Origin of the sequence: Dictyobacter alpinus (genome assembly GCF_003967575.1) — a bacterium.
Classification (GTDB): domain Bacteria; phylum Chloroflexota; class Ktedonobacteria; order Ktedonobacterales; family Ktedonobacteraceae; genus Dictyobacter; species Dictyobacter alpinus.
In genome coordinates this window covers 2,248,587-2,479,272 of the sequence record NZ_BIFT01000002.1, presented here as the reverse complement: position 1 = coordinate 2,479,272, position 230,686 = coordinate 2,248,587, and the positions used below count along the sequence as shown (strand labels likewise).

The following is a 230,686-nucleotide window of genomic DNA, read 5'->3' as shown; positions in this document are numbered from 1 at the left end:
GTACTCAGTCTCTATCCTGGTTCTGGCTATGACATCAAGAAATTTATGGAATACAGTACAAGTAACTTTTGGAGCGAGAGCTATGGGCAGATCTACCCTATTCTGAAGCAACTAGAGGAAGAAGGATTGGCAGTTCGCCATGCTGAAAAGCAAGAGGGGAAACCTGAGAAGTATATCTATACGTTAACCGAGACAGGAAAAACAGTCTTGCAAGCCTGGCTCTCGGAGTCGGTTGCGTCTACGGGAGAGCGTAATGAGTTACTGCTCAAAATCTTCTTCGGTGATCATGTTCCACTTGAGAAGAACAAGGAACATATCCGTGCATTTCAGGAGCTTCAGTCACGCCTGCTGAAAAAATATGCAGAGATCGAACATGCTTTGGTGATGAAAGCCCAAGATGATGTGAGCGTCTCTTATCAACTCATGACGGTGCGCTATGGCCTCCATCGCTGTCGCGCCTTAATGACGTGGTGTGATGAAACATTGGAAGGTTTGCACCGCCTGGCAGAACAAGAGAAAAAGACAGCACAAGCAGGGGAGCCGGAGGACACAAGGCAGTAAACCGGGACGTGTTGCGTGCTAGAAAATGGTACCGGGCATTAGTGCTTTGCACTTACTACCCGGTTTTGTTCGCTGTGAAACAGCTTTATCAATCGCTATACAGGACAGGCAGCCCATCAGCACCAAACGACGCGCCAGAGAGTGATGCCCATTCCTTTAATCAAGCTGTTGATGCAAGAACTCGATGGTACGCTCCCAGGCAAGGCGAGCAGCCTCAGCGTCATACTCCGGGCGATTCTCTTCAAAGAACCAATGGCTGGCCCCTGGATAGGTATAGACAGTCACTGACTTGCCAGCAGCCTGAAGCGTCTTTTCCATCTCCACAACCGACTCTACCGGCTCGAAGGTGTCGTTCTCCCCGAAGTGGCAGAGATAAGCCGCGTGGGAGGCGCTATAATCCGGTCCAGTATAAGAGGTATAAAAGGTCACGACAGCAGCGATCTCATCAGCCAGGGTAACGGATGTATCGAATGCATAAGCACCTCCTAATGAGAAACCAATGAGGGCGAGCTTGTTATGGCCGTTCGTCAACTGCGATGCTGTGTGTTGATGCAAGAGCTGTATTGCCCCTGCGATATCACCGCGCACTCGCTCCTCATCCTGATCCAGTGCCGCACCCAGGGCCTGCGCTTCCTCGATTGATGTGGTCGTCTTACCCTGGTAAAGATCGGGGGCCAACGCCACAAAGCCAGCTTCCGCAAGCCGATCGCAGATGTGTCGGAACGGCTCCGTCAGCCCCCACCAGGCATGCAGGACCAGGACCCCTGGTCCGCTACCCTGTTCAGGAACGGCCATATAGGCATTGATCGTTCTTCCATCAACGTGAATTTCGCTCATGCAACTCTCCTAAAATGCTCAAGACATACTGTGACTTAATCAATGTAGACACCAGTTTTTTGTCCACGAGTGTCTAGCATATCCCCGTTGCTGCTTGGAAGCCATGCACAAAGGCTGCACGCCTCGATCACGGCCCACAGCAACGCTCCGAACAGCCACCTATTCTCTCTGCCAAAGACAAAAACGGTAACAGGAAGAGGAATGAATGTACTCAAACAAGAAAAACAGTGCGCGACTGAGGTACTTCTGTTGCCCAGGCGTCTTCGACTTTCGAAAGAGGAACAGTGTTGGTCGCAATCTCAAAAGCGCCCGGAATAGTTGCTTGCAGCACGCCCCCGATAGCCTTCATTGCTCCGCCGGTTTGCTAATGACGCGTTAGCACTTCCTACAAAGGAAAAAGATGAAGGGGCTCCCTTTTGAAAATTTGAGTAATATCCCTCCCTCTTCCTTATTTAAAGGGAGGGATAAGCTATCTTCCACAAAAAATTAACAGGACAAACCTGTATTTGCGATGCAGACGCTAGCCTGACCTCTTACCGTGATATCGCCAATGGATTTGACTGGATCATTAGGCGAATACACCATTTTAGACCAGGTTTGGGTAGCGACTACATTGCCACTGGTATAGTAGGCGTATCCTCCATCCTGCCCGGCCGGGTGTTCAATAATGGCATAGAGTTGTCTCGTTCCCTGATAGCTGGTTATGCGCGTCCAGTTTGTTCCGCAGGTAGGTGACCAGCGAAGCTCAAGCAGCCCCCAATTTCCACCATAGTAAGGATCTGTAATATATGCACTGAGAACAGTCTGTGCACCCTGGGCACACTGAGTGTCCTGGGGGTTCTGGTTGTTACAATTAGTACCACAAATATAATTTGCATGTGCTGACTTCGTAATTGCATGTGCTTTTTTTATGCCCGTAAGGACAAAATGGGTTTGCGTGTCATAATTAGGGCTAGCTGGCGCGGCCGAGGCTACCGCAGGGGCGAGAAGTGTAACGCTACTACATATGATAACGAAGAGAAGGGAAAGAAAAATAGATGTGTGTTTTTTCAAGGCGAGCATCCTTTGCGGCTAAACTCATACGCATCTATGTAACACGTATGGTTGTCAAACAACGAGAATGTCAAAAATAGGCCTGACGCAAGGGAAAAGAATTTTTGGTCCTATGTACTTACAGTATAGAAATTTCAAATGAAAAGAGGAAGTATCAGAGAGGGACATCTTAAGGACATTGAGAGGACAATATGGGTAGGTACAGGCTGTACCTACCCATATTGGAACTTCCAGACTATAGAAAAAAATGGAGGCACACAAGGCATAATACGTTTCGGTAAAATTACGCACCGCCATAGGTCACGATCAGGTCCGTTGCATATCCCAGGAGAAAGCCAATCAGCAGACCCCACATGACGATTTCAGGTGACTTGAAGCGTTTGGCCTGACCAAGCAGTTCAGTGATTACGTAAATAATGGCGCCAGCAGCCAGAGCGAGAAACAGAATGAATACCTGGGTTGAAATGAAGGTCATGCCAATGATAGTCCCGAGAAAGGTTGGCCCTCCACCAATTAAGCCTAAGAGAACAATGAACTTCCAGGAAACACGTTGCCCACTCAAAGGTCCTGCAATGCCAAACCCCTCGGTCATATTGTGCAAACCAAAGCCCACCATGAGCACAACGGCGAGTTGGATCGCTCCAGTCGCTGCGGACTGCCCAATCGCCAGCCCTTCAGAGAAGTTGTGGAGACCAATCCCGGTAGCGATAAGTAAGGCCAGCGCGGCAGGTGTGTGCTCTGCCCGCTCGCCTGGAGACACTATACCAGTTGATTTAGCAGAAGGAGAGGAAGAGATGGAGCCATCCGCAGGCTGATCAAGCACCTTAGCAGAAGCGGTGTACTTCCGCATCCATCCAAAGACCAGGCGATTAAAATAGACCAGCCCTACCGAACCCAGTCCGATGCCGAGAACAAGTAGAGCAACATTCAACGAGAAGATGCCGGAACTGGCATGATGTGTTCGTAACTCATCCAGGGAGGTATTGATAGGCTCACTGGCCTTGCTCAAAACATCAAAGAGCAAGAAAAGAAGGATGCCAGTGGCAAGCATGTTCAAAAAATATCTGAGCGACTGTGGGAGTTTTTTGAGAAAAACCAGGGGTAATCCCAGAAAAATTGTCAGTCCAGCGAATGCGCCCAGGAGGATAATCGTTCCAGTAGACAAGGGGGGTATTCCTTTCCCATACGAATAATATTAGCATGTTCTATATCTTAGCTACTCAGTCGGATATTAGGACATACTAATGCTCTTTGTCAAGGGTTACCTACCATGCCTTCTTTTCTCTTCCATCAAACGAGAACGCAAGAGTTCCAAATCACGTCTCGAATAAAAAAGAAGTGTTTTTCGAATTGTACAGCCATCTCCTTGTCAGTACACAGATGCGTGCTGTATGCTATCAGCAGTGTTAGACAAAAGATCTCCACCTTGTGCGAAAAAGGAGGGCGTGCTTCTCGTCGTTTGGAAGCGAGGATGCTGGCACGCATACAGGCATGACACAAATCTACCCATCTATGCAAGGCAAAATTTGCCTGGTGACTGGCGCAACTTCGGGGGTTGGGAAGGCCACCGCGCTTGGCCTGGCACAGCAAGGGGCAACGGTGGTAATCGTTGCGCGCAATCAGGCAAAAGGAGAGGCGGCATGCCAGGAAATCCGGGCAGCCAGTGGGAATACATCGATCAATCTCTTGCTCGCTGACCTTTCATCCCAGGCATCCATCCAGCAACTGGCGACCACTTTTCTGGACCAATATGAGCAGTTGCACGTCTTTATCAATAATGCTGGTGTTTTTTTGACGAAACGCCACCTTACGGTTGACCATCTGGAAATGACCTTCGCGGTCAATCACCTGGCGCCTTTTCTACTCACACAACTGCTGCTCGAGCGCCTGAAAGCCAGTACACCGGCTCGGATTGTGAATGTCTGTTCTGGCGCGCATTACACAGTGCAGATGAATTTGCAAGATCTGCAATTGGAGCGGGGCTACAATGTATGGCGAGCCTATGCACAATCAAAACTCGCTATGCTTCTGTGCTCATATAAGCTGGCACGCCAGTTAGAGGGTAGCGGCGTGACACTCAATTGTCTCAATCCTGGCTTTGTGTTCACCAACATGGGCATGACCAATGTCGGACCACGCATGCAGACGGTGGCGAAGGCAGTACTCTCACGACTGGGCTCCAGCCTGGAAAAGGGCGCACTCACCTCACTCTACCTCGCCATGTCACCTGAGGTTGAACAGGTCACCGGAAAATATTACGATCAGCTGATCCTCAAACAGTCATCCAAAGCTTCTTATGATCTGGCATTGCAAGAACAGGTCTGGGAGGCAAGCAGGCAAATGGTACATGCGTACATCCGATAGACGAAGGCTCCGCCCTGCTTGAACAAGGATCGGACATGTGCCAGATAGACAGGTTGGTAAAACAGAGTCCTATGCTGATATACTTGGTCTGTATATGTAGCGCGCTGTCTCCTTTACAAATAGGCAGGCAGCAAAGGGATGCGACTGCAACTTTAAAACTTCGGAGGTATCTGATCCATGGGTTCTATGGAACAGCCAGCACAGGAACTGAATCCTCAGCAGTATGAGGCTTCAGCTCTTACACAGGCAACAACAATACCAGACCCGGGTTCAACTGACACAGCGGAAAACCAGGAGAAGGCCCGGCGTTCAGCCGAATTTCGTGCTTTATGGACGCGACGCTTGATCGTTGGCGCGGCAATCTTGATCTGGGCGATTCTGTTCTATTTCTTTTTTATGGCCATGGCACGTATCGGGGGAGCACTGACACTGATCTTTGCGGGTGCGCTCCTGGCCTACCTTATTTATCCGATTGTGCTCTTTCTTGAACGCTTCATCCCACGTATTATTGCTATCGTGCTCATCTTTGTGATGCTATTGGCCGCTTTATCCCTGTTAGTCGCCAGCGTTGGGCAGGCTGTCTTTAGTCAGATCGCTACATTACCGGGTTTAATCAACTGGGTGCAGAGCAAAGAAGGACAAAAGCAGGTCCAGGGCATCTTGAGTAATCTGAACAAGGTTGGCATTTCCAATAATCAGATCAACTCTACGGTCAATCAAGTTTTCGTGCAACTCCAACAATTCCTTTCTGGCCTTATCCCATTCTGGCAAGGAACCTTCAATGTCCTGATTGATATTATTGTGGTAGCAACCGTCGCGGTCTACTTTATCCAGGCTGGCCCACGCATGGTCCACTGGATGCGTGCCCAATCCTTTTTCTCGTACCAGAAAGAGGTCAATTTTCTGCTCGATGAAATTGATCGCGCCATAGGTGGCTACTTTCGCGGACTCTTTATTGTAGGTGCCATCGCTGGCGTGCTGACATGGCTTGTCCTCACGTTGCTGGGTGTCCCCTATGCGGTCTTACTGGGCTTGATTGTCTTTGTCACCAATTTCATCCCGGTCATTGGTGGCTATATTGGTGGTCCCCTCTGCATCTTAATGGCAATACCGCAGGGTTGGGTCACCGTCCTGATTGTTGCAGTCTTCGTGGTTCTGCTTCAGGGCGTCTTCCTGGGACAGATCCTGAGCCCACGCATTCTGGGAAAAGCGGTCGGCATCCATCCGATCCTGGCCATCTTCGCCTTGTTCGCGGGCAGTGAACTCTTCGGCATCGTGGGTGGCATCCTGGCCGTCCCCCTGGTTGGAGTCATTCAACAAATCGTGGTAGCCGCCTGGAGTAAACGCAAACAACTCCATCCAGAAGAGATTGTGCAGGAACTCATTTCCTGATGATACAGTCCTTACGATAGGATATAAGTAAACTGGCCCCGCTTTTGCAAATCATCCGCAAAAGTGGGGCCAGTTTACTTACCCTATTCAAGAAGCTTCGACCATGTTGGCTTGATTTACCTGGTAGTTTCCTGACTTGACTGTGGTAGTCCCATGCCATGTGCAAGAGGTTCATGCTCAATGTCGTCATAGTCGGTAGATGTAATCAGGTGTTCCCAGCGCTCGGTCTCAGCCAGTTTGGCTTGATCAACCAGACGCGCAATCTTGAAGGCATCGCTACCCAGCGGCAAGCGCAGCGGTGGATTGGTTTCATTCACAAGGGTAATAAGCGCCTGGGCGGCTTTGTTCGGATCGCCAGGTTCTTTGCCAGAAATGTCCTTCCGATATGCTATCATAGGTTCGAGGACGCGCTCATAATCTTCATTTGCTTCTATGAAGGTCATCGAGGCACCACCCCAATCCGTACGAAAACTGCCGGGCTCGATCAGGGTGACCTTGATACCCAGGTGCTTGACCTCACGAGAGAGCACTTCAGAGAAACCTTCAACCGCCCATTTTGCGGTCTGATAGGGGCCTAATCCAGCCGAAGTTGTACGGCCCCCGATAGAGGAGACCTGGAGGAAATGTCCAGAGCGCTGTTTGCGTAAGACAGGGAGGGCGGCCCGTGTTACGTTGATCACACCCCATAAATTCGCTTCCATCTGAGCATGCCATTCTTCATCAGAGGCATCCTCAATCGTTGTTACGTTGGCATATCCTGCATTATTGACAACGACATCAAGTCGTCCAAAAGCCTTCACGGCCCCGGCAATCGCAGCATGGGCTTGCTCAGTGTTGGTAACATCCAGGGCAACGGCGCGCACCTGCTCTCCATATTTTTCTACCAGATCTTGAAGTTGCTCAAGTTTGCGTGCGGTGGCAACTAACTGATCTCCATGCGCGAGAACAGCTTCAGCCAGACTATGCCCCAGGCCACGCGAACTTCCAGTAATCAACCAGACTTTTGACATAGATATTATGCCTTTCTTGCAAATGCTTACCATCCAAATGATCATCTCCATTTGGATGGTAAGCATTTTAACGTGAGGGAATGATTGGAACCAGGAGTGTAGTTATCATAGGTGTAAAAGTAACAGCTTGCATAAACACAAAATATATTTACAAGATAGCGAACTGCAACGAGTTCAATGCATTACATAGTAGAAAGAAGTCACCACAAAAGAGGGAGGAACCGAGTAGATGAGAGATACCACAAAGAGGCGAGCTGAACTTGCTGATTTTCTACGTACACGCCGCGCACGCTTGCGGCCAGAGCAACTTGGGCTCCCAACATTTGGACGGAGACGAACTCCCGGACTCAGGCGTGATGAAGTGGCACAACTCGCCGGGGTTGGAGTTTCCTGGTATACCTGGCTTGAGCAGGGGCGTGACATTACAGTCTCAGATCAGGTGATAGAGCGGCTCGCGGAAACACTGCAACTTGAGAGCGAGGAGCGCCGTCATCTCTTTGTCCTGGCACGTGGGATGGTTCCAGTGGCGACCTCGCACACTGATATTGCCCCCTCCCCACCTGGCATCCAGGCAGTACTCGATGCCCTGAGCCCCACACCAGCGATACTGATCGATGATAGGTTTAACCTTGTCGCCTGGAATGAGGGCGCCTGCCGCGTCTTTGGCAACTTCTCTCTACTCACAGGGAGAGAGCGAAATAGAATCTGGCATATGTTCACCGACCCTGCAACGCGCCAACTCTTTGTAGACTGGGAACAGGCGGCACAGCATGCGGTGATGCATTTTCGTTTTACCTATGACCAATATATCGGAGATGCCTGGTTTGAACAACTGCTAGCAGACTTACAACTGGAAAGCTCCGATTTTCGCACACTGTGGTCACAGCATAATGTGCAAGCGTCCTGCGATTTTTATCAAGAGAAGATTTTGAACCATCCTCAAGTTGGCCATCTTCACTTTGCCAGTACCATGTTTAACGTACCAGTGAATCCCCCACTTCACATGGTAACCTATACCCCATGTTCATCAGAAACGCTCACCAGGCTTAAGGCCATAAACGAAACTGAATATACGCGTGAACTGGCACACTGATATGAATTTGCGCTCCAATATCGTCTCGACCAGGAAAAATTAGAAAAAAGACCGGACTGCATCAGCGAGTTCAGTCGGTGCATTATAATTCACATCGTGTGCCGCCCTTTTAATGACGACGAGTTGTCCTTGTGGCAGTTGCTGAGTGACATATTCAGCCCACTCCTGAGGCACAATCGTATCCCAGGAACCGCGTACTACCAGAGTAGGAATGTTCATCTGTGTCAGGTACGTTTCTATCGTATCCTCAAGTCCATAGTGAAAGGTAGCCGCAAAGCGGCGAAAGCCAAGCTCCATGTAGTCGAGCATCACCATAGGGTAGAGCGATACAGGCTCACGAAGGGCGTTCACCAGCCAGCGACCAATCTCTTGATGTGCGGTCCGTGCACGTATATCCATTGTGGGACTGACCAGGATAGCCGCCTGGATACGCTCTGGATGACGAACAGCAAAACGTGCGATGATCTGACACCCAAGAGAATTCCCAAGCAACGCTACCCGGGACAATCCAATGGTTGTCATCCATGCGGCCAGGGTATCGGCCATCTCATCCAGGTCCTGATAATGATCGGGTTTATGGCTTTTACCAAAGCCTGGAAGTTCAGGAAGGTATACGTGATAGTCAGCCGCCAATTGGCTAGCCGTTGGCGTCATATACCGACTCGACACTACCAGTCCATGAACCATGACGATAGTAGGACGATCCGGTTCTGGCCGCTGATATGGCACGCGATAATGCATGGTACAATCTGCTACCCGTGCCCATTTGCTTTCCATGTTTTTTTTATGGTGTTTCATTATATATAGACACGAAATGCAACGCATATGGGTTGCAAAGCGTGAAATAGAAAGTGTGATGAAATGTAGCGAAATAAAAAGGAGTATGATATCAATAGACCTTATTTTAAAAAACCTGAGCGGCGTGCTGTGCAGGTTGAAGGCTCCCACGTGCCCTACCAGGTAATAGGGGAGGGAGAACCGTTGATCCTGGTACATGGTCTCTCTGGTTCAATGCGCTGGTGGCAGCACAACGTTCAGGCACTTGCACAGGATCATTGCGTCTATCTGATCGATTTACCAGGCTTCGGTACCATGCGTCGGGTGCGCAATCGCTTCGCCATCGTGCATGTTGCTCGCTGGCTGCTCGCATGGATGGAAGCAGTAAAGATACAAAGGGCGCATTTTATGGGGCACTCAATGGGAGGCTATATCTGCATCTGGATCGCGGCCCACCATCCCGAGGTTGTCTCGCGCCTGATTTTGATCTCACCTGCGGTGCTCACTCAAATTCATACCGTATGGGGCTATACACGTCCCCTGCTGACAGCCATTCGCTATATAAAGAAGGGTTTCTTCTCAATTCTGGCGTTTGATGCCCTACGCGCTGGTCCCCTCACCTTGCTGCGAGCGGCTCATGACCTGCTCTCCGTTGATGCTCAGGGAGATATTACAAAGATTACAGCCCCAACCCTTCTCGTCTGGGGAGAACACGATACGCTGATTCCACCATCGGTAGGAAAAATATTATGCACCACCATCGCCAATTCCTATCTTGTCGTATTAAAGAATGCCAGCCATGTAAGCATGTATGATCAGCCAGAGCATTTTAATCGGCTCGCGGAGACCTTTCTTAAAGGCCAAAGTCTCGATGAAGCATCCTCTTGCTAGTTTACTCCATACAGCCCCCCCATAAAAACTAACAGTGTGTCTTGTGAATTAAGTTCTCCAGAGCATAAGCAGTGTCAGTTTGCCAGATAGTGAGTTAGCAGAAATCTGTCAGGATGAAAATTGCCTGGCTTGCAGAAAAATGCAAAGCCCCAAAGTGCATTTTTGTTGATGGAAAGCTTATTTGTATGGTACTCTACACTTATTATATAACTTTATGCATAGATGCATATGTTTGATAACTTTTGCATCCATATGATATATTTTCGTTGCTTTATTCATTCCATTCAGGTCCACCCAAACACAGGTCTATTCCATATCTCTCACCAAGACAAGAAAAGGAGAAATGCATGCCGAGCTGGGCAGGGCAACAATTAGGGAACTATCGCCTGATTCGCCGAATTGGAAGAGGTGGCTCAGGGCAAGTTTACCTGGGCGAACACATTTACCTTAAAACGTATGCGGCCATCAAGCTTTTATTGGAAAATGACGGAGAAGAGAGGCAGGTAGAATCATTTAAAACGGCTTTCCTTCATGAAGCCCGCAAAATTGCCTCACTGAAGCATCCACATATTTTGCGAGTCTTAGAATTCGGCATAGAAATGTCAACTCCATATCTGGTAATGGAGTATGCCGCCCATGGAACTCTACTTGATCGTCATCCTCGGGGGACCAGAGTTGTCTTGAAGCAGGTTGTCACCTATACGAAACAGATCGCCCAGGCTCTGCATTATGCACACCAGGTTCGGCTGATCCATCGTGATGTGAAACCCGCCAATGTACTCCTCGATGAGTATGATACTCTATTGCTCAGCGATTTTGGCATTGCAACAATCGCGCACCGCACCTCTTCAATGCGCACAAGCCCATACGCAGGTACCGCAGCCTATATGGCACCTGAACAATTACGGGGCAAACCAGTTCCAGCCAGCGACCAGTATGCGCTGGCTATTATGATTTATGAATGGCTCTGCGGACAACTACCCTATCAAGGTGATCTCATTATGATGGGAATGCAGCACCTGACTGCTCCAATCCCTTCCTTACGTATTCACAATAAAACGCTCTCGCCTTCAATCGAGGCGGTTGTTCATCAGGCGATGGCCAAAGATCCTCGGCAACGTTTCAGTAGTATCCTGGAATTTGCGTTGGCCTTAGAAGAGACAAGCCGAGCACCTCAACAATCCATAAACGATACAATCTTATTTCAATCGGTATTATCTCAACCACCATCCCCACCGCCATCAACCAAAATTGCACCTCCCATTAGCCAGAAGCAACCAGTGTTGTCTGCAAAAAACAGTACATCTGGAAGCAAGTTTTCACGTCGAGCAGCGATAGCAGGATTGGTAACTGTGGGATTAGGAGCTGGCATTACATGGGAAGCGCTCAAATATTTTGCTGTTTCACCACCAGATTGTGGAACAGCGTTCTCTGATGATTTTCAAGGGAATATACATCCTGGTTGGACCTGGGTCGATCCAACCAATCGCTCAATATACCGCATAACTGCGCCTGGCACACTTTCAATAACGGCACCAACAAATGCTGATCTAAACGCGCAAACAAATTTTCAAGCCCCCAGATTACTACAACCTATTCGTGGCAATTTTACACTTGAAACATTGGTTGAAGTGGCTGCAAGCCCACCACTCTCCTTCTGGGAGGTGGGCCTCGTCATCTGGCAGGATCAGGATAATTTTCTCCGTGTAGGACTAAATACTCGGACGTTTGACTTTGAGCAGGTAGCAAATGGAGTATTCCGCCATAATGCCCCGGACGCTTTAGCAGGAGCAACCATACGAACATCACAAGCCGAGCTAAAAATCCTGCGCTCCAATGATACATTTAGCGCATATTACCGCCTCCCTGAAAAGACATGGCAATTAATCAATACGACGAATATACACCTGCAAAATTTGCAAGTTGGACCACTCCTCGTAAATATCGCTGAATCACCATTTACAGCCTATTATCATTATGTCAGAGTGACATGTAATTGAAATCAGGAAATCCTGTAAAGTAAGTCAACATCTGTTTCTAAACGCAGGCTCGTTAAAACTATAGAGGAGGTGATGTTCTCATCACCTCCTCTTTCATATGCATTGACTTTCAACAAATTATTGATGACCTCAACACTCCTCTGGCCAAACGGGCGAGCTACAAGTGTTGCGTGCGTGGATTGTGCGAATATCGCTATTTTCAATAACCTCTACAAAAAACACACTTACTATGTGTATTCAGCAATTTATTATGAGTATGAGAAGATTAGTGAAGAGGCAACGAAATATCAGCTATAACCATAAGAGCATGCTCTTATGGTTATAGACCACCTATGAAATACCCAAGTTGTTAAAATGCAAAAAAATCATATACGCATTAATCTTCTCATGAGAAAAAATGTGTATTGTTTTTCCCAAAAATAGATCACCTTATACACTATTTTTGCGGAACTACTTTTGTCACCAAAATTATCGACACAACAGGGAGTTCGTATGCGTATACACATCATCCATAGAAAGATGATTATTCCTCACTGCCTCTTGATTGCTCTTTTCCTCTCTCTTCTCAGTACCAGCGGACTTGTCCATGCAGCTGGTCCTGTATCTGGCTTACCAAATGGGAATGGGCATAGTGGCCATACTGGACAGAAACATTTCCAGGTACAAACTCCCACGCAAGGGAATGCTACAACTAACCCAAATAATGCTGCGGTTCAATACGCTGAAGGTCACTGGGATTGGAATTGGCAATCGACAGAGAGTACAGCTAATCCACTTCACGTCCAACAAGGTGATTTACAAGGCAACTTTCAATGTGCTGAGTTCGTTGCGCGAGCTCTTACGGCTGAAGGATTTTTCTCTGAGCTTAACGCTGATACCTCAACATCTGACCAATATGCAAATTATTCGGGCTATAATCTACGACTAGTCGGTGATCTTTATACGTACATTACAAACAATGGGCTGGGAACTGATATCGGGAATAATCCACAAGAGGCCGTTCCCGGCGATGTCGTTTTTTACACAACCCCCACATCTGGAATGTTTCATACCGTCCTCCTTACTGCAACTGGGACCACAATCAACGGTGCAGATACGCTGATGGACGGCCACAATGTTGCTGAACATAGTCAACCATATTCGCCTGGATGGGATGAATATGGCAACCAGGCTTCAATTACCATTGTTCATATGAACGTTACGCCTCCTTCAACATCTAAACAGCAAGTATATACCTACATTGGTCACACCACCGATAACCGCTTAGAAGTCTATGCTCGGGGAAGTAACAACAACATCTGGCATCGTTATCGTCTCGCAGGGGGTGGCTGGTCCAATTGGGGCGAACTACAACCTGGCGGCCAATTCAATGGCAATCCTGCTGTCGGCATCAATAAGAATGGGACCAAGTACCAGATTCAGGAAATCTTCGCCCGTGGCAATGATAATAATATCTGGCACATCTGGCAGACGTCGCCCGATGGAGATTGGATCTCGGCCTGGCAACCACTACAAGCAGGATTTTCATTTCAAGGTACCCCCGCAGTAGGCTATACGGCCAAGGGATATCTAGAAGTCTATGCTCGTGGCAGTGACAATAACATCTGGCACAACTACCAAAATGCTAATGGAAGTTGGTCAGGGTGGGGTCCGTTAGAAAGCGGCGGTCAATTTAATGGTGATCCAGTCGTGGGCAATTACGCCGACGGCCATCAAGAGGTGTTCGCTCGCGGTAATGATAACAATATCTGGCATATCTGGCAGACGGCACCGGATGGAGACTGGATCGCTAGTTGGCAACCTTTGGCCAAAGGCTATACCTTCCTGGGCACGCCTGCTATCGGGTTTACAGCAGATAAGCAGATCGAAATTTACGCTCGTGGGGTTGACAATAACATCTACCATAACTGGCAATATAACGGGAACTGGAATGGGTGGACGCCACTGCAGGCAGGAGGTCAGTTTGTTGGTGATCCAGCGGTCGTGACCAACAACAATGGTGCCCAGGATGTTTTCGCGGTTGGGAGTAATCATGATATGTGGCACATTTGGAAAACAGCTCCGGATGGTGGATGGGTCAATGGATGGCAAGATCTTCAAGCCAACTATCCTTTTGAAGGCACGCCGGCAGCCCAACTCGATACTGGTGGTAGTGAAGAAGTCTTTGCCATTGACAACGGAACCCACGCCATATGGCACAACTGGCAGGATCCAAGTTATCAGTGGAGCGGCTGGAATAAATTTACTGATCAACAAGGTTTCACGCAATAAAGATGAGTAGGTTGCCATTACCTACTTGAATAATCTAGCATTTTTCGAGGATGGCAAGAAACACAGAAACCTCCTGGGAATGTCTGTCGGTTTTAGTTACAGACATTCCCAGGAGGTTTCTGTGTTGAGTATATATATTTATTTCTCGCTGAAAAGAAGGGCCTCTTTCATTTCATCGATGAGCATCAATAATAATGAGGTATCAGGATGATGAGAACCAAAGGTACGCTTTCTAATCATATAAGCACGCTGAAGAAGAGGTTGTGCCTCAATTCTATTGTCTTGCTTTTGATAAAGAATTGCGAATGCATGAAGGGTGTCGCTAATATCAGGATGATAAGGGGAAAAACACTCTTCTTGAATACTAAGAGCATGAAGGTATAATGGCTTAGCCTTAGCATAATCCATTTGATGGGTATAAAGTGTGGCTAATGTCGAAAGCATAATAGCCGTCCAGGGGTGTTTCATGCCAAGTTGATCTTCACAAATTTTGAGTGCTTGCGTAACGAATGGTTCTGCCTCCTGGTATTTTCTTTGATCAATATAAAGAAGCGCCACATTATTCATCGCGAATGCTGTTCTGGGATGAAATAGACCAAAACCTTTTTTCCTGATTTCAAGGACACGTAGTATGATGGGTTCTGCAACCTCATACTTTCCTTGTTTATAATAGAGTCGACCTAGAATAGAGAGCGTATTTGCGGTGGAAGGATGTTCAAGACCGAGGTGTTCCTCACAAATGCGGAGAGCACGCAGAGCATAGTTTTCCGCCTGCTCATATTTACCTTGCTGCCCATATAACTTGGCAAGATTACTCAAATTTTGCGCAGTCAGTGGGTGGATAGGGCCTAAATGCTCTTCCCGAACCTTCAAGGCATGCAGAAACAATGTCTCAGCCTGCTCATATTCTCCTTGATCAAGATAGACCAACGCAAGATTACTTCTGGTTGTTGCGGTTAAAGGGTGGTCTACACCTAATTGCTTTTCTTTACTCTGTAAAGAACGATGGAACAGTTGCTTCGACTTCTCGTATCGTCCTTGATGATGATACAAAATAGCAAGATTATTCAAGCTCGCAACCGTTTCTGGATGGTCTGAGCCTAAGTGATATTCATGACTCTTTAATGCCTGTAAATACATGCGTTCCGCCTGTTCATACTGCCCTTGATTGGCAGAAAGAACAGCGAGATTATTCAAGACCAATGCGACAGATGTATGCATAGGATCCAGATATTCCTGACAAATGTGTAAAGCCTGGCGGTAGATTTTTTCAGCCTGCTCATATGAGCCTTGATTATAATATAACCATCCCAGATCATTGAGCGCTAAAATATTACGCGGATGTGAACTATCTACCAATTGCTCATACATCTGTAGGGTCTGCAAGAAAAAGGATTCCGCATGGGCATACTGTCCCTGCTCCTGTAAATATTTCGCTGCTTTATGCAATAACAAAGCCACTGAACAAGAATTGTAGTGTCTTTGTTGAGCAAAATTGAGGCAGTTCAATACGTGTGGGATGAGTTGCTGGCACCATGTCCATTGCTCAAGGCTAAGGATATCTAAAGGAAAGGTCTCGTTGAGGAGATCCACACATTGTTGGATTACATCTTTGTACGTTTCCTCATCCATTTCATTCCGCAATACTGTCTGCAACAAGCGATGCAGACTAAATGTGCTATTTTGATTATCTCGTTGAAGCAGTGATTGTAAACGAAATAATTCCATGATCTCGTTAAAAACAAATTTTTCATATTTGGGCGAAGCGTGAACAGGAACTTCAACCTGATCAGCACCTTCAATAAAGAGAGCATCGGGAATCATATCGGCGTCAAGAAAAGCACAGACCTGAAGGACGTGAATGATGGAAGCATGTTGCAACCTTAACCGCTCAAAAGCAAGGAGAAATGTCGTTGTCACAGACGCTGGATGATTTGTCGGAATACGACCACGTCTGGTCAGGAGAACTTGATGCTTCTGTTCGTAGAAGTGAAGATAGTCAGAAAAGTTGGAGCCAGTTTCTAGTAAATATGCTCCAGCTTGATCTAAAGCGAGTGGTAATCCTCCTAATGTCTGTGAAATTTTGCATGCAAGCGTTTGTTCTTGCAATGATATCCCAGTTAATGGGTCATTCATTGCTACTCGTTTAATACGCCGTAATAAGAGAAGCATGCCTTGTTCATCAGGGAAAGGATTGAGCGGGAGAGACATAGCAACAGGTTCAGTCACCTGAAGGCGCGTTGTCAGCAGTATATGTCCATCAGGAAGTGCCAGAGGGAAAAAAGATTGTAGCAGATCAAGGTCTTCTACATTGTCATAAATAAGCAGGTAGTTTCTATGTCTGGCAAACCAATGGAGAACCGCATTGACTATTTTCTGCTGGTCTTGATCTGACGTTTGAGGAAGACTCAGGCAGCTAGCGATAATGGAAAAACTTCGCATGATCTGCTCAGATGATTCCGAGCTAATCCAAAAAACACCATCATATTCCAGGGCATGTATATAAGCATATGCTAATGCCGTCTGTGTTTTCCCAATACCTCCTAGACCACTAAGAGCAAGCGGCTGAGGAAAAGCAACTGCTGCTTCTTGAGAGAACGTTGTATGAATGTGCTCTAAAATATCGTCTCGACCAGTAAAAAAAGGATTCCGTTGATAGGGAACGTTCCAATAAGTTGAGACAGCTGTTAAACTTGCTTCCAACAACTGGCGGGTTTCTTGTTCATTAAGAGACAACTGTTTGGCAAGTTCTAGCACGATGCCTTTACTATCAGGAAGGCAGATACCACGCTCCCATTTTCCAATGGTGTTGATGTGCATACCAAGGCGTAGCGCCAGTTTCTTCTGACTTACTTTTTTCTGCTTCCTCAGGTGTTTTAATATATCACTAAATGGTCCCGATAAAAAACTATTCAATAGCTACCACCTCAAAATTTTGCCGTACGACAACGTCTAAAATTTGGGCAAATTCTTCTATGTAGAAATAGAAGAAACGTGTAAGATTCCTGATTCTCCGTCCTTTAGGGAAAAGGTGAGCTTGGCCACAACAGTCAGGTACTTTTTCACCTTTTCTACCTTCCCTACGGGAACACAATTAGCTGAAATTTTTACTTGCATCACTTAATATGCTAATTTTAGCTAAAAAATGTCTGTATAACAGTATCAACTGGTATCGTTTCTAGTATCATGAAGTATCATATCAATGTATATTAGAAACATTATATAATGCAAATTGTTCTAAAGTATCACCAGACCGATCGTTTTTCCTACAAACAAATACTCTCGTTGTGTGCTTTAAAAAAAAGCACACAACGAGAGTATTTGTTTAGTAACAACCAAACTGGCCTGGCATCTGGAGACGGAATTGTATCTATACTCCGATCATTGGCAACAGCTATCTTATCTACTGAGGCACCAATATAGCGATCAATAGAATCGTTATCTGGATGGCAACAACTTAAGGGTTGCGGTATGTGCTTGCGGAGTTATCATCGGGTCAACATATGTCGCGCTGTATTTCTTGTATTTCGATCGATAGGTAGCGTCTATTTTCATTACTTGTCCAGGTAGTCATTGCAGAACCTCCCTTATATCCATATTCGTATAAAAACCAATGAGGGCTGGACAGACCAACACCTCCCCTGGCTTGAAGAAAATCCCAGCCGGTTGTGGTATAAACCTGGAGGTGTATGTTCTATCTAGAGCATATTATAGACATTCTCACCGCAAGATTATAAAAATTTCTCGTGACGCGATGAGTTTTTCTGAGGGACTTCTGATAGAGACCCAGAGTTTTTTGAGCGTCTGTTTACTATCTGCATGCTAGGATATACAGAGTTGATAGTACTCCTCATCTGGGGGCTATCTTGCAGTAATTGCGCTCGCTATAATTCAACGCAACATATATCCTGGAAAGATTTTTGCAGCATGGAATTAACCTATAAACAGCTAACATTGCTCTTGATGTTTCTTGGTGCCGATCTGCTGGTTATCGGTGTCTTCGACAAGTATGTCATCGATATATGGGGATGTACCCTCTGTTATGTCCTGGTAATGATAGTGTGGCTTCACCATACTATCATTACCAGAAAAAGAGAACAGACGCATAGAGGATAACTATTTCTTCATAGACTCATCAAAAAAGGCAATCACTTTTCACATATAGGCTTCGGCCCCTACCTACGGTGTGGTGAAGATGCTAAACTCACTACCACCTTTCGCGGAGACGACTCCTTCGTTCTGTTCCTTCGCTAAGGCAATGAGGGCCCCGCTAACATCACCGGGTTTCCAGTTATCCCCTTGTTGTGGCTGAGCGATACGTGAGAGTAGCGTTTCCGCGGTCCAACCTTCGGGCAACTTGCCGGTTACCCAGCCAGACTTTGTGGCATCGCTGATCGTACGGATCGTCTGGAAGAGGACATCCCAACGTACGTTCTTCCCGGTGTGAGCCGCCAACTCCAGCAACTTGAGTAAGGTGGCACTGCCTTTTTTGAGACGAGCCGCGTACTGGGTCTCGCCTTGCTTCGTTTGGAATTCGCGGATACCGCGACGCACGCTAGCCACCTTGCCGTTTTTCGTTTTCCGCCGTTCTGGCAATGTCGCTGGTTTGGTACCAGGAGCCGTCCCGTGGAGTTGGCGCAATACTGGCACATACTTGGCTAACGGTTTCTGGCGCTGGTTTGGACTCGGATGAATGGCCTGACGGATGATAGAGCCGTTAATGCCCAGGGAGCGGCCGATATCGGCGTATGTCCAGCCGTCTGCCATCAGGGCCGCGATCGCATCCGCCGCCGGTGTCATTTCTGCCATCGATTTCCTTCTTTCCTCAGGCGTTCGTTGCCTGTTGCCGCTGCAACAGATCGAGCGCTTCATAGGTATGCGGTGCGTTCACCGACTGCTGGATGGCCCATTTCAAGCGTAGTGTGCCTCGTTTCGTGTTGGCATTCCACACGGGTTGTTCCTGTGTCATGGCAATGGCATCGGTCCGTATCGCGATGATCGACTCCCGTGGTAGGGTGAGAGCGGCTTTAATCATGCGGGCGCGACAACGTGCCCAGACTTGCGCTGCCCATTCCGGGTGATCAAATTGCTGGCTGTAACCTTCCGTTGCCGTCGGGACACTATACCAGACGGTGTCTTCATCGATCTCTCGGCGACTCGTATAATCAGCTGGTGCCGGCTCATCCATGCCCATGATATACGTGACGTTCCGCGTCGAGCGGTTGAAGGTGCCAATGCCATGAAGCACAATATTACGGATACCACCACGTACCAATTGAAACACATGTGTGCGCTCTTGCGCCTCCAATGCATCCCGTTCCACCTTCTCGCGCAACGTAGCCAGTTTCTCAATAATGCCATCCAGCGGCTTCTTCTGAGCCGATTCTTTCTCTGGCTTGAAGACGATGCGCTCCAGAATCTCAACGCTCCAGGCAGCAAAACCCTGATCGATGGTGAGATACGCTGACGAAAGCACATCCAGCTCTGAACCATCTACCCACGTCTCGTACGTCTTCCCAACATACTCCGCGCCTGGAAAGGCCCATGTGTGTCGATCACGCGGGTTCCCCGTCACCTGCTCTCGTGGTGTCATAAACAAGCCTAGATGACTCCAGCTGGTTGGCACTGTATACCGTATACGGTAGCGCGCCGCCACTTTCCCAGCGTACTCATTGCGGGTATCGTGGTAGGCAATTTCCGTGGGCAAGCCCCATGCCAGCGCGCTATACATAAAAATACCATCATAATAATATAAAGAAGGCAATGTTTTGAGCCCGGACAGCGTACACAGTTCTATGCGGCCTTGACCAGACGTTGAGCGAATCTGCTCGCGGAGCGGCAACGGGAGTGGGGCAAACTCCTTCTTCTGGATACGATTAAGCCGGGTCCAGAGCGATTGGAAGGTGAGCGCGGGTGTCGCATAGGCGCTGGCATCATCCCCAAACACCAACTGCAGGTAGCGGGTGAGGAGCTGGATCGCTTCTCGGGCCTCGCCCGCCGTACCCTCGGTCCCAAACCAGGAGTAGACATGGCGAATCTCAATCTCCTGGTCAGTACTGCGCCGACTGTAGCGCGCCACCGTCTCCTCAGGGCGCTCATCCGAGAGATAATGCCCACGCTTTCCCGTCGTGTACCACTGTCGCAGTGCTCTCTCCAGGACCCAACCCTCATAGGATCCACTGGCATCGGTCGGCAGTTCCCCGCAGAGCCACACACGTACCTGGCCAGCTTCTCTCAGAAAAGGTATTTGCGCCAACACGACCGATAACAAAGCCTGCTCAGCAAATGTAAAGTGCTCCCCTGCTTCCGTTACCCCCTCGCCACGCTGCACATCAACATACACAATCAACCGCCGTACACGCTGGCGCGCTGGATAGATTGGAGTTTCCTGTTCCTCAGCTTCTGGTTGCTCTTCAATCAACGCATTCATTTCCTGGACCTCACGCGCCATAATTGGCTCCGGAGGGATCATCACCGCTGGCTCCTCCATAGACAATTGCACAGCTACAGGCTCATTGCTGGCCACATCTTCCTGTGACGCCATTTTCCGTCGATAGCCTTTCACACGTGGCTGATATTCATGGCCGCGCAACCACTCCAAAAAATCAGGATGATCCGTCTTGATTAACCACGCATCACCAGAACGATACACACCGTTTCCCAACGTGCCAGCTTTTGCTGCCTGCGTCAACGTCGTGCGGTGGATTCCATAGGCTGCCCCCACCACCGTCGCCGTCTGCACCGACTCCTCAAATTCCTTGAGCTCCATGCCTGCTCACCACTCCTCTTTTCATGCGTTGACTCTTCTTTTTCGCCCCTATAATACATCAAAAGATTATTCACTGCAATCAAAGGTAGGCCTGGGGATAATAAAAAGCTTGCGGGTGTCATTCAAATTTTTGCAACGACATGCATACCATCGTGGACATGCTCAGGGACCTTCACAGAGGGCGAGGAGACGGCGATCATGATCGTCAACAGGTGCTTTGACATGGGGCGAGGAGACGGCAACCCGCAAGGGGATTGCCGTCTCCTCGCCCTACGTGAACGTCCCTCATCATGATCATGTTAAGGATGACCTATTGTGATGTGAGATGTATGAGGAGATGGGTACATGGTCCATGGTTGCGCTTACAAAAAATGAATGGCAGAATAGCACCCAAAGCTTGCATTTCTGTATATATTTATGTATTCTCATGTAATACTGTCGTCTTACTACACATAAATAGCAATTTACTACAACAAGTAAAAACAAGTGCTTATTACATCTACCCATTGAAGAGGTTACTCATACCGCATATTGAGCGAACAGAATGGTATGATCTCACAAGGGACATGAATTGGCATTTCAAGTATATCTCGACTGAAGAGGTTTACCCGGAAGAACTTTCAGGTACGCGAGGGATAGCCAATGAGGCGTGGTGGGATTGGATCACTGATGGACATCACGCCACGATGGGTCAACTTGCACGTGCGATTGAAGTGCGCCAGGAACCAACCCGGCGCCTTGCCTGGGTCAAAAGTGTCATGGTCCTGGTTGAGCGTAGTGGTCGAGACCGCATGGCCCGCAACGCATTGATCGTCCTGGCCAACACCCAGGATCCAACGTACCTTCCACTAATCCAGCGGGCCACCCAGGACATCAATCCACTGATCCGCGCCAGCGCCGTCCATGCCCTGATAAAACTAGGAGATGAAGCCACCGCCGCAACATTGCGACATGATTCCTCTCCAATGGTCCAACATGAAGTCCTCAACGCCCTCCACCCACCGTGTATCTAACCGACCCGTGGCAATTGCTGGATCCATTGCAGTGCTTGCTCTACATCTCCTCATCAGCACGCCTGCACACCTATAATGGGCTTATTCCAGACGACGTTGTCTTGCCCTGAAGGCAGCAATGTTATAACGATTGGCGCACCGATCGTTACAGAAACGCCGTGTTCCATTGCGTGAGGTATCCAAAAACACATCCCGGCAAGGCTCAGAGGCACAGGAACGCAAGCGCGACTTTCCATAGTGTTCCAATGCATAACTCAAGCCTACCGCCGATGCAGCACGTAATTGCTGAAGTGGGGCCATCCCCGGCTCATTCCACACTTGTACCTGCCAGTTCTGCGTATCCTCATGCACCAGTTTTACCTGAAATTGTGCTCCACGTAACAATCCATTGAGAATATGCGCCGCATCCTCATCATCTTTTGCCTCATAGACCATCCGCAATTGATCTCGTAGCTGATAGGCCTCATGGAGTATTTCTTCACCCAAAGATTCACTAAACTTAATGGAATGTTTCAGCAGGAATGTTTCCAGATCATGAGTATTTTGTAGCCACTCTGGCTGCTCTAAATAGAGATCATAGGTATTTACAAAATCTTCCGCCAATTGTATCAGGTTCTTAAAGTAATCCTTCATTTTGCATTGAATCCTTACCGAAAGTATGTTATGGTTATGGTAATGGTTAAAGAATAGCATAGTCCTTACAAAAAAGAAAGAAAGAAGGAAGGAAGGATCTTATTTCATGGTTAAAAGCACATCGCTCGCTTTTATTGCTGCACCCACCAACCTCGGTCTAAGCCGTCATCCCGATGGGCGCGAAAGAGGTTGTGATAAGCTTCCTCAAGCGCTCGTAGATGCTGGATTTTTAGAACAAATTGGAGCATTTCCTTTCGCGAAACTACCTCGTCCCGTGCATCCACCCACCAAAGAATTCGAGGACAAAACACTCAATGCTAGAGAGGTTCATCCTTTTACCCTTGAACTGGCTAATGTTGTCGGTCAGGCGCTGGACAGCGGTCACTTTCCAATCGTCGCCGGGGGCGACTGTAGTGTGCTGCTGGGAAGCGCGCTGGCGCTTGCCCGTCGCGGGCGCTATGGCCTTACATTTCTTGATGCACACGTAGACTATTTTCATCCTGATAATTGCGAAGGTGGTGTGGTTGCGGGTATGGATTTAGCACTGGTGACAGGCAAAGGCGCTCCGCGCTTAACCACCATTGATGGGCTTGGACCTTACATTCAGGAAGAAGATGTGGTAGTCCTGGGCTATCGTTTATCCAATCTGCCTTTTAGCTGGATGATCGACGAAGTCAAGCGTACACATATGCAGTGTATAGATATCGAAACAGCCAGAGCCCAGGGCTTCAAAAAAACAATGCAAGACATTCTCACAGATTTACAAGCCCACGACATTAAGGGTATATGGCTCCATCTTGATGCAGATATCCTGGATGCTTCACTCATGCCGGCTGTCGATTGTCCCGAGGTCGATGGACTCTTTGAGGAGGAACTGACCGCAACGCTGATTGGATTATTCGAAAACGAACTCCTGGTAGGGATGGATCTAACCATTCTGGATCCAGACCTTGATCCCCATGGAGACGCGCTACGCCTTTTCGCACGCTGCCTTACTAATGCCTTTCGCACGCTATCAGCATAAATGTTTGATTCTCATAAAATCTATAGTTCACCTGACATTGTTTTCGTGCTCCAACGGTCGCCTCTCGTGCTCATAATTCTTTTGAGTGTGGTGTAGAATTGTGCGCAATGCGCACAATTCTACACCACACTCAAAAGCCGTTGGAGCGCTTTAGCGCCCAAGTGCGATTAGCTGCACGCTCCCCAATAAAACAGAATCAAACACTATTTTTCATTCCCACCGGTCGTTTTAGCGTTTCTCTATACTGATTTTAAGCTGATACAAACATAGAGGGGTACAGCTAATGATGGTTTTCTTAAGAGGAGCGTTGCATGTCTTTACTCTTACCCAAACACGTACGTGCGCGGGCAAGTGCCGATGCTGAAGAACATATCCAGGATGGTGTCGCGTTACTCTGGATAAGACAGCCCCGCTGGATCATGGTCGGGCTTTTGCTGGTGCTTCTCATAAGTGTTGTTGCTGGTATCCTCTTTCACCCATTGTTGGCTGTGTCTTATCAGAATCAACTGGCTATGCATAATCCAGCTATGCAAACGATACAGGCATCTGGTTTGCTGCAAAGTCCCATTTATAATCTAGCTTTTCGGGATGGCGTTGGTAAAATCACTGAGATTGATGTCAGGTTGGGACAGAAAGTGTATCAAGGGCAGTTACTAGCTCGCATCGATGATATCACATTAAAAAGCGAGGTGGTGGCCGCACAGGTTGGCATTGAGGCGGCACGGCATAAATTAAAGGCTTCACTTTTCTACCATAAGCTCACGTTAAAATGGATTGATGAGAATGTACGGGTGGCCGAAGCAGAGTATGATGAGGCTCTGGCCAATAATGACGCAACCATACAACAGGCAAAGGTAAATATTGCCGCCGCGCAGACAGTACTGACAAGTGATGAGATTTTATTGGCGGTAATTGAAAACCAGGCGGACAAACAAATCAAGAATGGTCGTGCACAGCTCAAGTTGAGTATTGTGAACTGTCTGGTTAATTTTCCCGTTGATACAACGACTCCCACCGAGCAAGCCGATCCCCAAAGCACGCCTTCTCCTGGCAACATTATAACGCCCTCAACAGCAACAGATTCTGCCACTCCCATCACTGCGATTACACCGAAGCCCACTTCTTTTACGCCAATACCTGTAGTACCAGATGTTGCACTCGTTAATGTGCCGAGTGATACGGGAAATGGAACGGATACACAGACACAACGACAACGCCTGAAGATTTGCTTGAATGCGGCTCAGGCACAGTACCAGCAGGTGGTGGCCGATGCCCATGCTCTGGTTGCGGTGGCTAAAGCGCAGGTTGAAAAGGATAAGGCAGCCCTGCAACAGGCGTATGCGAATGCCCAGGTGGCGGTAACCGCAACCCAGGGCCGCGTCAAGGTTACCCGGCTTGAAATTCCTCCGGCGATCGATAATCCTCTGCGTGGCGAGACCACTAAAGACGTTGCGGAGGACGAGGGACAGCTGGCCGAGGCGCTGGCGCAACTCCATGTGGCACAAACAAATCTGGCCGAGGCAGCACTTATCGCGCCGCATGATGGAGTAGTCACCGCGATTAATGGCACAATTGGAGGGCAGCCTGCAGTGCAAGTCAATAGCGCATCTGGCGCACCCGGTGGTGCCCCAACCCTGCCATTTATTCAACTGGTCGATCTTAGCCGTGTTGATTGCATCTTACTCAATGTCAGCGAAGCCGATATTATCAAGGTCCGCATTGGACAGTCGGTCCAATTTAAGCTTAAGGCATATGAAAATCGTCTGTTTAGGGGAACGGTTGGAGCGATCGTGCCAAACGCTGTGCCAAACAGTGGCGCAACGTTCCCCACGCTTGTGCACATTGATCCAGCAAGTACGCGAGGGGTTGTGCTCTATCCTAATATGACTGCAGATGCAACGATTATGACCAAGTGAGATGAACAGTATGCTCTGTCGCAGCAGTGCTCAGACCAGGCTGGCTTGAGCACCGCGTGATGCTATTTCGGAGTCTTAGCCAGCCGGTGAGATGGCTGCCTTCAGAACGTCCCGCAAGAACACTGGCGGTCGACCAATGAGGCGGGCGAGCGTTGGGTCGACCCGGGTGAATTCACCTCGTCGGCTCGCGCGGAAGATACCCAGCAGCATGTCGGCCCTCTCCACCGGCAGACCATGGGCGACCAGTTCTGCTTGATACTTCGCGTCCGGCACGATAATCCGACGGATCGGGCGCTGCGCCAGTTCCGCAGCAATGGCTGCGATGCCTTCCAGGTCGATTGCTTCTGAAGCGGTAAGGGGAGGGGTCAGGCCGTCGAGGCTTCCCTCTTTACTCAGAGCAATCGCTGTCACCTCGGCCAGGTCAGCGTGGGTCGTCCAGGCTACTGGTCCATCCTCTGGAGCAACCAGTTCACCTGTTTGCACGGCATTACCGAGCAACATGAGTGTCGTCGTCGCGTAGAAGCCATTGCGCAGTGAGGTAAAGGCTACGCCCGAATTCTGTAACGCCTCCTCGGTAGCTGCATGGTCAACCATGGGAGAGAAAAGCGAGTTTGGGGACGAGCCTGCGTGGCTGGTGTAGAGTATGCGGCGCGCGCCGACCTGCCTGGCTGCGTCGATGGCTGCGCGATGCTGGCGAACGGTCACCTCTCCGCTCGTGTTCGATGACACGATCAGCACCTGTTCTGCTCCTTCAAATGCCTCAGCGAGACTGGCGGGATCGTCGTAATCACCTCGGCGCACGCGGACGCCCCGCTGCTGTAGCTGTTGTGCCTTCTCCGGTTCGCGCACGCTTACACCTATTTGCTCGGCAGGAACGCGCACGAGCAGTTGCTCTACTATTCCACGGCCAAGCTGACCGTTGACTCCAGTCACAATGATCATTATAACCTCTCCTATTGCTCTTTGATATACTAATGATTCTATCTATCCAAACTGTTAAGCTTGTCATCATGTATTATCATCTGACTATGTTTTTTGATAAAGAAGTCTTAGTCAGAAGTTTTTAGAGAATATCTCTCCTCTCGTTCATGTAAGTTTCTCAACTGGAAACTGGATTTCGGTAAGTGCATCGTCAAGATTTTCTCCTCGATGGAGGCAAATCTTGCGGCGCGGCCCAACGATGGTGTAGGCATTGTTCTCCATCCAGGTTCCAAGCGCTTGATAGGCTGGCATCACCAGCGCGGGGCTTCCCTGGTGCAGCGTACTGGCCATATAGGGAACCGCTGGCAACTCGCACCGGGTCAGTTGTCCCTCGCTCTTTGTGCTCAAGGTAGCGGCGTCTCTCTCGTCAACGGGTGCGACAATCTCTACTGAACCTGGAGGTGGCTCATCCTCGCGCTGCGTATGAAGGACAAGTAGGTGATCGTTGGGTTTAACCCTGTAGCGCTTCAACATAGCATCGATCATGTCCACCCAGTGCCCCCGATACGCAACCTCCGTCGTCAGGAGCAGAGAAACTCCCGTGATCGGCTTCACCGCTTTAAGGACCACGTCATAATTCGGCATATCACTGCCTTGCTCAAGGGAGCGCAGACGCGCTTCGATGCGCACAAGTTGCTCATGCTCAGATTGGATCTGCTGCTGGAGTTGTGCCTGTCTGAAACGCAGCATTCCTTGCAAGGCATCAGGAGAAATGCCTTCGTCAAGAATCTTAACGATCTGCGTGAGACCCAATCCAAGCTCTTTAAATGCCAGAATGCGATGCAGTTGCGGCAACTGATCTATGGTATAAAATCGATAGCCAGTCTCAGGATCAACATGGATCGGCTTGAGGAGTCCAATCTCGTCATAGTAGCGCAGCGTGGTCATCGATACCTCACCAAGCCTGGCAAAATCGCGAATTTTTAACATCCTATCTCTTTCTGTCCGTTTACAGGTAGGTCAAACAACTCTTGTTAGCATCATACAACGTTCAGGTAAGGCGAAAGTCAAGAGGGTATTTTGAAATGTGGCATTTTTAGCTATTGAGCGACATAGGTAGTGGAATCGCTAGCACTACACACTACGAAGAACTACTGAAGTAGGATGGAACCATGAAACAGTCTTTGCCCACGTCAGCCGAGAATGATGCCTTTGCGGCTGAACTCTATCAGTGCTATGCTCAGGAAATTTTCACCTACTTGCGCATGCATACGCCGACGCGCGAGGATGCTGAGGACCTGCTCATTGATGTCTTCCTGGCGGCACTGGAACAGCAGAATGTTCAGGATGTGCCCGCGGAGAAGCAGCGGGCCTATCTGCGGCGGATGGCGCAGAACAAGACGATCGATCTGCATCGTCGCCGCAGACGCCAGCAGGTGTTGCCAATAGAACAGGTTGTGGACGCGCTCTACTTTGATGAGGACCAGGAACCGGAACAATATGCGATGCGTACGGAGCGCCATGCGCTGTTACGTTCACATGTGCAGCAGTTGCCAGAGCTACAGCGTCAGGTACTCTACCTGCGCTTTGTCAATGGATTGCGTAGCGCAGAGATCGCGCATATCCTCGACAAACGAGCTGGCACGGTACGCATGTTGCTCTCGCGCACCCTCAACACTCTGCGCTCGATCTATGAGAAGCACTAAAAAGGAGAGGCACGATGGAGACATCGAACGAACATTTTCAGCCCGGGGACATCGATACGCAGATCGAGCAATCGCTGGCGCGGGCTCAACCCGATGATCCAGATACACAACTGGTAACTGATTTACAACGGCTCTACCAACCAGCCGCACAGGCCGATGAGCAATCAATCAACTATGCCTGGCAGCATATTCATATTCGTAGTCGTTCACAACGTTCACAACAGACCGAAAGGAAGATCATCCCTATGCATACACCATCATCACACATTCCTGGCACGACGCAGAGCAGATCACGACCAGCACGGCGCTTCGCCTCTATCCAGCGCACCTTTGCACTCATTGCCGCCGTCCTGGTGACAGCATTGCTTGTAGGTACCCTACTAACGATGCTTTCCCAGTCACGCGTAGCCCAGAACAAAAATACCAGGAGTGCCTCCACGCCCGTAGCGAAACCTACCCGGGTACCCACGACTCAGGCTCAACCAGGTCATGTTGTCTATAGTCACAAAGTAAATGATGACATTATTATGGGTTTACAGTGGTCACCTGACGGCAAGGGTATAGTCCTGGTGGGAAACAACGCGCACATCTGGGATGCCACGACCGGAAAAAACGAGATAACGTATCAGCCCAGCGGAGGGGGAAAGACACCTATTCAAAATGTGGCCTGGGAGCCGCATAACAGTCAACGTATCGCGATTGGTACCGATACGGTGCAGGTGGTGGATGCCAATACTGGTCATCTTCTCACGACCGGACCAAAGTCGGCGACAGCGAACATAGGAACTACCTTTACCAGTTTATTGGTCCCCTTGCTTCCTCACAGTCAGGGGAGCCCCACAATGCGAGCCATAGCCTGGTCACCTGATGGCAAACTTATTGCTTCTAGTCTTGATGATCCAACCAACAGTTCTCACAATCCACAGGAGCACCCGATTCTCATCTGGAATAGCAGCACTGGCAACGTCGTCAAGACACTGATAGGTCATACCGCCGATGTAGAGAGGCTGGCCTGGTCGCCCGATGGCAAGTATATTGCCTCCTTATCTGTGAATTGGGATCCAGCAGTGCGCGTCTGGAATGCCAGTACTGGTCAACTCATTTATACCGTCAACGCGAAAAGCTATAGCGCAATGTTGAATGTAGCCTGGTCACCAGATAGCCAGTTCCTGGCAGTTAGTATGACCGTTCAGGATGGAAACAATACGCTTGGCGAGATCAAAGTCAAACAACAGATTCAGATCTGGAAGGCTCTGACAGGGACGCCTGTTCTGACCTATCCACTTGCCCCGTCAATCAATCCTGTCCAATATCTGGCCTGGTCGCATGATGGGACACGCATTGCCTCGGTTGAAACTGGCCTACAGACGATCTCCAGTGGTCCAGATAAAGGTCAGCAAATATCGGTACAAAATGTTGCTATCTGGAATCCTATCACTGGAAAGAAGCTTTTCACCTATCAGCAGAAGAGTGGAGATATGCGAGGAATTACCTGGTCACCCGATGATACGCTTCTTGCCAGCGCGAGCTTGATTACAGATGTGAAAAATAATACACATGAAATTGACGTAAACTTCTGGGAAGCTCCCGCTAAATAGCGGAGCCGTTATACAACTACGACAAGGATCGGGTCGGGTCACTATCCAGGATCTCTTGTATTGTTGCGGAAAAATTGTCGGCAGCGCCGACAATTTTTCCGCAACAATACAATTTTTTTTACTCTGAGAAGTAGAGCTCACTCCACATAAAATCTAACCCAATACCTTTCTCGATATTTTCACTCCTACAAGTGATTTATTATATATATGTGCTATAGTATTAGCAGATGCCCAATTAATTATTATGAGAGTAACTGCTGGCATCCATCAAGCTTGTCTCTTTTAAAGGTATGATAGTGCGTCCATCAGCAGTTTCGCGTAGAAATATGCAGAAAGAAAGGTTTCTATGATGCTCTCAACCTTAGCAACTGTGGAAGATAGTCAGAAAATGTACACCTGGTTTGAGCAGATGCGTCAAACACAACCTGTCTGGCTGGATGAGGAGAGTAACTGCTGGCATGTGTTTCGCTATGATGATGTAAACACGGTCATTACCGATTACCAGCGTTTTTCGTCTGAGCGCAGGATGCAACGCGAAGCTGTGATGGCGACGGCTGACGCGCAGAACAAACGTCCACGCAGTGGAAGAAGTATTATTGCGATGGATCCACCTCAGCATCGGCAGTATCGCAATCTGGTTACCTCAGCCTTTACGCCACGCGCGATTGATAAACTACGTGGCCGTGTCGCCCAGATCACGCAAGAACTGCTTGATAAGGTAGTCGCCAATGGAAACATGGATTTTGCCAATGATATCGCGTATCCGCTGCCAACGATCGTGATCGCCGAGATGTTGGGGGTGCCTGTCAGTGATAGACCGCTCTTTCAAAGCTGGGCTGATGGACTGCTCAGACGCCAATTGAGCGATGCCGAGGTTTTTAAACCAGCTGAAGAACAACGCAACAATCCAGAATTGCAGCATTTCGCTCGCGTATTTGAGGAGATGTCTGACTACTTCGAACGCATGCTTGAGGAGCGCAAACGTGAGCCACATGATGATATGATGAGCGCGCTGCTGCAAGCGGAGGTCGACGGCCAGCACTTAAGTATGGATGACACTATCAGCTTCTGTACACTCCTTCTGCTGGCGGGACACGTTACCACCACCAATCTCCTCAGTCAGGCGATCCGTTGCTTCGATGAGCATCCTGACACGCTAACTCGACTCAATAGAGAGCCTGAATTGATGCCATCCGCCATCGAAGAAGTCTTGCGCTATGCCTCACCCGTCTGGCGCATAGTGCGAACGACAAAAGAAGCGGTGACACTATCAGGGTTAACCATCCCGCAGGATGCAACCATCTTTACCTGGCTCTCCTCAGCCAACCGTGATCCTCAACAGTTTCCCGAGCCAGCACGTTTTGACATCACGCGCACCCCAAACAAACATGTCGCATTTGGCCATGGCATCCATTTCTGCATTGGCGCGCCACTATCGCGCATGGAGGCAGCGGTCGCGCTACCAATGATCCTTAAGCAGCTCCCCAACCTGCACGTAGACCGTAACGAGGCACAACTATTTGAAGGACGTTTCCTCTTTGGTTTCAAACACCTACCAATCACCTTTGATGCGCAAGTACAAAAAGCTTGAGCAGTCAGCATCCCGCTCACATAGAGAACATGACATGCTTATGTTCATGTTCTCTATGCCTCGTCTTTCATGATCGCGCAGTAAGAAAGCCTGCAGAATTGGCTAATAATGCCCCTGAGTATCTATTACCAGAGGAACTCTCTGGCGTCAAGAGACATCCAGGGTAGGTTGGATAAAGACTATGTCCTTCTAGCGTTTGTCACTATTTACTTGACTACTACAACATTGTTCACTACAATAGAGTTCATATCCTGCAAAAGCTGTTATCAGTAAGAGAGGATAACAAAACGAGGGTTAAAATATGCTCAAGGGCAGGGTAAATCGTTCTCATGAGCGTTTCCATTGCCTCTTCGTTCCCAAGAGGAGAAAGAAATGAGCGAATCGATCTCAGCTGATATGCCAGCGGTCTTGCGCGTAGCCGCTGGCGCTGATCGTGAAGGCGAGAGCCGTGGACTGGGCATTAGTACTGTTGCATTCAAGGTGAGCACCCCCACAACATCCAATTCCTTCATCCTGGAAAACACATTCCTGGCTAAAGGTGGCCCGGCACGCCATCTTCATTATGATCAGGATGAATGGTTCTATATCCTCGAAGGCGAGTTCCAGTTCGAGGTGGGAACAGAACGTTTCCGCCTCCAGCCAGGTGATTCACTGCTGGCTCCCCGTCAGATTCCTCATGTATGGGCCTTTGTTGGTGAGGCACGTGGCCGGATTCTGGTCGCGTTTTTCCCTGCCGGGAACATGGAAGCCTTCTTCCGCGAAGTGACCAGAGCCAACGCGATGCCTCCCCAGGATCCAGAGGTATGGCGTGCCCATGGCATGGAGTTACTGGGACCGCCTTTACCAGTCGCGTAGCAAAATACTTAGCACCCCTATCCGACGAAAGATACGCGCCATAGAAATTTTCCACGGCGCGTATCTTTCTGCTTTTTCAGGCGAACCCTGCTCAGAGTTTTACCTTACTCCATCGTTACTCAGGAATAAAGTTCGATACCATTGATAAAGGGATTATCCGGACCCGCCTGGGTAAAGGCAACCACGATCTGGCCGCTACTATTGGCCGTAACAGTAAACTGCTTTGCTACCGCTGTTTTATAGCCTGCCGTTGCATAAACATCAAAGTTGCTAAGCACGGTGTTACTGTTCACAGCAACATTGAAAACGCGCTGCCCCGCGGCATGCCAAGTCAGTTCGGCCCAGTCCAATTGCAGCGTATATGACTTGCCTGCCGTTAACCCTGTAAGTGTATAAGTAAATGCACTGTTCCAGCGGCAGGTCTGCCAGACTCCTTGTGGTGCCGCATTACTGACCCCATTGGTATTAATTGAGGTCGAGGTATCACTAAAGGCATTACCCTGGTTGTATCCAGTGTCAGCAACAAAGTTCCCACTCGCACTACCTCCAGCATTAATAGCTTTGACCAACGTCTTCGGGGTTGGTGTCGGCGTCGGTGTTGGTGTCGGCGGCGGACCACCAGCAGGATCCCAGACTTCAATACCATTGATGAAAGGATTATCGGCCCCGGCCTGCGTAAAGGCAATCACGATCTGCCCACTACTATTGGCGGTAACAGCAAAGGTCTTAGCAACCGCCTTTTTGTATCCTGCCGTTGCATAGACATCAAAATTGTTCAGGACTGCGCTCCCATTGACCGCTACATTAAAGACACGTGCGCCAGCGTTCTGGAAGCTGAGTTCAGCCCAATCGAGGCGTAGCGTATAGGCTTTTCCTGCCGTTAAAGCTGGAATGGTATAGGTAAATGCACTATTCCAGCGACAGGTCTGCCAGACTCCTTGCGGTGCCGGACTGGCTACGCCACTGGTGTCGATCGCGGTCGAGGTATCGCTAAAAGCGTTGCCCTGGTTATAATCTGTGTCGGCAGCATAGCTCCCTGCTACTCCACCACCTGCATTGATCGCGGTAATGAGGGTTCCACTAGGTGCCGGCGTTGGCGTTGGCGATGGAGCAGGGGTTGGCGTTGGCGTTGGCGTGGTTCCCGGAGGTGGGGTTGGTGTTGGCGTCGGTGTTCCAGTTGGGAAACCACAGGTCTGAGTCGCGGGACTCCAGCCAGAGTTGCCTGTACCCAGCGTTATATTCCAGGATTGCGAGCCTTCACAACTCTCTAAACCACCAACAGTCAGACCGCTGGCCGTCACGTTATTGGCTGAGCCTGTTATGGTATTTACTTTGTTCGAGAATGCGAACTCTGCGCCATTAATATTGATATTGCTCAAGGCTATATTACTAATAGGATTGCCACCATCAAATGAAATCGCGGCAAAGTGACTATCGTCGATCTCATCTCCAGCAACCGTGAAGGGCGCGTTGATGGAGCCATTATCGGCCCAGAACATGAGTGCCCCGAATTGCTGGATACCCTGATCCCCCCAACCCGCTGTATGGTTGATGGTATTGTTGGAAACAGTGGTTGTGCCACTAAAAGGCGCTGTCGGATTGCCAAAGTCTTCATAGTCCAGCATGATGCCGCCACCACGGTACTGTGAACCAGTGACGATGTTGTTCGTAGCGCTGTTCCCATTTCCACCATAGATAGCGATACCATTGGCCAGATAAGGCGATTGCACGGTATTGTGATCAAAGCTATCATTGCTATCGCCAGACGATGCGCCACCCAGGTCCGACCACATGGCAAGACCATCATCGCCGGTGCCACGGATAATGGTTTGCTTAACGGTTGAGTTACTGATGCCACGATGGAAGTTGATGCCATCAGCAAGAGTGCTATCAATACGGCTATTACTGATCGTCAGGCCACTAAACGGACCATCAAACCACATACCAACTTTGGTGTGTTCGATCCAGACATTGGAGATGCTTGAGTTGTTCAGTGAACCACCAATGCCGTTGTCCTGGATACAGTCAATGCGGTTTGTGATCTGGCCTTCAATGGCAAAGTTTGATAGATTGACATTGGCACTTGCATTACCGTCATACGTATCGTTTCCGTAGATGCCAACACCATTGCCATTGCCGATTGGAGCGCCACCCAGGATCGAATACCAGGGTCCCGCACCCGTTACAGTGACATTGTTTACCAGAATATGGCTGGTGACCAGGAAGTTGCCCTGAGGAATATAAACGCTCTTACCTTGAGCGGCGCCTGCATTGACGGCATTTTGAATGGCGGTGGTAGCGTCGACGCTCCCCGTCGGATCGGCATTATAGGGTGCATCAGTAACCGAGATAGAGCCTGCAGGTCGAGCCAGCGGGGCAGCCACCTGCTCAAAATCAGCCACATCGATAGCATACCATTGCGCGGTATTTTCAGAGTCAACTTGCAGTTTCACGGTAGCACCAGCCGCCATCTGCGGTAACAACGCATGCACTTCATCGAACTGATGGTGTGCAGTACCGCCAGGACTGTTCGACCAGTCGTTTCCGTTACAGTCCGAGAAGTTCGGTGCCCCATACAACCAGCTATACTTCGAGGTCAGTTGCAGGTCTTTGGATTGTTTAACTCCGTTAATATAAATACTTAGCGAGGCATTGATGCCGCCACCACCAGATGCGTCCGGAATGCTATAACGGAGATTAATGGCATTGGCCTGTTGGGGCAGTGTAAATTGAACGGACTGGCCCTGCGTCAACTGAACGATAGTCCGATCTACTGCGTCCGAGGCCAGGTCACCTAACTGAAAACTTGGACCAACGATGGTGCCTCTCGTGGTCGCGCTATGCGCTTCCAGTTCAACATATGGCAGGGTGGCACCTGAGCCACCTGCAACACTATTTGCGTGCGCATCGCTATTTACCGGTGGCACCTGAGCGGCATTCGCTGTGCCAGGAATATTAAACAAAAATCCAACCGAGATGAGCAGCAACAATAGCGCCATAAATACTCCCAGCACCCTTGCATGCAATTGTCGCACCTTTATCTTTTCATTCTGCATCATGCAGTTCCCTTTCCAGGCTACTACGCTCTATCATTACCGTCCACCTGTTAAACGGTAGAGCACTGTACCACAATGTACTGTTCAACCAATAGATACAGCCTTATGTAACCTCGTCATAAAGCTACGGTGACACGCCAGGTTACAGATCTTCCTCCCTCCTTTCACGCAGGAACAAAACCATCGTATGGCCAAAATCTTTATCGAAGGCAATCGACAGGCAGCAGTTGAGCCTGCTAAGGCTTTTCTACTACTTTGTCAAAGAGAAATTTGTCATCGCTACCAGTTTCCTTACTCTTTTCAAACTAGCCTTTGAGACCCGTCAGATTGATACCACGGATGATCTGGCGTTGAAATAGCAGGAATAAGATAATAGGTGGAAGACTGGCAAGCACCAGACCTGCAATCAGATACATAAAGGGCAGATTTGAGTTTGTGCCCGCCTGATGATAGAGTGAGACCATAAGTGGTTGCAGTCGATCATCGGAAAGTACGAGCAAGGGCCAGAGAAAATCTTTCCAGGAGGCAATGACGGTAAAAATAGTAATGACAGCCAGCGCCGGACGCGATAAGGGAATAATAATGCGCATAAAGAGCTGCCAGGCATTGGCACCGTCCAACCAGGCCGCCTCGGATAACTCATTAGGAATACCGTCAAAAAAACTTTTTAGGATCAGGATGTTAAATGCATTGGCAGCTTCAGGCAATAGCACGCCTGCCCATGTGTTAATCAGTGAGATGTGTAATAAGGGGAGATCATTGATGTTGACAAATTGCGGAATCAAATAGACTACAGGTGGCACCATTAGCGTGCAGAAAAAACTGAATTGAATGATGTTTTTACCCGCTACACGAAGCTTAGAAAGCGCGTAAGCCGCGGTGGCTGAGACAAGGATTTGCAAGCAGACGGCTCCTATCGCCAGCACCATCGTTGCGGTAAAGTGTATAGGAAAGTTGAGGATATCCCAGGCATTGCTGTAGTTCGACCATTGTGGATGCACGGGCCAGAAGGTGGGCGGTGTCTGAAAAATTTCGCGACTAGACTTGAGTGCACCACTAAACATCCAATAAATAGGCCCCAGCGTTCCTAGCGTCGCCAGTACCAGCAGGGTAAAGATGAACCAGTAGAGCAAGCGTCCCTGCGGTCGTTTCAATGCGAAGGGCGAAATCAGTGTCCGCTCATAGGCTTCATCAGCACCATGCCTTCTTTTTCTCCCCTCGGGCAATTCTCCCTGTGGATTGCGCAGTAAAGTGGCCATATTACTATTCTCCCTCCATAAAGCGGCTTGTCATCCGCATATAGATCAGCGCAAAAATCGCGAGGACAAGAAAGAGTAGCATTCCCGAAGCACTGGCAGCCCCAAAGTTTGCTTGCTGAAAAGCGTATTTGTAGATTAAGAGCAGGATGCTGATAGTTGTGTTCTGTGGGCCACCATCTGTAATGGTGAAGGGCTCGATAAATACTTGCATGGTTCCAATGATCTGCAAGATAAGCATTAACAGCATAATAGGACGAATAACAGGTAACGTTATGTGCCAGAGCCGTCGCCAGATGCTCGAACCATCAATTTCGGCTGCTTCATACAGTGCTGCCGGTACGCCCTGCAATGCAGCCAGGTAGATTAACATGGTTGAGCCAGCATTGCTCCAGGTAGTAATGACCATCAGCGCTGGCAAAGCAATGCCTGGTGTCTCTAGCCAGAGAGCGGTTGGCAGGTGTAGCACATTTAGCAAGGTATTTAAAAGCCCGCCATCGGGATTGTATATCCAGCGCCAGAGAAAAACTGTTACAATAGGAGGCAACATCACTGGCAGGTAAAAAGCCAGGCGGAAGAAACCTTTTGCATGGCGCATCTCGTTTATAATCAAGGCCAGAATAATGGGAACAATATAGCCAAACAACAGAGCATAACCAGTGAACTCCAGAGTATTAATCCACGCAACTTTAAAGAGCGGATCAAGCAACACTGTCCGGTAGTTTTCCCATCCGATCCAGGTCGCAGGACTGAGCATGTCAACATTTTGAAAGCTCATCACGATCCCTAGTATCACTGGATACCAGACAAATAGTGCAAACAGCAGAAGAGCTGGGAGCAAAAAAAGGTAGCCAGCGCTATTGCGTTTCAACGCGCGTCTGACCATAACGCTTCTCTTACGATGAGGAGCAGGCTGCTGCGTGCCCTTTTTTCCCTGCACCAATACTGTAGCTTGCCGCGAAGGCAATAAAGGCGGTACGGGCGATGAAAGCCCCATCTCAATCTCCTTTTAGGAATTAGATGTCATGTAAAGAAACAATTTTCTCTGTGAGAAAAGACCCGCGAGAAAATTGTTTCCTCTTGTCGGTCAGGCTTTATGAAACTGATTGATCAAGGAGTGGCTGAAATTGCTGTACGGCTTGCTGCAATAATTTACCAGGATCAGCATTCGCGTTGGTGAGAACGGACTGCACGACACTATCGAGGGCCGCGTACATTTTCTGTGTCTGGTTACGAGGCTCGGCGCGCAATGTAAGCTGTGCATCGGTAAATGCCTTGTAGTTCTGCAGCGGCACGTTCGCATATTTCGTATTCAGGGCATTGAGCTTTTGCTGGAAATCTCCTGTAAAGAGCACATTTGTTGGTGCGCCAACCACCTGTCCAGCCGCAGATTGGGCTGCGTAACTATCTTCGATGACGGATAGATCAAAATTAGAGTAGATCACATAATCAAAGGCAGCTTTGATAACGTCTGAAGACGATTTGGGATTGAAAACAAAGATGTTGCCACCAGTCAGGGCTGCGTTCCCCCCATTTTGGGGCATGGGCCCAATGCCATAATCGTCAAGGTTGGCCTGATATTGCGATTTCAAGGTATTCAACTGGTCAGGGGCCATCACCACCATAGCGACTTTATTGGTGGCCAACAATTGCAAGGTGTCGGCCTGCGTAAACAATTGTTGTTTCGTCATGGATTGATCGGTGAAGCGCATATCCTTGAGCATTTGAAGGATGCTTACCCCTTTATCGCTGCCAAATAATGCCTTCTTCCCATCTGCAGATTGCATATCACCGCCCGCGGTATACATCCAGTTGGTGAAGTGCCAGCCTCCCTGGTTTGAGGTACTGGTCTCAGCAAAACCTGCTACCGATGAAGACTTCAGTTGTTTGGCATAACCACGAAAAGCTTCCCACGTGGTGGGTGGTTTATCTGGATCAAGGCCAGCCGCCTTAAACATTTTTCGGTTATAGTAAATACCGAGCGCATACGCATTCTGAGGAACGCCATAAATTTTTCCGCCGTTGCTGGCAATGCTCACGATACTTGGATTATAGCTCTGGAAATACTGCCAGCCTTTGATTAAGCTGGTAATATCCGCCAGCGCGTGCTTCTGCATGAGCAGAGGGGGTTCGGTAAAGTAACTCTGCGTCGCATCCTCAACTTGATTTGCTGCGACCCTGGCAAAGTACGTCGTGGGATCATAAGGATCGTTTTTACCCACGATCTTTTTACCTGGATGGGATTTTTCAAATTGTTGAATGACCTGATTGAAAACATGGATCGCGCCCGGATTACTTGCTGGTGGCAACGTGTTTACGGTCGCAGTTACCGACGTTGTGCTATTTCCCGCCGTCACTGAGCCACAACCAGCTAATGCCTCTAAGCCGATAATTCCTGCACCGAGTGCGGCGCTACTCTGTAAAAAACGTCGTCGATTAAGAAAAGAAGCGCTTTTCATGAAATCTCCTCCAATGTACAGACTAATTCAGTACGAACATCATGATGTCCGCACGAAAGCAGAGGTCTATCTCAATAGACCAGGAGTAAGATGGAAATGCTTCGGGTATGCATTCCTCATGATTCAATTTATAGACATGGCGAATGGAGCATGACGGCGTACGAACAATGGTCAGGAGCGATAAACCAGGGATGTACCAGGACGCGGTATAGGAAGAAAAGGCAGTTGGGAGTAAAGAAAACAAATAGTTATGGTATGATGGCGATACGCCCATCGTGCAGTGGTTAGCATCATAGCTTCCTGCCTCCAGAGAGTGTTATTCGTCGTTCCTTGACAAAAATAAGAGAACCATCAGTATCCAATGTTTTTACCTGAATCAGGTATCAATTTAGGATAACGTTAACCTTGTTTCTTGTAAATAAACGTAACATAGAAAAATGTAGCTGTCAAGAGTCTGCTATGTTTCTCTGAAAAAACTGAAAAACGGCCCAATATATGGCATGTAAAGAAGTTATATAGGCGTTAATGAGCTTTATGCTCTACTGTACATTGACAGATTCGAGAAAAACATGGTACGATACGTGAAAGTAAAAGTGGTTTATCGTTTACTTAAATCGAGAGGATAGTACGACGTTGGAGTTAGAACAGCCTAAACGTTTAACCATGTCAGAAATAGCCAGGGAAGTCGGCGTTTCAACTACTACGGTCTCTAAAGTGCTAAACCAGCTTCCAGGAGTGGGTGCACAAACACGTGCACGCATTCAACATGTCATTGAGCAACATGAATATGTCCAGAATCATGCTGCTCGCCATCTGCGCAAGGGTCAGACTGGATTGATAGATCTGGTTTTAATGCGCCTGGAAGGTGGCTACGATCTGGGTATTATGCATGGAGTTCAAGAAACCCTGATGGAGAGTGGACATCGCCTGGCTGTCTTCGCTACCCATGAGAATGAAGTGGTAGAGCGCCTCTGGCTACGCCGCTTATTTGACCAGTCAACCGATGGTGTGCTACTTTTACTCCCTTATGAGCATGGCGAGATTGCCAATTCCCTGGTGCAACAGAAAATACCTTTTGTGGCGATTGGAGATCGCAATGAGCCGGCCACAAATTTCCCTACCATTGGATCGACTATCTGGCTAGGAGGCTATACCGCGACAGAGTATCTGCTCTCGCTGGGACATCGCCGCATTGGTATTATCACTGGCCCGCTCCATCTTATGACTTCCCGAGCTCGCCTGGCTGGTTATCGAGAGGCACTTGAACGTGCCGGCATTCCCGTCGATCCCGCGCTGATTTGTGAAGGGACATATTTACTTGGTGATGGTTTCAAACAAACATATGCCCTGCTCGATCTACCTGAACCACCAACCGCTATCTTTGCTGGAAATGATGCTCAAGCGACAGGAGTTTACCAGGCACTCTATCAACGCAATATTCGCATTCCTGATGATATGAGTGTCATCGGTTTTGATGATGTGACGTACTCTGCCCAGATGGCCCCTCCATTGACCACTATTCGGCAGCCACTGGTAGAAATAGGAAAAATGGCCACCAATATGCTACTGCGCCTGATTTCCGGGCACACGCTGGAGTCAACCAACGTCGAACTTTCAACGTCGATCGTCATCAGACAATCCTGTCAACCTCCACGCACGAGAACCTTACCAACATAGCGACCATGCAGACCTGAACAAACTCACATAGTGGTAACTATTCAGCAGGACTATGCAGTTGCAGGGCCAGGATAAAGAGCTCCAATGCATACGACAAAAGAACGGGTAAACAGAAGAGCCAGTACATTTAACACAGCAGCCGCTGATGGGAGATAGGTTCATCCCCCATCGAGCCGCTCTTCCAGCATAGATACTGCCTTAGTTGTCAGGCTGCATTTTTTACTTTTGGGCGATGGAGTTGCTCAGCCAGTCCTCGAAACGTGTCGGGGCGATACGAGCGTTCGCGCTCGTGGTGAGGGAATGCTCGCTTAACACGGCACCATAATAGCGTGCGTTGACGTCTGTGACCACCTCACGTGTGTCTTTAGTTGCGCTCAAGAAGCGGCGAACAAGGTCATCGAGATGGATCTGTTCTGGACCACCCACCTCAATTGTGCCGTTTACAGGTGCCGCAAGGGTGACATCGGTCAGGGCAGCCGCAACGTCATCCGATACAATTGGCTGTATAAAGGCATGCGACAAGCGTACAGTTTGTCCATCAGTGGCCTCTTGAGCGATACCGCTGACAAACTCGGAGAACTGCGTTGCGCGCAAGATGGTATAGGGCACCTTCGAAGCCTTAATCAGATTTTCCTGGGCAACCTTAGCGCGGAAGTATCCATTCTCGGGAAGACGTTCAGCACCGACAATTGACAGGGCAATGTGATGTCCCACGCCAGCCGCCGCTTCTGCGGCCAGGAGATTATGGGCGGACGTTTCGAAAAATTCTAAGACTGCCTTGTCCTCCCATGAAGGTGCATTCGCCACATCAACAACCACCTGAGCGCCTGCGAGCACTTCGGCTAGTCCCTCGCCGGTAATGGTATTAACACCTGTGCGAGGTGATGCCGCCACGGCTTGATGGCCAGGCTCAACAAGATTCTTCACAAGTTTTTTCCCAATCAGTCCGCTACCACCAATAACAACTATCTTCATTTGAATCTCCATTCAAGAATAACAACTATAACTGTACAAGAGTGCCGCTCTACTCTTTTCCAGAGCCTCTTTTAGCAACACACTGTAAAACATTTCAACTGTTCTCCAGTAAGTATAAAAGTTTGTGTGGAAGAAAGCACTATTCATCACCATCCATCACACTTGCCATCTCACCTTGCTTTCTGGAAGAGGTCTATCATCATTGCGCGCCAGGGCTTTTTCATTTTCGGCCGGGAGTCACTATCAGGCAAATCATATACAGAGTATTTCTGGTGTGGTGTGTGTTGTGTGGGCGGCCGCGGCCGCCCACACAACACACACCACACCACACCAGACTCCGGCGCCATAGGCGCCAGGAAGAGGAAAATTAAAAAGCCCTGATTGCGCGCAAGGGAGGCTCGTCGCTTACAGGCAAATCTGCTATTATAAACATAGGCATAAGTAAATAAAGGTAAAAAAGAAAGTAGAGATAAGAAATCGTTTTGCAGCCGTTTTCTTACCTCTATGACAGGCGTTGCCCAGGAAGACGCACGTCCGACAGACCTCAGTATAGAGAATGTGCTGAGAAAAACACCGTGCAGCGGTTGCCATCTCACCTTCCATGGTCGTCCCTGGTTGCGTCGTAGAAAAAGGAAAGAATCTATGACGAAAACGTTGTATCGAGAACGAGATCACGACTTCGGCCAACGAATGTTAGAGCTACGAGCAACAACCGGACTGACTCAGGCAGGGCTGGCAACTATCCTCGGCGTCTCCCGACATACAATAGGTGCCTGGGAAGCTGGTGAGAGTTATCCCAAGGTCGGACACCTCAAGACCTTTATCACGCTGCTATTTGAGCAACAAGCGTTTCACGCTGGTAGTGAGGAGGAGCAGATCAGAGCCTTGTGGCGTGCAGCTCATCAAAAGGTGCTACTGGATGAGCCCTGGCTAGCATCTCTCCTTACCCAGCAAGTTGTTCCCCTGATGCCAGCTGTGGTCGAGCAGGCTCAGCAGGCGAACACCATCACTCCCTCTGCTGTTGAAAAGGGTCCCAAAGTGGATTGGGGGAGTGCGCTCGATGTCCCTGTCTTTTATGGGCGTGAGGAGGAACAAGTATTGCTCTCGCGCTGGATTCTCCAGGACCACTGCCGAGTGATCAGTGTGCTAGGCATGGGTGGTATCGGCAAATCAGCACTAACAACCAGAGTCATGCATCAGGTGGCATCGCAGTTTGAGGCAGTTATCTGGCGATCGCTGCGCGATGCCCCGCCCTGTGAGGAGATTGTAAAGGACTGCCTCCAGATCATTGCCCCACACACCCTCTCCGAAGAGCCTATCTCCTTCGAGAGATGTCTGTATTTGCTGATGCAGCAACTGCGCACACAGCGTGTCCTCTTAGTACTGGATAACCTGGAGATGATTTTAGAGGAAGGCACCGGCACAGGTCGCATACGTGCCGGCTTTGACAATTATGCCCACCTGCTTCGTCAAGGAGGCGAGACCGGACATCAGAGTTGTCTACTGCTAACGAGCCGCGAAAAACCAGTTGAACTGTCGCTCCTGGAAGGTCGCCATTCACCCGTGCGAACGATGCGGCTGGCAGGGCTGAATATAGAGGCAGGTGTTGAGTTACTGGAGGAGAAATATGTTGTAAGTTCCTCGAACGAACGGGCACAGTTGGTCGAGGTGTACCACGGCAATCCACTGGCGTTACAAATCGTGGCGCACACGATTGTGGAATTGTTCGGTGGAGAGATTGCTCCGTTCCTTCAGCAGGGCGAGACCATCTTTGGGGGTATACGCCAGCTCCTCGAAGAGCAGTTCATACGTCTCTCGTCTCTGGAGCAGACAGCGCTGCTATGGTTGGCGATTCTGCGTGAACCGGTGAGCCTGCACAACCTCCTCGGCAGCTTGAACACTCCAGTACCCATGTCGCAGGTGCTTGAAGCGGTGGAGGGGCTACGCCGCCGCAGCCTGATTGAGCGAGGACACGATACCGGCAGCTTCACCCTGCAATCAGTGGTATTGGAGTACGCGACAGCGCGGCTTATTGAGGAGGGGAGCCGCGAAATCGAGCAGGGACGGCTGCTTCGCCTGCTAGAGCATGGACTCTGTCTGGCTGAAGTCAAGGAATACGTGCGGCTGACTCAGGAGCAGTTGATTGTGATACCTTTGCTTACCCTCTTACAGAGCACCACTCAGGCACAATCCAGGGTCGAAGCGCGCTTACTCTGCTTGCTCAACGAAATGCGACATCAGGATCAGGCGGCCCAGGGGTATGGACCGGCTAATCTGGTGATACTGCTGCGTGTGCTGCGCGGGCACCTGAGGGGTCTAGATCTCTCACACCTGGTTCTACGCAACATATGTCTGCAAGGTACCGACTTGCGTGATAGCACCTTATCTCACGCCGTGTTACAGGAATGCATCTTCGCTGAACCTCTTGATGAGATCCTGGCGGTCGCCATGAGCAAAACGGGTAGATACTGGGCGGCTGCTGGCGCCCGAGGGGAAATACGAATGTGGGGTCGTGGCGGGCTGACGCAGCACCATACCTGGCGTGCTCACACAGAGGTGGTCAGTACACTCGCGTTCAGCCCGGATGAACGCACACTCGCCAGCGCAGGCTCGACTGGTAGCGTCAAACTGTGGGAGGTCGACAGCAGCACACTACTCTGGGAGGACTGGCCTTCCGGGGGCTTTGTCTGGCTCGCCTTTTCTCCAACTGGCAATGTGCTCGCCAGTGGAGGTGTCGATATGCTCATTCATCTCTGGGACCCTCAGCACAGCATTCCTCTCAAAACATTGCAACAGACCAGTGCGATCTTCTGTCTGGCCTGGAGCCCCGATGGACGCCTGCTTGCTACTGGCTGCTTCGATGGAAGCATCTGGTTGTGGCAGCATGAGACGCCAGAGCAAGACATGCGTGCCAGGGTCTTGATGGCCCATACACAGCGCGTGACAGGACTGGCCTTCTCTCCTGATGGGACCCAGCTCGCAAGCGCAAGCCATGATGGCACAGTCAAGCGGTGGGATCTGACCACGAGCAACTGCCTACAGACGTTCACGGAGCATACAGACAGGGTGCTACGGGTCGCGTGGAGTCCCGATGGACACACATTAGCCAGTTGCGGCAATGATACAGCGATTCGGTTCTGGGACATCCAGACGGGCACAGTGAACAGAGTACTACAAGGGCATACCAATGTGGCGAGCTGTCTGGCCTTCACATCCGACAGCCATACGCTCTTGAGCGGCAGTTACGATGGCACACTGCGTGCGTGGGACGTAGAGAGTGGAAAGTTGCTGCGCACCCTGGGAGGCTACACAAACTCCCTGCTCGATCTCGACTGGAGTCCCGATGGCACACGGCTTGCCAGTTATGGTGCTAACACGCAGCTAACACTGTGGGATGTAAATAGCGGAGTGCCACAGAGCATGATGCAAGAACAGCGGGACATGGTACAAGGACAAGGGGTGGCCTGGAGTCCCGATGGGCGGCTTCTGGCCAGCGGAGGACGAGACGCTATTATGCTGTGGGATGCATTCACCAATGCTCCTGTAAACGAGCTGCGCGACCCCAACGTGGCGAGCATCGTCTTTCAGGATGTAGCATGGAGTCCCGATGGGAACCAGCTCGCGGTTGGGAGCTATTTGCATGGAGTGCATGTGTGGGAGATATCCACCCGCATCCGTCGTTGGATGGCACCTACAAAGGCAACACGTATTCGTCGCGTGGCATGGAGCCCCGATGGAAGCCTGCTTGCGGGCGGAGGCTATAACGGCTCAGTGTATGTGTGGGATACCAGTGATGGTATGCAAAGGCAACAACTGTTAGGACATGATGGGGTCGTCATGAGCGTGGCATGGAGTCCCGATGGCGCATGGATCGCCTCTGCTGGTGGAGGTCAGGAGGGTGGACAACTCTTCGTGTGGAAAGTGTTGAGTGACGAACGTGTGCAAATAGTAGCAGAGCATGCTGACGTGGTCTCATGCGTGGTGTGGAGCCCTGATGCAAAGGTACTGATCAGTGGAGACAGCGAGGGGAAGATGCGTTGGTGGGAGGTCGAAAGTGGGCAATGCTTGCGGGTGCGCGAGGGACATCAAGGGATGATACAAGCCCTCAAAGTTCATCCCGACGGCCGCAGGCTTGCCAGTTGTGGAGACGATGGAGCCATTCGGCTATGGGATCTGCATAGCGGCGAGTATCTGCGCACATTACAGCGGGACCGACCCTATGAGCGGCTCAACATTACGGGCATTCAGGGCCTCTCTCGTGCGCAAAAGGCATCGTTGCGTGCGTTAGGAGCCTTTGAAGAAACAAGCAGCTGAGGTTGTGTTATATTCCAGCGCCAAATCTTTCTTCATACTAACGTTCTTCTTGATCCGGTTCAAACCATTGTTTCCGGTATGTTGCTCGTGCGGGCCTACGTTCATAGGCGTCAAACACCCAGAACAGCCAGAGGACAGAGCATATGCCTATACTTACCCCAGGGCTCCAGAACGCAAGTATCAGCGCGAGCAGATAACAGGGAGCGCCCAGCGCGTAGTGGCGGCTCCGGGCATGTATCAACCCTGGCTGAACATCATCTTTAAAGAGGCGGGACCGATGGGTGGCTAACCACCAGAGCAGATTATATACAAGGTTCGTCACCAGGAACAGACCCGCATAAATCGTACAGACTACCCCTGCAACTGGTGTAGTGAGATACGTTGCAACCTTCAACGTCTCCTCAATTTCATCAAAAAGGCGGTCGTCCCCTCTCTCATCCTCAAAGATGAGCACAATCATCGTACTATCTGCCATATGTATATTCCTCTTCTTATGCATTCAACTAAGCACAAAACCTCTGACCATCGGGCCATAACGGGTGCAGAACCGTTCTATCCAAAGATTGAACTGGCCGGGTGAATGAGAGCTGATGGTGACACATTGTGGACCATCCGTCTCTCCTGCTACGAGTATAGAAGGGGGCACTCAAGAAAACACTGGACACCTACCTGCAGGTCACCTGCCATCTCACCTGACATTATGAGGAAGGTCAACATCCATCGAAGCTGTGTCGTTCATCAACACATTCGCGCAGATAAAGAGGTATAATAAGAGAGAAAGGTAGATTTTCTACCTTTCTTGCTTGTTCAGTTAACTATGCGGCTGCTGATTCTAGGTTAAAAAGTAAAAGAGGTTTTTTCTATGGTAAAGATTTATGCAGCGCGACAAAATTCTTTGGCACGCATCACCCGGCACGGAGATGAATGGCGAGCAGATCTGCAACTGACAGACTACGAGCCACAATGTGTCGCAGTCGATCCGGCTCATCTGGAACGTGTGTATTGCGGTACGTACAATCATGGTCTATGGTACAGTACCGATGCCGGTGCCAGTTGGAAGCAAGTAGAGACAGGTATCACCCACAAACAGATTATGTCGGTCGCGGTCAGTCCGCTAGAGCAAGTCAATGGCTATGGAGTAGTGTATGCTGGGACTGAGCCAAGTGCGATCTATCGTTCCGAGGATGGAGGCGTAAGTTGGCGCGAGTTAACGAGCCTACTAGAACTCCCCTCAGCGCCAACCTGGAGCTTCCCGCCACGTCCATATACCAGCCATATCCGTTGGATTACTCCTGATCCTGTCCAATCCGGACGCGTCTTCGCCGCGGCTGAAGCAGGTGCGTTGGTACGCAGCATGGATGGTGGGCAGACATGGGAAGACAAAAAAACTGGCGGGCCTTTTGATACCCATACGCTGGCCATGCATCGCCTGATGCCCAACCGGCTCTATTCCGCAGCTGGCGATGGTTTTATGCAGCCTGGCAATGGTTTTGTTCAAAGTGACGATGGTGGTGATACCTGGTTCCGGCCCGATCGTGGACTGCAGCATCATTATCTCTGGAGCGTAGCGGTTGATCCCGGCGATCCAGACACGCTGATTATCTCAGCAGCTCACGGACCACAGGAAGCACATAATCCCATGCAAGCCGATTCAACGATCTACCGCCGCTCTGGTCAGCATGATTGGCAACAGATCAGCGCCGGTCTACCCGCAACGCATGGTCAGCTAGCCTCTGTTCTCGCCACCAATGAAGCTGAAGCAGGTATCTTTTACGCTGGCAATAACAAAGGCATTTTCCGTTCAGCCGATGCAGGCTTATCCTGGAGCGAGCTCCCTATTCAATGGCCAGCTCCGCTGTCCCCAGGAGAACGCATACATGCACTGGTTATTGTGCCAGAGTAAAATTATCTGAACGACACCTACATGTGCCGGCAACGTTCAAAATGAGCGTAGAAGGATTTTATAATGGATAAAGAGTGCATCGAGGTCTATACAACCATAGATACTAGGGAGGGCGCACAGAAGATTGCCGAGTCACTTGTGGAAAGTCGCCTGGCTGCATGTGTGCAGGTATCAGGTCCCATTACCAGTACATATTGGTGGAAAGGTCAGATAGAGACAGCACAAGAGTGGGCATGCACGGCGAAGACAAGAAAAGATGTATATAGCGCCGTTGAACAGGCTATTCGTCGTGTTCACAGTTATGAAGAGCCAGAAATCATTGCCCACCTGATTGTAGCCGCCAGCCAGGGCTATCTTGACTGGATTGTAAAAGAAACAACAACAGAATAAACATGGCTTACAATATCTCAGTTGGAGGTCAGTTTTCCTGCAGCCAGTTCAGCGTTGGCGCCATCAACTGCCTGGACTGGTTGCTGACAGAGTCAGAATCATAATTTCTGTAATAGCATTCCGTCTTCATGACCAGGGCGAGATGCAGTGTATACAGGTGGCACCTTTCATCCTCCTGGTGCGTGAAGGTGGTCTTACCATAGCTTCGCATGCTTTCGGAGATACCTCCCAGGGCTAGCGCCCGAAATTGTGCCTCCATCAAAGGGTCCGCCCAAAGCGCCCTCTCAAAATCGATGATACCGGTAACCTTGCCGTCCTTGACAAAGAAATTCAGGTCCCAAGCATCCCAGTGGACCAACTGCGGTACGGTGACAGCCTCCAGGGAGTGTGCATGTTTCATGATGGCAGCACGGATTTCGTCAATGCCATAGCCAAAATCCGCGTCTTTTCTAGAGCCATCTTCCAGCACTGAATCCATGATCTTGATAAAAGTCTCTTTCCAGCTAGCACCGCGCAGCTCGCTATTTCCAGCATAACCAAAATACGTGCCCGTAAAGCCGTTGATTTCCCGGACGATCACGCCAATCTGCTGGTCGATCTGCGCCTGCATGGCGGGAGAAAATGATGCTTTCACATGCTCATAGTTGTCTCCAGCCAGCTTCTCCATGAAGTAATAATCTGAGTCACATATATCTCCGGTCGTATCAAAAAAATAAACCTCCGGCACGGGAATGGCCGGGTTCTCACGCATCATGTGCAGAGAAACAACCTCGGTTGCCATGATGTTTTTTTCATACGCCATAACTTCAGCATCCTCAGGCGGAGCGATCTTTAAGATAACTTCCCTCCCGTCCGACAGCCGAGCGGTATATGCGGCGTTAAACCAGCCCTCTTTTAGCTCCCTCAGCGCATCTTCACCGGCTGCAAGGGTGGTCCCAGCAAATGCCCTCTCTACCATCCCAGCCACCTGCGCCCTCGTCTTCCTGTTTTTTGTTTTGCTTTCCATCTTTTTTCTTTCTTTGCTACAATCATTTTTTATACGCTTGTCCGCAACACCCACAATCCGAACGCGAACACTCATGCTCCGGCGCTTCATTGCCCAAAAGAAAAATTCATCAATATAGTAGTATAACACGTTACCTTTCATCCTAATCTTGATCTTCCTTCTTATCCTTCTTACTAAAATAGCGCTTGAATTTGGCTGCACTGGCAGGATCTATGCTTCCATCTTGACTTCTGATCAATTTACGATTGAAATAAATTTCATCGATAAATATTTGTTTAATCAATAAGGATAAGGTTAATTGTTGGAGAGAGAGGATGATTGTCGATGAAAGATGAGCTTGTGCTGGAGACATCCGAGCAAATACATGCACTGGCGCACCCATTGCGTCAGCGAGTACTCAATTTGCTGACAAATGCGCCCTATACCAATAAGCAGTTATCCGCTTTATTACAGGTAACGCCGCCGCGCCTGCATTTTCACGTGCGCGAACTGCAGGCAGCAGGCCTGATAGAGATCATCTCCGAGCAGCCAAAGGGTGGAGTAGTGGAGAAGTATTATCGAGCAGTAGCGCGGAAAGTACGCTTGAAGTCAGAATCAATGGAGGCATTCGATAGACAGGATCTGATTGAAACGACGCTAGAGGCGCTACGCCAGGAGTACATCCGGGCAAATACATTCTTTGAGGGCCAAATTCCAGACCTACGTATGACCCATGAGTTAGTACGCTTATCACAGGAGCGACTGGAACGCATCCAGGGACTCCTGGATGCACTGCATGACGAGGTCTATAAAGCACTCGAAGATCCTGAGCGCGATACCTACGAGCAGTTCTTTGCAGTTACCGGACTGCTGCATACATTGCCACCGGTCATAGCGGATGAAGGAATTTAACTATGAAGATGTTGAACGTGGGACGCGTGCTGATGCCACTAGGACAGCGCGATTTCCGTTTTCTGTGGACCGGGCAAACAATTTCTGCGCTGGGCAGTTCTTTTCAGGTGATCGCGGTTACCTGGCTTGTGCTGCAGGAATTGCATGGATCAGCACTGGATCTGGCCCTGGCAATGCTGGCACTGACGGTACCCAGAATTCCCATAACTCTGATAGGAGGAATTATTACCGATCGTCTAGATCCACGCACAGTCATGCTATGGTCAGACGCAGTGCGTGTGGTGACCTCGGGTATGATCGCACTACTAACCTTCAATGGCAGCATGACCTTGTGGATAGTATGCGTTCTGCTAGGCGTGCATGGACTTGCCACCGGCATCTTTGATCCTGCAGCCAGTAGTATTCCGCCGCGGCTTGTCAGACCTGAACAATTAAGCGGCGCCAATTCATTAATGTCTCTCACTTCGCAGCTGGGTACGCTGTTGGGTGTGTTGCCAGCAGGAGTGGTAGTGGCTACGCTGGGAGCAGGAGCGGCCTTTGGTATCAACGCGCTCTCCTTCGCCATCGCGGTACTGGCGGCGCTGCTGATGAAGCCCCTGGTGCGCGTGCCACGAGAGAGCCAACAATCGTTGTTGCGTGATGCCTACGCAGGTGTGAGCTATCTGGTAAGCCTGCCCTGGCTCATTGCGCTGCTACTCATTGACACCTGCGCGGCACTGGCAGCGGTTGGACCTATTTCAGTGGGATTACCATTACTGGCACGTGATGTACTTCATATAGGTTCCCAGGGCTATAGCCTTCTGCTATGGAGCTTCGGCCTCGGCTCGGTGATCGGCATTATCTTGCCTGGCGTTTATAGTCCCGTGCACAAGCGTGGGCGATTTTTCTGCCTGATACAAATACTGGAGGCCCCATTGCTGCTTGGAATCGCTTTTGCTCCACTCTCTCTGGCGATGTGCTGTCTGGCCAGTGTGGGGGTGCTCAATGGCATATTGGTCGTGCTCTTCCTCTCACTGATTCAGGCGAGAGTCGCCAAAGAATTCCTGGGCCGAGTCATGAGCTTCTATATGCTCGCCAGTGTTGGCTTAGTACCACTCTCACTCTATGGCTCAGGAATCATTGTCAGTGCCTGGGGGGTGCAAGCGCTCTTCGTCAGCGCAGGCATCCTGACACTGGGTAGCGCCGCCATTGGCCTGCTAGTCGGCCCCCTGCGTCGTTTGGATTAAAGCGTGCTGTGGCTACAGATCACGGAATGAAAGATGGGGTAGGTCATGATCAGACGTTGACCTATTTCATTCCATAATACAGGTAAAGCTTCGCCAGAACAACCAAAAAGCGGGTTGAAGGTTTGGTCATGGAATGGTTGGCGTCACCTTCATCCACGTCTGCCCACCGTCTGCGGTCTGGTACAGAGATAGTTCACTGTCAATTGCCCAGCCCTGCGTAGGAGATGCAAAGTTGATCATGGTTGTATTCGCGCTGAACTTAACGGCGTACTGCGTCCAGTGCCATCCTCCATCGCTGGTACGATATGCGGTGCTATGGATATAGTGATTACTCTTGAGATCATCGCTATTATTGATGATCCAGGCGTGTTGTGCATCAGCAATAGCAATCAAGCCCCCTCCAGTGTGTACCGGGCTTGTGGGCTGCCAGCTTTCCCCTCCATCATGGGTCACATAGATCATCATGGTCTCGTCCGACCGACTGGGAATAATAGCGGGTAGCAATCCATCAGTGGCGCTAAAAAAACTGGGCGGCAGCATCGTGATCTGGGAGGCCTGCGCGGGTAAGGGAATGTTCTGGTGCTCCCATGTCGTACCTCCATCGTGGGTCACGTAAAACCAGGCAAAGTTCTCTCGGTTGGTGAAACTGGTGGCCCAACCGGTCATCTCATTCACAAAGCTGATCGATTTGGTGCCCCCCAATGGCAGTGCTGATGGGCTGGTCGTAGTATGACTGGAGGAAGAGATGATCTTCCAGCTAGCACCGCCATCGCCGGTCCGTAATATATCCACCCATACATTACCCGTAGCGGCTCCTTTGGGATGGATGAGCCAGCCAATCTGAGCATTGAGAAAGAAAAACGTATCTCCCCCGATACCCTGATCTGGTAACTGCGACTGCTGCCAGCTCTGTCCTCCATCGTGGGTGCGATAGACAACCATAGGGATGCCGGGGGCGCCGCCCGCGACCACCCAGGCAGTCAGCGCATCGAAGAAATCACTTCCGCCAATGAATGAGTATTGATTGCCAATCGCAGGTGTGACATCCTGCCAGTGGGAGACGCCTTTCGTCGTGTGCAAAACGCGGCGACTGCTGTTCCCTGGCCCACCCGCCGTCATGGACCAGCCCGTGCTGACATTGAACATATGGATCTGCTGTAAACGTACCACGTTACCTGCGATTGTCGTCGCTGTACTCAAACTCGTTGGGATAGAGGTTGCTGTATCCGTTGTTGCACCGATACCGCAACTGGTTAGCAGGAGAGCAAGCAGTAATGTGATAAGAAAAGAATTAATCTTGCTATAAGACATCTGATTATACCACCTTTATAACGGAAGTATATGCGTCACAAAGCATTTCGCATGATCTTAGAAGTTGCATGCTTGTTATGTATAATGCAGAGAATATAGCCTTCGTCTCTTTGTATAATGATGAATGTGGCGCTCGATTTACTCGCTCTCACTTTTTAGGAATGCGTATGATCAATATCTTCATTGCACAATGCAACATCAACGACGAACACAAAGTTCTCGAATAGCGGCAAGTATAGCTGGCGCTACTTCAAAATGTTGTGTGAGGAATTCTACTATGGCCAGAGCTGACTCAAGATTATGCTCATAACCTTGAATAAAGTCTGGTAGATACTGAGCAACCTGTGGATAGCGTAGCTCATATCTCCGTTCCATATTGAATGGATCTTCATCCTTCCTCTGTGTAGTTACCAACGTTTTGGTCAACGCCAGTAGATGATCAACGGCATAACTCTGGATGAAGCGTGTACCAGTCAGGACCTCCCCTCTGTGTACGCGACCAAGCCCAACATACAGATTTGTCAACGCCTCTCCCAGATGCCATTCCGATGTACCTTCAATGGGATGGGTACGTTGATCTACGGGTTGCGGAACAGTCAGGCTCTCATCAAAGGCAGCATCTTTCCAGATAAAGCGGCCGCGCATAAACGGAATACTACGCAGCTCCTGTGGCACAAACACAGCAAATTCACAAAAAATCCCGTCTTCAAACAGAACTTTATAGCCATCCACAGTATTCCGAAAAACATAGGCCAGTGGACAAAGAGTTGCCAACCAATCAAGATTATCAATATAGCGAGCCTTCACACCTGGTCTGGCAATCACAAAAAAATCCAGGTCCGAATATTCATCCAGGCGCTCCGTGTCAGCCCCAACCGATCCCAATCCAAGCAGAGCCAGAGCCTCACCTGTATCCTTCAAAGAGGCTCCAATTGCATCTAACCGCGCCAGAAGTTGCTGTGTTGTCGGCATAAAATCGTATCTCTTTCTTTCGCGTAACTACTCAGTTATCCACCTATTTTAACCGATTCCGTTACGCTTGTGGAGACTCTGATGCTCTAGTTGATGCCCGCTATATTATGCAAGTAGCAACAGGGGGACACGTTATTATCCGGAAAAACTTCTTGCTACGGCCCCATGGGGGGCATTTCTGGATATGGTACCTGCATTTCCTCATACTGAGGTTGGACCTCTCCCTCATGGTTCGGATATGATCCTGCGTGATATACCTCTGCCTCTGCCTGATAACCACGTGAATACGAATCCTCTTCCTGACGACGTGGTTGAAACTCTGCCGTATGGAGAGGTCGCTGTCTGGCAGTGGAAGTCATATTCAAGTTGTTTGCCCGGAACAGGTTGTTAAACATCGTAGTAAGAATAACAGCTACCATCACGCCGACAAGAAATCCACTCCAGTCGCCGAAAGCTTGCCAGAGTAAATATGGGAACGACCAGAACATCACACGAATAATGCGATAGTTTCTGGACGAATAATAACACATCTTGCTTCCCTTTCCTTATAATAAAACATCATAAGCTTTATATATGAAGAACAGCTTGCGTTCAAGACTGAGTCCAGTATAAAAGAAGGAAGCGGGTAAGAGGAAGTATAAAAAGACACAGCACCGGGCTGTGTCGAAAGTCATGGTCATCAAAATCAGAGAGAAAACATACAAATACTTGTACCAGCAAAGTATAAAAGACGCTCATTATTTATCAAGAGTCTGTCTCATCCATTCCGAAATACACTGAACTCGCTCTGCGAGAGGCTTAGGCGCAATTTCTATCAGCTCGTAACCCAGGGAGGTGTACGTGTCTCTATGGATTTTCTCGAAAAGAAGCGAGTCTTCAAAGGTAATTTTCCTTGCCTCCGTGGGCTGGCAGAACCCAAGATTTTCGATAAAGAATACCTCTCGCTGGTAAATACGTTCGTGCTCAATTCTCTGCATCTCTTCTAGCAGACACACAGACGGGGGATAACCCAGATGACGGCTTAAGGCAAAGGTACAAATTGGTGAACGATCATACAATTGGCATGCATCAGGATAGCTTGATGCCGCAATTTGCCTCTGTTTTTGGAGGTGTATAATTTTATCAATAAAGTCAGACTGCATCCACGGATCCGATTGGCCAAGCAGGTGCTCACGTGTAATAACATCGGTTGCAGCTTCCTCCACAATCGAATACCCCTGACGTTTCAACTCATGCAGAATTGAGGTCTTTCCTGAACCAGGTGTGCCAGTAAGAATATATCGTTTCATAGCAAAAATCCTCTCGTGAAGTATTTCAAATTCCGGTAAATTCAAAAAATGATAAATTCACCCATCTGTGTTTGTCCATAGAGCAGAGTATGGTCTAACCGGGGAGAAACCTGCAATGAAACGTCTGGACTTGACGTCCCATCCGTGCTCGTGTATACTATCCGTTATGGATACATCCATAACGGATAGTATCGTGGAGACGACGAAAAAGATGGAAGGAGTCAGAAATTGACGCATCTCTACTTCATACGACATGGCGACTATATTGAAGCCCTGGAGGATGGTTCCTATCAGGATCTGGGTCTCTCGCCAGAGGGCATCAGGCAGACAAAATGCTTGCGAGATCGCCTGTCCAGAACAGGAGAGATCAAGGCCGATGTGCTCATTGCCAGCCCGATGCGACGGGCAAAAGCCTCAGCAGAGATTCTCGCATCGGCACTGGGTAAGCCAATTGTCTTCGACAAAGGCTTTGAAGAGTGGGTATGCGATGACGGCACATTACCTCCCGAGCAATTTTCCGCACGCTGGAGGCAGGTTCCTGAAGCGCAAAAACCGTTCTTCCGCTTCATGGATGGTTACGAAACCGGATTCGAATTCTCTGGACGCATCCAATCAGCGCTCAATCACCTTTTGCAGGATTACGCGGGGAAAACGATTGTTGTGGTAACACACGGAGGCGTGATTGCTGCGTCATTTCACTATTTTTTCGGCTTGAGTGCAGCCGTACCAGCTCGGGTTGCTCTCAGTGCGAGGCACACGTCCATTACCCACTGGTACCAGTCACCTCATGGACAAACATGGGCGTTGGAACGCTATAACGACGCGCATCACTTGTAATATATGGGGCAGGCGTCTGCGTGAGCATCAGATCAACGAAAACCTGGCTTTTACGCACGGATATTACTGCTCGCCAGGTATTCTCTTGGATCTGCAGCACTCTCATCTGCTACTTCAAGGTGAACCATATCTAAAATATACTATAGTTATACGATTTTTTCAATATCAAAATACAGTGCGGGAACATAGGTTGGCTCTGACCAATCCCTGCCTTAGGAATTCCTCAAAGCCATCTAGATAGCCATCAATCTATTGCCCCTCAAAGGGAGCTATGATTCATTCATAAATTCAGCAATTTTTTGAGCGAGGAGAAGAGGTTGATCTTCTGGTACGAACGCACGTGAGCGCGGAACAAATTCCAGCCTGGCATGAGGAAATGCCTGTTGAAGCCGTCTGGCGTTCCGTGTTGAGAAGATAAGATCGTTCTTACCCCATACGATCAACACGGGATGCTGGAAATACTGAAAAGATTTCGCAGCTTCGAGTGTATAACGGTTCGAGACAGTCTTCAGGAATTTGCTGACATCACGCCTGATCTGTCTATTCCCGCTCCCTAGTGCTGCAAAATAGGTGTCAAGCGTCGCATCATCTGCGTGCCGCAGAGAAACCAGCGCCAGCAACACACGTTGCGCACGTTTCGTCTGAAACGCCCAGGCAATAAAATCTGCGAAACGGGTTCCGAAGAGCCGTGCACCATCAGCAAAAGGCTTAATCAGTAGCGGAAAAAAAGCCTCAAAGGCATCACAGTTCGTCAAAATCAGCCGCGTAATACGCTCAGGATGATTGACAATCGTCAACTGGCACATAGCACCACCGGTATCATTGCCAACCAGCGTAACATCGTGTAAATCTAAGGCCGCCAGAAAATCAGCAATCAGCTGAGCGATGCCGGATGGGCTCAGATCGGCATCAGCATGTAGAGGAACCGCATGGGCTCCAAAAGGCAAATCCAGGGCAATACACCGAAACTGCCCCGAAAGGGTTGCTATAACATCACGCCAGAGAGCACCATTGACCAGTAAACCATGTATGAAGACAAGCGTCGGCCCAGTTCCTTCATCACGATATCGTACAATACCTTGTGGTAGAGATACCTCGCCATTCGTATGCAGTAAAGCGACCACGATATTCTTCTCCTTTATAAATTTGAATCTATAAGCATATTAGCGAAAAAAAAGAAAAGAAATCAAGAGGATATTTTTGACGCATTGCGTAATCTGGCCATCAGCCAACTCATTGCCACATCCCAAAATGGTGCCGCCTCAAGGATGAGTCCGGAAGAGGTGAGCACAGAGCCTCTTTCACCACACCATCCAACTCTTCTTGAGAGCCAAAAAGTGCATGAAACTCATTCAAGGCATGAGCGCGTGCCTCTTCGCCTGACTGCACATCAAACTGTCGCTCAATATAATCTGTGTACTCTTGTAAAACCCATTCATAGTTGTAGTAACTCATGAGATAAGGATCGACTTGATAATCAAGGCCGTAGGCTCGCTGAAAGTCAGAGTTGGCGGCGTTTATTTCCTGGCGGTAGAACATGAGATCGCGTTCTCTGGGAGCAAGCATGATGCCGTCCCAATCAATCATAACGAGGTTCGTCGCCGTTTGCAGGATGTTGAAAGGATGGATATCGGCATGACAGACCACCAGTTCATAAGTATGTTGTTTGCAATACTGGCTCAGTCGATAACCATTTTCAATAGTTCGCTCGATCACATTCCATTTTGACAACACCACTTCTCGCAAGCGTTCTAAGAAGACGTCGTTGCCACTATACTCCTTTGCCTTTTTGACAAGGTTTCTCGCAGATCCTTGAAACTTGTCAAAAGTTTCTTTCGGTAGGAGCGCGCTAAGATGCTGCGGCAATTTGACATCATGCATGCGCCGCAGATCCTGAGCTATCTCAGCCTGGTGCTCTTTGGAGAGGAGATCATAGCTTAGGGTTTTGCCTTCAAGAAAGGGATAGATGCTAAGATCATACCCATTCACCTCTGGGATTGCTCTTTGATCGGGGGCAAGGATAGAGCCGATCACAAAAGAAAGTCCAACTTCATCGTGAAGATAGGCGGTCACACGAGCGCCAGTAGACATAGACGTATGCAAGCGGGAAAGCTTTATCAACCAGGAGCTGTGATTCTGATCTCGCCCTTTGTATACCCAGGAACCCTCCCCCACAGGCATGAACTCCAGGGATTGAAGGTGCAGAGAAAAATACTCCTGAACGGCCGAAAAAATGCTGCTCTCATCAATATTCATGCGATGTTTCATGCCACCATTATAACATCAACAACATTCCAGTTCGTTGGCCCATGATGATACTGCAGCATCCTCTGGAATTTCTCCCCTTGCCCGGCTAACAAGAAGTAGGATAAGATACCTCGAGAAGAAGAAGAAATTTGTTAGGAGAAAGTACCTTCTTCAATGGAAGCATTCAGAGAGATGTATTTCGCTTCAGCCGGAGGGATATATGAGAGTGTTTGTTATAGGCGCAACAGGATGGATTGGTAGTGCTATTACTGATGCGTTCCTTCAATCGCATCATCAGGTCATTGGTCTCGCACGCAATGCTTCAGCAGTATCGGCCCTTGAAGCAAAAGGAGCTGTGGCCGTGCAGGGAGATATGGATAGGTATAAAACATGGCTCTCCGTAGCGAAACAAGCTGATGCGATCGTGGTTGCGTCTTCAGCGTCCCTTCAAGCCACTGTAACATTGCTCCAGGCTCTTATCGCAGCACTGCAAGAAACGCAAAAGCCTTTGGTCTATATTAGTGGGTCATCGTTGTATGGTGACATTGGTGCGCAAGAACGGGTGGATGAGGATGCCTTTGTGCAACGACTGAGTACCCCTGCAATGAATCAGTCTCCGGAAAATGTGGTCTATCGAGCAAAAGAGCATGGCGTTCATGGAATAGTCATTGTTGGTGCGGGAATTCTTTATGGTCGAGGGGGTGGAAGCACTCCCTCTTTCTTACTGGAAGAGGCAAAAAAGCGGCAGGTTGCGTGGTACATTGGTGAGGGCCAGCAACGTTGGTCCTCGGTCCATGTTGAGGATCTGGCTCACTTGACGGTACTGGCTGTCGAGCAGATGCCATCCTATCGGGTGTTTAATGCCGTTGCCCAGGCTCTCTCACTTCACGAAACAGCCGAAATCATTGCACAAGTAACTCATATACGTGATGGTGCTCAAAGCATTTCAGAGGGTGAGGCTCTTAGCGTGTGGGGATCATTTTGGGCAAGGATACTCTCACGAAATCTCTGGTTGTCTTCAACACGGGCCGAAAACATACTTGGTTGGAAACCAGTAGCACCGTCATTCAAAGATGACTTGCTCTCCAATTCCTGATGCTCTCACCATGCAAAAATATATTGAGAAGGATCTACAATGTTCATACTTCAAAATCACCGTACCTCGCTGACTAGGATACAGCAGCGATATCCCGGGGCCAGCATTATTGATGTGACGTCTAAAGGGATCGAGCCGTGGATACACTTCAGTCCGTTTTATCCTCACGGTGGCATTCCAGTTCCTTTTTCACCCGGGTGGAATAGTGCCAGTGTCGAGGGAATCTGGCAGGGACTTAAAGTATTTGAGCGCGCCGATGTGGATACCAGTCGATTTGCGAATACGACGATGAAGAATCTCAAACGTACAGTGCGTACCTATGGCAAGGTGCTCGGCCATCGGGCGGGCGTCAGTGGTCAGGAACTCCTGCCCTACCTTACAGCTCGTCAGCAGATCTATCTGCCTTCGTATCAATGGGTATTAGAAAACTGCCTTCAGGAACAACTGGCCGAATTACGCCGTCTCGAACAACAGCATGGGACGGTTATCCTGCTCGACTATGAGACGAATAGTGACCTTAATGATAGCAGCAAACCACTCTCCCACGCCAGCCTGATCATCCGCCACCTGACGTAACGTTTTATTTCCTCACTGAAGATTTAGCGCACACATGTGCAGTCGAGGAAAAGCATGGTGGGCTTCATGCGTACATGTGCATGAAGCCCACCATAACAAAATTTGTAAGACTGGCGCTTAGCCGTGGATCTGGTAGGGAATGGTCTGCCAGGTTTTGCCACCGTCGTCTGTGCGCTTGAGCACCGACTGGTTACTGTGGCCAAGGCCGAAACCGGTCGTGGTATTGATGAAACTCAAAGGACCATAGACGCCGCTCGCGCTGGCAATCTTCTGCCAGCTCTTGCCACCATCGCTAGACTGGTAAACATCGCCTGTGTTCTGGTCGGTCGCCCGAACGCTCTGCGCGTCAATGACGTAGACGTTGTACGAGTTGAATCCTGCAATCGCCTGTCCATTGGTGGTCCAGCTAGCACCACCATCAGTTGAGCGTACCAGGACTGTGCGTGATTCAACAACCATGGGCAGGAAACCATCATTACCCAGCACCACCGGGGGCAACGTATGGATACTCCCACCGGCGTTCGTACCACCGGCCATAGCCGAGATGGTCTTTCGCTCCCAGGTCTTGCCACCATCGTGCGTCATGTAGAGCCAGGGAACGGTCGAGGCATCTGATCCTGTAGCCCAGCCCGTGGCTGCGTTCACAAATGAGAGGCCAGACTTGATACCACCGTTCGCCAGTTTCTGTGGTCCAGGACCAGAAGACGAGATTTTGCTCCAGTTCAGACCCCCATCATCGGTGCGCAGGATATTCACACTCTGGCTACCAGCACCGGTCCCACCCGGTGCAACCTCCAGCCAGCCGGTCTGAGGGCTCACAAAGCTCAGCATCGCGCCTTCAGGGGAGGACACATTGATCACACTACCCTTCCAGCTTGCGCCACCTGTTGTGGTGGAGAAAACCGTGATCGAGTTGTTGTCAGTCACGGTAAACCAGGCATACTGCGCATTCAAAAAGTCGGCCTGTGTCGTGTTCGAGATCACTGCATGCTTTGGCGTCAGCGCAACCCAGCTTTGGCCTCCATCCGAAGTCTTCAAGATATTATCCTGATCCAGGGCCCAGCCGTGTATAGCATCCGTCATGCGGATCTGCTTCAGGGGATGGACTGGTAGACTCGTCGCCTTGCTGCTACCCTGGGACGCTGTTGACGACATTGAGGTTGACGTTTGTGGCTGCTTCGTTGTAGTCGCTGTGATGCCCTGAGCCGTGTTAGTGGTGCCTTGCGCGGTGCTTGTGGTGTTCCCCCCAGTCGTGGCCTGACTTGCGTTAGAGCAAGCACTGACAAACAGGGCTAACATAACGAACAGCAGGCTACTAACCCGGGTGAACCCTCGTGGATAGGGTATATATCGCATAATGCGTTGCCTTTCTTCTTGAACAGCATATCCTGATATGCAAGGACACGTTGTGAGTAAATCCTTTACGTGTGTCGATGCATCGCACTGTAGTGTATATATCGACTGATATGAGTCTAACACCGATCCCAGGTTTTTGCTGTGAAGCAAATCACAGTATTTGCTGAATTTATAATCAGAGATACATATATACATTACTGATGTGTTTAATAAACATGTCTTGTAAAAGAAAAATTCTATTCTGAGTCGAAATATACTACTACTTCTGTATGCTACATCTATCACCGCAGAGATGTCACAACATCCTGTATTTCAGTGAACAATCCATTTCTTTATATACGCGCACCAGATACCAGATAGTGTCACATCTTCCCTTGCTGCCACGTCTCCTATACGAACCTCTGAAAGAGTCTTTCAAAATACATAGAAATACGTTAGGTATTTTGAAATGGAGCCAAAGCTTCATTTCAGAACAGCACCACAGGAGTAAAGATGATGCAAGCACGAATGACCAATCCAGCAATGATCCTTCCCGACGTCAACACCGGCGTACAGGCCCTGCTCAAGGCTACCAGACAGGGCAACGTGCCACAGTCTCTCCTTGAACTTGTCCATTTGCGTGCGAGCCAGATCAATGGCTGTAGCTTCTGCGTCGACTCGGGAGCACGTAGCGCAAAGAAGGCCGGCGAGACCGACGAGCGCCTCTTCGCCGTGGCAGCATGGCGGGAGACACCCTACTTCACCGATGCCGAACGGGCTGCGCTTGCGCTCACTGAGGCGGCTACGCGACTCGCCGACCAGACTGATGCAGTCTCCGACGAAATCTGGGATGAAGCAGCCAGACACTTCGACGAAAAAGGTCTGGCTGCCATCATTGTCATGATTGCCACCACAAACCTGTTCAACCGCCTCAACGCTACCATCAGGCAGACGGCGGGTCGCCAGAACTGGTAGAGAACAAGGGCCAACCAAAAACCCTGAAGATGTATGATATACAATCGTAAGGATGAACAAAGGAGTGTTATAGTTACGCTATAATATTATTGACATGCAGTATATTCGCGTGCCTATTGCATGTCAATATATGCTTGAAATGCCACATGAGATGCAGCATCTTTGCTATCTGGTGCAAGGAGAACTAGAATATGATGAAGCTCTTATAACGATGCGTCTACACCTCTGTATGTATGAGCTTGTGCAGGCGAGTAGCAGCTTGATCACGCGAGATCTGGTTAGCCAGCAATGCATCCAGGACCGCTTCAATCGTTGCCTCCTGTGGCTCTTCATGACCCATTTCTGAGTCCGGATCCGCAGAGTGCCCTGGTACAACAGTCGCGGCCTTCTCTTCCCGTGGCACTTCGCTCCCCTGGAAAAGGTGATAACGTCGTGCGATTGGCAGATAGATGCCCACCAGCACGGCACCAACCAGAAAGGCACTCAGCCCTCCCTGAGCAGCCAGTTGCCAGTCCGCTACAGCCGAGCCGAACCATGCGGTAATGCCGGTATACAAAGCGACCGCCAGGCCAATGGCGCCCGTCAGGACACCTACGCCCATCAAAGTAAGCACATAGCCACGACGCGGTCCCGCGACCAGCTCGCCATCATGTTTATACACTTTGCGTATATACCAATCCATCGGGATATAGCAGCTCCCACAGAGCACCAGGGACCAGGAATCAAACCACGCCTGCTGATCTACTCCCACGCTACCAGTTGGGAAGAGCAGCTTCAGTGTATTGTTCAGCAATCCGCCGACTCCCCACCAGAAGGCTGCGGCCATGACGGCTCCCACAATTGCCAGGATCGTCATACGGAATACCTCAAAACGCATCAATCCCTGACGCACACTCCAATGCAATGACCAGGCATAAATGATAACCAGCAGCATCCCTAGCAACAGAGATGAGACAAAATCATTGCTCCCTTGATAGCCCAGGACCTCAGGCAGACCAACAGGATTTCCATATCCCAGCCGCAGCAGAAGCACAATCGCCAACGAACAACCTCGTAGTAGGAAGGCCATACCAAAGGCAAGTTCCAGGCTGTGAAAGATCAAGCGTGTCACCAGAGATCGGTCCTGGCAAGCCGTCCAGCAATAAAAGATCCAGCTCCCTACAACCCAGAGCAAGGTAAGCAACAACCAGAAAGTATTCATAGGTTGGCAGAAAGAACTTCCCGCGCAATGGAGAGCCCCACCAAAGAAAACGTTATCGATGATATTTTTGATCGTGGACACCAGGATGAAAAAAACAATCACCATAAGCAGCAGCACAAGTTGCACACTAAAAATGTGAATACGTTGAAAGACAAGCGCGAGTCCTGTTGGCTCACCCGTACGCCGACGCTCAAGATGGACCAGGCAGGCCAGCAGCAAAAATGCGAGAGCAGCCGCGCATAGAGAGGTCAGACCAGAAGAGGCGGTAGCCAGACCAGAGAAAGTTGTAGCTAGCAATGGGACACCAAAAGCTACGCTGATCCCTTCGGTCGTATTTAAGAAAAAGGAACGTATAGCACTATTCGCAGCTTGAGGCTCCTGTTGAAGATCACGGCGCAGGAGCCAGTAATGCAGGGCACCCAGGACACCAGCAATCAGAAAAGCCACACCGGCATAGCTCAGGGCCTGTACAAGTTGCGCCTGTGGCGGAATAGACTGATAAGATCCTCGCAAACTGGTAAACTCAAGGCATGTTGAGAGCAAGGAACCAAAGGCACTCACAGCAAAGATCAATAATGCCGTCGTAACCGCGTAGAGGTAAAAACGATAAAGGCTTCGGGCCATGGTAAATCCTCCTGTACACTTCTGATGGCAAGCCAGGCTGCACCCTCACCTGATAAATGCTTACCGCTCTATGCCTCATAGCATACAACCAGGTAAACCAGAAGGAATGAGTCAAATGCCCCATTTTTCGCGCTAGATCACTACGAGCTTCCGGTGTTGAGCACTTCTCCTCAGCCGGTTTTGCAAGCGTAAGAGGTTTCAATCGATCTATCGCCATCCCCGACTTTGCAACTAAACATTGATACGCTATAAATATTACACGAAATAATGTGTAGCATGGCAGTAGGTTTTCGCCGGTGAAAACCTACTGCCATGCTACACATTAAACTAATGCCGCACACCTTGTTATCCCTTGAGTCCTGAAGTTACGATGCCGCGCACAAAATACTTTTGCGCAAAAAAGAAGAGAATTAACATGGGGAGAACATAAAGGGTACAGCCCGCCGCCAGGACATTGACCAGCGTGAAGCCATGCAGATCGGCGTAGCCATGACTGATTGCCACAGCCAGCGTAGTATTATCGGCATCCAGAAAGAGCGATGGTCCCAGGAAATCTCCCCATACTCCGGTGAAGGAGATGATCATTGAGGTTGCGATGACTGGTTTGGAGAGAGGGAGAAAGATTTGCCAGAAGATACGTCCATAACCACAGCCATCGACAATGGCGGCTTCCTCTAACTCATAGGGAATGGCGGCAAAGAATTGTCGAAAGAGGAAGTTTAAAAATGGCGAGCTTGCCAGTCCCCAGATGACCCAGGGCCAGTAGGTTCCGACCAGACCAAACTGTGAGAAGAGAATATATGTGGGAATGATGCCAACAATCGAAGGAAGCATCATGGTTGAAAGCATAATGAGAAAGAGAGGACGTTTTCCCCAGCCGCGCAGGCGCGCAAAGCCAAATCCTACCAGGGCACTGGTAGCGGTCATTAATACCGATTGGATTGTTGAGAGCGCAAATGAATTCCAGGCGAAGCGCCAGTAATCAATCAGTGTCAATGCCTGAACAAAATTATCCAGGTGCAAGTGATCAGGTAACCATGTAATAGGAAACGCATTTAAATCCGCGGGTGATTTAAGCGATGTAAGGATCAGCCAGACGAATGGAGCGATAAAAGCGAAGGTGAACACGAGTAAGAGAATAAGCACCATCACATTGCCAAAAATTTTGCGTGCGTTGGGCGTTCTGCGTTTGACTCCCTGCGCTGTTAGATGGATACTGCTCATAATCAGGCTGTCTCCTTATCCACTTCATAATACACCCAGAAGGTACTTGAACGAAATACGAGCAGGGTAAATAATAAAATAACGGCAAATAATATCCAGAGTAACGCTGATCCATAGCCGAAGCGTTGTGAATAGAAGAATTGCTCATAGACATGAACCATATAGAGGTAGTTGCTGTGGGGAATCGAGCCGTTGGCGGCGGTATTCCCGGTATCTGCAAGCAGTAGAGGTTGAATCAATGTTTGTAAAGAGGCAATCACGCCCATTACAATCTGGAAAAAGATAATGGGACTTAGCAGTGGTAAGGTTACGGTAGAAAACGCCTGCCAGGATCCAGCCCCATCTACCGTCGCAGCCTCTGTTAATTCCTGAGGAATACCCTGTAGACCGGCTAGCGAGATGATCATGCCGCCACCTATACCCCATAAGGTCATCAAGATCAGTGCGTAAAATGCGGTTGGATCGATCAGCCAGGTGATGGTTGGGCCACCTACATGTTCGAGCAGGGCATTTAAGGCCCCTGTGTCGCGTGCGAACACGGAGCGCCAGATGATGGCCGCCGCAACGATTGGTACGACAGAGGGCAGATAAAAGATGGTACGAAAGATACCAATGCCTTTAAACTGCCTGTTGACCAGTACCGCTAATCCCAGGCCACCAATGATACTGACTGGTACAGTAATGACCATGAAAAGCAGTGTGCGGCTCAGACTGTAATAGGTGAGAGGATCGCTCAATAGTTCAACGTAATTCTGAAATCCCACCCAGCGCCAGATCGCGATGCCATCAAAATTTGAGAAGCTCATTACAAACGCATAGACAAATGGGATGACCGTGAGGAGCAGGAAACCTAAAACCCAGGGTGCCACAAAGAGATAGAATAAGCGATTGGAATAGCGCTTCCAGCCCTTTCGTGCTTTGCGCGATTGCGCGCCAGGTATAATCGCATCCTGTTTCGTCGCAAGTGCCATGGGAACCTACCTTTTCTGGCATAAGCATACATGAGCAAGAGCCTTGTTTTTCCGAGGTAAGCAAGGCCCTTGCTTGTTGCACACGAATGGTTAACCGATCTGTGATTTGCCCTGTTGCAACAATTTATTGACCGCTGTATTCAACTGCTGCAATCCATTGTCCAGGTTACTTTGCCCTAACATGACGGGTTTGATGACATTATCAATGGCCTGACTCAGGGCCTGTGTGGTGGCATAAGGAGTAAACTGATAGGTACTCAAATAAGGCAGTTCCGCCTGTTGTACTTTGTAGGTTTGCTGATCAGCCGCCGTAGTTTTGGGCGTCTGGTCGAATAGATGTTTAAGAGGGGAGAGTCCTGTACCAGATTTAGCACGTGCTACAGCTGGATCCTGACCCATATAGAATTCAAAGAATTTCCAGGCTTCATCGGGATGCTTGGATTTTTTGGTAATGTACCAGCCGGTACCGCCATAACAATTGCTGACCCGCTTAGTGGGAGCCCATTGTGGAGATGGAATCAGTAATGACTGCTGGCGTACTTTGGCATCGGAACTGGCAAGATAGCCTCCAAACCAGTAGCCCCAGGGAACCATTGCCATGCGCCCACTAATAAACAGCGGTCCAGACCAATCGGTGCTGGGATCAAGAGGAGAATCCCCCACGCGTGCACGGGCCCAGTCCACAAACCATTGCATGATTTTCTTTACTTCAGGTTGCGTAAAGTCCATTTTGCTCAGATCATTATCTACATAAAGTGAGGCACCTGCCTGACTTAACATGGTGAGAATCTGGGCCATGAAATCCCAGTTGGTGCTCATACCATAGGTCTTGATTTTGTTCCCTTGATGCACAGTGAGGCGTTTACCCAGATCAAGCAGTTGATCAAAGGTCAGCGGGGTATCCTGACTGGGATAAGGTACTTTGGCCGCATCAAAGGTCGCTTTGTTAATCCAGTACATTGAATCCTGTGACCAGTCATGGGGCATCCCATAGCGTGCCCCCTGGCCCTGCGCTTTGCCGTCCCAACGATAGAGATCACAGACTGCCTGTAAATCATCTTCTTTGAGGATACTACTCTGTTTGAAGTATGTTGTAAGATCGAGAGCAACCCCCCGGGCCGCTAAATTGGTGATTTCCGACCCACCAGGAGTTTTGACAATATCGGGAGGATTATTGGATGCCAGCATCGCACTTAACCGACTGACATCGTAGTCGATGCGCTTAATGTGGATGTTTGCATGTTGCTTTTCAAAAACGCTAATCCACCGTTTGCTCAGGCCTGTATCATTGTTATCGTTCGCATCATCCATGATGGTTATGGTTACAGGTCCTGAAGAAGTGGTAGCAGGCCCGCTACAGGCTGCAAGTATCGCTTCGATACCACTGGCGGCACCAACTATGCCGGCCGATTGAGCGAGGAAATGACGACGGGTAGTTGATGAAACCTTGATGTGCTCTGTCATAGAAATATTCCTCCATCCCTGAGAAAATAAGATCGATGCCACACATTTGACGGCCATTTTATGCCTCATCGATGAGGCTTTGACACAAATATTGGGATATGCTGACCAGTAACCTGGTTGTGCTCCTTTCATCGTGAATCGTTCTATGAAACCTGCAATGTGGGTTTAGCTGATGGTTGGACATGGTGCGGTTGAGTCACGTACAATGAGCCTGGTTGAGAGCTCAATACGTGTTCCCTCGATTGATTGCCCTTCCATCACACGATACAGCGTTTCTATACCCACCCTTCCCAGTTCATACGAGGGCTGGCGAACCGTGGTTAACGCTGGTGTGACAAAAGAGGCAAACGGGCTATCGTCAAAACCAACCACCGAAATGTCTTCTGGCACCCTCAAGTTATGTTCATGGGCGGCACGTATAGCGCCTACCGCCATCACATCGTTGAAGGCAAAAATAGCTGTCGGCCGATGTGTCAATGCCAGTAGACGCTGTGCAGCCTTATAGCCTCCATCCAAAGTAAAATCTCCATAGCTGACAAGCTCCGGCGTATGGGTAGTATAGAGTCCGGCGGCAATTAGGACCGCATGAAAACCAGCCAGACGATCAATGCTCGCAGTCCAATCGGGATACCCAGTAATCACCCCAATGCGTCGATGCCCGTGTTCTACCAGATGCTCGGTTGCTGCTCGTCCACCTGACATATTGGCAACCGAGACAGCTGGAATTTCTTCTCCCAGTGGGTAGCGAGGGTCAATCACAACAAAAGGATAATTTTGTGCGCGCAATTGAGCCAGTTCTTCTTTACTCTCTGAGGGCAAAATCAATACAGCCCCATCTGCACCTCCACTGCGTAAACGTTCAAGGAGCGTGACTTCGCGTGAATGTTCATGGCGGGTCGGACAGATGACCAGATTCGCGTCATGCTCTTCGGCAATCTGAGAGGCACCCTCCAGAATTTCAACAAAGTGATCAACGCGTGGAACGGTGAAACCGATATAGTTAGTGTGCCCACTAACCAGGGAGCGTGCGTGCCGATTTGAGACATAGCCTAATTCACGCACATGTGCCAGCACCCTTTCCCGTGTTGCCGCCGCCACATCGGGTCGCTCGTTCAGTACACGCGAAACGGTGGCTATCGACACACCAGATCTTTGTGCGATATCCCAGATAAGCGCACGCGATGGACCGCCCTGACTTTTTGCCCTTTTATCGCTCACTAACCACTCCTACCTATTGAGAAATATGTGAGATATTCTCATGTTATTGGCCAAATTACCGTAAACGTTTCCGGATTCAATCTTAGTCTAAATTGCAGAAATACATTTGTCAAGGGATTTTTAAAGCAAATTATCGACCACTAAGGACTGTTCTCGTATTTTCATAATGCCTTGACAAATAGAAATGTGCATGTTACCTTTACTGAAGTGATAATTATTTCGTAAACGTTTCCAGTAGATATCCCTTCTTCATGCAAGCATAATTATCACGTTATCCCCCATCCAACATAATCTGGTCATGGATGACCAACATACCTGTTTTCCAAGGAGAAAAGGCTATGGATACGAAGCAACAGATGCTACGATGGATGATGGTAGTGGGTACAGTGGCAGCAATATTTTCATTAAGCCTGAGTTGTGTTTTGCTGACAGATGTGCAAAGCGCACAGGCCAGAACGACAGTTTCTCCCCATAATCTTGTGCTTAATCCTGGTTTTGAGGCCGGCCTGGCTCATTGGTCTGACTTTGGAGGGAACCCACAAACGAACAGTCAAGTGGTCCATGTGGGCAAGCACGCACTGCAACTAGGTCCTGATCAGCAGCTACGCGGCCAGAATGTGTCGCTACAAGCCAACACCCTTTATTCCCTGACTGGCTGGGGAAAACTGGTTGGCAGCCATGATTACAGTCAGATTAGCCTGATTGTTACCGATACGGCTGGTCAGGTCTATGGGTACCAGATGCACTTTAGCGAGGTAGATTGGAGCTGGCAAGGGCAGACCATTCTGACGCCAGCCACGATCAAGTCAGCGGTCGTGATCGTGCAAAAAAATGCCGGTAGCGGAACATTTTATGCCGATGATATTTCTCTGCTGCCCGGACGCGATCCGCTCGTCTGGCCATTTGCCTCCAATAGTATCTGGAATACGCCGCTTGGCTCGAACGCCGTGTATAAACCGACCTATATCGAAAAGGCGAGCAATATTACGTTTGATCCCGTCTACTTTGCCAATTTACACGGTGCCGTCGATTACAAAACGTATCCTTTACATAGTCCTGATGGTCCCTCGTATACCGTGGATGGCGTGACGTATGGAGGACGCTGTAAGGGAACAACGAATTATGGCAGCATTGCTTTACCCAATAACTTGATCGTAGGTGATGCGACGCTTTCCCCGAATTATTCAACCCCCAATAATGCGGCAGGCATTGTACAGCCTGATGGACGTACGCTCGTACAGGTCCAGCCCCTGGCGCGTTGTGATGCGAATGGTGGTGCCAATGGGTATCGTGGAACCGAGAGCGATATTTATAGCGATGGTATATTGGGCACACACTTTGGCTCGGGCATGAATGCCATTGGTGGCTTAATTCGTCAGAGTGAGTTGGTCAATGCGACCCCAATTATGCATGCATTGCAGCTTGAATTATGGGGACGTAAGTATTTTGCCTATAACCAGCAGGATCCCAAACCAGGTTTCCGCTGGCCGGCGGCCAATCCAGATGGTTATGCCAAAGATCCAACCTACGGATATTGTACGCTTGATCCTTGTAAAAGCAATCCAGACAACAGTTTGCGCCAGGGAGCATTGCTGGCGATCAGTACCAATGCCACGCCACAAAGTCTGGGATTGACGAGTGCACCAGCGATTAAACTCTTTTATGCGCTCCAGCATTATGGTGGCTATGTCGTTGACGATACCGGTTGGGACGATAACCAGATTGGTATTGATAATAGTGCTCTTGCGGATACGAATCTCAATGATCCGACCTTTACCAGCGATATCAATACGCTGTTTGCGAACCTGCAGGTGATCGATAACAATAGTGCGAACAGTATTGGTGGTGGTGGTACCCCTGTGGTACAACCTGCGCCAGAACTACACGCGAAAACGATTGCCCCATTGAGCAAAAAGGGCTGGAGCGCGACCGCCTCAGATAATAGCGCCGCTGCCAACCTGATGCTCGATAATAAGCCAACCACTGGCTGGGATACCGGTAAAAATCCTTATGCCGGCGAAAATATTGTGATCGATATGAAGAACAAACAGACCTTTAATCGTGTGGTCATGGATAGCAGTCTGTATCCGTTCTCGCATGTCCAGGACTATGACATCTTTGTCTCAAATGATGGAGTAAATTGGGGCGATCTTGTGACGCATGGTTCTGGCTCGCGCAGCAGTCAGATTACCTTTGCAACTCAAACCGCACGCTATCTCAAAATTCAATCAACGGGAGGAGGAATTAATCCATCACAAAACTGGGCTGTCGATGAGATCGATGTCTATAATAGTTGTTCCTGAGAAATTGTGGATGTAACCATGCGCGGCTATGTTGAAGGACCAGCATAGCCGCATTCATAGGAGATGTAGTCATGAATGAACATGCACATCAAAGAATGCAAGGTACGTTCAAAAAATCGTTCATCTTATTACTGGCCTTTGCCATGATTATGCTGGTAACATTACAGTTTAACCATATCAGGGCGAGTGCCAGCGGACGTGATCCTCTCACCTGGCCATTTGCCAGTACGAGTATCTGGAACATGCCGATTGGCGATCAAGCACAATATGCGCCGGCCAATATCCCCAGAGCGGCCAATGCGACGCCAGATCCCGACTGGCTGATTACGACCACCTCGTCTGATCCTGTACGCCCAATTTATCAGCCAGGTTCTTTTGGACCCGGACGCTGTTCTGGCACGACCGGAGAAGGCAGTTCGACAACCTATTTTCCCGATAATGTGATTGTGCCAGATGCTACCAGTAATCCATATTCAACGCCGAATAATGCCGCAGCTATCGTGCAGCCTGATGGTCATACGCTGGTACAGGTTGAGCCACTGGCACGTTGTTCGGCCGGTGGGAATGTCTATGGCTATCAAGCCTGTGGTTGGGCCAGCCGACAGGATCTGAAGGATGATGGATTGTGCGGTGGTCACTTTGGTTCCGGCCTCTCCAGCATTGGTGGCATGGTGCGCTTGAGCGAGTTGCAAGCCAGCGGCGACAATACCATTCCACATGCATTACAATTAGAGATCTGGGATAATTATCTTTACGCCTGTAATGGGACCGTGAATGGTTTCCGTTGGCCAGCCTCGCGGGCCGATAGTGGAGCCTGTGATAGTAATAATGCAGGACATTACAAAGGGAACAATCCCAATGTACTGCAAGGCTCATTGCTGGCTTTGCCCACAAACGCGACGCCCGAGAGCCTGGGCATTACCACCGATGTTGGCCGTAAGTTGTTCACCGCCTTACAAAATTACGGAGGCTATATTGTTGATGACACCGGTTGGGATGATGTGCAGGTAGGTGTACAAAGTGGTGTCGAAAAACAGTATGATTTTGATGGCAATAGCGGCTATCATAACGACATTGTCAACCTCTTTAGCGCTCTTCAGGTCATTACCAACAATAGCGAAAACAACATCGGTGGTGGTGGCACATTGCGTGCCCCGATGGCTCCCGATTTCTCATCTGATTCGGGCAATGGTGCACTGGATCGAACAGGGTGGAGCGCAAAAGGAACATCAAGCAACAACCTGCTCAGTCCTCTAGATGGTGAGGCCGCCACGCGCTGGACCACCGAAGCCCCACAAACCAACAATCAGTACTATCAAATAGACATGGGACAGAACCATGATATCAGCCAGGTGGTTCTTGATAGTACTCAATCTCCAGGTGACTATCCACGGCAGTATATCCTCTTTCTCTCAACCTCTAATAACACCTGGGGGAATGCCGTTGCCTCCGGGAGTGGAGATGGTCCAATTCTGACCCTTTCTTTCTCTACCCAATCGGCACGCTATATTACGATCCAACAAACGGGGAGTGCCGCTAACTGGTGGAGTATCCACGAGCTCAATGTGTATCCCTGACCAGGGATCTTTGTATACCACTATTCTAGAATCTTCATGTAATAGTGTCTGGTGACTAGAGATTTAAACCAACGTGTAATGGGCCTCTGAAAAACCAGACATAGCGCTGCCGCAAGTTATACCACAGGATGAGCAAAATCAAAGAACGTGCCATCGTGATCACTACAACTTGCGGCAACGCTGTTACTAATCGATCTTCTCCAAGATCAAATCGCCCATCACATGCAACCTTTATCTGATTACAACGTTCTTGATCATATCCACAGCCACCATACGCAATTCACAAGAGTAATGGTGATCCTTATTATCGGTAAGCCAGGTCTGATCTGGCTCTGGCAGCATTTCAGATAGGTGTAGCAGGTCATTTTCCTGGCCGTTTTCCTGGTTGTAACGGACAAGTTTCACAAAGGCTTCAACATAGACGGGACTCGTCATATCAATAAAGGTGGGCTTGAATTCACTGGCTACCTTTAAAAACACAAAGCGGGGAATGTGGTGAGCTTGTGCCCAGGAATTGACCAGCATGAAGCGTTTGCCCGCGTCTTTTTCATGGGTAAAGGATAATTCAGTTGGATGAAAACTCCATGTTTCACGCATGATCACCATACGATCGACAGTCATTCGTGGCATATAGCGACCCGTTGGGAGAAGATTAAATTCTTTGTACACAATCCTTGAGAGAAACTCTGCAAAGACTTCAATAATATCAAAACACTGACCGTCTTTTGTCTCTGCAACCAGCGTCTCTCCTTGTTGGGTAATCTCCAGTTCGCTAATGGCTAACACCTGAGCACTTTGGTCTGGTACGACATCGGCCGAATACACTAATCGAATATCTTTGGCTGCATTAAATGCTGGCCGCATACGGGTGGCGGGAAAACGTTGTTGTGACAAAATTGGTACAATCCGTGGCTCCGGGATATCACTCACGACAAAACTGATGAGTCGATCCGGATCTGGATATTGTTCAATAAAGGCCTGATGTTGCTGGGTATTTGTGGCTATATGCAGCTCACCCAGGATAAGTTCATAGTCATCCTGGCTGATCGCGTCTGTGCTTGTTGCTCTGACCAGAATATCTGGACTGTGGTAACAGGCATCCTTCCAGCCAGGACCAGGAGCGGTAAAGACTTCCTGCACGAAGGGGCGTAATTCTTTGCTTGTATAGCTGGCGCGCCGTTCATATGGCAGGGTCGCCAGGATATAGAGCCAGCGCTCTTGAAAATCTTTGATCACGCCGTCAATCGGGCGCTCAGCCGATTCATCAAAAAGTAATGGCTGTGCCCAGAGCCAGAAATTCGCAAAATTGATGCGGTCTTTCCCTGTTTCTGCTTTCAAATCTGCAAAGGCCTGGCAAAAGGCTTTACGGTAACGTGTGGCTGTCTCATAGGTAAACCAGCGCGCACTCTGTAGCAGTAAAGCTAATGGTTGTTCTAACGCCTGTACAAACTGTGGCCCTAATTTCATTTCAATATCACGTCGGCAATCCTCGTAGACCAGGGTGCGGCCAGCATAAATGCGTCCAGATGCTCTATGCGACTCCTTATGCGTTAAGGCCGTAAAGGTTTCCTCTAAGTGACCAAAGGCTGTATCCAGCGTATCCGCGTCTCCTGCGGCCTGCCTGACAACGTCTCGCGCCTGGACAAGTGTGTCTAGCAGGACAAGCTTCTCCTGCCGTAATTGCTGATCTTCAATCCCAGCAAGGACCGCGCGTAAACGCTGTTCAGGATGCGAACGAGGTGTTCCTTCGGTCGGTACCTCCAATGTCCAGGTAATGCGCTTCATGCTACGCAGGTGGGTGAGAACAGTGTAGACATCTGCTTCATTCGTGATCTGGCCATCACTCTCTTCCAACACGCGCCGTGCGATATCTTTAGCGGCCCGTTTTCCATTACAATATTGGAGGATCAGGGCCTGCCGAGAGGTCAGTTTGACAGGTCTGGCAAAGGGTACAATGAGCAGCGCCCCCTCCAAAAGCACGTGTGGTAAGAGACGAGGTTTACAATACGGGAGGACAGATGTATCGGTTGCGATCACTTCGGCAAGGCTATCAATAGCCCAGCCTTCAAAATAGACATCGCGTGATGCGAGTAATGCTTTTCCTGGCTGGAAGGCTATGGTGTCAACATCAGAACTGAAACTGGCCCATCCCAGCGGCCCAAAAAAACCAATGCTCTCGTTTTTCGTACAATAGCGTTGAATGTAGTTGGCGACAAGCGCTTCACGTCTGCGTTGCTCGGCACCTCGTTGCGCTGGATCATGGCGTAAGAGCGCTGCAATACTCGCATGCAAGGCTATTCTATTCTGCCAGATGATCGCTTCCCTGAACTGCTTATCTTCAGCAATTTGGCGCAATGCGTGGGAATTTTGCTGCGTGGCCAGTTCATACGCCTGGGCAAATTCCTGCTGGCATACCTGAAGTTTTTTCCGCAGTGTACGCACATGCTCTAGCTCAACAAGTTTGGGTATTGTCTCCAGTCTTCCTTTTTTTAAGGCTTTCAGGACCTGTGAGAGCATACGTTGTTCTTGTTCATCATTCGTCGCTATTTGTCGTGCTCTTATGTGATAAGAGGCCATTTCACTGGCTTGCATGACTTCTACTTCCAGGTAACGTAATCGATCTGCAAGTTCTGCACACGACGAAGCGGCCAGTTCCAATATCCATGCGATGGGAAAACCCGCTCCGCGTACGACAACATTGCGCCATAAGGCCCATTCATCATGAACCATTCCTGTTAGATGTGTCGGCAATGTCTGGTATCGCCGCTCATAGATATCTGCTTCAGGCGCTTGAGGCATCTCAGGTGCTGTTTTCTGGATTAGCGGTGAATATTTAGCTTCGTTAATCATTTTCCACTCCCCAAATGTCCTTGTACATTGATAGCTTTGCTCCAAACATAACCAAACTTTTCCTATCTGTCATGCCGTGGAGACAGTATTTTTGCACCTATTGAAAGAGCCTGCACTTCATTTTGGTATTTTTTGTGCCTGTAGACACAAAAAATACTGTCTCCACGGCATGACATCAATGAGGTTTTCAAGTACAGTCAGTAATGTGCTTGCAAGAAACATCCTGCTGGCCTATGCACAATAATCTGGGGTTCACAAACCGGAAAAGTTGTATTCAATCTACAAGAGGAGGATGCTATGTCAATACACGTCTCACCCGAAGATGCTTCTTTACACGAACTTCAATCAACTCCCATTGATAATGTCCTTAATATTATCGATGATGGATTAGTACATCTTCCATCATATCGAGAGCTCTATTATCGTTGGGAGAATCAGCATTGGGAAGCAGGAGAGATCGATTTTATTCCAGATATTATTCAGTGGGAAGATACCTCGGCTGAAGAGCGGGCTTTGCGTATTCATGCCCTGGCTTCATTTTTTCAAGGTGAGGCCAGTGTAACCGATGGGCTGGCACCCTACGTAATTGCGATGCCAGACGAAGAGATGCGCATCTATGCCACAACACAACTCGTTGATGAATCCCGCCATACTATCTTCTTTACGCGTTTCTTCAATGAGGTGCTCGGGGTAGATAAAGGCTCGTTGGAAGACACACTGGCTCATGCGAAAGAGTTCATGAATCCTTATTCCAAGGCGATCATTATTGAGGCCTTAAGTGATGTCGCTGACCGTATTCGCCGTGAGCCTCAGGATTTGCGCCTGCTGGTTGAGGGTGTCACCTTATATCATGTACTCATTGAGGGCACGATGGCTCTGGCTGGCCAGCGAGCACTGCTGGAAGTGTATCGACGCGACAATATTTTTCCAGGATTCCGTGCTGGCTTTACGGCCGTGGCACGCGATGAATCCAGACATGTGCTTTTCGGCGTGAAATTCTTACGCGATATGATCCACAACGATCGCGACTATGCACAGGTTGTGTATAACACCATCAATCGCCATGTTTCCAATGCGCTCCAATCAGTCGCCCCGCCAGAAAACAGAATAGAGCCGATGCTGGCACAAAAAGAAGATCCCTGGGAAACACCGCGCTATGCACGCAGGTCACTGGAAAAGAAACTACGCGTCATTGGCCTGGATATGGAATTACCAACGCTCCCTCCAGTCCCAACGTTCGCCTGAGACGAGACACAGAGCTATGAGCAGCGAAAGCAGAAGGATAATGGAAAGAGACACAGAAGAGAAAATCCTTTATCTCTCTCAGCAGGATGTGGCACACATTTGTCAGGATCTCGATAGTGTGGCCATCATTCGTGAGATGTTTCACCTCCATGCCACAGGACAAACACTCCTGCCAGATGAAGCATATATGGGATGGACAAATGCTGATGGTGAGGTGGTACGCAATCTGAATATGCCGGGTTATCTCCAGGGTTCACAACGCCGTGCAGGCACGAAGATTATTAATGGCAATATCGCTAATCCGAACCGCAATCTTCCCCGTGCCAGTGGTCTGACTTTACTGTATGATGATACTACGGTACGCATTCAATGCATTATGGATAGCGCTTTCATTTCAAGCCTGCGTACCGCCAGTGTTTCAGCGTTGGCCGCAGATCTCTGTCAGGGTCCTGAGGTCCAGACGCTGGCAATCATTGGGGCAGGCGTCCTGGCAAAAGCTCATATTGAGCTCCTTACCAGGCGCCTGCCAGCTCTCCATCACGTCCAAATTTTTGATATTAACCGCGATCGCGCTGATGAGCTGATCAAAAGCCTGTCACCAGAAATGCAACAGCGCCTGGCCTTTCATATCACGACCTCCGCAGAAGCCGCGATCCGACCGGCTCAGTTAGTCATTCCTACGACAACGACGACCAGAGGCTATATTCCATTTTCCTGGTTACAACCGGGAACGATCATTGTCAATGTCTCGTTGGATGATGTCTTACCAGAAGTTGTCTATCAGGCACAAAAAATCATTATCGATGATTGGCCATTAGTAAAAAATGATACACACCGCCTGCTTGGCCGTATGTATCGCGCAGGACAGATAACCGGACCTGCAGGACGCGATGAGGGCGCTGCCAGCAAGGATGGGTGTCGCGGGATCGATGCAGAATTAGGAGAGCTTGTCATTGGCACGAAAAAAGGCCGGGAAACGCCACAAGACATTATCCTGGTCAATCCCTTTGGCATGGCTATCGAAGATATTGCGATTGCCCACAGAGTTTATCAGCTAGCACAAAAACAACAGCGAGGTATCTGGCTCGAACGCTAAACAGCGAACAACCCACAACTGTCAATACGCGAAAAAATAGTTATTGTATACTGTACGTGACAGTCACTGGTTAGTCCCAGAGAGATGTATATCATGCACACCATTAATCAGATTCAGAACAACATACCAGAACAAGAGGAGAGGCTCGTGAAGCCACAGCCGACACGCAAACGTCGCCGCGTCCCTAAGGTTCTGCGCATCATTCTTGGCATACTCTGCACGTTACTCGTATTGAGTGGAGCGCTCTACACGCTGGCATACTTTAATACGGACAACTCACTTGCGGCACGCTTACTGGTCTGGCAAGATGCATCAGCAAAGGATTTCAATCGATTTACCAACCGACCAGTCGCAAATGCAGGCCCGGCTTACACCTACCAACGACTACCAGCAAATAATCTCTACAGCCCAGCCTTTCAAACCGTGACCACCAACGATAATGACTATGGACAGAATCAAGATCTTCGTCAGTTTTTAACCTCTACTGGCACAACGTCATTTCTGGTAATCAAAAATAATCAGATCATCTATGAGCAATACTTCAATGGCTATAATGCTACCTCAGAGGTAACCTCATTTTCCATCGCGAAATCCTTTACCTCTGCTCTGGTTGGCATTGCTATTGAGGATGGCTCTATTGAGAGCGTCAATACACCTATTACACGCTATCTGCCCGAATTAGCTAAACGTGATCCGCGCTTCGAAAAGATCACGATCCAGCATTTACTAACGATGACCTCAGGCATTCAATGGCATAAAGAGGCCAATCCTTTACAAAGCGATGACTCAAAAACATACTATGATCCAAACTTACGCTCTCTGGCGCTACAATGCAATATCGTAGCCGCCCCTGGTAAACAATTTGTCTACAATCCCTATAATGCTTTGCTTCTAGGCCTCATTCTAGAACGGACAACCCATCAGTCGGTTTCGCATTATCTTCAGGAGAAGATCTGGAAACCCCTGGGTATGGAAGCATCGGGTTCCTGGAGCCTGGATAGCGCACAGGATGGTTTTGAGAAAATGGAGAGTGGAATCAATGGACGGGCAATCGATTTCGCCAAATTTGGTAGCCTCTTCCTTAATCATGGAAAGTGGAATAACCAGCAGATCATCCCTGCTGCCTGGGTAAAACAGTCAACCGGTGCGAGTACCCAGACAGATCCAGATTGGTTCTATCAATACCTCTGGTGGATTAGCAGTCGCGATGGCGTGAACTATCATTATTCAGCACGTGGCAATAAAGGCGAGTTTATCTACCTGATGCCCGATCAAAACCTGGAGATTGTACGCTTTGGCAGCGAATATGGCTATAATAGCTGGCCCGCCTTCTTCGAATCGCTTGGCGTGAAGATTGCGGCAATCGATCACCAGCATAACACACCCTCATCCATAAACAATATGGTGCAACCGGATTCCTCGGTGCAGGTAAAATAGAGGCGACCTCTTAGAATGTGTTTTACTTCCACTCTCTTAGGGAAGCATACAACCGGCCGCACGCGGGCCCTAAAGCGCCCATCCTTCTTTTACGTGTGCTGTCAAAAAGTATTCTCCGAACACTTTTTGACAGCACACGTAAAACCGTTGGAGCGCCAGAGGCGCGAAAACAACGATAACGGGGGTATGGATTTCATGGTAATCAAACATTATCTTCAAGGTAGCAATAAAAAGCACATGATCAATAGTGACGATACAATCACTATTGATCATGTGCTTTTTATAGGAGGCATGCTAATTTGGGATATTCGCAGTTGGTATGCCTGCACAGTTGTGCATAGGTCTTGTAGGTTGCTTCACGATGCTGCTTCATGGCCGCATTTGCTCCCGCGTGCATCCCCAGACTCTCGTTATTATTCTTATGCATGCAGACAATGATATCAAAAAGCCGTTTCATACAAGCAAAGACCTCAAAAAAGTCCAGGTCCATGATCTGCTGCCCGATTAAATCCTCGTACTCAGAAAGAACAATATAGCCCCATTCCTGACCGAAGAAAGTATTGAGGAGTGTAAGGGTCCAGGCCAGGTCAAAACGAAAGTCAGATACTTCGATCTGGGTCCAGTCAATGACATATGCTTCCCATTGTTCGGTGAGCATGATATTGGCGGGATGAAAATCTCCGTGTACGACCGCCGGGGCGACATGGCTCATGTGTTGGCTACGCTGCTGGAGCCACGTCAGGATCGGATCAAAAAGCTCGGGAAGGGTCTGTTCAATCAGAGTTCGCGTCGTCGCAAGTTTCTGATTGACGAGGTCGGTCTGTACATACTTAGTGGGATCAATCACAAAATCTTCCCAATGCATCGTGTGCAACTCAACGAAGAGTTCACAGAAATGACTGATAAGTGGGAGTACTTCTTGAGGAGAACAATTCTTCATGATGCTATACATGGAACATCCAGCTATCTTTTCCATCAAGACATAAGCTGAACCTACCCTGGTATCGTTCAACATGATATGCTGGACCCGTGGCACGGGATAGCCATTGTGTAATAGCTGCTGCATCCCATAGAACTCACCAATGGCTTTTTTTACGCCACTCGTTCCACGATAGAGCTTTAAAATGGTGGGAGCTGTTTGATATATCATTGCCTTCTGGTAACAGAAGGTAAATGAATAAAGTTCGCTTTCCCAACCGGTGTTTTCACGTCTCAACTGATGAATCTCTGGCTGCTCGTACGTAGGATGCTGACTACTATACATCTCCAACAAGTGTTCACGTACGCTGTCTTCAACTTGTGTCATGCTCATGGCTTCCTACTCTACAATTTTATGAATTCTGCCTGATCTCTGTGCCGGGATGACCATACCATGCGCCTCTAACCACTCATCGCTAAAAAGTGATGAGGCATAGTTTTCTCCACCATCAGCACAGAGACAGACGATACGTTGCTCTTCAGGACGTCTGGATAGATAACGCGCACATGCGGAGAGGACCGCGCCACTTGAGCCTCCAACCTTTATACCAGTCTCGGTATCCAATTCTCGACAAAAGGCAAAAGCGGTGTGGTCATCGATCAGCATGTATTCGTCATACGCCGCTGCCGTAATAAAGCTTGAGGCACGAGACGAACCAATGCCGGTCAGCAGGCGCGGTCCGGCCTGGGTACCAAAGATAATAGAACCAACGGCATCAACCCCAATAATGCGCGTATGAGGGCTCACAGCACGGAAGTAACGACTGACACCGGTCAACGTCCCACCAGTCGAGACGGCAATAAAGATCACATCAACGTCTCCCTGCATCTGCTCATATATCTCGGGTGCTGTCGTATTCGCGTGAATACGTGGATTAGCCAGACTGCCATATTGATTGGACCAGATATAGTCGGGATGCACTGCGCATAACTGTTGAATTCGCTCCAGACGTGTGAGGAGATAGCCGCCATTGATATCTGGCTGGTCGACTACATCAATCTGCGCACCTAACGCACGCATCTTGTTGATATTTTCTGGCGTGGTTTTGGGATCGACAACAGCCACAAATTTGTAGCCTCGTACCCTACATTGAAGGGCCAGGGCAACGCCTAAATTCCCTGATGTAGATTCAATCACGGTCGAACCCGGCTGTAAGGAACCTTGCAACTCCAGCCACTGAATCAGTCCCAGACCCGTACGATCCTTGACTGAACCAGTAGGATTCATACTCTCTAATTTGAGATGAATAGGATAGTGTCGACCATCAATGGTGAGTCCTATTGGCTTGATCGGGGTGTTGCCTACCTGATCGGCAAGATCACTCAACGATGCCGAGCTTAAATTGCTAATGCTTTTTACATCCATTAAGACGAGATTCATCAATGTGCCCTTTCCTGGATGGCAAGGGCGCTCTTTTTTGCTCATCCAGTAACATAAACATTTTTTAGTGGCTCTGGTACTGTAATTGCCTGGCCAGGATGTCAAGTAATGGTGCTGGTCTCTCCTGGAGATAGAAGTGACCACCGGGCAACATATGCAATTGAAATTGACTGCTTGTCTGTTCTTGCCAGGCTGCGAGAACGGCATGTGGCGCACGTCGGTCTTGCTGACCACCAAAGACATCAATTGGACAGGCAAGGGGCTCTTCGGACGTATACGTATACGTCTCACAGGCGGTAAAATCACTTCTGATCAGGGGTAGCAAAAACTGCCGCAGTTCGTCATTCTCTAGCACCTCACGGCTTGTGCCTTCTAAGGCAAGCAAAGTTTGTACGAGATCTGCTTCCGACATTGTATGCAGCCAGGGCCGGGCAATCGCTAATTGAGGTGCCCGGTAGGCTGAAACAAAAAGATGCTGTGGCAAAGGCATACCTTGTCGGCGTAAAAAGCGGGTCAACTCGAAACTGACCATGGAACCCATACTATGCCCAAAGAAGGCAAAGGGCGTGTCCAGATAGGCGGACAAAGCTGATGCTAACGCTTCTGCCAATGAGGCGAAGCTCTTCATGGCAGGCTCACGCATGCGATTCTCTCGGCCGGGCAATTGTACCGGGCATACATCTATGTCCGCTGGCAAGAGACGTTTCCAACTCTGATACATTGAAGCACCACCACCTGCATGGGGAAAACAAAAAAGGCGTAGACGCGCCCCTGGAGCCGGAGCCGTTGGAAATATCCATGCGTTACGCGCTGATGATGTCATGTTCATATGCGTGACCTCCAACTGCTAATACTGACTCAATGAACCTTTTTGCTTGGCAATACGCTCACACCACTTGAAAATAATCCAGCCTGCACACATATAAATCGCTGAATGAATGATCAGCCAGGAGAGACTACCGCTGGCCCAGGTGGCCGCAAGTGATTGCCCTTCCAGATCAACCTGGCGTAGCACAACGATGCCTTGCGTGATGGGGAGAGTTTTGGCAACTTCACCGAGCCAGGCAGGAAAACGGCTGATCGGTAACAGCGATCCAGTCAGGAAAAGAAGTGCATTCTGAACCAGGTCGGCCAATCCATCAACTTGTTTAAAGACCAGAGCCGCTCCACTCAAGATCAAGGTGAACCCAAAGAGTCCAAAGAGGGTGAGCAAGAGGACAGGAATAACTTCCCAGTGAAAGGGGAGCTGAATGTGCAGCAGCAGCAGCAACACAACGCCAGTTACTATGACCATGATGGTGGTTGTGATCAAGGTAGCACACATGCGTCCAATCAGCAGCAGTTCGGCGGAGACCGGGCTCATATACATTTGCTCTAATGTGCCAGCTTGAGCTTCACCTACAAGGTCGGCTCCGGTCGTCATGATAATAATCCGTGCATAAAACCACACAATGTAGCCGATGAACAGGGGCGCAAGTTGCCTGGGATCTAATTGCCCACCCTGGATAAAAAAACTGGCACCAATAAAAATAAAACCGACCATTACCAGTTGCATGAGCAGGTTAAATTTATAGTCCCAGAGAATCAAGAAGCGTTTGTAGATTTCATTAACGATGGCGAGCAAGATCGTTCTCACGATGATCTCCTTTTTCACTCTCAGCAATCAATTGCATAAAGACATCCTCAAGATTCGGTTCGATCTGGGTGGTGGAGAGGAGTGGATAGTGCAAGGAGTGCAGTTTATTCAAGTAGTCCAACAACTTACCCTGATCAGCAATGGGACCAGTCAGGATCGTTTCTTCGTTCTCCTGTGCGATGCTCATGCCTTCAAAGCAGTGCTGCCATTGCGCATCCACTGATCCGGCAACTTTAATCTGATAGTATTCTTGCCGAAAAATGTTCAACAATTCTGAGAGGGCTTTATCTGCCAGTACATGCCCTTTACGGATAATGGCAACCCGATCACATAATGCCTGGGCCATATCAAGCTGGTGCGTGGTCAGGATAACGGTCTTGTTTTGCTCACGGGCCAAACGGAAAATCCATTCTTTGACCGTCCTTGCCGATTGGATATCAAGTCCAAGCGTGGGTTCATCCAACAGAACCAGCGGCGGATCAGCAATTAATGCGCAGGCAATAGCGACCTTCTGCTGCATACCACGTGAGAATACGCGCAGACTATCATGACGCCGATCCCATAAATCTAGTTCTCGTAACAGGTACTCAGCACGCAGCTTGAGTTCCTTGCCTGAACAGCCCTTCAAATGTCCAAAATACATCAGGTTTTCCCAGGCCGACAGGCGCCAGTAGACATTGCGCGTCCCTTCCAAGACAGCGCCTATTTGTCTCATCGCCATGCTATGTTGATGCGCTACACTATAGCCATTTACGGTAATGGTTCCGCTCGTCGGAAAAATCAGTCCACAGATCATCTTGATGGTCGTGGTTTTGCCCGCGCCATTGGCTCCTAGAAACCCAAAGATCTGGCCTTTAGGAATGGTCAGATTCAGCGTATCTAACGCGATCATGCGCGCATTGTGACGCCCGGTATATACTTTGCTGAGCCCTTCAATGACCAGCATAGCTTGCTGTGGCTGCGGCTCAGTCCCTTGAATGCGATCCACGATGTATGCTCCTATCTTTACTACTGCTCAGGACATATTTCATCTATTTTCAATAGTACAGAAGCATCCGTTGCCTGTCATGACGTGCCTGACGTATTTTTTGTACGCAGTGTAGAGGAGAAATTGTACGCAATAGCCTGCTATATCCAGGCTATTGCGTACGTTGTGGTTATGTTCTCTTGTTCCCTGCGCATATCACAATTGAAGCTGATGTTGCTCCAGCAACTGAGAGATACGCTCTTCAATCTCGTTTGGATAGGTATAGTGGAGCAAATGAGCCGCCTCCCTGGCAATCCGGCTATAGAGGAGGCATGTCGCGTTGAGTGCTATGCGCATATCTTCATGCTCATAGTGCGCAAAACAGGTGGGAAGTTCCTCTAAGGCCCGGGGATCTGCCCATTCTTCAAGAAAACGACCATCATTTTTGACAGGCGCATCCCTCCCTCGGGTTGCTCGTGCGTGCCACTCAAGCATGTGGAGCAAAAGTTGTTTCATGTATACATCCAGGCACCACTTGGCGGACCACAGCTCTCCTCGCTGCCACTTTTTGACTACCCAATAGGCGTGATACCAGAAGTCATTGATGCTTTCGCTAAACTCATGGTTATGCGGTGGCCGTGACTGGACAGACTGGGCCTGTAAGCGTTCACGGGCCTCTAGCAGGAGATCCTTGTACCCATCTTTATCCAGAACCACATGGATGCCTGGCAGAATAACTGTTTCAAGCGGGAGGAGGTCGACGGCTAATAACTTCTCCATCATGTCAACAGCAAGGGGCGCAAAATCAACGGCAAGGCCGCCTGCAAAGAGCACACGCCTTTCGACAATCTCACCCGTCCGAAACGGTTCTAAATGGGACATCCATGGGGTTCCAACTTTGTAGAGCCAGTCGGTTTTTGTCACATAGTTATACGGTTGTGTGGTCACAAAGATGATGTCGAGATCCGCCCACTCATCGGCTGGATGATCTTCTCGTCCCCGTGATCCAACAATAAACACTACGCGAATATCATCTTGCTGCTCCGACCAGTGGAGAAAGTTGTTGAGAAGTGCTTCATAACTCAAGAAAGAATCCTCGCTTTCTACTGCTGCGGAGCCGCCAAAAATCCTTGCGCCACAAGACGATCTAGATACGTGTAGAATAAGCGGACATCGAGCTCGGGACAGGTAATGGATGTACCGGATAGTCCAAGGGTGACATTACGGTTATCAAAACGCAGCGGTTGCGCTGGTGCTACCTTCGGCTGGCTATGCGCTGGCTTTGGTGAAAAGACCAGTGGCATAACCGGGATCATCTCATTATCTGGATCCTGTTCTGCCAGGCGTTTCGCCTCTTGATCCCAACGCTGATCGTCGAGAAATTGAACGGCATATCCATAATCGTTGAGCCAGCGCACAACCTGCTCCACGCGCGCTGGTGCGGTATTAAGAAGATGATAGACCTGTCCAAATGATGCCTTACGACGAGCCAGGGCCACAATTGCGCGACTGACATAGTTGACCGGGGTCATCTCTATCAGATCATCTTTAATAGAGTCTGGTACACTCCCCATCTGGATGCAGCCTTTGATGACACGGCACAACACATCGTTGGTACGCCAGCTGCCTGACTGGCTATCACCGGTGATACGGCCCGGCCGGTAGATAACCACGGGCAAGCCACGTGAGCGGGCCACGGTTACCAGCTTCTCAGCGACCCATTTACTCTGTGCATAGCCACCTTTCATAAAATCGCCATGCTCATCCAGCGCTTCTTGCTCTCGAATAACGGGCTGCTGCAGCGTTGCTTTACGGGAAAACACACTGAGCGTCGAGATATAGTGCAACGGTTTTAAACGGCCGTGACTGGCAAGATAAATGATCTCTTTCGTTCCCTCTACATTGGCGGCCCGCAATTGTTGATAGGGATAGAACGAATTCACCAGCGCGCCGTTATGGTAGATGGCTCCAAGCTCGGTGGTCAATTTTTGATAGGTCAGGTCATCCAGCCCTAAATGCGTCAACGCTAAATCACCAACCAGAGGAACCACACGCTCAGCATAGGCTGGCTGCCAGTGTCCGATAGCTTCCAGCAGCGCCTGGAGTTTTTCTTTGCCTTCTTCAGGATCTCTCACACGGATCAGGCAATAGATGGTAGCAGATGTCTGTTCCAATAAATCGGCCAGCAGGAAGTTGCCGAGAAAGCCGGTAGCGCCTGTCAGCAGAATGTTCTCCGGCTCAAGTTCTAGCTTGCTTGGCCAGACTTCAGGACAGGTCTGCAGATCAAGCATCGCTTCTGCTCGCAGGTCTGCAGGTGAGAGGTCACCTTGTTCCTGAGCAGTCCAGCTAGTTGCGTCGGGAGCGGTTTGTAGGACCTTTCCCAGTTCAGCAATACTTCTATACTGGAAAATGGCGGCAAGCGGGATCCGTTGACCACAACGCTTTTGGATCTGTGTGACCAGGCGTACAGTCAAGAGTGAATGCCCACCCAGTGCAAAAAAATCATGATGGATGCCAACACGTTTGACACCCAAAACCTCTGACCAGATCTCTGTCAGTGTCTGCTCTAACGCATTGCGTGGTGCCACATAGTCCTGCTCCTGCTCGCCCACCAATGCGTCAGGCGCCGGCAGGGCCGTTCGGTCGACTTTCCCATTATCGGTCAATGGAAATGCCGCAAGCATGATAATAGCAGTGGGCACAATATAATCTGGAAGATACTCTTTACAAAATGTGCGGAGCATACTTGTCTCAATATGGAGATCTTCCACGGGCACACAATAGGCAACCAGTTGTTGCTGGCCAGCTGCATCCGGACGTGCGATGACCAGGCTGGATCGCACCGCTGGATGCCGCTCAAGGACGGCTTCAATCTCTCCTGGCTCAACCCGAAATCCACGGATTTTGACCTGCTGATCAATGCGACCCAGATATTCTAGCTTGCCATCTGGTAGATAACGTGCCTCATCACCAGTCTTATAGAGTCGCGCATCTTTCTCGGTCTGAAAAGGATCATGCTGAAAGGCGGCGGCTGTCCGCTCAGGATCATTGAGATAGCCACGCCCAACACCCACACCACCGACGTATATTTCACCTTTTACACCTATGGGCACTGGCTGCAAGTGTTTATCCAGGATATAGAGTTGCGTGTTATCAACAGGAAAGCCTATGGGCATATTGGTCAGAGACTCTTCAGGTGCGGCAGTAATTTCGTAATGGGCCACATCATCTGAACATTCCGTTGGCCCGTAAGCGTTGAGTAACGGAATGTCAGGATACAGGTGAAACCAGCGGCGACAGAGAGATCCTACCAGAGCTTCACCGGTTGGAATAAGCCAGCGTAACTCGGTCAATGCTGGTCTGGTTTGTTGTCCATCATCGCTTTCATGAGCATCCAACAGTACCGTTAACAATGATGGCACAATCTCTAAAATGCTGCAGCCATCTGTATCGACCGCCCGCAAGAGCTCAATGGGATCGTGTGTAATGTCATTCGGATAGATGTACGTTGTCCCACCAACCAGCAGGGCCGCAAGAAATTGCCAGACGGAGATGTCGAAGCACTGCGATGCGGTCTGCGCGATACAATCATCTTCCTGAAGGTCAAGGGCATGAATCTTCGCATAGAGATGGTTGATCATACCGCGTTGCTCAATCATGGCACCTTTTGGCAGGCCCGTTGAACCCGAGGTATAGATCACATACGCCAGGTCTGTCGCTGCCCCCGTGTGTGGGAGATTATCACTGTCCCGCTGTCCCAGCTCAAGCTCTTCAATATAGTCAAGCCTCACCCCTGCCTCGCGACAACAGAGCTCTAACTCATGCTCTGAAGTGGCTAGACTGTCTCTGGTGGCCAGCACAAGCTGAGCACCGCTCTGCTGTAACAGGTGTTTTACACGGCTCCCAGGATGGTGAAGATCCAGAGGCAGGTAGGCTCCCCCTGCTTTAAACACCGCCAGGATTGCCGTTAACAGGGCAATGCTTCTTTCCATATGCAAGGCAACAAGGCACTCAGGACCAACACCAACCTCACGCAAAGCATGAGCAAGTCGATTGGCTTGCTGGTTCAATTCTCGATAGGTCCGTGTCTGTTCTCCCTCAACGACGGCAATAGCATCAGGAGTACGCTCGACCTGCTGCTCAAAAAGGGTTGTGAAACCTGTATCAAGTGGATTATCTTCCTGCGTATCATTCCAATCTATGAGCTGACGCTGCAGATCCGCCGCTGTGAGTAAGGGTATATCGTTAATAGGACAGGTGATATTGGTGGCAATGGCCTCCAGAAAGGTCTGGAAATGTTCATACAGTCGAATAATCGTCTGCGTATCAAAAAGATCGGTATTATACTTTATCTCACCAAAGAGGGTCTCTCCGTTTTCCCACATGGTAAGATCAAGATCAAAAATGGCATTCTTCTTCCCATGGCCTGAAGCGTTCTGCTTACGGCTCATCCGTTCGGCATCGGCATTTTTAAGCTTGGAGGTTTCACTATCGAGCTTTAAGGGGCTCAGCGTCAGGCCAGGAAGTTTAACTTCACCACGCGGCACATTCTGGAAGGCAAACATGACCTGCGTCAGCGCGTTATAGCTTAGATCACGATCAGGCTGCAACTCTTCAACCAGGCGCTCAAAAGGCAGGTCCTGGTGCGAGTAGCCGCTCAGCGCAACCTCACGTACACGCTCTAAAAGGGTTTTAAAAGCAGGATTTCCTGAGAGATCTGTGCGTAAGGCGAGCGTATTGATAAAGCAACCGATCAGATTCTCCACTTTACTATCAGTTCGACCTGCAATTGGGATGCCCACCACAATATCATCCTGTCCCGAATAGCGATAGAGCAACGCATTAAATGCCGCCAGGAGCAGCATAAACATGGTCACGCCTTCTTTGCGGCACACGTTTTTCAGGCTCGTCGTCAGTTCTTTGGGAAACATCACAATACGGACGGCCCCGCGAAATGATTGGATAGCTGGACGCGGGCGGTCCGTGGGAAGCTGCAAGATCGGCACATGCGCCAGTTGTTCTTTCCAATAGGTGAGGTGCTCATCCAGGACCTCTCCTTGCAACCAATCATTCTGCCAGATGGCATAATCCGCATATTGGATGCTTAGCTCTTCTAATGATGAGGTGCGCTGCGCCACATAGTCTGCATAGAGGGTGGTCAATTCCCGTACAAATACTTCCATTGACCAGGCATCCGAAATAATATGGTGCATCGTCAGTAAAAGAGAATAGCTATCGTCCTTCAAGCGGAGCAAGCTTACCCGTAAGAGGGGACCCCTGCTCAGGTCAAAGGGATGATGAAAGGTCTCGGCCACCAGGCGGCGCTCTTTGACATTACGGACATCGGGGGCAAATGCCCGCAGATCAACTACTGACATCTCAAATGGGATCTGTGGCGCAACCATCTGCATAATGTCTCCATCGATCATTTGAAAGGTGGTGCGCAATATCTCATGTCGGTGGATAATCTCTTGAATGCTCCATTGCATGGCCTCAACATTCATCTGCCCCTTCATTCCTACGGCGGTAGGAATATGGTAAATGCCTGCTTCCCACTGCTCCAGGAACCATAGTCGCTTCTGCGCGAAGGACGCGGGTAACATAAACATCTCTTTGGCGACTGCCTGGTCGCTGATATTGAGTTCTGGTGGCATGCTTTGGGAAAGAGATTCTCGCATGTCTTCTCTCCTTCTATTAGTGAAAGCAAAACATCTACGTGATCGCAATAACTGTCGTGCCGGCTATGCTGACAGGAATGGAGGGTGGAGAATAAAGGAAGTCAATCCCCACATCTCCCCCAGAGAGCCGTGCGCTCCCTGCTCCCCTCCAGCCTGCTTTAGCACATGGCTAATCCTCTGTACGTCTGGTTCGATAGGACTCACGTGAGACTGCTCGTACCGAGGGTCGCCGTTTCAGTTCGGCAGTTCGTGCCTTCACACGCTCGATGTCTTTGGATAGTGCCTCAACGGTCGGCGACTGGAACATCATACGCAGGGGTAGATCGACATCAAAGACATCGTGAATACGTCCGAGGACCTGCGCGACCAGCAGCGAATGGCCGCCAATTTCAAAGAAGTTCGCCGTCGTGCTGACCTGGGATACGCCTAACATCTGCGCCCAGATTTCTGCAACCTGCTTCTCTGTCGGGGTGGCGGGTGCTTGATAGTCCTCTTCTGGCTCCTCATCAAGCAAGATGGATGCATCCGGAGCGGGCAGGGCTCGCCGATCGAGTTTGCCATTCGGCTGCAAGGGGAAGGCGTCAAGGTAGACAAATGCGGTCGGCACCATCGCCTCGGGGAGCACCTGACGAACATAGCTACGCAGCTCGCTGGCCGCTGGCTCTTCTCCAGGCTGAGCACGTAAGTAGGCGACCAGACGTTGATCAAATGGAGTATCTTCCCGTACCAGTACGACGCTCTCATGCAGGGCCGGATGATTGTTCAGCACATGTTCAATCTCGCCCAATTCGATACGTACCCCACGCAGCTTGACCTGCTCATCGTTACGACCTTGATAGACAATGGCTCCATCATTGCGATAGTAGGCCAGATCTCCGGTCCGATAGAGATACTCGTCTGGCAACATACTAAAGGGATGGGCAATAAAGTACTCACGGGTAAGCTCAGGCTGATTGAGGTAACCGCTCGCCAGTCCTGTCCCACCAATGTAAAGCTCGCCCACCACGCCAATTGGCACCAGATGCTGGTAGGCATCCAATATGTAGAGTTGTGTATTGGCGATAGGATAACCGATTGGGACGATGGGTTCCTGGCTATCGCGCTGGCATTCCCAGGCAGTTACATCAATGGCCGCTTCAGTTGGACCATAAAGATTGTACAGTTTCGCCTGTGGTAGGCGCTCAAAAAAGGTCTGCTGCAGATCGTAGGGCAGCGCTTCGCCACTACAAATGACACGCTGCAAGCTACTACAACTTTCAACCTCTGGTGCCGCTAAAAAGGCTCGCAACATCGACGGCACAAAATGCATGGTCGTAATCTGTTGCTCTCGAATGGTGGCGACCAGATATTCACTATCACGTTGTCCACCCGGTTTGGCCAGGACGAGTTGCGCACCATAGAGCAATGGCCAGAAGAATTCCCAGACCGAGACATCAAAGCTGATGGGCGTCTTCTGCAAGACGCGATCATTGGCCCCCAACTGATAGGCTTCTTGCATCCACTGCAGACGATTGCTGATGCCCCGCTGTGTGTTCATCACACCCTTTGGTCGGCCAGTCGAGCCAGAGGTATAGATGACATAAGCAAGATTATCTATGGTAGCGCTACTGACAGGATTTTCCTTGCTCTGGTTGGCCAGTTCTTGCATCACTGTCTTCTCGGTCAAAATTTGTGCCTGAACGTCCGGGAACTTCTTCAGGAATTTCTCCTGGGTCAGCAGGACGGCGATATCAGCATCTTCAAGCATGACGCTAATACGCTCATTTGGATATGCTGGATCAATAGGGACGTAGGCGGCACCAGTTTTGAGGATACTCAACAGGGCAATCACAAGCTCAAGCGAACGATCCATACTGATCGCAACCAGTGTGTCGGAACCAATACCTAATCCTTGTAGATAGTGGGCGAACTGGTTGGCACGTTCATTCAATTCCTGATAGCTGAGTTTTACCTGATCATAGCGTACCGCCTCAGCCTCGGGGGTCCTGGCCACCTGCGCTTCAAACATACGTTGCAGGGTTTCAAGCGTGTAGTCTTTTTCGGTGGCATTCCAACGCTCGATCTGCTGCCACTGTTCATCTGGTAGGCACTCAAAATCTGCGATATGGGCCATAGGATTAGCAACGAGCAGCGAGAGGATATGGTTAAAATTGGTCTGAATGCCGTTGATAGTTGCTTCCTCAAACAGGTCGGTATTATATTCGATATACCCTTCCAGCTGCTGATCCACTTCTTGCAGGGCAAGGGTGAGATCAAACTTGGCGGTTTTGATCTCTACATCATAGGGCTCTATCGTCAGGTCTCCCAGCTTCTGGACTGCGGTCGGCATATTTTGCAGCACAAAGAGGACCTGGAAGAGGGGATTCTGACTCTGGTTTCGTTCCAGGTGAAGCTCTTCTACCAGTTTCTCAAAAGGAAGGTCCTGATGATCATAGGCATCCACGGTCACATGGCGTACCCGCTGTAGCAACTCCAGGAAGCTCGGATTGTTGCTGAGGTCGGTGCGCAGAGCCAGGGTATTGACAAAACACCCTATCAGGGACTCAAGCTCTGGTCGACGGCGTCCGGCAATCGGAGATCCAACGATGATATCTTCCTGACCACTATAGCGGTAGAGTAGGACGTTAAAGGCGGTCAGCAGTGTCATGAAGAGTGTTGTGCCTTCTTGCTGGCTGATCTCTTGCAAGCGCTGGACCAGATGCTTCGGAATGGTGAGCGCACGACGACGACCATGGTAGCTCTGAATAGCCGGACGCAGATGATCGGTTGGCAAATGCAATTCTGGTAATGGTTCTGCCATCCGTTGCTTCCAGTAAGGCAGTTGCGCTGCCATTACTTCGTTCTCAATCCATCCACGCTGCCAGCAGGCATAATCCGCATATTGAAGCGGCAGATCCGGGAGCAGTGGAGCCTGTCCACCACTATACGCTGCATAGAGTTGCCCGATCTCAGCGATGAATATCTCCATTGACCAGCCATCGGTAATGATATGGTGCATCACGGTCAGGGATACATGCTCTTCAGTATTTAAACGAATTAAGAGCGTCCGCCAGGGAATATCAGTATCGAGGTGAAAAAGATGTGCCATCTCTTCCGCCGTAATGCGCCGCACTTCCGCATCTTGCTCCTCCACAGGAACCGTACTGATATCACGGATAGGAATGGTCAGGGCATCCTGTGACATCGGTTGCAGCCTCTGGACGATCTGGCCGTCAATCAACGGAAAGGTTGAACGCATCACTTCATGGCGGCGCACAATCTCATCCAAAGCTTGTGTCAGCGCATGAATATTCAGCTGTCCACGAATGGAGAGCGCTACGGGCTCATTATAAAAGGCACTTTCTGGCTCCAGGTGCTGCATAAACCAGATGCGTTGTTGCGCAAAGGAGAGCGGCGCTTTCTCCGTCAGTTCAGCAGGACGATGCGACAGGCTGACATTTTCAGTCGAAGCTGGATGAGCTTCGAGCACCGAGACATTACTTTGAAATTGCTTCAGCCGCTCCTCTAACAATTGCTGCTTCTTATCTACAATGGGTGTGTCCGTAGCCAGGGTTCGTTGTTCATCAATGCGCATAGCAATACCTCAATTCTCATCTATCTGTACGGTAATATAATCAGGGAAAGGCTGAATATTAGTAACATCATTCTCAAACAGGCTGTAATCATCGTGCTTCTCAATCTCTTTGAAGCCATTGAATTTATAGGTGATATACATCATGCGGTTACGGCCATTGGAGACAAATTCCGCCCGCACCACGGCCCCGGCAGCTTTTGCTTGTTGCATGATATAGCTGATGATGATGGTGCCCACACCACGTGAGACGACGCGACAGGACATCAAGAGCAGTTTGACCGTCCAGATACCTGGTTCGCGTACGACCAGGGCCAGGCCAATTTTGCCGTAGATGCCATAGGTATCTTCCAGACTGGCCACATATAAAGTATGCGTATCCGAGGTACGGAAGGCGTTGAGCTCATCATATGAATAGGTGTAGCCGGTGGTATTCAGTTGGTGTGTACGCACCGTCAGTTCTTCCGCACGCTGCAGATCATCCTCGGCAGCTTCCTTGATGGTAAAAACCATGTTGAGCGATGCCAGAAACTCTTCACTGGGACCCTGGAACTCTTTCTCCTCCTGATTGCGCTTGATATCACTGAGATACATCTCACGCCGCTTGCTAGAATCTTCCGTGATAAATTTTGGCGTGAACGCGGGCTGCTCACAGATAGACACACAATCCAGGGCATCGATGCAGAGGACATCTGCCAGTTCATAAGCAACATCATCACGCTCAAATGGTTGGTCATCAATAAAGGCCAGCGTATCCATACCAATGTTGATCAAGCGTGCAATTTCACGAATAGAGGATGACTTTGCGTTCCAGTTGATCTGTGGATACAGAAAGTATTCAGCGAGCCCGAATTCTTCTAGTTTCGCCATCGCGCTAGCATGGTCATTTTTACTGGCAATCGAGTGCAAAATCCCACGACGATCTAATTCCTTGATCACCGCTACGACTTCCGGGCGCACACGTACCTGGCTATCTTCAAGCAGCGTTCCTTCCCAGATCGTGTTATCTAAATCCCAGACCACACACTTGATACCTGATTGCTTTCTAGCTGTCTGGGCACTCTTTTCTAACTTATTTACCATGAATCTCCTATCCTTTCTCCAACCAATACCAAAGGACCGTCAATGGGTCATACTGTATTGCTGATATCCGTATTGGGCAATGGATATTTGCTGGATCTGCGTGCTGCCTTCAATGATTTCCATGACTTTCGCATCTCGTAAGTAGCGCTGCACTGGATAGTCTTCGGTACACCCGTTGGCTCCGTGCAACTGGACGGCATCATTGGCTGCCCGTACCGCCGCTGTTGAGGCGAAATATTTCGCGATCCAGGTCTCCATAATTGTCGTTGGATCTCCACTATCCTTTAGCTGGCCTGCCTGCTGGCAGAGTAATCGAGCGGCCCGTACATCACTCATCATACGAGTAATCATTTGCTGGGTGAGCTGGAAGTCTTTGAGATAGCTGCCAAATTGCTGCCGACTATTGGTATAGGACAAACAGGCTTCCAGACAGGACTGAATAAGGCCAACACACCCACAGGCTACGGTATAGCGCCCGATATCTAAGGCAGAGGTCCCCACGGAAGCCAGGCCAAAACCTCGACCACCAATAAGGTTTTCCCTGGGTATCCGACACTCATGCATAAAGAGTTCACCTAACATTGAGGCTCGCGTGCCAGTTATGCCATGCAGTGGCTCAACCGAGAAACCGGGCGTGTCACGCTCTACCAGGAACGCTGAAACCTTGCCATCACACTGGGCAAAGATCAGGAAGAGGGTCGCGATCTGCCCATAGGTAGTCCATTTCTTACGCCCATTAAGGACATACTCCTCGCCCTGGATGGTGGCGGTAGCCTCAATGCTTTTGGCATCACTGCCAACATTGGGTTCGCTCAGACCAAATGCTCCAATCATCTCACCACTCGCCAGTTTAGGGAGCCAGCGTTCTTGCTGCCACTTTTTCCCCCAGCGTAATAGTGCGTAGGCAACCATACTATGGACCGTTAAAAGGCTCCGAATCGATGAGCAGCCGCGTCCAAGCTCTTCGCTTAAGATGCCTAATGTGACCATATCCAGGCCGGAACCACCATAGCAAGTGGGGATTAAAGCCCCCAGATATCCCTGTCGAGCCAGCCGCTGGATTAACTCCGGCGGCGTACTGGCCTGACGATCATACTGATCGGCATAGGGAACAATGTACTGATCAACAAAGGCTCGATAATCAGACCTGCGTTCAGTCTCCTGTTCTTCATTGATAGCCGTTATTACCATAGTCTTCCCCTCTTAACACAACATTTTTCATACAAATCTTCTGCCAGACATCAATTGATCAACATGCCAGTAACAGCCATCAACGCACAAAGCGGGGGTGCAAGGGGCAGCAGCCCCTTGACTGGGGGTTCGGGGGCTGTGCCCCCGATTTCTCCCCTTCCCGCCCGCGCAGCGGGCGCACAACCTATCAAACGAAGTTTGACAAAGTACTCAGGCATCAGCCTTAACTACACTCTTACTTTCAATCAAACGCGTAATAGCATCAATTGAGCGAAAATTATCGATATCAAGATCCTCATTATCCAGACTGACCCCTAACTTCTTTTCGACAAAAAGGACGAGTTGCATAGCGAATAGCGAGTTGACAAAGCCCAGCGCAAAGATATCCTGATCGTCGGTAACATCAAGGTTAGGAAAAAATGAGGTCAAGAATGCACGAATGCTGTCACGAATTTCTTGTGTGTTCATGATGAATACTCTCTTTCTACATTTGCAATGAAAACTGACGACTGCAATTAATAAGCATAAAAACCCTGACCATTCTTACGACCATACAGACCAGCATCCACCATCTTCCTGAGGAGTGGACAGGGACGGTATTTACTGTCGCTATAACTCTCATAGAGCACTTCAACCGAATAAAGAATGGTATCCAGACCGATCAGGTCAGCGGTTTCCAGGGGTCCCATCTTATGGCCAAAGCACTCACGGAAAATTTTGTCAACGTCGGCCGCCGCCGCAACTTGATCCTGAACGAGATAAATAGCTTCGTTCACGGTAAGCATGAGCACACGATTCGAGACAAAACCTGGCATGTCATTGACGACAATCCCTTCTTTCCCCATGGCTTTGAGGAGATTCTGGGCGGTTTCGATGGTCTCTGCACTTGTATGATAGCCGCGAATCACTTCAACGGTGTTTTTCTGAGGAACAGGATTCATAAAGTGCATACCCAGTACGTGCGTTGGATCACGATGCAGTGAACCAAGACGCGTAATAGAGATGGCTGAAGTATTGGCAGCGAAGACACAGTGGTCTGCGCAAACTTCATTCAAGCGCTCGTGCACCTGCTTCTTGATCTCCCATTTCTCGGTGACGTTCTCAATCACAAAGTCGGCATCCGCAAATGGCGCATAATCGGTCACAAAGGTGATGCGCTCAATAATCAGGGGAATGCTTTCTTGCTGTTGCCCCTTGTTAAACATGCGCTGGAAACGAAGATTGTTGCTAATTTCTTCTTTTGCATGCTCCAGGAGCTCATTCGATATGTCCAGCAAGAGGACATGAAATCCTGATTGTGCCAGGGCCTGGGCCACGCCAACGCCCATAACACCCGCGCCAACTACACCAACAATTTGTTTACTCACTGTTTTATCCCTCCATATTGCTAATAAAACTATCGTACAGAGACCGCGCTTTGTGCGTTTCTACTATCCGCAGAGCTTTTATGAGGCTCATCCAATAATCGGTGGATGGTTTGCGCTTGCTCCGCCACGGTTAAGGCTTCATAGACAAGTGATAGGGGTAGATTTGCCTGGAAAGCTTTACGGAAACGTGCGATGAGCTGTGTACCCATCAGGGAATTTCCACCCAGTTCGAAGAAGTTATCGTGAATACCCACCTGTTCCAGGCCTAAAAGCTCTTCCCAGATGGTGACAAGTTTGCCTTCAGCTTCAGTGCCGGGAGCAACATAATCGTTGGCCAGGACAGGTCGCTGATGTTTGCTATCTGCCTGATGGAGATCATGAAATTTCTCCAGGACCGTTGAGACTGAAAAATGCTTGCTATTGGTCACCACGCGCTGAAAATCGGTGGTTGAAACAATGACTTGCGACAATGACTGTGTCAGAATGCGGGTAAGGGCTTCCATGCCTTCATCGAAGGAGATACCAACACTGGCACGCCTCTTCTTGAAGTATTCCTGGACATCTTTGGGATACCCTTGCAAGCCATCTTCCCAGGCATCCCACTGCCATTCGCCCCAGTTGATCGCCACGGTTTTACGTTGCCTGGAACTATGCTGCTGAGCATGTGCATCCAGGTAGGCGTTAGCCGCGCAATAATCAATCTGACCAGGTCCTCCACCAGTGACAGAACTGGTCGAGGAGAAGAGCACGAGAAAGTCTAGCGGGACGTCCGCCAGGACACGTTCAAGCACCTGGGTTCCTTGTATCTTAGGTTGCAGCACACGCCGGGCATCCTCAGCCGCTTTCTGCTGAATCAGACCCGAGGCAGGAATTCCAGCGGCATGGATCACGCCGTTGAGAGGACCAAAAGTGGCTTGAGCCCGGGCAATCACTTGTGCCATCCCTTGCTCATCCGCGACATTTACGGCGCAGGTCAGCACTTGCGCACCATGCTTTTCCAGATCAAGCACCTGACGAATCATGCGCCCTGTCCCTTTTTCACTGCCTGTCGTCTGCAGGATGGTGGCCCATTGCTCACGTTCAGGCAGACCAGAGCGCGAGGTTAAGACCAGGCGAGCCTGCACGTTACGCGCAAGGTAATCAGCGGTAGCCAACCCGATCCCACCTAAGCCACCAGTGATAAGATAGATGCCTTTCTGGCGGAAAGGGCTCAGCGGCTGCGGGGAACCCGGTAAGGGCATGGCCTCAAAGGTTTGCACCCACCGTGATTGCTCACGATAGGCGAGCACGACATCAGTGCTGGCGGAGAGAAGTTCTTGTTGTAGTTGCTCGACCAGCTGCGTTGCTACGCCACCATGTTCTGGCAAGACGATATCGATACAGCGGCAGGTAATATTACTGTACTCCTGGGGAATGACACGAGTAGGCCCCAGCATACACGCTTTCTCTGCTTGCACCTGTTCGGTGCCCAGGATACGCCAGAGTCCGTTCACAATAAAGGTCAGGGCACACTGCGTACAGGCACTATCAGCAATCGCCTGAGTTAAAGCCAGAACCGGCACTAATCCTTGTTCGGGCCGTACTTGCTGTGTTGCTGGCTGGATTGGAGCAACATTCCAGAGCTGCACAATATGCTCAGGTGTCTTATCATCTGCCTGCAACGCTTGAAACAGCCGGGTATAATCACCACGCACGTCTACGCGCACACAATAGGCATTGCTCCCTTGCTGCTGGAAGCCTGAACCCGGCATGACCGCAACAACATCCTCCCCATGCGCACGCAACTGCTCAATAAGGGCCTGTCCAACACCCTGCTCGTCAGCAAAGATGAGCCATGAGCCATGAGAGCTTGTGCTACCACCAACAGGAATGGGTAATCGTTTCCAGGAAGGGATATTGAACCAATCAGCGAGATCAGGCAGCTTCTCCCAATCATCGTCTGTAGGATGCTTGACTTGCTCTTCATACAAGGCTTTGCGCGTCTCAAGCCAGTAGCGCTGGCGCTCAAACGGATAGGTAGGCAGGGCCAGACGCTGGCGCTGTTCACGACCATAAAAGGCTGACCAGTCAATAAATGTACCTGCTGCCCAGAGTCCACCTAGCATGGCCACCATATTTGCTTGCGCGGTATCGGCGGTATTCGGAAGGGTCGCCAATACACAATCCAGACGGTCCTTTGGACAGGCAGGATGCTGGGCACTGATGGTGCGCAAGAATGGACCACATCCTACTTCTAGCAGCAGGTTATCCGTCTCCTGCAAGAGCCGGGCCACTCCGTTACCAAATCGTATCGGCTGACATAGCAGTTGTACCCAGTAGTCAGGGTCCATGGCTTGCTCGGCAGTAATCCAGTTGCCAGTCACATTGGATATATAGGCAGTCGTGGGTGCCTGCAATTGCAGGCTCTGGACAAAGGTTCTGAACTCAGTACACACGGCTGCAAGTTGTGAGGAATGCCAGGCATACCTGGTTGGCAGCATCTGACAGGATATCCCCTGGCCTGATAACTGACTGGCAAGCAAATCGAGGGCCTCATCGGATCCTGATAGGACACAGGAGTTGGGACGGTGCGTAGCCGCTAATGTGATCTGTTCGTTGAGGTATGGTTCTGCCGTCTCGGGCGAGAGTGAGGCGATCATCATCGCTCCCGCAGGCAAACGTACGGCCAGCTGCGCTCGATACATGGTCAATTTCAAGGCATCTTCCAGTGAAAGGACCTCGGCCAGACAGGCTGCAATATATTCACCCAGATCATACCCAAGCATGGCCTGTGGTTGTATGCCCCAACTTTGACAGAGTTGTGCCAATGCATACCCAATGGCAAACAGAGCCATCTGGGCTAGTAGAGGATCAGCCATAGCTTCAGGCGCTTTGGCGTTGCCGTGCCGATGCTTTCTGGAGAGATGCCCTCCACGCTGTCGCGTCTGGCATTCAGGATACAGTGCAGCCAGGAGATCAAGTTGAAAGCGCTCTTGTACTATCTGACTACAGGTGTCGATGGCAGCTTGAAAGGCTGGCTCTGTGGAATACAGCTCCTGGGCAGTGCCGACCGCCGGCTCTTCCAGACCTGACAACAAGAAGGCCACGCCACGACCACGTAAGGTTTCCTGGCGGATCGGTGTCTGCTTTGTTTCCAGAATCTGTACAGCGTCTGCGCTACTCTGACAGACGATAGCACGCCGATAATTATAGGTTGCTCGCCCAACCTGCAGGGTGTAGGCAATATCGGCCAGCTCTGCAGTTGGATGCTGCTGCAGGTAGTTTTGCAGGTTGGTCGTGGCGGCCTCTAATGCGCTTTCAGTACGCGCCGAAAGCAGTAACAGTTGCCAGGTCCGTGAGGCACTACCGGGCTGACGTTCAGGCGCTTCTTCCACAATGACATGCGCATTGGTGCCACCCAGACCAAAAGAACTGACCCCTGCTCTCCTGGGACCGTCCTCGTTGCTCCATTCCTGAAGCTGTGTATTCACATAAAAAGGACTCTGCTCAAGCTGCACATCAGGGTTTGCGCGGGTAAAGTTTAAGCTGGGAGGCAGGACTTTATGTTGCAGTGCCTGGATGGTTTTGATCAGACCGGTCACTCCAGAGGCACGATCAAGGTGGCCGACATTGGGCTTGGCCGAGCCAATCGCACAAAACTGTTGTTTTGTGGTGCTCAAGGCAAAGGCGTTTTTCATCGCTGATAATTCAACAGCATCACCCAGTTTTGTGCCGGTTCCATGCGTTTCAATATAACTGATCGACTCGGCTGGAACATCGGCATTGCCAATAGCTTCTGCAATCACCTCAGTCTGACCATCGAGTCCTGGCGCGGTATAGCTGACACGTAGCGTGCCATCATTGTTCACAGCTGAACCACGAATCAGGGCATAGATCTGATCGCCATCGTCCAGCGCATCCGCCAGGCGTTTCAATACCACAATGCCTGCACCACTCCCCATGACACTCCCTTGTGCATTGGCATCAAGGGCATGACAGGTACCGTCTGGAGAATAAATACTGCCTTCCTCATAGAGATAGCCAGTACCATGCGGAATCTGAATGGCGGCCCCACCGGCCAGGGTCATATCGCTCTCATAATTTAACAGGCTCTGACAGGCGAAATGGATGGCGACTAGCGACGTTGAGCAGAAGGTCTGGATCGCAATGCTTGGTCCTTTGAGATTCAGTTTATAGGCGACGGTTGATGCCAGCGCGTCACTATCATTGCCGGTTGACGCCTGCAACGTGTTAATGGATGCTCGATTTGGCACCAGATGCTCGACCAGATAGGAATTTCCACCTTTGCCGGCGAAGACGCCAATCAAGCCTTGATAGGTATTAGGATCATAGCCAGCACATTCTAAAGCTTCTTGCGCACATTCCAGGAAGAGGCGCTGTTGTGGATCCATTACTTCGGCTTCACGTGGCGAAAATCCAAAGAACTGGGCGTCAAATAACTCGATGCCCGGCAGAGTTACCCCTGCTTTGACGTAGTTTGGCTGCTTCAGCGCTTCTGCATCAGCACCAGCGGCCAGTAGTTCCTGGTCAGTAAATTGACGAATAGAACTGATGCCAGAACGGATATTATGCCAGAACTCGTCGATATTCTTTGCATCTGGAAAACGGCCCGACATACCAATAATCGCAATTGCATTATCAGGAGGGGTACCTTTGTTGTCTGAAAACACTCGCTACCTCTTTCTCTTTATACTATGCTACATTGCCCGATAATTAGTTGGTTACAGCCTCCTTTGTGCTCTGTTTCTCAGCTTCTTCAATAACCATATTTTTGATGATACCGGTAAGCTCGGCGACCGTGGGAGCGTCAAAAAGGGTACTGAGCGGAATTTCCATCTGGAAGGTTTTGCGCAGCCGCGAGATGAGTTGGGTACCCATCAGGGAATGGCCTCCCAGTTCAAAGAAATTGTCTTGCACCCCGATATGGTTGATACCTAATATCTGCTGCCAGGCATCAATGACGAGTTGTTCATAACCATCGCTCGGCGCCACATAGTCAGTTGACATATATGGTCGTGGAACGTCACGCCGCTCGTTCACCGCAGGCTCGGCTTGCTTCTCACCCTCAAATTTGATCCACTGGCGAATACGAGCGGGCAAGTCACCGGTCGAGTTGATAAGATAGGTGATATTCCGATACGCCAGGATGTGTAGCAGGGCCTGCGCGCCCTCTTCAGGTGACATAGCAAACTCGGCCACAGTAGCCCCCAGGGCACCGTGCGCATCGGCTTTCAGTGACCAGGTATCCCAGTTAATACTTGTCCAAAGTGTCGCTGCCTCACGATTATGTTTGCGCACAAAGGCATCCATAAAGATGTTGGCAGCAGTATAACCGGCAAAGCCAAGTCCTCCCAGAATCGATGCCAGCGAGGAGAAGAGCAAGCAGAAGTCGAGGTCACGCTCACCAATAACTTGCTCCAGTGCATACAGACCATAGACTTTCGGCTGAAAGTGTTGTTCGCATTGCTCGCGCTCAAGCTCCTGGATGGTGCCAAAGGCGCTCCTGGCCGAGGTTCCAGCGGCATGGATCACGCCATGGATACGACCAAATTGTCTGTCTGCCTGCTCAAAAACGGCCTCTAACTGTTGGCGGTCGGCCACATCTGCCTGCGCGATCATGAGTTGTCCGCCCAGCGCTTCAATGGTTTGCAACTGTTCAATACGCTGCCGTGTACTATCATGCTCGTCATGGGTAAGCAGCCAATCGGACCATGTTTCACGGGCAGGAAAATCCGCCCGTCCGACCAGGATCAGCCTGGCCTGTACTTCACGAGCAAGATAGCTTGCAAGCACCAGACCAACCCCTCCCAGGCCACCGGTGATCAGATAGACGCCATGTCGTCGGAAAACATTACGAGCGCTATGGGCCGGCGGCAGGGAAAGCGGAGCAGGCTCAAACGCTTGACGATGGCGCATCCCTTGACGGTAGGCCACAACATAATCACTATTGTCCGTTCCATGCTCAGCCAGCAGCGTCTCAGCCAGCCAGGTACTCTCCTGATCGCTCCATTGCTCAAAATCAATACAACGGCAGGTAATATTCAAATACTCCTGCGAAATGACCTTACAGGCCCCCATTAAGGTCTCTTTTTCGGGAGTGAGTAGCTCTCGACCGGTAATCTCGTGTAGACCTGTCGAGGCAACCAGTATGGTGATCGGGGTATCATAGAGCTGCGCGCCAAGGGCCTTCGTCAGAAACAACAAGCTATACAAACCACGATCTTGCCAGAATTGGAATGTGGCAGCGTCGCTGGCGGTGGCCTGTTCTGCCTGGGTAGTCCAGAGATGCAGCACGGTACTGATTGGCGGCAGTTGCTCCAGGGCTTTGCCCAATGCCACGTAGTCATCCTGCACATCAGCCCTGATATGGAAACGATGACTATCCAGGCAGGCAAAACTTGAATCAGCCTGGACGCGGATGACCTCGATCTTAGCCTGTTGCAGCCGCTGAATAATTGCATCCCCAATCGAGGTCAGGTCGTCAAACACCAACCAGGGTCCTGACTGCTTTCCCGCTGTGGGCAGAGATAATGATGGAGTCTCTTCCCAATGCAAGCGATAGAACCAGTCGGCAGGATCAACTTTTTTGCCAGTCGCCGAAGCTGATTGCTTCTGTGATACGGAGCCTGTGGGCTGGATCGTGAGCTGTCGCTGCGGTGGATCAACCCAGTATGTCTGACGTTCGAAAGGATAGGTCGGCAGGGAAATACGTTGGCGCTGCTCGTGCTCATAGAACTGGCTCCAGGCAGGCACCACATCTTCGAGCCAGAGTTGACCCAGCGCCTTGAGCACATGGGCAGAAGCGAAACGTGGCTGGTTGGCTGCTGGTAGGGTGGAAATAATCCTTCCTGTGTCGTGGTTATCAGGATGCTGGCTCAGAATGGCACTCAGCGCCTGGCCTGGACCAACCTCCAACAGAATATGTTTTGTCTCATGGATGAGCCGCTCAACGCCCACCGCAAACTGGATGGTCTGGCTCATATGTTGCGCCCAATAGGCTGGATCAGTTGCCTGCTCGGCGGTCATCCAATCCCCGGTAAGGTTGGAGAGCAGTGGGATCTGCGGAGCGTGCAATTGGCGGCTGCCTACCAGCGCGGTCAGTTGAGCCTGCAGATGCGCGAGCTGTGTCGAATGCAGCGCATAGGCAACATCCAGCCGTTGACACTCTACTTCTTGCTGGGCAAAGCGCTCCTCTATGTCCTCAATGGCCTGGATTGAGCCGGACAACAAACAGAGTTTAGGGCCGTTGATGGCGGCCAGACTCAATTCTTCATCGAGATAAGACTGTACAGTATCGGCCGCCAGGGCCACGGCCAGGATGGCGCCGGAGGATTGTGTGGCAATCAAACGTGCGCGTTGGGCGACGAGCCAGAGGGCATCTTCCAATGAGAAGATACCAGCCAAGCAGGAGGCTACATACTCACCCTGACTATATCCACACAATGCGGCCGGTTGAATACCCCAGGACATCAAAAGCCGGGCCAGCGCATATTCGATGATAAAGAGGGCGAGATCAGCTAATTCGATAGTGCTGGGCATGGCAACGTCTCCCGCTGCATGTCCATGAACAGTTTTACGCCTTCCTCTCCCCTGAGCCGGATACAGATATTCCAGGACATTGATCTGCAAGTGCTGTTCCAGCCAGGTGCAACAGCTGGTCACAGTTTCCCGGAACACCGGCTCCTGTTGATAGAGGTCCTGGGCCATGCCACTATAGTGCTCACCCAGACCGGGAAAGAGGAACGCAACGGTACTATCGTGCGTGGTCTGGTGCTTGCTCATCAACGGATCTTGCGCCGGTATCTGCAAGTTGCGTAGCGCTTCCTGCTTATCTTTACATACCAGCATGCGCCGATAGTTAAAGGTGCTGCGGCCAACCTGCAGGGTATAGGCTACATCACTGAGATCCACATCATCTCGTTGCAGGTAGGTCGCCAGTTTGAGCGTCGCGGCATCCAGAGCTTGCTCGGTCTTTGCAGACAGCAGAAGCAGTTGCCAGGGCCGTGTCTCGCCGTGAACCTCACGGACAGGGGCCTCCTCCAGGACCATATGGACGTTGGTGCCACCCAGGCCAAATGAACTGACACCAGCTCGGAGCGGCTCATCTGTCGGCGAGATCCATTCACGCGCTTGTGTGAGCACGTAAAATGGACTATGCTCCAGATCGATATCGGCACTGGTATGCTCAAAATTGATTGTTGGTGGCAAGCGTTTATGCTGAAGTGCCAGCGTGGTTTTGATCAGGCCAGTCACACCCGAGGCACGATCAAGATGGCCAACATTGGGTTTGACTGAGCCAATCGCACAAAATCCGGTCTTATCGGTACTGGCAGCAAAGGCTTTTTTCATCGCCGCCAGTTCAACCGCATCGCCCAGCCTGGTGCCTGTCCCATGGGCTTCAAGATAGCTTATGCTCTCAATATCAACGCCTGCGTTACCAATAGCTTCCGCGATCACCTCAGATTGTCCATTCAAACCTGGCGCGGTATAGCTCACACGCTGGCTCCCATCATTGTTGGCGGCAGAGCCCCGAATGACCGCATAGATATGGTCCCGATCTTCGATTGCCTCGCTCAGGCGCTTCAGGGTCACAACACCGATACCATTACCTACGACGCTCCCGCGTGCACTGGCATCAAAGGTGCGACATTCGCCATCCGGCGAAACAATTCCACCTTCTTTATAGGTATAGCCAGCCAGATGAGGAACATGGATGGCAACGCCACCGGCCAGGGCCAGATCGGATTCATAGTTCAGCAAACTCTGACAGGCCAGATGGACCGCGACCAGCGAGGTTGAACAAAAGGTATGGACGCTAAAACTTGGTCCCTTGAGATTCATCTTATAGGAAACCATGGAAGCCAATGAGTCGCGCTCGTTGCCGATCGCCGATAACAATGGATCGGCGATATCGGCGAGAGCTGGATTTTGATACAGATTGTTAATCAGATAGGTACTAAAGCCAGAGCCCGCGAATACACTGATGAGTCCTGGATAGGTCGCGGGATCATATGCGGCATCCTCCAGGGCTTCCCATGCACATTCCAGAAAAAATCGGTGCTGTGGATCCATGATTTCAGCATCGCGGGGTGAGAAACCAAAGAAGGCTGCATCGAATTTCTCGACGTCGTCCAGGATCGCGCCCGCTTTCACATAATCAGGTGCCAGCAATTGCTCTGGATCCACTCCTGCTGCCAGCAATTCCTCGTCTGAAAAGCGGCGAATCGATTTTACTCCGCCCATGAGGTTTTCCCAGAAGGTTGAGGTATCGCGGGCTCCTGGAAAACGGCCAGACATACCAACAATGGCGATCGCTGTACTATATGCATCTTGTTCACTTGAGCTTGTCATAGAGTATCCCCTTTAACGCTGTCTTCCAGGTCCTTGCATACGCTGCTTCAAGTTTGCACGCCGTCTCTCGCCACGTGCATAGCGTCCGGTAACCATCTCTGTACTCTTACCTTTGTCGAGTTGCTGGGCCATGGCGGCAACAGATGGTGCTTCGTAGAGTAGATAGGAAGGAATATCTTCCTGGGCTAACTCTTTGCGCATGCGTGTGATGATATCAATGCCGATTAAGGAGTTGCCGCCAAGCTCGAAGAAGTTGTCGTTAATGCCAACATGGTCAATGCCAAGGATGTCTTCCCAGATGGCCGCCAGCTGGTGTTCCATCTCCGAGTGTGGCGCAGAATATTCACTGCCCAGCGCGGGCCGTTCGTGCTTGACACGCGCTTGCCGCGATTTCTCAAGCATAGAGGCGGCGGTATAAGCCTTGCTGAGCTCGACCAGAGCCTGGAAATCCTGGGTTGAGACAACAACCTGTGGCCATGGCGCTGCCAAGAGACGCTCCAGTACTTCAGCCCCCTCCTCAAAGGCAATTCCGAAGCGTCGACGGTTCTCCCTGAAGAAGGCCTGTGAGCTTGTATCGTATCCTGCTAAACCTGCTTCCCAGGCATTCCACTGCCATTCACTCCAGTTGATAGCAATCGTCATACCGTGCTGCTCACTTGCGGTGGCGGCATAGGCGTCCATAAAAGCATTCGCAGCACAATAGTCAACCTGTCCCGGGCCACCGCCCGTGATAGAGGTGATAGAGGAAAACAGGACCAGAAAGTCAAGCTGACAGGATTGCAGCACCTTTTCCAGCACGAGTGTACCTTGAATCTTTGGCGCCATAACGCTGGCGGCCATCGCTGGTGTTTTGTGCTGGATCAGTCCTATCCCTGGTACGCCAGCTGCATGCAGGACACCATGGAGTTCCCCATAGGTCTGAAGCGTGAGCTCAATGGCGGCGCGCATCTGTTGTTCATTAGCGACATCGGCTGGAATAACCAATACCTGGGCGCCAAGCTGCTCTAGATCCAGTACCTTACGGATTTGCTGGCCAACCCCTTGTGTGTCGCCTTGTTCCTTGAGTATGCGTTCCCATTGGTCGCGCGCAGGTAAGGCGGTGCGCGAAAGCAAGATAAGCCGGGCTTGAATGCTGCGGGCCAGATGTTTCGCCATGGCCAGGCCTACCCCACCCAATCCTCCAGTAATCAGGTAGACACCATGCTCACGCAGTTGTGCTCCTGGCGTACTCGGAGCCGGTAGATGCAGCGGCTCAAAGGTCTGTAACCAGCGGCGATGCTTGCGGAGCGCGACAACACGCTCAGTTGTCGTAGCGGTCAATTCACCCAGCAATTGCTGGGTCATCGCCACTTCCTGGCGGTGACTCGTCGGGGTCAGTTGAATATCGATGCCGCGACAACTGAGTCCAGGATATTCCTGAGGAATAACTTTCAAGGGACCTGTCAGCGTCGTTTTTTCGGCACACAATGGCTCGCTGCCCGTGACATCTTGTGTCTCGTTGGAGACGGTAATAATCTGGCAGGGTTCCGCAAGCTCCACATTTCCCAGCGCTTGAGACAGGGCCAGCAAGCTATAGAACCCCCCATCCAGACAATCCTCCAGCAGTGTAGCCTGATGTTGTTGAAACCAATCAGGGGTGGTAAGTGTCCAGAGATGCACAATCCGCTGTGGCAATTTCTCCACCTGGCGCAGATCTTTTACTAATTGCTCATAATCGGCTCGCTGGCTGGGCCGCACGCTAAAGGTGGCATCATCGAGCTGAGCATAGGACGATCCTTCCTCAATGCTTATCACTTCATAGTTCTGCTCGGTAAGCCAGGCTTTGATATCCTCACCAATACCATAGTGGTCCATAAACAACCACCAGACAGGCTTTTTCTCGGTTTCCGGTGCAGCTACGGGAGCAAGAGGAGCACTCTGTTTCCAACCAGGCAGATAAAACCAGTCGGAGAGGGCTTCTTTTTTAAGATTGCTCAAGAATTCTTCAGGAGAGGCATAGGTCAGACGATCCTGTTGCACCTGTTTCTGGGCCTGCGTCCAGGGCCTGGTCTCGATCCAGTAACTTTGCTTCTCAAAAGGATAGGTTGGCAAAGCGATGCGTTTACGCTTCTCTCCCTGATAGAAACCAGGTAGATCGATTTCGACTCCACTTAACCAGAGCTTGCCAAGCACGGTGAGCAAATAACTATGCTCAGGCTGCTTTTCAAAGAACGATGGTTGTGTGGCAAAGACCAGACTATTACGCTCTGGAGCACAATCAGGATGTTGCCTGACAAAGGAGGTTAACGCCTGCCCCAGTCCCACCTCAAGGAAGAGTTGTTCCGTCTCGCGGAGCAGCTGTCCAACACCTTCGGAGAAGCGTACGGTCTGGCACATATGTTGTGCCCAATACGCAGGATCAGTCGCTTGCTCGGCGGTAATCCAGGTCCCGCTGACATTCGAAATGTAGGGGATCTGTGGTGCATGCAGGTGGATGCTATGCACCAATTCGGTCAACTGTGCCGCTAAAGGCTTGAGCATTTCACTATGGAAAGCGTGGGTAGTCTCAACCCGCTGATGCGCAATCTCGGCCTCTTCTAAGTGTGTGATCAGCGTCTCCATGGCTGATGTGGGACCGGCCAGCACGCAGGTATCGGGTGCATTGATGATGGCCAGATTGATATCATGGGTGAGATAGGCTTTGACCTTCTCTTCTGATAACATGACCGCCACCATCGTGCCATTTTCCGAGGCTTCGATCAGGCGTGCCCGCTCCACAACCAGCTTCAAACCATCTTCTAAGGTAAACACACCCGCCAGACAGGCAGCCACATACTCTCCCAGACTATATCCAAGCATCGAGCGCGGCTGGATCCCCCACTGCATCAGGAGTCGCGCCAGCGCATACTCAAAGATAAAGATAGCGGGCTGAGACATATCCGTATGCCGTAACCGCTCGGCCTCTGGCGATTGATCCATCGACCTGGAGCCGAGCATAAAGGCGGTTCTGCTCGCTGTATCGGCTTTACCATTACCATTACCATTGCCGTTACTATGTCCGTTCTGGGACTGCTGTTCGCTCTGCGTAATGCCGAATACAGATTTCAAGTCAAGTTGATACTGGTTTTGTAGAAGCTCACAACAACTATCGATGACCTCACGGAAGGCGGCTTCATGTCGATAGAGATTCTGGGCCATCCCAATATGCTGCTCCCCCAGGCCAGGAAAAAGGAAGCTTATGTGTTGATCTGTGCGCTGCTCAATACGAGCATGCATATATGGGCTTTTCTTGCTCTCGATGGTGCTGATGACATCTTGCTGATTCTGAGCGACAATCACGCGACGATGCTCAAATTTCTTACGACCAACATTGAGTGTATAGGCCACATCGGCAAGGTTCGCGGTCGGATGTTCCTGCAGAAATGTGCTCAGGTTCTGCGTAACTTGCTCCAAACCTTTAGCGGTTCGTGCGGAAAGGACCAGAAGTTGCCAGTCACGCGATGGACTGGATGGGGCCAATTCTGGTGCCTCTTCAACGATGATGTGGGCGTTTGTGCCACCAAGTCCAAGCGAGTTGATGCCTGCACGTCTTGGCATGCCGTTTTCGCTTAGCCAGGGTGAAAGTTTGGCGTTGACGTAGAATGGGCTGTGATCAAAATCGATCTCTGGATTTGGTGCCTGGTAGTGCAAACTGGCAGGAATCTCTTTATGCTGCAAAGAGAGAACTGTTTTCATGAGCCCAGAAATGCCCGCCGCACGGTCCAGGTGGCCAATATTGGTTTTGACGGAGCCAATGGCACAATAGTTGGTGCGGTCAGTAAAGGCCTGGTACGCTTTGGTCAATGAGGCAACTTCAATGGGATCTCCCAGCTCGGTTGCGGTGCCGTGGGCCTCAATATAACTGATCGTCTCGGGATGAATGCCCGAGGTTCGCAACGCGGTCGCGACCACGTCTGCTTGTCCAACCACACTTGGTGCGGTGTAGCTGACTTTGAGCGCTCCATCGTTGTTGATGGCTGATCCTTTGATCACGGCCATAACCTGATCACCGTCGTCCAGAGCATCCTGGAGACGTTTGAGGACCACGATGCCCACACCATCACCAAACATACTGCCTTTCGCCTGAGCATCAAAGGTGCGACAATGGCCGTCGGGCGATTCCATACCCCCTTCCTGATAGATGTGGCCTGCTACGGTTGGTACTCGTACCGAGACGCCACCAGCCAGCGCTAGATCACATTCGCCATGGATTAGACTCTGACAGGCCAGGTGCGTGGCCACCAGCGAGGTCGAACAAAAGGTCTGGACCGCAAAGCTGGGGCCTTTCAAGTTCAATTTGTAGGAGACACTGGTCGTCAGGGAATCTTTGTCGTTACCAATCACCATCTGATAATCATCAACCGGACCAACGTCGGCGGGATTCGCCATCAGGCCAAAGAGATAGGTGCTAATATTGGCACCACCATAAACGCCAATCAATCCGGGGTAACGCGTGGGATCATAGCCGGCCAGTTCAAGCGCCTCCCAGGCACATTCGATGAAAAGGCGATGCTGCGGATCGGTCAGTTCGGCTTCACGGGGGCTATAGCCAAAGAAGGCGGCATCAAAGTCCTTGACCTCCTCCGGCTTTAGGACCGGGCGGGCGCGCACAAAGGCTGGATCAGCCATGATTTTGGGATCAATGCCAGCTGCTTTAAGCTCTTCATCTGAGAAAAAGGTAATTGATTCAACACCGTTACGCAGGTTTTCCCAGAACTCGTTAACATTTGAGGCTCCTGGAAAACGGCCCGCCATACTGACAATAGCGATATCCTGCTGCTCTATATTCTGCCGCGCCTGTGAACGCCGCTCGATCAGCAGGTCCGTTGCCGCAACGGGTCGCTGGACATCGCCATCGGGCAAGAGATAGTGCACCAGTGTACTGATGGTGGGGGCCTCAAAGAGGGCAACAGCCGGTATTTGTATATGTAATGTTTTCTTGAGTTTGGCAATGACCTGTAAGGCAATCAGTGAGTTGCCACCCAGGTCAAAGAAATTATCATACAGGCCAATCTCACTGACCCCGAGCACTTGTTTCCAGATCTCACTGATAACGCGCTCATATTCCGCGACCGAGGTGAAGCGCTGTGCTTGCTGCTTGATAGTACTGCGATCCTGATCATCGGCCTCATCTGCCTGCAGTGATTCAAGCTGTACCCACTGCTGAATACGTGCCTGAAGATCGCCGGTCGAATTGACCAGATGCGTGTGCCCATGGGCAAGCACGCGGGTCAGGGCTTCGGCTCCTTCAGGCGGTGACATGACATAGTCCGCAACGGTGGCTCCTAGCGCTCCATGGGCGTTCTCTTTAACCTGCCAGGTATCCCAGTTCACACAGAGCCAGGGCTGATCAGTGGTCATATTATGTTTGTGCGCAAAGGCATCCATAAAGGCATTGCCGGCCACATAAGCCGAAAAGGCCAGACCACCCAGGACAACTGAGATGGAGGAGAAAAGCAAACAAAAGTCGAGCTCTTGATCCTGCAGCACCTCTTCAAGAGCGTAGAGTCCATAGACTTTGGGCTGAAAGTGTGTCTCACATTCCTGACGCCCGATCTCCAACGTTGCTTTGAAGGCGCGTGGATCTGTAACTCCGGCGGCATGCAGGACCCCATGGAGCGCGCCAAAGCGCTGCTGGCTGTGCTGGATGGCCGCACGCATCTGTTCAACGTTGCTGACATCTGCTTTCAGTACAAGGACTTCTCCACCTGCGGCCTCGATGGCCTGGAGTTGCTTGATTTTCAGGCTGGTCGCATCCAATGCATCATGGCCCTCTAACCATGTTTTCCATTGATCGGCCGGCAGGAATTCACTACGACTGGTTAAGATCACTTTAGCCTGAACCTGTTGTGCCAGGTAGGCACCAAGCAGGGGTCCAACACCTCCCATACCACCAGTGATCAGGTAGACACCATGCTTCCGAAACACCTGCTTCTGCGGCAATGCGTCTAAACGATATGGTTGATAGTGCTGCTTCAAACGCGTTCCATTGCGATAGGCCAGGAAGGTATCTGGATCTGAGGATGTGGCTTCATGCACCAGTTGTTCAACCAGTTGCTTATCGGCCATGGTCACATCAAGATCGATACTGCGGCAGCGAATATTTAAGTTTTCTTGCGCAATCACGCGACAGGCACCGATCAAGGTTGCCTTCTCAGGCTGTACATGATCCTCGCTGGTCACCGCTTGCAGATGGTTTGAAATAGTGAGCATCTGCACTGGTCGCTCATATACCAGCTTGCTCAGCGCCTGCGTCAGAAAAATCAGACTATAGAAGCCACGATCTTGCATCTGCTCAAAGGCCGCAGATTGTTCAGGCTCAAGTACTTCAGCAGTAATATTCCATAGGTGCAGGACGGTTGTGGGCATGGATTCCTGGAGCTGAAGCGCCTGACACAGCTGAATATAGTCTTCCGCTTCATGCGGACGAATACGGAAGTTCTGCGGATCAAGCTGGATAAATTCTGTACCAGCCTGCACCTGAATAGCGGTCTGCCCCTGGTCCTGTAAGTATGCGCTTACCGCCTGCCCGATAGAGAACGTATCACTAAAAATAAGCCAGGGAGCAGGTGACTGTGCCCGCGTTGTATCGCTCACGGTGAGCGGAGCCTCTTCCCATGTCAGACGGTAGAACCAATCAGCGATATCAGGTTTGCGCGCGCTCTGTGACACCACTTCGGCAATAACATCACTCTGCTCAATCCAATAGCGTTGACGCTCAAATGGATAGGTTGGGAGTGAGACACGTCGACGCACCTCATCACGCGTGAGTTGATCCCATTGCAATGTCACACCAGCTAACCAGAGCTGACCAAAGGCCTGAAGGAAGCTTGCCTGCAGACTGCTCAGTTCAGGTGTGCGGATAAAAATAGGCTTGTTCTCACTACTCTGCGCTGCCAGCTGCCGCTGTATCTGTTGCGTATATGCGTTGTCGCTTCCAATAGCAAACACAACCTGTGGCTGGTTTGTGAACAGCTGCTCTCCACTGCTCGCTACAGCATGGGATGGCTCCAATATATGTTTTCCATAGCCGTCTGGAGGTGTTTGACCACTCTGTATCCATGCGTCTTCAGCAAAAGAAAAATAGGCTTTGGTAGCAGCCTGTAACGGTACCGCTTGCGCTGTGTGCCTTCCATCTTCTGTGTGCTGGTGTGCATACGCAATGACTGCCTGCAGGGCTACTTCCAGTTCCAATACGCCTGCCAGGCTGGCTACGGCATACTCACTGCTCCCAACACCTGCCAGAGCTTGTGTCGGCACGCCCCAGGAAGTAAACAGGTGCGCCACCGCATAGACATATACAAAGTTGGCGACCACTTTATTGATCGGGCTTTCCTGACTGGATGCCTCAAAGAGCCCGGCGGGTAAGCTTATGCCTTGTGCTGTCTGTAAATAGGACAGACAACGTGTAATGGTCTCGTCAAAGGTCTTTTCCTGTGCCCGTAGCTCCAACACCTGCTGCTCGGTTACACCTGCCACATCCGACAACAGCAGAGTGACAGGACGATCGCGATGAACTTGATAGGTACTCGCCAGGCGCTGCGGCTCCTGCTTCAGTGCGGTCATGGCATCTTCATGGCTCGTGCAGACCAGGGTACGGCGATAATTAAAAGCGGTCCGTCCGTTCTGCAGTGTATAGGCAATATCCGCCAGCCTGGTCTCTGGATGCTGTGCTAAATAGGTATACAGGTTCTCGGTTGCTTGCGCCAGCGCGCTCTCACTTTTCGCTGAGAGGAGCAGCAATTGATGAGGACGTGAAGCTGAAGTTTCAGGAAGTTCGGGAGCTTCTTCAAGTACCACATGCGCGTTACTACCACCCAACCCAAAGGAACTGACGCCCGCGCGCCGTGGACCTTCCTCGGTTTCCCAGGGCTTTAAGCTGGTATTGACATAAAATGGACTCTGCTCTAGCTGGGCGTCGGGACCTGCCTGCTCAAAATTGAGGCTGGGTGGAAGGAGTTTGTTTTTGAGTGCGAGCGTGGTTTTGATCAAACCGGTGACGCCTGAGGCGCGATCAAGGTGACCAACATTAGGCTTCACTGATCCGAGCGCACAATATCGTTGCTTCTGTGTGTGCAGCGCAAAGGCTTTTTTCATTGCCGCCAGTTCAACGGCGTCACCGAGCATGGTGGCGGTGCCATGGGCTTCCATATAAGTGAGTGTCTCTGGATCAACCCCTGCATTGCTGATGGCCTGAGAGATAACGGCCGCCTGACCATCCAGGCCAGGGGCGGTATAGCTGGCACGTACACTGCCGTCATTATTGGTATGCGAACCACGAACCAGGGCGTAGATCTGATCACCATCCTCCAGCGCATCGGCCAGACGCTTGACCACCACAACGCCTAATCCATTGCCCATTACACTTCCGCGTCCATTTTGATCAAAGGTTCGGCACTCGCCATCAGGAGAAAGAATCCCACCCTCTTCATACAGATAGCCTCTAATCTGGGGAAGCTCGACCGCCACACCACCAGCCAGCGCAATATCACATTCATAGTTTAAAAGACTCTGACAGGCCAGATGGATCGCCACCAGCGAGGTTGAACAGAAAGTCTGAACCGCAAAGCTGGGTCCACGCAAATTCAGTTTGTATGATAAGGTATTGGCCAGTGAGTCACGATCATTACTGATGGAAACCTGGACGCGACCGACCTCATCAAGGAAATCTGTATTGGCAGCCAGATTATTTAAAAGATAGGTGCTAATAGCTGATCCAGCGAAGACACCAACCAGGCCCTTGTAGCGCTCGGGATCATATGCGGCATCCTCTAACGCCTGATAGGCACATTCAAGGAAGAGGCGATGCTGCGGATCCATCACTTCGGCTTCACGAGGGCTGAATTTGAAGAAAGAGGCATCAAACAGGTCAGCCCCTTCCAGAATCGTGCCGGCCTTTACATAGTTTGGCAATGCGAGGAGGGCCGGATCAACACCGTTGGCCAGCAATTCCTCATCGGAAAAATGTCGAATGGATTTAACTCCATTCACCAGATTCTGCCAGAACTCATCAACGTTCTGCGCACCAGGAAAACGTCCTGCGAGGCCTACAATAGCCAGCGAAGTATCATATACACTATCATTCAAGATCGAATTAGCCATTACATAATCCTCTTTATTTCACTCTTCCGCTCATACGCTTTTTCAAATTCACCCTACGTTTGTCACTTCTTTCATTCAGTTCGGCTGCCGTCACACTCTCCTTTTCCTGGTCCAGATACGTTGCCATCGCGCTGACTGAAGGCGCTTCATAGAGCACATAAGATGGTAATGTTTCTTGCAGAAAGGCTTTACGCAAGCGATTGATCAGTTCTAGTCCAACGAGCGAGTTGCCTCCCAGATCAAAGAAGTTATCGTGGATGCCAACGTCAGTGATGCCCAACAGATCTTCCCAGATGCTGGCGATGCGTGTTTCGGTAGCGTTACGCGGCGCAACATAGGTATTACCCAATGCTGGTCGGTCGTGTTTAACTGGTGCCTGTCTGCTTTTCTGATTATCAGGTATCATCGAGGCCAGGGTCATAGTGCGGCTCAGCTCGATCAGCGCCTGAAAGTTCTGTGGTGACACAATCACCTGGGTCTGACGATGGGACAGGACCCTGCGCAGGACCTTGGCACCTTCGGCAAAGCTGATCCCGAAACGCGCCCGATTCTCTCGAAAGAAGCTTTTTGTGGCTTCATCGAATCCTTCTAAGCCAGCTTCCCAGGCATTCCATTGCCACTCACTCCAGGCGATTGAGGCCACCAGTGTATGGGGTGTACGCTGATGGTGGGCATAGCTATCCAGGAAAGCGTTGGCCGCGCAGTAATCGACCTGGCCCGGGCCACCGGTCACAGCGGTAATCGATGAGAAGAGGATCAAGAAATCCAGGGGATGTTCTTGCAGGACACGCTCCAGGACTCGTGTGCCCTGGACCTTTGGCGCCAGTACCTGGCCTGCTGCTTGCTCAGTCTTAAGCTGTATCAAGCCAACACCAGGTAAACCTGCCACATTTAGCACGCCATGTAAGCCTCCAAAGGTGGCTTGCGTGCGGGCAATAACCTGACGCATCTGTGCTTCGTCTGCCACGTCTGCCGCCAGTATCAATACCTCTGAACCGAGTTCCTCTAATTGCAAAACCTGGCGAATTTGACGACCTGTGCCTGCATGATCACCTTGTTCAGCGATAATGCGCTGCCACTGATCGCGTGGTGGAAGACCAGTACGCGAGACAAGGACCAGTCTGGCCTGGACACTACGGGCCAGATAATTGGCCATGGCCAGTCCTACACCACCCAGACCACCGGTAAGCAAGTAGGTACCACGATCACGAAGTAAAGTTGTATGCGTGCCTTGCTGCTCCAAACGGCAAGGCTCATAGACAGGAATCCAGCGATGACGACCACGAAGTGCGACCTGCGGCTCATTGGATGTTGACACCAGTTCTTGCAACAATGTGTCCATCTGCTGTTGCGTGATCGACGCTGCAAGATCAATCTGCTGACATTGTAGGTTTGTATACTCTTGTGGAATGACCTTACACAGTCCAGTCACAGTAGCTTGCTCGGCTGGAGCATATTCATCACCGAGCACATCATACAAGTTCTCTGTGATCACGGAGATCCGACAACCATCTATCTGGATATCACCCAGCGCCTGAGCAAGTGATAAGAGATGGTAAAAACTTCTCTCAAGTACGGTCCTTTCAGCCTGATCAGGATGTGCCATTGGCCAGAGGCTAATGATCCGGGTTGGGATTGTTTCCGCCTCGCGAAGAGTGCGCAACAGGGTTGTATAGTCGGCGCGTGCGGCAGGATTGATACGGTAACTATGGTCGGCAACCTGTTCAAAAACATTGCCACTCTTCACGACCACCACACGTTGTTCGCTCCGGGCTAATCCCTGGAGGAGCGCTGTACTCACCTGGTCGTCATTCGCAAAGACAAGCCAATGGAATGGAGCAGCTATACTGGTGGCGGTATGTTGGAACGTTGCCTGCTTCCATACGGGTTGATAGAACCAGTCAGCAATATCAGCCTTCTTTTGTTGTTCCGGCTGCGACATAGCGGGTCCGCGTTGCAGCCCCTGCGGCGCATCAATAAAGTAGCGTTGACGCTCAAAAGGATAGGTGGGCAGCGGGATACGATAGCGAACCTGCTGCGCATAAAAATTTTGCCAGTCGAGCGGGACCCCGGCCAGCCAGAGCTTGCCAAGCATAGTGAGCAGATAGGACTGCTCTGCCTGGCGTTCAAAACGTCCTGGCAGGGTGGGCATGACCCGCTGCATCTGTTCTCGACTGCACAACGCATGCTGACGTACAAACGAACCAAGGGACTGGCCAACGCCCACTTCCAGCAGCACCTGCTCTGGCTCCTGCAACAACACTCCGACGCCATCGGCAAAACGTACCGTCTCGCACATGTGCCGACCCCAATAGCTGGCATCGGTGGCCTGCTCCTCTGTCAGCCAGCTTCCGGTGACGTTAGAGAGCAGTGGAATCTGGGGGGCGTGCAGTTGCATGCCTGCCAGCAGGCTCTCCAGTTCCGCCCGGACAGGTTCGAGCATACGCGAGTGGAAGGCATGGGTGGTTTCAACCCGACGCGCAATCACCTCGTCGTGCTCCAGTTGCACCTGCAGGCGTGCGATCGCCTCTACGGGTCCGGCCAGCACACAGGTCATAGGCGCATTGATGATCGCCAGATTGATCTCGTCCGTCAGGTAGGGCTGCACCGCCTGCTCGGAGAGTCCCACGGCCAGCATTGCGCCCGCCGGTTGCCGGGCAATCAGTTGCGCTCGACGCGCCGTCAGCAGGAGCGCATCTTCGAGCGAGAAGACCCCCGCCAGGCAGGCAGCCACATATTCACCCAGGCTATAGCCCAGCAGCGCCTGAGGCTCAATCCCCCAGTGCTGCCAGAGCCGGGCCAGAGCGTACTCCAGCACGAAGACCACGGGCTGGGCCACGGTCGTCTCGGCCAGCGGCTGAGGCTGTGCCGGCTGCTGCTGTCGATCACGCATGGCGCTCAAATCGATAGATCCGGATGTGACGTCATCAGTGGCATCAGCAAAGAGCAGATCGCGCAGGTCCTGACCCAGTAGCGGCTGTAAGAGCTCACAGCACTGATCGATCAGCGTACGAAAATAGGTCTCCTGCTGATAGAGCTGGCGGGCCATACCGATATACTGCTCACCCACGCCTGGAAAAAGGAACGCAACCCGCCGGTCTGTCCGTGGCTCTTGTGCGCTGAGCACATGTGACGACTGTGGTTTCTGTAACGCCTGGATGGCTTCCTCGGTATTGCGGCAGACGATTAGCCGCCGATGCGCAAATTTCCGTCTACCAAGCTGCAGTGTATAGGCGACATCAGCCAGATTGGCCTGCGGATGCTGTTGCAGATAGCGGCAAAGGTTCTCTGTCGCCACATCCAGAGCCGAGGCGGTACGGGCCGAAAGGAGTAAAAGTTGCCATGGCTGGGCAGCGCTACCAGGCTGGCGTTCAGGTGCTTCTTCGACAATGACGTGTGCATTGGTGCCACCCATGCCCAGCGAATTCACGCCGGCCCGTCTGGGTCCATCCTTGCTTATCCAGGGTGTTAATTGGGTATTGACATAAAATGGACTGGTCGCAAAATCGATCTCAGGATTTGGAGCTTTATAATGCAGACTCGCAGGCAGTTCTTTATGCTTGAGTGCCATCACAGTCTTGATCAAGCCTGTGACGCCTGCTGCACGATCGAGATGACCAATGTTGGTCTTGACAGAACCAATGGCACAATAGCCATTTTTCTGTGTATAAGCACGATACGCTCTGGTGAGCGAGGATAACTCAATCGGATCGCCAAGCTCGGTTGCGGTCCCATGGGCCTCAACATAACTAATGCTGGCGGGATCAATCTGGGCAACCTGCAGGGCCGAGGCGACCACTTCTGCTTGCCCGACAATGCTGGGTGCGGTATAGCTGACCTTGAGCGAGCCATCATTGTTAATCGCGGAACCTTTAATCACAGCGTGAATGGTATCGCCATCGGTTAACGCATGATCCAGTCGCTTCAGGGCAACGAGCGCCACGCCATCACCAAACAGACTTCCACGTGCGTCAGCATCAAAGGTACGGCAATGACCATCTGGCGATTCCATGCCACCTTCGTGATAGCTATAGCCTATCTTGGATGGTATGCGTAAGGAGACGCCGCCGGCTAGCGCAATATCACATTCGCCATTGAGCAGACTGCGACAGGCCAGATGCGTCGCCACCAGCGAGGTCGAGCAGAAGGTCTGGACCGCAAAACTGGGGCCACGCAGATTAAGCTTATAGGAAACGTTGGTGGTCAGCGAATCTTTATCATGGCCGATGACCATCTGATAATCATCCATCTCCTGCAACGCATTTGCCTGGGAGAGGACTGTCATATACATACTCAGATTGTTGCCACCATAGACACCTATCAGTCCTTGATAGGTTGAGGTATCATAACCAGCCATCTCTAAGGCTTCCCAGGCACATTCCAGGAAGAGGCGATGCTGCGGATCGGTCAGCTCGGCCTCACGCGGACTATAGCCAAAGAAGGCGGCATCAAAGTTTTCGATCTCTTCGGGTTTAAGGATTGGCCGTGCTTTAATATAGTTTTCCTGTGCTAACTGGCTGGCATCAACACCTGCGGCCAACAATTCTTCATCACTAAAGTGCGCAATCGATTCAACGCCGTTGCGTAAGTTTTCCCAGAATTCCTCGACATTCGAGGCACCAGGAAAACGCCCGGACATACCAATGATGGCAATGTCACCTGTGCCGGTTGATTTTTGTGCTTCTTGCCGTCTCATGGCCAAACGTTGCTGCTGATCTACCGGTTGGTCAGCGATGGATTGAGGCAGAAGATGCTGGACCATGGCGCTAATGGTAGGGGCCTCAAACAGAGACATGGCTGAGAGCGGCTGCTGGAAAACTTTCTTGAGTCTGGCAACCACCTGCATGCCAATCAGTGAGTTACCACCCAGGTCAAAGAAGTTATCATATAAACCAACTTTTTCCAGTCCCAGTGCGTCCTGCCAGATGTCGGCAATCGCCCGCTCATACTCACTCCGAGCCGTGAACTCAGCGGGTCCCTGGCGGCCAAATTTGGATGCTGCTGTTCGCGGCGCCAGGGTCACTGTAGCCACGTCCTCGCTATCTTCCTCGAATATTGACCATTGTTGCTGGCGTGCCTGCAAATCGCCTGTGGAATTGACCAGATGGCGGTAACGTGTTTGCGCCAGTACACGGATAACGGCCTCACAACCTTCTTGAGCCGTCATGGCATATTCCGCGGCGGAGCCACTTAAGGCCTGAGATTGCTCTTTGTCTGAACCAACATGCCAGGTATCCCAGTTGACACAGGTCCAGGCTCCTGTTGTTCGACGATTATGACTATAGGTAAAGGCGTCAATAAAGCTGTTCGCTGCGGCATAGCCAACAAAGCCCAGACCACCAAGGACTGCGGATATCGATGAGAACAGCAGGCAAAAGTCAAGATTCTGGCCCTGCAGCACCTGTTCCAGGACATATAAGCCATAAACTTTGGCTTGAAAGTGCTGCTCGCATTCAACGGGCCCGATGTCTAAAGTACTTTTAAAGGCTTCCGCATGTGTATTGCCCGCGGCATGGATCACGCCATGGAGAGTCCCAAAGTGTTGCTGAATGTGCTGGATCGCCACACGCATCTGCTGCTCATCCGCACTATCCGCTTGTACAATCAAGATCTGGCTGCCACATTGTTGTAGCGCCTGTAATTGCTGAATCTTACGACTGATCGTATCATCCGCACTATGCTCTTCCAGCCAGCGTGTCCAATCGCTCTGCTCAGGAAAAGGGCTACGAGTTGTAAAGACCAGTCTCGCTTGCGCAAGGATAGCGAGATGGCTGGCCACAACCAGGCCAACCGCACCCAGACCTCCTGTAATCAGATAGACGCCTTGCTGGCGCAGCGGAAGATTATCCGCTAGCGCTTCATGGAGCTGGACCTGCTGGTAGGTCCGCACCAGGCGCTGACCGGCACGATAAGCGACGAGCAGATCATTGGTAGCGGTCATACATTCAGCGAGCAGTTGCTCGGCGCCCGGCAGAGCTGCCTGCGCAGCAACAGGATCATATGCAAGATCAATAAGGCGACAGCTGATCTGGGGATTCTCCTGCGAGATCACCTGACAGGCGGCCTGTAAGGTTGCTTTCTCAGGATAGACCACCTCTTGCTCCTGACAGGCCTGGCTGTGATTCGTTATTACGTGTATGCGTATCTGTGATGTTGCCCTGGTGGATAACGCACGGGTCAGGAAAAGAAGACTATAGAGTCCACATTCCTGCATAGCGCGAAAGAATGCCTGACCTGAAGCCTCGTCTGCCGTGGAGGTTATGCTCCAGCCATGCAGAATGGTCTGTGGCTGCAACTGTTGCTCGTTCAGACACTGCCATAAACGCTGGTAATCGCCAGCTTCGGCGGGACGCAGCACAAAATGATGTTCATCAATTTGTGTGAATTGTTGGCCGCGCCGGACACAAATGAAGGGCTGTCCATTTCTCTCACATCCAGGACGGAGCTGTTCAAGCAGGTCTGCATCATCCATGAAAGCCAGCACAGGAGCAGAAAAGTTCAACGTTTTGTTGGTACCTGGCAGAGCGACTTCTTTCCAAGTGGGCTGATAAAACCAATCGTCAATCTGTGGCACTTTCTTGGGCTGGCCGGTTAATGGATGGCGTTGCTGTTGTGCTGCTGGACGCGCCGCGGTAATCCAATAGTGTGTCTGTTCAAAAGGATAGGTGGGCAAAGCTACCCAGGGTTGCGGCTGATCGGCATAATAGGACTGCCAATCGAGCGGGACCCCGGCCAGCCAGAGCTTGCCAAGCATAGTGAGCAGATAGGACTGCTCTGACTGGCGCTCAAAACGTCCTGGCAGGGTAGCGATGACCCGCTGCATCTGGTCCCGGCTGCACAACGCATGCTGCCGTACAAACGAACCAAGGGACTGGCCAACACCCACTTCCAGCAACACCTGCTCTGGCTCCTGCAACAACACTCCGACGCCATCGGCAAAACGTACCGTCTCGCACATGTGCCGACCCCAATAGCTGGCATCGGTGGCCTGCTCCTCTGTCAGCCAGCTTCCGGTGACATTGGAGAGCAGCGGAATCTGGGGGGCGTGCAGTTGCATGCCTGCCAGCAAGCTCTCCAGTTCCGCCCGGACAGGTTCGAGCATACGTGAGTGGAAGGCATGGGTCGTCTCGATCCGGCGCGCAATCACCTCGTCGTGCTCCAGTTGCACCTGCAGGCGTGCGATCGCCTCTACTGGCCCGGCCAGCACACAGGTCATGGGAGCATTGATGATCGCCAGATTGATCTCTGTGGTGAGGTAGCGTTGCACCTCCTGTTCCGAGAGTCCCACGGCCAGCATTGCGCCTGCTGGTTGCCGAGCGATCAATTGCGCTCGACGCGCCGTCAGCAGGAGCGCATCTTCAAGCGAGAAGACGCCCGCCAGACAGGCGGCCACGTACTCACCCAGGCTATAACCCAGTAGCGCCTGAGGCTCAATTCCCCAGTGCTGCCAGAGCCGGGCCAGAGCATACTCCAGCACGAAGACCACGGGCTGAGCCACGCTGGTCTCGGCCAGCGGATTTGTCTGCTGCGGCTGTCGATCACGCATGGCGCGCAGATCCATAGATCCCGATATGATATCCACAGCGGTATCCGCGAAGAGCAAGTCGCGTAGATCCTGACCCAGTAGCGGCTGTAAGAGCTCACAACACTGGTCAATCAACGTGCGAAAATAGGTTTCCTGCTGATAGAGTTGCCGGGCCATGCCGATATACTGCTCACCCACACCTGGAAAAAGAAAGGCGACTGCTGGTCGCGAGTCTTGCTGTACGCTTGTCTGCATTTGGGCTGGCTCCCAGGTCTCTAAGTGCTTGATAGCCTCATCTCTGTCCTGGCTCACCACGATACGGCGTACATTGAGCACACTTCGTCCCTGTTGCAACGTTGCTGCTACAGCGGCCAGATCCACTTGTGGATGCTGCTTAAGATAGGTCGCCAGTTGCGCTGAAGTACGTTGTAGGGCCGCATTTGTCTTAGCTGAGAGGACCAACAACTGAGCGGATGGTGCCTGTTTGCTGGCCACATGGGACTGCTCAGCGAGCGTTGGCGCCTCTTCAAGGATCACATGGGCGTTTGTCCCAGACCAGCCAAACGAACTGACGCCTGCGATGCGGGCTCCTGCTGCTTTCGGCCAGGCGGTTGGTTGGTCCGGCACATGCACAGGAATGCTCTGCCATGGAATGTGGGCATTAGGTTTCTGCAAATGCAGATGGGGAGGGATCTCACGCTGTGTGAGCGATAAGATTGTCTTGATGAGTCCAGCGATACCCGCCGCTCCAGCCAGATGGCCAATATTGGTTTTGACGGTCCCCACCAGGAGAGGGCGCTCCTGAGAATGGCCAGTTCCCAATACTGAGGCTAAAGCACTGATCTCAATAGGATCACCAAGCGCGGTGCCAGAACCATGGGTCTCGACGTAATCTACCTGTTCGGGGCTGATATGCGCATTGGCCAGGGCACTACGAATGACCGCTTCCTGAGCCAGTTTGTTTGGGGCGGTAATACCATTGCTGCGTCCATCTTGATTGACAGCGGAGCCACGGATAACGGCCAGAATATGGTTATGATCAGCCATGGCGTCTGAGAGTCGCTTGACGATCACGACGCCACAACCTTCACCTAAAGCAAAGCCATCAGCGGCCTCATCAAAGGTACTGCATTGTCCGTTTGGAGATAGCATGCCCATTTTACAGGCGTTAACCATCGTTTCAGGCAAGACAATCGCATTGACACCACCGACAACGGCCAGTGAGCATTCTTGATTGCGCAAACTCTGACAGGCCAGATGCAGTGAGACCAACGATGATGAGCAGGCGGTATCGACAGTGAGGCCTGGCCCATGCCAGTCATACAAATAGGCCAGACGACCGGCCGCCATGCTTGAAGAGCTTCCGATACTCCAATAAGGATCATCAATATAGTCAGGCTCGCCAGTCTGGCTTTGCAACTGTAAATATTCCAGATTATTCATCATACCGATGAAGACACCTGTCTGGCTCCCGGTAAGGCTTTCACTTGGAATACTGGCATGTTCCAATGCTTCCCAGGTTACTTCATACAGTAGACGCTGCTGCGGATCCATGCGCATAGCTTCACGAGGTGAGATACCAAAGAATTCAGCATCAAAACGGCTGCTATCCGCGAGAAAACCGCCGTGGCGCGTATACATTTTGCCTGGAGCATCCGGATCTGCGTCGTAATAGGCGTCCACATCCCAACGACTGGCTGGCACCTCAGTAATACCGTTGCCACCATCACGGAGAAATTGCCAGAAGGCGTCGGGATTGGTCACGCCACCGGGAAAACGACATCCAATGCCGATGACTGCAATCGACTCGTCTGGCGCCACATCCCTGTGCTGCTCTGCCTCGGAGACGTCATCGACTGAACGACTCAACGCACGCGCAAGCTTTCTCACAGAAGGATGATCATAGAGGAGGGTTGGCGAAAGCTCACACCCTAACCAATCCTCCAGATCGCCCGAAAGGCCAACGGCATCCACGGATTCCAGCCCATAGCTCGCGAATGGCTCATCACTGCGTATCTGCTCTGGCGCGATCTGTAATATTTCGGCCAGATGCTCGCTTAACCATGCCTGTATGGCGTGTTCACTCTTTCTGTCGCCAGCCTGGTTTGCTACCGACGGTGTCATATGTCCTTGAGGGGTGAGAAGCTCTTCATTCATCAATCTACTCGTTCCACTTGTTGAGGCTATTCGCTAAAAATGCTGCTTTACATGCACGACGCTGCACCTTTCCGCTTGAAGTCTTAAACATATGTCCCGCTTTCAGGAGCTGGATGTGCGCAATCTGGAGTTCTTGTTCTTCGGCGACTGCACGGCGGATAGATGTGTAAATCTCTTCAGGATCAATGGGTTGGCGCACGACATCGCGATCATTTTTCGGTGCATCCTGTTGTCCGGTAGCGGTAACATCCTGAACAATATCCGGGATATAGCGTGGATGCACCTCAGCCACGACGACCAGCTGCTCTTTCCCTTGTATCTCTGTCGCAAAAGCCGCACTACATCCAGGGCGCAGAGCATAATGACTTTTCTCAGCCACGGCTTCGATGTCCTGAGGATAATGGTTGAGCCCGCGAATAATGATCAGGTCTTTTAAGCGTCCCGTGATAAAAAAGACATTCTCATACACAAAACCGAGATCACCTGTCCGTAAGAAGGGTCCTTCACCACTATCAGCCAGGCGGGCACGAAATGTTCTTTCGCTCTCCTCTGGATTTTGCCAGTAGCCCTGAGCAACGCTGCGTCCTCCAATCCAGATTTCACCAATCTGGTCAGGAGCGCATTGCAGCAGGGTCTCAGGATTCACGATAATGGTTTTTTGATCAATGGGTGTGCGTTGATAGCCAACGACATTGACACATTCTGCGTTCCGCTCAAGATCAACCTCGACGCGTCCCTCCTGGAGAGCCGCTTTACGGACGGGAAGGAGAATCGGAGCATCAATGTGGCTTCCAGTCGCAGCCATCAAGGTTGTTTCGGCCATCCCATATCCGGGAAAAAACACGTTTGGACGTAAGCCGCTTGGCGTAAAGGTCTCGATAAAGCGTTTCATCGTATCTTCACGTACAGGCTCTGCTCCGTTGGCTGCTACCTCCCAGTTACTCAAATCAAGACTTTCAATCATCTCGGGCGTCGCTTTGCGTGAGCATAATTCAAAGGCGAAGTTGGGTCCAAAACTCTCTGTTGCCCGGTAGTTTGACATCGCTTGCAGCCAGCGCAACGGACGCTGGAGGAATGCCAGTGGCGACATGATAGTTGAAGGACATCCTCCATACAGCGGCAATAAAATTCCGGCAATCAATCCCATATCATGATATGGTGGAAGCCAGCTGACCAGATGGCTATCATCATGTTGACCGCAACATTCATGTAACATCGAGAGATTATAAACAAGATTTCCGTGTGAGACCATCACTCCTTTTGGGGTCGAAGTGGAACCAGAGGTATATTGGAGAAATGCTAAGGTGTCACCATGAATATCAGGACGATGCCATTCATCCGCACGATTTAACGGAAGATTATCGGTGGTAATAAACTCCACATGTTGTAAGGCCTGTATATTTTGAAACCAGGTGCGCAGATTGCCAACGAGATCACTGGTCGTCAGAATAATTTCTGCCTGGGTATCAGCTACAATGGATTGAATACGTGGCATCATCCGCGCCGATGCGGGTGGATAGGCAGGAACGGCAATAGCCTGGGCATATAAGCAGCCAAAGAATCCAGTAATATAATCCAGGCCAGGGGCATGTAATAGTAATACCGGCTTGCCTTTCACCTTTTTACTCTGCAGGAAACTCCCTAACGCGCGAGCACGCTGGTCCAACTCGGCGTATGAGAAATGGCCTTCTTCTTTTTCACCCTGACGCAAAAAGTTATAGGCTCGCCGATCTGGTGTGTTGTGTGCACGCTCGTGCAATAAATCGACGAGTGTCGATACTTTATTGATCTGATCCGCAAGATAGATACTCATGTTGCTTCTCCAGACATCTAATCTTATCCGCTAGTTTTTTGTGTAGTACTAGCATACCGGGCTCAGGCAGATTTTTCGTCATGACAGCATTGTATTTTTCTTCCCTCTGCACGGTAGGAAATCACTGATTGCGCCTCTTCCAGGCGTGCATACAAGATATTTACACGTTCTCCCGCTCGTCAAGCGTATTGAAAGGTGAAAATAATCCCACCATGTACGCTGCGAGTAATGCATCGTGTTCACAATGCACGCCAAGATGATCATAGATATGCTGAAAATGCTTACCCACGGTCGCCGGTGTAATACACAATATCTCAGCGATCTGATCCCGGTTATGGCCATAACAGATCAATGAAAGTACCTCCTGCTCACGCTTCGTCAGAGAGCCGTTGATAAAATAATTCAGGTCTTTACACTGACACTGAATAAAAGCGGCTTGCTCAAAATTGTGGAGGAGGCTACTACATACCTGTGCCAGCAATTGCGCGGCGGCTAAAGACATGGCTGGCAGCTCTGCATTCAAAGGATCCGCCAGAATCTTCAGGGTACCGTATACAGACTGACCAAACTGGACGGGAAATGTCAGGCGAGCAGAGGAAGTGGTATGGACACGTTTCATGTGCATGCCAAGCGAGAGCTGGGCACGTCCCTGCGTTATCACGGTCACTTCTCGACATAAGCGTGCAATGCCGTCTATGCCTTGTTCACAAAGCATCTGTGAGAAATTCAATAATGCTGTGATCTGCTGCATATCTTGCAGAACGTTTTCAGAGACTACCAGCTCTTCATGTGCTTCTCTGGTCCGTCTATTGGACGATACATATGGGTTGATAGCCAATGGATATCATTGCCTTTCCATCATTTTACACCTATCCTCACATGTATTCATGAGTAGACATATAAAATGATATACTAAAGATATATGCGCTTCTTCTTTTGATAGTTGGAACCTTGTAGTAAAAAGAGCATACATGGTAAACGTTCACTGGTAGTAGACATCGCCATTGAGCAGTTTGCAGACAGTTCGCACTTTTACGTTAGCAACGTTTTAAAGTTGCGTTCTTCTCATAAAATGCAGCTTTCACATGCCTTATGTTAAATATTTGTTAAATGACTCTATTCTATAGGAAATAACTTGACAAGGGTGTAATTCCTGCATAATACTTACAAGAAAGACTTTTTAGAGCTATTCAGGTTATAGGATCATAGCGGATGCCTTAATATAACCTTAACAGTATCCAGGTTCCTCACTGTTGACTTGTCTGGTATTGTGCGCTTGACCTGACATCAAAGTACTCTCGCTCTCTATGAGTGCTCTACCAATGTACCTGTTACTTGCTGCTGGTTGTCATAAAAACATGGAACAAAGGAAATCGTATGCTCAGTTCATATCTACAAAGAAAATTTATCCAACCAACACTACCTCCCACTATCCTCCACCGTGAATCACTGGTAAAACTCCTGCATAATGCGCTCGCAGATCCTCCCGATACGGTAACGCTCACTAGCCATGCAAATAGTTGTAAACTGGTCCTAGTCTCCGCGCCTGCTGGTTATGGTAAAACAACTCTCCTCGCTGATTTCGCCAGACATACATCCCTTCCGTGTTGCTGGTACTCCCTTGATCAATCTGATGCCAATACGTATTTATTTATCAGTCGCTTCATTGCCTGTATTCAGCAACATTTTCCACAACTTGGCACAGATTTTGCACAGATTTTAGAGCCTAATTTTCCGGCCGATACTCATCATGCTGAAATTGAACAACGCATTAGCACCATTATTGATGCGCTCGTCACGCGTATTACGACTACCATTCCACACCGTTTTGCGATCATTCTCTGCAATTATCATGAAGTTAATGAAAACGACCATATCAATACCTTCATCAACATACTTCTCAAGCACACATTTGAACAATGTACCCTGATCATCGAAAGCCGAGCGATCCCTTCTCTGGAGCTGGCAACATTGCTCTCCCATCATCAACTCTTTGGCATTGGTAGTAATGTCTTGCGTTTCAGCATCCAAAATATTCATGATCTGATCCAACTCCAACACCTTCCACCGCTCACAGAGGAAGAGGTGCAGTACCTTTCGAAATCATTGGATGGTTGGATTGCGGGTATCCTGTTAGGCACACGCCTGGGCGATCGTTCTGCAAGTATTCAAACCACTTCAACGCAGGAAATGTGGGGCTCTCCTGCTATACGTATGGATAAACAAAACTTATTTGCGTACATGGTTGATGAAGTGTTCAAGTCTGAAACAGCTATTTACCGCTTCCTGAAAGAATCTTCTATCCTGCACCAGTTGACACCTTTCCTGTGTAACCAGTTGCTTAATATAACCACTGCCGAGCAACAACTTTCCTATGTAGAAAAACAGGGCCTCTTTGTGATACGCAACGATGATGAAGATCAATCTTTCTATATCATGCACCCTATTTTGCGCGAGCTCCTTTTGGATGAGTTGAATCGGCAAGATATTCATCATGCACGTCGTCTACATCAACGGGCAGCCTCTATTTTCTATGATCTCCAGGACTATGACGAGGCAATAGCTCACGCGATAGAAGCCCAGGATTTTGAACTGGCGACCAAATTCATTTCGACAAGCGCCAAGGATCTTCTTCACCAGGAAAATGAAGAAAAAATTGCCCGGTGGATTGATATGATTCCGCTTCCGGTCTTTGAGGCTTCCTCACAACTTTTACTCATTCGTGCCAAAATCTATCTGAGCCGTAGCGAATGGTTACAGGCACAGCCACTCCTGGAAAAGATCATTGCACTGACGAGCACAGAGACACAACATGGGCAGGAAAACATAACGTCAACCGCAATAGCTGATGTCCTTATTGCACAAAGCCGAACCCTGTTTAATGCAGGGCACTATCTGCAATCACAGCGGCTGTGCGAACAGGCATTACAACTTCTCCCAGAAACTGAATATGCGTTACAAGCCAAAGCCCATCACTACATTGGGATTGCAGCGAGTTTACTTGGGGACTGCAAGACGGGTCTTTCTCAAATACAACGAGCCCTCCAACTCTGTAGCCATCAGACGGAGACGAATGAAACAGCTATTCTCCATAGTAACTTATCAAACATCTATAATATGATTGGTAATTACATGCTGGCTGAATACCATTGCACGACAGCGATCAAGATCTATAGAGATTTAGAGAATAAGCGTGGTGAGATCGATAATTTAATAGGTAAAGCTATCATTAAGCGGAATAAGAGCGAGATAGATGCTTCGATAGCCTTGTTTCAGGATATCCTGACAATGACACGTGAGGCCAACTATATCAATGGCGAGGCATATACCCTGGAAAATATGGGTGAGGTCTATCAGGATCAAAATAATCTGGAATTATCTTTGCAAGCACTGGACCATAGCCTGATGCTTGCACGCAAGATAGGCGATAATATGCTTATTAACAATACGCTTTTGAATATGGCCATGGCCTATCTCTACATGGGCGATCCAGTTACCGCGTTATTGCTGGTCGATCAAACGCAGATCAAGACACAGGAGACAACAAGTTATGATGCAATGATCTGCCTGCTTACCAGAGGAACAATCTATCTCTATCAACATCAGTATCAACGCGCAGAAGAGATTCTTAGCGATCTGCTTCCATCAATCGAAAAAGCTGGCTTAAAGAGTCGATACATTCGTGCACTCATTCGTCTTACGGCCTGCTATATAGGACTCAAGCAACCCGCTAAAGCGACAGTTCTGATGGAGCAAATTAGCGATATTATCCAACAAGGAAATCATCAACATATTACAACAATGGAACTACAACGACTGCCAGAACTAAAACAGGCATTACAAGAAAGAGCCAACAGTACATCTGAAGCCTCACCAGACATCTCGGCAGGAAATGCTCATCCACCAGTTGAGCCACAGCTTATTACCCGGACAAATGAAAACCAGGAAACTAAAACACTACGTATCCTGGCCTTTGATGAACCAGAAGTCCTGATTAACGGGATGCCGGTACGACGCTGGCGTATGGCTCAGGCAATGGAATTATACTTTTATCTCCTGGATCACCAACGTCCGGTACGAAAAGAGCAGATTATTGATGCATTATGGCCTGAGTCTGACGAAAATGTGGATCAGAAATTACGGTCAACTATTTATTACTTGCGAAAAGCAATTGGTGAAGCTTGCATTACCTATAATACAGGTATTTATGTCCTCGATAATACAGCAGTCTATGGCTCACATGTCTGGTATGATGTAGATATCTTTCAACACCACTATACTGAGGCGAAACAAGCATTGCAACAAGAGGATCATGCACATGCAAAAACTGCCTTCGAAACCATGGTCTCACTATATCGAGGGGATTATGTGCGATCCTTCTATAGTAATTGGTGCTCATTACGCCGTGATGAGTTGCGACGCTCTTACCTGGATGCCCGCCGTCAACTGGCATTGCTTGCCTGGCACTATGAAAATTTGGAAGAGAGCATTCTGCACTGGCGCTATTTACTCAATGTCGATAACTATCTGGATGAGGGACATTATGGATTGATGCGCTGTTATATCCGTCAGGGAAAACGTAATCTGGCACTCCAACAGTATCATCACTATCGTGACTTACTCGATAGTGATCTTCATCTTGCTCCAAGCCCGACTATTCATAAATTATATCAAAAACTTATGCATGCCGACAGCTAACAGATAGAAACAACATCTCTGTTAACCGCGAACTCAGTGCGAACAAGCCGTCAACAGCATACATGTATAGTCTCCTATAGAACATAAGTATGAAGCAACCGCAATTGTTGTTGTAACGCTTTATACTTTCTCAATTCCAAAGAAAGACAGGAGAAGGTACTATGTCAATCCGCTTGTATGCATATATCCAATCATTCGTTCAGTTTATCGTCGCATGCGTAAATAAACAGCGCTATATCCTACTGGGATTGCTTGCCGCAGTCCTGCTGGCAGTACTGATATTGCTGCTGCTCAGCCAAACTGGTGCCCACCATATACTTGCCGAGGGAACACCTCCATGGGGCCCCGGCGATCTCAAGGGCTAATTTTTCTCTCCATGCACCTGATCGCTTCTCTTAATTTTACAGGAACAGATCACAAGTGGACCATCAGTTGCTCTTCAGGCACGATGGTCCACTTTTTCATATCTGCACATCTAAACTTCCAGTAAACCTGATCAACTCAAAATAGCAAGGGTAATAAAGATGACCTGGAAAACTATTAATGAGATTCTTGGCCTGGCAAGTATTGATCCGGAATTTTGTGAACATCTGCTCGCCAATCCTATTGCTGCCATTGACAGCAAAGGCTATTTGCTCACGATTGAAGAAAGACGTGTATTGTATAATATACAAGCAAAGGATATTTACGATTTCAGTACACAATTACTACGCAAAACTGGCTATATTCAATAAATATCCTTCATACATACTCATTTCACAAGCTGATCTAGCTCACAGCAGCGCACGAACGAACTCCTCCACCATCGACACCACAGGGCTTTTTAATTTTCCTCTTCCTGGCGCCTACGGCGCCGGAGTCTAGTGTGGTGTGTGTTCTGGGGGCGGCCGCGGCCGCCCCCCAGAACACACACCACACCAGAAATACTCTGTATATGATTTGCCTGACAGTTACTCCCGGCTGAAAATGAAAAAGCCCTGTCGACACCACCGGTAGACTTTCGAATTTCTCACGTCTGGTGGTATGATAAATATTCCTATATAGTGTGATAAAGAGAAGAAAGAGACAACTCGATGGAATATAGACAACTTGGTGGTTCTGGCCTGAAAGTGTCTGCGCTAAGCTTTGGAACGGCGACCTTTGGTGGTGGCGATGCTTTTTTTAATGCCTGGGGCAATACTGATGTTGAGGAGGCACGTCGTCTGGTCGATATCTGCCTGGAGGCAGGCATCAACCTCTTCGATACAGCGGATGTCTATTCAGGCGGCCTGTCGGAAGAGGTTCTGGGACAGGCGATCTCCGGACGACGGGACCAGTTGCTGATTTCAACCAAGGCAACCTTCCGGATGGACGAGGGCCCTAATGGACTGGGTTCCTCACGCTATCACCTGATCCAATCCTGTGAGGATAGCCTGCGTCGCTTAAAAACGGATCATATCGATATCTATACGATGCATGGTTTTGATGCGCTTACCCCGGTCGAGGAGACGCTGCGCACACTGGATACGCTGGTGCAGAGTGGCAAGGTACGCTATATCGCCTGCTCTAATTTCTCCGGCTGGCACCTGATGAAGTCCCTGGCGACCGCGCAAAATTATGGCTGGACGCGTTACGCGGCCCACCAGGCCTTTTACTCTCTAGCTGGACGCGAGTATGAATGGGAACTGATGCCGCTCGCCCTCGATCAGAAGGTCGGCACAATCGTCTGGAGTCCGCTGGCCTCAGGAGTACTCTCCGGCAAGATCCGCCGCAATCAGGCGGCTCCCGAGGGTAGTCGGGTGCAACAGATAGGTTCAGAGGGGTCACGTATTCCTGATGAGAAACTATACGAGATTGTAGATGCCCTTGACGAAATAGCCCAGGAGACTGGCAAATCGGTAGCGCAGATCGCTTTGAACTGGTTATTGCAGCGCCCCACAGTCGCCAGCGTCATCGTTGGCGCACGCAATGAAGAACAACTCAAACACAACCTGGGCGCAGTTGATTGGAATCTCACGGCTGAGCAAGTCACAAAGCTCGACAAGGCCAGCGAAATCCCAACCATCTACCCCTACTGGCATCAACGCTCTTTCACCGAGCGCAATCCACTGGCAGTTCCAACATATAAAGAGCGCTAAACAACCGCCCCAAACGGACCCGATGGGCTACACGTGGAGAAAATGCCCTTAATTTGTGTGGAGTTGCAGGCTCTTGATATAGATATGCCGCAGACCTTGCAGAATTCTTTCAGCCGAGAAACCACGTTCCTGGCGCTGAAAGAGATAGCAGATCGGGTGTAGTGTAGCGAGAAGAGCGTCAGCGGTGTAGGATACGTCCAGCGCAGCGATCTCTTCTCGCTCGACTGCTTCACTAAACAAACAGGACAACAGTTCATGAAGCCAGCGATAAAAAGGGGCCTGCTGGAGCGAAAATTTGCGAGCACCCTCAACTTCATCGCAGGAGCCCCCCTGCGGTAGAGGAGCAGCAATCGCACTCAACCAGACTGCCTGCTCTTCAAACAACGCAACCAGGTGTGTCAGTACCCCATCCAGCCGTTCGAGGGCAGAAGCGGTGGCGTGTGCCTTGAAGAGTGCACCAATCTCCTCAACAAATTTTTTATGTCCTTCGTGCATCAGTTCCATACATAGCTCGCCTTTATTCGTATAACGGCGATAAAGTGTGCCTTGTCCAATGCCCGCAGCGACCGCGATCTGATGCATGCTGACGGCATCTACGCCCTGGGTGGCGAAGAGCTGACGGGCAACAGCTAAAATACGTCTGCGATGCTCCATTGCGTCGCGCCGCTCGTGTCGTTCCGGCATAAATGGCTCTGGCAAATGGGCCAACCACGGCATCGTGTGAAATTCTTCCATTACAACATTCCCCTTGACAAACGGACAGCTGTCCGGTAAAATTGAATTAAGTGGACACCTGTCCACTATAGGGTACCATAAGACAGGATTCCGGTCAAGGCCGGGCCTGCCTTTGTTACGTTGTATCTCTTGCCTTATCTATCTCCTGCTGACAAACAGATGATTGTCAGCATAACAGTAGAGGAAAGATACCATGGCGAATAGACCAGCTATACGGGCTGAGGGGCTAAAAAAACACTATGGAAAGACACAAGCCCTCACAGGACTTGATCTCGTTGTTGAAGAAGGAACGGTCCTTGCGCTCCTCGGTCCTAATGGTGCAGGCAAAACAACTACCGTACGTATTCTAACGACACTCTTACGTCCCGATGCAGGACGGGCTGAAGTTGCAGGACTCGATGTGATCAAACAGGCAGATCTGCTACGGGCACGTATTGGTCTGACCGGTCAGTATGCTGCTGTTGACGAATATCTAACTGGCCTTGAAAATCTGGTGATGTTTGGTCAGCTCTACCATCTCTCAGGCGCTATGGCCCGACAACGCGCCAAAGAACTACTTGAACGATTTGAACTCGTTGATGCAGCCAGGCGTCCTGTCAAAACCTATTCCGGTGGTATGCGTCGCCGTCTTGATCTGGCCGCGAGCTTAATTATGTCACCACCCATACTCTTCCTGGATGAACCAACAACTGGCCTTGATCCACGTGGTCGTCTGGCGATGTGGGATGTCATCAGTAATCTGGTGGCGGATGGTACAACGGTGCTACTGACAACGCAGTACCTGGAGGAGGCGGATCAACTAGCCAACCAGATCGCTGTGGTTGATCAGGGTAGGGTGATCGCCAAAGGTACGTCAGATGAGTTGAAGGCTCAGATCGGTGGCGAACGGATTGAGCTTACCATTAGCCAGGGTGGAGATATCGCTGCTGCCGCACGTGTGTTGGAAGCCTATAGTATTGGTGAGCCCATTATCAATACCGATCATCGCCATATCATCGTGCCAGTCACGCAAGGTGCGCAGCTCTTGATGACGGTTTTGCGTGACCTCGATAACGCCCAGATCCCTCTAGACGATCTGGCCTTGCGCCGACCAACTCTTGATGATGTCTTCCTTACACTGACCGGGCATGCCATTGCATCAGAAGCCAATGCTGAAGGCACAGTGGATGCACGCCCGATGGCAAGGAGCCAACGATGAGCAGCAAAATCCAGCAAAAAACAGGCCCACTCACGCCACTTTCGCGCCCCGCGCTCTACTGGACCATCTCTGATGCACTGGTCCTGGCGAAGCGCCATCTCATTCAGATCCCGCGCATTCCTGAAGAACTGATCTTTGCCACGATTCAGCCGATCATGTTTGTGCTATTGTTCCGCTATGTCTTCGGCGGCGCTATCGCAGTATCGGGTACCAGTTATGTCAACTACCTGATGGCAGGGATCTTTGCCCAAACAGTGATCTTTGGCTCAACATCAACGGGCATCGGACTAGCCACCGACCTGCAACGTGGACTTGTTGACCGCTTCCGCTCATTGCCAATGACAAAATCTGCGGTCCTCACAGGGCGTACGCTCTCTGACCTGGTCCGCAATACCTTTGTCGTCTTCGTAATGTGGATGGTTGGCCTCCTGGTCGGCTTCCAACCACAGGGCAATATCCTTTCCTGGTTGGCGGCGGCTGGTATGCTCCTTCTCACAAGCTTTGCCTTCTCCTGGATATCGGCAACGATAGGTCTGGTCGTAAGCAGTGTCGAGGCCGCACAATCGGCAGGCTTTATCTGGCTCTTTCCATTGACTTTTGCCAGTAGCGCTTTCGTGCCAACTAAAAGCATGCCCGACTGGCTGCGTGCCTTCGCCGAGCATCAACCTGTCTCACTGATTGTCGATGCCGTACGCGGACTCTTGCTGAACCAGGCCGACGCCTCAACCATCTGGCAAGCGCTCGCCTGGTGTATCGGTATCCTTATCGTCTTTATTCCACTCGCAGTCTGGGCATACGGACGCCGCGTCGCCCGGTAAGTCAAAGATCCTGGGTATCTTTTCTTGATCGTGCCTCAATTCTGAAACCCTGGGTCATCCTGAAGCAAGCACGATGCTTCAGGATGACCTTCTTCAAAAAGCGCACAAATTGAGCACAGTACCATGATAACAGCCACTAGCGAAACACAATGCCTCTTGCTTCCCTGGTGAAGAGATCAAGCTGAGCACTATTTGTCACCTTCGTGCCTCCCAGGTACACGTCTTCTAAGGTGACGCCTTGCACCTGATGGTTTTCGTCATAGCCTCCGATTACGGAGATCGAATATCCAGGATTATAGATGGAGAGGGCCACATGGATATCCTTGAGGACAATGTCTTGAATATGCCCTCGTTCTTCATCAATATTAAATCGGGAGCGTATGACACGGAAGTCAATCAACTTGTCATAATAATGTTCGACCCTGATATGCTCAAATAAGATATTTCTCACCAGGGCTCGATCACCAACATGTATCCCGAAGGGGGCACCATGTCCATGCACCGAGACGATATCAAGATCGCTAAATATAACATCCCTGACTTCATTGATCGTCAGTTCATGTCCGATTTCCAATGCATTTCCAGCCCGGCCTGTCATGATGGTGCATGAGCGCACAAGAATATTATAGACATCATCGACCGCATGATAGGTTTCCCCCGTCACGGGATACGTCCAGTTAAAGCCTTTCAGGACGATGCAGTCGTCATTATTCCTCAGTATGCAATGTTCAATCAGTACATCATGTGAGCCCACCACATCAATACCATCCGAACTAATAATCTCCCCAATCTGCTTGATACGAGCAACATGCACATTACTACAGGCAGCCAGCATGATCATCCAACAGGAAGGCTCAATCATAATGATGCCCTGGATCTCTATGTCACTACAGCGATAGAGCAAAATAGTACGATAGCCTGGCCTGTCTTTGAAGTAACTTCCATCAAGGATACCATTGCCATAAATCTTGATATGGGCCGCATCTGTCGCGCGGATACTACCTCTCACGACGGCCCCACCCTCGATATAGATCGATTCATTATCATGCAAAACAAGTTCACCCACCTCGTGGATCTGTCCGGCCGCAAAATAATAGGTCGCCTTCCCATCATAACTGTCTTCGGGATTCGCATAAAAAAAGAGCGGAAGCGTTACGCCTTCTAGCACAATATGCAGCAACTGATCATTTTTGACCTGAAAACGGGCACAATTATCCGCGACTTCAGCGACGACGCCCAGGCGTTGAGGACTGATAGTCAGCGGTCCTAATTTTTTATTGCTGATGATCTCAACCTGCAGCTCTTCGGAAGAAGAGACAGAAACGAAATAAGCGACGCCAGTCTGCAGGACGTCAAGCGCTTGCCCATTGACAAACACAGCGATTTCATCTGAACGCGGCAATGCGCGCGGGTAAGGATATAAAATCATGTTTCCTCTTTTTCGGCATCAATCCGTATATTTCTACAGTAATTTCCCGATTGCCGTCTGACAGGTGATACGATGGAACTACGACAATCCATTATGTTAATATAAGTATAGGAAATATGATCTTAGCTGTCAAATAATCCGAGATACAGTGAAATAAACAAGATAATAAACAAAAATAAACCTGTAAAAGATTTAAAAAAAGAGATATTCCGGGACATTCATAATGCGAAAAAATTTCTATTTATATTAGTATAACGAATACACGTCACATAGAATAAACCGCTGCAGGACATTAGCAGTGGATATCACGTGTAACGCCAAACAAACATGACGAGATCTCAACGCTGACGATAGCGCGCCAGCTACACCACCTGTAGACTTTCTCATTTCTCATATCCGGTGGTATGATAGTTGTTCCTACGTAGTGTTATAAAGAGAAGAAAAAGCAGCGACGACATTAAGTAACAGGTATAAGGAGGTTCATACAAGACGTATGGATACTGTGCACGAAGCATGGCAGCGCATCGATGCCTGGATACAGCAATTCGCACCATCACAAGCGAATACCTATTTTTATCCAGGTGCCTCTAACGAACAGATTGCTCATATTGAAACAACGCTAGGGTTACAACTTCCAGAAGATATTAAGGAGTCTTATCACATTCATAATGGAGGGGAGAGCATTTTGGGCTGGGGAAACTTTTTCAGTATAGAATATTTTGGGAAAAGTAGATATGCGCAATTATTGCAGGAGCCAGGGTGGGCAGGCAAAACTCCTCAATGGGTACAGCAAGGAAAAAAACTGCCCGTAGAAGCTGTTTGGAGACACCCTTCCTGGATAGATTTTACAACGAATGGTGCAGGTGATACTCTCTGCATTGATCTCTCTCCCGCCGCCGAGGGCACCTATGGGCAAATCTTAGATTGGGGACATGAGACCGGAGTGACTAAAGTAGTCTTTTCTGGTTTTCGTGAACTGCTCTCTGTCTTTGTTCTTCACCTCGAAGCAGGTATCTATGGGCCTCATGGAGGCGCTTTTTTGGTGCAAGTTCATCCCCGCATTCAGGAACGTCGAGCCGCTTTTTTGGCCGATTCCCCTGGGAAGCCACTCATTCGAGAAGCATATAGGAATCTCTGGGATGGAAGTGAGCTTGATGAAGAGCTTTTTGAGCAGGTCGGCACTCTGGAAAATGCCACCCTCGAAGACCGCTTTTTTGCTTCTTATGCTATACATACATTTATTAACACTGACGATACGGATCTTCTGGAAATAGCACAGAGCGCTCCTGACGATCATTGGATACGCGATGAAATTCCTTTCTTTGCGTAAAGAGCATCCAACGCTCACACATTCACAACGCTCAGTGAAGAAGCACACGGCGAATAAATCATTCATACATCCTCACGCTCCACTCGTTTAAAGACGGGTGGAGCCCTTTTTAATATGAAACGCACAACATAAAAATGGACTGCATGCATCGGGACAAACGATGTTGTCCAATGCAGGGCTTTTTAATTTTCCTTTTCCTGGCGCCTACGGCGCCGGAGTCTGGTGTGGTGTGTGTTCTGTGGGCGGCCGCAGCCGCCCACAGAACACACACCACACCAGAAATACTCTGTATATGATTTGCCTGACAGTTACTCCCGGCTGAAAATGAAAAAGCCCTGTATCCAATGGAATAGAGTGGTAGAGAAGTTGCTCGTATGCTATTCTTAGAGATACTCAGAAGTTATGATAAGGATGAAAAACATATGACAACATCGCATAGCCAGCAGCAGTCCGACTCGCATCATCATGTGCCATCACTCTTTAGCGATTTTGACCTTTACCTGTTTGGACAAGGACGGGATTATCGTATCTATGAGAAAATGGGGGCGCATCCTCGTGTTGTCAATGGCGTCGCTGGCGTCAACTTTGCTGTTTGGGCACCTGGCGCACGCGCCGTCTCTATCATAGGAGACTTCAATAACTGGGACCGTGAGAGCACGCCGATGCATCTACGACATAAGGAGCTTGGGGTATGGGAGCACTTTGTCCCAGGTGTGAACGTTGGCGCGCTCTATAAATATACAATTACGTCGCGCTACAACGACTATATTGTAGATAAAACTGATCCATATGGCTTTTCTACCGAAGTACGTCCACAGACAGCGAGTATTGTCAGCGATATTCATCGGCATAGTTGGCAGGACAACGCATGGATGCTCCAACGAGAGAAACGACAGGATCTCAATGCGCCGCTGTCGATCTATGAATTACATCCTGGCTCGTGGCGGCATATACCAGAACGGCACCAGGAAGGGGCGACAGAAGAAGATCGCTATTTGACCTATCGTGAACTGGCTCCCGCGCTCGCTGAATATGTCAAAGATCTGGGCTTTACACATGTAGAACTCACGCCTATTACCGAGTATCCCACCGATGCATCATGGGGCTATCAAGTCACAGGCTATTATGCTCCCACCAGTCGCTTCGGCACACCAGAGGATTTTCAATATTTTGTCGATTATATGCATCAACACGAAATTGGGGTCTTACTGGACTGGGTGCCATCCCATTTCTCCCAGGATGGTGATCCGGTACATCATTTACATGGGCCGCAACTGGGCAACTTTGATGGCACGCACCTGTATGAATATGCCGATCCACGCAAGGGCGAGCATAAAGAGTGGGGAACATATGTGTTCGACTATGGGAAAAGTGAGGTCAAAAACTTTCTCATCGGCAGCGCCATGCTCTGGTTGCATGAGTATCATATTGATGGACTCCGTGTCGACGCTGTTGCCTCAATGTTGTATCTGGACTATCTACGCGATCCCGGTCAATGGACCCCCAATATCCATGGTGGCCGTGAACATCTGGAAGCGGTAGACTTTTTGCGGCAGTTGAACGATGCGGTCTCCACGCAAGAGCCAGGTACCATCACGATTGCCGAGGAGTCCACCACCTGGCCGTTTGTCTCACGTCCAACATATACGGGTGGGCTCGGCTTTAGCTATAAGTGGAATATGGGCTGGATGCATGACATGCTTGAATATATGCAGATTGATCACATCCACCGACGCTATCACCACAACAATATCACCTTCTCGCTGATGTATGCATACTCTGAGAACTTTGTCTTGCCCCTGTCACACGATGAAGTCGTACATATTAAGCACTCACTCATTAATAAAATGCCCGGTGACTTGTGGCAGAAATTTGCGAATCTGCGCGCATTCTATGGCTACATGTGGGGCCATCCCGGCAAAAAGCTGCTGTTCATGGGGGGTGAATTTGGACAATGGCGCGAATGGAACTTCGCGGAAAGCCTGGATTGGCATCTACTCACACCACCAAGCGATCCACATCATGCTCAACTACGGGATTTTGTCCGTGACCTCAACACACTGTATCACCAGGAACCTGCTTTAAGCGTCTTAGATAGCTCTGAGCAAGGCTTCTCCTGGATCGACCCGAATGACTCCGACAATAGCGTCATCTCCTTTATGCGACGCAGCCATCGACCTGAAGAGACGCTCATTTTTGTCTGTAACTTCACGCCCACTCCCCATCATAACTATCGCATTGGCGTACCCTATACAGGTGCATATTATGAAGTTCTCAATAGCGACGCTACCCACTACGGTGGGAGTGGACTGATAAATGATGCCCTACTGCCCAGTAGTCCACTCCACTGGCAATCCTGTCCACACTCCATTGTCTTAACACTGCCACCGCTCGCCACCATCGTGCTCAAACCACGAACGTTGGAAAACAACAACGCATAGTTCTCCCGCCCGGCCTGGTAGATCCAGGCCGGGCTGACGGATCAGGCGAGCGGCGCGCTGAGTATAGTATCGTAGAACATAAGCTCATATTCGTGGCTGAGACGGATCGCGCGCGTGATGTTGCGGCGTTCCGTAGGATCACTGGAGCGTTGCAGCAATTGTTGATCGATGGGCGCAACTTTTTCCTCTAACGCTTTATGCCCCCAGAAAAATTCGATCTGTGCTTCAGTGAGGTTATAATGCTTGATCAGCGCCGGTGCGATACGCAGGCAAATCTGGATAAAGATATCCTCACTGGCACTGACGGCAGCCAGCCGTTCGCCGGGTGATCCATAGGCGAGCATCCAATAGAAATAATTCGTCAAAGCCATGCAACCGGCCAGAGGTTCAATCTGCTCAAAGTCTGAGCGTTGCAGGCCGACCGCCTCACCAAAGCGGATCAAGATCTCATGTCCACCAACCTTGGGAAGCAGTTTCTGGATCAGCAACACCTGAGCATCAATATCCTTCTCACCAGCAATCGCGAGTGCGTCCAGGCGGTACATTTGCATCACCACCAGCGCATCCTGCAGAGCAAACAGACGCAGACGTTCGACCGGCAATGTCCCCTGCTCAATTTCAGTCCATAATGGATGGTATAACAATTTCTGGCGTAATGTCGCCAGATCTTCTGTCAGCAAGGTATCTGAGAAACCCATAATCTATGCATAGCTCCTTTTTTCAGCTAAGATGTGCTTTGTTGCTTGTAGCTACACTCACTCCCATCGAGCCGCCGACCGTTGGTTGACAGAGCGGCATTTCAATAGTGATCTCGCAGCCACCAGCGGGATGATTCCGGATAGTAATTGTACCACCCTGTTTCTCTACCAGCAGTTTGCACGTATACAGGCCTAAGCCAGCAGCCTGACGCACTTTGTCACCAGGCTGCTGGCTGCCATGATAGAACTTCTAGAAAACATGCGGGAGATCCTCCGGGGCAATACAGCAACCGGTATCACGTAAGACAAACGAGAGAGCATCCGTTTTATGAGTGCAGATAAGAGAAATGTTTCCATGTGCTGGTGTATAACGTAGCGCGTTCTCAAAGAGATTATCTAACATTTGCTCGATACGGTGCAGATCAATAGAGACTTGCTTGCGCTGAGTTGCCAGATGATGATACATAGACACAAACGTGATTTCGTGGGCAGTAGCCTGCAATGTATCCATGTGCGCTTTCCGCTTGAGCTCCTCTTCCAGCCACACAGGTTCAGGTTGAAGCACAAAACTGGTGTGTTCGAGTGAAACAACAAGCAACATATCGTTCAGCAAGCGCGTCATACGTTGACTATTTGCCTCCAGGACCGGCAGGTAGCGGTTCAAGCGCTCATTGCGTTTCTCACCGGCTTCGATACGTGCCAGACTCTCAACATGTCCTTGAATGATCGTAACCGGCGTGCGCAAATCATGCGAGAGCACCGCCATCATGGTACGCATCTCTTCCTGTTTTCCCCATTCTCGTTCCAACGATAACTGTAATTCATGGCGCAGTTGATTAAAGGCAGCACAGAGATCGCCTAATTCATTGCGACCCCGATAGTTGATGGAAAAGTTGAGATCCTGCTGGCGAATTTTCTCTACAGCTTGCATCAATTCATCCACTGGCTGGCGAATGTTACGCTTGAGCAAGTTGGCGAAAAAGAGGATAGCCGCACCCAGGACAATAAAGGGCAAAGTGACAAGCAGTAAGATGACAAGAGCCTGAAGAGGGCGATTATGCGCAAAGATCGTCGTGCTCTGGACACTCAAAGTCACCAGATAGACACCAATCAATTCCAGAATACAGGTAAGTATCAATGTTGTCAGCAAAATGCCTAAAACATACCAGATGAACAGACGCCCAAACACAAAACGCGGACGCCGCCCTCCAGGCTGCGTTATAGTGATGTCTTGCGTGCCCATTTATATCCTACTCCCCAGACCGTGTTGATATACTCGCTGTGTGCATCAAACTGTGTGAGCTTTCTGCGGATGCGTTTGATATGTTCAGTGACCGTCTCGGTATTTCCTGGCGCATCGAGCCCCCAGATACGATCATAGATGACCTCACGTGAAAAAATCTGTTGTGGGTGCAAGGCTAACAGCTGAATAATCTCAAACTCTTTCCGGGTCAATGACACATTTTTGTGCGCATAACGTACCTCGTATGCGCTAAGGTCAATGACTAGTTCACCATAGCGCAACAGCATAACCTGACCCATCTGAGCTGCTTGTTGTTGACCTCGATGGTGACGGCGCAAATGCGCTTCAATGCGAGCGATCAACTCTTTGATGCTGAACGGCTTCATCACATAATCATCTCCACCAACACGAAAGCCCTGAATTTTATCTGCATCGCTCTGTTTCGCACTGAGAAAGAGGATGGGAATATCCCATCCTGCGCGTAATTGCTCACAGACAGAGAAACCATCGCGCCCGGGTAGCATGATATCCAGAATCACCAGGTCCAAACGATGCTGCTGAGCCATTAGTAAAGCTTGCTTACCATCAAAGGCAGCATAAACCGTATATCCTTCGTCTTCCAGGGCATCTTGCACAAATTGAACTATTTCATCTTCGTCATCAACGACTAAAATAGTGCCTTTCGCTTCCTTCTGGAGAGATGACACGTTTAACCTCTCTACCTTCCCTTGTTTTTTCTCTATTATACAAATCATTACGCTTCTTATACAATCAGATAGTGAATCAAATGCTCAATATGTTCAAAACATATCTGAAGACACACCTACATCTTCCTGTGTTTATATTTTGTTGAGAAGTCTGTTTTAAGATAGCGCTAGTTGTGAGGGAAGAAACAACGACGATCCCTGCGGTGTCACCCGTACTAAAAATTTTTCATAACGGAGAATATATGTCTTTTGATCACCTTTTATATGAATGGCGCCTCCATTGGAAATCCATGTTATTGGCCCCGGTTGCATTGATGGTTGCCTGTATCCTTTTCGCCTTATTGCAACTGAGCTTAAAGGAAAATATTGGACGTACCTATCTCAGTTTCGCGGAGGTCTTTCTGCCTCTGGCGGCGGGAGTCATCTCCGGATCTTTGATCATACGGGAACCTGCTCTTGAGCTGCAATTGACGGTAGCACAGCCCTATCGTAAGACAAAAACGCATAGCGCTCCTGCTCATTGCCTATGCCTGCATCTGTTGTTTGCTCATTAGTAGTATGGCGTTCCTCCATTTCTGGTTTTTACCACCGTACGTGCTGACCTGGCCACTCATCTGGCAGTGGACGTTAGCGCAACTCATCTGGTTTGCGCCGCTCGTCTGGTTTGTAGTCGTTGGGATGTGTATCTCGATTATCACGCTGAATAGCGTTACAAATGGTGCCATGCTCGCCGCATTTTGGATTGTCGAGTTACTATACTGGGGACCCTTCCATGATAACGTCTGGCTCCGGTCCATCTATATCTTTCCAACGATTATATGGATATATCAGGGAGAACATGTCGCCTTACCGGCCTGGTACCTGAACGCTTACTGGCTTCTCCCTCATCTAGAACAAATAGCGATGGCCGTGATCTTGTTTGTGTTGTCATGGTTTCTCTTGCGCAACACCGAACATCTCTTGAAAGGAGCTACCGCCGAATGAATGCAGGCCACCCATCTCGCCGAGCTCAATTTTTGGGCATTATAACATATGAGTTTTGGATGCAAGTTCGTCGCCCCTCTCTCTAAGTTTTCTTTGGTCTGATTACCATCTATGCCTACTTTGTTGTAGGCGGAGGCATCCGTTTATATCCAAACATAAAACAGGAGCTTACGACGCATTCATTGTTGTTCACCATTGCAGATATTGTAGGCAATGGCGAATTATTATTACCATTGTGTGTTGGGTGTTTGTTAGCTGACCGCTTGGTACGAGATCGACAGGTGAAGGTCGCTGAACTTTTTGAGACGATGGATGTTTCTTTGCGCATGCGTCTGTGGGGAAAATATGTTGGAACGCTGATAGCTACCTGTGTACCTCTCTTTCTCGTGTTGAGCATTTTCATGGGATACATCTATGCCGCCTCACAGAGCCTGCTGGTCATTCCGCTTTTTGTGCTGGCATTTCTGGTCATTGCGGTTCCAGGATTACTGTTTGTGGCGGCCTTTTCGCTCGCGTGTCCAATGGTCATGCCTGTGCCGCTCTATCAATTTCTGTTTGCCGGCTACTGGTTATGGGGAAATTTATTTCTGAAACAGCAAGTGCTGCCCACGCTCAGTCGAACGATCCTGACACCCTCGGGCTCCGTGATCGCCAATGGCTTCTTCAGCACCAATACAGAGATCTTAGGTACAACGCCAGTCTCTGCATCCATTGCCAGCATGATCGTGTTGGTCAGTGTAGCCGCCATGGTTATGATCGCGCTGGAGCGTTTTCTGAAGTGGCAACAATTTCATTAAAAAAGGAACAGTGCTTCATGCACATAGAGAAGGAGAGAAAGAATACAAGCGCTTAAAGGCGTGAATCTGACCATCCCACATGGCATGTTTGGCTTGCTCGGACCAAATGGGGCAGGGAAAACAACCTTTATGCGCATCCTGGCAGGCATTCTCCAACCATCAGGCGGAATCTTACGCATCGGGAATATTGATGCCACGACCGAGCAAGGACGTCGACAGGTCAAGAACCGGTTAGGCTATCTCCCTCAAGATCTGGGGATGTATCCAGATCTGTCTGCGCGCGATTTCCTTGACTATGTCGGTATATTGAAAGGTCTCACCGATCGCAAGACGCGTTTACAACGTGTGGATACCTTGCTGGAAACGGTGGCACTTACTGGGGTGGCCAAACGGAAGATCAAAACTTTTTCTGGTGGGATGAAGCGGCGTGTGGGCATCGCGCAAGCGCTGCTCAATGATCCGCAGTTGCTCATTGTGGATGAGCCGACCGCAGGGCTGGATCCAGAAGAGCGTATTCGCTTTCGCAATCTGCTCTCAGAATTTAGCGGAAAACGCACCGTACTCTTATCAACCCACATTGTAGAAGATATCGCCCAAACCGCCCAGAATCTAGCCATTATCCGCAGCGGACTGGTGCTGTTTCAAGGCACTATTGCGCAAATGTTACAGGCGACGCGGGGCAATGTCTGGATGATCACGACCGATGGTCGTAAACCGAGTGAAGACATGTCGATTGTTTCTATGCTTCATACTGAGCAGGGTATTCAGTATCGCGTCGTAGGCAATCTTCGCAACCACCCAGGTATTGTTTCCGCAGTTCCCGTTGATCTCAATCTTGAAGATTGTTATATCTGGTTCATGCATGCACAAAAAAATCCCATCCACATTTTTCTAGGTCAATAGGTATATGTCTTGTCAGTGACCACGAATCCTAGACCATCAGGAGGTGAGCTGGACATTTACGCTGGAGGCTGATCGTCACCAGCGGCATGATGGGGAGTGCAAGCAGACACGCCCCTGATATAGATGCGTCGCAGGCCTTCTAAGATCTGCTCTGACGTGTATCCGCGTCTCTGCCGTTGAAAGAGATAGAGGGCAGGATCAGAGGTGGCAATGATCGCGTCGGCGGTATAGATGGGATCCAGTGGCGCAAGTTCCTCCTGAGTAATGGCTTCCTCAAGCAAATGCGCGATGAGGCTATGGGAGGCACGATAGTACGGCGTGCTAAACTTCATCTCTCGCTTTGAGGCAGACGAGGTATCCATGATTGCCGCTAAAAATAATCCTTCCTCCTCGATGAAAGCAATGCTTCTGCGGAGGACGCTGTCCAGGCGCTGTAATGCTGACCATATTTTTTCATCCTGGGCATCCGCCTGAATCTCCTCTGAGAAACGCTGAGCGCTCTCATTGAGCAGATCCAGAATCAATTCGCCCTTGTGGGCGTAGCGGCGATAGAGCGTTCCTTGACCCACACCTGCTTCCTGGGCAATCTGATGCATACTGACATCTTCAACCCCGCGCTCAGCAAACAACTGCCGAGCCACCCGCAAAATGCGCTGATCAAAATCGGCCGCCTGGCGCTGTTCTGGCCGCCTGCGCATCCCTGTTTCTTTGTTCGGAATGACCTGTTCCTCCCGTCTGCCTGTTTCCATATCCTGGCATCTCCACTTGACAAAGGGACAATTGTCCTCTAAAATACTCTACATGAGGACAATTGTCCCAATATAGAGTATAAGGCCTGCCACAATCCTCGTCAAGCATGGATAAAGCTTGACGCATGAGAAAAAAACAGTATATATGTTTGTCTTGAAGGCCCGGGATGGTATAGCTAGCTCGTGCTTGTGCCAAAGACGACTGGCTGGTACACAACCTGCTTTCCGTCATTGAGCAAGAGACAGACGAATAGAGGAAGATATAATGACAACCAAGCACCTTGTTGATCCTGAGCTCGCTGCTCTCCTTGAGCAGATTCCTGCCACCGTAGTGACTGATGAAAACCTGAGGCAGATACGCGCCATGAGTCCACGAGCATCTGCAAACTCGCCTCAGTTTCCTACGATTACCGTAACCGAGCGCTTCATCCCCGGTCCAGAAGGAGCACCCGATGTACGGGTACTGGTCTATCAGCCAACCTCGGTGCAGGGCGTGGTCCCAAGCCTGCTCTGGCTTCACGGGGGCGGCTATATTATGGGTTCGGCTGATGCGGAAGACCTCACGGTCAAAAATATCGTGTCAGCTCTTGGATGTGCCGCCGTTTCGGTGGATTATCGTCTGGCCCCCGAGACGCCCTATCCTGGTCCGGTCGAGGATTGTTACGCAGCCTTGAAATGGCTCTCGACGCATGCCGACGAGCTTGGTATTGATCCAAATCAGATCGCGGTTGGCGGCAGCAGTGCAGGCGGAGGACTGGCCGCCGCATTAGCGCTCCTGGCACGGGACCGTGGGGAATTCCCTCTGGCGTTCCAATTCCTGCTCGCTCCTATGATTGATGATCGCACGTGTACACTGGCGCAACCACATCCCTACACAGGAGAATTCATCTGGAGAGCAGAGGCCAATTACTTTGGTTGGCGCTCGCTGCTAGGTCAGGAACCCGGGGGCACCGATGTTTCGCCCTATGCTGCGGCGGCCCGTGCTGAACACCTGGAGGGCCTGCCCGCCACCTTCCTCTACGTGGGCGCACTCGATCTGTTTCTGGAGGAAGATCTGGAGTATGCGCGCCGCCTGCTACGGGCCGGCGTGCCAACAGAGTTCCATGTCTATCCCGGTGCCTACCACGGCTTCCGCATGGTTGCCAATGCCCAGGTTACACGGACATCCGAGCGAGATCTGCTAGCAGCCTTAAAACGCGCGTTTGGTCCAGCCCGGCGCTCAAACGAACATTCCCAGGCCTCCCACGCCTGAAACCAGAACATCAAGAGTGGCGGGACGCCTGCATTTGTGCAGATTCTCAATCAGTAGAGCAGCAGTGTGCTACTGCTGCTCAAGTTGCAGGGATTGTATCGGGAAGGTTTGCCCTGTCATCTGCGAGCTGCCATCGAGAAACGCCATACAAGGAATGCGACGCTCCATGTGTGGGTCCGCCTTGCCTTTTCTACGCAGAAACAACGCCTTTAATCACTGTACTGAGTGTCTCAAGTGCCTGTGAGAGAAGCGTTTCCTCAATGACCAGTGGAACAAGGATACGGAGCACATTGCCATACAACCCCGCCTTGAGGAGAAGGAGGCCCTGCTTGCGCGCATCAACCAGTATCTGATCAACAAGTTCTGGTGCCGGCTCCTTGCTTTGACGATCATGCACAAACTCAAGTCCAATCATAGGACCAAGGCCACGCACATCACCAATTTCCGGTATCTCGTGAGACAACGTGCGGCAATAATCCATCATGTGATTGCCAAGCTGCTGTGATCGTGTCAGCAGATCTTCCTGCTCGAAGGCATCTAGTACAGCTAATCCGGCCGCACAAGATAGTGGATTTCCGGCATAGGTACCACCTAGTCCACCAGGGGTTGGTGCATCCATTACCTCAGCGCGGCCAATCACCCCGGAGAGGGGAAGTCCACCAGCCAGACTTTTGGCAACTGTGATCAGATCCGGCACAACGTCACTATGCTCAATAGCAAACATTTTCCCGGTTCGACCAAAACCGGACTGAATCTCATCTGCAATCAGTAGGATGCCATGTTGCTGTGTAATGCTTCTCAGTTCACGCAAAAACTCGAACGGAGCGGGAACAAAGCCACCCTCGCCAAGGACTGGTTCGATAATGATCGCTGCAACTTGATCTGGGGTGATCTGGGTATGAAAGAGTTCTTTCAGCGCAAGGATAGCTTGTTCACTACTCCATCCCCGGTATTCATAAGGATAGGGAGCGTGATAGATCTCGGGTGCAAATGGTCCAAAATGTTGTTTGTAGCCCGTAGCTTTTCCGGTAAGGCTCATTCCCAGCAAGGTGCGGCCATGGAAACTGTGCGTGAAGGCAATCACGGCCGAGCGTTGCGTTGATGCCCGAGCGATTTTAATCGCGTTCTCGACCGCCTCGGCTCCGCTTGTTAAGAGCATAGTCTTCTTCGGAAATGTTCCCGGTGCGGCTGCATTTAAGCGTTCTGCCAGGCGGATATAGACTTCATACATACCAACCTGAAAACAGGTGTGCGTGAAAAGCTCTAACTGCGTCTGCACAGCCTGAACAACCCTGGGATGGCTGTGCCCAACATTGAGAACACCGATGCCTCCTGTGAAATCAATATAACTGTTGCCATCAACATCCCAAAGAGATGCTCCTTGCGCCTGGACAATCATAATGGGATGGATATTCGCAACCCCCAGGGGAATATTTTTCACCCGTGACTGCAAAAGAGCCTCAGTGCGCGACTGGTGATCAAGCATGGTATTTTCTGTCCTCTCGTCTCCATAAATTAATAGCTTTATGAAAAGTATAAAGAATTACCACCGAGAAAACTAGCGAGGAATGAAATAGACTCCAATGATCTTTTTTATCCCGGGAAGATACATACTTCTTTGCTATCTAAAAAAGAATCAAACGCTTACCAGTAAAACACCCGTCAGGATCACGCCCACCCCGACCCACTGCCAGATCATCAACCGCTCATTGAGGAACATCCACGCGAGCAAAATAGTGATAGCGCTGTACAATGAGGTCAGTGCGGTCGTGATCGTTGTGTACGTCTGCCCGACTCCGAGGTTGAACGAGAGCAATGCGCCTGAATCAAGGATAGCAGCGACGAGCAGCAGAGGAGCCATTGGCCATACCATTCCCAATTTGAAAGGCCCACGCACACGAAGAACGAGCAACGCACAGAACAGTTGTACGAGTCGTGTCACCCATACCGGCCACAGTACTCCAAGCGTTGGCGTAATGCGGTTGAGTGCCCAAAAGTACACCCCAAAGCAGATGGTAACGCCTACCGCTTCTGGAAGTCCAGCCAGTGAAGAGGGACCCAAGACTCCTCGTGCGCGAGCAACGACAATCACTCCTAAAACAAGCAACACCGTTCCCACAAGGGTGAGGACGGGTGGCCGCTCTCCTGTCAAGAGAGCAAGCACGGCAGTAACGACTGCGAACCCGGATGCAATTGGGGAGACGAGTGAGAGCGTCCCAACGGCAAAAGCGCGATACAGTAGGAGTGTTCCAACAAAGTTGATGATACTGATGCCACCCATGAATGCCCAGATTCCAAAGGACCGAGGAGGAGCCTGCTGTGTAAAAGCAAGCACTCCTCCAACAACGAGGACGCCAAACAATTGAATGGCAAAAAGTGCCTGAAGTACGCCGATACGTCGGGTAGCCTGAGTCACGACAAAGTCCGCCAGGCCAAAGCAGATTGCTGCTAGTAGTCCGAAAAGAATCCCCATATCATGCCTTTCTTTTCTCTCGGCCTCGATCGGAAGACATATCTATCTGCTTGTATGAAGTAAGCAAAGCAACAAAATACGCGTGTAGAAGCCTTTCGCATGGATCTTTTCCGAGTTGGTAACCCACCGCAATCTTGTCCTTTCAACGCATAGCAAGCTATCATCATTTTTTACAAAGAAGCGGCAGGACGAGGGCAGAGGCGCCTCAGCTCCCAGAAACGTTTAGCTCTGCCGTTACTGCGATGAGGTCTTCTGCTGTCAGATGCAGGCGTGCTGCGGCAACGTTTTCTTCTAAATGCGTGACTGAGGATGTACCAGGAATCGGAAGGATAACTGGTGAGCGAGCAAGAAGCCAGGCCAGGGAAAGTTGGGCTGGTGTCGCTTGATAGTGTCGTGCCAGACTTGCAAGAGATCCATCCGTCTGTGCGAGTTTCCCCTTGCCAAGAGGCAAAAAAGGTAGAAAAGCGATCTGCTGTTGCGTACACCAATCAACGATCTGCTCTGAACTGCGATCAGTAAGATTGTAGAGATTTTCAACGCTAGCAATAGGGATGACAGCGTGTGCCTCTTTGAGCAAGGCAAGGGTTACATTACTCAGACCAATATGACGAATTTTTCCCTCGCGTTGTAGAGCTTGCAACGCTCCAAGCGACTCCATGAACGGGACGTCGGTACTGCCACCATAACGGAAATGCACAATATCCAGTTGTTCTAATTTCAGATGACGAAGATTCTCTTCACACGCGAGGCGAAGACGCTCCGGATGTGGGTCTGGCTGAAAGCTCCGATCCTCTCCACGTCTGAAACCGATCTTGGTTGCCAGCACGAGATTCTTAGGATAGGGATACAATGCCTCAACAATGAAGCGATTCGCAACCTGTGGACCATAATAGTCGGAAGTATCAATGAAATTCACGCCTACATCGATTGCTCTCCTGAGTACAATTCGCACGTGTGCTGGATCGGCTGGTTCGCCCCATGAGCCTGCACCCGGAATCTGCATCGTCCCAAAGCCCATACGATGAACCACAAGATCTCCGCCAATCGTAATGCTTCCTGCTGCCGCTGCTGGCAATGATTCAAAGAATTGAGACGCGGAATTTACGGTCATCTTCTTGTCCTCTTTCTATCTTTTTGTGTTTTCTTCATGCTGAAAGAGAGCTGAACAGTTATGCTCACTTTCTATCCTTCAAGTCGTTGCATAGAGTATAGTTGTATATGCAACAATGAGAGCATACCATAAACTTGTTGTGTGTGCAATACTTGCACACACAACAAGTTTATGGTATGCTTGGAGCATGACGGAGACATTAAACCGAACACAATTGAAGGCCTGGCGAACATTCATTACCGCTCACGCAACGGTAATTGATCTCATCGAACGCAATTTAGCTGAAGCGAAGCAGCTACCGCTTTCATCCTACGATGTGTTGCTGGCACTTGTTGAAGCGCCCAACCGTCGTCTACGCATGAATGAACTCGCGCACGCTGTCGTGCTTAGTCGCAGTGGCCTGACACGTCTTGTAGATCGTTTAGAACAAGAAGGATTTCTCAAACGCGACCGCACCGGGCCAGATCGACGAGCAACCTATGCAGTTCTCACGCTCAAAGGGTTTCGGGCCTTTCGGCAGGCGTGGCCAATCTACGCGCAAGGAATCGAGAAGCATTTCGCTCAGCATCTAACAGAACAGGAAATGTCTATGCTCACCCAGATGCTTGGACGCGTGTTGGCCGCAGCAGAAAAACCATCGTTCCCCCTCTCTTCAGAATCCTAAAAAGAGGATACTTCTCATATAGCAACCAAATAAGGTCATCAATCAGGCATCTTCCTGATTGATGACCTTATTTTTCAGTAAGACAGCGCTCAGTCTTAACTATCCTCAGATTTTTTTCACAGGATAGTCACAACAAATTGTTGTCAGCAGATGTCCCGAATCTGTAAAGGTAAATATGATGCGTGTTCCCATTTTCAAAAAATAACGAAACAGAAGAGAAACAATGCTATCAAAGCATCAGATACCGATATTCCATCATCTATCCTGCTAATCCCACCAAAACCACCACACCTGACCATTTAATAATACCTTTGCTAGAGCTTGAATACTTCTCATACGCTGGTCAATCAGATCCGGACAAAAGACGTATTGTTCTTTTGCTAAGTCAAGCGCTTCTTCCCATCTAGTTGGAGGACGTAAAACCCGCAGTTCCATGGCACCGGAAACCATACTCACAACCTCAGCTCCCCAGCGCTCGTTCCAATATTTGAGCATAGCAACTTGAACAGCGAGTGATGGATCCCATTCATTCATTGTCACGGGCAGATACGCTGGTACTTCCCAGCAATTGAGTGTAGGAACAAGTGCAATGGGCGCCCATGAAGGATTTGTAAAGGAAAATCTACCAAGATGAAGGCTCAATGAAAAATGGTCATCGGAATAATCCACATAGTCACTGCTCTTGCCTTCATCAATAATCGTATGATAACGTCCCTTATGGTAGTATTCCTGTTGTAACCATTCCTGCTCCAGCCATGCAGAAATGTCAAAACGCGACGTTTCCTCAAGGAGAGTTACAACTCTATCATTTTGCCATGGAGGTATCCTAAAATTATCCCACCCGATTACTGGCCAATATCCAGTGTTTGAAACGAGATTGCGTAATATTTCCCAGTGGGCAAGAAGTTGAGAAGCGGGAGTACGAAGAAGATAAGTTATATTTTCTTCTCCCCGTTGGTATCCTGGAATATCCAGTGAAGATTGTTCAAAAGAAGCGTATTGAAGTATTTCTTCTATCTCCATATATTCTCCTCCTAGAGCAAGATGAATGACAAGATTCCTCCAACGCATCATCATTATACGAACAAAGTAGAGAATAATAGAGATTGTTGTAGAAACTCCCTCAATCTTGTCTAGTTAAGGAAGTTCGTAATATTATAGATTCACTTTACATTATAATCAGAGGCATATCCTAAGATATAATCTGGTCCAAAATGACGACGGATAATTGGCTGAATTACAGGCTCTAACCGTTGATCAATGTCTCCCGTAGTTGTATAAAAGACCAAAAATTGAGAAAGCGTGTCTTGGAATGATGATGCAAGTGCACCATATTCAATCAAATATGGCTTTGTCAATGAAAAAAGCATTACTCCAGACCAGGAACGCTTATAGTTTAAAGGATGAACCCCATCAACGGGAAAGCCAAAAAATATACATATATTCTCGGTTTCAAAAGAGAGATGCTGAAGGACCTCGACAAAACTACTTTCATTATTACCGTTATAACGCAACGTAGTAATCACACTAAGATCTTCACAATCCTCCATTTCTTGCATAATCCATGAAGGATGAATGTCAGGAATGATATGATCATGGTAATCAAAGACTTCTGGAGAATCAAGCACATCTCCCACAAATATAGTGAACGGGTATGTTACAAGAACTTCGCTAATTAAATCACCAATGAGCAGGTTCATTTGCTCAGTGTTTAACCGCTTTTCCGGTCTAGACGCTCCAATAAAATCACAAATAATACTCATATTTCCTCCATCTCTCTTTATCTATAATTAGATCTCTTTTGAAGTAAGTATTTTTCATCTCCAGTTTACAAATTCTTCATCAAAAATCATTCCATCATACAACGCATCATCGCATTTGAGAACTTGACATCAGAAGAAAAAAGCAAATATATAATAGAGCATTCAAAATAAAAAGGGAAGAAAGATTATAGCATATGGCAAATGAGCAGCACGTAAAGATTATAAAAACTGGAGACGAGGGCTGGACCTGGGACAAGTGGAGACGAGAAAATCCCACTATTCAGCCTGATTTAAGCGGTGCGGATCTTTTCGGCCTCGCACTCAACGCAGTAAATTTTTATCGCGCAAACATGCATAGCGCTATGATGTCCTCCTGCGCTGTAACAAGCGCAGATTTTCGTGAAGCAGATCTGATAGATGCCAATCTCAGCGAAGCTCTTCTTATTAAAGCTAAATTATCTCACGCAAAGCTACACCGCGCTGATTTGGTAGGAGCAGACTGTAGTGCGGCGGATCTCAATTATACGGAATTGCAGGGAATAAGAGCTATTAGTTCTGTTTTTAATCACGCGAATTTGAGTAACGCTAATCTAAAAGATGCTGATTTCAGGCTGGCAGAATGTAATAGTGGAGACTGGCAACACGCTGATCTTAGAAACGGAATTTTAGCCAGTGCTTCTTGTGCTAAAACAAATTTTAGCTACGCCAATTTAAGAAGTGCTAATTTAAGGTGGGCCGATTTACGAAATACTATCTTCGCTGGTGCCGATTTACGAGGTGCTGATTTACGCAACGCTATTTTAGTTGGGGCCGATTTACGAGGGGCCGATTTACGCAACGCTATTTTAACTGGAGCTGATCTGATAAATGCCAATCTCCTTGGAGCAAAACTGGAAGGGGTAGATCTCTTTAGTGCTAAAATCGAAGGGGTCAATTTATTGGAAACGGAACAATGATGTCAGGGATGCACACTACACCAATCGCGTCAGTTCTTCAGATCTAAATTCTCTTCCAACTGCTCGGGCGAATCGCATAATTTCCCTGACATATCATCAAAATAATACACCTCATAATGAGGAGCTAGTTCTTGTTTGACTTTTTTCCATAGGTGAATCCCATCTCGTCTCCATGCTAATTCTGCTTCTGGAGTCTCAAAGCTCGACGCGATGGGATTTTCCATATTCAGGATCCGATCATAACGATCGGCCCAAGCATATAATAAATGAACCGTCTCTTGTTGCAACGGTAACGCTTCTGGTTCAATAGGTCCACTGACAGTATCCATGGGCCAAAAAGGCGGGCAGAAATAATCTGCCATCATCTTTATTCTTCGCTTGCGCATTAATTTACTCCAAATGCAAAAAAACTGTACATCCACAAAGAATTTATACCTATATTCCTTCTATGGCACTTGATACTCAGCAACACTGCGCCCAAACGCCCAGGCACATGCCTGACCATTGCGTGTACAAAAAAAGATCGCTCTGTAGCAGCGTATTGTCTATCAACAATGATCGTCGTAGGATATAATGACTGTACCAGGAAAGCGTTTTTTCTGTGTACAATGAAAAATAGCACTACGCGCCATTCTGGGAGCAACATAGATAAAAGTCAATCTTTAAAAGAAACAGGAGCGTAAGGATGCAGTATGTATTAACCCCCCCGACTTCTTTTCTTGGTCGCTCACAGGAAATCGCTGAGATTGGATTATTGCTGGCTGATCCATCGTGTCGCTTATTGACATTGGTAGGACCTGGAGGAATCGGTAAAACACGACTGGCAATGGAGGTCTCTTCCCACCATCAGGCATTATTTCCCGATGGCATTTTTTTTGTGCCACTTGCCCCACTAAGCCGGCCTGAGGAGTTACTGGCGGCTATTATTGAAGCTATGCCCTTTCATTTCCAGGAAGATCAACGCAATCCACATGAACAATTTTTTGTCTATTTACGTGAGAAACAGATGGCGCGTATACTGCTGATACTAGATAATTTTGAGCATCTTCTAGATGGCGTGGACATCGTTTTTGACATTTTGGCGGCTACCACTGGGATAAAAATCCTCGTCACCTCACGTGAGACACTCAATGTGCAAGAAGAATGGGTGCGACAGGTCTCTGGTCTGGCGTATCCTGAGCCTGGAGAGGACATACAGGGTAAGGATTATAGCGCCATACACCTTTTTCTGGACCGCGCTCGCCAGATTGGCGGCAACTTCGATCTGGAGAAAGATTGGCAGAGCATGGTGGAAATTTGCCGGCTGGTTGAAGGCATGCCTCTGGCTATTGAATTAGCTGCTGGCTGGCTCAAAACACTCCAACCTGCCGATATCGCGCGAGAAATTCAATATAATCTGGATCTGCTGGTGACGCGCTCACGCAACCTGCCCGCACGGCATCGCAGTATCCGATCTGTATTCAGCCATTCCTGGCACTTGATGAATGATGACGAACACGCGGCCTTCCAGAAAGTGTCTGTCTTTCGTGGTGGCTTTACACGTGAAGCGGCAGAAGCCGTAGCCGGAGCAACTTTGCCAATTCTGGCCAGGCTGATCGATCAATCGCTGCTTCGCCTCAACGCAAAGGGATACTACGAGGTCCATGAATTATTGCGCCAATATGGCGCGGAACAACTAGATGATACGGGTCAGGCAGAGGTCGTCCAGAGGGCATTCATCGATTACTATCTTGGTTTGCTGCACCGTCTTGAGCATGATATTAAAACGCAGGCGCAAATCGCCGCCCTGGATACCATCGCAAGTAACTTTGAGAACGTGCGTTATGCCTGGAAGCTGGCCATACAGCAAAAACATTTTGTCGCGCTCCATCAAGCCACTGAAAGTCTACACTGTTTCGCTGATATGCGTGGACACTATCATGACATCGTAGCCCTACTACAGGAGGCGATTGAGCGCTTCCCCCCATCTTCGACACAGTCACAACAGTTCATACGCTGCTGTATCCAGGTGCGCCTTGCTCGTCTGGTCTTGTTAGGCAATCTCCATATTACAGAAGATCTGTACACCCAGGTCAATGCCTGCCTGGCCATGGCCTACACCCAACAAGATCAGGCAGAGATCGGCTTCTGCAAACTGGTCTTAGGTATTCTCATTGTCAATGACGCTGAAAAGAGAGGTTCAAAGACCTATGCCCAGGCAACCACCCTCTTTCGGGAAAGTTACAATATATTCATAGCACTCAATGATCCCTTTTATGAAGCTGAAGTACTGGCCTGGTTATCCTGCGCAGAGGACCCGGTGGGAGAAAACTCCTTGAGCCTGCAGCTAATCAGACGAAGCCTTGATCTGAGACGTCAGATAGGGGATCGCAATGGCATTGCCTGGATTACCCTCAATCTAACCAATATCATGCTCGCACAAATAGACTATCCCGCGTATGAGCAATACGCCCGAGACTCCCTCGCGCTGATGAACGAAATTGGCAACGTGAAAGGGAGCCTGCAGGCCATGTTTAAATTGGCTCAGGCAACACTCTTAAAAGGGGAACTGGAAGAAGCGTGGGAATTAGCCACGAACATGCAAGCCCTGGCCAATAAGGTTCACAACCTCAATGGTATCACCTTAGCTACTGACATACTGGCATTTCTACGCTGCGTCATGGACGAAGCGTATACAGAAGGAGCAAAGCTAATCCAGACAAGTCAGAGTATCGCGCCAGAGCCATTCTTCGGCAGTTCCTATGATATGGGTACCCGCTGGGGACAGGCAATGGCAGCCTGTGGTCAGGGACAGTATGTAACCGCGCGCCAGCACTACACCACACTCTTTTGGGAGCGGTATAACGATCCCGGTCCAGCCACCATCTGCCTGGCCCTAGAAGCAGTCGCGCAAGCTGATGAGGAAAAGCTGGAACACGCGACTGAATTGCTCGGGCTCGCCTTTCATCAATCCGAGCAGGTCAGCGGATGGCTACGACGTTGGTCGCTGATCACACGCCTGCGCGCCGAACTAAAGCGCCAGTTAGGTGAAGATAGATACCACACCGCCTGGGAACAAGGCAAACAGCGTGATCTGGCCACAATTATCCGTTCCCTCCTGGGTGAAAGCGACAACGCATCCCCGCCACTCCTACAGCAAGGACTGCTAGAGCCGTTAAGCGCACGCGAATTAGAAATACTAGGCTTAATAGAAGAGGGACTTTCCAACCGCGAGATTGCCCGCCGCCTGGTCCTTTCAGTTGGGACAGTCAAGGTGCATACCCGCAACATTTATGGCAAACTCGGTGTGGGCAGTCGCACACAGGCTCTCGCGCAAGCCACCAGATACAATCTATTGAAAAGCTTTTAACAAGTTGAGCAGCTCTGCTCAACTTGTTATCTTCCTGCTATTTTGACAAAGATCGCGGCAGCCTCTCTTCCTATAACCACACTACCACCAGCTACACGATCAGATTACCACTTTTGGTAGATCACACTACCACCGCTCGTCAGCTATGCTTAGCACATCATCAATGAAGTAAACGACTCAGAGATGAAAAGAAGATCTGATCAACAAAGTTATTCAACCAGACAAAGAGAGGTTTTGCATTATGTATCCTGTTTCTTACATTGGCTTGATGGAGATTCATAACCAGACAATCCAGGAAGCGCTGGACCAACAGCGTCCTTCTTTAGAACCAGAAACACCCAAAAGAAGGGGATTTCACACGTTCAAGATACTCCTGCTTCTTTTCATTCATCCAGGCTTGATGCTACTACGTCGAATATAAATCAAGGAGGATACTGAGCAACTTGCACTTTAGCTGAATCAATTCATCTACGACTCCGTCGTCTCTTATCTCGAACGAAAAAGATAGTAAGGGATCACACCAATTTTGTCACGCAATCGACTCATTTAATTAATAAAATGATTGCGCTTGCTCACGGGCGCGCTGGCGTGCCTCGATCGATCGGCGCCAGCGATCTCCCAGTTGTATGCCGGGCCGCTCTATCAGCAGGTAGAAGAGGATGCAGAAGGGGATGATGCCCACGCAAACCAAGATCCAATAGAGGAGGTAGACGAGATAGTGGTTGAAGTGAGAAAAAAACGGCTGCTGTACATGGATCTGAAAGAAGACTATCAACGGCACGTGCCAGATGTAGAGACTGAACGAGATCAAACCCAGCCTGCGCAACGGTTGCCAGTTAAAAGGACGCCGCAGGGCCACCGGCCCAAAGAGGATAGCGAAGATGCACATTCCATAGCCGACGGCAAGCAGCATCTCGCTCAACCAGTTAAAATAGGGCATGATAACGTTAAGAAACGGCCAGGCCGGGGTTTTGGGATCAGATTGAAAATGCCAGATAGATGAGAAGAGCAGGATACCTAATCCTGCTCCCCCCAGCCAGGGGCTCAGACGGCGCAGTCTGTGCTCGAAAGGCCACGACTGGGGTCCCAGCTGTACATACACATAGAGCAAGGAGCACAGCATGCCGACGGCGAAATCTTCGATATATTTGCCTGACTGCCCATACACGAAGAAAAGCACAACATTAATGGCGACACGCGGTAACAGGAACGTGGCTGTTGGATGACCCCAAAAATAGGAGCCGACAAAGCGTATAATCAAGCCTCCCACGATGATCCCACCCAGACTGACCATCACTGCCCGTAGCCGATGGGCGATTGGTACGCATCTGAGCAACAGTGACATGCCCAGAGTCAACCATGGTAGCACCAGATAGAATTGCCACTCAACAGCCAGGGTCCAGTACGGGCCATTAAGGGCGCGGAATGTTGAGTGCGCCGAGTCCATAAACAGCGTCAGGAACAAGAACAGATCAATGCGATGGTCCGGCTGGAGATACGATGGCGCGCTCAAGGCAATGAGCAGGAAGAGCGAGACATAGTAAGCAGGCAGAATACGTAGCGCACGCCGTAGGTAGAATGTACGCGCCAGAGGCCAACGTGCGCGCGTCAGCAGTGCCTTCGCATAGGGCAAGAACAGCAAGAAGCCAGAGAGGACAAAGAACAACGTCACGCCAGTCCCTCCGGCTGTCGCGATCGACGACGCCAGCGGATAGGCATGCCAGTCCCACAGATTATCGCCAGTGGTGCGATTAATATGGAAGATCAACACAAAGAGAATAGCGCATCCCCTTATCCCATCGAGCGCTGGAATCGTCTTTTGTGGTCGTGCTTGTGGCCGCACCTCCAATGCTTCCTCCCGTAACGAGCCCACGGCTGCCTACCTCCTCATGTGTTAATAGTGATCTTTATTATACACATATATGCGCATAATCACAGACAGGTAGACAGGTCGCGATCAGCCGTAGACAGAGTCTGTCGAGAAGAAGATAGCGTCCCTCGCCGTACGTTCGCTTGCTAGGCGCGGGACGCGAAGTTGAAGATATTCTGGAACCAGGATCGCTTTTGTTTCGCGTCAGCGTTAAAGACGCCTCCACGGGCCGAGAAGGCGGACAGAAATAATCTGTCATCATCTTTATTCTTTGTTTGTGCATTGCATCATCCTGAATGAACATCCCTACTTCATTACATCTAGCAAAACTTACTGGTGATGGTCATTCGTAGCGGTGGCTGGCACCAGGGTTTCGAGCACTCTACATGCGACATGGCGCACGCTTGCTGATTCGGGATCATCCAGGAGGCGTTGTAGCTTCTCAAGTGCTGGCTCAAAAACATGCGGTGCCATCTGACCCAGTCCATAGATAGCCCACATACGAACTTCCCAATGAGGAGCATCCAGGGCGTGCTCAAACCAGGCAAGAAGGGTTGGGTGGGGATGGCGCAGTGCTGCCAGCGCCTGGGCTATCAGAATTTCTTGCAGTGGCTTCAGCAGAGGCCCTACCTCTCCAGTACAGAGCGTTTCTACGAGCTCTGGCACCAGTTCTGACAGCAGCTCTGGATGGGTCTTGTAGAGTACTGATGCTACACTCTGACACACTGATATATCGCTCGTATTCAGTGCAGCAAGTAATGCTTCTGCAGGAGCTTGCTTGCCTAATTCCCCAAGAGCCGCAGCGGCACTATTGGCCCTGTCTCTTGTGCGAAGATTTGCAACGAGGATATCTATCCCCTCTTGCCTTCCTCGCTTTGCAATGATACTGGCGATCTCTACGTTGTCTTCTTCAAGGAATGGCAGCAACCTGTCTACTGGCACGCGTGTCTCGAAATAAGACAATAATTCCGCTGCACTTCTACGTGTCTCTACATCCTCAGCTTCAAGAGCGATTAACACAGGTTCGATGGGGATGGACTGGCTCAATGGAATAGCATCACCTAGCCATGCCAGTGCGCTCAGCGCCGCCCAGCGTGCCCGAGGCAAGGGAGAGGACACTAAAGTGATCAGTTCAGCAATAGGTGCATTTTTCCCTAACGATGCAATCATTCCCGCCGCCATATGGCCTACTGGCCACCACGTATCCTTGAGTAGATGCAGTAATTCTTCTATAGGAAGGTAGCTGGCGATCTCATTTCCTGCCACACCAATACCAATCGATCTGCTTAACCAGACCAGTGCATTCTCACGATCCCATTCGTGGTCAGCATGCAGCCAATCCACAATGATGGCGAGAGCCGCAGGGTCACCTCCACTGGCCAGCGCTTTCGTCGCCTCCCGGCAAATCGATGGATCAGCATCATCGAGCAGTGCACGTAGCTCAGTTCGTGGCATCCGTTCACCCGAACTGGCGAGTGCCCGGATAGCAGCCAGGCGAACGTTTGTGTCTGTATCATAAAGTGCTTCGAGCAATGGTTCAAGAGGAATTTGGTCACCCAAATTCCCAAGTGCGTCTATTGCTGCAGCTCGAATACGAGCATCATTTGCCTGCATCATGCCCATAAGTGACTCAGCAGAAAATTGCCCTTGCAGTTGACTCACCACATAGGCTGCTGCCTCACGCACGCCCTCTTCTGGAGCATCTATCGCCTCCTGCACCAGGTTAATTGTGGCGCGCGTCCCGAGCGCATAGAGAACAGCTTCACGCACTATTGGATCCGCGTCAGTGAGATGCGAAAGCCAGATCTCCGGCGGAACATACTCCCCAACATCCATGATCACCCACTGTGCAGCCGACCGGACCCGTGCATTTGGATCGTGCAGTGCCAGGAACAACGGCTCGATCGGAGTATATTCACGCCATTCGCGCAAGATATCTGCGGCTGCCATACGTAGTCGAGTGGTATCATACAGCATCATCTGGACGAGTGACGCTACCGGAAGCTGCCCTCCAGGTTCCCCAAGTTGGGAAAGCTCCTTCGCAGCCTTCCGACGTCTTTCATCGCCAGGGGAGTAAAGTGCGTGAGCCAAATGCTCAATTTGATCATGTGACAATGGCGTCTTATCCGTACTTTTTATTAATATAAATATAATAAGTTCGGAACAGTATTAGAAACCCAATTCAGATACTTCATTCAGATAAAGCATTTAAAGCCCAGGCAACACTATGACCAGCTATTCTTGCGGAGAGAACAGGTTGTGTCCAACCTGCGAGTACAACTATGAGTTTCTCTGCTATTAACGGATGTATACTTTGAATATGCCGAATATATGTTTGAACACTAGCGGCAAAAAATGATAAATTAACGGCAACGTCTTCTTGGCAATCGCGAATAACAATAAGTTCTCCAATAAAAATGTCGCTCGACCTTTTACTTTTTACAGATTGCTTTTCTTCTTTTTTCCAGCATTTAACAAACATCCAATCAGCAATACTATCCCACCCAACCGTTTGCCCTGGATAGTAGAAATAGTTTTTTGGATAACCATAAGCACGAAGGATATCATTGCCTATTTGCCATGTTTCCTGCCAATGTTGAGCTGAAAATTCTGTAACTGGCTGATTAGAGGGATGAAAAAACTCTACAATCTGTTTAGTAGTCATCGTATCTGGACAAGAAAATAGCCAATCCGTAACGTGGGGCTCCAACACTTTTCGCTTTCCCATACGGTCCCTTCCTATAATTGATAAACAACCAATGAAGTTCTGGTGCGATTTTATCCTGCACACACGCAGGAAGATCAACGATTACAGCACACTACAGATTACAAACGTCGGTAAAAAATAATTTAAGAGATTAAGATAGCGCTTCCACATTGGCCGTATATTGTAGAACACAAGAGGCTGACCGACGTTATGTTGTTCTGCCAGTTGATACATTCTCCTGGGAAATTCGACTTCCAGTCTTGATTCCATGAAGATTCTCCTCATTGCTAATCAATAATACATTTAGTTTCATAAGTAAGTCATGCACCGTTTTCGTCAGCGTTGGTAGCAATAAAATCCACAGTTACACCAAAGGTGATGGTGCCAGAAGTCATAATGAAATATATCGAAAACCTTCTCTGCCTCCAACACGTATAGGAAAAGGGGTAGAAACAAAGATAATGTGTTTATTAAGTCGAGCAAATTCTTTCCAGGTAAGCAATTTGTTATGAAAAAGCTGGGCATCCAATGAATATTCTTGTCCCTCTTCTTTTATCTGCATGAGGGGATAAATCTCACTTTCTTCATCCCAACAAAGATCAATGGAGGAATAAGAGCACAATTCACTAATAGCCAAACCCAAATAAAGAAAAGAAATTACACGCTGTTCAGTATTCTCCTTATTCGCCTTGCCAAATTGAGTATCTTCAATAGTAATATCTATCTTCCACTGATTTATATTTTCTTGTATCAGAGAGATGTCACAAACAAAATCATCTCCTTTTTCTTTCTTCTGCCAAAAACTCACAAGAGGCTTTTCGTCACTTTCATAAAGCAATTTCCAAAGCTCTTGAAAGGTGCATGCTTCGTCCTGAGAAACGTAATAGAAACCTTGCTTTTTTTGCTCTAAAGGTGATTGAAAACAAAATGATGCCTGGTGTGCACCTTCAAAAATAAGTGGCCACCAATAATTCTGTTTGACATTTGGTTTCGTCACTATAATACGAAAATAGAGAAAGTCTGACATTTTTTCTCCATAAATGCTGGCTAATACGCAACACACACCTAATTGATGATATCTACATGCTATTCTTTTTTCGCGAATATTTCTTAACCTTGTCCCGGCCAAGCCCTCAAATACATCATGCATCAATTTTCTAAAAGGTGCGGAGCATAAAGCTGAAAATATGCCTGTAAAGCGCCACCTTCCCACTCTTTTTTCGGAAGATATGATAGAAACGGCATTGTATATGATAACTTCAATAGACCATACTTATCCATCAAGAGAGAACGGCGCTCAATAACAGCTTCCTTTCTCCGCACGCCTTCAGAAAAAGAGAGAGTTCTGGATGCTGGTTCTCTTAAAACAAGGACAGCCGAAAAACGAAATGCATTATACGTTGTAATGGTGGCAATATTTTCCCATGGAGAATACATTCTATATTCTCCATTGCTATAGACAACTCCCTGAGGAGAAAATTCTATATAATCATTCCAATGCGGAAGAATTACATATGAGAAGAACGTACTCAAAATCATGAGTGACAGCCATGCAAGAAATCCAGAAATAGAAGGATGTGCAATAGTATCTACCAACAGAAATAAGACCAAACCGTCCAAGAGCAGCAAGCTTAAAATGCTTACACCCACAAAAAACCGTATCAATAAAATACGATGATATCTCCTACAATCAATTCCTTCATGTTTCACTATATTTACTCCAAATACAAAAAATAACTGCATGTTCAAAAGTAATTTATATTTGTATTCTTTCTATTGCACTTGATAAAGAACCAGTTGCTTCTTAAGATCAACACCAAGTAGTAAGAGACTATCTTGATACACGACGATCCCTTGTGGTTGCGTATCTACTGTTCCAGATCGCATCCACCAATCCGGTAAAAAGAATCCTTCCAGCCAGAGAGATTGCTTTTCCTGAAAAGTATCGCAGAAGCGTTGTGTTACACTGGTACCAGTCTCGTACTCCTCTATACACCAAAACCAGGAGAGGGCTTCCCCCGCTTTGCATTCTCTGGCGATCATAGTAGCGCGACGCATTGTAGATGAGAAAGATTGATGAATCACATGTTCTGTACCTTGAAATGGAGACCAATTCCAAAACTGCCACTGACCATCTTGCATAGTGATCCCAATAACCTGCTCATTCCATGCAAAAAAACTCGTACGCAGCCCCACACAGGTAGGATCATGGAAGAGAATGTGCCCCTGCATATCGACACAATATAATCCTCCTTGTGCTGCTTGTTGATTGTTTGAGAGATGAAATAAAGGATCGTCAGGCCCCCTTTTTGCGTCGGGATTATCCTGCATCACCAGGGCAGCAACACACGTCTTTACCCCATCAAGGATCTGAATAGGTCCATCTCCAATAACCATCGAGTAAGTCAACCATGTTGAAAGATCATTGCTAGCGTTGCGGATATCGCGTACAGGCATCTCAATGGATGGTATTATTTCCTGATGAATAAGCGTCCCGGTCGGCTCATAAGCAGCAATATGGAAACACCATTGTCCTGGCCCCATTTTGCGATAGATAGCATCAGATGTTAAAGAGTTATAGATGCACTGCAACGTAAAAAGCAAGCAACCATCATAGCCAACATAGAGTGCCCGCTGGTAATTAGTATTCATATACTGGACGGAAGGCTGCTCAATTGAAGATGTCATCCATTGTGTCCAATACGTATCAAGATCATACATGAGAGTCTGATTGAGAGTACACATAACTAAAGGAGAGTAGTCGCCGCATTGCCAAAAACCAACCAGGCTCCTTTCGATAAGCAGTTTTTCACCTGGATTTTTGGTTGTGAATACCTTGAGCCAGGGAGTATGAGGAATTTTGGGAATCATATAGATATCGACGGGTCGCCCATACACAAGTGCATCCACAGCAATATACCATGCATTTCCTGGTTGATCATAAGAAATATGTAACTGGCTGAGTAGACCGTGATAAGGTAACTTCATAGGATATTGCATAACCTCTACCTTGTTCATATCAATCACGAAAAATGAACAAAGCGCCGCATCACACTCTCCTTTCCATTCATGCTCAATCGCGACTCCAAAAAGACCATCTAAGCCTTGTTGAAATTTCGATAGTAACAATCCTCCTCGTGGAAAACGTGGGAAAGTAAAAGGAAACGTATAAATACTTCTCAATTGCATGAATTGCACTCCATTGGATCAGTACGAGGATGTACCTACCTCCTAATGTGTTAATGGTGATCTTTATTATACACATATATTCGCATAATCACAGACAGGTAGACAGGTCTCGATCAGCCGTAGACAGAGTCCGTCGAGAAGAAGATAGCGTCCCTCGCCGTACGTTCGCTTGCTAGGCGCGGGACGCGAAGTTGAAGATATTCTGGAACCAGGATCGCTTTTGTTTCGCGTCAGCGTTAAAGACGCCTCCACGGGCCGAGAAGTTGACCGCCGCGAAGCCGTCTGTGAGCATACGCGCTTCATATGCGTGGATGGCTGGCACAAGAGCCTGCTCGCCTCTGGCGACAGAGATCAGTGCCTGGCAGAGCAGGCGCGCATCCTGCAAGGCCATATTCGCACCGGAACCGCCCGCTGGACTCATCGCATGGATAGCGTCTCCTAAGAACGTAATGGAGGTGCTTTGCCAGGGCTCACAAGGAACCGCTACGCGCACCGCAATCGGAAAAATCTCGGCTGAATCGCTGGCAGCTACCAGCAAGCGCAGATCTGGATGCCAGCTTTTTATTTTCTTCGCGACTATCTGCTGCAGCTGTGCACCATCCATCTGAAACAGTTCTTGATCGGAGGCAGCGAACTGCGCTCGTGCGGCATTAAGGGACCACATGAGATAGGCTCCGCTGGTATGGAACTGAATGGCTGGTGCAAGCTCAGCGCTCGCTTCTGCCGGAGTGCGTTGAAAATCGACCAGACCCAGCGCCATATTGAACGGTTGCAGGCCAGCCACTACAGTGAAGCCATCGTGCAAAGCGCCGGGGATCAGTGGGCGCGTCGCCTCATTCAATAGCGTTTTGCCATAGATGCAGCTCATGCCTGTATCGCTGCTGGTGGCAGTCGCTAAAAACTGCTGGCGGATGCGTGAGTTGACGCCATCAGCCGCCACCAGTACATCTCCACTGGCCTCGGTCCCATCGGCAAAGTATGCGTGTACGCTACCATCCGTCTGCTGTTCATAGTGGTGAAAATCCTTATGGAAATGAAGCGCATCCTCAAGTCCATTGAGGAGGACTTCTCGCAATGTCAGGCGATCGACGGCGGCACTAAAGCTGTCTGGCTTACTGTTTCCCATTTCCAGAGAACCAATCTTCCGCATCACTTTAAGTTGTTTGTTCAGTACCGTCACATGACGACCGGGCCGCGAAGCCGTAGCTGTGAATAGCTCATATAAATTGGATGGCAGACAGGCGCGCAGCCCGCTGGCCCCACGCGTATCGATATGAATCCGATAACCCTGATGCCTGGAGATCGGCGTAGCGTCGCGCTCATAGACGGCGACACTGACACCGGCCTGCTGCAATCCATGCGCCAGGCACAATCCTCCCAGACCACCTCCAACAATCAGCACACGTAGCATGACGGTCCTCCTTCTCAACGTACAGCCCAATCAAGCATATTCTCTATTGTTCAGCTGTACGCTCTTTAAGGATAGAGACGTCAATCTACAGTATTTTTAAAATAGAAGCATCTATTTAAAGCAAAGATAACTAGTAGAGGACAGAGCGTTTCAATTATCGTGAAAGACCATCTACCCCAGAGACGGATGTTTCAGTTCTATTGATCCCGTACATGTCGCACGAATATCATGGTGGCCTCCATATCAGGCCTCACCGGCAAGGCCCACACAGGATTTAAGGGATGCTGGTCTACCAGGTCGCCCGGATAGAGGATACAGGCATACTTGACCACATTCTCGAACTCATAGTTGCCACGCCGATTTCAGCGACCAGTAACAATAAAGGCGGCCCAGAAACGGGGGTCAGCATATGGCAGGGTGTTCGGATGAATGCGGGCATGTTCAGCAGCCTGATGACGAATGGTATTGAGAACTTTTTGCTGATTTTCGCTCATGCGTTGAATAGAAAAGGTCAGGATCTGCGGCTTATAATTTGCCAGGACCTGATAGCTGGCCTCCTCACGCAGCCAGTGCTGCGCTTGCGCCAGAGCCTGCGCAGGCGTAAGCTGTAAAGATCGATTGAGAAAGAGATCGCCAAAACGGTTCATGAGCAGATAAGTTGCACGGTCATTGACCTGCCAGAGGGAGGCCACTACTCCAGATACGCCTGCTTGTAAAAAGCCACTGGCCAAACCAAGTCCTTCATCAGGTACATATTCGATATCGATGACCGAGGTTTCACAGGCGGAGAGCACCAGCAGGCGCAGGCCATGCAGGTTAACCCGGCCATCCAGAGTCTCGCGTAAAGTAAGGGTACGCTCAGCTTCTGGCAGAGCTTCATCGCCAGCAAAGATTAACTGCGAGGCCTGTGGATCATAGGGTACATATTCACCATGCAAGGCCAGGTGAGCATACCAGGCCCGCTGCAATCCCTCAATTACCTGCGGTTTAAGCGCCTGTTCACCCAATATCTCCTGCACAGCCTGGACGGCATAACCATGTTTGCGAGCCAGGGCAGCAGCCACTTCCGCTTCCGCCTCCGCATAGTGCAAGCTTTTATAGCCAACAGGCAAAGGCTGGGGATTGCCAACCACCAGGATATCTTCTTTGGTGGTTGGCAAATGGTTGTAAGAAATCCGCGCGGCCTGAGCGCTTGGTACCAGCGTAACCTCGAAAAGTTCACCAAAGTAGGCTCGCTGCTTATCAGGCAATGTCACCTGAACAGCCGGCAAAGGGAGAAGTCCTAACCGTCCATATGGAATAAGGCGCACACGGTATAGATGATGCTGTGACAACAGAAAATGGCTCAATGAGGTTAGTCCCGCCGCGCCTAGCGTGTGAATAATGGAATGGATTTTTAGCACCGTATCAGCAGATGGATTTGGATCAAACACATCCGAGATGGCTTCCAGCGAGAGGTGTGGCAGGTCTAGATGTTGAATGGAAAGCTCACCATCTGGTTGGTGGGAGACAATCAATGCCATGCCACCATGGTCAGCCATGAACGCACCACTGACCAGGTATACCAGTGCCTCGTCCTTCGTAGCCAGGGCGCTGGTAATATCTTGCAGGGTGGGAACAGGTTGCATAAATAAGGGATCATCATGTTGCTGAATAATCTGAGCCACGCTCATCAGTTCCTGCCAGGTCTCTTCTAGCTGCCGGGCCGCCAGGTCCATTTCTGCCTGGGATAAAGCTCCCTGCTGCGTTTCAAGATTGAGAGTTTGCTGACGCGTATGCCATGTTTCACGCAGGGCAAGAAAAGTCTGACGCCGCTTTTGAGCCGCCGCATCTTCAGTCGCACGCGTGGTGGTAATGGTATCCAGCGCCAACGCCAGCCGTAGTCGCTGGGCCCGTCCCTCTTCCAGGGCCACCACCGCCTCAGCATAGCGGCGCAACTTGACTAATACCTGGGCGGCATAGACGTAAATATCATGCTCCGATACCTCAGCCAGTTCCTCAAATTGATCACTACCGGAAGGAGCATTCAAGAGCGTGGTCCGTAAGACATCGCGCGCAATCAACAAGGCTTCATGGGCCGGCTCCCATTGTCCCAGGTAGGAGAAGACACGGGCACGTAAAACATACAAATTACGATAATCACGTGGATAGCTCAGACGTGTAAACACCGTCAGGGCCGCCGCTGCATCACGCAAGGCAAGCGCCGCCGCCTCAGGTTGCCCGGCTTGTAAACGCGAGAAATAGAAAAGCGCGCGATTATTGAGGGTCACAGCCCAATCAAAACGCAGGTTTTGTCGCTCATAAACCTCCAGCACAGCATCAAGATCCTCGAGCGCACCCTTATAACCGTCCGTATAATCGCCCCATATTTTGTAGAGTGCATCAGTAGTAGACCGCTCACGGCGGGCATAACTCCACTCGCGCGGATGGGCGGTTGGCGATAAAACGCTCAGAGCAGCATCAAAATCTCGTAGTGCCAATTGTATGTATTCCAAATAATGTGGCAAGAGTCGCGCCATATCCTCAACGATATTTCCTTCTCCAAGCGGTTGGAAGGCCCGCGTCACTATCTCTAATGGGCTGATCGTGTAAGAGTAGCGCTCATCCACCGCTGGCATAGCTACCTGACGATAGGCAACCCCCCGACCCACAAGTACAAGCGCCCAGGTAACGGTATGTTCTTCAGGGTTAAGGATTGTCAATGCCTGATTATGATGCTCGATCGCTCGTTCATAATTTTCACTACGCTTGCCAATCAGACGCGTAACGTATAGATTACCCAGATTAGCATGCAAAAAAGCCCACAGCGTCGGCGCAATCTCAGGCGAAAAATCGTCTACTATACGCAACATATCCTGCAGAGCACGCTCTCTATTGCGCAGCACACTCCCCTCGGCATAATCGCTATAAGCCATCGCGCGCAAAAAGATAGTGTGCGCCCATTGCATACGATTGTGCTCCGGCGTAAAAGCGCACAGCGCCTCCTCAAAATGAGCAATAGCTTGCCGCAAGGCCTGTACCCGCTCACCGCCCGGCACATAATAATAGGCCGATCCCAATGCCACATGTACGGTAGCCCAGTGCTCAGTCAACGGCTCACACTGCACATCCTGCTGCAAGACCATATTCAGATCGGCTAGCACAAGATCCAGCGAATAGTCCCGATTATGGCCCGCCAACATCGTATAAGCCAGACCACGCGCCAGCAAGGCATCATAATACATATAGGATGAAATCTGAGCTTCCTGGCAGAAAGCAATCACTTGAGTAGTATCCTCTACAACCCGAGAATTATATTTTGCGTGCTCGCCAGTAAGCTGTCCTAATTCAGCACACAGCAAACAGCGCAGGTTCAGGGTCATAGCCCAACGTTCAGGATTGCGCTCATACGTAAAAAAATGGAGCGCCTGATTCACGTCCTCTAGCGATTGTAAAAGCACTGGAACGGGTTTATCAGTTCTGCGATGCACCCTCACCTGAGCGCGGCCCACGAGCGCATAGTTCCATTCCTCAATATTGATCACAGGATCAAGCAAATGAAAGGCCTGATCAAAACTGGCCTGCAGCTCCTCACGCTTGAAATTATCTTCCAGATAGCCGAGTGCATAAAAACTGCGTAACATCTGCGCCTGTATCCACTGTACCGGAGCCTCCTCGACCGAAAAAATCGGTTCGGCTGGCAGAGCAACCGCTTCTTGATCTCCACCCGATAATGACAACATCTCAAGCATATTCTGTATTAAAGCCCAGAACTGCGGCTGCTTATCCCGATCAATATGCGGTAACAGGGCATCTACCCTGGCTTGAAGCCCCGCTTTCCCTTTAGCATCTATCGACCAATTTCCTGCTCCGGTCGCGGATAAATCCCTATAGCGCATCGCCTCAACAATGAGATCAAGATACACGTTCAATTTCTCATTGTCCACAGGTTGCCCAGTCTGAACGAGCGGAACATTCAATATCTCCTTCAACATGGGATCATCTACATGTACGCCAGGCATACCTGGAAAGATCGTAATACGGCCATCAAGGGAAAGTTGTGCCTCATCGATCACAGGTAACTTCTGATCCTCGGGCGGCCAGATGTCCTCGCGAGCATCCAACAAAAGCTGCAAGAGATAGGCATTGTAGGCATTGGCGTGTGTGGTCCCACTACCAAAGTGATTGATCAACCGATAAAGCGCGCCCACAGCAACTGGAGATAAGAGCACCGCCTGCTGTTCTTGTAAAACCTGGCGCACAGTACCATTAGTATGAGCCAGAAAGAGAGCCCTTAACGCCTGGCCAGCCTCATCCTGAGACTGCGAGAAATGCGTCCACGCCTGATCAAAACCATAAGCCAGGCTATGCAGTATCAATTCTTGATACATATCCACATGCTCGGCAACCTCTGGATGCCCATTCTCGCGCAACGAGGCGCTAATAGCGGCCAGCACCGGCGGACAGATGGGAATCAACAGTGAGGAAGTATTTTCTTCGATCAATGTACGCGCTTCTTCCCAGGAATTTACGACCAGCAAAGCATCAAAAATATGGCATAATTTTTGCACATAAGCTTCAGCAGCCTGCTCTTCCTCACTCAGAACAGGCGCTTCCTCAGTCGCATCTAGCGGTGGTTCTGATGGTGTGGGGGAGGGAGAAACAGGCTCTGCTGCCGCAGCCAGCGGGCTAGCGGCATCCGTTACCCCATGCGCATCCACAGGCGGCTGATCGCAGAAAGGACAGCGTTTACGCTCGGGAGAGCGCACAAACTTATTTCCACAGTGACTACACAGGATAATCGCCATACACGCCTGACGCTCACCTTCTATGAGATGGATACACCACTCGAACGCTGCCTGGCAGCTTGATACTGTTCGGAAGACATAACGCGATCCGTCTGAATATAAACCATCACCTGCCGATTACTCTTAGGCTCACGGGCAGTCGTGGACAGGCGTCCATCACGCTGCAAGGTAAAGGAAACCTCGATTGGAGATTGCACAGGTAAACGGGGTGGCAAATGCAGGCTCACTTTACCAACTTCCTGTCCCTTCGCTAGTTCAAAGACACGATGTTCAAATTGCGTATTCTCCACGATCTTCATCTCTACCACTTCCTGATTAGGGATAGTAGTATAAAAGGTCTTTGACTCAGTCATCGGGAGGGTATCGTTAATCATAATAATATTTGAGATAATCTCCTCATTGGTCGCAACGTCACGCACGATAACCCCGAAGCTATGACTGGTCACATTAGAGACGGTCATTTCATTGAACTTCTTCACCGTCTCAAAAGGCATACCATCATTTTTGGCCACCTCGGCCTGGGCTGTTCGTAAATCCTCAGGGATAACCGAAGAGCGAGGTTGAGGCTGTTGTGGACCCGACTTCTGTTCTCCCATTTGCTCTAGCCTCCAGGCAATCTTTTCATCCAGGAAAAGTTTGTAGCCATAGATAGCCGCCCCTCTAGCGACCGCTGTATCGGGCTCAAAAATTCTGAGCGGGATGTTAAACTCGCTGGCCAAACGCTCTGCGACCTGGGGCATACGAGTTGAGCCACCAACCAGGATGATTTGATCATAGTGTTCACAGTCACGCATACGCGCGTTATACATCGTCTCCTGTGTGAACTTGATGGTTTTCTCCAGCAAATGGGACGTTAGGAAAGCAAATTTCTCGCGTGACAGCGGTACAGAGACACGCTTCCCTTCATGGGTAACCGTCACAGTGGTATGCAAACGCGAACTCAATGTAATCTTCGCAACCTCAGCTTTACTCCAGAGATCCTGCAACGACTCGGGTGAATCGGTAGGATCAGAGTTAGAGCCGCTCAAAGCCTGCCACTGCTCAGCCAGATACACCAGTAACCCCTCATCCCAGTTACGCCCACCCAGATTATCATCCCCGCCAGTAGCTACCACAGCGATCTCACCCGCCTTAACAGTAATCACCGTGGTATCAAAAGTGCCACCGCCCAGATCATAAACCAGGATGGTTTGATCTTTCTCATTCTGCAAACCATAGGTAATAGCGGCAGCGGTCGGCTCGTTAATGATTTCACGCACCACCAGGCCCGCCAGTTCACCGGCTCGCACCGTTGCATCGCGCTGCAAAATACCGAAGTAGGCCGGGCAGGTAATAACCACATCCTTCACCGGAACATGTAGATAGCGCTCGGCGTCCAACACCAGTTTGCGCAGAATGTAGGAAGAGATTTCCTCAGCTGTATACTCGATTCTTTTATAGAAGAAGCGCCAGTCCGGCTGGCCCATGTGCCGCTTCACTTCTCTAACCACCTGATCAGGAAAGAGGACGGCGCTATTCTTGGCCTCCATACCCACGATACGCTGTTCACCCTCAAAGCGCACCACCGAAGGTAAGATGGTACCACCATCCTCCAGCGACACAATCACAGGTTTGCCATATTGATCCATATACGAAATACAGGAATAGGTAGTGCCTAGATCAATTCCAAATATGGTAGGGATATATTCAGCGGTCATGTAACTACCTCCAGCAAAGATTTTACATTGAGCAATAAAAAGACAGGGATTATTTCAAAGTGTAGAGCAAGACAACAACAAGTAGAGAAAGCGCAAAGAAGAGCCAGCCGAGCACTTGCAATAGCGGTTTGCCAAAGCGAGCATAGCAGGCATGCAAGATCGATGCCAGGACCAGACCAGCCAGCGCGCTGATCTGTAACCAGCGAAGGTGGGAAAGAGAAAAGAGAGAGAGGAGCACACCAATACCGGCCAGCGCGAAATTCAACCAGAGCTGGCCATCGGTCGAACGTTGTCCGTCTGCCACCAGCGTCTCTAGCTGAACCACAGTTTCAAAAATATCATTGGTCGCATTCCACTGCATCACCCGCTCATAAAACGGCTCATAACGCGAAGAAGCTATCTGCGCGACCGGCTGACCCGTCCACTCGATATCCTGTGGCTGGAGCAGACTGCTTAAGTTGTAGACCTGCTGCACCGACAGACGAGCAGCAATAGCCTCTCGTGGTGAGATAACCAGCCAACCACGCTGGCCAGTTTCACGATCAAAATGGGTAAAGCGACCTGGTGACCAACCCTGCTCTAAGGCACTCTCATTCAGTTGCAGATGCCGCTGCAAGATATCCAGCGCCTCCTCAATCGCGCCATCTTCACTCTCAGCCAACGCCTTCTTGCGATACTGTTTCTGCCGGCGCATACTCTTCACCACATCCGCCGGTAGCGTCACCTGGATCTCCTCCAGTTGCAAGATGACATAAGCAACTTCTTTCTGCGCCTGGCGCACCGCCGCCAGGTAAGCATGCAACGTATCGCATCCCTCAAGCAGAGCAGTCAGGGTAAACCAACCAGCATCTGGCTGCGTAGCAGGGTTCCACTGACATTGGGTAACCATCCATAAATTGACAGGAGTATGGTGACTCCAGATCGTAGCATGCTCGGGCAAGGCAACCACTACCCCAGCGGTACGTTTCCATAGGATATAAAGAGAAAGGCCACGCCCCCTGACCCAGGACTGCTCCAAAGGCGCCAGCGCTATATCCGGCGTCACCATCACACCAGAGTGATGGGTTACAGCCTGCTGACCGCTACCTACTTGAACCTTACTATGAGGATGCTTCTTTTTCCTGGCCATCTACCTTGCCTTTATACATATACTTTGAAAATGCATGGATCTTTCACTACGCGAGCTTTTTGCCACAATGCTGGCAGGTAAATATAACTTTTTGAGTCGGCCGGGGCGGAATAGTAAACTGCTGGCAATAACCACATTGCACCAGATCAGTGCCACAGGACAGGCAACGCTGGCCTTTTACGCCGCTTAATACCCTGATGGGTCGATAGCCTCGTGTACGGTGGCAGTGTGGACAACGCAATACATTGCCGCTTGTTATACCACGAGTCGCATCATTATCCTCATCATCAAACATACCCTTTTATTCCTTCCCAGAATAGGCATTGGGTGTATAAAAAGTGCCTATTACACGCTTGAATTTTTCCGGCTCCTCAATCCAGGGAAAGTGACCGCTCTCTTCAAACCAGACTTCCTGAGCCTGGGGAAAACGGCGCTGCAAGGCACGCTCCGAGGAAACAAAAAGATCATAGCCACCAGGTCCACCGTGCAAAAGGATGATTGATTCACTCTTGCCCGGATAGATATGTAAAGAGAGATTGATTTTCTCAGTTATCGAAAAGCATTCAGTAACGAAAATACTCATAATATTTTATGGTGTAACTATAAATACCATCGATCATCCAGAGGGATAGCCATCCTGGAAATCGCAGCTTCACATGTACAGGCAATACTAAACAGATTAAATCCTAAAGCCATAGAAACCTTTCAAATGTACCTATTTTCTTCAATCATACGAACATGGTCATACATAATTTCACTTGACAGCGTACCATGCTCAGAATATACTACAAAAGCATTGGCAATTCAATAATTCAAATAAATCCATCTTTGCCAGCAAAAACCCTAATGGTTTAATATAATCAAATTCTTTTCTTACAAAGAAGAACGAGGTTCGTGCATGACGGAAGAACAACAGGCCGCATTTACAGATGAGGCCGCTAGATCGCCAATACAGACCGCGCTTCCTCCCACTGAACAAGAAACAGCTATTCCTACCGCAGAAGATAAAAGTGCAGTGCTGATCGAGCAAACATTTCAGAATATGCAACAGCTTTTGATGACCATGCAGGGGTTAAAGCAAGACTTCGAGACAAAAGTCAAATATGATGAGAGCAAGGAGCGCATGATTGATACGCTCCACAGCGAGCTACAAAATTATCGCGAAGGCTTGCATTTCAAGATTTTGCGTCCCCTTTTTATCGACCTTATTTCACTCTATGATGATATCAATCACATCATGGAAACCATGCAAAGAGATTTCTCTGGTCTGGATGCCACCATTATTGCCAATATCAAATCGTTCGCAGAGAGCGTGGAAGAAATGTTAAGCAATAATGGAGTGGAAACCTTCCAGATGGAAGAAGAGACCTTCGTGTCCACTAAGCAGCGCACACTCCGGGCCATCCCAACGCCCGACGCCTCATTAGACAAGCATATCGCCCGTCGCTTGCGCAAAGGTTTTCTCTATGAGAACCGCGTTCTGCGCCCAGAGATGGTGGAAACCTATCGCTATGTCGCAGAGCAACCACAAGCCTAATTCGCCACACACAACTCTATTTCATAACTATTCTCATGAGGAGATAATCCAGTGAGCGATCAGACAGTACCTACAATATTTGGCATAGACCTTGGCACAACATACTCTTGCATCTCCTATGTAGATGAATTTAGCAAGCCAGTCGTCATCCCTAACCTGGAGGGTGATTCAACCACCCCCTCTGTCGTGCAATTTGAAGGCGATAATCGCATTGTTGGTAAAGAAGCCAAGAATAGTGCAGTCATGAATCCAACCGAAGCGTGCGAGATGGTGAAGCGCCACATGGGCGAGAGCGACTGGCGCTTCCACTATAATGGAACTGACTATACAGCCGAGGAGATCTCTTCCTACATTCTGCGCAAGCTGGCTGATGACGCCGAACAGGCCATCAATATCCCGGTCAAAGATGTAGTCATCACCTGCCCGGCCTACTTTGGTATCGCCGAGCGTGATGCCACCAAGAAGGCCGGTGAGATCGCTGGTTTCAATGTGCGCGAAATCATCAATGAGCCAACCGCCGCCGCCGTCATGTATGGCTTGCAAAATGAGCAGGACCAGGTAGTGCTGGTCTATGATCTGGGTGGGGGCACCTTCGACATTACCGTAATCGAGATTCAAGGGGGTGCGATCACCGTAGTAGCGACCGGCGGCGACCACACCCTGGGTGGACGCAACTGGGATGAGGCCGTGGTCCGCTATGTCGCCGACCAGTGGATGAAAGAAGCAGGCTCAAACGATGATCCCGTCGATACCGAAGAGACGCTGCAAGATCTCTGGATTCGGGCTGAAAACGCCAAACATGCACTCACAGCTCGCAAGGAGACCACCGTCGTCGTCTCCCATAATGGAAAACGCATTGGCATCCCATTGACCCGCGAAAAATTTGATGAACTTACCAATCATCTGCTCGAACAGACCATCAACTACACAAACTCCACCATCGAGGCCGCGAAAGCCCGTAACTATAGCAAGTTTGATCAGATCCTGCTGGTGGGTGGCTCTACGAAGATGCCACAGGTCAATGAGCGTCTCAAACAAGAGTACAATATTCCCCTCAAGGTATTTGATCCAGACCAAGCGTTAGCCAAAGGCGCGGCCGTTTATGGTCGTAAGTTGGCGATCGATGAGAAGATCATTCACAAAATCGCCGAGCTTACAGGCAAAACCGAGGAGAAGGTCGACCTGGAGAGTGTCTCACAAACCGTCAAAGAGCAGGCGCAACAAGAGGTAGCCGAGGACAGCGGACTCAAACTACACGCGGTCAAAAAATATAATGATATGTCTGTTACCAATGTGGCCAGCCATAGCTTTGGTATTATCGCCTTCGACCCCAGCACACAGCAAGATGTTATTTCCAACCTGGTACTGGTAAACGATCCATTGCCATTCACTAAAGTTGGAAAATTCTATACGCAGGAAGCTGAGCAGGAGACTGTTGAGTTAAAGGTGATGGAGAACAGCGTCACTGAAAAAATAATCAGGGATCTGACCCTGGGACAGGAGATCGGCAATGCGGTCCTTCATCTTCCCCCTCGCTTGCCCAAAGACACTCTGATTGAAGTCACCTTTGATCTCAATCGCGAGGGACGGCTGCATATCGTTGGTCGTGAGCCCCATAGCGAGCAGTCAATCGAAATCGAGATTCAAACGGCCCGTGGTATCTCGGAAGAAGAGAAAGAAGTAGCCCGCCAACGCTCGAATAAACTGGTAATTTCTTAATCGCAAGCGACCAGTTATCCAGCGGAAGTCATAACAGAGATTGATGTAGTTTCAGCAGGGTGGAGTTAGCGCATGAGTACAGTTGTTGGGATCGACCTGGGCACTACTTACTCGGTAATCGCCTATGTAAATGCCCAGGGAAAACCTGAGATTATACCCGGTACGGATAGCAAAGCAATCATGCCATCCGTTGTCCAATTTACCCCTGAAGGTCCAATTATAGGCGCGCTGGCCAAAGAGGCACAGGCCAATGGAAATCCTGATACCATCGCATTCTTTAAGCGCAGCATGGGAGATCCAGAATTTCTACTTTCATTTTATGGCCGCGATTACACACCAATGGATCTCTCCGCGCTGATCCTACGCGCACTCAAAGAACGCGCAGAAGCGTTTTTAGGCACACCAATCACCGAGGCTGTCATTACCGTTCCAGCCTATTTCACCCATCCTCAACGCATAGCAACCATCCAGGCGGGCAAAGCGGCCGGGCTAGATGTCTTAAAAATCATCAGCGAGCCCACGGCAGCGGCCCTGGCCTATGGCATACGTCCCAGCTCCCGGCTACAACGCATGCTGGTCTACGATCTGGGTGGAGGCACCTTCGATATCTCGCTGGTCGAAATCACCGCCACCGATCTCACCGTCATCGCTACCGATGGGGACAACAAGCTGGGCGGCAAAGATTGGGATGACAGCCTGATTCACTATCTCTCCACGCGTTTCGAGCAAGAGACCGGCCTTGAGATGAGCGATGAGGAGCTCAACGATCTGAGTGTACAGGCCGAGCAGCTTAAACAGTCTCTTTCAAGCCGCCAGAGCGCCCCTATTCGCATTCAGGCCGCCGGGCAAATGAAAACATATACCATCAGTCGCACTACTTTTGAAGAGCTCACCCATGACCTGATGGCCAGAACCCAGATGTTGACCGAACAAGTATTGAAGAAAGCCAATCTATCCTGGTCGGGAATCAACGGTGTCCTACCCGTCGGAGGCTCGACACGCATGCCGATCGTGCGCACCTTCATCGAGCGCATGTCTGGCAAACCCGCCATGGGTGGCATCAATCCTGATGAGGCTGTCGCGCTGGGGGCCGCGATCCAGGCGATTATGGAGGTAGAACAGCGTAACCAGGATGAGCCCAGATTACAGTTGGCAGGGCGCAAAAAGACGGTGGACGTCATCGCCCATAGCCTGGGCTTGATCGCCGAGAGTGACGACCAGACGCGCTACCTCAATAGCATCATTATCCAAAAGAACAAGCCCATCCCAATAGAGAATGCACGTCCTTACCAGATCGCGGTACGACCCAAAGGTGATACGCGGCTGGAAGTTTTTCTAACTCAGGGAGAAACCGATAAACCGCTGGAATGTACGTATCTGGGCTGCTACGTTTTTAGCGATTTTCCAGCCATCGCCGGGAAAATTGCGAAACTAGAGATCAGTTATGCCTATGATAAGAACGGCGTGGTCAACATTTCCGCCCGTGAAACCAGTACAGGCCAGCCGCTCAAGCTCACAATCGAGCCATTGCCATCCGATGTACCGGATCGCTTTGCACTCCCACCAACCCAACAAACAACGCAGCAGCAACGACAACTCACGGTCTATCTGGCCTTCGACCTCTCGGGCAGTATGTCAGGCCGCCCCCTGGAAGAGGCCAAGCGTGCCGCCCGCGAGTTTATGAGACAGTGCGATCTGCAATCAACCTCCATTGGCTTGATTTCTTTTTCAGACCGCGCCACTATCGATCTTCATGCCACAAACAACAAAAAAAAGATTGAGCAAGCGATTGATGGACTGGCCATTGGCCGTACGGGCTTTGGAAATTTAGCGCATCCATTTGATGATATCCACGCTCTACTAAAAAAACAATCAGACGCCCGTTATGCAGTAGTGTTAACAGATGGAAGATGGGTCAATCAGGCCAGAGCGATCACAGCAGCCCAAATTTGTCATCGCGAACTAATCGAGATTATTGCCATTGGTTTCGGCGGTGCAGACCGCAACTTCCTGGCTCAGATTGCCTCGTCGTCAGAACAAAGTCTCTTTACAGATTTAGGGAAACTAACCGAGACATTCAGCACCATCGCCCAGGAAATCACAGGATCAAGGGGTAGCAAACGCGCCTAGCTACGCATCAATTAACCTTTAATAGAAGCGGACAAAGAAGATATGAGCACGACGAATACTACAACTAACTTCTACCTGCTACTCCAATTAGATCCAGATACGCGTTGGAATGAGGCCGATTTTGATAATAAGGTGCGCGCCAAACGCATTGAGTGGAGCCGTAAAAGTAACGGGGTAGGGCGTGCGGCACTGGAAGCCAAGAAAAATCTTGAGCTGTTGAAGGGTGCGGATGCGTTTAAGAAAAATCCAGAGGAACGAGAGAAACAGGCGAAGGAGGCCAGGACTGAACGCGCCTCGGCTAAAAATGCTGAGCTAACCAGTCTGAAGGAGAGCCTGGAATTTACCTTTGCACGTGGCTATATTGTTCAAGCGGAATTAGATGCGCTGGTCAAAGATGCCAAAACGCTGACCGAAAAAGATATCCGCGCCCTGTTAACCGTGCCGGTGGTGCCTAAAGCTCCCGAGTCAGGCGCTAATACAGGCTCAAAAGTTCAACCCCTTGAGGAATCACAGCTCAAAAAAATCAACGAACAACTACATATCCTGGCTATGGATACCCTCTACCAGGTACTGGGACTCGACCAGACCGTTTCAAATGATAAATTACGACAGGCGGCAGAACAGTTATATAACGATATGGTCAAGCGCAGTCCCACAGTGGATATAGATGCAAAAAAGGACCTGGCAGGCCAGGCACAAGCCATCTTTAGTTCGTCTGCTAAGCGAGAAAGTTATGATGAAAGTATCCGCCTGCGCTCACTGGAACAGATCTTAAAGCAACTCTCGGATTCGGTGACGCGTAGCGCTGACAAAACCATGACGGTAGGACAGACTGAGGTTTTTCTGAAGAAGACCCGCGAGGCTGGCTGGGCCGACGAGATAGCTATCGAACGGCTGCGTGAAATGGCCCAACGGCGCAACTGGTTTGTGCAGGTTTCGTCCATAAATGCTCAGACCAAGAAATTGGTACGCTGTGGACATTGTAATGCGATGAATGAGCCAGCCAACAAGTTCTGCGAGCGCTGCCATAAGGAACTGCTCACCACCTGCCCAAACTGCAACGCGGCCGTGCGCGCAGACGCCACTGGTTGTGATAGCTGTGGTTTCGCGACCGGCAATCGCTTCTATGTAGATGAGCTGTTGGAAAAGTTTCCTTTTGAAAATGATTATGTAGAAGCCAAGCACCTGCTCGACGAGGTCGCCTCGCTCTGGAATCCGAGCAAACCAGATGCACGGGTGCAAAAGCTAAAGACCTATCAAAGTGAGCTACAAAATCGTGCCAAAGAACAACAGGCATTGCAACAACAGCTCAGCCAATTGATCGGCCAGAAACTCTTATTTAAAGCTCAGGAGTTCCTCACAGCCAATCGCGCCAACCTTCCTAATCGTCAGCATTACCAGCAACTCATTAGTGATACGATCACGCAGGCCCGTAGCATCCTCAACAAGGCGCAAGGGGTTCAGGATCGCGAAGAGAGAGCCGGGCTATATCGCACCGCCTTGCAGCTTTGTAGCGATTATCGCGAGGCGCGTGAATTGCTCAAGGCAATGCCGCCAATGCCAGCGCTTCAACTCCAGGCTAGCGTCAGTGGTACGCTGGTTAGCCTGAACTGGCAGCCATCGCCCACGCAAGGCGTAAGCTATAAAATAGTGCGCAAAGCTCATTCACAACCCATTACCCCCACCGATGGCAAGCTGCTCGCCACGCTCACCGCCACTAGCTATGATGATACACAGAGCGAGGTGGGCGTCCCCCTCTACTATGCGATCTTCACTGAGTATGAGGATGTGATCGCCCCACAGCCGACCCTGCTCAACAAGCCGATCTTCCTGATACAGGATGTGCACAAAGAAATTATTGAAGTCCATAACAACCAGGTTCTCCTCAAATGGACCTCTCCTCCGAATGTGCATAAAGTAATCATTGTGCGTAAAGAGAGTATCGCCCCTCGCTCTATTGATGATGGAATACGCCTGACCAGTACCGAGCAGGCACGTTTTGTCGATCACAACGTCTTGAACGAGCATACCTACTACTATGGCATCTACAGCCAATTCAACAATCAAGGCAAGATCCTAACCTCGCCGGGTAAAATTGTGAAAGCCCGGCCAGAGGCGCCACCCACAGTCATCAGTAAGCTTGAAATCAGCAATGAGAAGCTAGCGCAAGGTTATCGGGTGCAATTATCGTGGCCACAAAGTGCTAAAGGCAAAGTAGTGATCCTGAAATCAGAGAAGAGCACTGGACTCTCACCTGGAGAGAGCATTCCAGTCGATCAGCTCCAAAACTATGGACAGACCCTGGAAGGGCTGGCCCACTCCCTGGTCGAGACCTGGTTAAAGCAAGGGATATGCTACTACACACCGGTTGTTACCTTTGGGGGCATGGCCTATATAGGCAATGAAGGACCCTACGCCTGCATTGATGAGGTAACCAACCTGCGCAGCGAGAATATGGGCAATAAGATCCGTCTGCAGTGGAACTGGCCTGCCAGCTGCCAGGAAGTGGCAATTACTTATAATCACGATGGCTGGCAATATCCAGCGGCCAAAACACATTACATCACGAAAGCCGAGTACGAAAACGTTGGCCATTTTGAATTGCGCGAAGATCGGCCTCAGGAATGCTATATCCGTGTCGCAACCTTGATCCGACAGGGACAAAATCGTATTCAAGCGCCTGGGATAAAGCTGCAGGCCAGGCTGGCACCAAAAGTCACGCTCACATATGAGATCCGTAAAGCTCGCTTCGGCAAGAAACGCACACTCTATATCCGCGCCCAGACTCCCGGCCTGCTGCCCGCCATAGTACTGATATGCCGGCGCGAGCGCCTCCCCTTACAAAAGAACGAAGGTGAACGGCTCTGGCATCAGGGTCCAACCCACATTGAGAGGGAGCTCAGTATGCCACTGCCCGAACAGAATTATCAGCCACGTACCTTCGGTAAATTATACCTGGAGGATAGCAGCGCCTATAATTTTGTCACCATTCAACATCCCAGTGATACCAAATTGAGGCTCGATTAAACAACATAACCCTGGCTGGCTGGACCAAAAGACAGCGTAAATAAAAGTGAAAGGAAAGCGAACATATGCCCATACAACAGCATTACTACACCTCTTTTGTGAACAAGGCCAATGGGCGCCGCGGTTTTCAAACCAGAGCCATGTCGCCTGGCATCTTAGCAGCCGATCAGGCACGGCTCCTGCGTATGCTAGCCTACCGCCTGCCAGCCGGACTAGATGCCAGCGCAGTCGCGCAACATCCGGTCGCCCTGCGCTATTTTTACCAGGACGAAGAGACCAGCTTCCTCATCCACAGTCAATCCACCGGCAACGACGACAATGGACGTCCCGGCAACTTTTTTGCCCACTCACTGATCATGCCACCTGAACTCTTCAGCAATATCCCACCCATCTTCTTCTGGCAAAGTTCTTTCTGGAAAGCACAGGACAACACAGCCACAGACGAATTGCCGCTCCTCTCTGATCTAGAACTGGAGCCAGTACTGGACACAGAACAGGTCTGGTCACTCCTGCATAGTGAGCAGAACAGACAATATCTGGCAGCCCTCATCAACGCAGTACTTCATCTGGAGCACAGTCAACGCAGTATAATCCTCATCGGCACCAGCGATCAGATCGCCCTTTGGATCGCCGCCATCAGCTGTATGTTACCGCCAGCCTGCCGTCCCCTGCTCAGCTTCTCCACCTACCAGCACGACCCCTACCAAAGCCAGTTCATACTCACCGGCGTCCCCGCACAGATCCCCTTCCAACCGGGAACCAATGAGTACCACCATTACTTTATCCTCAACCTGATCAGCGGTGAGATCAGCCATAGCGAACCCTCAGCCTATGCCCAATTCATCGCCACCATCGCCAGCGAAAAACTATATGAAGAGCAACTACTTCCCCTCTTCGAAGCCCATACAGCCAACTATCTTATACCGTCACGCATCGATACACAGCTAGATTCACTCGTGCAGAACACCTGAAGAACTCCGTCATAGACCCGGACCTATGCGTACACCCACAGGAAACTAGACGCACAGCTCAATCCTTTTCCCTGAACAAGCCAGCTATTGCGTGATTTTGAATAGATAGACATCAATAATGATTACGTCTGTATTTTCAGCAGTATTAAATAGTGGCTGATAGTGCGAGGCATCCGCAAAAGGCGCAAATCTTTCAGCTGATAGTTGATCCAGGATACCATAGACTTTTTTCGCCACCTCCGCACCACGGTCGGGATTATTCAATTCAGCACCGCCTTTAATGATTACCAGGCCAACACGACGATTGCGCAATTCACGCCGACCCTTGATCTCACGTTTCAGGCGATCAATGGCCCTACGATCATTATTCAAGATGCCATCGGTATCCTCGCCAGTAAAACGCAAGGGCACATAACTGGATTCAAGGCGATCGGGTTTGGCCGTACATTTCCAGGCTACAGTCTGAGAAGCCGCACTGGCGGTACCATCAAAGATAAACGAACCATTCTGGCATGGCACCTTCGATATTTTGACCTGCACTTCTTGTCCGGGTGTGATGGTACCAGTAGCGGGCGAAAAATTAATGACATCGCTAATATCGCTACGTACGGACCAGGTCACATTAACTCTGGAGTCATCGCTCTCTTTCAGCGTGATCACAGCTTCACAGCGCGGCTTATCAATATTACCGATTGCGCAGTCGGGATTCTGCGGCACCAGCGTCTTGGGGCTGACGATAAGCCTGGGTGGCGCAGGAGGCGTTGGCGGTGGCACGCCTGGAATGGCGGCCAGGAAAATTACCATCAGGCCGAGCAACAAGTCGGCAAACAACCAGCCTGCCAGCAGAACCGTATTATTCTGTACAGAGCGCAGCATTTCTATTCCTCTCTTGATTGACCTGCTTCACAGCTATTAGACAGGTACTTTAGCTGCGATACGTCGCGCAACCTCGCCCATATTGACCGTCACACCATTGATATTGGTAGCGCTCTCATCAATCTGCTTAATAATGCGATTCATGGCATTCGTATTGGTGATAATATCTTTCACCAGTTGAGCCTGGTCTCCATGCTCAATCTGCAGCAGCTTAACCAGCCCCTTCTGCTCTTCCGTAAACTTAGAGATATGAGACGACAGGGTCTTCGCCTCATTGACGGTTCCATCAAGGATCGTCAATACATTATGCAACTTCTCACCCCAGAGCTTCTGCTGCTTCACCACATCTTCCTGGGCTACGGCCTGGCGGGTCAGTTGATCCAATGTGCTCTTAGAATTCACCAGCAACGTCTTCTGCTGATTAGTCATCTCCTGTGTGGGAGCCACCAGGCTATTAATACTGGTATTCAGCACCTGCTGGGAATCCTTGAGATCCCGAATAGTAGTCGCCACATTATCCATGCTGGCCACCAGCGAAGTCTTAAAGGAATTAAAGAGGGCGAACTCCTGGCGCTGGCGCTCGGCCAACTGAGCCAGTTCCTGGCGCTCAGTCTTAATCTGCTCCTCCAGGCCCGATATGACTGAATTGAAACTATTAACGACAGAGTTAAAGCGATCCACGAAATTGGTTGGCTGCGTCCAGTGGCGCGTAGATAGGAAAAGGGTCGCCCCGGCCAGGGCATGGGCCAGATTATCACGCAGAGCCTCAGCTTTGCGATCCCGCTTCATCTGTGAATTATGCGTCATGATGGATGAATAGATAGTAAGTACCACAATGATGGAGATCAAGATACAGTCGATAGTAGCGATACCGCCCAGTGTATCGATCCAGCCCCAGGAAGACGTGCCATTAAAACCACCCTGCCAGAGCTGCAGAAAGGGGGTCGTACTAAACTTTGGATACTGGGTTACCAGGGTATAGTAGGCAGGAATCGCGCGCGCGATTCCTAGCCAGGTAAAAAAGAGCGGCAAGAAAATAAAAATATTGCGGCATGTCTCAACCAGCGCAATACGACCATCCACCCTTTGTTGTACGCGATAGCGATTAACGATCGCATCGATATTAATCAAATTGTATAAGTCATTGCCGGCCCAGGCATCGGCATACTGGCCGCCACGCACCGCATTACTCAGCTCACGCAGACGGATGGCCCCGTTTGGATCACTGCTATCGACCTCAGTGGCCAGATCAGTTAGCTGATCAATTACAGCATCTTTATCGTTAAGCATAGCTATTCAAATATCTCCCTTAAACAAAAAAAAACAGTCTCAAAACACCACATACAAAAGAACAAACGACCCCACGCTCCATCCTCGCAGCCCAGGCCATACAAAAATACCAATGATCAATAAAAGCAACAAAGTAGGTTCAACCTTCAACATTCGATGCTAGGAATACAAATCAAGTGTTGTAAATTTGGGCTCAAATATTTCTCTTCTTCTTATAATCATCAATCAAAGATTGATTAAACTTAATAGGCTCAAACTGCTGTCGACTTATCCAATATTCCAAACTGTCCTGTTGATTTGAGCTCAATAACGACATTTCCAGGGCACGAGCCCGGAGAAAATATAAAATTACCTCCTTCAAATCTTGCAGAGAATATTTTTTTTCGATATATTTTGCAAAATCCTTCACTCCACTCACTTTATCGATTATTTTAATAGATTTTTGCTCTAAATCCGCACTTATATCCGGCTGATATTCAAGTAATAACTGAGTAATATATGGATCATATACAATTGTCTTGATAGAGTATTTGATGGTATGATTTTTATCGCTATGATAGCCTATTCTGGTATTTTCAAGCATTTGAAGATCACGATAAAATTTCCCTGCGGAGGGTTTATAAAAAGACTTTCTATATAGAAAATAGAACCCTTTTAATTCTTCCATTCTTTGAAATTCCTGGAAAGAAATCCCTCTCTCTTGAAACCAGGCAATTATATTCGCATCAAATGATGAGAGAGCTTTTACAGTAGTATGTCCTTCTTGACCGTAAACAGCAGAAACAGAGATGTCGTCATTTGAAGCTCTGACTGGCGAGACATGTTTATCATTATCCATAGATGTATAATTATGCGCAATAGATTGCAATGGCGTCTGACCAGCAGCGGTAGTTGTAGGCTGGTACGTGTTAGGTAATTGCTGATGTTGTAGTGAGAGGCCTTGAGCAGGTACAGGAGCGTGCCCATTCGAGGCTGGAACAGTTACGTTAGAAGAAATAGCAGGTTGTTGTGCGGTTTCGTTCTTTTTGGAAGAGCCCCATCGAAACGGAATAAAGCCAAGTAATGAGCCTGGACGTAAATCTTCTGAATAATACTTCCATTCTTTTTCAACTTCGTCCGGCCATCGATTATGTCGATCGATAAAATCAAAGGTCTTCTTATCAGCATTCTGCAAGAGCGAGCCCAACAACGCTGGTATGACATCCTCTTTCTTTTTCTTAGGATAATCCCAGGCGTCTAGAATAGTCTGATAGATATACGGCAATAGCAAACCAGGATTCATATGTGACTGATATATTTCACCAGCCAGCAGATCGAGCTCACGAATAAAAGCCATGCGACCATGCTGAGGGGAAAAAAATGTTGGTGAGAGATGTTTCTTGCAGCGTTCCAGATCTTCCGCACGCTCGATGCCATTAATCAAATAGCGGAAAAGCATGGTCCGGTAGTAGCTATCTTTCTGCAACGATCGTTTTTGAATGGCAAGGACCAGCCTGTTTAAGTTTGTTTCGCTTCGTACAAGCAAACGGGCATTATTATTATTGCTCGTCTGCATAGTTTCTCTTATTAAAGACCAGTCTTGTACAGCCTCTGTCAGGGAAGAAGGCATTGTCATTTTTTTGGAAACTGTTTTTAACAGTGAAACAGTTCCAGGCTGCTTTAAAACAGATACATCTGATAAGTTGCTGAAGAATCTTTCCGTACACTGAAGTACAATTGGCACATCTGAGGCTACCAACAATAAAAATTCCCAGTGCTGCAAGAAAATCACATCTATTTCGGACCATTTTAATCGCGTCTCTCTGAAAAGACGCTCGATCTCCCGAGCACTTAAGCAGCAGGTGAATAAGAGTTGTGAAACGGCAGATGCTCCATACTGATAGCCAAAACCATTGATCAGCATAATGAGATTAGAAAGAGCGGGGGCAGCCTTTTCCGAGAAGACTATATACTGGAGAGCCGCTTCATAATCTTTTTGCACAGACATTACAATCTTAACAAGGTCTTGAGGAAACTGTCCTTGATCCCCTAGGATGAGCCAGGCGATAGCTCTGGCTTTCCAAGCGGGGGAGATGTTCTGTTGACACAGGACACTAACATTTTCCCAGGGGATGCGGAGCCAGGAACGCAGGATATCTTCGGGAATGTCTGAGACATATGAGCAATTTCCTAGCAAGCCAAGATAGAAAGCTGACTCGAATAATTGATAGGGGTACAGCTGTTGATTAGAAGTCAGGCGCGGCGTCAGTTCTATTAATAGTGACTTCCATAATTCTTTGTACTGCTGAGGCGGCGCGATAGTGGTCAGCAACGGCAGGTAAACGTTGGCACGTTTAGGATTGCCACCAATCAGGTCAGTAACGATGGCATATTTGATATAGGTGGCAAAATCCGCCAGGGTTTGTGCGAGTCCGGGTGTAGTATAAGATTGCTGATAAAGCTCTTCCCAGGATGTCTGTCCTACGGTAAACCACCATTGTGGATGGTGGATAACCATAAATTGGAGTACTGCAGCGCGTACCGTTTCTGGTATCAGTAAGGAAACAGCCCGCTCGGGGTCAAAGACCATCTGCATATCTTCGGCAGTCAATTTACTGGCGGAGAAAAGTTTATAGGCCAGCAAGAAGGTGACTCTATCCTTAACCTGCCAATCCTGGCTCAAACTAAATAGAGCCTCTAACTCTTTGAGATCTTTATCGCTACCACTGAGCAACCTGACAACTGCATAGCGGGCATACTGTTGCCGCAACTGCTGGTGTTCAGAGTTAGCCTGTTGATTATTTTCAGGAGCGGCAGCGGGCATATCTGCCAGTGGCGGGATCACCGGATCAAACAGCAAGGAGTTCCCGTCCCGTCCATAGGCCCACTTGAGAGTAGGACCATCCAGGGGTTGAGCACGCTGCAGCGCATCCAGCGAAGAGTAACAGGTCCCCACAATGCGAGCCGGTGAGTGCTCTACATGGGCTTCATAGGTACAGAAAGTAACTGATTTAGTCAGGCCGGGCGGAAGACAATGCAACAGGCCCCAGATAAGCTCTGTATTGCGTTCAGCTGCCTCATGCACGCCTTCTTCAGCGTAGGTTTCGATATAAATATTCTGCCAATCATTCAGAGAGAGGTAGGCTTCAATTAAGAAGGTTAGATTCTGACGATAAAGTTGTCGCTGGCTATCTGACTGATGGGCAATCGTAGCAGCATTCAGTGAACCAACAGGTAGCTCGAAAACCTGTGGCAAATCAAGTTGATCGGGAGGTAAATCATCACCCATTTTCCAAAAAGAAGAGCCCCAGGAATTAATAGCAGCGGAACTTGAACTATCTTTAAGATTGGCCAGCACATGCACAAAAAATGCGCCTGCGCGCCCATAGGCATCTTCACCAGCGTAGGCACGATGAAGCATAATCAGCCCCCGCTCTGTATTGATATAAGCCAGACTATGTGGCGCGCTCTCAGTTGTCATATCATAAGGATTAATGCCATCAGGTAATTCATATTGCAGATGCCGTTCAATCTCGCGATACCAATCGCCATGTAAATCTGCCAATTCATGTGAGGCCGCACGCACTCGATGCCCTGTCACACTGCCCAAACCAACAGTAGACCAGGTATACCAGAGTTGATCCATCGTACGTCTCTCTCCTATCTATTTTGAACATGCCCATACTCTGCTATCTACTCCTGAAAAAGGCAGAGAAGTCAGTAGCACTATTCAGCTTCAATCACATTGAGCTTCCATAAGATCCAGAGCAGAGGATCAAGACAACGTAATGGTTCAATCGCCGGGTACTTGCCTTTATCGGGTGCCCATCCGGTGGCCGAGACAGCAAAGAAGGAGGCAGTATTAAATAACTCACTCGACTGCACCAATACCTTGTCACCAACCCGCAAGATCAGTTTTTGGACCTCTTCATTGATAGTGGCAAAATCCGCCGTATTCAAGCGGTTAGTCGACGTTGTCTCACGCAAAAACTGGGTTGTCGCCTCTTGTGAGCGCACAACATATTTCAAGAGATCTGCCTTGGAGAGCGCAATGGCTACCGGAATATCAATCGACGCGCCCGCATCCAGCCCCTGGCCCATTCTGAAGGTCTCGGTAATACGATTCAATACCTCTGAAGAACTGCGCTCACGAATCGCGCCGGGCTTCAAGTCTGATGGTAAAGCCTTCACAATATTCGGCATTGTAAGAGGATCGGCCAGAAAAATGATCGCCGATGCATTAAGGACATAAGAGCTATACTGCACCATACGATCCTGTTCAGCCAGATCTTCGCCTGAAGCATCATAAAAGAAGAGGTTGACACTTTTAGCAGGCTTCCACCAGGCCTCTTTCTTAAAGATAAGCTCATAAATCAAAGGCTCATTAATCTCTGAACGCGCCCTGGGCGTCAAAGGAATGGGCTGTAAATTACCAAAAACTGGTTGATAAAACTTTGATTGATAGATCGCTTCAGTCTTACCCCAGCCGACAATGCGGCTACAACCAATCAACTGGAGTGCCTGACGCTGTTTTAATAAATGAATACAAGAAGCAATATAATGGCTTTTACCAGCCGAGCCATCACCAATAATAGCAATTGTATAACTTTTGGCACGTTCTATATTATAAGGTAAGACGCGTTTACAGTCGGTATTAGGACATTGCCGGCCAGCCAGCTGCCGGGTATATTTTCTCCCCTTTGTAGCCGTAATCCAGAAACGTGACAGAACCTTCAGGACATTATGGGTAGGAGCTGTCTGCATCACGTTATTGGGGTTCAATCCTGAAACAATATCAGCTGACCCGGGATAAAAATCCGTACCACAGCTCGGGCATACTACCTTATGCCAGGGAGCGATGAATCCCATATAAAATCCCTCTTTAGCCGAGAAAATACTCTCTTGAAACAGAATAAAGCAGATTGGTATAATACTGTAGCGACCTACCAACGCACTTCAAACTCTGGCCGCGTTTTTGGCATCTCAATCTGTTGCAATGTTCACGAAATAATAATAACATTAAAGAATGCTAGTATACAAATATAGCAGCTAAAACATAAAAATTTCCTATCAAAAACAAACAATCTTCTTCTAATAGCAATACTATTCGCACGCCGTGCGAGCAGGAGTATCACCAATGGGTAGCTTTGTCGGTATTGACCTGGGAACTACATATTCTGCTATTGCTTTTATCAATGGCGAAGGGAGAGCAGAGGTAATCAAGAATAGCGATGCCAACACCGTCACACCATCGATTATCTGGTTTGATGGCAGCAGGCCAATTGTAGGCGAAGAGGCACGCGAACAGATGGCGGCGGGCGCTACCGAGATAGCGTTACTCTTTAAGCGCCATATGGGTGATCCTGATTTTTTGCTAGCTTTTGGGGACACCGATTATGTTGCGACCGATCTGGCGGCTATCATTTTACGCTACTTGAAGGAGTGTGCCGAAGACTATTTAGGTGAGAAGGTGACCGACGCGGTCATTACAGTACCGGCGTACTTCAAACATGCCCAGCGTAGCGCAACTATTGAAGCTGGTCACAAAGCGGGTTTGAATGTATTACAAATCATCAGTGAGCCGACCGCAGCCGCACTGGCCTACGGTCAGCGTCCGGGTCCCAATGCCCAGGAGCAACTCTTTCTAGTTTATGACCTGGGCGGTGGTACCTTTGATGTTTCGTTGGTCGTGATTACCTCCACAGAACTAACAGTAATTGGCACGGATGGGGACGACAATCTAGGTGGTAAAGATTGGGATGATAGCCTGCTGAGTCATGTAGAGGCCCAGTTTGAGCAAGAATTTGGGCTGGAGCTATTTGGCGACGATGTCAATGCGCTACGTGTGCAGGCAGAAGAGCTGAAACGTAAGCTTAGCGCGCGTCAGAATGCTAGCATCCGTGTTCAGGCCTCAGGTCAGGTTGGCAGCTATACCGTAACCCGCGAGCAGTTTGAACGCATGACACAAGGATTAATGGAGCGCACTCAGCTCTTAACAGAACGTGTACTGCGAACCGCTGGAAAGAGCTGGGCAGAGATTACAGGCGTATTGCCCGTAGGCGGCTCAACCCGTATGCCCATGGTTAGCGACTACATCAAACGCATGTCAGGCAAACCACCTATGGGTGGTATTCATCCTGACGAGGCCGTCGCCATTGGGGCCGCCATCCAGGCTGCGATGAGTCTGCAGGCCAGCCAGAATCCGGTAACAGAAGATCACTTCGTGCTACGCGCACCAAAACGCACCGTGGATGTCATCGCCCACAGCCTGGGTTTGATCGTCGAAAGCGCCGACCGGGCCCGCTATATCAACAGTATGATTATTCCCAAAAATAACGGGATCCCAACCCAGCAGACACGCCCTTTCGAGATGACCCTGCGCCGGGATGGCAACACAGAACTAGAAGTATTTCTCACGCAGGGTGAGACGGAAGATCCTCAGCAATGTTCGTATCTGGGTCGCTATATGTTCAGTCGCTTTCCATACATAAACAGTAAAACGGCCATACTCAATATCACCTATGCCTACGACAAAAATGGTACCGTCACAATCTCAGCGACCGAGCGGACCACCGGTCAGCCACTGGCCCTGGACATTCAGCCAATCCCGACCGATGTCCCGGCACGTTTTTTAAGCAGTCCGCGCGAACAGCAGGTGCCAGGAGAGATTATAACCGTTTACCTGGACATCGATACCTCTGGCAGCATGACGGGCAGACCACTACGCGAAGCCAAGAAGGCCGCCCACCAATTTGTCCAGCAGTGTGATCTCTCAAGGATTGCCATTGGCCTGATCTCCTTCTCTAGCTTTGTGCATGTTCCTTTGCATGCCACGCAAGACGCCAGAAAGATTAGTCGGGCCATCGACTCACTCTCATCCGGTGGGGGCACATCAGCAGGCTCATTAAACAAAGTTTATACTTTATTGCATGATACCGCTGGCCCACGTTATGCGGTGGTCCTGACAGATGGAGCATGGATGGGTCGCCTGGGAGCAATTGTGGCTGCGCAACGCTGTCACAAGGCAGAAATACAAATTATAGCCATCGGATTTGGCCGTGCAGATCATAGTTTCCTACGCGCGATTGCCTCTTCCAACGAGCAAAGCTTTTTTACAGATCTGGGCAGGCTAAGTGAGACCTTTAGCACTATTGCACGCGAGATTACCATGCAACGCTAATATTTACCCAAATCAATTCATCCAGGTTAGTATAGTTGTCTTGTTAGACAACCATACCCTATTTCTCTTATTTATAAATAAAGGATATGGATATCATGGCATTTACCCCGTCTTATCATAAGATCACCTGTCCCTTCTGTTTCGCGCGTTTCTCATTGCAGGAAACGTATTTCCGCTGTATCAATCCCAGTTGTCCAGATATAGGACCGGACAACGAATATGCTTTACGCCGAGGGTTGGGACGCATTAGAATGGGCCGAGTGCTTCTTCCAGAGAAGAAAAGAGGTATGTTGACCCTGACAACACCAAATGAGTTATTCTGCAATACCTGCAAAGAATACAGTACAACCCGCATATGTCCTACCTGCCATTTTGAACTACCCTCAAATATTGCCCAGACTGAACAAAAAGTCATCGCTATCATTGGAGGCCGTGCCACCGGCAAATCCCACTATATAGCCTCCCTCATCCACTCCCTGATGCACTCCGTGGGACAAAACTTTGATATTACAGTTAGCATTCTAGGCGATGATTCCCAGGTACGCTGGACCCGAGACTTCTATGCACCGCTATTTGAGCAACGCCGGGTACTCAATCCAACCCTGCCATCAGCGCTGGATGCCCAGGTACGTTCACCTATTATCTTTCGCTTACTCTTTGGTGGTGGCAATGGCAAGCCGCGGCGAGCACTCAATCTGAGCTTTTTTGATACCGCTGGTGAGGATATGACCAGCCATGCCACACTCTCCACTTACAGCCATTATATCTGTGATGCAGATGGCATTATTTTTCTACTCGATCCACTGCAGATGTCAGGGGTACGTCAGAAGATCACCAATCAGACACTACCAGATCTAGACCGGGCGGCTGCGCCTGACAACATTGTTCGCGCGTTACGTGAGCTTTTCGAGCGTGTCAAAAACATCAGCGCCACCCAAAAAATCAAGATTCCGGTGGCCTTCACCCTCTCAAAAATCGACATGCTGGCAGACAGCCTCGACGATCCCGGCTCGCCCCTTCTCCAATCCAGTACACATAGTGGCACTCTGAATTTAAATGATCTCCAATCACTCCATACCGACATTCAACACCGACTCTATGATTGGCTCTCTCCCAATTTCTACAAATATATCCATGAACACTTTGCCAACTACCAGTATTTCGGCGTCTCCTCACTGGGCCAGCCCCCCGATACCCTGGGCCATATCTCCAGCGTCAGCCCACGACGGGTCGAAGAACCCTTCTTATGGCTACTTTACAAAAATAACCTCATCAGAGGACAAAAAGCATAGCCGCCCCCCTTTCCAATAACATCTGGGATGGCTTATGCTTCATAACTTACGTATGCATATACAGTAGCTATCGGCCAAGATGCAAGGTAAGCTGATCATCAAGGGCGGCGGGCTTGTTGGAGGTGACGAGTTGGAGGTCGCCAAGCCGTTTCACATGATAATTTTGATCAGGGATGACCTGCCGTGAACTGGCAATGGCAATCACATCCTGGGGCTGGCTTAAACGGAATTGAAGCGCATGCTCATCGACACCCACAATCTCGGCGGTCGCATAGGCGATGCGCACATCCCCGATAGATAGGTTGAGTGGCAACATCAATCCTTCTTTGCGCCTCAGTTGCAACTGGCGCCCCTCAAACAAGGGAGATCCCTGCTCGTTGATGTGGAAGGACTTGTCAAAACCATCCAGATTCAGGATATGCAGGAACCTTTCTCCGGCTTCGGTGGCGGTGGTGGTCATGAAAATACCGTGCTCCTCGCAATCGTGCGTCAGAACGGCCTGAGCGCCCAGCTTTTCCAGCATCGTGCGGAACACAGGGATAACGCAGGGATAGGCCGCGGAGATCACGATCGCACGCCCCTGGCCTACCTGTACGTCAAAACCACAGGCTTCGCCAGTATCGGCGGCACGCAACAGGACTTCTCCATGCTCTGATGCAAAAAACTGGGCATAGTTAGCACGTACCTCGGGACGGGGCGCCAGCCAGCCAGCAGTACGCAGCGAGAGATAGTAATAATCAACGGCCCGGCGGGATCCAGCAGGCTGTAAACCCAGCGCATCCGCCAGGATACGCTCCTCCCGACCCTCCATATCAAATAACGGCACTTCACCATACAACAGCAACTTGCCACCAGCCTGTACATAATCGGCCAGCTTGCGCTGAAGGGCTCCAGCCATGTAGCGGGCCGAGGGCAGTACCAGCAGGGGAGTCGTCTGAGGAACAAGCTCTCGGTGCTGGACATCCAGCGCGCCAAAGCGATAGCCAGCGAGCAACAGAGCTTTGGCCAACGCATCCCAGGCACCCGCGCCGCGATTGGCTTCCAGGTTGCGCACAATCTCATTGGCTTTCGCACTCGAGGGATATCTGTACTCGGTCATGTAGTAGTCCGGGATAAAGGCGAATGTAAGCGCGTCGTGCTCCTCATGCATGGTCGCCAGCTTGTCAGAAACAGCCGAGATCGCCTTGTTCACCTGCGCCAACGCACGGTATGAATACGTAAGTCGGCCCTCAGGATCCACCGGGGCCGCGAAACCATGGCGCTCACCGGTAAAGGCGATACGATCATTACCATCATGCACAGCTTCCGGGAGCATATAATTCCGTCCACCACAGAAAAGATAATAGTTCAGCAACCTGTTCCCCTGAGCGATACACATACGGGCCTTGAAGCTCACAGAGGACGGATCATAGTGCAGGCCGTGGTTATCATCATAATCCCCACTGCCACACTCAAATTCCATCGACGTCAGAGGCTGCTCCGGCCTATTGGTAGCGTCCATGAAGGCATTCATCACATAGAGATCGTGAAAATTACGCATATCCAGGTCGCCAAGATAGTGATCCGAGCCGGCCAGATAGCCGGCGTCCTGTGTGTACGACTCGTATAGCTGACTGATACCAATGGGATAGCTGAGGCCACGACCCGCATCGGTGCCATGAATATTGACCAGAAATGGTACAGCGGTCACGCCAAACTCTTCAGCATAACTACGCAGGACAGCAATATAGCGGGCGAAGCGGTTGCGCATGTAATGGCCAAGATCTTGCTGCAGTTCGGCCGCGAACTCCTCACGGGGAGCACGTAGTTCAACATCACGGATGCGATCAATAGCAAGTTTGAAGGGATAGCGCGCAGTAAGTGTTTCAGGATCATAGTGCTTCTGGAGCCAATCAACGAAATCTGCCAGCAGATGAGCAGTGAGATCAGGACTGTTACTGACCCAGGAAAGCATACCGATCTCGTTATCAAGCTGGACAGCAATGATGTTGCCGCCTCTGGTATACAGGCGAGAAGCAAGGAGCGGCATGATAGAGCTATACCAGTGATGAGCCTCTTGCAGGAAAGCTGGAGCCAGATAGTCAATCGTGCGCGTAGGAGCTGGTTTGCTATCCCAACCAAGTGGCACAATCTCGGGATGCTTGCTATATACCCAGTATGGCAAGCCCTCGTTTTTCATTTCCGCCATGATGAAGGGCCCTGGGCGCGCAATGAAATAGAGCTCATTTTGCTGGCACAGATCGATAAAGGCAGCCAGATCGAGCTCAGGACGTGTCTTGCCTTCCAGATCAACCTGACCATCAAACGGCTCATGGCACAACCAGGGCACATAAGAAGCCACGGTATTGCAACCGGCGGCCTTCAACTTATCGATACGACCTTGCCATTCCTCACGCCTGAGACGGAAATAATGGATCTCACCAGCAAGAATAATACAGGCTTTATCATTAAGCACAATCTGCTTGTCTTTAATCTCAATCACGTCTGCCTCCTCGTTTTCCTGTGTGAAGAGATAAGCCTTCGCCCCCTTGCGAAGTTGCTTCAGGACAACACCTGCAAATTGCCACTGTTGACAACAACAATTTGTGATGTTAATGTATTTTCATTGAAAAAAGTATAGCCGGGGGGCTGCAGGAATGTCAAGTAAGAATGTAAACAGTCGAAGTGGACTGGTACGAACTGGCAACCGCGACTTTATGAAAGAGATCAATTTAAGTATCATACTGAACCTCATCAGGAGTCGAGGCCCGCTGTCGCGTACCGACATCGCTCATAGTTCTGGCTTGAGCCAGGGAGCGGTCTCAGGTCTGACTGGCGAACTACTCGCCTCAGACTTTATTCGCGAGCTCGGCGGGGGCCAATCCAAAGGTGGACGCTCACCGGTCCTCCTCGTCATTAATCCTCATGTTGGCTTCGTGGTGGGCATTAAGCTCACCGATCAAGCAATCGTAGCCGCCATTACTGATATGGAAGCCACAATTGTGCATCGCACCAGCAAACGGGTAGACGGTCTGCAAGATCCACAGATCGCCATCGAAGCTATTATCCAGACCATAGAAACCAGCCTGGCGGAATCCGCCATACCCAGATCAAAGGTAATAGGTGTGGGTATCGGGCTGGCCGGTATGATTGACAGCCAGGAATCAATTTGCACGTATTCGCCAATCCTTGGTTGGCGCCAGGTGCAACTGGCCCAACCAATCGAGCAACGTTTACAGTTGCCGGTATACATCGAAAACGACGTCAATGCCCTGACCATAGCGGAGAACTGGTTTGGCGCAGGCCGTGGACGATCCCACTTTCTGGTCGCCACCATCGGTCGTGGTATCGGTATGGGAGTGGTCTCCAATGGACTGCTCGACCGCGGTGCCACAGGAGGAGCTGGAGAGTTCGGTCATATCACACTACAACCCAGCGGTCCACGCTGTGGTTGTGGGAAAGCTGGTTGTCTTGAAGCTCTGGCCGGCGATCCAGCCGTCGTCAGAATGGCCTACGAAGCGGTGGAAGCGGGCAAGCAGACAAGCTTGCGTCAGGCCATGCAAAGTACCAGTCAGCTAACGCTAGAGCACGTAGCCCTGGCCGCGGAGCAAGGTGATCAGGTCGCGCAAGAGATCTTAAGCGAAGCCGGCCGCTGGCTCGGCCTCGGCCTCTCCTATCTGGTCAACCTGTTCAATCCCGGGTTAATCGTGCTATCAGGCGAAGGGACACGAACCGGCGATGCCCGCATAGAGGCAGCCAGTCAGATGATGAAACAACATATTTTCGACGGGTTAGACAACGATCTCGAACTGGTCATCAAACCAATGGACGACGAGTCCTGGGCGCGTGGCGCGGCTTGCGTAGTGTTAAGTGAATTATTCAAACATCCAATCAATCGCGCCACCCGAACGGGTCTCTTAGGGGTTGTTTAACCAATTTTATGCTGATCATCTCATCTTCAGCGAGAAGAGGGAGAAATTTGAAGCTAAAAGTAAAGGGGGTGAGGCTTAAAGAAAACAAGTAGTTATAGTTGAAGATGCTACTCTCGCAATTTGATGAATAGTATGCATCTGAATATCTATATGAATCGTACAAAAAATATTAAGTATGGCTCCATGTTGAGGTGCTATACATTAGTTAACAAAGTGAAGGTGCAAGTGATGGACAGACAACGCCGTTTATTTTCCCTCACATCTCTACTATTGCTGTTACTCGTAATTGTTTCAGCATGTGGAAATTCACAGAATCAGGGAAATGGAAAGCAACCCACCGCCGGTAATGGTATGATCGAGACCCTCAATGCGGGTGCATTTGGTGGCGGCTCCAATCCACAGCTCAATTATCATCCTTTTTCAGCCACTTCATTGATCCCCATAAATGCAGGCTATATTTATGAGCCACTCATGGTTCAGAACACATACTCCTGCAATGTAGTTCCCTGGCTGGCCACGGCTTATAAGTGGCAGGATCCAAAGACGCTCAATTTTACTATTCGTGATGGGGTAAAGTGGAGCGATGGTCAGGCTTTTAGCGCTGATGACGTCGTTTTCACATTGAATCTGCTGCATAAAGCGCCAGCCCTCGACACTAACGGACTCTGGACCAGCCTGAATACGGTCAGCGCTCAAGGGAATCAGGTTACCTTGAAGTTCAAGGGCCCATCAGTACCAATGTTTGAGAAAGTGATCAAACAGGATATTGTTGCCAGACATATCTGGGAAAAAATCAGTGATCCTGTGAAATACATCGACGAAAAACCGGTCGGTACCGGTCCTTTCCTGGCAGACAGCTTTAACCAGGAACAGATGTCTCTCAAGCGCAATCCTTCTTACTGGCAGGCCGACAAGATCAAAGTGAATCATCTGGTCTTCCACAAAGTTGGCAGCGATCAAGTTGAAAATCTCAAGCTGGCACGCGGCGAGTATGACTGGAACGCTATGTTCGTCCCGAACGTCGACAAGGCCTACGTCGCACGTGATCCCAAGAATAACCACTACTGGTTCCCGGCTGGTGGCGAAATCTCGCTGGGCATGAACCTGACCAAAGCACCCTACAACGACGTAGAGTTCCGCCGCGCCATGGCCTATGCCATTAATCGGGATCAAATCTCGCAGAAAGCCGAATTTGGCTATGTCAAACCAGCCAGCCAGAGCGGCCTGTCCGTCCCTGGTCAGGAAAGCTTCTTACCAGGCAGCATCCCCAACAAAGGTATCTTCTCATTTGATCAGAAGCAGGCCCTGGATATCCTCACCAAAGCGGGATACAAGAAGGACAGTAACGGCAAGTTGCTAGGCAAAGACGGCAAGCCAATCGACATCACCTTCCTGGTACAGAATGGCTGGACCGACTGGATTCAGGCTGCGCAGGTTATTCAGTCTAATCTCAACACGCTGGGCCTGACGGTAAATGTACAGACACCTTCACCCGAAATCGTTGAATCTCGCCGTGCCGCCGCTAATTATGACATGGTCTTCAGTGTCCATGGTGGCTCTTGCAGCATGTACGAGAATTATGAGTACCTCGACAGCCGGGTAGCTAATACAGTGAACTATATTCACCACAAGAATCCAGATGTTGATAAGATGCGCGACCAACTGCAGCAAGCCGTGGATCCCGCAGCACAGAAAAAGGTCGTGGCGCAACTGGCCCAGTACAGCTACGAGCAATTTCCAGACGTACCGCTGTGGTATGGCGCTAACTGGTTCGAGTTTAGCACCAAAAAAGCCGTAGGCTGGCCAGACGCCAACACCCCTTACGCCAAACCCGGCGACGTACTTCTGATCCTGACCCATTTAAGACAAAACGCAAGCAACTCAACCGGCAAATAGTTGTTGAAGGACTGCGCCTTGAAACGCGCATTTTCTTCTGATATTCAGTTACCGATGGACTGACTTGTAGGTTGTCTGGCGGTGTGGATGTTATTTTCACACCGCTATATGGGAGGAGGGAACCCATTATGCGCTACTTCTTTCGGCGCTTCATGTTTTTTCTATTAACATTGTGGACCGCCGTTACCTTAAATTTCATTATTCCACGCCTGCAGCCGGGCGATCCCGCAGAAGATATCGTGCGGCGGTTGGCTGGTCAGAACAAAGCCATCGATCCAGCCCAGGTACACGCGATCCGTTTGATGCTGGGCATACCAGGTGGCAATATCTTTCAACAGTACATCGATTATCTGGGACTGTTGGTCCGGGGACAATTTGGTATCTCTTATACCTATTTTCCCTATCCAGTAACAACGTTAATTGGTCAGGCTGTCATGTGGACCGTGGGGCTGGTGCTGATTACAAATATTATCGGCTTTATCGTTGGCAATCTGCTAGGTGCCTTAGCGGCCTGGAAGCGCAATAGCGCCTTCGACTCATTTATAAGCGTGGGACTCAGCTTTGTCGGCACCCTTCCATATATGTGGATCGCCCTGGTATTACTGTTCATCTTTGCATTCCAGCTGAACTGGTTACCGATCGGTGGTGGATTCAGTGAAACATCCACGCGACAATTCAGTTGGGATTATACCCTGGATATCGCCCAGCACGCGGTCCTGCCAGCCGTCTCGATTCTGATTACAGGACCAATCGGCTGGATTATGGGTATGCGCAACAATATGGTCCAGACGTTACGCGAGGATTACACACGCCTGGCCATCGCCAAGGGACTCAAACCCTGGAAGGTTGCGCTCTTCTACAGTGCCCGTAACGCCATTCTGCCTAATGTGACCGGATTTGCCATGTCGCTCGGCGGCATCATGGGTGGTGTGGTCCTGGTAGAATCGATCTTCGACTATCCCGGCATGGGTCGGCTCTTCTTTGAGGCGGTTGGTAACCGTGACTATCCATTGATGCAAACAATCCTGCTCTTCACAATTGTCGGTATGCTGCTGGCAAATCTACTGGCGGACTTCGTCGTTGGCCTGCTTGATCCACGGGTGCGAAAGGGGAAAAACTAAATGGATACGCAAGATCACAACCTCAAAGAGACGACAGAACAAGAAAAAGCGACGACCATACCAGAAACGACCACAGCAGTTTCAGAGGGCGCCCGCGATGTAGAGATAGCGGAACAGGAAGACGAGCCAGAAATCCACACCACGAGCAGCAAGCGCCGTGTACCCGAGTGGTTTGAGATCATATGGAGTAATCGCAAAGCGCGAGCAGGTCTCATTTTGCTGGTCTTCTTTATTCTGCTCGCCATCTTCGCCAACGTACTCGCACCCTATAGTCCTACGGATATCTCGTTTGGACCATCAGAACTACCAAGTTCGGCCCACTGGCTGGGCACAACCCAGGCCGGACAGGATGTGTTCTCGCAACTCATCCATGGCACGCGCACCTCGCTCCTCGTAGGAGCACTCGGCGGTGGACTGGCCACGCTGATCGCCCTGGTGATTGGTATGGTGGCGGGCTATATGGGCGGAATCGTGGATGAAATTCTCTCGTTCATCATCAATCTGGGTCTGGTAGTACCCGCGCTCCCTCTCATGGTGACCGTAGCAGCATATTCGCCGGTGAAGGGTCCAACCATTATCATCCTGGTTATCGGCTTAACCAGCTGGGCCTGGGGTGCCCGCTTCAAGCGCTCACAGGTATTAACACTTCGTGTGCGTGACTACATTACCTCCGCCCAATTCGCGGGCGAGGGTACATTGCGCATCGTCTTTCGCGAGATTTTGCCGAACATGCTCTCGCTGACAGTACTCAGCTACATCAGCGCGGCCATCGGTGCCATCGGTGCCGAAGCGGGTCTGGAGTTTCTGGGTGTCGGTGATCCCAGCACCATCAGTTGGGGCATGATGCTCTACTGGGCCAACAACGGTGGAGCCCTGGTCACAGGCCAATGGGCCTGGCTGATCGCTCCTGGACTGGCACTGGCCGGCATCACCAGCTGCTTGATGTTGATTAACTTCGGCGTCGATGCCCTGAGCAATCCGCAGCTACGAGAGGAGTAGAACTATGGCACTGCTTGAAGTCGAGAATCTCGACGTAACCTATGCCACAAAGCAGCGCCCGCCCCTTTTCGCGGTGCGCAACGTCAACTTTGAGATCAAGGCCGGCGAGTTTGTCGGACTGGTCGGAGAGTCCGGTAGTGGCAAGTCCACATTGGGCAACGCCATCCTGAAATTGCTACTACCACCTGGACAGATCACGAAAGGCAGCGTACGCTTCGACGGCAAAGACCTCACCACTATCGGGGATGAGGAACTACGCCAGTTGCGCTGGCACGACTTCTCCTCAGTCTTCCAGAGCAGCATGAACTCATTGAATCCTGTCGCCAGGATCGAGGCACAATTTCGCGATGTGATGGCCGAGAAGTCCAATCTAAGCAAAACACAGATCCACGAAAAGACAGCCGAACTGCTCCAGATGGTCAAGATCGATCCTTCCTTCATGCGCTTTTATCCACATGAACTGTCAGGCGGCATGAAACAGCGCGTGGCCCTGGCCCTGGCCCTGGCCTTAAATCCCAAATTAGTGATCCTGGATGAGCCAACCACTGGACTGGATGTATTGGTGCAGAAGGAGATCATGCACAACTTGCGCACATTACAGCGCGAGCTCGGCTTTGCAGTCCTGCTGATCAGTCACGACCTGGGCACCATCCTTGAGGTATCCGACCGCGTACTGGTCATGTACGCAGGCGAGCTGGTAGAAGATGCACCGGCCAGCGGCATGTTAAAGCATCCAATCCATCCCTACACCCATGGTCTGCTCGGCTCATACGCCGATCCAGCCGCTGAAGAAGTAGAGATCAGCTACATTCCGGGCCGTCCACCCGATCTGACACGCATACCCAAAGCCTGCCCCTATGCGCCCCGCTGTCCAGAAGCGATCCAGATCTGCCGTCAGGCCAAGCCGGAACTGCTTCCCATGTGGGACGGCAAGGCCGCCTGCCATGTAGCCCAGTTCCAGTGGAAAGACGAGCTGCATAACCATATCCGGCATTCAGAAGAAGGACCGAAGTTGCTGGACGCTGCCTTCTCAGAAGCCACATCCCACAAAGCGGTGAAATACGAAGGTGAAGAGGTTCTGCGCATCGAACATGTGGGTAAGACCTACCAGCGCCGTGTAGGACTGAAAAAGAGCGAGGTCAACGCCGTCAATGACGTATCATTCACGCTCCATTCGGGGAGAGTCACCGGATTAGTCGGTCAGAGCGGCAGCGGCAAGACCACTATTGCCCGCCTGATCACCGGTACCGAGTATCCCAATAGCGGTGAAATCTGGTTTGGCAAAACACGCGTAGATCAGCTAAAAGGAAGAGGAATCCACGAATATAGGAGACACGTCCAGTATGTGTTCCAGGATCCATTTTCGGCACTGAATCCAGTCCACACTATCCAGTATCTTCTCATGCGTCCATTGATGAACTACAAAAAAGTAAATGCCGAGCAGGCACGGCAGCAGGTACGCGAGCTACTGGAGACGGTCGGACTCTCACCTGCCGAGCAGTTTGAGAGCAAGCTCCCCCACCAGCTCTCGGGTGGACAACGCCAGCGCGTCGTCGTCGCCCGTGCCCTGGCGCCTGATCCAGACATCATCATTGCTGACGAGCCAATCTCCATGCTCGACGTATCGATCCGGGCCGAGATCTTGCAGCTCCTCGACAAACTGGTACGCGAACGCAAGATCGCGATGCTCTACATCACCCATGACCTGTTGAGCGCTCGCCTGCTCTCGGACGAGATCCTGGTGCTAAACCAGGGTAAAGTCGTTGAGCAAGGGGCCGCCAAGAGAGTAATCCGCCAGCCAACGGACGAATACACCCGGCTACTGCTGGAAGCCATACCCCGACTCGAACGGCCAGCGCATGTCCAGTCAAGTTATGTGGCAACCGCCGAGCCAACACAGGTGCGTTTAGACATGCCAGGCGTATCCAACGAATAAGCACCCGGCATCCATTGCTGGAAGTGCTCTAAAGAAAAAGCCAGCGGGCTAAAGCGCATATAAAAAGAGCCAGGTTGTTGAACAACAACCTGGCTCTTTTTATATTTTTTTGAATTGTGGATGAGCCGACCGCAGGGCTGGATCCAGAAGAGCGTATTCGCTTTCGCAATCTGCTCTCAGAATTTAGCGGCAAGCGTACCGTACTCTTATCAACCTATATTGTAGAAGATGTTGCGCAAACCTCCCAAAATCTCGCGATTATCCGCAGCGGACTGGTGCTGTTTCAAGGCACTATTGCGCAAATGTTACAAGAGACGCGGGGCAATGTCTGGATGATCACGACCGATGGAAGTTCCCTCCAGATAGAGACGCTTGTGCTACTGATTTTCGTCTGCTATGAACAAGACTGGACCAGATTCGCAAGTTTCAGACAGCGTTGCCTTGCTTTCCCGGGTTCTAGCCAGACAGGCATTGCAATAGCCGCGAAAAATGATCTGTGCCTCCTCGATAGTGCCTGGAACACCTTCGGGGTATAAGCAAGGCTTTTCTCCTTTCAGGCAAGGAATATCAATAATCATCCCACAACCCATGCATACAAAGTGGTGATGCCAGTATTTGTTCATTTCATAAAGTACACGGCCTGGACCTACATCTCCCACCATGATCAACTCACGATCTAATAGTGCTTCAAGGGTATTATATACGGAAGCGCGAGGTAACGGGGTCTGGCGCTCTTTCAGCATCTTTACTATTTCATCCGCCGAATAATGACCTTTTATTTCAAGCAATAAGCTCAACACCAGCAAACGGGGGTAGGTAACCTTCAAGCCTACTTCCAGCAAAAATTGAGCTGGACTTTTCTCTTCGTCATATTGTTCTGTGACAGAGGTTTTGCTCATTCTTGATTTTCTCTGTGACTTTCTTGTGTTTTTCTATGAATATTTAGATTCCAAATATAGTACGTCCATCCGAGATCGTCAAGAGAAACATTTTGCATCCCGAAATCATTGATCTGTCACCTTGACAAAGGTTAAATTATTGTGTAAATTAGACATTGTCTAATCAAGCAACGTTGTTCGTTAGTAATTTTGCTAACACCAAAAGATTGAGGCTGAGGACGAGAAGCAGAGGAATGAGGCATCTCCTGACCTGTACTTCTCATTCTCCTTTCTATCGTACTTGTACATTTTCTGCTTGCGTAACCAATGCTGTTCAGAGAAACTGATGTCCTATTGAGATGAGGATATATTTCCCATACTCATGAGCATGAGAAAGTCATATACTGATTTCGGGAGCATTGAGGCTACGATGGATGATGCCACGCTATTGAAAAGCAATCGTGGACGCTGCTCAGTCACGGCTAGCCGCACTCACACAATCGAATGATATGCTACTTTTTCTGAGCAAGGTATCAACGATGTGATTCATATCGGAGCCAAAGGAACATTGAGAAAACATTGTAAGAAGTAAGGCATGGATGCATCATCAGCGCAAGGGATTGGGTCAGAAGCAAGAGATAGAGGGCTATATTATGAGCCATGACAGACCAATTCTACACCATATCTCATCTGCCAAAAGCTTCTCGCTACTTGAGACGCTTCCTGATGCAGTGATTTATCTAGATAAGAGGGGAATAATTCTCCATGCCAGTACACAAGCCGCCACAATGCTTGGAGTAAGCAAGCACAAATTGATTGGTACGACACTCTGGCAACATTTATCAGATTTCCTCACGATTCCATTTCAACAGATGCTGAACACTGCGCTTCATGCACAGGAGCCGTTTGAAGTCGAGTGTCTTTCTCCTATTACACACACCTGGTTACTCACACGTTGTTTGCCAATCAGTGAAGACCTTGCTTTCAACATCTGTACATATCATTTAGCTTGTACACCATTCTGGACTGAAAAAGTGGCTGGCAAGCTATTGACGCACATCCCTACATGGTTCGCGGCACTTGAGATGCACCAACAATTACGCCCAGCAGATGCGCACATAGAACAAAACGGCACTGTACCTTTTGAAGCTATTATACGTCTACAGGCGGATGCATACCGGGCTTTCGCTCCAACGCTCATGTTGCCTCATGCCAACCACAAAAAAGTCGAGCTCCATGCTGATAAGGGTGACGATATGACCGGACATACGCCGATAAGAGCGGAAGTGAATGCTCTTATCGAGGCGATTCCCCACCTTGCCTGGATTGCGCGACCTGATGGTGCGGTTGTTTTCAGTAATCAACGTTGGCGTGATTATCTTGCTATGACCTGCCAGCAAGCGTATGGGCAGGGGTGGAAAGAGAGTTTGCATCCTGATGATCTTCAACAGACACAGAACATGTGGCAGGAAGCCAGCAAGACAGGCTCATCATATGAGGTAGTATATCGGCTCCAGAACGGGCAGACAAGCGATTATCGCTGGTTTTTAGCTCGTGCGAATCCAATGTATGATGAACATGGTCAGATCACGCAATGGTTAGGGACAAACACGGACATTAATGAGCAGAAATGTGCAGAAGAAGCCTTGCGCCAGAGCCAGGAGCGGCTGCATTCATTGATGAACTCCAATGCGATTGGCATTTTTTGTGCCGAGGGAGACGAGATTCGGGAGGCCAATGAGACCTTTCTGCACATGACAGGATATAGCCAGGAAGATCTGCGGCTTGGACGATTAAACTGGTTCCGGCTAACGGCTCCAGAGTATCTTGGTACTACTCGACTGGTACAGCAACAGCTTTCATTGCATGAGCATATCACGCCGTATGAGAAAGAATATATCTGTAAAGATGGAAGCCGTTTGCCCGTTATCGTAGGAGGTGTCTTGATCCAACGCGAAACCTTTCAAACGATCTGTTTTGTGCTGAATAATTCACCCTACAAGGCGTTAGAGCATTTCAAAAACAACTTTTTCAGTGTTGCCAGCCAGGAATTAAGAACACCACTTACATCCTTGAAGTTGCAAACGCAGATGTTGAGTAAGCGGCTTACCAGCCAGAAGGCCTATAAGGCGGATATTGCACTTTCCCGAATGGAAGGACAGCTCAATACCGTGATACGTCTGGTCGAAGAGTTGCTTGATCTCACCAAAATTCAGGCTGGCAAATTAGAGTATATTCAGGAAACCATGGACCTGAATGAGATACTACTGGAAACCATTTCAATACTGCAAAAGACCTGGACAAGCCATATTATCAGTATGTCTGCCCCTGCCACTTCCATCTTTTTCGTCGGAGACAGGAATCGACTCGAACAAGTCTTTCTGAACCTGCTTACCAACGCAATCTGTTATTCTCCAGATGCGAACCAGATAGAGATTGACTTAGCAGTAGCGGCAGAGGATATTATCATCAGCGTGCGCGATCACGGCGTTGGTATTCCGCAGGAGTACCAGACAAAAATCTTTGAAAGTTTCTATCGACTTATCCCTCATCACGTGCAAGCCTATCCTGGCCTGGGGATAGGTCTAGCTATCGCCTTAGAGATCGTCAAATATTATGGTGGAGCGATCACAGTGGAGAGCCAGGTAGGTGTAGGCTCTTGCTTCCAGGTGACACTTCCTCGCAACCGTTCTTGATAGCCAACATAGAGAGCAACTGGATGTGCTCACCACCCTCAAGGAAAAGAGAAGGAGAAAGGAGGCGTGCACTATGAAGCACGACTTATCCAGCTCATATTATCAGCCAGACAAACACCATTTGCGAAGACGATCATTGCGCGTAATACCGAAGGCAGCTACACCGAAACGTAACAATGGGGAAGAAGGAGTCAATTCTCAAGTCCTCAGTGAGATAGCACAGATGACCGCACAAAGCTTCCAATCCTCTCAGGAGGCAATGGAAGCCGCGCTTCATATAATCGGGCATTTTCTTGAGTGTCAGACACTCTTCATCGCGCGCTTTGAGGTGAGTGGACCTGAAGAGGAGCCTACTGTCAGTGACGATGGCTCCAATCAGAGGATGCTGAAAATTATAGCGGCACATAACACTGCGATGCCAGCTCCAACAGTTGGGTCAAAGGGCATGCTTGAAGAGACATACTGTCACACAATTTTCCAGACCGGACAACCCCTCCTTGTTGAAGATGCCAGAAATCATCCATTCTACCAGCATCTTGCAACAACAGAGAAATATGATATCGGCTTCTACCTCGGGGTACCACTGATATACAGTGATGGTCGTCTCTATGGAACCCTCTGTTCACAAGATCCTAGCCCACACTTGCTTACCAATCATCCTGAAAAGGTGGAATTGATGCAAATTGTGGCTCGTTTCCTTATCTCTTATATCGAGCGCGAAGAGCTAATTGTACAGGTACGCGCGGCTGAGGAAGCGCAGGCTGCATTAGCCTGGAAGGAACAACAGACACGTGTTGAGGCCGATCGGCGTGTACGTGAATTGCAAGCCATATTTGAGACCATTGGAGATGGTCTGCTCGTCAGCAATCAAGATGGCCAGTTTCAAATGAATGCGGCTGCACGCCGTCTCATACCTATGCGGCACGAGAATATCCAGAGCATTATGGACCTACAGAGCGAGGATGCATTTATTCTCAATGAGTCTGGTCAACCGCTACCTATAGATCAGTGGCCAATCACACGTGTCCTACGAGGAGAGCACCTGATCGGCGCAAATATTGCTACTATCCAACGTGTCAATGGGCTGGGAGAAAGGAGATATCTCAGCGTCTCAGGTATGCCGATGTATGATCAGCAGAAGCGGATAAGTGGCGGTGTCTGCATCTTCCGAGATGAGACAGAGCGCTATGTATTAGAGTGGCGAACACAAGAGACGCTACACGCGTTACTGACATTCGCCCAATCTCTGGTCTGGCTGCCAGAAAACACGTCTAAATTCCGTTCTGGGGAGAGGGAACAGGAGATATCCTCGGTATCACTTGCCTGCCAGACTCTTACGCAAGTTATTTCCACACTCTTACAATGTCAGGATGTAGGAATTATCTCCCGCGAATCAGAGACGGCAAGATGGCACCTGCAAACGAACTGCGGCACAGATCAGCCAGCCAAATCGCCCTGGTGGCAGACAATCAAGCAGCACATTGATGAATTCACTGCTCAGGATGCCAATAGAGACGGGCTACGCGACAATGAAATCAGTATACTTCCTCTGCCAGCACAGCCAGGAGCGGACGCGCCAATACTGGTAGAGGTACCTATGTTTGTGAAAAATCATCTCCTTGGCAAGCTTGCCTTGATCTATCATCAGCATGATGCTACATTAACTCCTACCGAAGCCACCTTAGTCAGAACCGTTGCCAGGCTGACAGGACTGGTATATGAGCGCGAGCATCTCTTGCAGGAGCAAGCGGAAACACGGGCCCACACATTGGCGCTTCAGGAAACAAATCAGCGCTTCAATGAGTTTTTGAGTATTGCCAGTCACGAACTCAAAGGGCCATTAACTGCCCTGAAAATGAGTGTTCAATTAGCCCGGCGAGTGTTGCGCCAGCAAGAGACTGTTCTATCCCCCAATGTGCTGAAGAAGCTTCACCGCTATCTGGAAGGTATTGATGGTCAGATCCACATGCAGGATCGTTTGACAACTGATCTGCTTGATGTGTCGCGTATCCGTGCTGGCAAGCTTGAGCTGCAAAAACAGCGATGTGATGTGGCAGCCGTCGTACGTGCGTGCGTTGAGAATCAACGCCAGACGGCTGAGGGCCGAACGATCCAAATGGATCTGCCCACCGAACGGATGATCGTTTGTGGTGATGCGGACCGCCTGGGGCAAGTTGTGAACAACTATCTATCGAATGCGCTCAAATACTCACCATTTGATGAGCAGGTCAAGGTGCTCGTCGAACCCGAGGGTGCTGAAATTCGTGTGACGATTAGCGATCGAGGGCCTGGTTTGACCTTTGAGGAGCAGGAGCGTATCTGGGAACGCTTCTACCGGGCGAAAGGTGTACTGGTACTCAGTGGGAATGGTATCGGTTTAGGCCTGGGGCTGCATATCTGCAAAACAATTATTGAACAGCATGGCGGTCGTGTTGGTGTGATTAGCACACCTGGCCAGGGCTCACACTTCTGGTTCACGCTTCCTCTGTTTCAAGATATATGTACTAACGCCTAAACCAGTTGGATGATGTGATGTATCTGATACAACACCTCAATGGCTACCTGAAGATGGTACACGTGATAAATTCCTCTGGCAAGGTCGCTAGTAGTTGGTCCGTTCTATTTCCTAAGAAGCGCAAGATAGAAAAAGCTTTGTTCGTCCCCATGAGAATAAACTGTTGGTATGTGTTATTTGTAAGTTGAATAACATTCACAAAGATTGGAGAACACCATGGACTTGAAAGCGACTTCACGCTCACTTCGCACTCTTTATCACTTATCCTTCTTGTTGGCCTGGGACGTAGCACTTTTTAGTCGTTGGTAGAACTGCTGGAGTGTAGTGCCGGGCTTTACCCCTAGCTCCTCTTGTAAGATCTTTTCACATTGTTGATACTGGCGTAGCGCCAGACTACGCTTACCCTGGCGAGCATAACAGCGCATCAAACCATAGTGTGCCTCTTCCTGAGTGTTATCGCTCGCCAGGATCTGTTGCCAGTGCTTCATGCTTATTGCTATCTTTTCGTGATGCCAGGCTATCAATGCTAACTCTCGGTGAGCATCTAGATTAGCCTGGCGTAGTTCATTGCGTCGGCCGCTCGACCAGTCGTTATAGGATGTCTGTATATAGTCGCCACGATACAACGCAAGCATGGACTCAAAGGCGTGCTGTGCGCCCTCCTCATCCTCTTGCTCAAGGCATTCTTTGCCCCTGGCAAATTGCTCTTGAAAAAGCTCGACATCATACTCAATAGAGGCGTAATGTGCCGTCAGATCCAGGACGTATGTCCCTCCTTGCGAGACGATACAAGCCTCTCCAATAGCTTTACGCAGGTAGAACAAGGTCGAGTGGAAGGCCCGATTACTCTGCGTATCATAATTCTGCCAGAGTGCATCAATAATCTGCTCTTTGCGTAAAGGATGGCTCTGATCCAATAGCAAGAAGAAGAACTCCATTGAGCGCGCCATGCGCCAACGGGTAACGGGATTCTCATCAATCAAGACGACAGGCTCACCCAGGGCACAAATTCTTAGCCGGCTGCCTTCCTTCTGTTCAACGCTGTTCACAAGCATAGAGACAGGCTCTTCGAGAGATGAGGGAGTGTCAATCTCTTCGAGATGTAAAAGAGTTCGCAATTGGGCGAGATCTGGATGGGTCTGAAGAGTATATTTTAGCCGTGGCTGGTTCCTGAGTTCTACTAAAACACAAAGGCCATATCCCTTCGCGTTGGCCAGGTCTACTGTCAGCCTGTGCAGACAAACCAGGGCGTCTTCGCTTTGTTGTTTTCCCAGATAACAGGCTGCCAGGCGTAGGTGTAATACAAGCATTAACTCCTTTTCTGTATTGCTTGGGGATGCCTGGAGTGCCCTCAGATAGGAGAGTGCCTCATCATAATGCTCCTCATGCAGCAGAAGCACACTATAAGTGAGATGGTGGAGGAAGCGATCATAGTCAGGCTGCTCATTTTTGGCAGGTGAGAGCTGGACATTGGAGAGCAGGAAATGAGCCGTTTCCACATCTCGCAGGGAGAGATAAGTCAGCGCCATGATGCACAAGGTATGATTTACCAGGTAGCGATCCTGTAGCTTTTCCGCCAGTGCCAGGCCCTCTTCTAAAGTGCGTAATGCTCGCTCATAAGCTGCCTGATCAAAGTACAGGTGGCCTAGATTGACGAGGGCATAAGCTTGCCCAGATTCATAATGCAAAGGGGAACGGGCTAATTCCAGCGCTTGCAGAAGATGAGTTTCAGCCTCATGTATGGCTCCCTGACTTTTTTTAAGGAGGCCCAGGCGGTTGAGGTCTTCTATTTGACCATAGACATCATGCATTTGCAGTCGACATGTCATGGCCCTCATCACGTGATGCTCAGCAAGTTCTAGTTTGCCAAGCCAGCGATAAGCGCTAGCTAGTATCGAGTGTAAACGCGCTACTTCATAGCCGGAGCGAGAACGACCATAGAGCTGCAAGGTTTTCTGGATAGCCGCTATGCCAGCAGATAGATCGCCCCTTAAACACAAAGATAACCCGATAATAGAGTATGCTTCCGAGCGCAATACAGTTTCATTGGCGGGTAGTTCATCTAATGCGTTCTGGCATTGATCGGCAGCCTGTTGATAGGCTCCAGACATGAAGAAGGCTAATCCTTTGAAGATCCGTATCTCTGTTAAGAGTAAATGCGAATCCTCAACTAACATGGAGGCGCTTTTGTCGAGCATAACCTGCTCAGCGCTCTCCAGGAGCGGCAACGCATGGGCATGATCATGCCACCGCAAATAGATACGGGCCTGGATCAACACTATTTGAGGCGCAAAATCGCGAAATGCAGGGGAGAGCAAATGACACCAATGCATAAGGGTTACCAGGCGTTGCTTGTCAAACATTACTGGAAATACATCTACGATAAAGCGTGCAGCCATGAGGTATTCTCGGGCTTGTAATGCGTGGTGGATGGCCTGCTCATAGCATTGTTCTTCGCCCAACTTGTGAGCAGCCCGCTGATGCAAGACATGAAAACGTTGCGGATTGCTGCGCTCAAGCTCCTCAAGAAAGAGATCGCGCAGTATCTGATGACAGACATAGATCCGTTGCTCACCCTCATTTCTATGGGTTACAAAGAGGCCATTGCGCTCTAATGCTTGTAGATGCTCCTCAGCATGCTCAATTTCTAAGACCTCTTCACAGAGCGAAGGAAGCATCTCTTCCAGGATGCAGGCTTCATACAGGAATGTATAGAGATCTGGATAGCGCTGAAAGACACCATCGACGACATAGGTAAAGAGCTGCTGGAGGTGCATGGAGGCATTGAGCGCGCGTGGACCTGGCATACGGTTCCCTTGAAGGAGATGAATATGACTCAGGCGCGTTCCCAGGAGCATACCAGAAATCCAGCCATCAAATAATGCTTCCAATTGTTCGGCTTCTCCTGGGCCAAGGGAAGGAATCCCTTGAAGTTGTGCCAGCCTGACCACCTCTTGCGCCGAAAAGCGCAGATCATTTTGGGTGAAGCTATACACCTGGTTATGAGCCAGCAGATGCGCAAATTCCAGTTCAGGTATGGCCCGACTCTCAATAACCAGGGTGCAATGAGGTGGAAGGCCACGTAGCAGATAATTGGTTGCCTGATTGATCGCCGGTGTGTCATTCACATCCTGATAGTTGCAGAAGAGCAAGACTACTTGTTGAGCGGTTTCCATTGCTAGAGCCTGGAGGAAGGCATCCAGCAGGGGGATGAGATACGAAATGCCTTCAGCCTCTCTCATGTGTTCATGGGCAATATTCATGAGTATGTCATCGAGGTCCGTGCCAAAGTCAGGAAACTGTTGGCGAACACTGAGCACGAGTCGTTGTAGAAAGGTGATGATATCACTATCTGTACGGTCAAGCATGTACCAGCAATAGTGAGCGTTTCCCCTGCTCGCAAAGTCTGCCAGGACAGTGGTCTTTCCATATCCAGCAGGCGCGTGAAGTAGGACAAGCTTTGATGACATGTAGATTTGTGGCTGGGAATGCGATTGTGTATTCCTATTGAGGACGAGACTCAAACGTGACAAGACCTCTTCTCGATGGAGGAGGGTCTGCGGGAGCGGTGGGCTGGTGAGCTTTCGCATCATACGCGCGTCTTGCATTACACCTCATCCTTGTGTTTGTAAAGGCTTGCCAATTGCATATATCAATGCGAATGTGCATATATTTCAGACCGCATACTTGTCCTTTTTGCATAGACAATTACATAGTAACAAAAAGAGCTTTTCCTGTCAAAGGTGAATGTTCTGCGACAGGGCTTTTAATTTTCCTCTTCCTGGCGCCTACGGCGCCGGAGTCTGGTGTAGTGTGTGTTCTGGGGGCGGCCGCGGCCGCCCCCAGAACACACACTACACCAGAAATACTCTGTATATGATTTGCCTGACAGTTACTCCCGGCTGAAAATGAAAAAGCCCTGGTTCTGCGAAGCACATGTAGAGACGGTGCGAAGAGCAATTCAAATCTTGCCCTTTATACTCCTAATATGAAGAGTAACCCCCATGCGGGGCAAGTCCCATTTGGGAGCATGATATCACACGAACGGCGAGCACTCTCGCGCTTAGTTTCCCAACAGGCAGAGACTCTTCTTAGAACGAATAACGATCATATGAAGGAGCTACATTCATGTCCACACGATTCTTCAGTATTCTGGCTGCCCTTGGTTGTATTCTGGGCGTCGTTTTTCTCTTTATCTCTTTCTCTCTCAATCCTGCTCCACCTACTGACCCCGCACAATTGGCTGCGTTTGGCAAGCAGTACCATAACGCTATTCTTGTAGGGTCCTGGTTACAGGCTATTAGTCCACTTCTTATCATCTTTTTTGTACTCGCCATCCTTCATCTCGCAAAAGCAACAACACGCTTTGTGGGCCTGGCAACGTTGCTAGGGGCAAGCATTTTCATGGTAGTGGACCTGTTAGAAGTCACCTTTTACCTTGGTGCGGCAAACGCTCACAATTTAACGACGGCGTTAATCAGCCTGAGTTTTGTCAATGCTGTCCAGCACCTTTATTCTATCATTGCTGCGCCCGCGCTCATCATTCCGCTGGGGTTGGTAATTATTGCTTCGCCTGTTCTTCCTCGTATGCTTGGGTACACAGCAGTTATCATAGGAAGTCTTTTCGCCATCCTGGGAGTCGTCTTTCTTTTCACTCCCGTAGTAGATGGGGTCGCCGCTTTGGCGATTCTTGAGGCCGTTGAGGAGTTGTGGTTCCCTATAGCCGCTATCACGCTTCTCGTTCGTGAGCTCATGGCATCGCGCAAGGCTACAGGACAGGAGCAAATAGTAGCATCAGTATAAACTTGTACATTCTATCGCAATGTTGGGATGCGAGGTGGTCCCGCTCCCGTTCGTGCCTATATAACTGAGCTGCTAGATGCGGTTCTCGCTGGCAAGATTAACCCCGGCCGCGTCTTTGATTTCACCACCGATCTTGATCATATTATCGACGCCTATGCTGCAATGAATGAGCGCCGTGCGATTAAATCGTTGGTCAAAGTAGGGGAGATATAGAGAACATATTGGTGGATACCGCCAGGTGTCCACCAATGGAGGAAATGCATCTTGCTGGCGAATTGCAGGAGTCACTTCGTTCAAAATGGCAAAAGCAAACTTTTCAACACTTCAATCACAGTTCTGCTTTAAACCATATTTTAAGATTGATGTGACAATTAATAGTGACAGTACTCATGATAGTGGTAAAATGGGTCTTTAGCTTCTTACTAGATGCCCCTTCTTAAAAGAGGCAACCAACTCTCTGACCTTCGAAAAGAGGTGTTCATCTATGCCGTCCAGTACGCTAGTGCCAATCGGCACGGAAGATCAATATCTAATCGAAAATAATCACCTGGGTATTCCGCTCTCTGTTTATGGACTAAAAAAAAGGCGAATACGCTCTCTCACCTTCATGGGATGGCTTGCTTGCACTTCATCTATTCTTGGCTTGCTTATACTCATAGTACTCACATTAGCTAATTGGCAACAGATTTTCGCATCTACAATTCAACATCTTCAAAATATACAAATAGCGAAACAAATGGAGATGAAGCAAACTCAACTTGATGAAGAACGTTTTTTGCTGATTCGCTCTTTCGTCGTATTTGGATGTCTATTTCTTTTTGGGATGCTGCTCTTGCTTGTTAGCGTTCCGTCTCTGAAAAAGAGACGGGTTATTGTTTGTAAGTACGGTCTCCTCCAAGTTCACAGAAGAATGGGGCGTAATCACATTGACATAATGCGCTGGGAAGAAATCCAATCACTTCAGTCGAAACGTACATTTCTCGACCGACATTCTACGTATCTTCTACGCAAGCAGGGTAAACCATTCATTCTTTCCCATGAGTATAAGGATTTTGGCGCACTATTTACACAGATCAAGCAATATAGCCAGATGGGAGCCGCCTATCCATTTCCAGCAAAAAAACAGTGGTAGTTCATCTGTTACTACTGTTTACATGAGACTCATTTATAACTCCTGGCACGGAGTCGCTTGAGAATGCACTAGATTGCTTTTTGAGGATTGTGTGCCATTGAACCAATAATGACGCCAGCGGCCACCAGGGCACTGCCAAACATGCGAAGCGGGGTCAGCGTATTGGCTCCAAGCAATACTCCGCAGAATAGCGCGCTGATCGGGATGATGCCAGAGAACAGTCCTGCCCGTTCCGATCCCATGCGGATAAGCCCGGCGTACCAGGAAAAACCTGAGCGTGCGAGCAGCACCCCTCCCTGGCTCATGAAGCTGTTACTTCTGCTCTTCCTCAATGTCCACGAACGAAAGCAGATGCTCAATCTCCTCCCTGAAAATCTGCGCGAGCATCAGGAAGTAGCTCGGCTTGACAGTAGTTATGAACACTATCAAGAAATACCTGCCAATGTCCTCCTCATGTATGGAGGGAAAAGCAATAGCACATGGGTAGATATGTCCATGGAGCGGTTGGCAGCGGTACTCCCACGATCTGAAACAAAGGAGTTTCCAAAACTCGACCACTTTGGGATCGATAAAAAGGCCCCGCAAGAGGTAGCCAGGGCAGTCAGCGTGTACTTTCTGAAGTGATATGTTGCACATGATACATTTACTTCAGCGATCATTTATCTCCGATCGCTGAGGTAACTTGCTCCTGTTCTTACTCTTCTACAAACAAATTTAGATAATGCCACATGCGCTTTCAGGGTACGATATGAGTTGAGCCTGTACGAAAAAGCAGCGAATACTCGATTGTCATCTTATAACGGTAAATTTGATGCCTGCTCTATACTGTCTAGTATTAATAGGGAAGATAACAAAAAATAATGAGGCCGATGTGATGGAGGAAAGAGTCTGCCAAGTAATTTGGATCTTCCGCACTCTCCGTTAATAGTATATCTTGCAAATAGTACTGTCTAAGATTTTTTAAATTTACTTCATTTATATCATCTGCTATATTATACTCTCATGGTTTTATTCAAGCTAAGTTCGTATCAATTGTATTGCATTTAAAGTAACAAGAAGCGAAATAAATACAACATGCTTTAGAGCTGCTATGAAACCAGAAAATTTCCATTTAATAGGTATGAGTAGATCATTTATATTTATCCAAAAGCAATTCTATCTACTTCTCATACCATCCTTGTGCCATAGGAGCTAGATTCCAGTATTATGTCATTGCCTGGTTCAGAATGAGGATGCTATGAGTTCAAGTAAAAAGTTCTGGATGATTGCTTTCATGCATATAACGGAGTTGAGATACCCGGGTTGGAGCCCCCACCACTTATTCCATCTCCTTGCCTCAACCAATCTACTCCTATTAGTAACATTCAGCTAGAAATAAATTGCAGAAACCAGCACAAAGGATCGAACAAAATGAATACATGGCATGGTCACCTAAAAAAGCTAAATATTGGCCTTTATGAATTCGGCATGGTCACCTTAGCTATAATGGCCTGTCTACTACGAATCGCCTTCATTGCATTGCACTACCCTACCACTAATAGCGACGAAGGTGTCATGGGATTAATGGCCCGACACATCGCTTATCACGGCCAATGGCCGATATTTTTTTACGGACAAGGGTATATGGGAAGCATTGAAGCGTACATAGGGGCCCTTTTATTTCACATCATGGGTAGCTCCTCTCTTTTTACGCTGCGCCTCGGCTTAATTTTTATTTTCGCACTCTTTCTCCTCACTATGTATTTTCTTACTCGCCAGCTTTATAATCGATCTCTGGCACTTTTTACAACGCTTCTATTAAGTCTTGGATCATTTGATATAACCAGTCATCAGTTAAAAGCCTTTGGGGGTGGTCCAGAAATGCTCTTTCTTATTGGCATAATCTTTCTCATTGCCAATAAATTAGTCTTTACTGCACCAGTGCAAAATTCGGAGATTACAAGGAAAGAGAGATGGCAACGCTGGATGCTCTATGCTATCCTCGGACTAGCAGTGGGTGTAGGGATCTGGAGCGATCTGCTTATCATTCCTTTTATTGCTCCTGTGGGTCTGCTTCTCTTGATATTTTGTCGCCATGAAGTATTCTCAAAAGCTGGTTTATGGGCAGTTCTTGGTATCTTAATAGGTATTGCTCCGGTAATTTATTATAATCTGACACTCAGCAACACTGATCAAAGCACCCTGGGCGCAATGATAGAAATCCAAAGTTCAACGGCTACACAAATGGCTCAACAACACCTCACAAAGAGCACACAGTTGAGTGGAACGTTGTTTATCTCTATACCAACAATCACAGGATTTAATCCTCTTTGCTCAAAAATCAGTTTTCCTGAATTTGAGAACCATAATTCTGCTAGTTTACACTGTGTTGTAGAACATGGTGGCTGGACCTTAGGTTATTCTCTTCTCTGGATTAGTGCAATTCTTATTTCTGCATTTATAATATGGAGGATTTGGAACTCCCTTCGTCAATCACGTTACCAGCAAAAATCAAATCGACATTTACCATACACAGAGCAGTTCCTTCTAAAACTCCATAGTGCGCGTCTATGTTTATTAATCAGTGCCGCACTTACGATTTTTGTTTATATAAACAATCCAGCATCTGCCATTGAACCAACAGCAAATGCACGATACTTGCTCAATTTGCTCATCGTAACGCCAGCATTACTCTGGCCTCTTTGGAATGGATTTAATGAGATACATATTCCTGTGACTATTCAACGGACAAAGAAGCCATTATTCATTCTAAGAGTGATACTTTTATGTTTCATCTTATTTGTCTATGCAAACGGTACGATTGGTATGGTAAAAGATATATCTTTTTCTCAGAAAGCTTATCAAAAACAACATGAACTCATTCATAATCTTCTACAGATTGGTGCAACACATGTTTATACAGAATACTGGACGTGTTATCGTATCGCGTTTGAGAGTAATGAGAAGATAGATTGTGTAAGTCTTACGAGTAGTTTGCATATTGCATCGCATCGTGAGAATCGTTATCCTCCCTATACGACAAATTTGAAAAAAGCTTCTGATTTCGTATACGTCTTTCCAATCAGCTCTCCTCAAGCACAAACTATGGCACAAAAGCTTAAACTCATTAACAAAAAATATTACACAAAATACACTTTTGATGACTATTTCGTTTATCGCTTGAACTTTCGTTTGAACTGAGTGTAAACAAACAGTCCAACGGTGGATTGTACCCAGGTATCGTGCTCATGATACCTGGGTACAATCCACCGTTGGAAATGGAGCAAACTCATCCTTGTGTGGCATATTACTCTTCGATATTCTGTACGCGCCCAACTTGTCCATCGACAAGCCGTACCTTGATCCCATGTGGATGAGAAACGGAGTTGGTCAAAATATCCTTGACGATCCCTCGGGTCAATTTTCCTGTTCGCTGATCTTGCTTGAGGACAATTGATACTTCGATTCCCGGACGGATATCGTGACGGATGCGTCCATCTGGCATTCAGTTTCGCTTTCTACTACTATCCCTGGTAAGTGAATGGTGTTACACACCATCCATAGCAACTCGCATTCCCTTCATGAGTCCTTTTTCTGTTGCATTCAGGAGAAACAACATACCGGAGCCACTCGCTCTAATAATGCGGCAAGGGAAAACTTCTGCGGACTCGTTTTTAAGCGAGTAGGCAGACTGCTCCACATATTGTACGCCTAAGAGGCGTGACTGTCCATTATTGCGTCTTCACCGTCAGGGCTTTTTCATTTTCAGCCGGGAGTAACTGTCAGGCCAATCATATACAGAGTATTTCTGGTGTGGTGTGTTCTGTGGGCGGCCGCGGCCGCCCACAGAACACACCACACCAGACTCTGGCGCCGTAGGCGCCAGGAAGAGGAAAATTAAAAAGCCCTGCTTCACCGTAGCTTTTACAGCTAGTCCGATGTACTCTTGATAGCCAGAGAAATGCGATCTGCTTACGCGAATACGTGTGGTCAAAAGAGGGGTAGGAGGATAATTGCGATGGGCGAGATGGGTGATATACTCTCGGTATATCCGGCAAGATCCAAGACTATGCCAATTACTATTACAACTGTTCGAGGAGTTGCGTCCACATGGCACAGATGAAAACGAAGCAAGAATTAATTACCTATTTTGAGGCGAAGAGTAAGCGTGGAGAACAGAAGCAGGGAGCTTTCTATGAGGCCGTCAATGAAGTATTGTTGTTGCTGGAAGAGATCGACGATATTGGAGAGATCAAATCACAAGTACGGCGTCTGCACCGAGAGAAGATGCGAGAGATTCAGGGGATCGCTGATATCGATGAGCGGATCGAACAACGCAAACAATTAGCCGTCTATGATGATTGTCTGACGCGTATGCGCACTATCTCTGCATGATTTTGGTTCCGAGCAGGACTCAATGGAATCACCAGTTTTATCGCGGAGGGGAGAGTCACTATTGGGCTGCGGCAAGCTTTTTTGGGGCGAGTCCCAGCAAGCATGAAGATTCGCCCGTTACCGTATGGATGAATTCAAATCACCAAATTTGACGGAGTTCCAATGACCTCATGGAATTTCAAGATTTACAGGAAGATCGAGATTTGTTGGGCATAATAGTCCCTTCGAGTGATTTGGCCTGAAGGAGTTGTGCCGTAGTAACGTTTGTTGCCAGAAGGTTGAGCCCGTCAAGGTTTGCCCCACGTAAATCTGCATTGCTCAGGTTAGCTGCGCGCAGGTCCGCACCTCGCAGGTCCGCTTCACTGAGATCGGCTCCGCTGAAATTGGCCTTGCTCAAATCGATGATACTGATAAGTTCAGATTCTGCCAGAAACATGAAGAGAATGCTTCTGCGGCCAGGATCTAATAGTCGCAATACGGTCCAGGTGCGTGTGCGAGCAACAGCGCGCACCTCCGTATTGGTTTTTGACTCACGTAAGTTCTCGTTCAGCAGGAGTTCCGCCATTTTATCGAGGTATCCATGGAGGGCGGCTTCTCGCGCCTGTTCAGTACTAAGCCATGCTGTTCCCACGCCGACTACTACTGGAATTGCCAGAACGCCAAGAAGGTTGAGCCAGTCCCAGAGTGTTCTCCCTTGAAAACCAGTCCAGTTCAGGTGGTAGCCAGCCATAATGGCAACAATGGAGACGACTAGCGCAATGGCTATCCCTTTACTCAGTACCCGATGTCGCATTATATACTGCCACCACATCAAAAATCGTCTTCGCATCTTATCCCTCCAATATTACCCAGGAGGTGATTGTCCGACGAGAAATCGTCAATGGTATCCTGGCTATAGAGATGTATCGCCAATCTGAAGCGTTCTGATCGGCCGCAGGTAGGGACATTGTCCTTCTAGATTATGGAACATTCCATGATCCATCTCCTTAGCCGCACTCGGAGCGGCGTTTTTCGCATGAGTCGTTAGCAATCAATCAGGTCAAAGCCATTACGCCCTCAAGGCTGAGTTCTCCAGGTAACGATGTACGAACATCACAGCCATGGATCCCTCTCCGACACTAGCGGCAATGCGCTTGACAGAACCGTGACGTACATCGCCCACAGCGAAAGTACCGGGAACACTGGTCTCCAGGTGGAAGGGCTCGCGATTGAGTAGCCAACCTTTTGGAACCTGCCCTTCGTGAACCAGGTCAGAGCCAGTTACGATAAAGCCCTTCTCGTCCATTTGAACGACGCTCTTTAGCCAGCTTGTATGAGGTTCAGCCCCAATATAGATAAACAGGGCGGTCGCAGGTAACGTCTGCCCTTCCTGGGTGATATCATTGATAATCGTGATACTTTCAAGGTGTTGCTTGCCCTGGACAGCAATAACGCGTGTACTGGTCTTGACCTCAATATTATTTGTGCTCGCAATCTGGTCAATGAGATACCTGGACATATCTTTTGCGAGTGAGTCAGCGCGTACCAACATTGTCACGTGGCGGGCGTATTTCGCAAAGTAGATGGCGGCCTGTCCAGCGGAGTTTGCGCCACCGACAATATACACATTTTCATCGATGCAGGCCATGGCTTCGGTGATTGAGCCACCATAATAAACCCCTTTCCCCGTCAGGTGCTCAATTCCTGATACATCCAGTCTCCGATAGGAGACCCCACAGGCGAGCACGAGGACATGGCAGCGTAGCTCTGTGCCATCGCTTAATTCAACGCAGCGATACTGTCCATCCAGGCGCACTTTCGTAGCTTTTTGCGGCGTGATAATCTCCGCACCAAAGCGTTTAGCCTGGATGACAGCACGACACGCAAGATCATTTCCCGATAATCCCGTCGGAAAACCGAGGTAGTTCTCGATTCGCGAACTGGTTCCCGCCTGCCCTCCAGAAGCCTCTTGCTCTATAAGGAGGGTATGCAATCCCTCCGAGGCGCCATAGACTCCCGCGGCAAGCCCGGCAGGTCCTGAGCCAATAATAATCAAATCATAGAAGGGTTGCTCCGCGTGCGTCTTGAGATGGATTTTTTCCGCAAGTTGAACTAAGCTGGGCCTGATCAGGTAAGAGCCATCGGGACAGACCACAACCGGCAAATTTTTCTGGCTTAAATTCAACTGAGCCAGCACCTGATTCGCCTCCGAACTATTTTCGATATAGAGCCACTGGTAGGGGATGCGGTTGCGCGCCAGGAAGTCGCCAATCTCATGCATCTGGGGGGACCAGCGATGCCCCACAAGGCGTAGCTGTATCAATGATGTTTCATAAAAGGCCTGCCAGTCTGCAAGTAGATCATCGAGCGCGGGATAGAGGTGGATTTCCGGTGGCTCCCAGGGTTTCATGATGTAGTAATCGATGAGTGAAGTGTTGATGGCCTGGATGGTGGCGCGGCTGTCCTCGTAGGTTGTGAGCAAAATGCACTTGGCCTTTGGATAGAGAGCACGCGCAACTTTTAGAAAATCTGAGCCCTGCATCTCTGGCATCTGCGCGTCAACCAGGAAAGCCGCAACCAGCTCGTTTTGCACATTCATTTGTTGGAGCTGGTTGATGGCCTGCTGGCACGAGGTCGCTTCGAAGATGCGAAAGCGGTCCCTGTATTTCCGTTGGAGATCATGTTCAAGCTGATGTAAGACAGTGGGCGAATCATCTACCACAACTATAGTGGGCTTCGGCATATCTGACTTCCAATTCAACTATTTTTGTTGATGCTCTACAAATAGCTTCTCTCTCAATCTATTATACGCTTGGTGGCAAAAAAAGAGCCAGGGGCTTGCCTGGTTTTTACTATCTTTCTCGATTTTTTCCTTACCCTTTTTCACTCGCTGACGTTGTTCATCAATTTCTTCCCGAAGCGTACTTGCGAGCATTTCGGCCTGTTTATATGCAACTTCCATGCTTTCCAAGTCATTCTCACATCCGCTAAAAATGTCTCCAGATGTTCCTTTATAAATATGCTCCCGAACATGCTCTGGTCCCATTTAGGGTTTCCCTCTCCGCTGAGTTCGGTGGTCATACGGGATCTCTCTACCCTTAGTCCTCTCCAGGACACTACAAAACACGCCTTACGGGCACACATCCGCTACCCATTTGCTGTTTGGTTCATCAGCACTGAAGTCGCGCTGAAGCAGGTTGGGAGCTACCTGCGCATCTAGTTCACTTTGCATGGTAACCGTGCGATGACGTGGACGTTTTGCAAAGAATCCCTGTTCGCGCATCAGACAAGATACCCGTTTTCACGCACAATGAAGCCCTTGCGCATCCAGCTCGGCATGAACCCATGGACTCCCATAGACGTAGCGATTGTTCTGGAATGCCGTCTTCACTTGTTCGGCTTTGTTGGAGTAGGTGCCACTGATGTGGTGAGCCTTTCTTCAGCAGAACTTTATCAAACGCTACGAGTGAGGCTTGACATTTCGTATTTGATCAAGATGTGTACAAGCAATCATACCTTTGCTCTCTTTAACTTTGACAATCCAGGCACCTGTTATCTCTACGATGGAGATGAAGCGGCACGCCTGGCACGATTCTCAGGATGTATGTCAGCGAGCAAGGCACAGGCAACCTGACAAAGTTGCCTGTGCCCTGGGGATGAAGTCAAGGCGTGATGCGTTCCATATATTCTCCATTCATGCCATGGTTGCGGTGCGATCTGCGTCTCGTTACTGGTGTAGAAGGCTGACCTGCGCAAACTCCTGAATGATCGCGCGGCAGAAGGCTGGCAGATCGTCAGGTTTCCGGCTGGTCACCAGCCCCTTTTCCTGGTGGACCTCCTCGTCCACCCAGGTGCCACTGGCGTTGTGTATATCCGTCCGCAGGCTGGGCCAGGAGGTCACGGTCCGCCCGGCCACGATGCCCGTTTCCACCAGGGACCACGGGCCATGACAGATCGCGCCAACGGGCTTGTTCGCAGCAAAGAACGCGCGCACAAACTGCATCGCGTCGGAGTTGATGCGTAGCCGATCCGGGTTACACGTCCCTCCAGGCAGGACCAGCGCGTCGTAATCGGAAGCTTTAGCCTGCGGAACGGTCGTATCGACTGGGAAGGTATCCGCCGGGTGGATGTCCTGGTTGGTGGCCTGAATCTGCCCTGGTTTGATGGACACCAACACCGGATGTCCTCCTGCCTTTTTGATGGCGTTCCAGGGGGTCACCAGTTCTACTTGCTCGACTCCATCGGTGGCCAGAAATGCAATTTTTTTCCCTTGAAGCTCGTTTACCATATGTTTTCTCCTTCGTCTTTAAGAGAGATCTCCTGTTACAGCATCTCAAGCGGACGCGGCCCAGTCGGCGCGGGAAATACGCGGTCGAGTTGAGCGAGATCCTGTTCGGTCAGGTGCACATCGAGCGCAGCATGGTTCTCTCGTACGTGCGCCGTGGTCCCTGCTCTGGGAATAGTGTTCAGACCAGCGTGCCGGAGGACCCAGGAGAGCGCTATCTGAGCCGGCGTCACGCCATGCCTGGCCGCCACTTCCCCAAGCGCAGGGTGGCCAGGCAGTCTCCCCTGTTCGATGGGCGAATAGGCCATGATTGGGAGACCTCGTGTGCGGCACCAGGGCAACAGATCATATTCGATCCCGCGTCGCGTGAGGTTGTAGACAACCTGGTCGGTAGTGACAGCGGCACCTCTAGGAAGGGTCAGCAGTTCCTCCAGATCCGAGACGGCGAAATTACTCACACCCCACAAGCGGATTTTCCCCGTGCGGACGAGTGTTGCGAAGGCGTCGAGCGTTTCCTCCAACGGGATCTGCCCACGCCAGTGTAGGAGGTAGAGGTCCAGATGATCTGCCCTGAGGCGGTGCAGGCTGCGCTCACAAGCGGCGATTGTTCCGCACCGGGTCGAGTTCTGTGGCAAGACCTTGCTCACCAGGAACGCCTCGTCGCGTCGTCCGGCAAGTGCCTCACCGACGAGTTCTTCAGCGGCGCCATCCGCGTACATCTCGGCAGTATCGATCACGGTCATCCCGAGTTGAGACCGAGGCGCAAAGCCGCGATTTCCTCCTTGCGGCGCCGTGCGTCTTCGGCCATGCCCCACGTCCCCTGCCCGAGTACCGCAATGGTGTCACCAGATGGAAGTCGGACCGTGGGAAGGGACGTTGGAGCCATCACAAACCTCCTCACGAGTTAATGCGTAGGATGGAGGACCACTTTGGTCCAGCCGTTGTCGCGCGTGTCGAAATGCTGATAGCCCTCTGGCGCCTCGTCCAGGGACAGGTTGTGCGACACGATCCAGGATGGGTGGGCCTTGCCCGCGTGGATGAGATCGCGCAGGTGACGGTTGTAGGCCTTGACGTTGGCCTGACCGGTGGCGATGTGCTGGCCTTTGAACCAGAACAGGCCCATGTCAAACGAGATCTTACCCTGCTTATACATCTGGTCCGGGCTCCCCGGATCCTGGGGGATGTAGACGCCGACTACGCCGATCCCACCGGTGAAGCGGACCGATTTCACCAGGTTGTTCATTGTCATGTTCGGGTGCTCGTGTCCCTGTGGGTCGTGCGCCTGGTAGCCCACGCATTCGCAACCCTTGTCGGCCCCTTTTCCGTTGGTAAATTTGAGCACCTCTTCCACCGGATTCACCTTCGAGTCGTCGATGGGGATCACGCCAATTTGCTCGGCGAGCTTGAGCCGGTCGGGGTGACGATCGACAATCATGACCTTGCTGGCATCCTTGAGGGTTGCGGAGTACGCCGCCATCAGCCCGACCGGTCCTGCTCCGTAGACTACTACCCAGTCCCCAGCCTTTACCCCAGCAAGTTCAGTGGCGTGCCAGCCGGTCGGGAAGATGTCAGCCACCATTACATAGTCAAGTTGCTTCTGCGGATCGCGCGCATCGTCTGGCAGGCGCAGGCAGTTGAAGTCGCCGTAGGGCACCCGGAGATACTCGGCCTGCCCTCCCTGATAGGGTCCCATGTCGGCGAAACCATAGGCCGCGCCGTCGACGCCAGGGGTCGGGTTGGTCGTGAGGCAAAACGCGGTGAGGCCCGCCTCGCAGTTGCGGCAAAAGCCGCAGCCGATATTGAACGGCAGACAGACCATGTCGCCCACCTTAATCCGGTCAACGGCACTGCCGATTTCGACCACCTCGCCGAGATTCTCATGTCCGAAGATCCGGCCCTTCTCGAAATCGGTCCGGCCCTCGTACATATGCAGATCAGAGCCACAAATGTTTGTACTCGTAATTCGCACTAAGACATCGGTCGGTCGCTCGATTTTCGCGTCCGGCACCTCTTTCACGCTGACGTCGCGCGGTCCATTGTATACCACAGCTTTCATAACATCTCCTCCCAAACACATCCCTGTGTACTTGCTACTGCGAGGGGGAATGCCCGCCTCGCCCTGATGGAATACTCACGTGTTCGCCCTCAACAGCATGCTCATGGATGTGGTCGTCCACATGATGCATCTCTATCTCTTTGCCCCATCGTTCCCTTAATAGAAATGGGACAGGATTGGCGCTCAGGGCGTGTGTTCCCTTTGAGACCTCTCAAGAAGGGCCGTCCTTGGTAGCCATTCACTAAAGGTAGCTACGTATCGATCTCACAAAAAGCGACTCAACGATCTCGAATGCCGCACAGGGTCACCAGAAAATGGTTTTCCGTCATCTTCCGTGCTCAGTAATATTCAGTGATCTGGCTGGAGTGCATCCTTCATTGCTCTCATGCTTCCATGGTATTCTGGTTCTTCATTCCTGATCATTCCGCTTCTAGACTACTGGAATGGATACTCAAAATCACTACTGAATTCAACCAAATTAGGAAGTGTTTTCACCTCTACAGGTATGTCCTTTAAGGGGTTCCTCGATATATCTAACGTTGTTAATTTTTGTAGTTGTCCCATTTCCTTAGGAAGCAATCGAAATTGATTTTGGCTCAGGTTTAAGTAATCCAATAGAGGTAACTGCCAGATTTCTACAGGAAGTTCTTGTAAGTGATTATCTGCAACCACCAGTCCTTGCAACTTATTCAATTGCCCAAGTTCTTTCGGAAGTTCTCGTAGATTATTACCAGCCACAGAAAGATCTTCCAGGCTCTTTAACTGCCCAATTTCTGCAGGCAATGCGTTCAAATGATTATAGTCTAAGTCCAAACATTTAAGGTGACGGAGTTGTAAAATAACATAGGGAAACACTTCTAACTGATTATGATCTAGACGCAAAAATGCCAGATTCTGTAAAGATGATATATCATCCGGAAGATGTCTTATGTGATTATGAAAAAGGAAGAGATCGGTTAAAGCAGTCAATTCATTCAGCTCAGGAGGAAGCAATCGAATAGTATTCTTAGAAAGGTACATTTTTTTTAAGCTCTTCAGTTGTCCAATTTCTTGAGGGATATATTCCAGATGATTTTCTGACAAATCAAGCTCTTCTAGTGAAAGAACAGAACAGATGGATGCTGAAAAGACCGATAAATCATTTGCAGTCGCATCGATAAAGCGTAGTTTTTTTAAAAGGCTGATCCGCAGCAGCAAAGAGGTGAGACCATTGTACCTCAAATGTAATTGCTGCAAATTATGTAATGACCCTATTTCCTCAGGAAGTGACGTTAGATGGCGGTTAGACTGTACTATAAGAGATTCCAGCAATGACAATTGGCCAATTTCTTTTGGCAGAGATGAGAGGTGAGTATTGACTATCTCTAATTGTCGCAAGTTCTGCAATGTTCCAATGGTAGGTGGGATATAGGTAATTCGTGGTCCCGCAATGCAGAGTCGTCTCAAGTTCTTTAATTTGTAAATATCTGGTGGAATAGCTGCAATATCATCTCCCTCTATAGTGAGCTCTTGTAACGTATCCAAGCTCCACAGTTCTGGAGGAATTGAAGCTGTATTTCTAACCATGCACCTTACCTTTTTTAAGATATAGTTATCTTCGTATTGCACATGGCTAAATGCTATGCCCTTCGCCTCAAGCAGTTTCAATACGTCAGCGCTACCTTTGGACATCTGATACTCCTTCATCAAACAAAACCGTTAAAAAAAGTCCAATGATTCACTTGAATCTATGACGTTTTCATCGCTACTTAGCATGTCCTTAACAATAAAAGGTATACCTGTACATCCACGCTAGCGGCAAATAC

General features: G+C 49.7%; 156 protein-coding genes and 3 pseudogenes (1 of these 159 running past the window's edge). 67 read left to right on the top strand and 92 right to left on the bottom strand.

The window, feature by feature from the left end:
- Positions 1–561, top strand: partial view of a PadR family transcriptional regulator gene (locus EL633_RS32385; protein WP_126631342.1) — the 3' portion only. Its footprint begins 39 nt before the window's first position; the window shows 561 of its 600 coding nt (coding positions 40–600); its start codon lies off the left edge, out of view; it ends in the stop codon at positions 559–561.
- 156 nt (positions 562–717) lie between these two features.
- Here the strand turns inward: EL633_RS32385 and EL633_RS32380 are convergent, their stop codons facing one another.
- The 3 genes from EL633_RS32380 to EL633_RS32370 form a co-directional block, all read right to left on the bottom strand.
- Positions 718–1,398 (bottom strand): dienelactone hydrolase family protein, encoded by a 681-nt coding sequence (locus tag EL633_RS32380; protein WP_126631341.1) that lies wholly within the window; start codon positions 1,396–1,398, stop codon positions 718–720.
- A 486-nt stretch (positions 1,399–1,884) separates the two neighbouring features.
- Positions 1,885–2,451, bottom strand: a complete 567-nt coding sequence (locus tag EL633_RS32375) for a DUF2690 domain-containing protein (RefSeq protein ID WP_161982636.1) — start codon at positions 2,449–2,451, stop codon at positions 1,885–1,887.
- 283 nt (positions 2,452–2,734) lie between these two features.
- A complete protein-coding gene (locus EL633_RS32370) occupies positions 2,735–3,616 on the bottom strand; it encodes a ZIP family metal transporter (protein WP_126631339.1) in 882 nt (293 codons plus the stop codon).
- Positions 3,617–3,942: 326 nt separating this feature from the next.
- Between EL633_RS32370 and EL633_RS32365 the strand changes: the two genes are divergently transcribed.
- Complete coding sequence (locus EL633_RS32365; protein ID WP_126631338.1) at positions 3,943–4,815, top strand: SDR family oxidoreductase; 873 nt, start codon at positions 3,943–3,945, stop codon at positions 4,813–4,815.
- A gap of 177 nt (positions 4,816–4,992) precedes the next feature.
- Positions 4,993–6,207: an AI-2E family transporter gene (locus tag EL633_RS32360; protein WP_126631337.1), complete on the top strand. Its 1,215-nt coding sequence runs from the start codon at positions 4,993–4,995 to the stop codon at positions 6,205–6,207.
- Between the two features lie 116 nt (positions 6,208–6,323).
- Here the strand turns inward: EL633_RS32360 and EL633_RS32355 are convergent, their stop codons facing one another.
- Positions 6,324–7,217, bottom strand: coding sequence for an oxidoreductase (locus EL633_RS32355; protein WP_126631336.1), 894 nt, complete (start codon positions 7,215–7,217; stop codon positions 6,324–6,326).
- 229 nt (positions 7,218–7,446) lie between these two features.
- Between EL633_RS32355 and EL633_RS32350 the strand changes: the two genes are divergently transcribed.
- Positions 7,447–8,310 carry a helix-turn-helix transcriptional regulator gene (locus EL633_RS32350; RefSeq protein ID WP_126631335.1) on the top strand — a complete coding sequence of 288 codons (864 nt, stop codon included), beginning with the start codon at positions 7,447–7,449 and terminating at the stop codon, positions 8,308–8,310.
- Between the two features lie 39 nt (positions 8,311–8,349).
- Here EL633_RS32350 and EL633_RS32345 read toward each other — a convergent pair whose 3' ends face one another.
- Positions 8,350–9,051 (bottom strand): alpha/beta fold hydrolase, encoded by a 702-nt coding sequence (locus EL633_RS32345; RefSeq protein ID WP_161982635.1) that lies wholly within the window; start codon positions 9,049–9,051, stop codon positions 8,350–8,352.
- Between the two features lie 240 nt (positions 9,052–9,291).
- On the opposite strand from EL633_RS32345, the gene EL633_RS32340 reads away from it, so the two are divergent.
- The 3 genes from EL633_RS32340 (at position 9,292) to EL633_RS32330 (ending at position 14,249) form a co-directional block, all read left to right on the top strand.
- Positions 9,292–9,978 carry an alpha/beta fold hydrolase gene (locus EL633_RS32340; RefSeq protein ID WP_126631333.1) on the top strand — a complete coding sequence of 229 codons (687 nt, stop codon included), beginning with the start codon at positions 9,292–9,294 and terminating at the stop codon, positions 9,976–9,978.
- Between the two features lie 347 nt (positions 9,979–10,325).
- Positions 10,326–11,978, top strand: a complete 1,653-nt coding sequence (locus EL633_RS32335; protein WP_126631332.1) for a serine/threonine-protein kinase — start codon at positions 10,326–10,328, stop codon at positions 11,976–11,978.
- Positions 11,979–12,470: 492 nt separating this feature from the next.
- Complete coding sequence (locus EL633_RS32330; RefSeq protein ID WP_126631331.1) at positions 12,471–14,249, top strand: DUF8189 domain-containing protein; 1,779 nt, start codon at positions 12,471–12,473, stop codon at positions 14,247–14,249.
- A 138-nt stretch (positions 14,250–14,387) separates the two neighbouring features.
- Here the strand turns inward: EL633_RS32330 and fxsT are convergent, their stop codons facing one another.
- Positions 14,388–17,165, bottom strand: coding sequence for an FxSxx-COOH system tetratricopeptide repeat protein (gene fxsT / locus EL633_RS32325; RefSeq protein ID WP_126631330.1), 2,778 nt, complete (start codon positions 17,163–17,165; stop codon positions 14,388–14,390).
- 522 nt (positions 17,166–17,687) lie between these two features.
- Positions 17,688–17,804, bottom strand: coding sequence for a DUF2255 family protein (locus EL633_RS38340; RefSeq protein ID WP_126631329.1), 117 nt, complete (start codon positions 17,802–17,804; stop codon positions 17,688–17,690).
- Positions 17,805–18,176: 372 nt separating this feature from the next.
- Here EL633_RS38340 and EL633_RS32315 point away from each other — a divergent pair, with 372 nt between their 5' ends.
- Positions 18,177–18,365, top strand: coding sequence for a hypothetical protein (locus EL633_RS32315; protein WP_126631328.1), 189 nt, complete (start codon positions 18,177–18,179; stop codon positions 18,363–18,365).
- 63 nt (positions 18,366–18,428) lie between these two features.
- On the opposite strand, the gene EL633_RS32310 is transcribed toward EL633_RS32315, so the two are convergent.
- A complete protein-coding gene (locus tag EL633_RS32310; protein ID WP_126631327.1) occupies positions 18,429–19,058 on the bottom strand; it encodes a hypothetical protein in 630 nt (209 codons plus the stop codon).
- Between the two features lie 16 nt (positions 19,059–19,074).
- Positions 19,075–21,018, bottom strand: a complete 1,944-nt coding sequence (locus EL633_RS32305) for a hypothetical protein (RefSeq protein WP_126631326.1) — start codon at positions 21,016–21,018, stop codon at positions 19,075–19,077.
- Between the two features lie 566 nt (positions 21,019–21,584).
- On the opposite strand from EL633_RS32305, the gene EL633_RS32300 reads away from it, so the two are divergent.
- A complete protein-coding gene (locus tag EL633_RS32300) occupies positions 21,585–22,031 on the top strand; it encodes a HEAT repeat domain-containing protein (RefSeq protein ID WP_126631325.1) in 447 nt (148 codons plus the stop codon).
- Between the two features lie 81 nt (positions 22,032–22,112).
- On the opposite strand, the gene EL633_RS32295 is transcribed toward EL633_RS32300, so the two are convergent.
- A complete protein-coding gene (locus EL633_RS32295; protein ID WP_161982634.1) occupies positions 22,113–22,664 on the bottom strand; it encodes a CGNR zinc finger domain-containing protein in 552 nt (183 codons plus the stop codon).
- A gap of 106 nt (positions 22,665–22,770) precedes the next feature.
- On the opposite strand from EL633_RS32295, the gene EL633_RS32290 reads away from it, so the two are divergent.
- Positions 22,771–23,688: an arginase family protein gene (locus EL633_RS32290; protein WP_126631323.1), complete on the top strand. Its 918-nt coding sequence runs from the start codon at positions 22,771–22,773 to the stop codon at positions 23,686–23,688.
- A 311-nt stretch (positions 23,689–23,999) separates the two neighbouring features.
- Positions 24,000–25,604 carry an HlyD family efflux transporter periplasmic adaptor subunit gene (locus EL633_RS32285; RefSeq protein ID WP_126631322.1) on the top strand — a complete coding sequence of 535 codons (1,605 nt, stop codon included), beginning with the start codon at positions 24,000–24,002 and terminating at the stop codon, positions 25,602–25,604.
- Positions 25,605–25,679: 75 nt separating this feature from the next.
- On the opposite strand, the gene EL633_RS32280 is transcribed toward EL633_RS32285, so the two are convergent.
- Positions 25,680–26,546: an SDR family oxidoreductase gene (locus EL633_RS32280; protein ID WP_126631321.1), complete on the bottom strand. Its 867-nt coding sequence runs from the start codon at positions 26,544–26,546 to the stop codon at positions 25,680–25,682.
- A 144-nt stretch (positions 26,547–26,690) separates the two neighbouring features.
- The gene (locus EL633_RS32275; protein ID WP_126631320.1) at positions 26,691–27,515 is read right to left on the bottom strand and encodes a MerR family transcriptional regulator; all 825 of its coding nucleotides are present in this window, start codon (positions 27,513–27,515) and stop codon (positions 26,691–26,693) included.
- 182 nt (positions 27,516–27,697) lie between these two features.
- Here EL633_RS32275 and EL633_RS32270 point away from each other — a divergent pair, with 182 nt between their 5' ends.
- The 4 genes from EL633_RS32270 to EL633_RS32255 all read left to right on the top strand — a co-directional run bounded on the left by EL633_RS32270 (position 27,698) and on the right by EL633_RS32255 (position 32,275).
- Positions 27,698–28,231, top strand: a complete 534-nt coding sequence (locus EL633_RS32270) for an RNA polymerase sigma factor (RefSeq protein WP_126631319.1) — start codon at positions 27,698–27,700, stop codon at positions 28,229–28,231.
- A gap of 14 nt (positions 28,232–28,245) precedes the next feature.
- Entirely contained in the window at positions 28,246–29,829 is a 1,584-nt protein-coding gene (locus EL633_RS32265; RefSeq protein WP_126631318.1) for a WD40 repeat domain-containing protein, read from the top strand.
- A gap of 346 nt (positions 29,830–30,175) precedes the next feature.
- A complete protein-coding gene (locus EL633_RS32260; RefSeq protein ID WP_126631317.1) occupies positions 30,176–31,420 on the top strand; it encodes a cytochrome P450 in 1,245 nt (414 codons plus the stop codon).
- A gap of 372 nt (positions 31,421–31,792) precedes the next feature.
- Positions 31,793–32,275 carry a cupin domain-containing protein gene (locus EL633_RS32255; protein ID WP_126631316.1) on the top strand — a complete coding sequence of 161 codons (483 nt, stop codon included), beginning with the start codon at positions 31,793–31,795 and terminating at the stop codon, positions 32,273–32,275.
- 119 nt (positions 32,276–32,394) lie between these two features.
- On the opposite strand, the gene EL633_RS32250 is transcribed toward EL633_RS32255, so the two are convergent.
- From EL633_RS32250 to EL633_RS32235, 4 genes are all read right to left on the bottom strand, one after another.
- Positions 32,395–35,334 (bottom strand): malectin domain-containing carbohydrate-binding protein, encoded by a 2,940-nt coding sequence (locus EL633_RS32250; protein WP_126631315.1) that lies wholly within the window; start codon positions 35,332–35,334, stop codon positions 32,395–32,397.
- Positions 35,335–35,636: 302 nt separating this feature from the next.
- Complete coding sequence (locus tag EL633_RS32245) at positions 35,637–36,590, bottom strand: carbohydrate ABC transporter permease (RefSeq protein WP_126631314.1); 954 nt, start codon at positions 36,588–36,590, stop codon at positions 35,637–35,639.
- Positions 36,591–36,594: 4 nt separating this feature from the next.
- The gene (locus tag EL633_RS32240; RefSeq protein WP_126631313.1) at positions 36,595–37,584 is read right to left on the bottom strand and encodes a carbohydrate ABC transporter permease; all 990 of its coding nucleotides are present in this window, start codon (positions 37,582–37,584) and stop codon (positions 36,595–36,597) included.
- Between the two features lie 97 nt (positions 37,585–37,681).
- Complete coding sequence (locus EL633_RS32235; protein ID WP_126631312.1) at positions 37,682–39,046, bottom strand: substrate-binding domain-containing protein; 1,365 nt, start codon at positions 39,044–39,046, stop codon at positions 37,682–37,684.
- 633 nt (positions 39,047–39,679) lie between these two features.
- On the opposite strand from EL633_RS32235, the gene EL633_RS32230 reads away from it, so the two are divergent.
- Positions 39,680–40,723, top strand: a complete 1,044-nt coding sequence (locus tag EL633_RS32230) for a LacI family DNA-binding transcriptional regulator (RefSeq protein ID WP_126631311.1) — start codon at positions 39,680–39,682, stop codon at positions 40,721–40,723.
- A 219-nt stretch (positions 40,724–40,942) separates the two neighbouring features.
- Here the strand turns inward: EL633_RS32230 and EL633_RS32225 are convergent, their stop codons facing one another.
- Positions 40,943–41,698: an SDR family oxidoreductase gene (locus tag EL633_RS32225; RefSeq protein ID WP_126631310.1), complete on the bottom strand. Its 756-nt coding sequence runs from the start codon at positions 41,696–41,698 to the stop codon at positions 40,943–40,945.
- A gap of 642 nt (positions 41,699–42,340) precedes the next feature.
- On the opposite strand from EL633_RS32225, the gene EL633_RS32220 reads away from it, so the two are divergent.
- Complete coding sequence (locus EL633_RS32220; RefSeq protein ID WP_126631309.1) at positions 42,341–46,012, top strand: WD40 domain-containing protein; 3,672 nt, start codon at positions 42,341–42,343, stop codon at positions 46,010–46,012.
- A gap of 37 nt (positions 46,013–46,049) precedes the next feature.
- Here EL633_RS32220 and EL633_RS32215 read toward each other — a convergent pair whose 3' ends face one another.
- Positions 46,050–46,487, bottom strand: coding sequence for a hypothetical protein (locus EL633_RS32215; RefSeq protein ID WP_126631308.1), 438 nt, complete (start codon positions 46,485–46,487; stop codon positions 46,050–46,052).
- Positions 46,488–46,874: 387 nt separating this feature from the next.
- Between EL633_RS32215 and EL633_RS32210 the strand changes: the two genes are divergently transcribed.
- Complete coding sequence (locus tag EL633_RS32210) at positions 46,875–47,915, top strand: WD40/YVTN/BNR-like repeat-containing protein (RefSeq protein WP_126631307.1); 1,041 nt, start codon at positions 46,875–46,877, stop codon at positions 47,913–47,915.
- Positions 47,916–47,978: 63 nt separating this feature from the next.
- Complete coding sequence (gene cutA / locus EL633_RS32205) at positions 47,979–48,305, top strand: divalent-cation tolerance protein CutA (RefSeq protein ID WP_126631306.1); 327 nt, start codon at positions 47,979–47,981, stop codon at positions 48,303–48,305.
- Between the two features lie 28 nt (positions 48,306–48,333).
- Here cutA and EL633_RS32200 read toward each other — a convergent pair whose 3' ends face one another.
- Entirely contained in the window at positions 48,334–49,452 is a 1,119-nt protein-coding gene (locus EL633_RS32200; RefSeq protein ID WP_218027626.1) for a phosphotransferase family protein, read from the bottom strand.
- 183 nt (positions 49,453–49,635) lie between these two features.
- On the opposite strand from EL633_RS32200, the gene EL633_RS32195 reads away from it, so the two are divergent.
- Positions 49,636–50,202 carry an ArsR/SmtB family transcription factor gene (locus EL633_RS32195; protein WP_126631305.1) on the top strand — a complete coding sequence of 189 codons (567 nt, stop codon included), beginning with the start codon at positions 49,636–49,638 and terminating at the stop codon, positions 50,200–50,202.
- A gap of 2 nt (positions 50,203–50,204) precedes the next feature.
- A complete protein-coding gene (locus tag EL633_RS32190; RefSeq protein ID WP_126631304.1) occupies positions 50,205–51,428 on the top strand; it encodes an MFS transporter in 1,224 nt (407 codons plus the stop codon).
- A gap of 126 nt (positions 51,429–51,554) precedes the next feature.
- Here the strand turns inward: EL633_RS32190 and EL633_RS32185 are convergent, their stop codons facing one another.
- The 4 genes from EL633_RS32185 to EL633_RS32170 form a co-directional block, all read right to left on the bottom strand.
- Positions 51,555–52,739: a WD40/YVTN/BNR-like repeat-containing protein gene (locus EL633_RS32185; protein ID WP_126631303.1), complete on the bottom strand. Its 1,185-nt coding sequence runs from the start codon at positions 52,737–52,739 to the stop codon at positions 51,555–51,557.
- 198 nt (positions 52,740–52,937) lie between these two features.
- Positions 52,938–53,711: a hypothetical protein gene (locus EL633_RS32180; RefSeq protein WP_126631302.1), complete on the bottom strand. Its 774-nt coding sequence runs from the start codon at positions 53,709–53,711 to the stop codon at positions 52,938–52,940.
- Between the two features lie 155 nt (positions 53,712–53,866).
- Entirely contained in the window at positions 53,867–54,241 is a 375-nt protein-coding gene (locus EL633_RS32175; protein ID WP_126631301.1) for a hypothetical protein, read from the bottom strand.
- Positions 54,242–54,448: 207 nt separating this feature from the next.
- Positions 54,449–55,000, bottom strand: coding sequence for an AAA family ATPase (locus EL633_RS32170; RefSeq protein ID WP_126631300.1), 552 nt, complete (start codon positions 54,998–55,000; stop codon positions 54,449–54,451).
- A gap of 228 nt (positions 55,001–55,228) precedes the next feature.
- Here EL633_RS32170 and EL633_RS32165 point away from each other — a divergent pair, with 228 nt between their 5' ends.
- A complete protein-coding gene (locus EL633_RS32165) occupies positions 55,229–55,837 on the top strand; it encodes a histidine phosphatase family protein (protein WP_126631299.1) in 609 nt (202 codons plus the stop codon).
- Positions 55,838–56,106: 269 nt separating this feature from the next.
- Here the strand turns inward: EL633_RS32165 and EL633_RS32160 are convergent, their stop codons facing one another.
- Both EL633_RS32160 and EL633_RS32155 read right to left on the bottom strand, forming a co-directional pair.
- Positions 56,107–56,961, bottom strand: a complete 855-nt coding sequence (locus EL633_RS32160; RefSeq protein WP_161982633.1) for an alpha/beta fold hydrolase — start codon at positions 56,959–56,961, stop codon at positions 56,107–56,109.
- Positions 56,962–57,070: 109 nt separating this feature from the next.
- On the bottom strand, positions 57,071–58,093 hold the full coding sequence (locus EL633_RS32155) for an aminoglycoside phosphotransferase family protein (RefSeq protein ID WP_161982632.1): 1,023 nt from the start codon (positions 58,091–58,093) through the stop codon (positions 57,071–57,073).
- 217 nt (positions 58,094–58,310) lie between these two features.
- Here EL633_RS32155 and EL633_RS32150 point away from each other — a divergent pair, with 217 nt between their 5' ends.
- On the top strand, positions 58,311–59,180 hold the full coding sequence (locus tag EL633_RS32150) for an NAD-dependent epimerase/dehydratase family protein (protein ID WP_161982631.1): 870 nt from the start codon (positions 58,311–58,313) through the stop codon (positions 59,178–59,180).
- Positions 59,181–59,219: 39 nt separating this feature from the next.
- Entirely contained in the window at positions 59,220–59,756 is a 537-nt protein-coding gene (locus tag EL633_RS32145) for a DUF6939 family protein (RefSeq protein WP_126631295.1), read from the top strand.
- Between the two features lie 117 nt (positions 59,757–59,873).
- Here EL633_RS32145 and EL633_RS32140 read toward each other — a convergent pair whose 3' ends face one another.
- The gene (locus tag EL633_RS32140) at positions 59,874–61,112 is read right to left on the bottom strand and encodes a WD40/YVTN/BNR-like repeat-containing protein (RefSeq protein WP_161982630.1); all 1,239 of its coding nucleotides are present in this window, start codon (positions 61,110–61,112) and stop codon (positions 59,874–59,876) included.
- Between the two features lie 495 nt (positions 61,113–61,607).
- On the opposite strand from EL633_RS32140, the gene EL633_RS32135 reads away from it, so the two are divergent.
- Positions 61,608–62,066, top strand: coding sequence for a carboxymuconolactone decarboxylase family protein (locus EL633_RS32135; protein WP_126631960.1), 459 nt, complete (start codon positions 61,608–61,610; stop codon positions 62,064–62,066).
- Positions 62,067–62,283: 217 nt separating this feature from the next.
- Here EL633_RS32135 and EL633_RS32130 read toward each other — a convergent pair whose 3' ends face one another.
- The 5 genes from EL633_RS32130 to EL633_RS32110 all read right to left on the bottom strand — a co-directional run bounded on the left by EL633_RS32130 (position 62,284) and on the right by EL633_RS32110 (position 68,768).
- Positions 62,284–63,891, bottom strand: a complete 1,608-nt coding sequence (locus EL633_RS32130; RefSeq protein ID WP_126631293.1) for a DUF5671 domain-containing protein — start codon at positions 63,889–63,891, stop codon at positions 62,284–62,286.
- Between the two features lie 345 nt (positions 63,892–64,236).
- Positions 64,237–65,115, bottom strand: coding sequence for a carbohydrate ABC transporter permease (locus EL633_RS32125; RefSeq protein ID WP_126631292.1), 879 nt, complete (start codon positions 65,113–65,115; stop codon positions 64,237–64,239).
- Between the two features lie 2 nt (positions 65,116–65,117).
- Complete coding sequence (locus EL633_RS32120; protein ID WP_126631291.1) at positions 65,118–66,086, bottom strand: carbohydrate ABC transporter permease; 969 nt, start codon at positions 66,084–66,086, stop codon at positions 65,118–65,120.
- Positions 66,087–66,176: 90 nt separating this feature from the next.
- A complete protein-coding gene (locus tag EL633_RS32115; protein ID WP_161982629.1) occupies positions 66,177–67,550 on the bottom strand; it encodes an ABC transporter substrate-binding protein in 1,374 nt (457 codons plus the stop codon).
- A gap of 165 nt (positions 67,551–67,715) precedes the next feature.
- Positions 67,716–68,768: a LacI family DNA-binding transcriptional regulator gene (locus EL633_RS32110; protein ID WP_126631289.1), complete on the bottom strand. Its 1,053-nt coding sequence runs from the start codon at positions 68,766–68,768 to the stop codon at positions 67,716–67,718.
- A gap of 338 nt (positions 68,769–69,106) precedes the next feature.
- On the opposite strand from EL633_RS32110, the gene EL633_RS32105 reads away from it, so the two are divergent.
- Both EL633_RS32105 and EL633_RS32100 read left to right on the top strand, forming a co-directional pair.
- Positions 69,107–71,071 carry a discoidin domain-containing protein gene (locus tag EL633_RS32105; RefSeq protein ID WP_161982628.1) on the top strand — a complete coding sequence of 655 codons (1,965 nt, stop codon included), beginning with the start codon at positions 69,107–69,109 and terminating at the stop codon, positions 71,069–71,071.
- Between the two features lie 71 nt (positions 71,072–71,142).
- Positions 71,143–72,648 (top strand): discoidin domain-containing protein, encoded by a 1,506-nt coding sequence (locus EL633_RS32100; protein WP_126631287.1) that lies wholly within the window; start codon positions 71,143–71,145, stop codon positions 72,646–72,648.
- 231 nt (positions 72,649–72,879) lie between these two features.
- On the opposite strand, the gene EL633_RS32095 is transcribed toward EL633_RS32100, so the two are convergent.
- Complete coding sequence (locus EL633_RS32095; protein ID WP_126631286.1) at positions 72,880–75,498, bottom strand: lantibiotic dehydratase; 2,619 nt, start codon at positions 75,496–75,498, stop codon at positions 72,880–72,882.
- A 297-nt stretch (positions 75,499–75,795) separates the two neighbouring features.
- Between EL633_RS32095 and EL633_RS32090 the strand changes: the two genes are divergently transcribed.
- The 3 genes from EL633_RS32090 to EL633_RS32080 all read left to right on the top strand — a co-directional run bounded on the left by EL633_RS32090 (position 75,796) and on the right by EL633_RS32080 (position 79,276).
- Positions 75,796–76,743: a ribonucleotide-diphosphate reductase subunit beta gene (locus EL633_RS32090; RefSeq protein WP_126631285.1), complete on the top strand. Its 948-nt coding sequence runs from the start codon at positions 75,796–75,798 to the stop codon at positions 76,741–76,743.
- 40 nt (positions 76,744–76,783) lie between these two features.
- Entirely contained in the window at positions 76,784–77,839 is a 1,056-nt protein-coding gene (locus EL633_RS32085) for an ornithine cyclodeaminase family protein (protein WP_161982627.1), read from the top strand.
- 93 nt (positions 77,840–77,932) lie between these two features.
- Entirely contained in the window at positions 77,933–79,276 is a 1,344-nt protein-coding gene (locus tag EL633_RS32080) for a serine hydrolase domain-containing protein (RefSeq protein ID WP_161982626.1), read from the top strand.
- Positions 79,277–79,556: 280 nt separating this feature from the next.
- Here the strand turns inward: EL633_RS32080 and EL633_RS32075 are convergent, their stop codons facing one another.
- The 18 genes from EL633_RS32075 to EL633_RS31990 all read right to left on the bottom strand — a co-directional run bounded on the left by EL633_RS32075 (position 79,557) and on the right by EL633_RS31990 (position 127,932).
- On the bottom strand, positions 79,557–80,582 hold the full coding sequence (locus tag EL633_RS32075; RefSeq protein ID WP_161982625.1) for a phosphotransferase family protein: 1,026 nt from the start codon (positions 80,580–80,582) through the stop codon (positions 79,557–79,559).
- A gap of 12 nt (positions 80,583–80,594) precedes the next feature.
- Positions 80,595–81,635 (bottom strand): 2,3-diaminopropionate biosynthesis protein SbnA, encoded by a 1,041-nt coding sequence (gene sbnA / locus EL633_RS32070; protein WP_161982624.1) that lies wholly within the window; start codon positions 81,633–81,635, stop codon positions 80,595–80,597.
- Positions 81,636–81,699: 64 nt separating this feature from the next.
- Positions 81,700–82,464 carry a thioesterase II family protein gene (locus tag EL633_RS32065; RefSeq protein WP_218027625.1) on the bottom strand — a complete coding sequence of 255 codons (765 nt, stop codon included), beginning with the start codon at positions 82,462–82,464 and terminating at the stop codon, positions 81,700–81,702.
- A gap of 18 nt (positions 82,465–82,482) precedes the next feature.
- Positions 82,483–83,271 carry an ABC transporter permease gene (locus EL633_RS32060; protein ID WP_126631280.1) on the bottom strand — a complete coding sequence of 263 codons (789 nt, stop codon included), beginning with the start codon at positions 83,269–83,271 and terminating at the stop codon, positions 82,483–82,485.
- Complete coding sequence (locus tag EL633_RS32055) at positions 83,243–84,259, bottom strand: ABC transporter ATP-binding protein (protein WP_218027624.1); 1,017 nt, start codon at positions 84,257–84,259, stop codon at positions 83,243–83,245. Before EL633_RS32055 ends, EL633_RS32060 begins: the two co-directional genes overlap by 29 nt.
- 195 nt (positions 84,260–84,454) lie before the next feature.
- A complete protein-coding gene (locus tag EL633_RS32050) occupies positions 84,455–85,324 on the bottom strand; it encodes an aminoglycoside 6-adenylyltransferase (protein ID WP_161982623.1) in 870 nt (289 codons plus the stop codon).
- Between the two features lie 17 nt (positions 85,325–85,341).
- Entirely contained in the window at positions 85,342–89,916 is a 4,575-nt protein-coding gene (locus EL633_RS32045) for a non-ribosomal peptide synthetase (RefSeq protein WP_126631278.1), read from the bottom strand.
- 169 nt (positions 89,917–90,085) lie between these two features.
- Entirely contained in the window at positions 90,086–93,490 is a 3,405-nt protein-coding gene (locus EL633_RS32040; RefSeq protein ID WP_126631277.1) for a non-ribosomal peptide synthetase, read from the bottom strand.
- Between the two features lie 9 nt (positions 93,491–93,499).
- The gene (locus tag EL633_RS32035) at positions 93,500–94,570 is read right to left on the bottom strand and encodes an HAD-IIIC family phosphatase (RefSeq protein WP_126631276.1); all 1,071 of its coding nucleotides are present in this window, start codon (positions 94,568–94,570) and stop codon (positions 93,500–93,502) included.
- Between the two features lie 39 nt (positions 94,571–94,609).
- Positions 94,610–95,761, bottom strand: coding sequence for an acyl-CoA dehydrogenase family protein (locus tag EL633_RS32030; RefSeq protein WP_126631275.1), 1,152 nt, complete (start codon positions 95,759–95,761; stop codon positions 94,610–94,612).
- Between the two features lie 210 nt (positions 95,762–95,971).
- Entirely contained in the window at positions 95,972–96,229 is a 258-nt protein-coding gene (locus EL633_RS32025; RefSeq protein WP_126631274.1) for an acyl carrier protein, read from the bottom strand.
- A 47-nt stretch (positions 96,230–96,276) separates the two neighbouring features.
- Positions 96,277–97,128, bottom strand: a complete 852-nt coding sequence (locus EL633_RS32020; RefSeq protein ID WP_126631273.1) for a 3-hydroxyacyl-CoA dehydrogenase family protein — start codon at positions 97,126–97,128, stop codon at positions 96,277–96,279.
- Between the two features lie 29 nt (positions 97,129–97,157).
- Positions 97,158–101,798 carry a type I polyketide synthase gene (locus EL633_RS32015; protein ID WP_126631272.1) on the bottom strand — a complete coding sequence of 1,547 codons (4,641 nt, stop codon included), beginning with the start codon at positions 101,796–101,798 and terminating at the stop codon, positions 97,158–97,160.
- A 43-nt stretch (positions 101,799–101,841) separates the two neighbouring features.
- The gene (locus tag EL633_RS32010) at positions 101,842–106,479 is read right to left on the bottom strand and encodes a type I polyketide synthase (RefSeq protein ID WP_126631271.1); all 4,638 of its coding nucleotides are present in this window, start codon (positions 106,477–106,479) and stop codon (positions 101,842–101,844) included.
- A gap of 12 nt (positions 106,480–106,491) precedes the next feature.
- On the bottom strand, positions 106,492–115,599 hold the full coding sequence (locus tag EL633_RS32005; protein ID WP_126631270.1) for a type I polyketide synthase: 9,108 nt from the start codon (positions 115,597–115,599) through the stop codon (positions 106,492–106,494).
- 13 nt (positions 115,600–115,612) lie between these two features.
- Positions 115,613–125,281 carry a type I polyketide synthase gene (locus tag EL633_RS32000; RefSeq protein WP_126631269.1) on the bottom strand — a complete coding sequence of 3,223 codons (9,669 nt, stop codon included), beginning with the start codon at positions 125,279–125,281 and terminating at the stop codon, positions 115,613–115,615.
- 4 nt (positions 125,282–125,285) lie between these two features.
- The gene (locus tag EL633_RS31995) at positions 125,286–127,094 is read right to left on the bottom strand and encodes a fatty acyl-AMP ligase (protein WP_126631268.1); all 1,809 of its coding nucleotides are present in this window, start codon (positions 127,092–127,094) and stop codon (positions 125,286–125,288) included.
- 160 nt (positions 127,095–127,254) lie between these two features.
- A complete protein-coding gene (locus EL633_RS31990) occupies positions 127,255–127,932 on the bottom strand; it encodes a response regulator transcription factor (RefSeq protein ID WP_218027623.1) in 678 nt (225 codons plus the stop codon).
- Between the two features lie 539 nt (positions 127,933–128,471).
- Here EL633_RS31990 and EL633_RS31985 point away from each other — a divergent pair.
- From EL633_RS31985 to EL633_RS31970, 4 genes are all read left to right on the top strand, one after another.
- Positions 128,472–131,792 carry an AfsR/SARP family transcriptional regulator gene (locus EL633_RS31985; protein ID WP_126631267.1) on the top strand — a complete coding sequence of 1,107 codons (3,321 nt, stop codon included), beginning with the start codon at positions 128,472–128,474 and terminating at the stop codon, positions 131,790–131,792.
- 161 nt (positions 131,793–131,953) lie between these two features.
- Positions 131,954–132,157, top strand: a complete 204-nt coding sequence (locus EL633_RS31980) for a hypothetical protein (RefSeq protein WP_126631266.1) — start codon at positions 131,954–131,956, stop codon at positions 132,155–132,157.
- Between the two features lie 159 nt (positions 132,158–132,316).
- Positions 132,317–132,526 carry a hypothetical protein gene (locus tag EL633_RS31975; RefSeq protein WP_126631265.1) on the top strand — a complete coding sequence of 70 codons (210 nt, stop codon included), beginning with the start codon at positions 132,317–132,319 and terminating at the stop codon, positions 132,524–132,526.
- 339 nt (positions 132,527–132,865) lie between these two features.
- Positions 132,866–133,909 (top strand): aldo/keto reductase, encoded by a 1,044-nt coding sequence (locus tag EL633_RS31970; RefSeq protein ID WP_126631264.1) that lies wholly within the window; start codon positions 132,866–132,868, stop codon positions 133,907–133,909.
- Between the two features lie 48 nt (positions 133,910–133,957).
- Here the strand turns inward: EL633_RS31970 and EL633_RS31965 are convergent, their stop codons facing one another.
- Positions 133,958–134,644: a TetR/AcrR family transcriptional regulator gene (locus EL633_RS31965; protein WP_126631263.1), complete on the bottom strand. Its 687-nt coding sequence runs from the start codon at positions 134,642–134,644 to the stop codon at positions 133,958–133,960.
- A 193-nt stretch (positions 134,645–134,837) separates the two neighbouring features.
- Between EL633_RS31965 and EL633_RS31960 the strand changes: the two genes are divergently transcribed.
- Positions 134,838–135,842, top strand: a complete 1,005-nt coding sequence (locus EL633_RS31960) for an ATP-binding cassette domain-containing protein (protein ID WP_126631262.1) — start codon at positions 134,838–134,840, stop codon at positions 135,840–135,842.
- Entirely contained in the window at positions 135,839–136,660 is an 822-nt protein-coding gene (locus EL633_RS31955; protein ID WP_126631261.1) for an ABC transporter permease, read from the top strand. The genes EL633_RS31960 and EL633_RS31955 overlap by 4 nt, the downstream gene beginning before the upstream one ends.
- A gap of 136 nt (positions 136,661–136,796) precedes the next feature.
- Here the strand turns inward: EL633_RS31955 and EL633_RS31950 are convergent, their stop codons facing one another.
- Positions 136,797–138,089 carry a glycosyl hydrolase family 28 protein gene (locus EL633_RS31950; protein ID WP_126631260.1) on the bottom strand — a complete coding sequence of 431 codons (1,293 nt, stop codon included), beginning with the start codon at positions 138,087–138,089 and terminating at the stop codon, positions 136,797–136,799.
- 493 nt (positions 138,090–138,582) lie between these two features.
- On the opposite strand from EL633_RS31950, the gene EL633_RS31945 reads away from it, so the two are divergent.
- Both EL633_RS31945 and glgB read left to right on the top strand, forming a co-directional pair.
- On the top strand, positions 138,583–139,419 hold the full coding sequence (locus EL633_RS31945; protein WP_126631259.1) for an SMI1/KNR4 family protein: 837 nt from the start codon (positions 138,583–138,585) through the stop codon (positions 139,417–139,419).
- A 422-nt stretch (positions 139,420–139,841) separates the two neighbouring features.
- The gene (gene glgB / locus EL633_RS31940; protein ID WP_126631258.1) at positions 139,842–141,860 is read left to right on the top strand and encodes a 1,4-alpha-glucan branching protein GlgB; all 2,019 of its coding nucleotides are present in this window, start codon (positions 139,842–139,844) and stop codon (positions 141,858–141,860) included.
- A gap of 41 nt (positions 141,861–141,901) precedes the next feature.
- On the opposite strand, the gene EL633_RS31935 is transcribed toward glgB, so the two are convergent.
- The 3 genes and pseudogenes from EL633_RS31935 to EL633_RS31920 all read right to left on the bottom strand — a co-directional run bounded on the left by EL633_RS31935 (position 141,902) and on the right by EL633_RS31920 (position 144,508).
- Complete coding sequence (locus EL633_RS31935) at positions 141,902–142,558, bottom strand: thiaminase II/PqqC family protein (RefSeq protein ID WP_126631257.1); 657 nt, start codon at positions 142,556–142,558, stop codon at positions 141,902–141,904.
- A 22-nt stretch (positions 142,559–142,580) separates the two neighbouring features.
- Positions 142,581–143,801 (bottom strand): annotated as a pseudogene (locus EL633_RS37730) (HAMP domain-containing sensor histidine kinase).
- Positions 143,777–144,508 carry a response regulator transcription factor gene (locus EL633_RS31920; protein WP_218027622.1) on the bottom strand — a complete coding sequence of 244 codons (732 nt, stop codon included), beginning with the start codon at positions 144,506–144,508 and terminating at the stop codon, positions 143,777–143,779. The pseudogene EL633_RS37730 and the gene EL633_RS31920 overlap by 25 nt, the downstream one beginning before the upstream one ends.
- A gap of 242 nt (positions 144,509–144,750) precedes the next feature.
- On the opposite strand from EL633_RS31920, the gene EL633_RS31915 reads away from it, so the two are divergent.
- The 4 genes from EL633_RS31915 to EL633_RS31900 all read left to right on the top strand — a co-directional run bounded on the left by EL633_RS31915 (position 144,751) and on the right by EL633_RS31900 (position 147,192).
- Positions 144,751–145,062 (top strand): hypothetical protein, encoded by a 312-nt coding sequence (locus EL633_RS31915; RefSeq protein WP_126631253.1) that lies wholly within the window; start codon positions 144,751–144,753, stop codon positions 145,060–145,062.
- Positions 145,052–145,492, top strand: coding sequence for a hypothetical protein (locus tag EL633_RS31910; RefSeq protein ID WP_126631252.1), 441 nt, complete (start codon positions 145,052–145,054; stop codon positions 145,490–145,492). Before EL633_RS31915 ends, EL633_RS31910 begins: the two co-directional genes overlap by 11 nt.
- A 185-nt stretch (positions 145,493–145,677) precedes the next feature.
- The gene (locus EL633_RS31905) at positions 145,678–146,289 is read left to right on the top strand and encodes a hypothetical protein (RefSeq protein WP_126631251.1); all 612 of its coding nucleotides are present in this window, start codon (positions 145,678–145,680) and stop codon (positions 146,287–146,289) included.
- A gap of 60 nt (positions 146,290–146,349) precedes the next feature.
- Complete coding sequence (locus tag EL633_RS31900) at positions 146,350–147,192, top strand: ATP-binding cassette domain-containing protein (RefSeq protein ID WP_246039306.1); 843 nt, start codon at positions 146,350–146,352, stop codon at positions 147,190–147,192.
- A 56-nt stretch (positions 147,193–147,248) separates the two neighbouring features.
- Here EL633_RS31900 and EL633_RS31895 read toward each other — a convergent pair whose 3' ends face one another.
- Complete coding sequence (locus EL633_RS31895; RefSeq protein WP_126631250.1) at positions 147,249–147,941, bottom strand: TetR/AcrR family transcriptional regulator; 693 nt, start codon at positions 147,939–147,941, stop codon at positions 147,249–147,251.
- Positions 147,942–148,206: 265 nt separating this feature from the next.
- On the opposite strand from EL633_RS31895, the gene EL633_RS31890 reads away from it, so the two are divergent.
- Positions 148,207–149,193, top strand: a complete 987-nt coding sequence (locus tag EL633_RS31890; protein WP_126631249.1) for an alpha/beta hydrolase — start codon at positions 148,207–148,209, stop codon at positions 149,191–149,193.
- A gap of 190 nt (positions 149,194–149,383) precedes the next feature.
- On the opposite strand, the gene gabT is transcribed toward EL633_RS31890, so the two are convergent.
- The 3 genes from gabT to EL633_RS31875 all read right to left on the bottom strand — a co-directional run bounded on the left by gabT (position 149,384) and on the right by EL633_RS31875 (position 152,777).
- The gene (gene gabT / locus EL633_RS31885) at positions 149,384–150,679 is read right to left on the bottom strand and encodes a 4-aminobutyrate--2-oxoglutarate transaminase (RefSeq protein ID WP_126631248.1); all 1,296 of its coding nucleotides are present in this window, start codon (positions 150,677–150,679) and stop codon (positions 149,384–149,386) included.
- A gap of 150 nt (positions 150,680–150,829) precedes the next feature.
- Positions 150,830–151,666, bottom strand: coding sequence for an EamA family transporter (locus tag EL633_RS31880; protein WP_126631247.1), 837 nt, complete (start codon positions 151,664–151,666; stop codon positions 150,830–150,832).
- A gap of 205 nt (positions 151,667–151,871) precedes the next feature.
- On the bottom strand, positions 151,872–152,777 hold the full coding sequence (locus EL633_RS31875) for an aldo/keto reductase (RefSeq protein ID WP_126631246.1): 906 nt from the start codon (positions 152,775–152,777) through the stop codon (positions 151,872–151,874).
- Positions 152,778–152,964: 187 nt separating this feature from the next.
- Between EL633_RS31875 and EL633_RS31870 the strand changes: the two genes are divergently transcribed.
- A complete protein-coding gene (locus EL633_RS31870; RefSeq protein WP_161982622.1) occupies positions 152,965–153,441 on the top strand; it encodes a MarR family winged helix-turn-helix transcriptional regulator in 477 nt (158 codons plus the stop codon).
- A 267-nt stretch (positions 153,442–153,708) separates the two neighbouring features.
- Here the strand turns inward: EL633_RS31870 and EL633_RS31865 are convergent, their stop codons facing one another.
- A complete protein-coding gene (locus EL633_RS31865; protein ID WP_161982621.1) occupies positions 153,709–154,464 on the bottom strand; it encodes a DUF4253 domain-containing protein in 756 nt (251 codons plus the stop codon).
- 140 nt (positions 154,465–154,604) lie between these two features.
- Entirely contained in the window at positions 154,605–155,204 is a 600-nt protein-coding gene (locus EL633_RS31860; protein WP_126631243.1) for a hypothetical protein, read from the bottom strand.
- Positions 155,205–155,398: 194 nt separating this feature from the next.
- On the opposite strand from EL633_RS31860, the gene EL633_RS31855 reads away from it, so the two are divergent.
- The gene (locus tag EL633_RS31855; protein WP_126631242.1) at positions 155,399–156,160 is read left to right on the top strand and encodes a pentapeptide repeat-containing protein; all 762 of its coding nucleotides are present in this window, start codon (positions 155,399–155,401) and stop codon (positions 156,158–156,160) included.
- A gap of 29 nt (positions 156,161–156,189) precedes the next feature.
- Here EL633_RS31855 and EL633_RS31850 read toward each other — a convergent pair whose 3' ends face one another.
- A complete protein-coding gene (locus tag EL633_RS31850; protein ID WP_126631241.1) occupies positions 156,190–156,525 on the bottom strand; it encodes an immunity protein CdiI family protein in 336 nt (111 codons plus the stop codon).
- A 320-nt stretch (positions 156,526–156,845) separates the two neighbouring features.
- Here EL633_RS31850 and EL633_RS37965 point away from each other — a divergent pair, with 320 nt between their 5' ends.
- Positions 156,846–159,509, top strand: coding sequence for a LuxR C-terminal-related transcriptional regulator (locus EL633_RS37965; protein ID WP_126631240.1), 2,664 nt, complete (start codon positions 156,846–156,848; stop codon positions 159,507–159,509).
- A gap of 550 nt (positions 159,510–160,059) precedes the next feature.
- Here EL633_RS37965 and EL633_RS31840 read toward each other — a convergent pair.
- The 13 genes from EL633_RS31840 to EL633_RS31785 all read right to left on the bottom strand — a co-directional run bounded on the left by EL633_RS31840 (position 160,060) and on the right by EL633_RS31785 (position 176,882).
- On the bottom strand, positions 160,060–161,382 hold the full coding sequence (locus tag EL633_RS31840; protein ID WP_126631239.1) for an acyltransferase family protein: 1,323 nt from the start codon (positions 161,380–161,382) through the stop codon (positions 160,060–160,062).
- 327 nt (positions 161,383–161,709) lie between these two features.
- The gene (locus EL633_RS31835; RefSeq protein ID WP_126631238.1) at positions 161,710–163,494 is read right to left on the bottom strand and encodes a HEAT repeat domain-containing protein; all 1,785 of its coding nucleotides are present in this window, start codon (positions 163,492–163,494) and stop codon (positions 161,710–161,712) included.
- Between the two features lie 76 nt (positions 163,495–163,570).
- Positions 163,571–164,107 carry a hypothetical protein gene (locus EL633_RS31830; RefSeq protein ID WP_126631237.1) on the bottom strand — a complete coding sequence of 179 codons (537 nt, stop codon included), beginning with the start codon at positions 164,105–164,107 and terminating at the stop codon, positions 163,571–163,573.
- 81 nt (positions 164,108–164,188) lie between these two features.
- Positions 164,189–164,356, bottom strand: a complete 168-nt coding sequence (locus EL633_RS36830; protein ID WP_161982620.1) for a hypothetical protein — start codon at positions 164,354–164,356, stop codon at positions 164,189–164,191.
- Positions 164,357–164,477: 121 nt separating this feature from the next.
- Entirely contained in the window at positions 164,478–165,236 is a 759-nt protein-coding gene (locus tag EL633_RS31825) for a hypothetical protein (protein ID WP_126631236.1), read from the bottom strand.
- A complete protein-coding gene (locus EL633_RS31820; RefSeq protein WP_126631235.1) occupies positions 165,236–165,796 on the bottom strand; it encodes a hypothetical protein in 561 nt (186 codons plus the stop codon). The genes EL633_RS31825 and EL633_RS31820 overlap by 1 nt, the downstream gene beginning before the upstream one ends.
- 63 nt (positions 165,797–165,859) lie before the next feature.
- Positions 165,860–167,275 (bottom strand): hypothetical protein, encoded by a 1,416-nt coding sequence (locus EL633_RS31815; RefSeq protein WP_126631234.1) that lies wholly within the window; start codon positions 167,273–167,275, stop codon positions 165,860–165,862.
- A 172-nt stretch (positions 167,276–167,447) separates the two neighbouring features.
- Entirely contained in the window at positions 167,448–168,686 is a 1,239-nt protein-coding gene (locus tag EL633_RS31810) for an FAD-dependent oxidoreductase (protein ID WP_126631233.1), read from the bottom strand.
- A 362-nt stretch (positions 168,687–169,048) separates the two neighbouring features.
- Positions 169,049–173,473, bottom strand: a complete 4,425-nt coding sequence (locus EL633_RS31805; RefSeq protein WP_126631232.1) for a CHAT domain-containing protein — start codon at positions 173,471–173,473, stop codon at positions 169,049–169,051.
- Positions 173,474–173,493: 20 nt separating this feature from the next.
- Positions 173,494–175,170 carry an Hsp70 family protein gene (locus EL633_RS31800; RefSeq protein WP_126631231.1) on the bottom strand — a complete coding sequence of 559 codons (1,677 nt, stop codon included), beginning with the start codon at positions 175,168–175,170 and terminating at the stop codon, positions 173,494–173,496.
- Between the two features lie 49 nt (positions 175,171–175,219).
- A complete protein-coding gene (locus EL633_RS31795; RefSeq protein ID WP_126631230.1) occupies positions 175,220–176,299 on the bottom strand; it encodes a hypothetical protein in 1,080 nt (359 codons plus the stop codon).
- A gap of 46 nt (positions 176,300–176,345) precedes the next feature.
- On the bottom strand, positions 176,346–176,594 hold the full coding sequence (locus tag EL633_RS31790) for a hypothetical protein (RefSeq protein ID WP_126631229.1): 249 nt from the start codon (positions 176,592–176,594) through the stop codon (positions 176,346–176,348).
- A gap of 6 nt (positions 176,595–176,600) precedes the next feature.
- Positions 176,601–176,882 carry an alpha/beta fold hydrolase gene (locus tag EL633_RS31785; protein ID WP_126631228.1) on the bottom strand — a complete coding sequence of 94 codons (282 nt, stop codon included), beginning with the start codon at positions 176,880–176,882 and terminating at the stop codon, positions 176,601–176,603.
- Positions 176,883–177,197: 315 nt separating this feature from the next.
- On the opposite strand from EL633_RS31785, the gene grpE reads away from it, so the two are divergent.
- From grpE to EL633_RS31760, 5 genes are all read left to right on the top strand, one after another.
- On the top strand, positions 177,198–177,836 hold the full coding sequence (gene grpE / locus EL633_RS31780; protein ID WP_126631227.1) for a nucleotide exchange factor GrpE: 639 nt from the start codon (positions 177,198–177,200) through the stop codon (positions 177,834–177,836).
- Between the two features lie 51 nt (positions 177,837–177,887).
- A complete protein-coding gene (locus EL633_RS31775; protein ID WP_126631226.1) occupies positions 177,888–179,555 on the top strand; it encodes an Hsp70 family protein in 1,668 nt (555 codons plus the stop codon).
- A 72-nt stretch (positions 179,556–179,627) separates the two neighbouring features.
- Positions 179,628–181,685 (top strand): Hsp70 family protein, encoded by a 2,058-nt coding sequence (locus EL633_RS31770; protein ID WP_126631225.1) that lies wholly within the window; start codon positions 179,628–179,630, stop codon positions 181,683–181,685.
- A gap of 42 nt (positions 181,686–181,727) precedes the next feature.
- A complete protein-coding gene (locus EL633_RS31765) occupies positions 181,728–184,712 on the top strand; it encodes a double zinc ribbon domain-containing protein (RefSeq protein ID WP_126631224.1) in 2,985 nt (994 codons plus the stop codon).
- Positions 184,713–184,777: 65 nt separating this feature from the next.
- A complete protein-coding gene (locus EL633_RS31760) occupies positions 184,778–185,683 on the top strand; it encodes a GAP1-N2 domain-containing protein (protein ID WP_126631223.1) in 906 nt (301 codons plus the stop codon).
- A gap of 84 nt (positions 185,684–185,767) precedes the next feature.
- Here the strand turns inward: EL633_RS31760 and EL633_RS31755 are convergent, their stop codons facing one another.
- The 4 genes from EL633_RS31755 to EL633_RS31740 form a co-directional block, all read right to left on the bottom strand.
- Positions 185,768–186,559 carry a hypothetical protein gene (locus EL633_RS31755; RefSeq protein WP_126631222.1) on the bottom strand — a complete coding sequence of 264 codons (792 nt, stop codon included), beginning with the start codon at positions 186,557–186,559 and terminating at the stop codon, positions 185,768–185,770.
- Positions 186,560–186,595: 36 nt separating this feature from the next.
- Positions 186,596–187,849: a hypothetical protein gene (locus tag EL633_RS31750; protein ID WP_126631221.1), complete on the bottom strand. Its 1,254-nt coding sequence runs from the start codon at positions 187,847–187,849 to the stop codon at positions 186,596–186,598.
- 193 nt (positions 187,850–188,042) lie between these two features.
- Positions 188,043–191,474, bottom strand: coding sequence for a GAP1-N2 domain-containing protein (locus EL633_RS31745; RefSeq protein ID WP_246039305.1), 3,432 nt, complete (start codon positions 191,472–191,474; stop codon positions 188,043–188,045).
- Positions 191,475–191,554: 80 nt separating this feature from the next.
- Positions 191,555–192,592 (bottom strand): TRAFAC clade GTPase domain-containing protein, encoded by a 1,038-nt coding sequence (locus EL633_RS31740; RefSeq protein WP_246039345.1) that lies wholly within the window; start codon positions 192,590–192,592, stop codon positions 191,555–191,557.
- Between the two features lie 373 nt (positions 192,593–192,965).
- On the opposite strand from EL633_RS31740, the gene EL633_RS31735 reads away from it, so the two are divergent.
- Positions 192,966–195,008, top strand: coding sequence for an Hsp70 family protein (locus EL633_RS31735; protein ID WP_126631218.1), 2,043 nt, complete (start codon positions 192,966–192,968; stop codon positions 195,006–195,008).
- A 95-nt stretch (positions 195,009–195,103) separates the two neighbouring features.
- The gene (locus EL633_RS31730; protein WP_126631217.1) at positions 195,104–196,300 is read left to right on the top strand and encodes a TRAFAC clade GTPase domain-containing protein; all 1,197 of its coding nucleotides are present in this window, start codon (positions 195,104–195,106) and stop codon (positions 196,298–196,300) included.
- A gap of 67 nt (positions 196,301–196,367) precedes the next feature.
- Here the strand turns inward: EL633_RS31730 and EL633_RS31725 are convergent, their stop codons facing one another.
- Entirely contained in the window at positions 196,368–198,782 is a 2,415-nt protein-coding gene (locus EL633_RS31725; RefSeq protein ID WP_126631216.1) for a beta-galactosidase, read from the bottom strand.
- Between the two features lie 154 nt (positions 198,783–198,936).
- Between EL633_RS31725 and EL633_RS31720 the strand changes: the two genes are divergently transcribed.
- The 6 genes and pseudogenes from EL633_RS31720 to EL633_RS38335 all read left to right on the top strand — a co-directional run.
- Positions 198,937–200,211 (top strand): ROK family protein, encoded by a 1,275-nt coding sequence (locus EL633_RS31720; RefSeq protein WP_126631215.1) that lies wholly within the window; start codon positions 198,937–198,939, stop codon positions 200,209–200,211.
- A 228-nt stretch (positions 200,212–200,439) separates the two neighbouring features.
- Positions 200,440–202,107: an ABC transporter substrate-binding protein gene (locus EL633_RS31715; RefSeq protein ID WP_218027621.1), complete on the top strand. Its 1,668-nt coding sequence runs from the start codon at positions 200,440–200,442 to the stop codon at positions 202,105–202,107.
- 128 nt (positions 202,108–202,235) lie between these two features.
- Entirely contained in the window at positions 202,236–203,228 is a 993-nt protein-coding gene (locus EL633_RS31710) for an ABC transporter permease (RefSeq protein WP_126631214.1), read from the top strand.
- The gene (locus EL633_RS31705; RefSeq protein WP_126631213.1) at positions 203,229–204,227 is read left to right on the top strand and encodes an ABC transporter permease; all 999 of its coding nucleotides are present in this window, start codon (positions 203,229–203,231) and stop codon (positions 204,225–204,227) included.
- 4 nt (positions 204,228–204,231) lie between these two features.
- Complete coding sequence (locus EL633_RS31700; RefSeq protein WP_126631212.1) at positions 204,232–206,163, top strand: ABC transporter ATP-binding protein; 1,932 nt, start codon at positions 204,232–204,234, stop codon at positions 206,161–206,163.
- Positions 206,164–206,276: 113 nt separating this feature from the next.
- A pseudogene (locus tag EL633_RS38335) lies at positions 206,277–206,510 on the top strand (ABC transporter ATP-binding protein); the annotation flags it as partial.
- 30 nt (positions 206,511–206,540) lie between these two features.
- On the opposite strand, the gene EL633_RS31690 reads toward EL633_RS38335, so the two are convergent.
- Positions 206,541–207,062, bottom strand: a complete 522-nt coding sequence (locus EL633_RS31690) for a Fur family transcriptional regulator (protein ID WP_126631211.1) — start codon at positions 207,060–207,062, stop codon at positions 206,541–206,543.
- A 578-nt stretch (positions 207,063–207,640) separates the two neighbouring features.
- Here EL633_RS31690 and EL633_RS31685 point away from each other — a divergent pair.
- Both EL633_RS31685 and EL633_RS31680 read left to right on the top strand, forming a co-directional pair.
- Entirely contained in the window at positions 207,641–209,737 is a 2,097-nt protein-coding gene (locus EL633_RS31685) for a PAS domain S-box protein (RefSeq protein WP_126631210.1), read from the top strand.
- Between the two features lie 73 nt (positions 209,738–209,810).
- Entirely contained in the window at positions 209,811–212,252 is a 2,442-nt protein-coding gene (locus EL633_RS31680) for a sensor histidine kinase (protein ID WP_126631209.1), read from the top strand.
- A gap of 257 nt (positions 212,253–212,509) precedes the next feature.
- On the opposite strand, the gene EL633_RS31675 is transcribed toward EL633_RS31680, so the two are convergent.
- The gene (locus tag EL633_RS31675) at positions 212,510–215,860 is read right to left on the bottom strand and encodes an AfsR/SARP family transcriptional regulator (protein WP_126631208.1); all 3,351 of its coding nucleotides are present in this window, start codon (positions 215,858–215,860) and stop codon (positions 212,510–212,512) included.
- A 520-nt stretch (positions 215,861–216,380) separates the two neighbouring features.
- Between EL633_RS31675 and EL633_RS31670 the strand changes: the two genes are divergently transcribed.
- From EL633_RS31670 to EL633_RS31660, 3 genes are all read left to right on the top strand, one after another.
- The gene (locus EL633_RS31670; protein WP_126631207.1) at positions 216,381–217,055 is read left to right on the top strand and encodes a hypothetical protein; all 675 of its coding nucleotides are present in this window, start codon (positions 216,381–216,383) and stop codon (positions 217,053–217,055) included.
- Positions 217,056–217,082: 27 nt separating this feature from the next.
- On the top strand, positions 217,083–217,268 hold the full coding sequence (locus tag EL633_RS31665) for a hypothetical protein (protein ID WP_126631206.1): 186 nt from the start codon (positions 217,083–217,085) through the stop codon (positions 217,266–217,268).
- A 271-nt stretch (positions 217,269–217,539) separates the two neighbouring features.
- A complete protein-coding gene (locus tag EL633_RS31660) occupies positions 217,540–218,187 on the top strand; it encodes a hypothetical protein (RefSeq protein WP_126631205.1) in 648 nt (215 codons plus the stop codon).
- A gap of 68 nt (positions 218,188–218,255) precedes the next feature.
- Here EL633_RS31660 and EL633_RS31655 read toward each other — a convergent pair whose 3' ends face one another.
- Positions 218,256–218,492 (bottom strand): hypothetical protein, encoded by a 237-nt coding sequence (locus EL633_RS31655; protein WP_126631204.1) that lies wholly within the window; start codon positions 218,490–218,492, stop codon positions 218,256–218,258.
- Here EL633_RS31655 and EL633_RS31650 point away from each other — a divergent pair.
- Both EL633_RS31650 and EL633_RS31645 read left to right on the top strand, forming a co-directional pair.
- A complete protein-coding gene (locus EL633_RS31650; RefSeq protein ID WP_126631203.1) occupies positions 218,491–218,811 on the top strand; it encodes an alpha/beta fold hydrolase in 321 nt (106 codons plus the stop codon). The two genes, EL633_RS31655 and EL633_RS31650, sit on opposite strands and share 2 nt — an antisense overlap.
- Positions 218,812–219,597: 786 nt before the next feature.
- Positions 219,598–221,367, top strand: coding sequence for an ArnT family glycosyltransferase (locus EL633_RS31645; RefSeq protein ID WP_126631202.1), 1,770 nt, complete (start codon positions 219,598–219,600; stop codon positions 221,365–221,367).
- Between the two features lie 106 nt (positions 221,368–221,473).
- On the opposite strand, the gene EL633_RS31640 is transcribed toward EL633_RS31645, so the two are convergent.
- Complete coding sequence (locus EL633_RS31640; RefSeq protein ID WP_126631201.1) at positions 221,474–221,671, bottom strand: YwbE family protein; 198 nt, start codon at positions 221,669–221,671, stop codon at positions 221,474–221,476.
- A gap of 605 nt (positions 221,672–222,276) precedes the next feature.
- Here EL633_RS31640 and EL633_RS31635 point away from each other — a divergent pair.
- Positions 222,277–222,561, top strand: a complete 285-nt coding sequence (locus EL633_RS31635) for a hypothetical protein (protein WP_126631200.1) — start codon at positions 222,277–222,279, stop codon at positions 222,559–222,561.
- Between the two features lie 178 nt (positions 222,562–222,739).
- On the opposite strand, the gene EL633_RS31630 is transcribed toward EL633_RS31635, so the two are convergent.
- From EL633_RS31630 to EL633_RS31600, 8 genes and pseudogenes are all read right to left on the bottom strand, one after another.
- Positions 222,740–223,354, bottom strand: a complete 615-nt coding sequence (locus tag EL633_RS31630; protein ID WP_246039304.1) for a pentapeptide repeat-containing protein — start codon at positions 223,352–223,354, stop codon at positions 222,740–222,742.
- 255 nt (positions 223,355–223,609) lie between these two features.
- Positions 223,610–225,283 carry an FAD-dependent oxidoreductase gene (locus tag EL633_RS31625; protein WP_126631198.1) on the bottom strand — a complete coding sequence of 558 codons (1,674 nt, stop codon included), beginning with the start codon at positions 225,281–225,283 and terminating at the stop codon, positions 223,610–223,612.
- 18 nt (positions 225,284–225,301) lie between these two features.
- Positions 225,302–225,586, bottom strand: a complete 285-nt coding sequence (locus tag EL633_RS31620; RefSeq protein WP_126631197.1) for a hypothetical protein — start codon at positions 225,584–225,586, stop codon at positions 225,302–225,304.
- Between the two features lie 84 nt (positions 225,587–225,670).
- Positions 225,671–225,823, bottom strand: a complete 153-nt coding sequence (locus EL633_RS36825) for a hypothetical protein (protein ID WP_161982619.1) — start codon at positions 225,821–225,823, stop codon at positions 225,671–225,673.
- A 444-nt stretch (positions 225,824–226,267) separates the two neighbouring features.
- Positions 226,268–226,828: a type 1 glutamine amidotransferase domain-containing protein gene (locus EL633_RS31615; RefSeq protein WP_126631196.1), complete on the bottom strand. Its 561-nt coding sequence runs from the start codon at positions 226,826–226,828 to the stop codon at positions 226,268–226,270.
- Positions 226,829–226,863: 35 nt separating this feature from the next.
- A pseudogene (locus EL633_RS31610) lies at positions 226,864–227,711 on the bottom strand (aldo/keto reductase).
- Between the two features lie 18 nt (positions 227,712–227,729).
- The gene (locus tag EL633_RS31605; protein WP_126631195.1) at positions 227,730–228,881 is read right to left on the bottom strand and encodes a glutathione-independent formaldehyde dehydrogenase; all 1,152 of its coding nucleotides are present in this window, start codon (positions 228,879–228,881) and stop codon (positions 227,730–227,732) included.
- A gap of 435 nt (positions 228,882–229,316) precedes the next feature.
- A complete protein-coding gene (locus tag EL633_RS31600; RefSeq protein ID WP_161982618.1) occupies positions 229,317–230,552 on the bottom strand; it encodes a leucine-rich repeat domain-containing protein in 1,236 nt (411 codons plus the stop codon).
- Positions 230,553–230,686 lie beyond the last annotated feature (134 nt).

Excerpts from the sequence above, each read along its gene's own strand:
- EL633_RS31810 (WP_126631233.1), bottom strand. The coding sequence starts at position 168,686 with ATGCTACGTGTGCTGATTGTTGGAGGTGGTCTGGGAGGATTGTGCCTG.
- EL633_RS32140 (WP_161982630.1), bottom strand. The coding sequence starts at position 61,112 with ATGCGATATATACCCTATCCACGAGGGTTCACCCGGGTTAGTAGCCTG.
- EL633_RS31960 (WP_126631262.1), top strand. The coding sequence starts at position 134,838 with ATGGCGAATAGACCAGCTATACGGGCTGAGGGGCTAAAAAAACACTAT.
- EL633_RS31875 (WP_126631246.1), bottom strand. The coding sequence starts at position 152,777 with ATGACCGTAAATTCCGCGTCTCAATTCTTTGAATCATTGCCAGCAGCG.
- EL633_RS31740 (WP_246039345.1), bottom strand. The coding sequence starts at position 192,592 with ATGCAGACAGCTCCTACCCATAATGTCCTGAAGGTTCTGTCACGTTTC.
- EL633_RS32315 (WP_126631328.1), top strand. The coding sequence starts at position 18,177 with ATGGAATTAACCTATAAACAGCTAACATTGCTCTTGATGTTTCTTGGT.
- EL633_RS32265 (WP_126631318.1), top strand. The coding sequence starts at position 28,246 with ATGGAGACATCGAACGAACATTTTCAGCCCGGGGACATCGATACGCAG.
- EL633_RS32380 (WP_126631341.1), bottom strand. The coding sequence starts at position 1,398 with ATGAGCGAAATTCACGTTGATGGAAGAACGATCAATGCCTATATGGCC.
- EL633_RS31790 (WP_126631229.1), bottom strand. The coding sequence starts at position 176,594 with ATGTTTGATGATGAGGATAATGATGCGACTCGTGGTATAACAAGCGGC.
- EL633_RS31720 (WP_126631215.1), top strand. The coding sequence starts at position 198,937 with ATGTCAAGTAAGAATGTAAACAGTCGAAGTGGACTGGTACGAACTGGC.
- EL633_RS31605 (WP_126631195.1), bottom strand. The coding sequence starts at position 228,881 with ATGAAAGCTGTGGTATACAATGGACCGCGCGACGTCAGCGTGAAAGAG.
- cutA (WP_126631306.1), top strand. The coding sequence starts at position 47,979 with ATGGATAAAGAGTGCATCGAGGTCTATACAACCATAGATACTAGGGAG.
- EL633_RS31770 (WP_126631225.1), top strand. The coding sequence starts at position 179,628 with ATGAGTACAGTTGTTGGGATCGACCTGGGCACTACTTACTCGGTAATC.
- EL633_RS31890 (WP_126631249.1), top strand. The coding sequence starts at position 148,207 with ATGACAACCAAGCACCTTGTTGATCCTGAGCTCGCTGCTCTCCTTGAG.
- EL633_RS32350 (WP_126631335.1), top strand. The coding sequence starts at position 7,447 with ATGAGAGATACCACAAAGAGGCGAGCTGAACTTGCTGATTTTCTACGT.
- EL633_RS31650 (WP_126631203.1), top strand. The coding sequence starts at position 218,491 with ATGAAGCTGTTACTTCTGCTCTTCCTCAATGTCCACGAACGAAAGCAG.
- EL633_RS31855 (WP_126631242.1), top strand. The coding sequence starts at position 155,399 with ATGGCAAATGAGCAGCACGTAAAGATTATAAAAACTGGAGACGAGGGC.
- EL633_RS32240 (WP_126631313.1), bottom strand. The coding sequence starts at position 37,584 with ATGGGGCTTTCATCGCCCGTACCGCCTTTATTGCCTTCGCGGCAAGCT.
- EL633_RS31935 (WP_126631257.1), bottom strand. The coding sequence starts at position 142,558 with ATGGGTTTCTCAGATACCTTGCTGACAGAAGATCTGGCGACATTACGC.
- EL633_RS31660 (WP_126631205.1), top strand. The coding sequence starts at position 217,540 with ATGCCGTCCAGTACGCTAGTGCCAATCGGCACGGAAGATCAATATCTA.
- EL633_RS31955 (WP_126631261.1), top strand. The coding sequence starts at position 135,839 with ATGAGCAGCAAAATCCAGCAAAAAACAGGCCCACTCACGCCACTTTCG.
- EL633_RS32145 (WP_126631295.1), top strand. The coding sequence starts at position 59,220 with ATGTTCATACTTCAAAATCACCGTACCTCGCTGACTAGGATACAGCAG.
- EL633_RS32235 (WP_126631312.1), bottom strand. The coding sequence starts at position 39,046 with ATGAAAAGCGCTTCTTTTCTTAATCGACGACGTTTTTTACAGAGTAGC.
- EL633_RS32170 (WP_126631300.1), bottom strand. The coding sequence starts at position 55,000 with ATGAAACGATATATTCTTACTGGCACACCTGGTTCAGGAAAGACCTCA.
- EL633_RS32030 (WP_126631275.1), bottom strand. The coding sequence starts at position 95,761 with ATGGTAATAACGGCTATCAATGAAGAACAGGAGACTGAACGCAGGTCT.
- EL633_RS31750 (WP_126631221.1), bottom strand. The coding sequence starts at position 187,849 with ATGCTTAACGATAAAGATGCTGTAATTGATCAGCTAACTGATCTGGCC.
- EL633_RS31980 (WP_126631266.1), top strand. The coding sequence starts at position 131,954 with ATGTCAATCCGCTTGTATGCATATATCCAATCATTCGTTCAGTTTATC.
- EL633_RS32175 (WP_126631301.1), bottom strand. The coding sequence starts at position 54,241 with ATGTGTTATTATTCGTCCAGAAACTATCGCATTATTCGTGTGATGTTC.
- EL633_RS32200 (WP_218027626.1), bottom strand. The coding sequence starts at position 49,452 with ATGAAAGGTAACGTGTTATACTACTATATTGATGAATTTTTCTTTTGG.
- EL633_RS31700 (WP_126631212.1), top strand. The coding sequence starts at position 204,232 with ATGGCACTGCTTGAAGTCGAGAATCTCGACGTAACCTATGCCACAAAG.
- EL633_RS32355 (WP_126631336.1), bottom strand. The coding sequence starts at position 7,217 with ATGTCAAAAGTCTGGTTGATTACTGGAAGTTCGCGTGGCCTGGGGCAT.
- EL633_RS32365 (WP_126631338.1), top strand. The coding sequence starts at position 3,943 with ATGACACAAATCTACCCATCTATGCAAGGCAAAATTTGCCTGGTGACT.
- EL633_RS31675 (WP_126631208.1), bottom strand. The coding sequence starts at position 215,860 with ATGCAAGACGCGCGTATGATGCGAAAGCTCACCAGCCCACCGCTCCCG.
- EL633_RS31975 (WP_126631265.1), top strand. The coding sequence starts at position 132,317 with ATGACCTGGAAAACTATTAATGAGATTCTTGGCCTGGCAAGTATTGAT.
- EL633_RS32090 (WP_126631285.1), top strand. The coding sequence starts at position 75,796 with ATGTCAATACACGTCTCACCCGAAGATGCTTCTTTACACGAACTTCAA.
- EL633_RS31795 (WP_126631230.1), bottom strand. The coding sequence starts at position 176,299 with ATGGCCAGGAAAAAGAAGCATCCTCATAGTAAGGTTCAAGTAGGTAGC.
- EL633_RS32005 (WP_126631270.1), bottom strand. The coding sequence starts at position 115,599 with ATGGCTAATTCGATCTTGAATGATAGTGTATATGATACTTCGCTGGCT.
- EL633_RS31615 (WP_126631196.1), bottom strand. The coding sequence starts at position 226,828 with ATGGTAAACGAGCTTCAAGGGAAAAAAATTGCATTTCTGGCCACCGAT.
- EL633_RS31995 (WP_126631268.1), bottom strand. The coding sequence starts at position 127,094 with ATGAGTATCTATCTTGCGGATCAGATCAATAAAGTATCGACACTCGTC.
- EL633_RS32115 (WP_161982629.1), bottom strand. The coding sequence starts at position 67,550 with ATGACAGAGCACATCAAGGTTTCATCAACTACCCGTCGTCATTTCCTC.
- EL633_RS31865 (WP_161982621.1), bottom strand. The coding sequence starts at position 154,464 with ATGGAGATAGAAGAAATACTTCAATACGCTTCTTTTGAACAATCTTCA.
- EL633_RS32310 (WP_126631327.1), bottom strand. The coding sequence starts at position 19,058 with ATGGCAGAAATGACACCGGCGGCGGATGCGATCGCGGCCCTGATGGCA.
- EL633_RS32195 (WP_126631305.1), top strand. The coding sequence starts at position 49,636 with ATGAAAGATGAGCTTGTGCTGGAGACATCCGAGCAAATACATGCACTG.
- EL633_RS31965 (WP_126631263.1), bottom strand. The coding sequence starts at position 134,644 with ATGGAAGAATTTCACACGATGCCGTGGTTGGCCCATTTGCCAGAGCCA.
- EL633_RS31655 (WP_126631204.1), bottom strand. The coding sequence starts at position 218,492 with ATGAGCCAGGGAGGGGTGCTGCTCGCACGCTCAGGTTTTTCCTGGTAC.
- EL633_RS31755 (WP_126631222.1), bottom strand. The coding sequence starts at position 186,559 with ATGCTGCGCTCTGTACAGAATAATACGGTTCTGCTGGCAGGCTGGTTG.
- EL633_RS32010 (WP_126631271.1), bottom strand. The coding sequence starts at position 106,479 with ATGACAAGCTCAAGTGAACAAGATGCATATAGTACAGCGATCGCCATT.
- EL633_RS32080 (WP_161982626.1), top strand. The coding sequence starts at position 77,933 with ATGCACACCATTAATCAGATTCAGAACAACATACCAGAACAAGAGGAG.
- EL633_RS32045 (WP_126631278.1), bottom strand. The coding sequence starts at position 89,916 with ATGCGAGAATCTCTTTCCCAAAGCATGCCACCAGAACTCAATATCAGC.
- EL633_RS36830 (WP_161982620.1), bottom strand. The coding sequence starts at position 164,356 with ATGGAATCAAGACTGGAAGTCGAATTTCCCAGGAGAATGTATCAACTG.
- EL633_RS31815 (WP_126631234.1), bottom strand. The coding sequence starts at position 167,275 with ATGCAATTGAGAAGTATTTATACGTTTCCTTTTACTTTCCCACGTTTT.
- EL633_RS32360 (WP_126631337.1), top strand. The coding sequence starts at position 4,993 with ATGGGTTCTATGGAACAGCCAGCACAGGAACTGAATCCTCAGCAGTAT.
- EL633_RS32285 (WP_126631322.1), top strand. The coding sequence starts at position 24,000 with ATGTCTTTACTCTTACCCAAACACGTACGTGCGCGGGCAAGTGCCGAT.
- gabT (WP_126631248.1), bottom strand. The coding sequence starts at position 150,679 with ATGCTTGATCACCAGTCGCGCACTGAGGCTCTTTTGCAGTCACGGGTG.
- EL633_RS31860 (WP_126631243.1), bottom strand. The coding sequence starts at position 155,204 with ATGAGTATTATTTGTGATTTTATTGGAGCGTCTAGACCGGAAAAGCGG.
- EL633_RS32180 (WP_126631302.1), bottom strand. The coding sequence starts at position 53,711 with ATGCCGACAACACAGCAACTTCTGGCGCGGTTAGATGCAATTGGAGCC.
- EL633_RS31640 (WP_126631201.1), bottom strand. The coding sequence starts at position 221,671 with ATGCCAGATGGACGCATCCGTCACGATATCCGTCCGGGAATCGAAGTA.
- EL633_RS31690 (WP_126631211.1), bottom strand. The coding sequence starts at position 207,062 with ATGAGCAAAACCTCTGTCACAGAACAATATGACGAAGAGAAAAGTCCA.
- EL633_RS31645 (WP_126631202.1), top strand. The coding sequence starts at position 219,598 with ATGAATACATGGCATGGTCACCTAAAAAAGCTAAATATTGGCCTTTAT.
- EL633_RS31705 (WP_126631213.1), top strand. The coding sequence starts at position 203,229 with ATGGATACGCAAGATCACAACCTCAAAGAGACGACAGAACAAGAAAAA.
- EL633_RS31685 (WP_126631210.1), top strand. The coding sequence starts at position 207,641 with ATGCATCATCAGCGCAAGGGATTGGGTCAGAAGCAAGAGATAGAGGGC.
- EL633_RS32040 (WP_126631277.1), bottom strand. The coding sequence starts at position 93,490 with ATGCGCATTGATGAACAACGAACCCTGGCTACGGACACACCCATTGTA.
- EL633_RS31670 (WP_126631207.1), top strand. The coding sequence starts at position 216,381 with ATGTCCACACGATTCTTCAGTATTCTGGCTGCCCTTGGTTGTATTCTG.
- EL633_RS31735 (WP_126631218.1), top strand. The coding sequence starts at position 192,966 with ATGGGTAGCTTTGTCGGTATTGACCTGGGAACTACATATTCTGCTATT.
- EL633_RS32190 (WP_126631304.1), top strand. The coding sequence starts at position 50,205 with ATGAAGATGTTGAACGTGGGACGCGTGCTGATGCCACTAGGACAGCGC.
- EL633_RS32215 (WP_126631308.1), bottom strand. The coding sequence starts at position 46,487 with ATGGCAGATAGTACGATGATTGTGCTCATCTTTGAGGATGAGAGAGGG.
- EL633_RS31870 (WP_161982622.1), top strand. The coding sequence starts at position 152,965 with ATGACGGAGACATTAAACCGAACACAATTGAAGGCCTGGCGAACATTC.
- EL633_RS32345 (WP_161982635.1), bottom strand. The coding sequence starts at position 9,051 with ATGCATTATCGCGTGCCATATCAGCGGCCAGAACCGGATCGTCCTACT.
- EL633_RS31710 (WP_126631214.1), top strand. The coding sequence starts at position 202,236 with ATGCGCTACTTCTTTCGGCGCTTCATGTTTTTTCTATTAACATTGTGG.
- glgB (WP_126631258.1), top strand. The coding sequence starts at position 139,842 with ATGACAACATCGCATAGCCAGCAGCAGTCCGACTCGCATCATCATGTG.
- EL633_RS32305 (WP_126631326.1), bottom strand. The coding sequence starts at position 21,018 with ATGGAGCTCAAGGAATTTGAGGAGTCGGTGCAGACGGCGACGGTGGTG.
- sbnA (WP_161982624.1), bottom strand. The coding sequence starts at position 81,635 with ATGAATCTCGTCTTAATGGATGTAAAAAGCATTAGCAATTTAAGCTCG.
- EL633_RS32290 (WP_126631323.1), top strand. The coding sequence starts at position 22,771 with ATGGTTAAAAGCACATCGCTCGCTTTTATTGCTGCACCCACCAACCTC.
- EL633_RS32280 (WP_126631321.1), bottom strand. The coding sequence starts at position 26,546 with ATGATCATTGTGACTGGAGTCAACGGTCAGCTTGGCCGTGGAATAGTA.
- EL633_RS32185 (WP_126631303.1), bottom strand. The coding sequence starts at position 52,739 with ATGTCTTATAGCAAGATTAATTCTTTTCTTATCACATTACTGCTTGCT.
- EL633_RS32270 (WP_126631319.1), top strand. The coding sequence starts at position 27,698 with ATGAAACAGTCTTTGCCCACGTCAGCCGAGAATGATGCCTTTGCGGCT.
- EL633_RS32120 (WP_126631291.1), bottom strand. The coding sequence starts at position 66,086 with ATGGCACTTGCGACGAAACAGGATGCGATTATACCTGGCGCGCAATCG.
- EL633_RS32210 (WP_126631307.1), top strand. The coding sequence starts at position 46,875 with ATGGTAAAGATTTATGCAGCGCGACAAAATTCTTTGGCACGCATCACC.
- EL633_RS32105 (WP_161982628.1), top strand. The coding sequence starts at position 69,107 with ATGGATACGAAGCAACAGATGCTACGATGGATGATGGTAGTGGGTACA.
- EL633_RS32225 (WP_126631310.1), bottom strand. The coding sequence starts at position 41,698 with ATGAAGATAGTTGTTATTGGTGGTAGCGGACTGATTGGGAAAAAACTT.
- EL633_RS32220 (WP_126631309.1), top strand. The coding sequence starts at position 42,341 with ATGACGAAAACGTTGTATCGAGAACGAGATCACGACTTCGGCCAACGA.
- EL633_RS32095 (WP_126631286.1), bottom strand. The coding sequence starts at position 75,498 with ATGATTAACGAAGCTAAATATTCACCGCTAATCCAGAAAACAGCACCT.
- grpE (WP_126631227.1), top strand. The coding sequence starts at position 177,198 with ATGACGGAAGAACAACAGGCCGCATTTACAGATGAGGCCGCTAGATCG.
- EL633_RS31730 (WP_126631217.1), top strand. The coding sequence starts at position 195,104 with ATGGCATTTACCCCGTCTTATCATAAGATCACCTGTCCCTTCTGTTTC.
- EL633_RS32000 (WP_126631269.1), bottom strand. The coding sequence starts at position 125,281 with ATGAATGAAGAGCTTCTCACCCCTCAAGGACATATGACACCGTCGGTA.
- EL633_RS32085 (WP_161982627.1), top strand. The coding sequence starts at position 76,784 with ATGGAAAGAGACACAGAAGAGAAAATCCTTTATCTCTCTCAGCAGGAT.
- EL633_RS32275 (WP_126631320.1), bottom strand. The coding sequence starts at position 27,515 with ATGTTAAAAATTCGCGATTTTGCCAGGCTTGGTGAGGTATCGATGACC.
- EL633_RS32260 (WP_126631317.1), top strand. The coding sequence starts at position 30,176 with ATGATGCTCTCAACCTTAGCAACTGTGGAAGATAGTCAGAAAATGTAC.
- EL633_RS31830 (WP_126631237.1), bottom strand. The coding sequence starts at position 164,107 with ATGGGAAAGCGAAAAGTGTTGGAGCCCCACGTTACGGATTGGCTATTT.
- EL633_RS31850 (WP_126631241.1), bottom strand. The coding sequence starts at position 156,525 with ATGATGGCAGATTATTTCTGCCCGCCTTTTTGGCCCATGGATACTGTC.
- EL633_RS32130 (WP_126631293.1), bottom strand. The coding sequence starts at position 63,891 with ATGGCCCGAAGCCTTTATCGTTTTTACCTCTACGCGGTTACGACGGCA.
- EL633_RS31635 (WP_126631200.1), top strand. The coding sequence starts at position 222,277 with ATGGCACAGATGAAAACGAAGCAAGAATTAATTACCTATTTTGAGGCG.
- EL633_RS31945 (WP_126631259.1), top strand. The coding sequence starts at position 138,583 with ATGGATACTGTGCACGAAGCATGGCAGCGCATCGATGCCTGGATACAG.
- EL633_RS31600 (WP_161982618.1), bottom strand. The coding sequence starts at position 230,552 with ATGTCCAAAGGTAGCGCTGACGTATTGAAACTGCTTGAGGCGAAGGGC.
- EL633_RS32245 (WP_126631314.1), bottom strand. The coding sequence starts at position 36,590 with ATGGCCACTTTACTGCGCAATCCACAGGGAGAATTGCCCGAGGGGAGA.
- EL633_RS31715 (WP_218027621.1), top strand. The coding sequence starts at position 200,440 with ATGGACAGACAACGCCGTTTATTTTCCCTCACATCTCTACTATTGCTG.
- EL633_RS32255 (WP_126631316.1), top strand. The coding sequence starts at position 31,793 with ATGAGCGAATCGATCTCAGCTGATATGCCAGCGGTCTTGCGCGTAGCC.
- EL633_RS31785 (WP_126631228.1), bottom strand. The coding sequence starts at position 176,882 with ATGAGTATTTTCGTTACTGAATGCTTTTCGATAACTGAGAAAATCAAT.
- EL633_RS32075 (WP_161982625.1), bottom strand. The coding sequence starts at position 80,582 with ATGACACAAGTTGAAGACAGCGTACGTGAACACTTGTTGGAGATGTAT.
- EL633_RS31985 (WP_126631267.1), top strand. The coding sequence starts at position 128,472 with ATGCTCAGTTCATATCTACAAAGAAAATTTATCCAACCAACACTACCT.
- EL633_RS32330 (WP_126631331.1), top strand. The coding sequence starts at position 12,471 with ATGCGTATACACATCATCCATAGAAAGATGATTATTCCTCACTGCCTC.
- EL633_RS31625 (WP_126631198.1), bottom strand. The coding sequence starts at position 225,283 with ATGCCGAAGCCCACTATAGTTGTGGTAGATGATTCGCCCACTGTCTTA.
- EL633_RS32065 (WP_218027625.1), bottom strand. The coding sequence starts at position 82,464 with ATGAACATGACATCATCAGCGCGTAACGCATGGATATTTCCAACGGCT.
- EL633_RS32335 (WP_126631332.1), top strand. The coding sequence starts at position 10,326 with ATGCCGAGCTGGGCAGGGCAACAATTAGGGAACTATCGCCTGATTCGC.
- EL633_RS32100 (WP_126631287.1), top strand. The coding sequence starts at position 71,143 with ATGAATGAACATGCACATCAAAGAATGCAAGGTACGTTCAAAAAATCG.
- EL633_RS32295 (WP_161982634.1), bottom strand. The coding sequence starts at position 22,664 with ATGAAGGATTACTTTAAGAACCTGATACAATTGGCGGAAGATTTTGTA.
- EL633_RS31970 (WP_126631264.1), top strand. The coding sequence starts at position 132,866 with ATGGAATATAGACAACTTGGTGGTTCTGGCCTGAAAGTGTCTGCGCTA.
- EL633_RS32135 (WP_126631960.1), top strand. The coding sequence starts at position 61,608 with ATGCAAGCACGAATGACCAATCCAGCAATGATCCTTCCCGACGTCAAC.
- EL633_RS31880 (WP_126631247.1), bottom strand. The coding sequence starts at position 151,666 with ATGGGGATTCTTTTCGGACTACTAGCAGCAATCTGCTTTGGCCTGGCG.
- EL633_RS32035 (WP_126631276.1), bottom strand. The coding sequence starts at position 94,570 with ATGGTAAATAAGTTAGAAAAGAGTGCCCAGACAGCTAGAAAGCAATCA.
- EL633_RS32155 (WP_161982632.1), bottom strand. The coding sequence starts at position 58,093 with ATGAATATTGATGAGAGCAGCATTTTTTCGGCCGTTCAGGAGTATTTT.
- EL633_RS32125 (WP_126631292.1), bottom strand. The coding sequence starts at position 65,115 with ATGAGCAGTATCCATCTAACAGCGCAGGGAGTCAAACGCAGAACGCCC.
- EL633_RS31620 (WP_126631197.1), bottom strand. The coding sequence starts at position 225,586 with ATGGGACCAGAGCATGTTCGGGAGCATATTTATAAAGGAACATCTGGA.
- EL633_RS31765 (WP_126631224.1), top strand. The coding sequence starts at position 181,728 with ATGAGCACGACGAATACTACAACTAACTTCTACCTGCTACTCCAATTA.
- EL633_RS31895 (WP_126631250.1), bottom strand. The coding sequence starts at position 147,941 with ATGGAAACAGGCAGACGGGAGGAACAGGTCATTCCGAACAAAGAAACA.
- EL633_RS31680 (WP_126631209.1), top strand. The coding sequence starts at position 209,811 with ATGAAGCACGACTTATCCAGCTCATATTATCAGCCAGACAAACACCAT.
- EL633_RS31950 (WP_126631260.1), bottom strand. The coding sequence starts at position 138,089 with ATGATTTTATATCCTTACCCGCGCGCATTGCCGCGTTCAGATGAAATC.
- EL633_RS31825 (WP_126631236.1), bottom strand. The coding sequence starts at position 165,236 with ATGCATGATGTATTTGAGGGCTTGGCCGGGACAAGGTTAAGAAATATT.
- EL633_RS32300 (WP_126631325.1), top strand. The coding sequence starts at position 21,585 with ATGAATTGGCATTTCAAGTATATCTCGACTGAAGAGGTTTACCCGGAA.
- EL633_RS38340 (WP_126631329.1), bottom strand. The coding sequence starts at position 17,804 with ATGAAAATAGACGCTACCTATCGATCGAAATACAAGAAATACAGCGCG.
- EL633_RS31800 (WP_126631231.1), bottom strand. The coding sequence starts at position 175,170 with ATGACCGCTGAATATATCCCTACCATATTTGGAATTGATCTAGGCACT.
- EL633_RS31760 (WP_126631223.1), top strand. The coding sequence starts at position 184,778 with ATGCCCATACAACAGCATTACTACACCTCTTTTGTGAACAAGGCCAAT.
- EL633_RS37965 (WP_126631240.1), top strand. The coding sequence starts at position 156,846 with ATGCAGTATGTATTAACCCCCCCGACTTCTTTTCTTGGTCGCTCACAG.
- EL633_RS32250 (WP_126631315.1), bottom strand. The coding sequence starts at position 35,334 with ATGATGCAGAATGAAAAGATAAAGGTGCGACAATTGCATGCAAGGGTG.
- EL633_RS32025 (WP_126631274.1), bottom strand. The coding sequence starts at position 96,229 with ATGAACACACAAGAAATTCGTGACAGCATTCGTGCATTCTTGACCTCA.
- EL633_RS36825 (WP_161982619.1), bottom strand. The coding sequence starts at position 225,823 with ATGCGCGAACAGGGATTCTTTGCAAAACGTCCACGTCATCGCACGGTT.
- EL633_RS31665 (WP_126631206.1), top strand. The coding sequence starts at position 217,083 with ATGCGAGGTGGTCCCGCTCCCGTTCGTGCCTATATAACTGAGCTGCTA.
- EL633_RS31915 (WP_126631253.1), top strand. The coding sequence starts at position 144,751 with ATGTCTTTTGATCACCTTTTATATGAATGGCGCCTCCATTGGAAATCC.
- EL633_RS31745 (WP_246039305.1), bottom strand. The coding sequence starts at position 191,474 with ATGGATCAACTCTGGTATACCTGGTCTACTGTTGGTTTGGGCAGTGTG.
- EL633_RS31805 (WP_126631232.1), bottom strand. The coding sequence starts at position 173,473 with ATGGCGATTATCCTGTGTAGTCACTGTGGAAATAAGTTTGTGCGCTCT.
- EL633_RS31630 (WP_246039304.1), bottom strand. The coding sequence starts at position 223,354 with ATGCGACATCGGGTACTGAGTAAAGGGATAGCCATTGCGCTAGTCGTC.